Origin of the sequence: Pseudomonas sp. RSB 5.4 (assembly GCF_037126175.1) — a bacterium.
In the GTDB taxonomy this organism is placed as follows: Bacteria; Pseudomonadota; Gammaproteobacteria; order Pseudomonadales; family Pseudomonadaceae; genus Aquipseudomonas; species Aquipseudomonas fluorescens_H.
Genome location: NZ_CP146986.1, coordinates 2,960,344 through 3,191,029, shown reverse-complemented (window position 1 = coordinate 3,191,029; position 230,686 = coordinate 2,960,344). Strand labels below are relative to the sequence as shown.

The following is a 230,686-nucleotide window of genomic DNA, read 5'->3' as shown; positions in this document are numbered from 1 at the left end:
CGCTTTGGCGCAACTGCGCCTTGTTTCCCGGCAGACCCTGGCCTTAGTCTGCGGCTCAAGCGCCAGTGTCGACGCCTTTGCCAAACGTCTGTACCTGGCCGGACTGCCGCGTAATCAACTGCTGGCGGATGTGTTTCTGGCCCGCGGTTGAGCGCAGATCCTTCTCTGGTTGAGGGCGCTTCTGTGGCGAGGGAACTTGCTCCCGCTAGGCCGCGCAGCGGCCCCAAAAGCCTGTGAGCGCTGCGCACTCAAGCGGGACGGTGCGGCGATCCGACAAGCTCCCTCGCCACAGATGAACCTTGTAACCAGCCATGTTGAGACACGCCATGACCGAAGCCATCCTGCTGGAACGCGAACGCGGTTTGCTCACCCTGCGCCTCAACCGCCCGGACAAGAAAAACGCCCTGACCCGCGCGATGTACAGTCGCCTCGCCGAGGCCTTGAGGCAGGCCGACAGCGATCCTGAAATCAACGCCGTGCTGATCACCGGCAGCGCCGAGTGCTTCACCGCCGGCAACGACATCGCCGACTTCATCCAGCAACCGCCGAGCGACCTCGACAGCCCGGTGTTCCACTTCATGCTCAACCTTCTCGAATGCCGCAAACCGGTGATCGCCGCGGTGGCTGGGGCAGCGGTGGGCATTGGCACCACGTTGTTGCTGCATTGCGATCTGGTTTATGTCAGCCGCGATGCACGGCTGCGTATGCCGTTCGTCAATCTGGGGCTGTGCCCGGAATTCGGCTCCAGCCTGATCCTGCCGCGGTTGCTCGGGCATGCCAAAGCGGCAGAGCTGTTGCTGCTCGGCGAGGGTTTCAGCGGTGAACAGGCGGCGCAGTGGGGCATTGCCACCGAGGCATTGGGCAGCGGCGAAGCGGCATTGAGCAAGGCGCGGGAAATGGCCTTGCGCTTCGATGAGCTGCCCGCAGAGGCGGTGCGCATCAGCAAGCAATTGCTCAAAGCGCCGGAGCGCGAGTTGATCCGTAAAGTGATCGAAGAGGAGGGCGTGTTGTTCACCCAACGCTTGCGCTCGCCGGAGGCATTGGCGGCGTTGACCGGGTTTATCAAACGCCATTGAGATTTTCGCTGACCGGCCTGGCCCCTTCGCGAGCAAGCCCGCTCCCACAATTGGAATGCATTTCCCTGTCAGAGCCAGTGAGCTCCCACAATTGGAATGCATTCCCACTGTGGGAGCGGGCTTGCTCGCGAAGAGGCCGGGTCGGCCAATAAAACCTCAGGATCAGAATGCAAAAAGCCCCGGCACTCACATGCCGGGGCTTTGTTTTTTCAGCTGATCACTCAGACCTGTGGGTCGCCCACGTGCAGGATTTTCATGCCGTTGGTGCCGCCGGTGGTGTGGTAGCTGTCGCCCTTGGTCAGGATGACCCAGTCGCCTTTTTCCACAACGCCGCGCTTGACCAGCTCGTCGATTGCCTTCTGGCTGACTTCGTTCGGTGCCAGCGAGGCCGGGTCGAATGGCACGGTGTACACGCCACGGAACATCGCTGCGCGAGCCTGGGCTTCGCGGTGCGGGGTGAACGCGTAGATCGGCACCGAAGAACGGATGCGCGACATGATCAACGGGGTGTAGCCGCTTTCAGTCAGGGCGATGATCGCTTTCACGCCCGGGAAGTGGTTGGCGGTGTACATGGTCGCCAGGGCGATGCTTTCGTCGCAACGCTCGAACTCTTTGCCGATACGGTGGCTGGAGGTCTTGCCGGTCGGGTGCTTTTCAGCGCCGACGCAGATGCGTGCCATCGCCTGCACAGCTTCCAGCGGGTACTGGCCAGCGGCGGATTCAGCCGAGAGCATCACGGCGTCGGTGTAGTCGAGCACGGCGTTGGCCACGTCGGACACTTCGGCGCGGGTCGGCATCGGGTTCTGGATCATCGACTCCATCATCTGGGTCGCCACGATCACCGCTTTGTTGTGGCGGCGTGCGTGCAGAATGATCTTCTTCTGAATGCCCACCAACTCGGCGTCGCCGATTTCCACACCGAGGTCGCCACGGGCAACCATCACTGCGTCGGACGCCTTGATCAGGCCGTCGAGGGTTTCGTCATCGGCCACGGCTTCGGCGCGTTCGATCTTCGCCACCAGCCAGGCAGTGCCGCCGGCTTCGTCGCGCAGTTGACGGGCGTAGTTCATGTCGGCGGCGTCACGCGGGAAGGACACGGCGAGGTAGTCGACTTCCATTTCGGCGGCGAGCTTGATGTCGGCCTTGTCTTTTTCAGTCAGGGCCGGCGCGGTCAGGCCGCCACCGCGACGGTTGATGCCTTTGTGGTCGGACAGCGGGCCGCCGATGGTCACGACACAGTGCAGCTCGGTAGCGGTGGCGGTTTCGACGCGCATCACTACGCGGCCGTCGTCGAGCAGCAGCTCGTCGCCCACGCCGCAGTCTTTCACCAGATCCGGGTAGTCGATGCCGACCACTTGCTGGTTGCCTTCGGTCAGCGGATGGCTGGTGGAGAAGGTGAACTTGTCACCGATCTTCAGCTCGATGCGCTTGTTGGCGAATTTGGCGATACGGATTTTCGGGCCTTGCAGGTCACCCAGCAGGGCGACGAAGCGGCCGTGCTTGGCGGCGAGGTCACGCACCAGCTTCGCGCGAGCCTTGTGCTCGTCGGGGGTGCCGTGGGAGAAGTTCAGACGGGCGACGTCCAGACCAGCCAGAATCAGCTGTTCGAGAACTTCCGGCGAGTTACTGGCCGGGCCAAGGGTAGCGACGATTTTGGTACGACGGACGGACATGCAAAGACTCCTGAGTTCAAGCGCCAGCGAAGGCTACTATGCTCCGAGGGTGTAGTCATTGTTCGAATGCACTACTTATCGTTTTCTTTATTGAACGTGGCAACTTTGGGACAAACGCGCCTGAAGATTTCCGACCAGGGGTCGATACAGAACTCAAGACAGGAGAACCCCCCATGCGATTGTTGCCCATTGCCGCCCTTGCCCTCAGCGCCCTTGCCGCCACGGGATGTACCCGTTGGGCGATGAACCACCATCTGAACAACGCCTACAGCGCCTATGACCGGGGCAATTGCGAGCAGGTGATGCTCGAACTGTCCAAGGTCGAGCGCGACAGCCGGGCGCGTCCTTATGTGTGGCCGGAAGTGTCGATGATGCGCGGCCAATGCCTGGAACGGCAAAAAATGTACATCGACGCGGCGCAGACCTACCAGTTCATCATCGCCTCGTACCCTACCAGCGAATACGCCTTCCGCGCCCGTGCGCGCCTGGAAACCCTGCAGAGCCTGGGCCATTATCCGACCCGCAGTTCGGCAGCGGTGGTACCGGCACAGCGTTTCTGATGGTGGTTGTCATACAAAATCTGGCCGACTGTACAGGCTGAGCTATAGTCCAGTGATCCGGTTCAGAGCCTGACTTTGGGCCGGGGCAACACCTGCGACTGGTCGTTGTTGAGGCGATGGCGTATTGGCGACCATCCCACCGGAAGCGGGGAGAGCGCGGCTGCCATACAGGCGCGTTCCGAAGCAAAGGTGCGGCTCTGTGATGGAGCCTTGCATGGCGAACTGCGCATGTTTACCGACCGCCGAATCGAACGGCATCAGTTGCCGTACTTCCTCAGAGTGTTCAACAGCGTCACCGACAAACCCATCGGCTTTCTGGGCAACGTGTCTGAAGACGGGCTGATGCTCATCAGCCAGTTGCCGATGATGATCGGTGCCGAATTCCATCTGCGTCTGAAAATCCCCGCCAGCGATGGTTGCCAACAGGTGATCGACCTCAATGCGAGCTGCCTGTGGTGTCAGGAAGACGCGACGCCCCTGCATTACGACGCCGGGTTCAGCCTGCAGCGTCCACCCCCGGAATATGCGCAACTGGTCGAGGCGCTGCGTCAGTATTTCAGCTTTCAGCCATTGCCGGCCTCGGCCTGACTTCGGTGGCGCTCGCACGATTGCCATCGCGGGCAAGCCCACTCCCACAGTGTCCGGTTGATCAAGGAATTTGTGCACACCACAAATCCCTGTGGGAGCGGGCTTGCCCGCGAAGGCGTCAGCCCAGACAACGTCTGACTACAGGCTAACCCACAGCAATCGCCCGCTCACTGTCCAGCGTCTTCTCCGCCAGCAACAACCCCATCTCGCTCAACTGATAAATCGCCATCGCCAGATGCCGTGGTTTGTCTTCCAGGCTGTCCGCCAGATCCAGCAGCAGAATGCTCACCGACGAAAAGGTTTCGTAGGTCTGGATGGCGATGGCTTCGGGATTGATGTCGGGCGCGACGCGGAACATCTGCATGCCGCGATCCACGGAGTTGCGCGAGGACGGTTCGGGTTTGAGGTAGTGATCGAGAGCGCGCTCGGCGGCTTCGTGGAGTTTTCGGGAATCGGGGGATTCGTAGGGCGAGGTTTCGGCTGGATTTGTTTCGGGTGGATTCGGAGTTGGTTTGAACACGGTGATTTTCCCTTAAGTGATGCCAGCACGATCTCGCGACTAAACGAGAGGGTGGCGGCTGAACGCAGGTTAGTCGACCGGGGGAAAGCATCACCAAGAACCGGCGCGCCCGAAGGCGCCCTGCGAACAGCCACCATCGAGTGCGGGGATAGGGAATACCCGACTTGATGACGCTTATGCACATTGGTGAAACCCCCGGACGACTAAACCCGACCACTGATTGGCAGCGGCACGGACCACGTTACGGGGCATCGGCAAGGCGCACAAGCCGGCGGATTCTGGCGGATCTGTAGGCAAAGGCGCAAGGCGTTGTAGCCTCTCGGCACACTGAAGAAATACCGCGAAATACTCATTACCGTTCGTCGGCACTGTCAGATTTTACAGGTAGGCGACCAGGCGCTTCAGGCGTATCAATTCGTTACGCCCTACCAATGTTGGCATCACCCGAGAGCGCTCTCATGGCAGACGATAATGAACAACCCGGTCTTGGCACTAACTCCGAAATCACTCCTGCGGCTAATGTCGATGAACCCTTGATGGCGCGACCTTCGCCTGTTTTTCATAAGCCTATGGATGGTTACGCGCTGGTAACCCCCGTGTATTTTCATATTGAGGCGGGCGAATGGGGTACTCATGAATACCAGTTGGACGATCAGTATGGTGGTCAGCGGTATACGGGGTATACGAATGAATTGGGTGTATTGTTCAGAAGCGTGCCGGCCGCCAGCCGTGCCGGCAGGGGCTTTTTCGGTTTCCGAGCGAGAATCAGGAACGAATGGCAACCGTGGGGGTTCGTGTCGTTTGACATCGCAACCAAACCACAGGTTACGTCTTTCCAGAGTGGCGCCGAGTTGGGGGCGAGGCCACTTGTCAGCGGTACCAAAGACCCCAGGGCTTCGGCGGTTGTTCTGGTTTCTTTTGATAACGGTTCGAGTTCCCGGGCAATTGTGCCAACCCCAGGTTACTGGACCTATCAACATACGACGGACCTCAATCCGGGGCCGCACACAGTCTCTGTCGAGTACTACATCCCTTGGGGGGGGCAAGACACTGGGCGTACGAGCTACCCCTTTACAGTCGTCTATGATCCTGCGCTGATCACGCTGCCTAAAGAAAATGATGTGATACGTGAACCCAGACCGGAAGTCTCTGGGACAGGGCCCAACGAAGGCGTAACGGTCACGGTTTACAGAGAGGGCGCGCTGGGTGGTTCCTACGGTCAGGCAACCGTCAGAAACGGCTCATGGATAGTCAGGCTCACTAAGGATTTGCCCGAAGGTCGTTTTGTTTTTCATGCTGAATCGAGCTTCCAGGGTACGCGCATCGGATATTCGAACAAGGTTCCGGTAACGGTCGACTTGCGGCCGGCCATACCTGCAATAACCTCTCCCGCGAATGCTTCAATGCAAGCAACGACTTTTACTGTGTCAGGTAACAAGGGCGAAGCAGGAGCTAGAGTTGTTTTGTTTGAAGACCTGGGTTCCACCCAAGTGGGCCAGAGCAATGTGTTGACTGGAGAGCTATGGAGCGCGTCCGTCACGTTACTTCCCGGGCCTGTTTCTCTGGTTGCCAAGCAATTCAAAGGCGATCATGAGTCGGAGCGCAGTGTGGCGCGGCTGTTCAAAGTCCGCCCTCCAGCATTGACGTCCGTCAGCGCCACCTACCCGACCCTCACCACCATCGAGTTTTTCGGCGCAGGTTTTACCGGCGCCACGGTCGAGATCACGATTGTCCGAGGTCCGGCAGGTGCGACACCGCCACCTGCCGTAGTCGTGACCGCAGGCAGTTGGAGAACGACTTCACAGAACTGGCCCATCGGCGACTACGATCTGAAAGTCGTGCAAAGGGTTTCCGATAACGCCGGCGGCTGGATTCCCTCGCAGGAATACCTGTTCAAGGCTTCATCGAAACTTCCACCGCCCTCTGCAGTGAGATACACCAATGAGCTCTACACCCCGACCTTCATCGGCGAAGGTGTTGCAGGGGCAACTGTCGAGGTCACCGACAAGGCGACCGGCGCTGCGCTTGCTCCCCCGGCGCAGGTCACGAATCAGGGCTGGTCGACCCGTGCTTTCGAGGCGTGGACACCGGGTTCGACCCGCACCGTTCGTGTGGTGCAGAAGCTCGGTGCAGCAGTCTCGGAAGCTGTTGAGCTGGTCATCAATATCGACCGTTTCCCACCGCCGACTGAGCTGACTTATACCGTGGTCGCCTACAAGCCGCGGATCACCGGCAGAGGGATAGTCGGCGCCACAGTGCAAGTGACGGACAAGCAGACCGGCGCTGCCATTGCTCCACCCGCGCCCGTGACGGGCCAGGGCTGGACGGCAGAGGCAGCGACACCCTGGCAGCCGAATACCACCAGAATCGTATTGGTGGTGCAGTCCAAGGACGCCTTCGCGTCCGATCCGGTGGAAATGAGCATCACCGTGCCGCTGCTGGCCCCCGTCATCACTGCCGTCGAAGACGATGGACTCTCACCGAAAATCTCCGGCACCTGCTGGCCCGGCGCGACACTGAGCCTGAAGTACAGCGACAGTGCGGTCGAGCACAAACCTGATGGAGCCAGCGGCACATGGACCTTTAAACGCGACGCCGGGTTCGCTCCGGACAAGGAGCACAGGGTGACGGTCATTCAGACCGTTGCCGGGCAACCGTCACCGCCGGCTTCGCAAACGTTCTCGGTCAGCCCGGAGAAACCGGTCATCACCGAGCCGGATGAAAACGCAGATACCCACTACAAAATGACCGTGCGCGGCGACAACGGCTATAGCGGTGCCACGTTGCAGTTGCGTGATGCGCAATTCGACCGGCCGCTGGGGGCGCCAAAACGGCTGACCGCTCATGGCGCCTGGTTCATCGAGCTGGAAAAACTCGAGTTCCGCAAATATCAGATAGATGCTGCGCAAACCATCGCTGACAGACCATCTTCTCGCAGTGATGTGCGCAGCTATTTTGTCGTGTTAGTGCCGCCGGTCATCACGGTGCCGGAGGAGAATCAATCGCTGGCGCGCACCTCGACGCTTTCGGGCACCGGCGAACCCCTTGGGCAGGTGACGATCTGGCGTGAAAGTCCGAGCGAAATCCTGCTCGACAAAGTCCCGGTCGACGCCGAGGGCAAATGGCATGCCGAAGTAACGCTGCCGGTCGGCAACTACACCCTGAAGGCCCGGCAATTCTTCGACACTCATGAGTCGAAGGAAAGCCCCCCGCGCACTTACAAAGTGGTGCCCGCTGCGCCGGTTATCGAGAGCCCCGGGCGGGGCGTGCACGTCGGTCGTCGGGTTGTTGTGTCCGGCTTCGGTCATCCACGCGACATGGTTGCGGTGAAACTGACCAGCAGCAAGGGCACGGTGCGCGCAAGCACTCCGGTACTTGAGGATCGTACTTGGTCGCTGACCCTTGAAGCGGGGCAGTCCGGCGGCACCGCGGAGCTGGTGGCGGTGTCCTCGTGTGATGGCTTCGAGTCTGCCCCCTCGGCTCCACATCCAGTAGAGCTGGGCACTTACCTGCCTGCTATCGATGAGCCGACGCCGGGAAGCTGGAAAGAAAATCCGCTTAGCTTCCTCGGTAAAGGCCGCACGGGCGTCGGGCGCGTCGTGCCTTGGTACAACCCTGAAACCGCGTTGAGTGCAGGCGTTGTCGTCACCGCTCAAGGCTGGCGCGGCGAGGCGACGCACCCCCTGCTTCCTGGCGGCTACTGGTGCCGATTCCAACAGACGATCACCGACGCTGCGGATGGCTCGACCGTTTCCGACTGGGTTGAAAGCGAGCGTTTCGAGGTGACTTCGATTCCACCGGGAGCACGACCATGACCGAGCCTGTGATCCGCCCAGTGCAGCAGTTGCTGAGGCAAGTGTTCAACGATGAACAGCGCGAAACCTATGCCGATTTTTGTGATTACCTTGAAAACGGCGGTTCGATTTTTCCGCTGGTCGAGCAAGGCGTGCAGGGGCTGGTCAGCCATTACCGGATGACCCCCGGCGACGCGCAGGCGTTTTTACGCAGGGCCAACAGCCTGGCTGTGTTTGTCCGGCGCCAGTTCATCGAACACTCGTTGCGCGGTTCGCAAGCCCGGGTCACGCGTCCCGACAGTGGTTTGTTGTCGATGGTCGCAGGGCCGAGCTACGAGGGTTTGTTCTCGACCAATTTCGATGAGTTGTGCCCACCGCAGGCGCTGGAGTCAATTGCATCCCCAGTGGCTTACCTGATCGAGTTATTGCGCTGGATCGAGGAGAAAATCCATGCCGTTGGCGGCGAGGGAAAACTCGATTTGCATGACCGCCGTCAGGACCTGAAAAAGCTGTTGGTCGACTTCAATGCCGTGCATCAGGCGGTGTCGGCGCTGGACATTATCGTCCCGGTGCTCGAAACGTTTATCGAGGAAAACGATGACGATACAGACCTCGAGGATGCGCTGATCCAGACCCGTTACCCCAACGGCCTGCCGTACTACCAGCATTGGGTCACGCTTGATTTTGTCGCCCGCGAACATGGTCTGTCGGTGGGCAATATCGCCCACATGGTGGATCTGGCCTATCCCTATTTCCTGCAGCCCGAGGCGTGGGACAACGATGCCGGGCGTGCCTTTACCCATGCGTCGCGGCTGGGGCCTTATCAGCGTGAATTGCTGACGGAGGCTCCGATAGAAACTGGCGATACCGACGCAAGGGACGACTATTACCAACGCAACTATGGAGCGCCTGGGACCGAGTGGCTAAACCTCAATCAGGTGAAATTCTTTGGCGAGCGTACGGGGCTGGACACCCGGGAGATCGAGGCGTTGCTGTCGATTCGCGAATTCGCCCCGACGCGTTCGGCCAACGTCAGCGTGTATGACAGCGAGCAACCGGGCGCTGACGAGAGCCAGCGATCCGGCTCGGTCTATATCAACGCCGCGACCAGCCCGGCGCTCGACATTGATTACAGGGAAGACAGCGAAGCCTTTCTGCATCGTTTGACACAAGACCCGGCCATCATTGACCGCTATGAACGAATGAATCGCAAGTTGCGTCTGGATCGATGGCTGGAGTTGCCCTGCGAGCAGGTGGATGCGCTGTTGACGGCGGCGATCAGGGCAGAGGCCCGTCCTGCGAAGCTGGCAAATCCGTGGTTGATTTCCACCCATCAGGTGCATGCGTTGGGCTTGTTTCAGTCGCTGCGTGAACGCTATGGCTGTTCCGCAGAAGACTTCGCGGCATTCATCGATGAAATCTCGATTTACGGTCGTGCCAATGTGCTGTCACTGTTTGATCGCACTTTCAATGGCCAAGGCAACTATCGCCAGCCCCTGGTGCTGGACGGCGCAACGTTTGCGACACTGCCGGAGCAGGGGGTAGCGGAGCTGACGATCAGCCAGTTGTGCAGCGGATTGGGCATCGATCTGCAGACTTATGCCTACCTGGCAGTAGCGATCGAACGGGCGCACAGGGGCAGCGGCAGGCTGGAGCGTACTCCGGCAGTCATTTCAAGTTTCTACCGGTTGGTGAAGTTGCCACGGCTGCTGGGCATTACCCCGGTCGAAGGCGTGCTGATGCTGACGCTGTTGGGCGGCGAGAGTTGGGTTGACGGCCTGGCAGGCTTGCCGCGGGTGTACACAGGGCTCAAAAGCGAAACCACACCGGACGTGCTCAATCTGATTTATGCCCTGCACTCGTGCGTGTCCTGGTGCAGGGATCGCGAGCTCCCCGTGCTGTGGATGCTGCAGCAAGTGGCACCGCTGCAGGCTCTGGCAGTTGCCACGCAGGCTGAGCAGCAGTTGTTCGAGCAGATCCGCAACCTGCTGCCTGCCGCGCTGTTCAACAACGCCGGACTGTCGATGGCTGGTGTTCCCTCGCTGGAGGGGCTGGACTGGCTGCGACTGTTGACCGTACTGGTCGACCCTGCGGGTCTGGTCATCGACCCGCAATCATCCGAGGCCGATTACCTGAAACTCGCCCGGGAAACGTTCGACCAGGCAATCAGGGAAGGGCTGGGCGAGGGCGACGCCAGTGAGCGGGGCATTCTCGTAGAGCGAATGCTCGGCGTGTTGTTGAAGGCGCGGGAAGCGCAGGTCTCGGTCGTTCGGGAGTGCCTGGCGGTGTACACCGGTCTTGACAGCGAACGCGGATTGCTCGTGCTGACCTGGGCGCAGGCCACGGTTTATCAGTTGTTGTCGCTGGTCAGCGAGCGTGCCGATCTTGATGCAGTTGATGCGCTCAGGCGCACTGCCGAGCAACCTGACCCGCTGCTGAGCTTGCTGGCTGATGTGCGACGTCGCAGTGCGGTGGCGAGCAAGCTGGAACTGTCTGCGGTGTCGCTCGAAGACTTTCTGCAATACGGCCACAAGGCCTGGATGGCTCAGGACGACCGGCACCTGCTGTCGATCCGCACCTTGTATTACCTGAGTGCGCTGGGTCGGGCCTTCGAGTTGAGCGAGCAGCCGGCGGGCAAACTGCTCGACTATCTGCGTCAGGTCAACGCATTGCCCACCCCTTTGACAGGCGATGCGTTGCGGCTCGCGCAGGACGCGGCAGCGTTGCGGCTGGCGGCGTTTTTCGACTGGAGTGTGCAGGAGGTGCGCGAGTGCGTCAGCCGCATCGACCCTGAATTGAAGATTCTCAAGACTTTGCCCCAGCTCGATTTGCTGATGCGCATCCGTGTATTGGCCCGGCATAGCGGCATGGACGCCCTGACGATTTTTCTCGTGGGAAATCTGCCGGAGGACGTAGACAAGGCCGCTTATCGTACCGCCGCCGAGCGCGCGCTGCTTAGCCTCTCAGACACCCGCGAGGCGGTGGTTACCTTCGCCGATGAGGTTGTGCAACCGCTGGTCACCATGACCTGTGTCGTGGACAAGACCGAGGTGGTGGCCGGTAAACCTGGCGAGAAAGTCCTGTTGACCGTGACCCTCAAGGACGCCGACAACCAGCCACTGAGTGGCGTCAATGTGTACTGGCAAGTGAGCCTCGGTACGATTGCGACCAGGGCCACTGAGACCGACGGAAAGGTGACTGTCGAGTATCTGCCGGGCAAGGTCATGGGGCAGGAAACGCCACTGTTCTGGCTTGACCTGATCGATGCGCAACAGGCCCCGACCATCAATATTTCCGATGACGCCGAGACGCTGTTCTTCCCGGCACCCTTGAAGGCCCAGGTGCCGCAGGAGCCGGTTACGGCAGGGCAGGAAGTCGAGCTGTACGCCACGCTGCGCGACGAATATCGAAACCCCGGGCGCAACCGTCTGGTGCGCTGGTACGCCGAACCTGCCAACGGCAGCAGCGGCTCGGTGGTGATTCGCCCCGAGCAGAATCATGCCGACTTCGAGGGGGTTACACGGGTCTACGTGTCCAGCACGTCCGGCGGCAAGTTCATTTTCAGCGTGCGTTGCGAGGCCAATGACAGGTCAACAGATTTTGACCCTATCACCTTCAACGAATTGCTGATTCACCAATGACCGTGTTGGTTGACGCAGCGTTCACCTCAGGATGCAGGACAAGACCATGACTCAACGCAATCTGGCTCCATTGTTGGAAAAACGCCGCACAGCCTTGGTCGAGTACTGCATCGGCAAGGCTGCCATACAAAAGTACTCCTTCGTGAAAACGCCGCAGGATCTGTTCGAGCTGTTGCGCATGGACCCGCTGGACAACTACCCGGTGCAAAGTTCGTGGGTCGCCGAGGCGACCAGTTGCGCGCAGCAATTCATTCATGCGGCCTATCGCAAGCTCGAGCCGGGTTACGAAAAAACTGTTTTCCCGACAGAGCACCTGAAACTCTGGGAGCTGTACAGCAATTACCCCGACTGGGCGGCGCTGGCGCTGATCGCGGTCTATCCGGAAAACTTCATCAACCCCTTTGTGCGGCAGCGCAAGACCCGTCTGTTCAAGGCACTGGAAAATGACTTGAATCAAACGCGGCTGAACGGCGATTCGGTGCAGCGTGCCTTGCAGGAATACCTCAAGGTATTCGAGCAGACCTGCAACCTGGACGTCATCAGCGCTTGTCTGGACGGCGATTCGGCTAGCCGTGCAACTTATTATTTCGTCGGCCGGCAGCGGGTGCAGCCGTTTCAGTATTTCTGGCGCAAGGCCGACATCGAGCTCACCGCTTCCGGCAATCCGGTCAACCCGGCGGCATGGAGTGAATGGCAACCTGTCGACATTCCGGTGGGGAATAGGGTTCTGGATATGCGGCCGTTATTTTGGGGCGGACGCTTGTGTCTGGTTTGGGCCGAATGGCGTGAAGAGGTGCGTGCCAAGGATGACGAGAGCTACCTGCCACACAAGCTGGACATCAACCTGGCGTTCATGAGCCAGAACGCAGAATGGTCGGCACCCCTGAGCTTGTATAGCGCTGACCAGGACAGCGACAACAGCGCGGGTGCCCGGTTGCTCGCGACGACGTTGGCCGATGACCTCATTCACCCCAATGGACGACTGGGTGTATTGCTTACCAACGACAAGACCGGCACGGCGGCGCTGAGGGTGCGCGCAACCCGTGATGTGCTCTTTCGTCCGTTGGCCGAAGACGACGGCAGCTGGCTCGATCACCTGGCCACTCATCGCTTCACCGATATCCTGACCTTGCAGCATCCGCTGACGCCGAAAAATCAGCCGGTGGTCGCAATCAAGACTCAGACCTCGGGGGATTTGACGGCTTATTACGGGCTGCAGGCGGTGTTTTCGGAGGTCGGTACAGAAGATTTTCTCTGGGTCAGGGCGCTGTGCCGGGCGAGGAGTGGAGTTGTCAGCGGATCCGCCGAGTTCGAGCTGAAACTCATCAATGGCGCTGACGGCGATCCTGCACCTCTAAAGGCATCAAAACCGCTTGCAGGCGGATGGGCCACGGAATGGATGCAACTCAAGCGCGTGAAAGGAGGGTTTACCGGGGGGGGCGAGTTCTCCTTGAGCAACGCCACTCAAGGCAGCAAGACCTTTATTGTCTCGCTGCTCAATATCCCCCGCTTTGTACCGCCGACGCTGGAAAAAAACGCGCTGGATGCGGCGCAATTCATCGGTTTCAGGCAGCCCGGAATGTTGCCACGCACACGCTTGAACTCACTGTTCGGCCCGTATCTGGTGCATTTGAGCAATATTTCCGTAGATGCTGTACTGCACTGGGACACCCAGTTCCTGACGGAACCGCCTCCGGCCGCAGGGGCGATCGCCGAGCCGAACGGTGCGTTCGACGGGGCCAACGGTCTGTATTTCTGGGAGCTGTTTTTTCATCTGCCGCATCTGGTGGCGGCCCGTCTGCGGGCCGAGGATCGCTATCTGGAAGCGCAGAGCTGGTCGCATTACGTGTTTGATCCGCAAGACTCGCAAGATTTGCAGGATCCGCAGAACCCGGAAAACCCGGTAGACGTGCCGCCGAGGCCTGAATACTGGCGCTGCCGCCCTCTGGCGAGCGCCGGGAATGTGGGGCACGAAACACTGATGCCCACCGACCCGGATGCGATCGCCTATGGAGCACCCCAGCACTACCAGATTCTGGTGTTCACCGAGTACGTGAAGAACCTGGTGGCGTGGGGCGACTGGTACTACCGACAGCTCACCCGCGATGCGCTGGTGGCGGCGAAACTGTGTTACGTGCAGGCGCAGTTTCTGATGGGCAAGCCGCCTTCTGCCCGGGCAGTCACCCGCTGGCAAGCACAGACCGTAGGCGCCTTGTTGAATCAGAGCGTGAGCCGTCCGGCGCTTGCGCAGTTCGAGCAGGAACTGCTGTTTTCCCTGGCTGACATTCCTCCCGCTGCCGAAGCGTCACCGATGATGGGACTGCTGGCGAACGAGCCGTTCAAACTGCCGATCAATGAGCAATTGCTTGAGCTGTTCGACTTGCCGGGGCAGCGCCTGAGCAACTTGCGCAACAACCTGACCCTGGACGGCAAACCACTGGACGTTCCGCTGTTCAGTCCTCCCACCGATCCCAACCAGTTGTTGCGCGATCTGGCCGCCGGTGGGGTGGGTCTGCCGCGGCCGATGGGCGGACGTCTGGTGGTGGGCGCCTTTCGCTGGCGCGTCAGCTACGAGGCGGCGTTGCGCGCCGTGCAGACACTGCAGGAGTACGGCAGCCAGGTATTGCGTCTGCTGGAACAGCGCGACCGGGCGGAACAGGAAGAACTGCAGCAAGAGCACCTCAAGGAGCTGGGCGACTACGCCCGCACGGTTCAAGAGCAATCCATTGCCCAGCTTGAAGCCAGCCTCACGGCCCTCGGCCAGAGTCAGGCCATGGCCCAGCAACGAGCCGATCGATACAAAGCCTGGTACGACGAACACATCAGCGACGCCGAATACCAGGTCATGGAAAAACTGCAGGCCGTCAAATGGATGAATGCCGGGACGCACGCGATCAAGAGCGGCGGCGCGGTCGTGGGGGCCCTGCCGAGTATTTTCGGCATGGCCAACGGTGGCCATCGTCCGGAAAAAATCGCCGATGCCGTGGTTTTCGGTCTGGAAATCGGCGCGATGCTGTTGCAGGTCGACGCAGATAAACAAGCCATCACCGAAAGCTACCGCCTGCGCCGCAGAGAGTGGGAGTTGCAACGAGATCAGGCACTGGCCGAGGTCGGGGCAATCGCCGAGCAGATCACTGCGCAGACATTCGCCCTGGAGGCGGCCAGAACGAGTCTGGAGCAAACCCTGCGGGCCAACGGTCAGGCATTGGTGCTCTACAACTACCTGAAGAAACGCGCGACCAATGCAGAGTTGTTCGGCTGGCTGCTGGGCCAGCTCAAGGCCCTGCACTATCAGGCTTACGATGCGGTGGTCAGTCTGTGCCTGAGTGCCCGATCGTCGTTGAGTGCTGAAACCGGCGATTACGAAACCGCTGAGGCGTTGCCGCAGGTCTGGCTGGACAACCGTCACGGACTGACCGCCGGTGAACACTTGCGCGAATACCTGCTGCGCATGGATCGCCTGTACCTGCAAAGTCATGAGCGTCGTCTGGAGCGGGTCAAGACCGTTTCGTTGCGACGGCTGTTCGATGACCAGGTTGATCCGCAGACAGGATTCTCCGACTGGACCCAGGCACGGGACGAATTGATCGACAAGGGCATGCTGGAGTTCCAGCTGACGCAGTTGTCATTCGATCGCGATCACCCGGGCGAGTATTGCCGGCTGCTCAATCTGGTCGAGGTTGATCTGCCCGTACTGGTCGGACCTTATCAGGATGTGCAGGCGACGCTGCTGCAGGTCGGCAGCATGACCGCTACCCAGGCCTCGGCGCGCTCAGTCGAGTACCTGCATCAGCCGGCGGGCAAAGTGGCACCGGTCGAGGTGCTGTTCAATCTGCGCAGTGGCCAGCAGATCGGTTTATCGGTGGGGATCGCCGACACCGGCATGAACGCCGGCAAACCGGATGATGGCTTGCTCAACCCGTTCGAGAACACCGGAGCGATCTCGCGCTGGCAATTGCACTTTCCCTGGCCCCAGAGCGAGCGGCAAGCGTCGATGCTCGAATCACTCACCGACATCATTGTGCGCGTCCGCTACACGGCCAAGGCCGGCGAGCCGACGTTTACCCTCGCCGTCAAAGACCTGGTCACCCGGGCGATGACTTCCCGCCAGTCAGGCAAGACCAACGGAGCAGCCCATCATGGTTGAACCCGTCATTCAGGCTAATGAAAGTGTGCTGCGCAATGGTGATTTCCGTGAGGCTCTGGAGTTCTGGGAAAGGGGCGCCAATCCACGTGAAATTTCAGTTGAAGGCGAGGTCTATGAAGATCAACAGATCAGGGTGCTTGCGGCGGGTAACCTTGCCTCTGTCTCTCAGCAGGTCACCGTACCTGTAGACCCGGCTGCGAACGCCAGGTATGTGCTGAGTTTCCTGTATGAAACACGGCATACCGAACCGGGCAGAATGCTCATCTGCGCTGGAGACGGCGCCCTGTTGAAAGAAATCCCGTTGCCACCTGGCAGTCCGCGCAACCTTGCAGAGGATCAGGCCCGAATCGACAGCGGGCAGCCGCTGGTTTTCAAACCGACGGCCTACAACGCTCCGCTCGATTTGCCGTTGCAGCGCCAGGAGCAGATTCGCTTCACAGTGGTCGCTCCGCGTAATGCTGATCCCGAGGACTATCACCTGAAGGTTGTCATCACCCGCATTCGCCTGGACGTGGAACTTGAGCCCGCGCGGACGCAGATGGTGCAGGTAGACGCGGAGCAATTGTCACCCGGCAAGCTGGTTTGCCTCTGTCTGGGCGCGAACGGCAGCTTCCAGCACCAGCTTGCGTTCGGACTCGACCCCGACAGCCCCTGGCTGCACACCAAGGCTGCGTTGGTGAGCGATGACAATCCACAAGGCGCCGTTATTGCGACGCCTGACTGGGGTGTGGATCAACCACTGGATTCACCGTGGACCCTGCAGTGTCCGTTGATCGGTGCCCAGGATCCTTACCTGTTCACAGTGCAATTGGTGAATCAGTACACCGCCCAGCCTTACTCGATGCAGGTCTCGCTGGGGCATCATCGGCTGGTGTTTCGCGAGGTGCTGGAAGCTGCGTATTTCCCGGTGTTGGAGTTGACGCAATCGGTGCGTCTGGGGGTGCAAGTGGCCTCCTGGTACACCGGTCAGTTTCTGGCGGGGCGCACGGTGACCTGGGCGAGTGAGGGGCTGGGGGTGCTGAGCACGACACCGACCGACGCCGAGGGCTGGGCGTATTTCGATTACCTGCCAACGGTCGCTGGCAAGCTTGTTATCCAGGCCTCGGTGGCAAGCCCCTACTATGCCAGCGGAGTCGAGACCACGACGCTGGACGTTCAGGTGCTGGCGACTGATCCATGGAAGGACGTAATGGCGGTGGCAGAAGGCAACGCCTTGCCTTGGGCGCAAAAGACCGGTTATCCCAACCGTGGCTCGACCTATCAACTGAGTGTTCGGGTGCCTGAAGTGTTGCGCGGCACCGAATTGGCAGTGCACTGGGAAGGAGATTCCCCTGCACAGTTAGGCGTACAGGTCCGTCCCGAGCTGGGGGCATTCGTCCCCGTCGGTACCGCGGATCTCAACTGGGAACTGATCTGCCGGGACGAGCTCGACGGGCGTTTCCAGTTGCAGCTGTCGTGCTCGAAGTTACTGCTGCGTTCAGACAGGAAACCGATGTCACTGGCACGCAATCTGGTGCGCATTGGCGACGTTCAGGAGGCCAACAAGTTTCCCGTGGTGGACGAAGGCGAGAGCGTGCTGTTGCGTGTGCAAGTGGTGCATATGGTCGCCAGCGGCGACGGCGATCCGGTCAACAATGCACGGGTGGACTGGCAGACACCCGAAGGCACGATTGCCACCCGGTCGGGGATCGGTGGCTGGGCCAGCGTGCTGTATCAACCGAGCCGCTCCGGGGAGCTGGAGGTGACCGCCCGCGTGCGGGCGCATGACGAAGCAGTGCCGGTGGAGCGACCGTTTGCAGTAAGGGCGCTGCAGAGCAGTCACTGGAAAGGCAAGATCAAGATCCTGTTCGACGGCAATGAGGTCGACCTGAACGAATTGGGCTTGCTGTGCTGGCGCGGAGAGCCGCACACCCTGCGGATACAGCCCACGCCCGGCAGTTCGCTGATTGGACAGATGATCACGCTGCAATGGCGTGGCGAGCTGCCGGGGATCGGCTTGACCGTCTCGGATATCGGCAAGCCGCTGATGCTTGTGCCATCGGGGCTGGAATGGCGCTTCAGTTCGCAGATCGCATCGAGTACCAGCAGCCTGTTCAGTCTGGCCTTGAGCACCCCGGGGCTTGCATCGCCCCGGGAATTGTTTGGTCGGTTGATTTCCACGCAACTGACGGATGAATTGACGCTGATGCTGGATCAAGTGACCGCCACTGCCGCGAGTCAGACTCTGTTCCCGTGCATTGGCGCCAGGCACAACTTGCGCTATCTGCCCAAGGCCTTGAGCCCGCTGGTGGGTTTGCAGGCAACGCTGGTGTGGCAAGGCACGCCGGCTGATGATCTGGAAGCGAGCATTGAACCGCCCCTCGATCAAGCTCAAATAATCAGTGACGGTGGTGTTGGCTGGTGGCTGGATTTCACCTCGAGCAAGGTCTCCGGCGCCTTTAGTGTCGGGCTTTTCTTGTCTGCCCTGGATCGCTCCATGAGCACCAATCCGATGCAGCTCGCTCACAACAAGCTGCGAATCGAAGACTGGCGTGAGTCAGCGGTTGACCCCGTCATCGGCAAGGATAAAGCCTGGAGCTGGGCCAGGGTGGTTTCGGCGTTCACCGGGCAAGCGGTGGCGCAGGTCGCGGTGCAGTGGAAGTCCGCTGACAGTTCAGACAGCGTCGTCAGCGATGCACTGGGTTGGTCCGGGTTTGGCCTGGTGCCGAGCAGTCCCGGTCAGCAGAACGTCGTGGCCAATGTGCACAGCCCGTTCGATGGCTACGAAGAGCAACGTGCCCTGTCCTTCAAGGCGCTTGCCCGTAACCCCTGGGAGGATGTGCGGGTGCGTTTCGATGGGCATGATGAACATCCATGGGGCAGTCACACCTACTTTCCGCGACGCAATGGCTCACATGCCATCGAAGTACTGCTCCCGGATGACAGCCCGTTGCTCGATCGGGAACTGACCTTGGGCTTGACCGGCACCGGCCCTGCGGAACTGGGCCTGAGTTTCGAACCTGCGCTCGGCGCATCGCGCCGGCCCTCGGCAATCGGTTTGCGCTATTCCCTGCGTTGCGCCGACCTGACAGACGGTGGCTTCGCGCTGCGCCTGGGAGCCGAGCGCCTGGCCAATCTGTCACCGGCCAACGCGATGTCGCTGGGAGAGGGCGCGCAGGTGTGGAAACTCCTCACTAGTAGTAGCGTTCAGCAAGTACTGGAATGGGAGCAGGAACTGGTTGAGCAGGTGACAGTGGTGTCGTCCATTTCCGGTCAAGGTATCGCCGGAGTATGGGTGACCTGGCGCAACGAAGATCTGGGGACGGTCACCAGTCTGACCGACTTTTATGGTGTCGCCACTGTGCGCTTCAAACCGCAGACGCTGGGTGCGGCGGTGCTGACGGCGACGGTGGGGGATGCGGTTTATTCGGAGTCCATCTCGATCTCCTATTCACTGAGTGTCCCCCGCGAAATTGTCGACGTCGTGGTGGAGCCTGCGCAGGGATACCCCACTGAGGAAGTCGAGGCGATGGCTACAGTGATTTCGGCATTGACCGGCCTGCCTCTCGCAGGCATTGAAGTCATGTGGAATCTGCCGAGAGCAACGATTGCCAGTGCTCGGAGCGACGCCCAAGGCAGAGCACGGACAACGTTTAAATTGCCGTTGCGTAGCGGTGTTCTGGAGGCCATGGTGCGTGGTGGATTGGGCGGTTGGGATTCTGCTCAATCGTGGGTCGAAGTCATGGAAGATGAGCCGGTATTGGTGGAGTTACACTCGGACGCATCGAGCGTCTATCAGGGAGAAACATTACCAATATGGGCCCTTGTCGAAGGCCGGCATTCCGGAGGGCCGTTTGAGCAAGCGTCCGTTTCCTGGAGCCTTGGTTCACAGATCATTGCGCCTTCCGTGACGCAGGTGGATGGCAAAGCGTATCTGTTGGCCGAACCCATGGTTATCGGTGACATAACGCTAACGGCCAGCATCCTGGCGGAAGTCGAAAGCAGCCGAAGTCTGAACATCAAAGTGTTGGATCCTGCTTCGCATCCTGACCATGCCACAATCAGGGATTTGCGCGAATTGAAAAGTCCGATTAACGCGGGCTCGGTCGCGCAGTTCAGAGGCACTGTGGTTTCAAGTGTTTCCGGCCAGCCATTGCCCAGACGAGAATGCTATACCAGCATGAACGGCGAAGCCTTCAAGCTAAGCTACACAGGGGCCACCGGAGAGATCATCGCGGAGTACTGGGCTCATGAGCCGGGTGTGGTCAGCTTTAAAGTGGAAGTTCGAAACCCCGTTGGTCAACCTGAAAAGGCCTCTGCATCTGTACTGGTAATCCGGCAACCCTAAATAACCCCTGCGCGCTTCCAGTCCAGGTAACGATTGACCAGTCTTATGCTCAATTCGTCGGGGCGCACATCCAGCCCCTGAACTGCATGAGCATTCAACTGCTCATGCAGCTCGGCCCGGGCATTGAGGTAATCCACCGTGCCGCAATAGGCCAGTGCTTCGGGCAGTGTTTGGACCGGGGCATTGCGCACGCGGTCGAGGGCTTCCTCGCGCAGGCTGACCACCAACACTTGATGTTGCTGGCTCAGACGTTTGACGCTGGCGAGAAGGTCTTCGGTGTCCTCGTCACGCAAGTTGGTCAGCAGCACGATCAGCGCCCGGCGCTTCTGCCGGGCCAACAGCTGATTGGTCGCGGTCGAATAGTCGGCAGGACGCTGACTGCTGTCCAGATCATAAACGGCGTTGAGCAGGACCTTGAGCTGACTGGCACCCTTTATCGGTGCAAGAAAACGCGGTTGCGCGACGGCGAATGTGCTCAGCCCTACGGCATCGCCCTGACGCAGCGCGACATGGCTCAGCAGCAGACACGCATTCAGCGCATGGTCGAAATGCGACAGCTCGCCATCCTGGCTGCGCATTTGCCGCCCGCAATCGAGCATGAACATGATCTGTTGATCCCGCTCGTCTTCATACTCGCGGGCAATCGGCGTGCGCTGGCGGGCGGTGGCTTTCCAGTCGATCTGGCGCAGGCTGTCGCCTTCGCGAAATTCGCGCAACTGATGAAATTCCTGACCCTGCCCGCGACGTTGGCGCTGGCGCACACCGAGCTGGCTGAGCCAGTTGTCCACCGCCAGCAATTGTCCGCCGTAGAGCTTTGCAAAGTCCGGGTAGACGCGGATCTCACTGCTGACTTCCAGCAGGCGTTTGCCTGTCCACAGACCGAACGGGCTGGGCAGGTTGATTTCGCAATGTTCGAAGCTGAAGTGTCCGCGCTTGAGCGGGCGCAGGCGATAGCCGACCTCGCTGAATTGCCCAGGCTGCAGTTCGACCGTCAGCGGCAGGTTTTCGAAGCTCAGGCCCTGTGGCACGTGGTCGAAAATCTCCACCACGACCGGCTCGTTGAAGTCATGGTTGAGCTGCAGCCGCACCTCGCTCCAACGGCCGAGTGCCAGACTGCCGGGCGCCTGCCGCTGAATGCGCGGCGAGGGCAGGTTGTTCAGGCGCAGCGCATCGATGATCGCCAGCACCAGCAGGGCCAGGAGCAAACCCCAGTTGATCGACAACAGCGTGGCGGGCACGTCGATGTCGAGGGCTTGCAGCGTGCCCAGCAGCGTGCCGACGGCCAGCAGAACAGCGAGCCAGATCAGCAGCAGGCGTGACGGTTTCACAGGCGCGGCGCCGGCACTTGGTCGAGCAATTGCTGCAGCACCTGATCGACCTGCAGACCTTCGATGTCCAGCTCCGGCGCCACTCGCACCCGATGGCGCAGCACCGAGAGCGCGCAGCCCTTGATGTCGTCGGGGATCACGAACTCGCCACCGCGCAGCAACGCCCGGGCGCGGGCGCATCGCACCAGCGCAATCGAGGCTCGCGGCCCGGCGCCGAGGGTCAGGCCGGGCCAGGAGCGGGTGCTGCGTGCCAGCCGTACCGCGTAATCCAGCACTTGATCGTCGATCGGCAAGTCGCTGGCGATGCGTTGCAAGGCCTGCACATCCTTGGCCTGCAACACGGTGCGCAGCGGCTGCACATCGAGCATGTCGGCGCGGGTCGAGCGGCTGACCTGACGCACCATATTCAACTCCTGCTCGGCCTCCGGGTAATCCATGCGCACCTTGAGCATGAAGCGGTCGAGCTCGGCTTCCGGCAATGGATAAGTGCCTTCCTGCTCGATCGGGTTTTGCGTGGCGAGCACCATGAACGGCTGGGCGATCGGCAGCGCCCGACCTTCGAGGGTGACCTGGCGCTCCTGCATCGCTTCGAGCAACGCCGCCTGGGTTTTCGCCGGTGCGCGGTTGATCTCGTCGGCCAGCAACAGGTTGGTGAACAGCGGCCCCTTGCGCAGCTTGAACTGCTCGGTGTGCAGGTCGTACACCGCGTGGCCGGTGACGTCGCTGGGCATCAGGTCCGGGGTGAACTGGATGCGCGCGAACTCGCCGCCGAAGCAACGCGCCAGCGCCCGCACCAGCAAAGTCTTGCCCAGCCCCGGAACGCCTTCGAGCAGCACGTGGCCGCCGGCGATCAACGCGGTCAGCACATCGTCGATCACGCTGTTCTGGCCGATCAGGGCCTTCTGCAATTCGCCGCGCACCGCTTGTGCCAACTGGCTGGCACGCTGGCGTTGCTGGGCGGCGTGGCTGGCGCTGCCGGGCTCGATCTGTTCACTCACGATGTGTTCCTCAAGGTTTGCAGGTGGGCCACCAGGCGACTGAAATCAGCGCTGCTCATGCGCTGTTTCGACACCGGGCTCAGGGCCTGGCTGATGGCGCGGGTCGGCTGACGGGTCAGGCGCGACAGCACCAGCCATTGCTCGGCCACGTTCAATTGGTCGAAACCGGGATACCGGCGGCGGGCGCGGCGCAGCACGTCCTGTTGCAGGGCTTGCAACAGCGTGTGCTGACCGTTGTGGCGCAGGATGAAATCGGCACTGGCGCGCAGGTGTTCCTGCAACTGGCGACGGCCACGCTGAGCGGGTGCCTGCAAAGGTCCGTGGCGCACACCGAGGTGCCACAGGGCCAGACCGATCAGCGCCAGCAGGGCGACGATGGCTTGCGGGAAATAACGCCAGAGCAAGCTCGGCAGCCCCTCGTGTAGCGTGTTGAAAATCAGCGTGACGTCGGTGTCGGCGCTCAGGTACCAGAGCAGCCAGGCGTTGTCGTGTTTGCTGATGGCCGGGGTCTTCCACAACTCGGCATCGGTGACCACGGTGACCGAGCCGAGGCCGTACGCCAGCTGCATCATGTGCGTGGCCTTGGCGCTGTTGGCCCAGGCCTGGGCGAGATTCTTCGGGTCTTCCAGATGGAACGCGGTGTCGAAACCGGCGTAGGCCGGCGCGTCCTCGTCTTCCAGATAGAGTTTGGTCAGGTTCGGGTACGGATCATCGGCCAGTTCCGCCGGCGGCTCCTTGAGATCCTTGCTCAGGGACTGGTGCAACTGCACCCGGTCCAGCAACAGGTCAGCGCTTTGTCTGGCCTGCTCATCCCACAGGGCTTCGGCGACGAACACCAGCCGCCCACCGGCGCGGGCCCAGTTCAACACCTGATCGACCTGCCGCGGGGTCATGCGCGAACGTTCGCCGAACAACAGCAAGGTGTGCCGACGCGGATCGATGTCGGGCAGCACCGCCAGCGTTTCGGCGTGGCCGACGTTGAGGCCGCGCTCGCGCAAAAACATTTCTGCCGCCAGAAAAGGATTGGCCTGCGCCTGGGGCGAGGGGCCGTGATCGATCACTTCCTGATAGGGCCGCGCCTTGAGGTACAGATAAACGCTCAACGCCGCGAGCAGGGCGACCATCAGCCCGCCGAGCAGCCACGCGTTGCGCCGGTTCAAGGGCGCGCTCCCTGCTCGAACAAGGCGCGCCAGCCGTCACACAGTTCCTGTTGCAGATGTGCCGCCGGCACGCGGTGCCCGTAGGCCATGTTCTGCCAGTGCAGCGTCAGCGTGCGACTGAACGCCAGCAGTTCAGGGCGCTGCAATTGCTCGACCCGCAGCAGCACCTGATGCTCGGTGTCGGCAGGTTTCAAGGTCAGGGCAAAATCGTGCAGCAGACGGCTGAGCAAGCCGCGATAGAGCAGGCCCAGCGCCGCGCGCGGCTGGGTCTGCCAGAGTTTTTCGGCGCTGGCGGCGATGTCGTCGGGCAAGGATTGCGGGGTCAGGTCCAGGCCAAATGCTTGTTGCGGCGCAGGTGGCCTGACGCGGGCGCGCAACTTCGTCCGGCGACTGACGAAGGTGCGCAGGAACTCGCGGTAGCGCCAGATCAGCCAGCCGACGGCCGTGAGCAACGCGCCCCACAGCAGCACTTCGATCAACACCGCCAAGGCATTGAAGTGTTGACCGTCGAGCCAGCCGAGCAGGGTTTTCAGCCATTGCGGTGGCTCGCCGGGTTTGCCCTCGGCCGGGGTGGCCGGGTCGTCGCCAAAGCGGTAGCGGGTCACGCTTTCCTTGTTCTTGAACGGTGGTTGCTCGAGCAGCGCCTTGATGCTGTCGTGCGCAGCCTGACTGGTCAGCGGTTGGTGCTGCAGGCGGGGTGCCTCCGGTGCGCTGGCGGGATCGGCTGCAGCCCATACGGGTGGCACCGCCGGCAGCAAAAGACAGACCACCAACAGCAAACCCAGAGCGCTGCTGTTCAAGCGCTGGCGCAAACGACGGAATACCAGCTCGATGTCCCACGCTTCCAGTGCGGTACGACGGTTCAGATACAGGCTGAAGCCGCAGGCGACATAAATCGGTTCCCAGACCACCAACACCAGCGCGTAGAAGGCGTTGGTCAGGTGTTCCAGCCAACGCCAATGGTGATCGGCGTCGAGGATCAGCGATTGCCAGTCCCAGTCGGTTTCAATCTGCTCTGGCAGCAGCATGTAGAACAGCACCATCAGGCCGATCCACAGCGCGGTCTCCAGATGCATGCCGATGATCGTCAGCCATTGCGCAGCGCCGGCATTGCGTTGCAGCAACACCTGCAAGCGTTGCTGGCGGGCGTTGCCGTCGAGGCCTTCGAGTTGCACCACCGGCAGCAGAAAGCTTCGACTCAGGCTCAGACGGCGCCAGGTCAGGCTGGCCAGCAGTTGTGGTTTGAGCAGTCGCGGAAATTCGCGCAGGGCCTGTTTCAGAGTGGGCGTTTCGCCGAACAGGGCCTTGGACAGGATGTACAGCGGCAGGCGTTCGTAGGCCGGTTTCAGCCACCAGAAAATCAACACCGCCAGCGACGGCGAATCCCATAGCAGCAGACTGAGCACGACGAACAGCGGCAGGGTGACGATGGCCCAACTGGTCATCAGCAGCCGACGATGCTGCTGGCTCATGAGCACACCCAGGTCCATGGCTTCCCAGGTGCTGCGTGGGCGGATCGCTACAGTGGCATCACTCAGGCGCATGGCGGGTCCTTCCGGCGAACAGCAGATAGGCCGCCACGGCGATCCACAACGCGGCACCGACCGCATATTTGATCGGCGGTGTGACCCCGGTCCGCGACGACCAGTACGCTTCGATGAACGCCGCGATCAGCAGGAACAGCATGACCCCGCACACCAGCAGCACGCTTGTGCGCGCGGCGGTTTTCAGTGCTTCACCGCGCGTCAGGCGTCCGGGCGCGATCAACGCCCAGCCGAGTTTCAGGCCGGCGGCACCCGCCAGGGCAATGGCGCTCAGCTCGAAAGCCCCGTGGCCGATCACGAACGACCAGAACGTCTGCCCGAAACCGATTTCAGTCAGATGCCCGGCCACCGCGCCGATGATCAAGCCGTTATAGAGCAGGAAAAACGCGCTGCCCACGCCCAGCAGCAAACCGCTGGCGAAGGTCTGGAAGGCGATGCCGATGTTGTGCATCACGTAATAGCCGAACATCACCCAGTCTTCACTGGCCGCCCGTTCGGCCGAACGCCCGAGGTGCCCGGCCACCGGGTCGTACATGCTCTGCATCTCGCGCACCTGTTCGGCGGGGATCAGGTTGTAGACCCGTTCGGGAAAGGCATACACCAGCAAGGCAAAACCGATCAGGCTGCCGAAAAACACTAGGCCGGCGGCCAGCACGAACGGCCATTCGGCACGCACCAGTCGAGGGAAGTCAGCGAGGATGAAACCCAGCAGGTTGGCGCCGAAACGAGTGCGGTGCCGGTAAAGCTGCTGATGGCCGCGCAACACCAGTTGTTGCAGCGAGTCGGTCAGAAAACTGCTGTAGCCGCGCTCCTGTGCCAGCGCCAGATGCTGGCACAGGCGTCGATAAGCCTTGGGGAAAGTGGCCACTTGCGAGGTGTCCCTGCCATGTTCGAGGCGTTCAAGCGCCAGCGTGAAGCGCTCCCATTCGGCCTTGTGGCGAGTTTCGAAAAGACTCTGCTTCATGTCGGCCCCAACAAGCCGCGGGCGATACCGTTGAGTTCGCTGACCGCTTTGGGCGCCGAGATGTGCAGCGGCTGGGCGAGCAGCGCGGCCAGCTCGTTGACCCGCGCTGGGGACAGTTCGCCTTGGCGTTCGGCGAAGGCGAGCAGGGCGCGTTGTTCGCTGAGGGTGAGCGGGACGGGCGAGCGACGCGGCTGGGCGTCGGGCAGTTGCGGGCGTGCGAGTGGGCGTTCGCTGTAGACCACCAGGGTGCCGGCGGCGATGTCGCCCAGGCGTTTGAAGGTCGGGTGCTGCAGGCAACTGATCGCCCCGAGGAAATAACCGAACGGCAGCATGTCGACGAAACGCAGCAGGTTACGCAGCAGCGAGGCCGACCAGCCGATCGGTGTGCCGTCATCGTGGATCACCCGCAGGCCCATCCACTGCTTGCCCGGCGAACGGCCCTGACGCAGCACTTCGAACAGCACCATGTACCACCAACTGACGGCAAACAGCAGCAGCGAACCCAGGCCCATGCCGAGCTGACCGAGAAATGCCAGCAGCAGGAACAGCACGCCGAGGATGGCTCCGCGAATGCCCAGGTCGATGCTGAAGGCGAGGCTGCGCACCATCAGCCCGGCCGGGCGCAACGGCAGGTCGATGCCCTCCGGGGTTTCCACTTGATAGCGGGTATCGAGTGGCGGGTTCAGCGGTGCTTTCCGTGGCGCTGCTGTGTTCTCGAGCATGGGCTACCTGATGGGGCCGGATCGGGAGGCGAGGTCTGTCCGATGCTAGCAGCCTCTTGGGGGAAAACGACATCACTATGTATTGCACATCGTGTGGTGCGCGCGGCTTGAATGACACAGCGCTGGCCGCGATGCGGGTTCAACGCCTAGACTTTGCCGATCTTCAGTTCAGGAACCGCCCGTGACTTCAATCTTCTGGTACGACTACGAAACCACCGGCATCAATCCGCGCAACGACCGCCCGCTGCAGGTCGCCGGGATTCGCACCGACCACGACCTCAATGAAATCGACGAACCGGTCAACCTCTACTGCCAGCCCAGCGAAGACATCCTGCCGCACCCGGCGGCCTGCGCGATCACCGGCATTACCCCGGGGCAACTCGCCGAGCACGGCCTGAGCGAAGCCGATTTCATGACCCGTGTGCATGCGCAACTGGCGGCGCCCGGCACTTGCGGCGCGGGTTACAACACCTTGCGTTTCGACGACGAGATGACCCGCTACAGCCTGTACCGCAATTTCTTCGACCCGTATGCCCGTGAATGGCAGGGCGGCAACAGTCGCTGGGACCTGATCGATGTGGTGCGTGCCGCGTATGCGTTGCGCCCCGATGGCCTGGTCTGGCCGACCGATGACGAAGGCAAGGTCACCCTCAAGCTCGAACGTCTTACGGCCGCCAACCATATCGACCACGGGCATGCGCACGAAGCGCTGTCGGACGTGCGCGCCACCATCGCGCTGGCGCGGTTGATCCGCGAGAAACAGCCGAAGTTGTATGACTGGCTGTTTCAACTGCGCAGCAAGCAGAAGGTCATGGATCAGATTCGTCTATTGCAGCCGCTGGTGCATATCTCCGGACGCTTTTCGGCGGCGCGGCACTATGTCGGTGTGGTGCTGCCATTGGCCTGGCATCCGCGCAATCGCAATGCGCTGATCGTCTGTGACCTGCACCTTGATCCGCAAGGCTTGCTGGATCTGGACGCCGAAACCCTGCGCCAGCGCCTGTACACTCGCCGCGACGACCTCGCCGAAGGTGAACTGCCGGTGCCGCTGAAACTGATTCACATCAATCGCTGCCCGGTGGTGGCGCCGTTGTCGGTATTGCGCGCCGACGATCAGCAGCGCCTGGGCCTGGACATGGCGCTGTATCAGGCACGTGCGCTGCGGCTAAGTGACGCACAACAAGTTTGGAAAGATAAAGTCGCGGCGATTTACGCCAGCGAAGACTTCACGCCGAGCGAAGATCCGGAACAGCAGTTGTACGATGGATTTATCGGTGATCGTGACCGGCGTCTATGTGAGCAAGTGAGGACGGCGGATCCGGCACAATTAGCGCAAGAACACTGGCCGTTCGATGATGAACGTCTGCCGGAATTACTCTTTCGATATCGCGCACGCAACTTTCCCGATACGTTGAATTCCGAGGAGCAAGAACGCTGGAGAATATTCTGTCAGCAGCGTTTGTCCGAGCCGCAAATGGGCGCGCCTAATACCCTGCAATCTTTTGCCGAGGCCGCGCAGCAATGGGCGCTTAGTGCTACGCCGATACAGAATCAAGTGCTCAATGAGTGGCAGAATTATGTCGAGGCATTGCGCAAACGTTTGAATCTTTGAAATCGAACATAGTGTGCCCATGAAATGCCGGGCATAAAAAAACGCCAGCGTATGCTGGCGTTTTTCATGGGTCGCAGAATCAGTCTGCGGCAGGCGTTGCGGCTTAGCCCAGCAGGGTAGCCCAGCCTTCAACCACGTCACCGCCCCACTTGGCTTTCCACTCTTTCAGAGTCTTGTGGTTGCCACCTTTGGTTTCGATGACTTCGCCGTTGTGCGGGTTTTTGTATTGTTTAACTTTGCGCGCGCGCTTGGTGCCGGTAGTTTTTACTGCGGCGCCACGGGTGCCTTTGGTTTTCGATTCCGGATCCAGCAGGGCGATGATGTCGCGCAGGGACTTGGAGTATTCGCCCATCAGGGTGCGCAGTTTGCCTTCGAATTCCAGCTCGGCTTGCAATTTGTCGTCTTGCGACAGGTTCTTCAAACGGGCTTGCAGCTCTTTGATTGCTTCTTCGGTGGCGCGATATTCGTTGATCAAGGACATGGTAACTACCTTATGCGGATGTGTTGAATGGCAGGGGACAGTGCCGCAATAATAGTCAGGCTGTTTCATCAAGTAAACATTTAACCGGATTTTTTATTTGAATTAGTTGCAAGGAATAACCGGTAAATTGAATGGTCATTTAAATAATGTGATGCAGTCATCACGAATATTCACAATTATCTGGCCGAACAGCTTCACTGCAGGACTATCGTTTCGCCGCGCGTGGCGTCAGGCGTCGCTAATCGGGCCTGCCTGCGGACATGTGGTCATCAATACTGCAGTTTCCGCGCACAGTCGCTAGAATGGCCGCCTTTGCGAAGTTCTGGAGTTTTTCCCCCATGCGCACCTTTCGGTTGGTGATTTCCTGCCCTGACCGCGTTGGCATCGTTGCCAAAGTCAGTAACTTTCTGGCATCCCACAACGGTTGGATCACCGAAGCGAGCCACCACTCGGATAATCAGAACGGCTGGTTCTTCATGCGTCACGAGATCCGTGCCGATTCGCTGCCGTTCGGTATTGAAGTACTGCGCGAGAAGTTTGCGCCGATCGCCGAAGAGTTCTCGATGGACTGGCGCATTACCGATACCGAACAGAAGAAACGCGTAGTGCTGATGGCCAGCCGCGAATCCCACTGTCTGGCAGACTTGCTGCACCGCTGGCACAGCGACGAGCTCGATTGCGAAATCTCCTGCGTGATTTCCAACCACAATGACCTGCGCAGCATGGTCGAGTGGCATGGCATTCCTTATTACCATGTCCCGGTCAATCCGCAGGACAAGGAGCCGGCCTTCGCCGAAGTCTCGCGTCTGGTCAAGCAGCACGACGCCGAAGTGGTGGTGCTGGCGCGCTACATGCAGATCCTGCCGCCGGCCCTGTGCCGCGAATACGCACACAAGGTGATCAACATTCACCACAGCTTCCTGCCGTCGTTCGTCGGTGCCAAGCCGTACCATCAGGCGTCGCTGCGCGGCGTGAAGCTGATCGGCGCGACCTGCCACTACGTGACCGAAGAGCTGGATGCCGGCCCGATCATCGAGCAGGACGTGGTACGCGTCAGCCACAGCGACAGCATCGAAGACATGGTGCGTTTCGGCCGTGACGTCGAGAAGATGGTGTTGGCCCGTGGTCTGCGCTATCACCTCGAAGACCGCGTGCTGGTGCACGGCAACAAGACCGTGGTGTTCTGATCGGTCTGAAAGTCTGCGGTTGAAAAATCAAGGGTCTGGGCGTTCAATCGTCCAGGCCCTTTTTCATTTCATCCCTGAGGAACTGCCCATGAGCGATCCACTGGACAAAGCCACTTCCAAAGCGCCGGCCACCGTGGGTGAGGGGTGTTTGAGCAGGTATGATCCCGAAGACATGACGCCGGAGGACGGGACAGAGTTTCCCGGGGCTGCCGAATTATGGGAGCAAATGAAAGAACAGCTGGACGAACCTAAGAAGCCTGTCTGACCTTCATCAATTTCTTGAGCAACGGTCGTCCCAGCATCAGCACAAACACCGGGCCACCCACCAGCAGATAGAAATAGAACGTCACTGCCCGCCAGATCAGGATTGCCGCCGCCGCTGTGGATTTGCCGACCATGGGCGCCAGCAGCGCCGCCGAGGTCAATTCCGCCGCGCCTGCGCCCCCCGGCAACAGCGTGAACTGGCCCGCACCCAGCGACAGCATCTGCACCAGAAAGCTCCAGGCCCACTGCAAGTCCGCACCCAGCCCGCGCAGCGCCAGATACAGCACGCTGTAACGCAGCAGCCAATGCACGCACGTCAACGCAAACACTTTGCTCAAGGTCTGCCACGGCAATTTCAGGGTATCGGTGAACGCTGCAAGAAAGTGCAAGAGCTTGCGCGCCCAGCGTCGGCGGGTGCTGTGCTCGACGTTCATGCGGGCCAACAGGCGCCCGCTCAGGCGAATCAGTGCGCGATGATAGCGCGCCAACAGTGCACAACCGATCAGGCCGCCGAATAACGACACGGCACTGACCATCAGCAGCCATTCCATACGGTCGCTCAGGTGCTGGAACAGCGCGTAGATCAGAATTGCGCTCAAGGCGCAGAGAAAGAACAGCAGATCGCTCAACTGATCCATCGCAAACACCGCGCTGCCCCGCGCCGGGCGCACGCCGCAACGGGCCAGCAGGGCCATGATGGTCAGCGGACCGCCGCTGCCACCGGGGGTGGCGCAATAGGCAAACTCGGCGGCCATCACCACCCCGAGACTCTTCAGCGGTGAGACGCGATCTCGTTGATCGCCCAGTAACAGCCGCAAGCGCAGGGTGTTGATACCCCAGCAGAGCAGGATCATGCCGAACAGCACCAGCAGCCATGGCAGCGGAAAGCTTTGCAGGCGTGACCAGATTTCATTGCCACCGAGCAGCAGCGGAATCAGCAGCGCCGCGAGCAGGCCGATCAACAACAGAATGCCGCGGCTCATGCGGCGTGCCCGAGTTGCCCGCGCTGTTGCGCCAGCCAGTCAATCTTGGTCATCGGCATGCGTCCTTCGGCGAGCAGGCGTTTGAGGGTTTGCAGCCAGTAGTTTCGCGAGTAACGGTAGCGTATATCCACCGGGTGCAGGCCGAGGCGAATCACCGGGGCCTGACGCCAGCGCTGCTCGCGTTGGTCGCTGAGGACTTTCGACAGGCCACGGCGCCAGGCACTGCGGGCGCTCCACACCAGACCGGGAGCATCGATCGAGGTGAAATCCGGCAGGCAATAAAGATGCTGCGGATCGCTGGTGTAGTGCAACGGCAACTCGCGCAAGGCCTGGCGCGTACCCTCGCTCATCAGCCAGGCCGGGGCGACGAAACCGTGTAACGGCCAGTCGTAGCGCTGGAACAACTCGATACCGGCACGCAGTCGCGCAAGCGCGGCTTCGCGGGACAGGTGATAGAACTCGCCTTCGTGGGTGTAGATCCGGCGCATGAACCAGTCGCGGGGCGTGGTCGGCGCCGGCTCGCGGTCGTCATGGTAAAAACCGTGCAAGGCCAGTTCATCGCCACGGGCCACCCGCTCGCCGAGCCTGCGACAGAACGCCGGATGCGCTTCAAGAGCATCGCGCCCATGGAAATTCGGTACCACCAACCAGGTCATCGGCACGCCGCCCAGCGCATCGACGGCTTCGACGAATGGCTGATAATCCGCCCACGTCGACGGTGCTACGTCGTGCAGCACCAGCAACACGGCGCGGCGGTTCAGGGGATCAGCCATTGGCCACCCGAGGCCAGGAATGGCCGAGGACCGCGTGATAATGACCGAGCAGGCTGTCGACCACACTGTCCCAGGAATAATGCCTTTCGACGTGTTGCCGCGCCTGCTGGCCGAGTTTCACGCAGCCGCGACTGAACAATTCGCGCACGGCATTGGCCATGGCTTGTGGGTTGTTCGGTGCGCACAGCAAGCCGCAGTTCTGGTTGATGATTTCCTCGAACGCCCCGGCCGCCACTGCGACCACCGGAATCCCGCAGGCCATGGCTTCGAGGATCACCAGACCGAAGGTTTCCTGATCGCCGGCATGCAGCAGGGCGTCGGCGCTGGCCATTAATCGCGCCACGGTGGCGGCCGGGCAGAACCCGTCGATCACGCTGACATTGTCCGGGACCACGGCGGGCATCGATGAGCCGACCAGCAACAGGTGATAGCGCGGGCCGAGGCGTCGCATGCATTTGAGCAGCACCGGCAGGTTCTTCTCTTTGGAGCCGCGCCCGGCAAAGATCAGCAGACGGGTGTCTTCGGCAATCCCCAGTTCGGCGCGCAGACCGTTGTCGCGGGCGTCGGGGTGAAAGGTTTGCAGATCCACCCCCAGTGGCTGCACAAAGACATTGCGCACCCCCAGCCCGGTGAGTTTGTCGGCCATGACCTGGCTCGGCGCCAGCACCCGGTCGAAATTGCCGTAGAGTTTGGTGACATACGCCTCGACATTCGGCGTGACCCAATGGCCCATGCGGTTGCTGACCAATAGCGGCAGATCCGAGTGATAAAAGCCGATCACCGGCACATCCAGTTGGCGTCGTGCATCCAGCGCTGCCCAGGCAGTCAGGTACGGGTCGCCGACTTCGATCAGGTCGGGCTGCAAATCCTGCAGGACATTGCGCCACGGCGCCAGACGCAGCGGGAAGCGATAGCCTTTGCCAAACGGCAGTGCAGGCGCGGGCACCGTGTAGACGCCATCGTGTTCACTAAAGTGTGCGCCGGGGATCAGCAGGCTGTGGCGAATGCCCGGTTTGACGCCCAGCCGACGATGCTTGGCGTCCAGATAGGTGCGTACGCCGCCGCTGGCCGGGGCGTAGAACATGGTGATGTCGGCGATGTGCACAATGACGAACCCTCCGCTGTGTTGCTCTCCCTTGGTTGACCTTTATCCAGAATAGATGTTCGGTCGGGATTGCGCGGGGGGAGTGTCAGGGAGGGGGGTGGTGTTTGACAGGACGCCTTCGCGAGCAAGCCCGCTCCCACAGGGATCTGCAAACGACACAGATCCAATGTGGGAGAACAGGGTGTTGTAGGCGATATGCGCGGGGGGAGTATCAGGGAGGGGTTGTGGTGTTTGACAAGATGCTTTCGCGAGCAGGCTCGCTCCCACAGGGATCTGCAAACGACACAGATCCAATGTGGGAGAACAGGGTGTTGTAGGTGATATGCGCGGGGGGAGTGTCAGGGAGGGGGTGTGGTGTTTGACAGGACGCCTTCGCGAGCAAGCTCGCTCCCACGGGGATCTGCAAACGACACAGATCCAATGTGGGAGAACAGGGTGTTGTAGGTGATATGCGCGGGGGGGGGGGGAGTGTCTGCGAGGGGTTGTGGTGTTTGACAGGATGCCTTCGCGAGCAGGCTCGCTCCCACAGTGGTTTTTGGTGGAACTCACAATGTGTGAACACCGAAGATCCAATGTGGGAGCGGGCTTGCTCGCGAAGAGGCCAGTGGCAGCGCCTTAAATTCTGAAGCTACCGACCAACTGCTTCAGCCGCGAAGCCTGCTGTTCCAGATCCGAGCACGCGCGCAACGTCGCCTGCAGGTTCTCGACGCCTTCCTGGTTCAGCGTGTTGATCTCGGTGATGTCGACGTTGATCGACTCGACCACCGCGGTCTGCTCCTCGGTCGCGGTCGCTACCGACTGGTTCATCCCGTCGATTTCGCCGATGCGCTGGGTCACGCTGTTGAGGCGTTCGCCGGCGAGGTTGGCGATTTCCACGCTGTCCTGGCTGTGGCGCTGACTGTCGCTCATGGTGCTCACCGATTCACGGGCGCCGACCTGCAGCTCCTCGATCATGGTCTGCACCTGCTGCGCCGATTCCTGGGTGCGGTGCGCCAGGTTGCGCACTTCGTCGGCGACCACGGCAAAGCCGCGTCCGGCCTCACCGGCCCGCGCCGCTTCGATCGCCGCGTTAAGCGCCAGCAGGTTGGTCTGCTGGGAGATGCTGGTGATCACTTCCAGAATCTGCCCGATGTTCACGGTTTTGCTGTTCAGCGACTCGATGTTGCTGCTGGAGGCGCTGAGCATGCTCGACAGTTGATTCATCGCCTTGATGCTGCGATCCACCACTTGCTGGCCGTCTTCGGCGAGGCCGCGGGCGTCACTGGCCTGGTTCGAAGCTTGCGCGGCGTTGCGGGCGATTTCCTGGGCGGCGGCGCCCAACTGATTGATCGCGGCGGCGACGCTGCTGGTGCGCGAGGCTTGCTGATCGGAGTTGTACATCGACGAGTTGGACGCCGCGACCACGCGCAACGCGACCTCGTTGACTTGCCCGGTGGCCGAAGACACTTCGCGGATCGAGCCGTGAATACGCTCGACGAAACGGTTGAATGCGGTACCCAACACACCGAATTCATCGTTATTGACGATGGTCAGGCGCTTGGTCAGGTCGCCTTCACCGTCAGCGATGTCTTCCATGGCGCGGGTCATGACGTGCAGTGGCTGGATCAGCAGGCGAATCAGCATGCCCAGCAGCGCGATGATGATGACCACCGCAATCACCGTGGCAATCACCGCCGAGGTGCGGAACTCACTGAGCATCGCGAAGGCTTTGTCCTTGTCCACCGACAAACCGATGTACCAGTTGACCGAAGGCAGGCCTTTGATCGGGGTGAAGCTGACGATGCGGGTCTTGCCATCGACGGTGATTTCACTGAAGTCGCTGCTGATGCGCGGGGTGTCCTGCGGATAGGCTTCTTTCAGCGACTTCATCACCAGCGCCTTGTCCGGGTGCACCAGGATCTTGCCGTCGGCGCTGACCAGGAACGCGTAGCCCATGCCGGAGAAGTCCCGGGCGGTGAGGGTGTCGACCAGGGTTTGCAGGCTCAGGTCACCGCCCACCACGCCAACGCTCTGGCCGGCCTTTTTCGAGGCGGTGGCGATGGAGATGATCAACTGCCCGGTGGCGGCGTCGATGTACGGCTCGGTCAGGGTCGACGCGCTGCTGCTCTCGGCCCCTTTGTACCAAGGGCGCACCCGTGGATCGAAGCCGTCCGGCATCTTCACGTCCGGGCGGATGGTGAAGTGACCGGTGGCATCGCCGAGGTAAGTGGCCATGAACGTCGAGGTCAGGGATTTCTGTTCCAGCAGGCTGGCGACGTTGGCGGGTTCCGGATTGATGGCGATGTTCTGGGCGGCGTTCTCGACCAGCAGAATGCGCCCGTTGAGCCAGGTCTGGATGTTATCGGCAGTGACTTCGCCCATCTCGTTGAGATAGTTGTTCAGGTCAGCGCGGATCGCGTTGCGTTGCAGCCAGTCGTTGTACAGCGTGAACGAGGCGAAAGCGGCGATGACGATGAGGCCGGCGGCAAGCAAAATTTTATGGCTGAAGCGCAGATTTTTGTTCATGGCTTGGGGTTCCGCTAAGGTCTTAATGTCCTGGGCGTGCTTTTATAAAGGCGCGCAATATGGGCAAGGGTGAAACAAACTGATATTTCCGACTCTCCTTAGGGAAATGTCCGACCGACTTTTCAGTCAGGTTCTCGCCTTTATCTATCGGCCATACCGGATTAAAGATTAACCATAGGTGACAAAATGCCTGACACATCGCAACTCGTTATCGGCGCCGATCTGGCGGGGCAACCGATTGCTCAGGCCATGCGCCTGGCGAACCGCCACGGGCTGATCGCCGGTGCGACCGGGACTGGCAAGACCGTGACTTTGCAGCGTCTTGCCGAAGCATTCAGTGATGCCGGCGTCGCGGTGTTCGCCGCTGACATCAAGGGCGACCTGTGCGGGCTGGGTGCTGCCGGCAATCCGCAGGGCAAGGTCGCCGAGCGCATCGCCGGCATGCCTTGGCTCGATTACAAGCCGCAGGCCTATCCGGTGACGTTGTGGGACATTCACGGCGAATCCGGTCATCCGTTGCGCACTACGTTGAGTGAAATGGGCCCGTTGCTGATCGGCAGCCTGCTGGAGCTGACCGACAGCCAGCAGGCCGCGCTGTACGCGGCCTTTAAAGTAGCGGACCGCGAAGGCCTGTTGCTGCTGGACCTGAAAGACCTCAAGGCGCTGCTCAATCACCTCAAGGACAATCCGCAGCTGCTCGGCGAAGACGCCGCGCTGATGACCACCGGTTCCAGTCAGGCGCTGTTGCGTCGGCTGGCGACCCTGGAGCAGCAGGGCGCTGAAGCCTTGTTCGGCGAACCGGCGCTGCAACTGGAAGACATTCTGCAACCGGCCGCCGATGGCCGTGGGCGCATTCATTTGCTCGATGCCAGCCGCCTGGTCCACGAAGCGCCGAAGGTCTACGCGACCTTTCTGCTGTGGCTGCTGGCCGAGTTGTTCGAGCAGTTGCCGGAGCGCGGCGATGCCGACAAACCGCTGCTGGCGTTGTTCTTCGATGAGGCGCACCTGTTGTTCGGCGATACGCCCAAGGCGTTGCAGGACCGGCTTGAGCAAGTGGTGCGATTGATCCGCTCCAAGGGCGTCGGGGTGTATTTCGTTACTCAGTCGCCGAGTGATTTGCCGGACAGCGTGCTGGCGCAACTCGGTCTGCGGATCCAGCACGGCTTGCGCGCGTTCACCGCCAAGGAACAGAAATCCCTGCGTGCGGTGGCGGATGGTTTTCGGCCAAATCCGGCGTTTGACACCTTGTCGGTGCTGACGGAGCTCGGCATCGGCGAAGCGTTGGTCGGTTCGCTTGCCGAGAAGGGAACACCGGAAATGGTCCAGCGGGTGTTGGTGGCACCGCCGCAATCGCGGATCGGGCCGTTGAGCGAAACCGAGCGCACGATGCTGATTGCCGGCTCGCCGTTCAAGGGCCGTTATGACAAGCCGATTGATCGTGAGTCGGCGTACGAAATCCTGATGGGCCGCAAGGATCTGGCGCCGCCGGCAGAAACACCGGCCGGCAAGCCGGCAGCCGAGGAACCGAGCCTGGCCGATCGTGCCGGGGAGTTTCTGGGGACGGCGGCGGGGCAAGCGCTGAAGTCGGCGATGCGCCAGGCGGCCAATAATCTGGGTAAACAACTGGTGCGCGGCTTGATGGGCTCGTTGCTCGGTGGCAGCAAACGGCGTTGAGCCAAACTGTGGGAGCGGGCTTGCTCGCGAAAGCGGGCTGCCAGTTAACAATAATGTTGACTGAAAGGACGCCTTCGCGAGCAAGCCCGCTCCCACATTGGATAAGTGGCAGTTTTCTGGATTGAGATCAGGATTTGTCTTTGGCGTGTGCCGCCAGGCGCTCAAGTGCCGCACGCAGAGCGGGATCGCTGATCCCGTCCGCCGTTGACTGAATCGTCTGCGCGGCATCCGTCGACAGATCCATCGAGTGTCCGCTTGCCCGGCGCTGGACCAGCGGCGGTTGCACGCGGAACTGGATGCGCGTCAGGTTGGCGAATTCTTCGAACAGTTGCAGTTGGCGTTGCAGGCGTTTTTGCTGGTAGCGCAGGCGCGTCGCCCAGTGTCCGTCAGTCACCACCAGCGTCAATTGGCCTTCGCGCCACTTGGCCACGTGGCAATGTTCGCGGGCGGCAGGTTGCAGCTGGCTTTCGAGCAGGCGCTGCAGATGCCCCAGGCGTTGGGCATGGCCGAGCAGAGCCTTGAGGGGTTTGGCTTCGCGAAGCAGAGCGGCGGGTGCCCTGGCTGTAAGGGGGCGAAATGCCATGTTCGAACACCTGAGGTAACAGAAGCGCCATGGTAGCAGAAAGCAACGGAACCACTCGCCCATTGCTTTTGTCCCTGCTTTACCCATTAAATCAACGACTAACTTCGTCCCTTGATGGGTTGAAGTTGAGCAAAACGCCCTTATTTTAAGTGAGCCCCGTCAAAGCGCAGTGCCAGCATCGTGGAATATCGCCACTTTCCTCACCACCGTTTCCGGGTAGAATGCTCGTTCGCATGCGGCCATGAGGGCTGCACGGGCGACTCACGGGGCCGCCCTCCATCCCTTTAGTGTGGAAGATCCTGCCGATATGTTTGCGCCTTTGTTAAAGAAACTTTTTGGAAGCAAGAACGAGCGTGAAGTCAAACGCATGCTCAAGACGGTGCAGCTCGTCAATGCCTTCGAAGAGCAAATGGTGGCCCTTTCGGACGATCAGTTGCGCGCCAAGACCAATGAGTTCAAGGCCCGTATCGCCAAAGGGGAATCCCTCGACAAGCTGTTGCCTGAAGCCTTCGCGGTCGCCCGTGAAGCGGGCAAGCGCGTCATGGGCATGCGCCACTTCGACGTCCAGTTGATCGGCGGCATGACCTTGCATGAAGGCATGATTGCCGAAATGCGTACCGGTGAGGGTAAAACCCTCGTGGCAACCCTGGGCGTTTACCTCAACGCGCTGTCCGGCAAGGGCGTGCACGTTGTGACCGTGAACGACTACCTGGCCCGCCGTGACGCCAACTGGATGCGTCCGCTCTACGAATTCCTCGGCCTGACCGTCGGCGTCGTGACGCCGTTCCAGCCGCCGGAAGAGAAGCGCGCCGCCTACGCTGCCGACATCACCTACGGTACCAACAACGAATTCGGGTTCGACTACCTGCGCGACAACATGGCGTTCAGCATGGAAGAGAAATTCCAGCGCGAACTCAATTTTGCCGTGATCGACGAAGTCGACTCCATCCTCATCGACGAAGCCCGTACCCCGCTGATCATTTCCGGTCAGGCCGAGGACAGTTCCAAGCTGTACATGGAGATCAACAAACTGATCCCGCAGCTGGAACTGCATGTGGAAGAAGTCGAAGGCCAGGTCACCAAGGCCGGTCACTACACCATCGACGAGAAGACCCGTCAGGTCGAACTCAACGAAGCCGGTCACCAGTTCATCGAAGAAATGCTCACCGGCGTCGGCCTGCTGGCCGAAGGCGAGAGCCTGTACTCGGCGCATAACCTGGGCCTGCTGACCCACGTCTACTCGGGTCTGCGTGCGCACAAGCTGTTCCATCGCAACGTCGAATACATCGTGCAGGACGGCCAGGTCGTGCTGGTCGACGAACACACCGGTCGTACCATGCCGGGCCGTCGTCTGTCCGAAGGCCTGCACCAGGCCATCGAAGCCAAGGAAGGTCTGAACATTCAGGCCGAGAGCCAGACTCTGGCTTCGACCACGTTCCAGAACTACTTCCGTCTGTACACCAAGCTGTCCGGCATGACCGGTACCGCCGACACCGAAGCGTTCGAATTCCACCAGATCTATGGCCTGCAGGTCATGGTCATTCCGCCGAACAAGCCGTTGGCGCGTAAAGACTACAACGACCTGGTGTTCCTGACCGCCGAAGAGAAATACGCGGCGATCATCAACGACATCAAGGAAGGCATGGCCCAGGGCCGTCCGATCCTGGTGGGTACCGCGACCATCGAAACTTCCGAGCACGTGTCCAACCTGCTCAGCAAGGAAGGCATCGAGCACAAGGTACTGAACGCCAAGTTCCACGAAAAAGAAGCCGAGATCATCGCGCAAGCCGGTCGTCCGGGCGCCCTGACCATCGCTACCAACATGGCCGGTCGTGGTACCGACATCCTGCTGGGCGGTAACTGGGAAGTGGAAGTCGCGGCGCTGGAAAACCCGAGCCCCGAGCAGATCGCCCAGATCAAGGCCGACTGGCAGAAGCGTCACCAGCAAGTGCTGGAGTCCGGCGGTCTGCAGGTCATCGCCTCCGAGCGTCACGAATCCCGTCGTATCGACAACCAGCTGCGTGGCCGTGCCGGTCGTCAGGGCGACGCCGGTTCCAGCCGCTTCTACCTGTCGCTGGAAGACAGCCTGATGCGCATCTTCGCCTCTGACCGGGTGAAGAACTTCATGAAAGCCCTGGGCATGCAGCCTGGCGAAGCGATCGAGCACCGCATGGTGACCAACGCGATCGAGAAGGCGCAGCGCAAGGTCGAAGGTCGCAACTTCGACATCCGCAAGCAACTGCTCGAGTTCGACGACGTCAACAACGAACAGCGTAAAGTGATTTATCACATGCGTAACACGTTGCTGGCCGCCGACAACATCGGTGAAACCATCGCCGATTTCCGTCAGGACGTGCTCAACGCCACCGTCAGCGCACACATTCCGCCGCAATCGCTGCCAGAGCAATGGGACGTGGCCGGTCTGGAAGCTTCGCTGGAAAGCGACTTCGGGGTGAAACTGCCGATCCAGCAATGGCTCGACGAAGACGATCACCTGTACGAAGAGACGCTGCGCGAGAAGCTGATGGTCGAGCTGATGGCCGCGTACAACGAGAAAGAAGATCAGGCCGGTGCCGAAGCACTGCGCTCGTTCGAGAAGCAGATCGTCCTGCGCGTTCTCGACGACCTGTGGAAAGACCACCTGTCGACCATGGATCACCTGCGTCACGGCATCCACCTGCGTGGCTACGCCCAGAAGAACCCGAAGCAGGAATACAAGCGCGAGTCGTTCACGCTGTTCTCCGAGCTGCTGGATTCGATCAAGCGCGACTCGATCCGTGTGCTGTCGCACGTTCAGGTGCGCCGCGAAGATCCGGAAGCCGAAGAGCAACGCCTGCGTCAGGAAGCCGAAGCACTGGCCGCCCGCATGCAGTTCGAACACGCCGAGGCCCCTGGTCTTGATCAACCGGAAGTGTTGGGTGAAGAGGTCGATGTGGCCCTCGCCACCGCTCCGGTTCGCAACGAGCAGAAGCTGGGCCGCAACGAACTGTGCTACTGCGGTTCGGGCAAGAAATTCAAGCATTGCCACGGGCAGATCCAGTAAACCCCGTTTCAATCGCTGAAATACCCGCGCCGCGACCGGCTCCTGCCGTCGCGGCGTTTTGCCATTTAATCCGCCGCCTTCTTGTCGAAAACAGCAGGAAGCGGTGCTGACATCATTGAGTAAGGAGCGCATTCATGGCTGTTGGTCTTGGTCCTTTGCCAACGTTGCACCCGGTTGCCGGTTTTGAACTCGGTATTGCCTCGGCCGGCATCAAGCGCCCCGGGCGCAAGGATGTGGTAGTGATGCGCTGCGCCGAGGGTTCGACCGTGGCCGGCGTGTTCACGCTGAACGCCTTTTGCGCCGCGCCGGTGATCCTGGCGAAAAAACGTGTGCAGAACGACGTGCGTTACTTGCTGACCAACACCGGTAACGCCAACGCCGGTACCGGTGAGCCAGGCCTGGCGGCTGCCGAGCGCACCACCGCCAGACTCGCCGAGCTGACCGGTGTCGATGCCAGCCAGATCCTGCCGTACTCCACCGGCGTGATCGGCGAGCCACTGCCGGTCGAGAAGATCGAAGGCGCGCTGCAGGCCGCACTGGATGACCTGTCGGAAAACAACTGGGCAGCGGCCGCCACCGGCATCATGACCACCGACACCCTGCCCAAGGGTGCCAGCCGCCAGTTCCAGCATGACGGCGTGACCATCACCGTCACCGGTATCAGCAAAGGCGCAGGCATGATCCGCCCGAACATGGCGACCATGCTCGGCTACATCGCCACCGACGCCAAAGTCTCCCGCGATGTGCTGCACAACCTGATGCTCGACGGTGCGAACAAGTCATTCAACCGCATCACCATCGATGGCGATACTTCGACCAACGACTGCTGCATGCTGATCGCCACCGGCAAGGCTGCGTTGCCGGAAATCACCCGCGCCGAAGGCGAGCTGTTCAACAAGCTGAAACAGGCAGTGTTCGAAGTGTGCATGGACGTGGCCCAGGCCATCGTGCGTGACGGCGAAGGCGCGACCAAGTTCGTCACCGTTGAAGTCAACGGCGGCGGCAATCATCAGGAATGCCTCGACGTCGGTTACACCGTGGCCCACTCGCCGCTGATCAAGACCGCGCTGTTCGCCTCCGACCCGAACTGGGGCCGTATTCTCGCCGCTGTCGGCCGTGCCGGTGTGCCGAATCTGGATGTGAGCAAGATCGACGTGTTCCTCGGCGATGTGTGTATTGCCAGCCGTGGCGCGCGCGCAAGCACCTACACTGAGGCGCAAGGCTCGGCGGTGATGCAGCAGGAAGAGATCACCATCCGTATCGAGCTGGGTCGCGGCGATTGCAGCGAAACCATCTGGACCACCGACCTGTCGCATGAATACGTGAAGATCAACGCCGAGTACCGTACCTGATTTAATCTGAGACCGAGTCGCCGCCATCGCGAGCAGGCAACATCAATGTTGAATGTGCCGGCCTCTTCGCGGGCAAGCCCGCTCCCACAGGGTTCTGCGGTGTACGACAGAAACCATTGTGGGAGCGGGCTTGCCCGCGAACGCGTCGGTCCAGTCACTACAAGTCTTGAAGCTTTCCACTGACGAAAAGGCGCCACACCATGTCCCTGCACCTGATCATCGGCGACAAACTGCTGTCCTCCTGGTCCCTGCGCGCCGCCCTGGCGCTGGAACTGACCGGCGCTCCCTACACCGAAGAACTGATCAAGCTCGGCAAGCCCGATACCCGCGAGCGGCTGCTCAAGCATTCGCCGACGGCCAAGGTGCCGCTGCTGCAAACCTCTCGCGGCACCATTGCCGATTCTCTGGCGATCGCCGAATACCTGGCCGAGCAGTTTCCGTCCGAGCAGCTCTGGCCGAGCGATGTTTATGCCCGTGCCCAGGCGCGGTCCGCCTGCGCGCAGATGCACAGCGGCTTTTTCGCCATGCGCAATCATATGCCGTTCAACCTGAACCACGACGCCCCGCTTGATCCGGTGCCGCCGGAAGTGAAGGTCGATATCGAGCGCATGCTCGCGCTGTGGGCCGAATGCCGCTCGGCGGCCACTGAGCCTGGGCCGTATCTGTTTGGCCGAGTGAGTCTGGCTGACGCGTTCTTCGCACCGATTGCCGTGCGTCTGCGTACCTACCAGGTGCAGTTGCCGGCGGTTGATCAAGCCTATGTTGAAACCGTCTACCAATGGCCCGCCTTCAAGGCGTGGCAGAAGGCTGGACTGGAGGAGTTGAATCCGTGAAACGCGTACACGTCGCGGCTGCCGTCATTCGTGACGACAGCGGCAAAATCCTCATCGCCCGCCGTGCCGACACCCAGCATCAGGGTGGCCTGTGGGAATTTCCCGGCGGCAAGGTCGAGGCTGACGAATCCGTCGAAAGCGCCCTGGCCCGCGAGCTGCAGGAAGAGCTGGGCATTGTTGTCGGCGCGGCTCGTCCACTGATCAAGGTTCGCCACGATTACCCGGACAAACAGGTGTTGCTGGATGTCTGGGAAGTCTCCCGGTTTACCGGTGAGCCGCACGGTGCCGAGGGCCAGCCACTGGCCTGGGTAACCGCCAAGGATCTGCTGAACTATGAGTTTCCGGCGGCCAATCAGCCGATCGTTGCCGCAGCGCGCCTTCCCGCTGAATACCTGATCACCCCGGAAGATCTGGAAGCCCCGGCCTTGCTGCGCGGCATCCAGAAGGCGATTGCCGGCGGGATCAAGCTGATCCAGTTGCGCGCGCCGAACGGTTATGACCCCAAATACCGCGATCTGGCGGTGGATGCCGTCGGCCTCTGCGCCGGCAAGGCGCAGTTGATGATCAAGGGGCCGTTCGAATGGCTCGGCGATTTCCCGTCTGCCGGTTGGCACATCACCGCCGCGCAATTGCGCAAATACGCCGCAGCGGGCCGGCCGTTACCGGCAGAGCGCTGGTTGGCGGCGTCCTGCCATAACGCTGAAGAGCTGGCGCTGGCCGAGCAGATGGGCGTGGATTTCGTCACGCTGTCGCCGGTTCAGCCGACCTTGACCCACCCGGATGCGCAGCCGTTGGGCTGGGAGCAGGCTTCGACGTTGATTGAGGGCTTTGGCAAGCCGGTGTTCTTGCTTGGTGGCGTTGGCCCGGCGGAGCGTGAGAAGGCTTGGAGTGTTGGGGCTCAGGGTGTGGCGGGGATTCGGGCGTTCTGGCCTGATTCTGTTTAAAGGCTACCGGCCTCATCGCGAGCAGGCTCACTCCTACAGTTGACCGCGTTCCAACTGAAGTAACGCGGTCAACTGTGGGAGCGGGCTTGCTCGCGAAGGCGTCCGTTCAGGCGCTAGATTTCTAAAGGTTTTGCAGCAGGTTGCCACAAAATCTCCGCCACCCTCTGCCGCCGCGCAATCAACCGCGCTGCCACAAACAACAAGTCCGACAACCGATTGATGTACGCCAGACCAACCCCGGCCAACGGCTCGAGCGCGTTCAAATGCTGACAACGCCGCTCGGCACTGCGCGCCAGACTGCGGCACACATGGGCCTGGGCAATCAGCAGCGAACCGCCGGGCAGAATGAAATTCTCCAGCGGCCCCAATTCCTCATTCCACACATCAATCGCCGCTTCCAGGCGCTCGATTTCCGCCGCGTTCAGCGCCTGATACTCAGGCATTGCCAGCTCACCCCCCAGGTCGAACAAGCGGTGCTGGCAAGGCGCGAGCACGTCGATCAGCTCATTCAATCCCGGAAACGCCTCGCGCTCGGCGATCAGCCCGGCCAGCAGCACGCCGACCTGACTGTTCAGCGTATCGACCTCGCCAATCGCTTCGATGCGCGGGTGATCCTTGGGCACGCGGCGGCCATCGCCCAGGCCGGTTTCGCCGGTATCGCCAGTGCGGGTGTAGATCTTCGACAAGCGAAAGCCCATGGGTTACCTCTGTAGTTGATTGGTTTCGGCGGCAATGGCCGCCGGTTGTGCCAGCGGCAGGCGCAGGGTGAAGCAGGTGCCCTGACCGGGCGCCGATTGCACTTCCATCTGGCCTTTGTGGTTGTTGGTGATGATGAAGTACGACACCGACAGCCCAAGGCCGGTGCCCTGGCCGATTTCCTTGGTGGTGAAGAACGGCTCGAAGGTGCGCTTGCGCACGCTCTCGCTCATGCCGATGCCGTTGTCCTCGACCTGAATCTCGGCCCATGGCGGGTTCAGTTTGGTGCGCAAAATGATCCGCCCCGGCTCACTGTCGTCTTCGCGCTGGTGAATGGCTTGCGCGGCGTTTTTCAGCAGATTGAGCAACACTTGTTCCAGTTCGTTGGCGGTGCCCGGCACCGGGCCGAGCGCCGGGTCGAACTGGCGGATGATCGCCTGGCCCTTGAAGTCGAAACCGATCGCCAGATCGAAGTCGTTGCCGGCAATTTCTACAGCCTGATCGATCAGCGCGGGCAGATCGCACGGGGCCATTTGCCGGGTGCTGCGGCGGCTGAAGCTGAGCATGTGCGTGACGATTTTTGCCGCGCGGGCACCGGCCTGCTGGATGCCATCGAGCAATTTCGGTACTTCGCGGCTTTGCAGGTATCGGTTGACCGTGTCCAGTTCGATGCCGAGCTGTTCGGCGGTTTCGAGGTTCTTCGGCAGATCCGCCGACAGCCGCCGGCGAATGTTCTGCACGTTGTGCAGGATCGCGCCCAGCGGGTTGTTGATCTCATGGGCCATGCCGGCGGCGAGGCCGCCGACCGAGAGCATTTTTTCCGACTGCACCATCATTTCTTCCAGCGACAGGCGCTGGGTGATGTCGTCGATACGGATCACCACACCACGCCCGGCACCGCCCATCAGCGGGTAAAAGGTCAGGGCGTAGTGTTTGGGTTCGTCATCCTTGAACCAGGTCACCCGTTCGATCTTCGCCACGGTGTGTTCTTCGACCGTTTGCTTCAGTTGTGGCAGAAACGGCTTGAGCGGTTCGAAGGCGAGGAAGATCGGCTGGTTCAGCGCCTCATCCAGGCGCGTCCCGGAGAGGGCGCTGGCCTCCTGGTTCCATTGGGTCACGTAGAGCTGCTCATCGAGAGCGATCAGCGCCGAGGGCATGGAGTCGATGATGCTGTTGAGGTAGTTCTGGAAACCGGTGAGCTTCTTCTCGATCTTGCTGCGCACCTGGACTTCCAGTTCCAGCTTGCGGTTGGTGTGGCGGGTTTCCTCAGCCAGACCTTGAGCCTGATCGTAAGCTGCCTGCGAGTCGTCGCGGGCACGCTTGAGCTGCTGCTCGCGGGCTTCGATGCGCGAGAGCATGGTGTTGAACGCTTCGGCGAGGCTGCCGATCTCGTCGTGGTTACCGCGTGAAGCGCGCAGGGCGTAGTTTTCTTCGCGAGTGACCTGCCGCGACAGCTCTTCCAGCTCATGGATCGGGCGGGTGATCAGGCGTTTGATCTGCCGCGCAATCACCAGCCACAGCAGCACACTGAAAATCAGGATGCCGAGACTGGCGGTCAGGGTACCGGTGTAGAACGCCATCGGCAGTTCACTGCTGGCGACCAGCAGCAGATGCCCAGGCGCGGTGCCGGGGCGGGGCAGGGTGATCAATTGGTTGCTGCGAAACTCGGTGAGTTGCCAGGCTTCGACGTGCCGAAAGCGCTCCGGCAGATTGAGTTTTTCGCCACGCTGCACCTGGGCGATCCGGTCACCCTTGCCGTCGTACAAAGCCGCTGCGCGCAGCGGCGAATAACTGTCGAGTTCCTTGAGCAGGCGTTCGGCGCTTTGCGGCGACTCGAGGGCTTGCGACACCAGGCTCGGGTTGGACACCAGTCGGCCTATGGTCTGCAGGGCCTGTGGCGCCATGCTTTCCTGGGAGATGTAATAGGCGGCGCTGATAAAGGTCAGGTTGGCGACCAGCAGGACGGTGGTCAACAACACCAGCAGGGCGGCCAGCAGTTTCTGGCCGACCGGCAGGTTTTCAAGGCGCTGGCGCAATGGCATCAGGTTTATCACGGCAAAGGAACAAGTGGGCAGCGTAGCCGCTGCTCAGTCGCTGGGCAATCCAAGGCTGTGCAGATGGCTGACCAGACGCTGCTGCAATTGATTGAGGTGCGGCAGGTTCAACTGGTGACGGGTGGCGACTTTGCAGGCGTGGCCCAGCAGGTAACTGATTTCGGTGCGGCGCTGGTTGGCCACGTCCTGATACATCGACGAGTAATTGGCTGCGGTGGCGTGGATCACCCGCTCGACTTCCTGTTGCAGATTGACCGCCGCGGCCGGTTGACCGCAGTGCTCCAGCAACTCGGCCAGCTCGTTGCACAGCGTGGCGACTTCGCATTGATGCTGCTCCAGCCCGCCGTTACGGCAATCGTGGAGCACGGTCAGCGGATTGATCGCGCAATTGAGCGCCAGTTTGCGCCACAGCCGGGTGAGGATGTCGGTGCTCCACTCATGGGGGATTTTCGCCGCATCAAGATCGTCCAGCCAGATTGGCGCTACCGGATGGCTGGCATCGCCCAGCCAGGTGAAACCGTGGCCGGCAAACACCACGCGCCAGTCGCCGTCGCGGAACGCGCCTTCGGTGCTGGAAGCGCTGATGCAGCGTGCCTGCGGTACCTGCGCTGCGACGGCGTCCTGACTGCCGAGGCCGTTCTGCAACAGGATCAGCTCGGCATCTGCGCTCAGGCGCGGGGCGAGGCGGGCGACCGCGCTCTCGGCGTCATAGGCCTTGCAGGCGACCAGCAGGCGGCGGATCGGCTCCGGGGCGTCCGCCGTTTGCGCGGGGACGGCATAGGTCGTGGCTGCGCCGTGTTCGACCAGCGTCAGACCGCCGGCCGCCTGATAGCTGCGCAAGCGCTCGGCATCCCGCACGATCAGCCGCACCGGCAGCCCGGCCCGGGCCAGACGCGTGGCCCACAGGGTGCCGAGGCTGCCGGCGCCGAGAACGTGCCAGGGGGTGGACATCAGTTTTTCACTCGGTAAGGTACTGGCATGCAAGGCTCGCCGTATCGGTGGGAAAAGACCCGTTATAATGAGCCGGATTTTAACCGCAAGCCAAGCGCGCTCCATCCTGATCGAGCGCGCCTTTTTATTGGAGAGACTACATGCCGTCGTTCGACGTGGTATCCGAACTGGACAAACACGAGCTGACCAACGCGGTCGAGAACGCCGTGAAGGAACTCGATCGTCGCTATGACCTGAAAGGCAAAGGCAGCTTCGAGTTCAAGGAAAAGGACCTGACCGTCAACCTGACCGCTGAAGCCGGGTTCCAGCTGGAAGCGATGATCGAGATCCTGAAGCTGGCCCTGACCAAGCGCAAGATCGATGTGCAGTGCCTTGAAGTAAAAGACGCTTACGCCTCGGGCAAGCTGATGAAGCAGGACGCGATCCTCAAGGAAGGCATCGACAAGGAGCTGGCGAAGAAGATCGTCGCTCACATCAAGGACGCCAAGCTCAAGGTACAGGCCGCCATTCAGGGCGAGCAGGTGCGTGTGACCGGCAAGAAGCGCGATGACCTGCAGGAAGCCATCGCGGCCCTGCGCGCCAAGGAATTCGGCATGCCATTGCAGTTCAACAACTTCCGCGACTAAGTCCGGTCAGATGGCTGTGGGAGCGGGCTTGCTCGCGAAAGCGGTGTGTCAGGCAACTCATTGTTGAATGACACACCGCTTTCGCGAGCAAGCCCGCTCCCACTTTTAATTTGTGTACAGCCCCGGGTAGCCGGACATCAGGAGATGGAAGATGGATTTGAATGCAGAGGTAGACAACCTGGTCAAGGCGTCCCAGGCGTGGATTCCGATGATCATGGAATACGGCAGTCGCGTGCTGCTGGCAGTGATTACCCTGGCCATCGGCTGGTGGCTGATCAACAAGGTCACGCAAAAGCTCGGCGGTCTGCTGGCCCTGCGCAATGCCGACCTGGCACTGCAAGGCTTCATCAGCAGCCTGGCGAACATCATTCTCAAGGTGCTGCTGATCGTCAGCGTGGCCTCGATGATCGGTGTCGAAACCACCTCGTTCGTCGCCGCGATTGGTGCTGCGGGTCTGGCGATCGGCCTGGCATTGCAGGGCAGTCTGGCGAACTTCGCCGGCGGCGTGTTGATTCTGCTGTTCCGTCCGTTCCGTATCGGTGACTGGATCGAAGCGCAAGGCGTGGCGGGTACGGTCGACAGCATCCAGATTTTCCACACCGTGCTGCGTACCGGTGACAACAAGACCATCATTGTCCCGAACGGCAATCTGTCGAACGGCATCATCACCAACACCAACCGTCAACCAACCCGCAAAGTGGTGTTTGACGTGGGTGTGGATTACGAAGCGGATCTGCAAAAGGCGCGTCAGGTGCTGCTGGATCTGGCCAAGGACGATCGCATTCTGCAGGACCCTGCGCCACAAGCGGTCATTTCGACTCTGGGTGACAGTTCGATCACTGTGTCCCTGCGTGTGTGGGTTAAAACTGCAGACTATTGGGATGTGATGTTCATGTTTAATGAACAGTCGCGTGATCGTTTGAAGACAGCCGGTATTGATATTCCGTTTCCACAGCGGGTGATTCGTGTGGTTCAGGAATCCGCGGTGTAATGATAGGTTGCTAATTAAATGCCTGACTTGTTGGTCAGGCATTTATTACAAGTGACAGGCAATAAAAAAGGCCCATCCGAAGATGGGCCTTTTTTTATGCTTCCAAACTAACCACTGACAATTACAGGATGTTCAGTGGGTATTCGGTGATCAGGCGGAACTCGTTGATATTGCCTTCAGCCTGGTCGGTGTTGCCACGGTGCCATGCCTGACGGATACGGAAGGACAGATCTTTGGCCGGGCCGGTCTGAACTACGTACTTGGCTTCAAGGTTGGTTTCGTGATGTTTGCCATCTTCACCGTAACCGTACGAACGGTATGGGCTGTCAATCGCCATTTTGTCGCCGTCGATATCCCAGCCTTTAACATAGCGAGCCATGAAGCTCAGACCCGGTACGCCGTACTCGGCCATTTTCAGGTCGTAACGAACTTGTGCAGACTTCTCGTTCGGACCGTTGAAGTCGGAGTACTGGACGGAGTTGGCCAGGAAGATCGAATCGCCACCGCGGTTGTTGTCACCCACACCGACGTAGTCGAATGGCGTGTCACCGTGAACCTTCTGGAAGGCCAGGGTAACGGTATGAGCTTTCAGGAACGAGAGCGCAGTCGCCAAGGAGAACGTGGTGTTGTTGATGTCGCCGGCATTGGACTTACCAGTGTCGGTGGTGCGGTAGATGTTGAAGTCGGTGTTCAGCGAAGTATCACCACTGATCGGGGTGGTGAGGTTCACGTTGGAGTAGTACTGGTTCCAGATGTCCTTGAACTTCGAACCGTAGAGCGACACGCTCAGGTTGTCGGTTATGCCGTACTTGCCGCCGGCGAAGTCCATGGTCTTGCCGGTAACAGGGTTACGGGTGGTGCTGGAGTATTGCGAGTGCAGTTCGCCGTCGCTGTTCATCTCGTCCTGGCTGGAGGCCGAGTAGAAGTGACCTGCTTCCAGATCCAGGTTCTGGACTTCGCTGCTCTGCAGTTGGAAGCCGGTAGCGGTCTGAGGAATCAGACGCGAGCCGCCGACAGCGAATACTGGAGAGGTGCTTGGCTGGAACTCACCGAATTTCAACTCGGTTTTGGAGATGCGGGCCTTGATTGCTGCACCGGCTTTGCCCAAGTTGTTCTGGACGCGGCCCTGGGAGTCGACGCTGGTGTTGCCCGAACCGACAGTGCCGTCGCCGCCATCCAGCTTGATGCCCAGGTAACCAAATGCATCAACACCAACACCGACAGTACCTTGGGTGTAGCCAGAGCTGAAGTTGCCCAGGAAACCCTGTGTCCAGTCGATCTGATCATTGGCTTCGTCTTTCTTGTCGCGGTTGAAGTAGTAGTTCTTCAACGTTTCGGTGAGTTTTGCATCTTCAACGAAACCTTTGGCTTCTGCCTGGTCACTAACAAACGGGGCGGCCGTAGCCAATTGAGTGCTGGCTGCTGCTGCAACAGCCAGTGCGATTGTGCTCCACTTCATCACGCGCATCGTGATTTGCTCCTTTGGTTTTAGAAGAGTACTGCCGTCCCACCTGTTTTATTATCTGGGCGGCTCTTTCTTTTTGTGTCGGCGCAAACTTATATCACGCCGACAATGTTGGCGATACTTGCTCATACAACCTTTCATGATCTTTACGACGACGTCGCAAACAGCTGGGTTGATGTCGCAAATTCACGTTACCCATGCAGCCGGGCTGACAACTTTATCGCTGTTTCTGGGCCTTTTTGCATCGGTAAAAAAGAGTCCCTGGCAAAACACTTGAATCTCCATTGGGGCAACCCTGCCACCGTATTGGTTGGTCTCCAGCTGCCACTTCCGGTGGCGCGCTTATAGACCATGTGTGTACTGATGCAACAAGCGTGCACAAAGTGCAGGGTTGCCACGTTTATTTTTCTGAACACCTGCCTGTAGCCGTAAAAACCGCATAAAAACGGGGGTTCAAGCCCTTTTGTATCAGGGGCTTGACGCATACCTTTGCATCGTGTTGTCACGTTCGCATGGCGGCGTGACAACCAAAAACGTTACCGGTTCACCCCGTCAGTGAGTATTTGGCGGATGCCCGACGCACTCAGCGTAGACGCACTGTGCGGTTTTGGTGCAAAAAATTTACAGGCTGTACCGGATTCATACAGCTTGCGGTGAGTCTGTCACCGGATGGCCAAGGCTGTTTCAGCTAGTTGCTCGCGTTCGAGGCCGGTTCAGGCTCCGGGATGGTGCACATTCTTTGTAGTTGTCTCTTGTCAGGGCTGTGGTGGCCTGGTCGAGTGCACTCATCGTGAAGCCCGGCGCATTCGCAGGTATGCTGCCTGCCTGTCGCTTGGTGCGTTGCCTGTCTGGGTGGCCGCTAAGCTGAATATGTAGATCAGCCGGGAGTGCACGCAGTGTTTGCTTTAGATTCACGACTTCAACAGGACACCCTGACCATCGGCGACTTCCCGCTCTGCCGACTGCTGCTGTCCAACGACGCCAATTACCCGTGGTTCATCCTGGTGCCTCGTCGCGACGATATCAGTGAGTTGTTTCAGTTGGATGTCGCCGACCAGCAGCAGTTGTGGCAGGAAACCACGGCGCTGGCCGAGCTGCTCAAGGACCTGTTCGATGCCGACAAGCTGAACGTCGCTACCCTGGGCAACGTTGTCAGCCAGCTGCATATGCATGTGATCGTGCGCAAGCGTGACGATGCGGCATGGCCAGCGCCGGTCTGGGGCAAACACCCGGCCAAAACCTATGGCGCCGAGGAGGTTGCGGCCATCCGTGAACGGCTGCGCCTGGTGCTGACTGAGCACTTCACGTTTCTGGAGGATTGAGCGATGAGCCTTGAAGAGCGCGTTACCGATCTGGAAAGCCGCCTGGCCTTTCAGGATGACACCATTCAGGCGTTGAACGACGAACTGGTGGCGCAGCAGCGCGTGATCGAGCGCCTGCAACTGCAAATGGCTGCGGTACTCAAGCGTCAGGAAGAAATGGTTGGGCAGTTCGATGCTTTCGAGGAAGAGGCCCCACCGCCACACTACTGATGTCGACGCTTTTGTAACGGCGTAAAAAAACCGCGATCAGCCAGGCTGCTCGCGGTTTTTTCTTGCCTTGGATCAGCGACGCGGCAGGGCGGCGATCACATCCTCGGCTTGCAGGCCTTTATCCCGGTTCATCACCGAGAACTCAACGCGCTGGCCTTCGACCAGTACCCGGTGGCCTTCGCCACGGATTGCACGAAAGTGCACGAAAATATCATCGCCGGAATCCCGGGAGATAAAGCCGAAGCCTTTGGACGTGTTGAACCACTTGACGGTACCGGTATCGCGGTTGCTCATGTCATAGCTGACAGGTGCGGCAGCCGGTGAAGATTTGTAGAAGCTCACGGCCAGGTGCACAACCACGGCAACCAGGGCGATCACCAGGCTGAACAACACTGCCGGTTGACCGGCGATGACAGGCATCGGTGCGATCAGGGTCAGGGTTTGCAGGACGACAGTCAGCACGAGAAGAGCGCTGACCAGATTTTGCAGATGCTGGCGCGGGCCTTTGTTCCAGTAAGGGATCACTGGAGCGATGACCAGGTTCAGCAGGCCGAAAAAGGCCAGGTAAAGTGCATCGGGTTGTTGCAGGTAAGGAACGGCTTCGGATTTCAAGCTAGGTATGAACGACAGCAGCAAGGCCGCTGCGCCCATTAGCAGGTGGACGATTTTCAACATTTTGATTGGCTCACGTTATGACGGCTCACAAGGAAGAGCTGAAGGCGCACGGTTCGCTTCGGAACAATAAAGAGGCGTTGGACACGTGCCCGGCATCAGCCTATGCACGACACCCCTGAAAAATGGGGCGTAGCGACACACTGCCTATTTAACAGCAAAGCCTGCAGCTACTCAAATTACCCCGGCCAGCGGCACCGGCCCGGTCGATTTGTCGCACGGCGAGCGAAGATTGCCGGCTGCGAGGTGGCGCCTGCCTTGCTAGAGTGGGTCTGCACCTGTTGGATGAATTCAATCGCCTTAGGGGGTAAACATGGCAATCGATATCGGTATCAGTGAAGAAGACCGCAAGTCCATCGTCGAGGGGCTGTCGCGGCTGCTGTCGGACACCTACGTGCTGTATCTGAAAACCCATAACTTCCACTGGAACGTCACCGGTCCCATGTTCAGGACCCTGCATCTGATGTTCGAAGAGCAATACAACGAGCTGGCGCTGGCCGTGGACCTGATCGCCGAGCGCATTCGGGCCCTGGGATTTCCGGCACCGGGCGCCTACGCGACTTACGCGCGTCTTTCCTCTATCAAGGAAGAAGTCGGCGTGCCAAGCGCCGAGGACATGATCAAGCAATTGGTCGAGGGTCAGGAAGCGGTGACGCGCACCGCTCGCGGCATCTTCCCGCTTCTGGACAAAGTCAGTGACGAGCCGACGGCCGACCTGCTGACCCAGCGTATGCAGGTGCATGAGAAGACCGCGTGGATGCTGCGTGCGTTGCTCGAGACCTGATAGTCCGGTGCGCGGATGTCCCGGGGTGGTAGATGTCCGCGCGCTGTTTCAAATCTTACCGAACATGTCGGCTTATCCTACGCAGCTGGGCAACTAGTCGTCTGGCGCTGACTTTGCGTCTGCGTTTTTATGAAGACACAGGATGTTGTCTTTATAAAAAGCAGCGATGGCAAAGGAGTGTCAGCGATATGGTAGGTGGAGACAGGCGAAGCGAACATGTCGGTTCGCAGCAGGAAATGAAGGTCGACCCGTTTGTCAGCGATTTCGACTTCGAGTTGATCCGGCCGCTGGCAAGGTCAGTGCGCTTGAACGGGTTTGCCACGTGCTTGAGGCTCGAGCAGGTTTACTGGAACATTCTCGGTGAGATGGCCGGGCACAATGGCTGTTCGGTCAGTACGTTGCTGTCCCACGTTGACCGTCAGGTGCACCTGCGCCACGGCGGGGTGAAAAACTTCAGCGGTCTGGTGCGGGTGGTGTGTGTGATGAATGGTCTGCGGGATACCCCGACGGCCGTCATGCCCTGAACGGCCAATACTTGAAATGACGTGGCGGGCTGTGCAGTCTTACGGCTGCACAGCCCGCATTTAATGGATATAATCCCGCTCTTTCGCCGCAAAGCCCTGCGCGCGGTGGCAATCTGATCGCCGAGACACCTCCATGCCGATGTACGATTATCAATGTGCTTCCTGTGGTCATCAGTTGGAAGCCATTCAAAAGATCAGCGAGGCACCGCTGGTCGACTGCCCTGCCTGTCAGGCGCCAGAGCTCAAGAAACAGCTGTCCATGCCGGGTTTTCGCCTCAGCGGCAGCGGTTGGTACGAAACCGATTTCAAGACCGGAGCCAAGAAGAATCTGGCCGGTGGCGACAAATCTGACTAGGGTTCAGGCCCAGGTCGAACGACACGCGTGAGATTTCGCAGTGCTTGAGTGCGACGGGATCTCCACCGAATTTCGAATTACGAGAAGCGAAACCACTACCATGATGCGCAGCCATTATTGCGGCCAACTGAACGAAAGCCTGGAAGGCCAGGAAATTACCCTTTGCGGATGGGTTCACCGTCGTCGCGACCACGGCGGGGTGATTTTCCTCGATATCCGTGATCGTGATGGTCTGGCTCAGGTGGTGTTCGATCCGGATCGCGCCGAGAGCTTCGCCGCCGCTGATCGCGTGCGCAGCGAATACGTCGTGAAGATCACCGGCAAGGTGCGTCTGCGTCCGGCCGGTGCGACCAACGCCAACATGGCGTCGGGCATGATCGAAGTGCTGGGCTACGAGCTGGAAGTGCTGAACGAGTCGGAAACCCCGCCGTTCCCGCTCAACGAATACTCCGACGTCGGCGAAGAAACCCGCCTGCGCTACCGCTTCCTGGACCTGCGTCGTCCGGAAATGGCCGAGAAGCTGCGTCTGCGTTCGCGCATGACCACCAGCATCCGTCGCTTCCTCGACGAGAACGGTTTCCTCGACGTCGAAACACCGATCCTGACCCGTGCTACCCCGGAAGGCGCCCGCGACTACCTGGTGCCGAGCCGTACTCACGCCGGTTCGTTCTTCGCGCTGCCGCAATCGCCTCAGCTGTTCAAGCAACTGCTGATGGTTGCCGGTTTCGACCGTTACTACCAGATCGCCAAGTGCTTCCGCGACGAAGACCTGCGTGCCGACCGTCAGCCTGAGTTCACTCAGATCGACATCGAGACCAGCTTCCTCGACGAAAAAGACATCATGGGCCTGACCGAAGGCATGATCCGCAACCTGTTCAAGGAAGTGCTGGATCTGGAATTCGGCGAATTCCCGCACATGACCTTCGAAGAAGCCATGCGCCGTTACGGTTCCGACAAGCCGGACCTGCGTAACCCGCTGGAACTGGTCGACGTCGCCGATCAACTCAAAGAAGTCGAATTCAAGGTCTTCAGCGGCCCGGCCAACGATCCGAAATGCCGTATCGCTGCACTGCGCGTTCCAGGCGGGGCGAGCATGCCGCGCAAGCAGATCGACGACTACACCAAGTTCGTCGGCATCTACGGTGCCAAGGGCCTGGCGTACATCAAGGTCAACGAGCGCGCTGCCGGTGTTGAAGGCCTGCAATCGCCGATCGTGAAAAACATCCCTGAAGCCAACCTGAACGTGATCCTCGATCGCGTCGGCGCAGTTGACGGTGACATCGTGTTCTTCGGCGCCGACAAGGCCAAGATCGTCAGCGAAGCCCTGGGCGCGCTGCGTATCAAACTCGGCCACGACCTCGACCTGCTGACCTGCAAGTGGGCGCCAATGTGGGTCGTCGATTTCCCGATGTTCGAAGAGAACGACGACGGCAGCTTCTCTGCGCTGCACCACCCGTTCACCGCACCGAAGTGCTCCCCTGAAGAGCTGGAAGCCAACCCGGCCGGCGCTCTGTCCCGCGCCTACGACATGGTGCTCAACGGTACCGAGCTGGGTGGTGGTTCGATCCGTATCCACCGCAAGGAAATGCAGCAAGCGGTCTTCCGCCTGTTGGGTATCAATGAGGCGGAACAGGAAGAGAAGTTCGGCTTCCTGCTCGACGCACTGAAATACGGTGCACCGCCGCACGGTGGTCTGGCCTTCGGTCTGGATCGTCTGGTGATGCTGATGACCGGCGCCCAGTCGATCCGTGAAGTGATCGCCTTCCCGAAAACCCAGAGTGCTGCGGACGTCATGACGCAAGCGCCGGGTGTGGTGGATGCCAAGGCACTGCGCGAGCTGCACATTCGTTTGCGTGAAACGCCAAAGGCTGAGTAAGACGGGCCTGAAGGCGCATCTTCGGATGCGCCTTTTTTCTATCTATAGAGAGCAGGTCGAGATTTTTTGTTTGCTGGCCGCTGCATGAGCAGGGCGGGCAACGTTTCAAGAGAATTCGGAGCGAGTTATGGCAGGTCATTCCAAGTGGGCGAACATCAAGCACCGCAAAGAACGTCAGGATGCCAAGAGAGGCAAGATCTTCACCAAGTGGATCCGTGAGCTGACCGTTGCGGCCCGTCAGGGCGGCGGCGATCCGGGTTCCAACCCGCGTCTGCGCCTGGCCCTGGACAAGGCGCTGGGTGCGAACATGAGCCGTGACATCATCGACCGCGCCGTTGCGCGTGGCGCCGGTGCGACCGAAGCGGACAACGTTGAAGAACTGACCTATGAAGGTTACGGCCCGGGCGGCGTGGCGGTGATGGTCGAGTGCATGACCGACAATCGCAACCGTACCGCAGCTGCCGTGCGCCATGCGTTCAGCAAATGTGGCGGCAACCTCGGTACCGACGGTTCGGTTGCGTATCTGTTCGAACGCAAGGGCCAGATCAGCTTTGCCCCGGGCGTCGATGAAGACGCGCTGACCGAAGCGGCGCTGGAAGCCGATGCCGACGACGTGGTCAGCCATGAAGACGGCTCGATCGACGTGTTCACCTCGTTCACCAGCTTCTATGCCGTGCGTAACGCGCTGGAAGCGGCCGGGTTCAAGGGGGACGACGCAGAAATCGTCATGCAGCCGACCACCAGTGCCGAACTGGATCTGGAAGGCGCGGAGAAGGTGCTCAAGCTGATCGACATGCTCGAGGATCTGGATGACGTGCAGAACGTCTACTCCAACGCGGACATTCCGGAAGATGTGGCCGCTCAGCTCGGTTAAGAGCGACTAGGCTTCAATGTGGGAGCGGGCTTGCTCGCGAATGCGGCGAATCAGCAAGCATCAATGCTGAATGACACGCCGCATTCGCGAGCAAGCCCGCTGCCACATTGGTTATTCGCTGTTTTGATTTTCGTGTTTCTACCGAATCCGCAGGCGTTATGACTTTAATTCTGGGTATCGACCCCGGCTCGCGCATCACCGGTTACGGGGTTGTTCGCGATACCGGCCGCGGCGGCTGCATCTACGTGGCCTCCGGCTGCATCCGTACCGGCGCCGGCGAGCTGCATGAGCGGCTGCAAATCGTTTATCGCGGCGTGCGTGAAATCATTCAGACCTATGGCCCGGTGACCATGGGCATCGAAAAAGTGTTCATGGCGAAAAACGCCGATTCGGCCCTCAAGCTCGGCCAGGCTCGCGGTGCGGCAATCGTTGCCGGTGCCGAGGAAAGCCTGGAGATTGCCGAGTACACCGCAACCCAGGTCAAGCAAGCCGTGGTCGGCACCGGTGCCGCCAATAAGGAACAGGTGCAGATGATGGTCATGCACATGCTCAAGCTGACCAGCAAACCGCAGATCGATGCCTCGGATGCCCTGGCCATCGCGATTTGTCACGCGCACACCCGTTCCAGCCTGCTGCCGCATGGCCTGGGAACCGCACGCAGTCGTGGCGGGCGCCTGCGTCTCTGATAGCATCAGCAATCATTTTTGCGGAATGCGGATTTCGCGCCTGGGTCGTCGGCCCGATTCCCGCCTTCCATCTGTCGCCAGCCCACGGCTGGCCAACGCTCAAGGATCTGAAACGTGATTGGACGCTTGCGCGGCACCTTGGCTGAGAAACAGCCGCCGCACCTGATTCTGGATGTAAACGGCCTCGGGTATGAGCTGGAAGTGCCCATGACCACCCTTTATCGTCTGCCGTCGGTCGGTGAACCGCTGACGCTGCACACCCATTTGGTCGTACGCGAAGACGCGCAGTTACTCTATGGTTTCGCCGGCAAGCGTGAGCGAGACTTTTTTCGTGAGTTGATCCGTCTCAATGGTGTCGGACCGAAACTGGCCCTGGCCTTGATGTCGAGCCTGGAAGTCGATGAACTGATCCGCTGCGTGCAATCCCAGGACACTTCGGCGCTGACCAAGGTACCGGGGGTTGGCAAGAAAACTGCCGAGCGTCTGCTGGTCGAATTGAAGGATCGCTTCAAGGCCTGGGAAACCTCACCCGCCATGTTCGCCCTGGTGCCGAATCAGCCGGACGGCCCGGCGCCGGTCAATACCGCTGAAAACGATGCGGTCAGCGCGCTGATTTCTCTGGGCTACAAACCGCAGGAAGCGAGCAAGGCGATTACCGCCATCAAGGACAAGAATTTGAGCAGTGAAGACCTGATCCGCCGCGCCCTGAAGGGAATGATTTAAGTGATTGAAGCTGATCGTCTGATCGCCGCCGCGCACAGCCCGCGTGAGCGCGAAGAAGTCCAGGACCGGGCCATTCGCCCGGTCAGCCTGGCTGACTACATTGGCCAGCCGACTGTCCGCGAGCAGATGGAGCTGTTCATTCAGGCGGCGCGTGGTCGCAGTGAATCGCTGGATCACACGTTGATCTTCGGCCCGCCGGGTCTGGGTAAAACCACCCTGGCCAATATCATTGCTCAGGAAATGGGCGTGTCGATCAAGAGCACGTCCGGCCCGGTACTTGAGCGTCCGGGCGACCTGGCGGCACTGCTGACCAATCTTGAGCCGCACGACGTGCTGTTCATCGACGAAATCCATCGTCTGTCGCCCATCGTTGAAGAAGTGCTGTACCCGGCGATGGAAGACTTCCAGCTCGACATCATGATCGGCGAAGGGCCGGCGGCGCGCTCGATCAAGCTGGATCTGCCGCCGTTCACTCTGGTGGGCGCTACTACTCGTGCCGGCATGCTGACCAACCCGTTGCGTGACCGCTTCGGTATCGTCCAGCGTCTGGAGTTCTACAGCACGGCGGATCTGGCGACGATTGTCAGTCGGTCTGCGGCTATTCTCGGTCTGCCACTGGATCCGGAGGGTTCTTTCGAAATCGCTCGTCGTGCCCGTGGTACGCCGCGAATCGCAAACCGTCTACTGCGTCGGGTGCGCGATTTTGCCGAAGTGCGCGCCAAGGGCCATATCACCAAGTCGGTGGCCGATCTGGCGTTGAACCTGCTGGACGTCGATGAACACGGTTTCGACCATCAGGACCGGCGCTTGCTGCTGACCATGATCGAGAAGTTCGATGGCGGTCCGGTAGGCATCGACAGCCTCGCGGCGGCGATCAGCGAAGAGCGTCATACCATTGAAGACGTGCTGGAGCCGTACCTGATCCAGCAGGGCTACATCATGCGCACGCCACGGGGCAGGGTGGTGACACGGCATGCGTATCTGCACTTCGGTTTAAACATTCCGTCACGAATGGGCGAAATGCCCGTGGCAGACGAGTTTCTCGATGCCTTGGACGATTAATACACATTTATTGGCGATTTATTCAGCGTTTGTACTGTCACAGGACGGTACTTTTGCGGTAAAGCCTTAAACACTGAAAAAACAGTTGCCTGTCCGGATTGGCAACCCGAGGAGTAAGCACTAGAGTATGCGCGCGCAAAACGGGCTTGAGCCGTTCGCACATCGTTGTCGCGTTTATTACGAGGACACCGATGCCGGCGGCATCGTGTATTACGTTAATTACCTCAAGTTTATGGAACGGGCTCGAACCGAGCGGCTCCGGACGCTGGGCTTTGCCCAGTCGGAACTGGCAGGGGAGGACCTGTTGTTTGTCGTGCATTCCAGCGAAGCGCGCTACCACGCGCCGGCGCGACTGGACGACGAACTGTTGGTAAGCGCTGATGTAATCGAATTGAACCGTGCCAGCCTGCGCTTTAAACAGCAGGTCAGGCGGGCCACGGATAATGCGCTGCTCTGTGAAGGGCAGTTTCTGGTGGCCTGTGTGCGCACCGACAGTTTGAAACCCCGGGCCATGCCCGAATCCTTGCGTGCGGCCTTTGCCGACGCGGGCGGCACGGGTACACACTCAAAGCAGGAGATAAAGCGTGGAAGCTAACGTCGTCGACCATTCCTCCATGTGGAGCCTGGTCAGCAATGCCAGCATCGTGGTGCAGTTGGTAATGTTGACCCTGGTGGCCGCATCGGTGACCTCATGGATCATGATCTTTCAGCGCAGCAATCTGTTGCGCGCCGGTCGACGCGCCCTGGAGAGCTTCGAAGAGCGCTTCTGGTCGGGTATCGATCTGTCCAAGCTGTACCGTCAGGCCGGCAGCAACCCGGATCCGGATTCGGGCGTGGAGCAGATCTTCCGTGCCGGTTTCAAGGAATTCTCCCGTCTGCGTCAGCAGCCAGGTGTTGACCCTGAAGCAGTAATGGAAGGTGTGGCGCGTGCCATGCGCGTCGCCATCTCCCGTGAAGAAGAGAAACTGGAGCAGAGCCTGCCGTTCCTCGCCACTGTCGGTTCGGTCAGCCCGTACATCGGTCTGTTCGGTACCGTGTGGGGCATCATGAACTCCTTCCGTGGTCTGGCTCAGGCCCAGCAAGCGACCCTGGCCACCGTGGCCCCGGGTATCGCCGAAGCCCTGATTGCCACCGCGATCGGTCTGTTCGCCGCGATCCCGGCCGTTATCGCTTACAACCGTTTCTCTGCCCGCAGCGAAACTTTGCTGAGCCGCTACTACACCTTCGCCGATGAGTTCCAGGCGATCCTGCACCGCAAAGTGCACACCAGCGAAGAATAAGCAGGTATTTCCCGATGGCTTTAATCGCTCGAGCCCGAAACAAGCGCAAGCCGGTCGCCGAGATGAACGTGGTGCCATACATCGACGTGATGCTGGTGCTGCTGGTTATCTTCATGGTGACCGCGCCGATGCTCAATCAGGGCGTGAAAGTGGATCTGCCCAAGGTTTCCAGCGAAGCCTTGCCGCAGGACAACAACACTCAGGTGCTGACCATTTCGATCAAGGCTGACAAGACCTACTACTGGAACCTTGGCAGCGAAGTCGACACTGAAAAGCAGCAGGACAGGGCAATGACGCTGCCGCAGATGACTGACGCGGTGACCAAGATCATTCGTGCCGGCACCGAAGGTGGCAAGCGTACCCAGGTCTTTATTCGTGGCGACAAGTCGGTCGACTACGGCTCCGTCATGGGGGCCATGGGCGGGTTGCAGAAAGCCGGGGTCGGTAATGTTGGTTTGATTACCGAGGCCCCCTGATGCAGCAACAGCGAGAGCCGTCCGCCTCGGAAAGCTACTTCTGGCCTAGTGTTCTGGCAATTGTCCTGCACGTGCTGGTGTTCGGCATGCTGTTCGTCAGTTTCGCCTTCACACCGGAGTTGCCGCCGGCCAAGCCGATTGTCCAGGCGACCCTGTACCAGCTGAAATCGAAAAGTCAGGCAACCACCCAGACCAATCAGAAGATTGCGGGTGAGGCGAAGAAATCCGCCGCGCGCCAGACCGAAGTCGAGCAGATGGAACAGAAAAAGGTCGAGCAGGAAGCGGTGAAGGCTGCGGAACAAAAGAAAGAAGAAGCGGCTCAAAAGGCCGAGGAAGCCAAGAAGGCCGATCAGGCGAAGAAAGCGGACGAGGCGAAAAAGGCTGATGAAGCCAAGAAAGCCGACGATGCGAAGAAAGCCGAGGCCAAGAAGGCAGAAGAGAAACAATTGGCTGATATAGCCAAGAAGAAAGCCGAAGAAGAGGCTAAAGAAGAGGCCAAGAAAGAGGCCGCGGAAGAAGCCAAGAAGAAGATCGTCGAAGACGCGAAGAAGAAAGCCGCCGAAGACGCCAAGAAAAAAGCTGAAGCTGAAGAGGCGAAGAAGAAAGTCGCCGACGAAGCGAAGAAGAAAGCTGCTGCCGATGCTGCGAAGAAGAAATCGCAGGAAGCGGCACGTAAATCCGCCGAAGAGAAAAAGGCTCAGGCCCTGGCAGATTTGCTTTCCGACACGCCGCAGCGTCAGCAGGCCTTGGCCGATGAGCAGGGTGACGAAGTCGCGGGCAGTTTCGATGACCTGATTCGTGCGCGAGCAGCGGAAGGTTGGGCGCGTCCTCCTTCGGCACGCAAAGGCATGACGGTCGTGCTGCAAATCGGCATGTTGCCGGACGGTACGGTGACTTCGGTCAGCGTGGCCAAGTCCAGTGGCGACGGTCCGTTCGATGCTTCAGCAGTCGCGGCAGTGAAGAATATTGGACGTTTGACGGAAATGCAGGGAATGAAGCCGAGCGATTTCGCTCCGTATCGTTCATTCAAGATGACATTCACACCTGAGGATCTAGCCTTGTGAGAAACCTTCTTCGAGGAATGCTGGTCGTGATCTGCTGCATGGCAGGGATCGCGATGGCGGATGAAAAGAACATTCTGGTCACCAGCGGCAGCGATCGGGCGACTCCGATCGCCGTCGTTCCGTTCGGTATGCAGGGCGGTGCCGTGTTGCCGGATGACATGGCAGAAATCATTGGTAACGATTTGCGGAACTCGGGCTACTACTCGCCGATTCCAAAGCAAAACATGATCAGCCAGCCAAGCCAGCCGAGCGAAATCATTTTCCGTGACTGGAAGGCGGTGGGTGCTCAATACATGATGGTCGGCAGCATTGCTCCGGCGGGCGGTCGCCTGCAGGTGCAGTGGGCACTGTTCAACGTGGCCACCGAGCAGAAAGTGGCTGACGGCAGTGTGTCCGGTACCACCGAGCAACTGCGTGACATGGCGCACTTCATCTCGGACCAGTCGTTCGAAAAACTCACCGGTATCAAAGGTGCGTTTTCGACTCGTCTGCTGTACGTGACAGCCGAGCGTTTCTCCGAGAAGAACACTCGCTACACCCTGCAGCGTTCGGACTACGACGGTGCACGTGCCGTGACCCTGCTGCAGTCGCGCGAGCCGATCCTGTCGCCGCGTTTCGCGCCGGATGGCAAGCGCATCGCCTATGTGTCGTTCGAGCAGAAGCGTCCACGGATCTTCATGCAGAACATCGACACCGGTCGCCGTGAGCAGATCACCAACTTCGAAGGCCTGAATGGCGCGCCAGCCTGGTCGCCGGATGGCAATCGCCTGGCTTTCGTCCTGTCGAAAGACGGCAACCCGGACATCTATGTGATGAACCTGGGTTCGCGTCAGATCACTCGTGTGACGGCAGGTCCTGGCATTAACACCGAACCGTACTGGGGCAAGGATGGTTCGACCATCTACTTCACCTCGGACCGTGGTGGCAAGCCGCAGATTTACAAAACCAGCGCCAGCGGCGGTGGTGCCGAGCGTGTGACGTTCATTGGCAACTACAACGCCAACCCGAAGCTGTCGGCTGATGAAAAGACTCTGGTGATGATCCATCGCCAGGATGGTTTCACCAACTTCAAGGTGGCGGCCCAGGATTTGCAGCGAGGTAGTGTAAAGATCCTCACTGATAGCACTCTGGACGAGTCACCTACTGTTGCGCCCAACGGCACCATGGTAATCTACGCCACCCGCCAGCAGGGCCGGGGAGTCTTGATGCTCGTGTCCATTAATGGACGCGTGAGGCTCCCGCTTCCTACCGCACAAGGCGAAGTCAGAGAACCGTCCTGGTCCCCTTACCTGAACTGACGCGGCGCTTTACGTTTTACTTAACACACTGGGGTTCATTAGGAGTTTCACGATGGAAATGCTGAAGTTTGGTAAATTTGCTGCGCTGGCTCTGGCCATGGCTGTAGCTGTAGGTTGCTCGTCCAAAGGCGGCGACAACGCCGGTGAAGGCGCTGTTGATCCAAACGCTGGTTACGGCGCAAACACTGGTGCCGTTGACGGTTCCCTGAGCGAAGAAGCTGCTCTGCGCGCAATCACCACCTTCTACTTCGAATACGACAGCTCGGACCTGAAGCCAGAAGCCATGCGCGCTCTGGACGTTCACGCCAAAGACCTGAAAGCAAACGGCGCTCGCGTTGTTCTGGAAGGCAACACCGACGAACGTGGTACTCGTGAGTACAACATGGCACTGGGCGAGCGTCGTGCGAAAGCCGTTCAGCGCTACCTGGTACTGCAAGGTGTTTCCCCAGCTCAGCTGGAACTGGTTTCCTACGGCGAAGAGCGTCCAGTTGCTACCGGCAACGACGAGCAGTCCTGGGCTCAAAACCGTCGCGTCGAACTGCGTAAGTAATTCGATATGCGAACGTGCCGTCGTGCTGTAACTGTCCTGGCTCTCAGTCTCGCGCCGCTTGCGGTGTGGGCTGCGGTTCCTGTGGTCGATGACAACTCCGGTTATAACAATAGCGGGAGCAGTTATCCGCCTGCGGGTTACGGTACGAACGGCGCCTATGCCGGGGGAGCGGCTTCGGCCCCTGCCTCGGCACAGGGCATGCTGTTCAACCAACTGCAACAGATGCAGGATCAGATATCGCGCCAGCAAGGCGTGATCGAAGAACTGCAGAATCAGGTTGCGCGCATGAAGCAGGAATCCCTGGAGCGATACCAGGATCTTGATCGGCGCATAGGATCCGGTGCTGCACCTGCCGCGACTCCTGAGAATTCTTCTGCCGGTGGCGATGCAAGTGCTGCTGCCGGTGCTGCCGCTGGCGCCGGGGCTGCTGCCGCCCAGGCACCTGCTGCGAGTAGCGAACCGGGTGATCCGGCCAAGGAAAAGCTGTATTACGATGCCGCTTTCGACCTGATCAAAGCCAAGGATTTCGACAAGGCCAGCCAGGCTTTCTCGGCATTCCTGCGCAAATACCCGAACAGCCAGTACGCGGGCAACGCCCAATACTGGTTGGGTGAAGTGAACCTGGCCAAGGGCGATCTGCAAGGTGCAGGTCAGGCTTTTGCCAAGGTTTCGCAGCTCTATCCCAAGCACGCCAAAGTGCCGGATTCGCTGTACAAGCTGGCTGACGTAGAGCGCCGCCTCGGTCACACCGACAAGGTCAAAGGCATTCTGCAGCAGGTGGTTTCCCAATACCCGGGTACCTCTGCGGCTCAGTTGGCCCAACGCGATCTGCAACGCATGTAAGTGTGTTTGACCCGTTTGGAAGAAACCCGCGCTTGTCGCGGGTTTTTTCGTTAGAATTCACGCCCTTTTTCTGAAACACGCTTCTGGTGATCTACGCGTTGGCGGGGTTGCTTGAAGTGCCTGACGGAGGCGGACAGCCTGTTTAGCTGTTACGCCCGTGGCGACTATGCAAGACACATTGAGAATTACCGAAGTTTTCTACTCGTTGCAGGGGGAAACACGGACTGCCGGGCTGCCCACGGTTTTTGTGCGCCTGACCGGTTGCCCGTTGCGTTGCCAATACTGCGACAGTGCCTATGCGTTCAGCGGCGGTACGATCCGCACCCTCGACGACATCCTCGAGCAAGTGGCCGGATATCGTCCGCGCTATGTCTGTGTGACCGGCGGTGAGCCGCTCGCACAGCCGAACGCCATCCCTTTGCTTAAACAGTTGTGCGATGCCGGTTACGAAGTGTCACTGGAAACCAGTGGTGCGCTCGACATCTCGGCGGTAGATTCGCGCGTCAGTCGCGTAGTCGACTTGAAGACGCCGGACTCTAAGGAGGCGCATCGCAACCGCTACGAAAATATCGAACTGCTGACGCCCAACGATCAGGTGAAGTTTGTCATCTGCTCGCGGGACGACTATGACTGGGCGGTCTCGAAGCTGATCCAGTACGGTCTCGATCGACGTGCGGGAGAAGTGCTGTTTTCCCCAAGTCATCATGACCTCAATGCCAGGGATCTGGCGGACTGGGTGGTGGCAGACAACCTGCCGGTGCGGCTGCAATTGCAGCTGCATAAATATCTATGGAATGACGAGCCGGGGCGCTGATATGACTGAACAACTGAACACTAATGAAAAACGTGCGGTAATCCTGCTGTCGGGTGGTCTGGATTCGGCTACGGTCGTGGCGATGGCCCGGGCTGAAGGTTACGCCTGCTACACCATGAGCTTCGATTACGGTCAGCGCTCTCACGCTGAATTGCACGCCGCCGCACGTGTTGCCCGCGATCTGGGTGTGGTCGAGCACAAAGTGATCGGTCTGAATCTGAACGGCATGGGCGGCTCGGCGCTGACCGACACCAGCATCGACATTCCGGAAGAACTGGGCGAGGGCATTCCGGTGACCTACGTGCCGGCGCGCAACACCGTGTTCCTGTCGCTGGCGCTGGGCTGGGCTGAAGTGCTCGGTGCGCGTGACATCTTTATCGGCGTCAACGCGGTGGACTATTCCGGTTACCCGGATTGCCGTCCCGAGTTCATCGAGTCGTTCGAGCGCATGGCCAACCTGGCGACCAAGGCCGGCGTGGAAGGCAACGGCTTCCGCATTCAGGCGCCGCTGCAGAACCTGAGCAAGGCGCAGATCGTTCAGGCTGGCGTGAAGCTCGGTGTGGATTATGGCCTGACCGTATCCTGCTATCAGGCGGACGATGAAGGCCGTGCGTGCGGCAAATGCGACAGCTGCCGCCTGCGTGCAGAAGGCTTCGCAGCGGCCGGTGTAAGCGATCCAACACCTTATTTTTGATTTTTTTCAAAAAGGTGTTGAATAGTCCTTAAAAATCAGTATTATACGCGCCACCACACAGCGGGTCGTTAGCTCAGTTGGTAGAGCAGTTGGCTTTTAACCAATTGGTCGTAGGTTCGAATCCCACACGACCCACCATATTTGGCGGTTTAGAAAATCCGGAAGGCCCACGAAAGTGAGGATTTCCGGGTTTTTTTTTTGCCTGCGATTCGGGCACCGCTCCTTTCATCATCGCCTGCGCTGACACAGGTCAGAATCATCTTTTGTATCAACGGGATATTCTGTAGCCTTGCGCAGCTTCAACGCTGTCCGTGCCTGATAAAAACTCACTCTCCCGGCGGTACCCTCAAGCGGTCCGGAGCCGGGTGTATACTCGACTTTCGCGCGAAAGCGCCTGCAGGTCTTGCGAACATGACGCAGATTTCCGAACGCCTTCTGGTTCAAGCCCACCTCGATGCCAAACAGCCTAAACCGCTGAGTGCCGAGGAAGAGGCCTACTACCGTTCCGCCATCGCCGCTGAGCTCAAGGCTCAGGACGCGGTGCTGGTTGCCCACTTCTATTGCGATCCGGTGATTCAGGCCCTGGCCGAAGAAACCGGTGGCTGTGTGTCCGACTCCCTGGAGATGGCCCGCTTCGGCAATGCCCATCCGGCCAAGACCGTAGTGGTCGCCGGCGTGAAGTTCATGGGCGAGACCGCGAAGATCCTCAACCCGGAAAAACGCGTGCTGATGCCGACCCTGGACGCGACCTGCTCGCTGGACCTGGGGTGCCCGGTGGACGAGTTCTCGGCGTTCTGCGATCAGCATCCGGAGCGCACGGTGGTGGTGTACGCCAACACCTCGGCCGCCGTCAAAGCCCGGGCTGACTGGGTAGTGACGTCGAGCTGTGCGCTGGAGATCGTCGAAAGCCTGATGGACAACGGCGAGACCATTATCTGGGGCCCGGACAAGCACCTGGGCACCTACATTCAACGCAAGACCGGCGCCGACATGCTGTTGTGGGACGGTGCCTGCATCGTCCACGAGGAATTCAAGTCCAAGCAGCTCGAAGACATGAAAGCGCTGTACCCGGACGCCGCGATTTTGGTGCACCCCGAGTCGCCGACCTCGGTGATCGAACTGGCCGACGCCGTAGGTTCCACCAGTCAGTTGATCGCTGCCGCGCAAAGCCTGCCGAACAAGACCCTGATCGTCGCCACCGACCGCGGCATCTTCTACAAGATGCAGCAGTTGTGCCCGGACAAGGTCTTCATCGAGGCGCCAACCGCCGGTAACGGCGCAGCGTGCCGCAGTTGCGCACATTGCCCGTGGATGGCCATGAACACCCTTGAGCGCACTCTCAAGAGCCTGAAGGAAGGGACGAACGAGATCTTTGTCGATCCGGCGTTGATTCCGCAGGCGATCCGCCCGTTGAAACGCATGCTGGATTTCACTCAGGCGGCGCGGATGAAGCTGGCGGGTAACGCTTAAGCTCGTTGAGGCAACACGCAAAACCTGTGGGAGCGGGCTTGCTCGCGAAGGCGGTGTATCAGTCGATGCAAAAGGTGACTGATACACCGCCTTCGCGAGCAAGCCCGCTCCCACATTGGTATCTGGCGTCTGGAATTTATTTGCTCTTCTTCGGAATCCGCACCACGCGGGTATCGGAATAGATGTCGTGCCAGGTGCGCTTCTGCTTGTCGTACAGCGACCAGAAGAATCCAAGTCCTGCGCACAGCCACGAAGCGATCGACACCATAAACCGCAGCAGCGCTTGCCACAGGCTGATCGCGCTGCCATCGGCGTTCTGCACACGTATGCCCCACACCTGCATGCCCAGTGTCTGTCCGCCGTGAGTCCAGAACTTGGCGAAGAACGCAAACAGCACCAACAGCAGCACCGTGGAATACAGCGGATCGCCATCCATTTTTCCGGCGTCGGTCAGTACGCGCAGGCGTTCTTCACCGATGATCGCTGCCTGGATCAACTTGTAAACGAAGCCGGTAACGATCAGCAGGGCGGTGCACAGCAGGAAGTCATAGAACATGGCTGCCAAGCGGCGGCCGAGGCCAACAGCAGGAAAGTCGCCCTGGGGAGTGAGCAGGTTTTTCGACATGGCAGCCTCTGGACGCAAAATGAAGCGCCATTTTACGGATTCGCGCGCACAAAAAAGCCCCTGATATCAATATCAGGGGCTTTTTCGTTACAGAAGATTAGCCTTCTGCTTGTACTTCATCAGCCTGCATGCCTTTCTGGCCCTGCACAGCAACGAAGGTCACTTTCTGGCCTTCTTTCAGGCTCTTGAAGCCGTTGCCCTGAATGGCGCGGAAATGCACGAACAGATCCGGACCGCTTTCTGGAGTGATAAAACCAAAACCTTTCTCGTCGTTAAACCACTTGACGGTACCGCTCTGACGTGTCGACATTTCTTATATCCTTTGACGCATAAATTGATGACAGTCTCTTTCTCATGAAAGAGTACTGGGGCTGGTTGCAGGAGAGTAAGAAGACGTCGAGCGGGATGTAGCTAACTTTGTAGGCTACTGCCCAGGTCACGATTCCAAGCTGACCCATGCAAACACAGTGAACAAACTCTACGCCAACTACGGGAGAAAAAACAAGCCCCGCGAAGGCCCCGGTTTTACTGTTCCTGCTGGCAGTTAGTCAGTCTGCTAGTGCGGCTTAGACGATTAGCTTGTTCAAAAGTTTTCGAACGTTATAAGTAAAGTTCATAATCGAATCAGATGTTAGAAAATGCACTTTTTTGTGGCGATTGCGTTACACATTAGTGCACGCATAACGCAATCGCGTTACTTATAGAAACAGTCAATCAACCACGATAGTAGCGTTGTGGAACAAATGGCATTTTGCTTACAAGCATTTGCACCTTTTTCCCACGAACGATGGCCCAGACTGGTGTGTCGAGAGTGACATAAGCGCTATCGAGGTAACCCATCGCCAATGGACCGCCCAGCGTCGGGCCGAAGCCACCGCTGCACACGCTGCCGATGATCTCGCCTGCTTCGTTGACGATTTCTGCGCCTTCACGCACTGGCGTACGTTCCTGCGGCAGCAGGCCGACGCGTTTGCGCGCAACACCGTTCTGCTGTTGGGCAAATACCTGCTCCGCACCCGGGAAACCACCGGCGCGCGCGCCATCGGCACGGCGTGGCTTGGAGATCGCCCACAACAGGCTGGCTTCGATCGGGGTAGTGTCGGTATTCATGTCGTGGCCGTACAGGCACAGGCCGGCTTCCAGGCGCAGCGAGTCGCGGGCGCCGAGGCCGATGGCCTGGACTTCCGGTTCAGCGAGCAAAGCGCGGGCGAGTTTTTCCGCATCGGCGGCGGGCACCGAGATTTCGAAACCGTCTTCACCGGTGTAACCCGAGCGGCTGACGAAGCAATCCACGCCCAGCAGTTGCACGCGATTGAACTGCATGAAGGTCATCTTCGCCACCTCTGGCGCAAGACGCGCCAGCACGCTGACCGCCGCCGGGCCTTGTAACGCCAGCAGGGCGCGGGCTTCGAACAGCTCCGTAATGGTGCACTGGTCGCCGATGTGTTGTTGCAAATGCGCGAGATCCTGATCCTTGCACGCGGCGTTGACCACCAGAAACAGCTCGTCGTTGCCCAGATTGGCGACCATCAAATCGTCGAGAATGCCGCCGCTGTCGTTGGTGAACATCGCATAGCGCTGCATGCCCACTGGCAGGTCGATGATGTCCACCGGTACCAGGGTTTCCAGAGCCTTGGCGGCATTGGCGCCGGTCAGGCGGATCTGGCCCATGTGCGAGACATCGAACAGCCCGGCCTGCTCGCGGGTGTGCTGGTGTTCCTTCATCACGCCCAGCGGGTATTGCACCGGCATGTCGTAGCCGGCGAACGGCACCATACGGGCGCCGAGTTCGATGTGCAGAGCGTGCAACGGGGTTTTCGACAGTTGTTCGGTGGACATCTTCAACTCCTGAAAAATATGCAGCCGCCGATGCGTGAGCATCAGCATTCGATAATGTTGACCGCCAGACCGCCGCGGGCGGTCTCTTTGTATTTGCTTTTCATGTCGGCGCCGGTCTGGCGCATGGTGCGGATGACCTTGTCGAGGGAAACGAAGTGTTGCCCGTCACCGCGCATGGCCATGCGCACCGCGTTGATCGCTTTCACCGAGCCCATAGCGTTGCGCTCGATGCACGGCACCTGCACCAGCCCGCCAATCGGGTCGCAGGTCAGGCCGAGGTTGTGTTCCATGCCGATTTCCGCAGCGTTTTCCACTTGCTGCACGCTGCCTCCGAGGACTTCGCACAACGCGCCGGCCGCCATTGAGCAGGCCACGCCGACTTCGCCCTGACAGCCGACTTCGGCGCCGGAGATCGAGGCGTTTTCCTTGTACAGAATGCCGATGGCGGCGGCGGTCAGCAGAAAGCGCACCACCCCGTCATCGTTCGCCCCCGGGATAAACCGCATGTAGTAATGCAGCACCGCCGGGATGATCCCCGCCGCACCGTTGGTCGGCGCGGTGACCACGCGGCCGCCGTTGGCGTTTTCTTCGTTGACGGCGAGGGCGTAGAGGTTGACCCAGTCGAGCACGGACAGCGGGTCGCGCAGCGCCGATTCCGGGTTCTTGCACAGTTGCCGGTGCAATGCCGCCGCCCGGCGTTTGACCTTCAGCCCGCCCGGCAGAATGCCTTCGTTGCGACAGCCAGCGGCAACGCAGTCCTGCATCACTTGCCAGATTTTCAGCAGACCGGCGCGCGTCTCCGCCTCCGGGCGCCAGGCGCTTTCGTTGGTCAGCATCACCTGGCTGATCGACAGCCCGTAGGTGGCGCAATGGCCGAGCAAGTCTTTGGCACTTTTGAACGGGAAGGTCAGCGGGGTGGCGTCTTCAACGATGCGGTCGGCCCCGGCCGCGTCTTCATCGACCACAAAACCACCGCCAACCGAGTAGTACTCGCGGCTGCGGATCTGAATGCCCGCCGCATCGAAGGCGCGAAAGATCATGCCGTTGGGGTGATAGGCCAACGGCTTGCGAATCATCGCCAGGTGTTCTTTCTCGTTGAACGTGATGCTGTGTTCGCCGAGCAGATTCAGCCTGCCATTGCCGCGAATTTCCTGCAGACGCGCGGCGACGGTTTCGGTATCGACGGTGTCCGGGTGTTCACCTTCAAGGCCAAGCAGCACGGCTTTATCGCTGCCGTGCCCCTTGCCGGTGGCGCCAAGCGAGCCGTACAGCTCGACTTTGACGGAGTTCGTTGCAGGCAGCAGGTCGTCGCGGCGCAGGCCTTCGGCGAAGCGCGCAGCGGCTCGCATCGGGCCGACGGTGTGGGAGCTGGAAGGGCCGATGCCAATCTTGAACAGGTCGAACACGCTTAACGACATGAGTGGTTCTCCGGTTTCTTGTTATAGGAATTGGCGCAAGCTCGAGGCTGGACACAAATCCCCTGTGGGAGCGGGCTTGCTCGCGAATGCGGTGTGTCAGGCAACATTGATGGCGATTGATACGCCGCATTCGCGAGCAAGCCCGCTCCCACATTGGGATCTATGGTTTTGCTGAAATCGGGGCAGGTAAATCTGCCCCTCCTTCGGTTAAGCGTAGCTTTCGATCGACGGGCAGGCGCAGACCAGGTTGCGGTCGCCGAACACGTTGTCGACGCGGCCGACCGGCGGCCAGTATTTGCCTTCGACCAACGACGCCACCGGATACACCGCCTGCTCGCGGCTGTACGGATGGGTCCACTCGCCGACCAGCTCCGCTGCGGTGTGCGGAGCGTTTTTCAGCGGGTTGTCGTCCTTGTCCAGCGTGCCGTTTTCCACCGCGCGGATTTCTTCGCGGATGCGGATCATGGCGTCGCAGAAGCGGTCCAGTTCTTCCTTGGATTCGCTTTCGGTCGGCTCGATCATCAGCGTACCGGCCACCGGGAACGACATGGTCGGCGCATGGAAACCGAAGTCGATCAGGCGCTTGGCAACGTCATCGACGCTGATGCCGCTGCTGTCTTTGAGTGGACGCAGGTCGAGGATGCATTCGTGCGCCACCAGACCGTTGCTGCCGGTGTACAGCACTGGATAGTGCTCTTCGAGGCGACGGGAAATGTAGTTGGCATTGAGGATCGCCAGTTGCGAAGCACGCTTCAGACCGGCGCCGCCCATCATGCGAATGTACATCCAGGTGATCGGCAGAATGCTTGCGCTGCCGAACGGCGCTGCACAGACCGCGCCCTCCTTGCGTGCCATCTGGCCGTGACCCGGCAGGAACGGGGTCAGGTGCGACTTGACGCCAATCGGGCCTACGCCCGGGCCGCCACCGCCGTGCGGAATGCAGAAGGTTTTGTGCAGATTCAGGTGGCTGACATCGCCGCCGAACTTGCCCGGTGCGCAGAGGCCGACCATCGCGTTCATGTTGGCGCCGTCGATGTACACCTGGCCGCCGTTGTCGTGAATGATTCCGCAGATTTCGCGGATGCCTTCTTCGAACACGCCGTGGGTCGACGGGTAGGTGATCATCAGCGCCGCGAGGTGTTCGCGGTGCTCGATGGCCTTGGCGCGCAGGTCTTCGATGTCGACGTTGCCACGCGCATCGCACGCGGTCACCACCACGCGCATGCCGGCCATGTTGGCGGTGGCCGGGTTGGTGCCGTGGGCCGACGACGGGATCAGGCAGATGTCGCGGCGCTCGTCGCCACGGCTCTGGTGGTAAGCGCGAATCGCCAAGAGGCCTGCGTATTCACCCTGCGAACCGGCGTTCGGTTGCAGCGAGATCGCGTCGTAACCGGTGGCGGCGCAGAGCATCGCTTCCAGTTCGTCGGTCAGTTGCTGATAACCGGCGCTCTGTGCGGCTGGGGCGAACGGGTGCAGGGCCCCGAATTCGGCCCAGGTCACCGGGATCATTTCGCTGGCGGCGTTGAGTTTCATGGTGCACGAGCCCAGCGGGATCATGGTGCGATCCAGTGCCAGGTCCTTGTCCGCCAGTTTGCGCAGGTAGCGCATCAGCTCGGTTTCCGAGTGATAACGATTGAACACCGGGTGGCTGAGGATCGGCGACTGACGCACCAGCGCCGCCGGGATGGTGCTTTGCACCGAAGCGGCCAGCGCAGCGAAGTCCGGCAGGGTCTTGCCGTCGGCGAACAGCCTCCATAGGGTTTCGATGTCAGCCTGGGTGGTGGTTTCGTCCACCGACAGGCCCAGACGCTCGGCATCGATGACTCGCAGGTTGATCTGCGCGGCGTGTGCCTTGTCGTGCAGGGCGGCGGTGTGTGCACCGGTGGCGAGGGTCAGGGTGTCGAAGAAGCTTGTCTGCTCGACTTTCGCGCCCAGTGCGCTCAGGCCCTTGGCCAGAATCGCGGTCAGGTGATGCACGCGGTTGGCGATCTGCGTCAGGCCTTTCGGGCCGTGGTACACGGCGTACATGCTGGCGATGTTGGCCAGCAGCACCTGCGCGGTGCAGATGTTAGAAGTGGCCTTCTCGCGGCGGATATGTTGCTCGCGGGTCTGCATCGCCAGACGCAGGGCCGGCTTGCCGAAACGGTCAACCGACACGCCGACCAGACGGCCCGGCATGTCGCGCTTGAACGCATCCTTGGTGGAGAAATAAGCCGCGTGCGGGCCACCGAAGCCCAGCGGCACGCCGAAGCGTTGCGCGGAACCGATGGCGACGTCGGCGCCGAACTCGCCCGGAGCGGTCAGCAGCGTCAGAGCCAGCAGATCAGCGGCCACGGCCACCAGCGCGTTGGCGGCGTGGAAACGCTCGGTCAGTTCGCGGTAGTCGAATACATCACCGTTACTCGCCGGGTATTGCAGCAGTGCGCCGAAGAACGGCGTGACGTCGCTCAGTTCACGCTCATCGCCGACCACCACGTCGATGCCCAGCGGCTCTGCACGGGTGCGCAGCACGTCGAGGGTTTGCGGGTGGCTGTGGATCGAGGCGAAGAACTGGTGGCTGCCCTTGTTCTTGCTCAGGCGTTTGCAGAAGGTCATGGCTTCGGCAGCGGCGGTGGCTTCGTCGAGCAACGAGGCGTTGGCGATCGGCAGGCCGGTGAGGTCGCTGATCAGGGTCTGGAAGTTCAGCAGCGCTTCGAGACGGCCCTGGGAAATTTCCGGCTGGTACGGGGTGTAAGCGGTGTACCAGGCCGGGTTTTCCAACAGGTTGCGCAGGATCGGCGACGGCGTGTGGCAGTTGTAGTAGCCCTGGCCGATGTAGGTCTTGAACAGTTGGTTTTTGCCGGCAATCGATTTGATCATCGCCAGTGCATCGGCTTCGCTCAGACCGTCGTCCAGGCCGAGCACGCTGGTGCCCTTGATGCTTTCCGGGATGACGCTGGCGCTCAGGGCTTCGAGCGAGTCGAAGCCGAGGCTGTTGAGCATGGCTTGCTCGTCACCGGCGCGCGGGCCGATGTGACGGGCGATGAATTCGTTGGCAGTGCCGAGGTTTACTTGGGTCATTTCGCTACTCCTCAGGCTTCGGCTTGGGCTTTGATCAAACGGTCGTAGGCGTCTTGATCCAGCAATTTCGCTACAGCGGCGGCGTCGCTTGGCTGGAAGCGGAAAAACCAGCCTTCGCCCAACGGATCTTCATTGACCAGTTCCGGGCTGCCGTCCAGTGCCGGGTTCACTTCCACGACTTCACCGTCGAGGGGCATGTACACGCCGCTGGCGGCCTTGACCGATTCCACGGTGGCGGCTTCGGCGCCTTTTTCGTAAGCCTGCAGCTCAGGCAGTTGCACGAACACCACGTCGCCCAGGGCGTTCTGCGCGAAAGCGGTGATGCCGACAGTGACGCTGCCGTCAGCTTCGGTGCGCAGCCATTCGTGATCTTCAGTAAAACGCAACTCGCTCATGGAAACTCCTAAGGGGGCCAGACTCGTCTGGTGGACGCGGTGGAAGGCTTGGGCGGGAAAGCCCTGATTTTATGAGCGGTTACTTAGCAAGAACGCGGCCATCTTGGATTTATTTATATAAATCAGATAGTTGGCTGTTTTTAGGAGTGGTCGGAATCGAGTGTCTGTAGCGAAATCGCTACAGCTTGGGGCGGGGAGAAAAGCTGAAGCGGATCAAAGCCTTGCACAGCGGTGATCGGAGGACGGTGTAGCGATATCGTTCCGCTGTAGCGCTTTCAGTACAGATGGAAGTCGCTTTTGAACGGATTTCGAATCCGTCACTTATCCCCCTGTGGGAGCGGGCTTGCTCGCGAAGGCGTCAGATCAGTCGACATCACTGTTGAATGACCTACCGCATTCGCGAGCAAGCCCGCTCCCACATTTTTGACCGCGTGCGGCTTACGGTTTGTTGGGAATGCCGTATTTGCGCAGTCGATGGGCGATCGCCGTGTGCGAGGTCTGCAGGCGGCTGGCCAGTTGGCGGGTCGAGGGGTAGCTGACGTAGAGTTTTTCCAGCAGCGATTTTTCGAAGGATTCCACGGCCTGTTCGAGGCTGTCGACGTCGCTGTCGGCCTGCCGCGCCACCGAGGTGCCGGCGATATCGAGATCGCCGATGTCGACCAGACTGCTTTCGCAGATCGCCGCCGCGCGGAAGATCACGTTCTGCAACTGCCGCACGTTGCCCGGCCAGCGGTTGCCGAGCAGCGCCGGATAGGTGCCGGGGGCCAGACGGCACACGGGGCGCTGGATCTGCGCACAGGCCTGCTGCATGAAATAGCGCGCCAGCAGCAGGATGTCCTGACCGCGTTCACGCAGCGGCGGCACTTCGACGTTGAGCACGTTGAGACGATAGAACAGGTCTTCGCGGAACAGCCCTTCGCTGACCATTTTCTCCAGGTCGCGGTGCGTGGCGCTGAGGATCCGCACGTTGACCTTCACCTCGCGATCACCGCCCACTCGACGGAAGCTGCCGTCGTTCAAAAAACGCAGCAGCTTGGCCTGCAAGTACGGCGACATCTCGCCAATCTCGTCGAGAAACACCGTGCCCTGGTTTGCCAGTTCCATCAGCCCCGGTTTGCCGCCACGTTGCGCGCCAGTGAAGGCGCCGGGGGCGTAGCCGAACAACTCGCTCTCGGCGAGGTTTTCCGGCAGGGCCGCGCAGTTCAGCGCGAGGAACGGCGCACTGTGCCGCGCACTGATCGCGTGACAGGCGCGGGCTACCAGTTCTTTGCCGGTGCCGGTTTCACCTTGAATCAACAGCGGTGCGTCGAGGGCGGCGACTCGTTGCGCGCGGGCCTTGAGGGTGCGGATCGCCGGGGACTCGCCGAGCAGCGCATCGAAACCTTCGGCATGGTCATGGTGCAACGCCGAGAGCTGTTCGCCGATGCGGTTCGGCTGATACAGGGTCAGCAGGGCGCCGGCGTCGGTGATCGGTGTAGCGTCGAGCAGCAGAGTCTGGCCATTGACGGTAATCTCGCGCAGCGGCAGACGGAAGCCTTGTTCGAGCAGGGTTTCCAGCAGACCGGGATCGTTGAACAGCTCAGAGACACTTTCGCCCGCCGGTTCACGCCCGTACAACGCGATCAGTGCCGGGTTGGCCAGCAACACCTTGCCGGCGCTGTCGAGGGCGAGCACGGGATCGGTCATCGCCGCGAGCAACGCGTCGAGCTGCAAGTGCCGACGCTGGCCGGGGAGAATGTCGACCACCGTCACCGCTTCAACACCGAGTACGCGAAACAACGCATCTTTGAGTTCTTCGAGCACTTGCGGGCTCAAGGTCGGGGCGTCGATGTAGACGTTGGGCGGGATCATCTCCACCGCATCCAGATTGAGATTGCGTCCACCGAGGATAGCCAGGACTTCCTGGGTGATGCCGACGCGGTCGATGAAGCTGACGTGGATACGCATGGGGCGGTTCAGTGTTCTGCAGTGCGGAGGGTGGCAAGTATGCCTTGGGGCGGGGCAATGGTGAAATCTGCAACGATTGGCAGCGCTACACAGATACCTTGTGGGAGCGGGCTTGCTCGCGAAGGCGCCAGGTCAGACTGCATAAATGGTGACTGACCCGGCGCCTTCGCGAGCAAGCCCGCTCCCACAGGGGAAATGTGCTGTGTTCGGGTTATTCGAGGTGTTCCGGTTTGACCGGATCCCCGGACTTCATATTCAGCTGCACCCGTACATCTTCAAACATCAGGTCGTAATGTTTGTGCTGCGATCCGATGCTGCTGTGGGTCTTGGGAATGCCGTATTTCTCGGCGATTCTCGTTATGTCCCTGGCGAAGTTGTAGGCCTGGTCCTTGGGCAGGAAGAAGGTTTCTTTCATGTCCTTGCCCTGGATTTTGCCGTGCAGGGTGAACTGCATCCCTTTGCCTTCTTTGGGATCGGTGAACACTTCATAGTCGATGCACAGGTCGTAACTGACATCATCGTCGTTCAACGCGTGCCGCTCGATGTGCAAATGACCCGGTTCGAATATGGCCATGGGTTTCTCCTTTCAAGGCATGGGAGAAGGGCAGACCCTAAGCCTGCCCTCGGAGTTTCTAGTTATCGATAGCTGATGCCCGGCTTCGCCGTGCTGACGCGCGTACCGGCGGTGCCCTGGACGATCGCTTCGATGTCCGCGAGCGAACCGATCACCGCGACCTTGCCAGTATGGCGCGCGAATTCGCAGGCTGCCTGCACCTTCGGCCCCATGGAGCCGGCGGCGAAACCCAGGCGTTCCAGTTCGTCCGGGTGCGCTTCGGCGATGGCTTTCTGTGTCGGCTTGCCGTAATCGATGAACGCCGCGTTGACGTCGGTGGCGATGACCAGCAAGTCGGCTTCCAGTTGCTCGGCGAGCAGCGACGAGCACAGGTCCTTGTCGATCACCGCCTCGATGCCCTTGAGGTTGCGGTGCTCGTCGTACATGGTCGGAATCCCGCCGCCGCCAGCGCAGATGACGATGCTGCCCTTGTCCAGCAGCCACTTGATCGGACGAATCTCGAAGATGCGTTTCGGCCGTGGACTGGCCACCACTCGACGGAATTTGTCGCCGTCGGCGGCAATCGCCCAGCCTTTTTCGGCGGCGAGTTTTTCCGCTTCGGCTTTCTCGTAGACCGGGCCGATCGGCTTGCTCGGGTTCTGGAAGGCCGGGTCCTTGGCGTCGACTTCAACCTGGGTCAGCAGGGTGGCGAACGGCACTTCAAAGTCCAGCAGGTTGCCCAGTTCCTGTTCGATGATGTAGCCGATCATGCCTTCGGTTTCGGCACCGAGCACGTCCAGCGGGTAAGGGGTGACGGAGGTGTAGGCCGCCGCCTGCAGCGACAGCAGGCCGACTTGCGGGCCATTACCGTGGGCGATGACCAGTTGGTTGCCGGGATGGATCTTGGCGATTTGCTCGGTGGCGATGCGGATGTTGGCGCGCTGGTTGTCAGCGGTCATCGGCTCGCCACGACGGAGCAGGGCGTTACCGCCCAGAGCTACGACGATACGCATGGTGCATGTCCTTCTAATCAGAGGAGAGGCAAACGACTCGGTCGTAATGCCAGAACCGCGGGCCTTTGTGGGAGGGGGCTTGCTCCCGAAGGCGGCGGGTCAATCGACATCACTGTTGAATGACACACCGCTTTCGCGAGCAAGCCCGCTCCCACATTTGGATTTGGTTCCTTCAGTGGGAGCTGTTTCAGTTACAGATCAGCCAGGGTCGAGACCAGAATCGCTTTGATTGTGTGCATGCGGTTTTCCGCTTGCTCGAAGGCGATGCAGGCTGGCGACTCGAACACGTCGTCGGTCACTTCGATGCCGTTGGCCAGGTGCGGGTACTGCTCGGCGATCTGTTTGCCGACTTTGGTATCGCTGTTGTGGAACGCCGGCAGGCAGTGCATGAACTTGGTGCGTGGGTTGCCGGTGGCTTTCATCAGCTCTTTGTTGACCTGGTACGGCAGCAGTTGCTGGATACGTTCGGCCCATGCCTCGACCGGTTCGCCCATCGACACCCAGACGTCGGTGTGGATGAAGTCGACGCCTTTGACTGCGGCTTTCGGGTCTTCAGTCAGGGTGATGCGGGCGCCGGATTCTTCCGCGTATTTCTTGCAGCGATCGACCAGATCGTCATGCGGCCACAGGGCTTTCGGCGCGCAGATGCGCACGTCCATGCCGAGCTTGGCGCCGACCAGCAGCAGCGAGTTGCCCATGTTGTTGCGCGCGTCGCCGAGGTAGGCGTAGCTGATTTCGTGGATCGGCTTGTCGGCGTGCTCACGCATGGTCAGCACGTCGGCGATCATTTGTGTTGGGTGATATTCATCGGTCAGGCCGTTGAACACCGGCACCCCGGCGAACTTCGCCAGCTCTTCGACGATTTCCTGTTTGAAGCCACGGTATTCGATGGCGTCGTACATGCGACCCAGCACGCGGGCCGTGTCTTTCATGCTTTCCTTGTGGCCGATCTGCGAGGAATTCGGGTCGATGTAGGTGACGTTGGCGCCCTGGTCGTAGGCCGCCACTTCGAATGCGCAACGGGTGCGGGTCGAGGTTTTTTCGAAGATCAGGGCGATGTTGTTGCCCTTCAGGTGTTGCTGCTCGGTGCCAGTGTATTTCGCGCGTTTCAGATCGCGGGACAGGTCGAGCAGGTAACGCAGCTCACGTGGGGTGTGGTGTTCCAGGCTGAGCAGGTTACGGTTGTGGATGTTGAACGCCATGATGATTCTCCTTGGATTCGGTAATCGGCCCGGCCGCTACAGGGTGAGTGCGGCCGGGGAGATGGTCGTTTAGTAATCGATTGGGTCGCGGATGATCGGGCAGGTCATGCAGTGGCCGCCGCCGCGACCACGACCGAGTTCGCCAGCACTGATTGTGATGACCTCGACGCCTGCCTTGCGCAGCAGGGTGTTGGTGTAGGTGTTGCGGTCGTAGCCGATGACCACGCCCGGTTCCACGGCCACCACGTTGTTGCCGTCGTCCCATTGCTCGCGTTCGGCAGCGAAGCTGTTGCCGCCGGTTTCCACCACGCGCAGTTTCGGCAGGTTGAGGGCTTTGGCCACGGTGTCGAGGAAGTTGGTTTCTTCGCGGCGAATGTCGATGCCGCCCTGTTTGCTTTCGTCAGGCCGCAGGGTGAACGCGACGATCTGGTTCACCACTTCCGGGAAGATCGTCACCAGGTCGCGGTCGCAGAAGCTGAACACGGTGTCCAGGTGCATCGCTGCACGGGACTTCGGCAGGCCGGCGACGATGACTTTTTCCACCGCTTTGTTCTTGAACAGGTTCAGCGCCAGTTGACCGATGGCCTGACGCGACGAGCGTTCGCCCATACCGATCAACACCACGCCGTTGCCGATCGGCATCACGTCGCCGCCTTCGAGGGTCGAGCTGCCGTGATCCTTGTCCGGGTCGCCGTACCAGATCTCGAAGTCGGCGTTGGTGAATTGCGGGTGGAATTTGTAGATGGCGGTGGCCAGCAGGGTTTCCTGACGTCGCGCCGGCCAGTACATCGGGTTCAGCGTCACGCCACCGTAGATCCAGCAAGTGGTGTCGCGGGTGAACTGGGTGTTGGGCAGCGGCGGCAGGATGAAGCTGGAGTGGCCGAGGAAGTCGCGGAACATCTGGATGGTCTTGCCACCGAAGCTGTCCGGCAGATCATCGGCGGACACGCCGCCAATCAGGAATTCGGCGATGTGCCGTGGCTCCAGGCTCTTCAGCCAGGATTTGACTTCGCTGATCAGGCCCAGGCCCACCGAGTCGGCGGTGACCTTGCGCTCGAGAATCCAATCCAGCGCTTCGGGGTTGGCGACGATATCAGTCAGCAGGTTGTGCATTTCCAGCACGTCGATCCCGCGTTCACGCATTTTGGTCACGAAGTCGAAGTGGTCGCGCTTGGCCTGGGCGACCCACAGCACGTCATCGAACAGCAGTTCATCGCAGTTGTTCGGGGTCAGGCGCTGGTGGGCCAGACCTGGGGAGCAAACCATGACTTTGCGCAGTTTGCCGGCTTCGGAATGGACGCCGTACTTAACTTTTTCCGTGGTCATTGCAGTGATCCTCCAGATTACAAATCAGTCAGGTGTTACAGGGTCAGGAAGCCGTCGTAGAGGCCGTAGGCAGCCACCAGGGCACCCACGACCACTGCGGCGAAAATCAGCTTCTCGACGTTAGTGAAAATCGGTTGTTTGAGTTCCAGCTTGGCCTTGGCGAACAGGATCGCGCCGGGTGCGTAGAGCAGGGCCGAGAGCAGCAGATACTTGACCCCGCCGGCATACAGCAGCCACACCGCGTAGATCAGCGCGATGCCGCCGATAATCAGATCCTTGCGTCGTTCGGCCGCGAAGCCTTCGTAGCTTTCGCCGCGCACCGCCAGTAGCAGGGCATAGGCCGCCGACCACAGGTACGGCACCAGAATCATCGAGGTGGCGAGGTAGATCAGCGACAGGTAAGTGCTGGCCGAAAACAGGGTGATGATCAGGAACAGCTGGACCATCGCGTTGGTCAGCCACAGGGCGTTGACCGGTACGTGGTTGGCGTTCTCGCGGCGCAAAAACTCCGGCATGGTGTGGTCTTTGGCGGCGGCGAACATGATCTCTGCACACAGCAGCACCCACGACAGCAGCGCCCCCAGCAGCGAGATGATCAAGCCGACGCTGATCAGCACCGCACCCCAGTGACCAACCACGTGTTCCAGCACGGCGGCCATCGACGGGTTCTGCAATTTGGCCAGTTCCGGCTGGGTCATGATGCCCAGCGACAGCACGTTGACCAGCACCAGGAACAGCAGCACGGTGATGAAACCGATGACGGTTGCCTTGCCGACGTCGGAGCGTTTTTCCGCCCGCGCCGAGAAGATGCTCGCGCCCTCGATGCCGATGAACACCCACACGGTGACCAGCATCATGTTGCGCACCTGGTTCATCACGCTGCCCAGATCCGGGTTTTTCACACCCCAGATGTCGGCGGTGAAGATGTCCAGTTTGAAGGCGAAGATCGCGATCAGCACGAACAGCAGCAGCGGCACGACCTTGGCGACGGTGGTCACGAGGTTGATGAACGCCGCTTCCTTGATCCCGCGCAGCACCAGAAAGTGCACGGCCCACAGCAGCACCGAGGCGCCAATGACGGCGGCAACCGTGTTGCCTTCACCGAATATCGGGAAAAAGTAGCCGAGGGTGCTGAACAGCAGAACGAAGTAACCGACGTTGCCCAACCAGGCACTGATCCAGTAACCCCAGGCGGACGAGAAACCCATGTAGTCGCCGAAACCGGCCTTGGCGTAGGCGTAGACACCGCCGTCAAGGTCAGGCTTGCGATTGGCGAGGGTTTGAAAGACGAAAGCGAGGGTGAGCATGCCGACAGCGGTGATGGCCCAACCAATCAGTACCGCGCCGACGTCGGCGCTGGCGGCCATGTTTTGTGGCAAGGAGAATATCCCGCCACCGATCATTGAACCGACTACCAAGGCAACCAGTGCACCTAGTCGTAGTTTTCCGGGAGCTTCAGACATTGCATGACTCCATTGCAGGAGAGAAGAGTTCACAGCGTAGATCTGTTGTCTGTTCAATCAGCTGACATAGATCAGTGCATGGCCACATTCCATTGTTAATGAATGACTTATGAAACAACTGGAGGCATGACGCTATCGCCTGGAAAGCCCGTCCTAGAGGCTTTTGCCTGATGTGGTTGGGAATTGCTCTTATTACTTTCGAATTAACACGCTAGTTCTTTTTCAGCTTTTGGCAAATTTTCGCCATCTGTTTTCAGTACAGAATTGATTTATTAGGATTCGCGCACAAAACTGTCTTAGCGTGCTAGGCGTTAGCTTCAGTCGCTATATATAACTGGGTATTTCTCGGTATTACCTGATAAACGTCGTGTGGTATTAGGCGTTTAGTTAATAGTTGTTACAAATGAATGAAGGGAGACAAGAATGTCGCAACCGACGCAAAAGCTGCGACTGGGTGCGTTGATCGCCCTAGTGGTGGGTTCGATGATTGGTGGCGGGATTTTTTCCTTGCCACAGAACATGGCCGCCCGCGCCGATGCCGGAGCAATCCTGATCGGCTGGGGCATCACCGCCATCGGCATGCTGACCCTGGCGTTCGTGTTCCAGACCCTGGCCAACCGCAAGCCCGAGCTGGATTCCGGGGTCTATGCCTACGCCAAGGCCGGGTTTGGCGATTACATGGGGTTTTCGTCGGCGTGGGGTTACTGGATCAGCGCCTGGCTGGGCAACGTCGGCTATTTCGTGTTGCTGTTCAGCACGCTCGGTTACTTCTTTCCGGTATTCGGCCAAGGCAATACGCCGGTTGCCATCGGCTGTGCGTCGGTGCTGTTGTGGGCCGTGCATTTTCTGGTGATGCGCGGGATCAAGGAGGCGGCGTTCATCAATCAGGTGACCACGGTCGCCAAGATCGTGCCGCTGATCATGTTCATCGTCATCGCGGCGGTGGCGTTCAAGGCCGATATCTTTACCCGCGACATCTGGGGCCGCAGCAACCCGAGCTTTGGCGGGGTGATGGATCAGGTGCGCAACATGATGCTGGTGACGGTGTTCGTGTTTATCGGCATCGAGGGCGCCAGCGTCTATTCGGCGCGGGCGGAGAAACGCACCGATGTCGGGCGCGCCACGGTGATCGGTTTCCTCGGGGTGCTGGCGCTGCTGGTGCTGGTCAACGTGCTGTCGCTGGGGATCATGAGCCAGCCCGAATTGGCCAGGTTGCAAAACCCGTCGCTGGCGGCGGTGCTGGAACACATCGTCGGGCCGTGGGGCGCGCTGCTGATCAGCCTCGGTCTGGCGGTGTCGCTGCTTGGCGCATTGCTGTCATGGGCGCTGCTGTGCGCCGAAATCCTCTTCGCCACGGCCCGGGACAAGACCATGCCGGCGTTCCTGAAAAAGGAAAACGCCAACCATGTGCCGGTCAATGCGTTGTGGCTGACCAACGTGATGATTCAGCTATTCCTGCTCATCACACTGTTTTCTGCCGGCACCTACACCAGCCTGATCTACCTCGCTTCGTCGATGATTCTGGTGCCGTATCTGTGGTCGGCGGCGTATGCGGTGTTGCTCAGCGGGCGCGGCGAAACCTACGAACATGCCTCGGCCGAACGCACCAAGGACTTGCTGATTGGCGGCATCGCCCTGTGCTACGCGGTGTGGCTGTTGTATGCCGGCGGGGTGAAATACCTGCTGCTGTCGGCGCTGCTGTATGCACCGGGGGTGGTGCTGTTTGCCAAGGCCAAGCATGAGCAGGGCGAGCCGCTGTTCACTCATGTCGAGAAGGGCATTTTTACTTGTGTGGTGATTGGCGCGGGGCTGGCGGCCTATGGCTTGTACAGCGGATTGTTAGCGTTGTGAGGTTGAGGCTTGCGTACCAGCCGCCGTATGACTGGGAGGCTATGCTCGGTTTTCTTGCAGCGCGGGCGGTGGTCGGGATGGAGACCGTGGCTGATGGTGTGTATTCGCGCAGCATCGGTTTGAACGGTGTGCATGGCACGGTTTCGATTTGGCCTGGCACGGGCGATGCGCTGGAGGTCGAACTGGATTTTCCTGATCCGGCGCTGCTGCCGCAGATTGTTGCAAGGTTGCGCCGGCTGTTTGATCTGGACGCCGATCTGGCAGTGATGCAAGGGCATCTGGCGAAAGATCCATTGCTGGCACGATTGATCGCCGAGCGCCCGGGGCTGCGGGTACCGGGGGCGTGGGACGGTCTGGAGCTGGCGTTTCGCGCGGTGCTCGGCCAGCAGATTACCGTGGTGGCTGCGATTCGCTTGGCGGGCAAACTTGTGGCGCAATATGGTGCGCCATTACGCTCGGCGCTGCCGGGTGTGAGTCATGTTTTCCCTCAGGCGAGTGTGTTGGCGACAGCAGATCTGGCGGCGCTGGGCATGCCGAAAAGTCGCGGGCGAACGTTGTCGGGCGTGGCGCAGGCGCTGCTCGATGATCCGCTGTTGTTCGCGCCGGGACGCGAGGGCGGGGTGGCACGGCTGTTGGCGTTGCACGGGATTGGCGAGTGGACGGCGCAGTACATCGCACTGCGGCAGTTGCGCGATATGGATGGCTTTCCTCATGGCGATGTCGGGTTGCTGCGGGCGCTGGAAGTGCTGGAAGGTGTGCGGCCGACAGCGCGGGAATTGGCTGATCGAGCTGAAGTCTGGCGACCCTGTCGGGGGTATGCGGCGCAGGTGTTGTGGACGTCTTTGAGTCGGGCGGATTGAGCCTGAATCAGTGTTGTCGGTGCAGCCGTCTTCGCGAGCAAGCCCGCTCCCACAGGGGAACGCATTTCACCTGTGGGAGCGGGCTTGCTCGCGAAAGGGCGCGAATGGTCATCACCATTGCGGGCGATGTGAACCCAATTCGCTGGCCGGCAACGCCCATTGCAGCGGGGTCTCGCTGATCTTCAGCGGTGCCAGCAAGCGGTGCGCTGGCCCCCACGGTGTCTGTTCCAGCGACAGGCTTTGGTCCTGCTCATCTTCGGCGCGTAACGGATCGCTCGACCCCGGCCCCTGTTCGATCAACAGCTTGGCCGTACGCGCCAGTGACAGGCGCGCAGAGCCACCCTGACCGGTCCTTAAACGTTCGGTCAAAAGTCGGATCGCACTCGCCGCCATCAAATACCCGGTGCCGTGATCCAGCGCCTGCACCGGCAACGGCGTCGGTTTGTCAGCCTGTTTCCAGCGCTGCCCGGCTTCGGCGATGCCGCTGCTCATCTGCACCAGGCTGTCGAAGCCGCGGCGGTTGTGCCACGGGCCGCTCCAGCCATAGGCGTTGAGGCTGACGTCGATCAGCCCCGGCGCCAGTTGTCGGCGGCGTTCGGCGCCGAAGCCGAGATGTTCCAGGGCATCGGCGCGGTAGCCGTGCAGGAGGATGTCGGCGTCTTTCAACAGGTTTTCGAACAATGCACGATCGGCCGGTTGCTGCAGATCCAGTCGCGCACAACGTTTGCCCAGGGTGACTTCCGGCACCACGCCCGGCTCGTTCCAGCTCGGCGGGTCGATGCGCAGCACATTGGCGCCGAGGCCGGCGAGAAAACGGCTTGCGGTGGGGCCAGCGAGCACGCGGGTCAGGTCCAGCACTTTGAGCCCGGCCAATGGTTGCGCGACTGAGCCTGCCCAGGGTTGCGCGATCTGTTGGTGATCGGCACTGAAGTGCACCAGCGGCTCGGCGTTTACTGCCAGCCCCTGCGGGTGTTGCTGCCACTGCGCCCAACTGCGCATTTCGGCGGCGCAGCCCTTGGCGTCGACTATCGCTTGCTCCAGATCGGCGCCGCTCCATTGCGCGACTTTCGCCGCCATCGCTGCACGATCGGCGCAGGCACCGAGCACGCTTTCGGCTGCGGCGCGGTGATGCGGGGCGTTGGTGTGCAGGCGGATCCAGCCGTCGCGGGTCGCGTAGTCGCCGGCGATCGGGTCCCACAGCGGCGGTAAATCCCAGCCCATGGGGCGGATGGAAGAAGCGAACCAGAACGAGGCCAGACGCCGATCAACTTCCACGGCGGGCAAGTGCCCGGTCTGTTGCCGGAGCAGTTCGCTGACGGCCTGAGCGGCAGCGGCGATGCTCGCGCAGGCCAGATCGGTGACGGCGAACGCCGAGGGCAGGGCGCCGCTGTTGGTGAACGGAATCGGCGTTTTGGGCAAGCCGAGTGCGGCTTGAATGGACGTGAGTAAATCAGTCATCGAAGGCCCTCCGGGAGAGAGGGCGATGATAGTGCAAAAAAATGTCGGGGCAGATGAAAACGCCAGCGGGTGAATACTTACCCTGTGGGAGCGAGCTTGCTCGCGAAGAGGTCATCACATTCAGCATCATCATTGAATGGTAGACCGCATTCGCGAGCAAGCTCGCTCCCACAGGGCTCAACGGTGTGGCGTTAAACGCGGAACTGATCCATCAATTTCATCTGTTGACTGGCCAGGGCGTTGAGCTGGCTGCTGATCGCCGCCGATTCAGTGGCCTGTTCGGTCAGCGTCTCAGTCACGGTGCGAATCGCCGAAACGTTGCGATTGACCTCTTCGGCCACGGCGCTCTGCTGTTCGGCGGCGCTGGCGATCTGCAGGTTCATGTCGCTGATCACCGTCACCGCATCGCTGATCTTGCCCAGCGCGTCCACCGCCTGACGGATCTGCCCGGCGTTGTTGTGCGCCTGAGTCTGGCTCGAATGCATGGTCGCGACCACGCCACGGGTGCCGGTCTGGATGCGTTCGATGACGATGCGGATTTCTTCCACCGAATCCTGAGTGCGCTTGGCGAGGTTGCGCACTTCATCGGCTACCACCGCGAAACCACGACCGCTTTCCCCGGCGCGGGCGGCTTCGATGGCGGCGTTGAGCGCCAGCAGGTTGGTCTGTTCGGCGATGCTGCGGATGACTTCCAGCACCGAACCGATCTGCTCGCTGTTGACCGCCAGTGCTTCGACTTCGGTCACCGCTTTGCTGACTTCATCGGCCAGTTGATTGATGTCGCGGGTGCTGCGCTCGATGATCGACATGCCGTCCTTGGCCGACTGATCGGCACCCTTGGCGGCGTTGGCCGCGTTCGACGCGCTGTTGGCGACGTCATGCGCGGTGGCGCTCATTTCGTTGGACGCGGTGGCGACCTGATCGATTTCGCGGAACTGCACCTGCATGCCTTCGCTGGTCTGGCGGGCGATTTCCGAGGACTGATCAGCAGTGCCACGCGCTTCGGTGATGCTCTGTTTGATCTGGGCGATGGTCGGTTGCAGCTTGTCGAGGAAGCGGTTGAACCAGTTCACCAGTTCGCCCAGTTCATCTTTCTTGCTGTAGTTCAGGCGCTGGGTCAGGTCGCCTTCACCGCTGGCGATGTTCTTCAGCATTTCAGCAACGCTGTTGATCGGCCGGGTCACGCCCGACGCGGTGAGCCAGATCAGCAGCAGGCCAATCAGACCAGCGACTACCGCCACCAGCAACGCGGTGATCACCCCGGTTTTCTGCGCATCGTCGAGCACCGCTTGCAGCTTGACCGAATCGGCCAGCAGCACCTGTTTCGGCAGGTCGATGACCACGCCCCAGGCCCGCGAGTTACCAATCGGATCGACCGGGTACACGGCGCGAATCAGGTCGCCCTGTTCGAGAATTTTCGGCGTGCCGCTGCTGACCAGTTGCAGGACATCCTTGCCTTCGGCACCGAGCGTTTCGCTGATTTGTTTGCCGACTTTCTTCGCATCGGAACTGTCCGCACCGAGCACGCCGCTGCCGGAGACGATCAGCATGTGCCCGGCGCCGTTGAACAGGTCGCGCTGCGAGTCGAGCGCCGCCGCTTGCAGGGCATCGAGGGCGATGTCGACGCCGACCACGCCGATGGCCTTGCCGTCGACGATCAACGGCACGGAAATGGTGGTCATCAACATTTCCTTGGTCCCGACGGTGTCGGCGTACGGGTCGAGCAGGCAGGTACGCTTGTTGTCGCGAGGGCAGGTGTACCAGCTGTTGTACGGCGTGCCGCTGACGCTGAGGGTGGTCTTGGTCATGTCTTCTTCGACCATGATCGTGTTCAGCGCCGAGCCGGCGGCGCGGCTCCAGTAGGTCGCAAAACGCCCGGCTTCGTTGGACTGGCGCGCCGCATCGTTGACGAATTCGCTGTCCTTGCCATCGAGGCCGTTGGGTTCGAAAGCGAGCCAGATGCCGAGCACCTTGTCGTTGCGCTCGAACGCGGTTTTCAGGCTCTGATTCAACTCTTCACGCAGGGCACCAGCCTCCAGCGAACGCTTGGCGGCCATCACGCGCATGTCCTTGATCTGGTCGGCCAGGGCGGTGATCACCGTCAGGCTTTCGCCAAAGGTCTTCTGTACTCGCACCGCCTGCTCGGCCGCCTTGGCCTGCAACAGGTTCTGCACACTCGCGGTGAGCATCTTGCTGCTGGAGTCGCTGACCACTTCGTCGTTCTGGTTGGTCTGGTAAATGTTTATGCCGACGATCAGCGCAACCACGCCGAGCAGGCACAGACCGGAGAGCAGGACGATTTTCAGGCGAATGGAGAGAGAGTCGAACATGGGGCGATCTCGTGAATGAATGAGCAGGTGGCCACGGGATGAACTACCCGGTTCGCCAAATCCATTCAGCGCCATGCATTGCTCATCGGCGTGCAGCGAGGGCGCATGAGGCGCTTGCCGACGAACGGTCAGCGCTAAACGTTTGCGCAGGGGATTGTGCTGAAAAGGCGATTAATTACAGGGAAGTTTCAGCCTGATGAACGCCGGAGTGCTGCGGGTGATGAGGCTTTGTGGTGAGGGGATTCATCCCCGATGGACTGCGCAGCAGGCCCAAAACCTGAAACCCGGTTTTCACTGACGCTCCGCAGATGCTTGATAAGTGGCTGCTTCGCAGCCATCGGGGATGAATCCCCTCACCACAAAAGCTCATTTGCCAAAAATAGCGGGCGGTCAGGCGGGGGGCGGGAGCGCTTCCGGGCGTGACCAGATCCACAGATTGCCCAGACTCATCCCGGCAATCGCCAGATACACCGGCCAGCCGTGATCGAGCATCACCAGCATCAGCGTCGCGCACAGCAGCATGCTGACGGTGGCGCTGACCTTGGCCTTGCGCGCGATGATCTTGCCGTTGCGCCAGTTGCTCAGGATCGGCCCGAACAGCCGATGATTTTCCAGCCAGGCACTCAGGCGCGGCGAGCTGCGGGTCGCGGCCCAGGCGGCGAGCAGGATGAACTCGGTGGTCGGCAGGCCGGGCACGACGATGGCGATCAGGCCAATGCCGAGGCTGACATAGGCCAGCAGGCCGAACAGCAGGCGGGCGAGTTTTGACGAGGCGGGTTGCGGCATGGGCTCGGGATTGCTGTGAGGCGAAACGGGGGATTCTACAGGCTAGCGCTGTTCCCATGTGGGAGCGGGCTTGCTCGCGAATGCGCTGTGTCAGTGACATATCAGGTGACTGACACAGCGCATTCGCGAGCAAGCCCGCTCCCACAAGGGGATTTGTGTTGTGTCAGGCCGGTTCGGCTGCGGTCGCGTAAGCCTGTTCCAGCAGCACGGTGAAGCGGTTGAACGCGTCGATCGCGCCTTGCTCGACTTCGGCTTCTTCCTCGGCAGTGAACTGCAGCGAGTCGAGGGTGCGCACGAAGCTTTTCCAGCCTTCGGCACGACCGCCTTCCGGCTCGCCCAGGTGACGGGCGCCGAAGGTTTCGCTGAGGTCCAGCGCCACCGCGCGTTTGATCAGGAACGCGGCGCCGAGCTTCGAACCTTCGGAGACGAAGATCCAGCCGAGGGCGCGAGCCTTGGTCGGGTTTTTCAGCGCACCGGCCACCGGTGCCGGGATGTCGGTGTCCAGATCCGCCAGGTCGGCCTTGGCCGCTTCGGCGCGGCAACGGGCCGGCAGATCCGGGACGATGGCAGCCAGTTCGGCGTCGTTGTACAGGTCTACCAACTCCGACTGGAACAGGTATTGCGCGACCACGAAACGCGCGAAGTTGGCGCGGGTTTCGAACGGCGCGTGGGCCTTGACCAGGGCGTCGAGCTTGCTGTGCGGCTCGTGGGTGATCTGGTTCAGGCGTTGTGAACGCAGGGCTTTTTCCGATGTGGTCATGGGGTGTCCTTGATAAAAGAGGCGCTTGATAACGAGACGAACGGGCAGGTGCCAAACCGTAAAAAAAGCCCTGCGATGCGCTGAACAATGCGCGTCGCAGGGCCGTCCGGATCAGATGTCCCAGACCAGATTGATCGCGAAGTTGCGGCCCGGTTGGGTCAGACGATCGAGGTTGGCCGGTTGCGTCACCGAGGCTTCGCCGACGCTGTCGTAACCGCGCACGTCATCCCACAGCCAGTATTTCTTGTCGGTCAGGTTGTAGATGCCGCCGCTGACGGTGACGTCGTCGGTGACTTTGTAGTAGCCGGCCAGATCGAGAATGCCGAAGCCCGGGGTCTTGAACTGGCTGCTGACGCCATCCGGCGACTTGAAGTTGCTGTCGTCGACGCGATCCTTTTTCTTCACCACGGTCCAGCTCAGCAGGCCGCCGTAGTTGTCCTGGTCGTAACCCAGGCCGAACACGCCGGTCAGCGGATTGACGCTGTTGAGCGGTTCGCCGTTGTCGTTGTTGCGACCGTAGGCGTAAGCGATCGAGCCCTGGGTGTAGAGGCCTTGCGGCGCACCGAACGCATCGAGGTTCAGACGACCTTTGACTTCGGCGCCCTTGATGGTCGCGTGCTTGATGTTGCTCGACTGGAAGGTCAGCTCGTCGTAGCCGGGGGTGACCGCGTCTTCGTTGATGAAATCGCGGTACTTGTTATAGAACACTGCCACGTCGAACGAGCCTTGCTCGAAGTTGCCGCGCAGACCGGTTTCATAGCTTTTGCTTTTTTCCGGTTCCAGGTTCGGGTTCGGCGCCACGTTGTAGCCGGTGGTGCTGTTTTCGAAGCGCCCGTACAGCGCTTTCGCCGTCGGTGTACGGAAACCTTCGGCGTACTGGCCGTACCAGGTGTAATTGTCGGTCAGGGCGTAGGTCAGGCCGAACTTGGGCGAGACTTTGTGCCAGGTCTTGTTCTCGTCGCTGACCGTGCCGTTGCCATCGGCGGCCACGGTGTTGAGGAATTCCTGAGTGATGTGCGGCTTGAGCTGGGTGTAGTCGTAGCGCAGACCCGGCAGGAAGGTCCACTTGTTCCAGCTGATCTGATCCTGGGCGAACAGGCTGTAGGTGTTGATGGTCGGGTCCGGGAAGTCGCTGGATTTTTTCAGCACATCCGCCGCGCTGGTGGCGCCGATGGCGGTGCAGCCACGACCGACTGCCAGGCACTTGCCGTCGCCGCTGCGCGAACCGGTGACTTTCTGCTGTTTGATCGTGGTGCCGTAGGTCAGCACGTGATCGGTGTCACCGATGGCAAACGCCTTGTCCAGTTGCGCATCGAACACCCACTGTTTTTCCTCGTAGATCGTGTCGCGGGTGCGCAGCACTTTACGGGTCATCGGGTAGTAGAACTCTTCGGTGCTCTGGTCGGTCTTGGCGATCTGGTGATTGAGGCTCCACTTCACGTTATCGGCCAGCAGGCTGTCGAGGGCGAAGCTGTGCTCCAGGCCGAAACGCTCGCGGGTGATGGTGTCGTTGCCGGTACGCCACTGGTACATGCCGCCGGGCAGCATGCTGTTGGGAATGGTCGGCGCGCCATTGAAGTACGGGCCGCCGTAGGCGCTTTTCTGATCGGTGTCGCGATCGTCCTTGTACTTCTCGTAGGTCAGGCCCAGGCGCGAACCTTCGTTGTAGTTCCAGCCGATCTTCGCCAGTACGTTGGTCGCTTTGACGTCTTCCGGGTTGGCGGCGGTGCGCTCGAGGCCAGTGCCGTTGTTGCTGCCGTAGGAATCGGTTTCGTGACCGTCGCGCTGGCTGAAGTGCAGCAAGCCGTCGAACTGCTCGGCACGACCAGCGACGGTGGCGGATTTCAGCCAGCTCTCATCGGCGGAGCTGTAACCGGTTTTGAGGCGAGCGCCGACGTCTTTGCCGGGCTTGATGATGTCGTCCGGGTCGAGGGTGTAGTAGCTGACGGCGCCACCAATGGCGTTGCTGCCGTACAGCACCGAGGCCGGGCCACGGAGGATTTCCACGCGTTTGACGATTTCCGGGTCGACGTAATTGCGCTGGGTCTTGGCGTACGGGCCATTGAAGAAACCGTCCGGCACTTCGACGCCGTCAACCTGCGTCAGGATGCGGTCGCCGTCGATGCCACGGATGTTATAGCCGCTGATACCGCCACGCTGGCCGGCGCCGCCGACCGACACGCCCGGCTCGTAGCGCACCAGATCCTTGATGGTGTTGACGTTGTTGCGATCCAGATCCTGGCGGGTCTGCACGGTGACGGTGGCCGGCACGCTGCTGACCGATTGTTCCTGGCGGGTGGCGCTGATGGTCACCTGATCCAGATTGAGTGCGCCGCTGTTGTTGCGCTTTTCCAGCACCACGTTGTTGTTGCTCAGCTTGCGGAAGCTCAGGTTGGTCCCCACCAACAGGCGCTCCAGGGCTTTTTCCGGCGGCAGCGAACCGCGCACACCCGGCGACGATACGCCCTGACCCAATTCTGCCGGCAAGCCGACCTGCCAACCGGTGACAGTGGTGAAGGCATTGAGCGCCGACACCAGCGGTTGCTGGCCGATCGAGAACGAATAATCACCCATGTTGCGCGCCGGTTGTTCGGTGGCAGCCATCAGCGGTGCAGTGCCGGCCATGAGGATGGCGGCTGTCAGCAACGACAATACGCGGGAAGGGGAAGCAGTCTGGCGGGTAAGGCGAGAGGACATCGATAGCGCTCCGTGTCGCACGAATCTTTATAGGTGCTGATCCGCCTCCGAAGATGCGAATCAATTGCATTGGCTATAACGAGACGAACGGGCTTTCGCTATCGAGTAAAAATAATTCTCATTTAGTTCAGGATCACCAGCGCGGGGAATTCCTGCAGGCGCGCCGAGGTGATGTGGGCGAGGGAGCGCACCACGTCCAGCGGCTGGTCGAGGCGGTAGTTGCCGGTGACGTTGACGTCGGCCAACTGTTCGTTGGTGTTGATGATCCAGCCCGGGTAGTAGCGGCGCAGTTCGGCCAGCACCTGATTCAACGGGCAGTTCTCGAACACCAGTCGGCCCTGGACCCAGGCCAGGTCGGTCGCGGCATCGAGCTTGCCCGGGCGATCGAAACCGTTGGGCCCGATGCGGATGCTTTCGCCTGCGCTCAAACGCACTCGCGCATCGTTGTGCGTGGCGCGCAGATCGACATCGCCGCGTTGCACATTGACCTGCGCCACGCCGTCCAGATAGCGCACGGCGAACGCAGTGTCGCGCACGCTGGCCTGCACCGGGCCGGCATCGATTTCCAGCGGCTGAGCCCGGTTGGCCGCTACCTCGAAAAACGCTTCGCCCTGATACAGTCGCGCCACGCGCTGGCGCTCGTTGATGGTGCTGGAGAATGCCGAGTTGGTGTTGAGCAGCACCTTGGAACCGTCCTCCAGCTGCAGGCGCTGACGCTCGCCGACCACGGTCAGATGATCGGCCTGAAGGCGCATCGGCAGGTTGCTGAAACTGAACAGACCGAGCACCAGCACCGCAGCAGTCGCCAACGGTTTCCAGTGCGGACGCAGACGTTTGAGCAACGTGACTTTCGCCGGCTTCGCCGCGAGACTCTGCGCACACCGCACTACTTGCGGTCCGTCCCAGATCGCCTGAGCCTTGGCGAACGCCTCGGCATTCAACGGATCGGCCGCCAGCCATGCGTGAAATTGCCGGGTCTGCTCTTCGTCCGCACTGCCCAGCACGATGAGCCAGTCCAGAGCCTGGTCCATTGCACGGGCGGCGTCCTGCGCCGTTGCGGGCGAAGGCGGGCGGTGGGTGTCCGTCACGGTGTGTCCTCGGCAGTGTCTGTGCACGGCTGTTTTTTTAGTGAAGCGTAAAAGTCGGGCAAGGGTAGCAAAGCCCGATGATCAGTGCAGTCGACGCTGCTGACTGAAATCGCCTGCAACCTCAGGCGCCATTCAAGCGCTCGGCGACACCGATGCAGATCGACATGATCAGCTTGAGTTCCTTCTGCACGGTGCTGAGGGACACATTCAGCTCGTCGGCGATTTCCTGGTAGCTGTGCCCGTGCAGGCGGCTGAGGATGAAAATCTGCTGCTGACGCGGGCTGAGTTGACTGAGGCTCACGTTCAGGCGCTCCAGCAATTGTTCGGCGTGGGCGGCGTCTTCGGCGCTGCTGGCGGGGGCGGCGACGCTGTGCACCACGTCCTGCGGCACGTCATCGACCATGGTCCGCGAATGGATCTTGCGCGCGCGCAGGTGATCCAGCGCCAGATTGCGCGCGGTCTGAAACACGAAGGGTTCAAGGTGATCGATGGCGCGCTCGCTCAACGCCCGCGTCACGCGCAGGTAGGTTTCCTGCAACAGGTCTTCGGCGGTGCTGTGGTTGTTGACCATGCGCTCGATCGTGCGCAGCAGGGACGTGCGCTGAGAGAGAAAGACATGATTGAAGCGCGATTGACTCACGGGGGAACCTGATCCATTTCGAGCGAATGATAATGCTTATCATCCAGTTGAGTGGTCAAGCCTTGATTTTGAATACAGCGAAAAACCTTGTGGGAGCGAGCTCGCTCGCGAAGGCGTAGTGTCAGGCAATTCAACTAGCGACTGACCCACCGCTTTCGCGAGCAAGCTCGCTCCCACAAGGATAGGGGATTATTCCGCGTTGCAGAGCGCCAGGCAGTTATCCAGCATGCGGTTGGAGAAGCCCCACTCATTGTCGTACCACGCCAGCACCTTCAGCAGTTTGCCGCTGACTTTGGTGTGGTTGGCGTCGAAGATCGACGACAACGGGTTGTGGTTGAAGTCGCTGGAAACCAGCGGCAACGTGTTGTAACCGAGAATTTTCGAGTGCTGGCTGGCAGCCTTCATCAGTGCGTTGACTTCCTCGGCCGTGGCTTCCTTCTTCAACTGCACCGTCAGGTCCACCAGCGACACATTGATCACCGGCACCCGCACGGCCATGCCGGTCAGTTTGCCCGCCAGTTCCGGCAGCACCAGGCCTACCGCTTCGGCGGCGCCGGTCTTGCTCGGGATCATGTTCTGCGTGGCCGAACGCGCGCGGTACGGGTCGGTGTGGTAGACGTCGGTCAGATTCTGGTCGTTGGTGTAGGCATGAATGGTGGTCATCAAGCCGTTTTCAATACCCAACTCGCGGTGCAGCACCTGCGCCACCGGCGCCAGGCAGTTGGTGGTGCACGAAGCGTTAGAGATGATCTGGTGCGACTGGCGCAGAATGTCGTGGTTGACGCCGTAAACGACGGTGGCGTCGGCGCCCTTGGCCGGGGCCGAGATGATGACTTTGCGGGCGCCGGCAGTAAGATGCGCAGCCGCTTTGGCGCGGTCGGTGAACAGACCGGTGCATTCGAACACTACGTCGATTTTTTCCGCCGCCCATGGCAGGTCGGCCGGGTTGCGAATCGCGCTGACCGAAATGCGGTCGCCGTTGACCGTCAGGCTCTCATTGTCATGGGCCACTTCGGCGTCGAATGTGCCGTGAACGGTGTCGTATTTGAGCAGATGGGCATTGATCGAGCTGTCGCCCAGATCATTGATGGCGACGATCTGCAAATCCTGTCGATAGCCTTGGGTATACAGTGCGCGCAGGACATTACGGCCGATGCGGCCAAAACCATTGATTGCGATTCGAAGAGTCATTGAACAGCGCCGCCGTCGTTTTGTTGTTGGAATTACAAGATTATTCGCATAAAAATAGAAAACAAGCCTTTTTAGTGGCAATATTTTGTTTTATCTACAACGAGTGACCTGAATCAACTGGTCCGAATGGTCAAAAAAACCGTCTGTCATTCCAACAACAACGGCGTTTGATCAGCATAGACAATCAGGTCGCCACATCCGTTAGCCTGGAGTTCTACACATGCATCCCCGCGTTCTTGAGGTCACCGAACGGCTTATCGCCCGCAGCCGCGCCACGCGTCAGGCTTACCTTGCACTGATTCGCGGCGCCGCGACTGACGGGCCGATGCGCGGCAAGCTGCAATGCGCCAACTTCGCCCACGGCGTGGCCGGGTGTGGCAGCGAAGACAAGCACAGCTTGCGGATGATGAACTCGGCGAACATCGCCATCGTTTCTTCGTATAACGACATGCTCTCGGCGCACCAGCCGTACGAAGTCTTTCCCCAGCAGATCAAAAACGCCCTGCGCGAAATCGGTTCGGTAGGCCAGTTCGCCGGCGGTACGCCAGCGATGTGCGATGGCGTGACCCAGGGCGAGCCGGGCATGGAGCTGAGCCTGCCGAGCCGCGAAGTGATCGCCATGTCCACGGCGGTGGCGCTGTCGCACAACATGTTCGACGGCGCGCTGATGCTCGGCATCTGCGACAAGATTGTGCCGGGCCTGATGATGGGCTCCCTGCGTTTCGGCCATCTGCCGACGATTTTCGTTCCGGGCGGGCCGATGGTCTCGGGGATTTCCAACAAGGAAAAAGCCGACGTGCGGCAGAAGTACGCCGAAGGTAAGGCTACCCGCGAAGAGCTGCTGGAATCGGAGATGAAGTCCTACCACAGCCCGGGCACTTGCACCTTTTACGGCACCGCCAACACCAACCAGTTGCTGATGGAAGTCATGGGCCTGCACTTGCCGGGCGCGTCGTTCGTCAACCCGAACACCCCGCTGCGTGATGCCCTGACCCGCGAAGCCGCGCATCAGGTCACGCGTCTGACCAAACAGAACGGCAACTTCATGCCGATCGGCGAAATCGTCGACGAGAAGGCGCTGGTCAACTCGATCGTCGCGCTGCACGCCACCGGCGGCTCGACCAACCACACCCTGCACATGCCGGCCATCGCCATGGCTGCGGGTATCCAATTGACTTGGCAGGATATGGCCGACCTCTCCGAAGTTGTGCCGACCCTGAGCCACGTCTACCCGAACGGCAAAGCCGACATCAACCACTTCCAGGCCGCTGGCGGTATGTCGTTCCTGATCCGTGAGCTGCTTGAGGCGGGCCTGTTGCACGAAGACGTCAACACCGTGCTTGGCCACGGTCTGAGCCGCTACACCAAAGAGCCGTTCCTCGATAACGGTGAGCTGGTGTGGCGCGAAGGCCCGATCGAAAGCCTCGACGAAAACATCCTGCGCCCGGTTGCCCGTGCATTCTCGCCGGAGGGCGGTCTGCGGGTGATGGAAGGCAACCTTGGTCGCGGGGTGATGAAAGTCTCCGCCGTGGCGCTGGAAAACCAGATCGTCGAAGCACCGGCCATGGTGTTCCAGGATCAGCAGGACTTGGCCGATGCGTTCAAGGCCGGTCTGCTGGAGAAGGATTTTGTCGCGGTCATGCGCTTCCAGGGCCCGCGCTCCAACGGCATGCCGGAACTGCACAAGATGACGCCGTTCCTCGGCGTGCTGCAGGATCGCGGTTTCAAAGTCGCGCTGGTGACCGACGGGCGCATGTCCGGCGCGTCGGGGAAAATCCCGGCGGCGATTCACGTCAGCCCCGAAGCTTATGTCGGTGGTGCTTTGGCGCGGGTGCAAGAGGGCGATATCATCCGCGTCGATGGCGTCAAAGGCACTTTGGAACTCAAGGTCGACGCCGCCGAATTTGCAGCGCGCGAACCTGCCAAAGGCCTGTTAGGCAACAACATCGGTAGCGGTCGCGAACTGTTTGGCTTCATGCGTTTGGCCTTCAGCTCGGCGGAGCAGGGCGCCAGCGCCTTCACTTCTGCCCTGGAGACGCTTAATTGAAACTGGCTTTGGTCGGTGATATCGGAGGCACCAACGCGCGGTTCGCGTTGTGGAAAAACCAGCAACTGGAATCGGTTCAGGTGCTGGCGACAGCCGACCACGCCAGCCCGGAAGAGGCGATCAGCCTCTACCTGAGCGGCCTCGGTCTGGCGCCGGGTTCGATCGGTTCGGTGTGCCTGTCGGTGGCTGGGCCGGTGAGTGGTGATGAATTCAAGTTCACCAACAACCACTGGCGCCTGAGCCGCACGGCATTCTGCAAGACCTTGCAGGTCGAGCAACTGCTGCTGATCAACGACTTCTCGGCGATGGCGCTGGGCATGACCCGTTTGCAGCCCGGCGAATTCCGCGTGGTCTGCGAAGGCACGCCGGAGCCGTTGCGCCCGGCGGTGGTGATCGGTCCAGGCACTGGCCTGGGCGTTGGCACCTTGCTCGATCTGGGCGAAGGGCGGTTTGCCGCGTTGCCGGGGGAGGGCGGTCACGTCGACCTGCCGCTGAGCAGCCCGCGTGAAACCCAGCTGTGGCAGCACATCCACAACGAGATCGGTCATGTCAGCGCTGAGACCGCACTGAGCGGTGGCGGTTTGCCGCGAGTCTACCGTGCGATCTGCGCAGTGGACGGACATGAACCAAAGCTTGATACGCCGGAAGCAATCACCGCAGCCGGTCTCGCCGGTGACCCGATTGCCCTGGAAGTGCTGGAGCAGTTCTGCTGCTGGCTCGGTCGTGTGGCGGGCAACAACGTGCTGACCACCGGTGGTCGTGGCGGCGTGTACATCGTAGGCGGGGTGATTCCGCGCTTTGCCGATTTCTTCGTCAACAGCGGTTTTGCCCGCAGCTTCGCCGACAAGGGCTGCATGAGCGATTACTTCAAGGGCATCCCGGTGTGGCTGGTGACGGCGCCGTATTCCGGGCTGGTGGGTGCCGGTGTGGCACTGGAGCAAGCAATCCCGACCTGAAATGCAATCAAACTGTAGGAGTGAGCCTTTGTGGCGAGGGGATTCATCCCCGATGGCCTGCGAAGCAGGCCCTGCTTTTCCAGGGTCGCTGCGCAACCCATCGGGGATAAATCCCCTCGCCACAGGTTTTGTTCCTACAGGTGTTTTGTGGTGTTTGTAAAATCAGTGCTTAAGGCATAATCCGCCCCAATTCCAACAACAAGGATGCCTTCGAAGTGAGCTCAGTCAACAAGTCGATATTGTTGGTCGATGACGACCAGGAAATACGCGAGTTGCTGGAAACCTACCTGACCCGCGCCGGGTTCCAGGTGCGGGCCACAGCCGATGGCGCCAGTTTTCGCCAGGCACTCAACGAGGCGCCCAGCGATCTGGTGATCCTCGATGTGATGCTGCCCGACGAAGACGGTTTCAGCCTGTGCCGCTGGGTGCGCCAGCATCCGCGTCAGGCGCAGGTGCCGATCATCATGCTGACCGCCAGTTCCGACGAAGCCGACCGCGTGATCGGGCTGGAGCTCGGCGCTGATGATTACCTCGGCAAACCCTTCAGTCCCCGCGAGCTGCAAGCCCGAATCAAGGCGCTGTTGCGACGTGCGCAGTTCGGTCAGGAACGCAGCGGCAGCGACGTGCTGGCGTTCGACGAGTGGCGGCTGGACATGGTCAGCCATCGACTGTTCCACACCGACGGCGAAGAAGTGATTCTCTCCGGTGCCGACTTCGCGCTGCTGAAGTTGTTTCTCGACCATCCGCAGGAAATCCTTGACCGTGACACCATCGGCAACGCCACCCGTGGCCGCGACCTGATGCCGCTCGACCGGATTGTCGACATGGCCGTCAGCCGCTTGCGCCAACGTCTGCGCGACACGGAAAAACCGCCACGACTGATCCGCACCGTGCGCGGCAGCGGCTACCAACTGGCAGCCAATGTGGTTGCCGGCAATGGTCACTGAGTCGCTGCGCCGGCTCGCCAGCAAAGTCCCGGTGCCGCGTTCGCTGCTCGGGCGGATGCTGCTGTTGACCCTGTTGGCGGTGCTGTTCGCGCAGACGTTGTCGAGCGTGATCTGGGTCTCGCAACTGCGCGCGACCCAGCTCGAAGGCCTGGTCACCAGCGCCCGCAGCCTGGCCCATTCGATGACCGCCAGCGTCAGTTATTTTCGCTCGTTGCCGGTGGCGTACCGGCCGCTGGTACTCGACCAGTTGCGCAGCATGGGCGGCACCCGGTTTGTGGTGACGCTCAACGACAAGCCGCTGGGTATGGACGTGCTGGCGATCACCCCGCGCAAGGCGGCGGTGATTGAAGCAGTGGACGAAGTGCTGCGTCAGTCGCTGGGCCATGACACTGATATCTCGGTGACCTTCGTCAGCCCCGAGGATTTGCGGATCTTCAATGCCGGGCTGAAACTCGATGAGCTGCCGCGCTCGTGGGCGCATTACGCGTTGACCCTGGAACCGGTGAATCCGCCGGTGCTGGTGACGCAGATTCAGATGGCGCCGGGCGAGTGGCTGTACATCGCGTCGTTGCTGCCCGAACCTTACACCAGCCTCGAAGAACAAGGCCTGCCGGCGCAGCAGGTGTGGTTCATCGTCCTTACCAGCGGCTTTTTGCTGCTGTTCATCGGCCTGCTGGTGCACTGGCAGAGCCGGCCGCTCAAGCGTCTGGCGCGGGCGGCGCGGGATCTGTCGCTGGGCGCCGATGTCGAGCCGGTGGCCGAGGGCGGCGGCAGCGAAGTGGTGGAAGTGGGCCGTGCGTTCAACACCATGCGCGAGCGCATCAGCCGTTACCTGACCGAACGCAGCCAGTTGTTCAGCGCGATTTCCCATGACCTGCGCACACCGATCACCCGTCTGCGCTTGCGCGTCGAACTGCTCGAAGACGAGAAGCTGCAAGCCAAGTTCGGCCGCGATCTGGATGAACTTGAGTTGCTGGTCAAAGGCGCGCTGCAATGCGTGAAAGACACCGACATCCACGAGAACATCGAGCCGGTGGATCTCAATCATGTGCTCGATTGTCTGGTGGAGCCGTATCTGGCGCCCAACGGCAATGGCCGCGTGACCCAGCAAGGCAAGGCGCTGGCGGCGTATCCGGGCAAGCCTTTGGCGTTGAAGCGCTGCATCGGCAACCTGATCGACAATGCGCTGAAGTACGGGCAGAACGCGCATCTGCACATCGATGACGATGAGCGCGCGTTTGTCCTGCACGTCGACGACGAAGGCCCGGGCGTACCGGAGCAGCGGTTGGAGCAGGTGTTCGAGCCGCACTTTCGCTTGGCCGGGCAGCAGCAGGGTTATGGGCTGGGCCTGGGCATTGCGCGCAACATCGCTCACAGCCATGGCGGTGAAGTGACGTTGCAGAATCTGCGTGAGGGTGGGTTGCGGGTGACGTTGCAGTTGCCGCGCAGTGTTGACTGATACCACCCCTGTGGCGAGGGAGCTTGCTCCCGCTGGACTGCGCAGCAGGCCGTCTTTTGGGTGCCGCTTCGCGCCACAGCGGGAGCAAGCTCCCTCGCCACAGGTTTCACTTCTGATCTATGTCACAGGCTGGTGACAAAACCCGCCCCCTTCGTTACAAGCCCACCGCGGCCCGTTGTTTAGACTCCCCGCAGTCATAACAACAAAAAAGGCCACCCATGGATCTTTTCCACCCAGGCTTCAGCAGTTGGCTGAACGCCCCTGCTCACCAGCAATGGCTCGGCGACGAAGGCCTGCGTCTGCTGGCATTCGCCAAGGCTTCCAGACTGCCCGAAGGTTTCGGCAACCTCGACGAGCGCGGCCGTTTGCCGGCGAGCGCGCAAGCCGAAACCATGAACACCGCGCGCATGACCCACAGTTTCGCCATGGCCCATATTCAGGGGCTGCCGGGGTTTGCCGAACTGGTCGATCACGGCATCGCGGCCCTGCGCGGGCCGCTGCGGGATGCGCTGCACGGCGGCTGGTTTGCGGTCGCCGAACATCGCGACGGCAACACCGGCAAGAACGCCTATCTGCATGCTTTCGTTGCGCTCGCGGCCAGTTCTGCGGTGGTTGCGCAACGTCCCGGCGCCCAGGCGCTGCTGGATGATGCGATCGACATCATCGACACCTATTTCTGGAGCGAAGAAGAGGGCGCGATGCGCGAATTCTTCAATCGCGACTGGCGCGAAGAAGAAGCCTATCGCGGCGCCAACAGCAACATGCACGCCACCGAAGCATTCCTCGCGCTGGCCGATGTCACCGAAGACCCGCGCTGGCTGGTGCGTGCGCAACGCATCGTCGAGCGAGTGATTCACGGTCACGCCGCCGCCAACGGCTACATGGTCATCGAGCACTTCGATCGCGACTGGCAACCGCTGCGCGAATACAACCGCGACAATCCGGCCGACGGCTTCCGCCCTTACGGCACCACCCCGGGCCACGGTTTCGAGTGGGCGCGGCTGCTGCTGCACCTCGAAGCGGCGCGGGTCCAGGCCGGGATGCTCACGCCGGGCTGGCTGGCGACCGATGCGCAAAAACTTTTCGAACAGAACTGCCGAAACGGCTGGGACGTCGATGGCGCCCCGGGGATCGTCTACACCCTCGACTGGGACAACCAAGCCGTGGTGCGTCACCGTTTGCACTGGACCCATGCCGAGGCCAGCGCCGCCGCCAGTGCCTTGCTCAAACGCACTGGCGATCAGCAATACGAAATCTGGTACCGCCAGTTCTGGGAATTCTGCGAGATGTATTTCATCGATCGCTGCGACGGCAGTTGGCATCACGAACTCGATCCGCAAAACCGTCCGAGCGCCGATATCTGGCCGGGCAAACCCGATCTGTACCACGCCTGGCAGGCGGTGCTGATCCCTCGTCTACCCTTGTCACCGAGTATGGCAACGGCTCTGGCGCAATTATCTCGGTCCGTTCCTGTGTAACCATGTGGTGACATTTGCGCGTCCCTTCGTTACCTGCGGGGGGAAACGCCCTGTTTAAACTCCTGTGCAGCGCAAGCACCAGACTTGCATGCATAACAACAAGAAAGGTACATCTCAGATGAATGCGATTTCTCGCCTCGCTACTGTCATTTCTGTCGCCTCCCTGTTCCCGCTCGCAATTCTGCCCCTCAGTGTGTCCGCTGCCGAATCCAAAGGTTCGGTCGAAGTCGTGCACTGGTGGACGTCCGGTGGCGAAAAAGCCGCTGTCGATGTGCTCAAGGCCCAAGTCGAAAAAGACGGCTTTACCTGGAAAGACGGCGCTGTCGCCGGCGGTGGCGGTGCCACGGCCATGACCGTGCTGAAAAGCCGTGCGGTTGCCGGCAACCCGCCGGGCGTCGCCCAGATCAAAGGCCCGGACATTCAGGAATGGGCCTCCACCGGTCTGCTCGACACCGACGTCCTGAAAGACGTGGCCAAAGAAGAGAAGTGGGACAGCCTGCTCGACAAGAAAGTCTCCGATACCGTGAAGTACGACGGTGATTACGTGGCCGTACCGGTGAACATTCACCGAGTGAACTGGCTGTGGATCAACCCGGAAGTCTTCAAGAAAGCCGGCATCACCAAGAACCCGACCACCCTCGAAGAATTCTACGCCGCCGGCGACAAGCTCAAGGCTGCGGGCTTCATCCCGCTGGCCCACGGCGGTCAGCCTTGGCAGGACAGCACCGTGTTCGAAGCCGTGGTGCTCTCGGTCATGGGCGTTGATGGTTACAAGAAAGCCCTGGTCGATCTGGACAACAAAGCGCTGACCGGCCCCGAGATGGTCAAGGCGCTGACCGAGCTGAAGAAAGTCGCGACCTACATGGACGTCGACGGCAAAGGCCAGGACTGGAACCTGGAAGCGGCCAAAGTCATCAACGGCAAGGCCGGCATGCAGATCATGGGTGACTGGGCCAAGTCCGAGTGGACTGCTGCCAAGAAAGTCGCCGGCAAGGATTACGAGTGCGTAGCCTTCCCGGGCACCGACAAGGCGTTCACCTACAACATCGACTCCCTGGCGGTGTTCAAGCAGAAAGACAAAGGCACGGCGGCCGGTCAGCAGGACATCGCCAAAGTGGTGCTGGGTGAAAACTTCCAGAAAGTCTTCAGCATCAACAAAGGCTCGATCCCGGTGCGTAACGACATGTTGAACAACATGGACAAACTCGGTTTCGACTCCTGCGCGCAGACCGCTGCCAAGGACTTCCTGGCAGACGCCAAGACGGGCGGCCTGCAGCCGAGCATGGCGCACAACATGGCGACCACGCTGGCGGTGCAGGGCGCGTTCTTTGATGTGGTGACCAACTACATCAACGACCCGAAAGCCGATCCGGCCGATGCGGCCAAGAAGCTGGGCGCGGCGGTTCAGTCGGCCAAATAAGCATCAGCACCGCAGCCCCTGTGGGAGCGAGCTTGCTCGCGAAAGCGGAGTGTCAGGCAATCGAAATATCAACTGACAGGACGCCTTCGCGAGCAAGCTCGCTCCCACAAGGGGAAAGTGTGTGAATTTTCTACCCTCGTACTGGATTTCCCCATGAGTTCTGTTGCTGTGTTCAGCAAAGCCTCGCCGTTCGATGCACTGCAGCGCTGGCTACCGAAACTGGTGCTGGCGCCGAGCATGTTCATCGTGCTGGTGGGCTTCTATGGCTACATCCTGTGGACGTTCGTGCTGTCGTTCACCACCTCGACGTTTCTGCCCAACTACAAGTGGGCCGGCCTGGCGCAATACGCACGGCTGTTCGACAACGACCGTTGGTGGGTCGCGAGCAAGAACCTCGCGGTGTTCGGTGGCATGTTCATTGGCATCACCCTGGTGATCGGCGTGCTGTTGGCGGTGTTCCTCGACCAGCGCATCCGTCGCGAAGGCTTTATCCGCACCATTTACCTGTACCCGATGGCGCTCTCGATGATCGTCACCGGTACCGCGTGGAAATGGCTGCTCAACCCGGGCATGGGCCTGGACAAATTGTTGCGTGACTGGGGCTGGGAAGGCTTCCGTCTGGACTGGCTGATCGACCCGGATCGCGTGGTCTACTGCCTGGTGATCGCCGCCGTGTGGCAAGCCTCGGGCTTCATCATGGCGATGTTCCTCGCCGGCCTGCGTGGCGTTGATCAGTCGATCATCCGTGCCGCACAGATCGATGGCGCGAGCATGCCGACCATCTACTGGAAAGTCGTGCTGCCAAGCCTGCGTCCGGTGTTCTTCAGTGCGGTAATGATTCTGGCGCACATCGCGATCAAGAGCTTCGACCTGGTCGCGGCGATGACGGCCGGTGGCCCGGGTTATTCCTCCGACCTGCCGGCGATGTTCATGTATTCCTTCACCTTCAGTCGCGGCCAGATGGGCATGGGCTCGGCCAGTGCGATTCTGATGCTCGGTGCGATTCTCGCGATCATCGTGCCTTACCTGTACTCCGAGCTGAGGACCAAGCGTCATGACTAGTCTCGCTGCCAAACCTGCCTTCAGCCTGAGTCGCGTCGCGATCTACGCGGTGCTGATCCTCGCGGTCCTGCTGTACCTGATTCCGCTGGTGGTGATGCTGCTGACCAGCTTCAAGACCCCGGAAGACATCAGCACCGGCAACCTGCTGAGCTGGCCGACCGTGGTCAGCGGCATCGGCTGGGTCAAGGCCTGGGCCACGGTTGACGGTTACTTCTGGAACTCGATCAAGATCACCGTGCCGGCCGTGGTCATCTCCACCGCCATCGGCGCGCTGAACGGTTACGTGTTGTCGATGTGGCGCTTCCGTGGTTCGCAGCTGTTCTTCGGTCTGCTGCTGTTCGGCTGCTTCCTGCCGTTCCAGACCGTGCTGCTGCCAGCGTCGTTCACCCTCGGCAAGATGGGCCTGGCCAGCACCACGACGGGGTTGGTGTTCGTCCACATAGTCTATGGTCTGGCGTTTACTACGCTGTTCTTCCGTAACTACTACGTGAGTATTCCCGATGCGCTGGTCAAGGCTGCGCGTCTGGATGGCGCGGGTTTCTTCACGATTTTCCGGCGGATCATTCTGCCGATGTCGACCCCGATCATCATGGTCTGCCTGATCTGGCAGTTCACCCAGATCTGGAACGACTTCCTGTTCGGTGTGGTGTTCTCCAGCGGTGATTCGCAACCGATCACGGTGGCGCTGAATAACCTGGTCAACACCAGCACCGGGGCCAAGGAATACAACGTGGATATGGCAGCGGCGATGATCGCCGGCCTGCCGACCCTGCTGGTCTATGTGGTCGCAGGCAAGTATTTCGTGCGCGGGCTGACGGCCGGCGCAGTCAAGGGGTAATCATGGCAACGCTCGAACTTCGCAACGTCAACAAGACCTACGGTGCCGGCCTGCCGGACACCCTGAAGAACATCGAACTGTCGATCAAGGACGGTGAGTTCCTGATCCTCGTCGGCCCGTCGGGCTGCGGCAAGTCGACCCTGATGAACTGCATCGCCGGCCTCGAGACCATCACCGGCGGCGCGATCATGATCGGCGACCAGGACGTCAGCGGCATGAGCCCGAAGGATCGCGACATCGCTATGGTGTTCCAGTCCTACGCGCTGTACCCGACCATGAGCGTGCGCGAGAACATCGAGTTCGGTCTGAAGATCCGCAAGATGCCGCAGTCGGCGATCGACGAAGAAGTCGCGCGTGTGGCCAAGCTGCTGCAGATCGAACACCTGCTCAACCGCAAGCCGGGCCAGCTCTCCGGTGGTCAGCAACAGCGTGTGGCGATGGGCCGGGCACTGGCGCGGCGGCCGAAGATCTATCTGTTCGACGAACCGCTGTCCAACCTCGACGCCAAGCTGCGCGTCGAGATGCGCACCGAAATGAAACTGATGCACCAGCGCCTGAAAACCACCACGGTCTACGTGACCCACGACCAGATCGAAGCGATGACCCTGGGCGACAAAGTGGCGGTGATGAAGGACGGGATCATCCAGCAGTTCGGCACGCCGAAAGAGATCTACAACGATCCGGCCAACCTGTTCGTGGCGAGCTTCATCGGTTCGCCGCCGATGAACTTCATCCCGCTGCGCCTGCAACGCAAGGACGGTCGTCTGCTGGCACTGCTCGACAGCGGCCAGGCCCGTTGCGAGTTGCCGATGAGCATGCAGGACGCCGGTCTGGAAGATCGCGAAGTGATCCTCGGCCTGCGCCCGGAACAGATCGTTCTGGCGAGCGGCGAGGGCAATGGCCTGCCGAGCATCAAGGCCGAAGTGCAGGTCACCGAACCGACCGGTCCGGACACCCTGGTGTTCGTCAACCTGAATGAAACCAAGGTCTGCTGCCGTCTGGCACCGGACGTGGCACCGCAGGTGGGCGAGACCCTGACACTGCAATTCGATCCGTCGAAAGTGTTGTTGTTCGATGCCAAGACTGGCGAGCGTCTGGGCGTTTCGGGCCAGGCGCAGACCGAAGCGCGGTCGGCGAACGTCGCCCAATTCAAGGGTCGCTGAAGATCAAAAATGTGGGAGCGGGCTTGCTCGCGAAAACGGAGTGTCAGGCAGCACACATGGCGACTGACATGACGCCTTCGCGAGCAAGCCCGCTCCCACAGGGGAAAAGTGGTGTTCGGCCTGTCGTTCGCCGCACTTTTTATGTAAACCACGTTGGAAAAAAACAGTTAATAACAATAAAGACGAGGATGTAGGGATGAAAAAGAAACACGTCAATGCCCGGTTGATCTGCCAAGTGTCAGCTGCGGCGGCATTGGTGCTGGCCGGCAATGCAATGGCTGACGATGCATTCAGCTCCGATTCGAAATGGATGACCGGCGACTGGGGTGGCGAGCGTACCAAGCTGATCGAGCAAGGTATCGACATCAAGGCTGACTACGTTGGGGAAATGGGCGCCAACCTGCATGGCGGCTACAACGACGACAAGACCGGTCGCTACAGCGATCAGTTCGGTCTGGGCGTGGCGCTGGACCTGCAAAAACTCTGGGGCTGGGACAACACTCAGGCCAAGATCCAGCTGACCAATCGTAATGGCGAAAACATTTCCAACGACCGTGTTGGCGATCCGCGTGCGGGCACCCTGTCGTCCTCGCAGGAAGTCTACGGTCGTGGCCACATGGTGCGTCTGACCCAGTTGTGGATTCAGCACCAGTTCTTCGACAACAAACTCGACGTCAAGGCCGGTTACTTCGGTGAAGGCGAAGACTTCAACACCTTCCCGTGCGACTTCCAGAACCTGGCGTTCTGCGGCTCGCAGGTCGGTAACTGGGCGACGAACATCTGGTACAACTGGCCCGTCAGCCAGGCCGCGATCCGCGTGAAGTACAACATCAATGACGAGCTCTACGCTCAGATCGGTGCGTACAACCAGAACCCGTCGCAACTGGAACACGGCAACGGCTTCAAGCTCAGCGGCAGCGGTACTGCCGGTACCGTATTGCCCGTCGAGCTGGTCTGGTCGCCGAAGGTCAACAGCCTGCCGGGCGAATACCGTATCGGTTACTACAAGAGCACGGCGGATGCCAATGACGTCCGCGAAGACGTCAACGGTTTCGACGCGGCGACCACCGGTGACGCGTACAAGACCCACAGCAGCAAACACGGCTACTGGTTCGTCGCGCAACAGCAACTCACCAGCCACAATGGTGATGCATCGCGCGGTCTGAACATCGCGGCCAACGCCACGTTCCACGACAAGGACACCAACTTCATCGACAACTACCAGTCGGTGATGTTTGTCTACAAAGGCCCGTTCGACGCGCGTCCGAAGGATGACGTCGGCATCGGCGCGGCGCGTATCCACGTCAACGATGACGTGAAGAAAAACGCTGAACTGCTGAACGCTTCCAACGGTGTTTCGGACTACGACAATCCGGTGTTCTCGCCGATTCGTGATACCGAATACAACTACGAGATCAACTACGGCTTCCACGTCACCAACTGGCTGACGGTGCGTCCTAACCTGCAATACATCACTCACCCGGGTGGTGTTGATGCCGTGGACAACGCATTGGTCGCTGGCCTGAAAATTCAGTCGGTGTTCTAACGCGTCTGCGATAAGCTCCTCTCTATGTGCGCATATTTGCGGACAGCCAAGGCTGTCCGCTTTTTTTTGCGACACACTCGTATACAAGGTTTGTGTCGTACCCATTTGTGGCGAGGGAGCTTGCTCCCGCTCGGCTGCGCAGCAGTCGTAAATCCTGATGATGAGGTTTAAATGACACACCGCAGTGAAAGGTTTCGGGGCCGCTTCGCAGCCCAGCGGGAGCAAGCTCCCTCGCCACAAGAGCAATGTGGATTGTTGAGTACCCCCATGATTTTCAGGACCGTGGCCAATGCATGAGCATCCGCTGCAACGCTTCTTCAAATCCCTGCGCGAACGACCAGTGTTTGCCTGGGAGCGCTATCAGATGCGCGATGTGCTGGTGATCGACCATCCGCTGTGTCAGGCGGTGTTCAGTCGGCAGGGCGCGCAGTTGCTGCACTTTCAGCCACGCGGGCAGAAACCGTGGTTGTGGTGTGCGGCGAAGTGGCCGCACGTTGGCGCCATTCGTGGCGGCGTGCCGGTGTGCTGGCCGTGGTATGGCCGCCATCCGAGCGAAAATGCCTGGCCATCCCATGGCTGGGCACGACTGCTCGACTGGAAGCTGCTCGACAGCAGCAGCACCGAAGATGGCGTGCGCCTGCACTGGCAATTGCAGTTGTGCGAGTGGCAGGTCGACCTGCACGCGCACCTCGGTGAACGCATGGAATTACGCCTGAGCACCGAGCATCAGGACGACATGCCGTGCCAGTTGAGCCAGGCTTTGCACGCTTACTGGCGTATTGGCGATGTCGGTGAGATAGCGCTGTCTGGCCTCGAAGGCGCGCAAGGTTACGACCAGTTGAGCCGCCAGTCCTGCCAGCAGGAAGGCGAGTTGCGGGTCGATGGTGGTTGTCAGCGGGTGTTCCAGCACGACGGCGAATTACAGCTCAAGGATCACGCCTGGCAGCGCGAGTTGTGCATCGATACCGGTGACAGCGGCGACACCGTGGTCTGGCATCCGGGCTCGCGACCGCTGTTGGGCGTGAGTTGGGATGAAGTGACGGAGTTTGTCTGTGTCGAAGCGGCGGCGGGGGGCACCGACAGCCTGCATCTGGCGCCGGGAGAGAAGGCGCATTTGAGTTTGCAGGCGTGGGCTGCGGCCTAGATTTGAGGTGAGTCGGCTGACGCCTTCGCGAGCAAGCCCGCTCCCACAGTAGATGGCATTCCAATTGAAGGAACCCGATCACCTGTGGGAGCGGGCTTGCTCGCGAAGAGGCCGGATCATTCAGCCGAGAATTTGGATCAGTTGAACTCGTCACCCACCGGATACCGGCTGGCATTCAAGCTCTCCTTGATCTTGCGCAGATGCGGCTGGAAATCCACCCCGCGACGCAAGGTCATACCGGTCGCCAACACATCCAGCACCGTCAACTGAATGATCCGCGAAGTCATCGGCATATAGATGTCGGTGTCTTCCGGCAGCGGAATGTTCAGGCTCAGGGTACTGGCCTTGGCGAGCGGCGAATTCTCGGCGGTCAGGCCCAGCACCGAAGCGCCGTTTTCCCGGGCGATGCGCGCCACTTCCACCAGTTCGCGGGTGCGGCCAGTGTAGGAAATGATCACGAACAGCTCGCCAGTGTGCGCCACCGAAGCAATCATTCGCTGCATCAGCACATCCGCATGCGCGGTGACGGCGAGGTTGAAACGGAAGAATTTGTGCTGCGCATCCAGCGCCACCGGGGCCGAAGCACCGAGGCCGAAGAAGTGGATCTGCCGCGCCTGAATCAACAGGTCGACGGCGCGGCTGATCAGGTTCGGATCGAGCGCCTGACAAGCGCTGTCCAGCGAGGCGATGGCGCTGCCGAAAATCTTCTGCGTGTACGCCTCGGGATTGTCATCGGCCTCCACCGCACGGCTGACATACGCCGCGCCACTGGCCAGGCTCTGCGCCAGTTGCAACTTGAGTTCAGGGTAACCGCTGACGCCGAACGAACGGCAGAAACGGTTGACCGTCGGCTCGCTCACCGATGCGGCCTGGGCGAGGGCGGCGATGCTGAAGCGGGTGGCCTGCTGCGGGTTGAGCAGGATCACCTCGGCGACTTTGCGTTCGGCCTTGTTCAGCTCTTCAAGGCGACTCTGGATCTGTTCCAGTAAATTTCGCACGCGGTCCATATGGAATTCCTAATTCACCTGCGCAAAGGTGCGCCGGGCTATGCAAATTGGGCCTTTGATATGGCCCGTAACGGTGGCCTATCCTACTGATGGCTCCGACCGACCACCACTCGGAATCTGTATTTTGCGAAAATGTTGTGGTTATTACTACATTTTCCCTTGAGTGATGCCTTGAAAAAAGGTATTTGTAGCTTAACTTGATAAAAGAACAAACATCATGCCTTCGATTACGGTTGAACCGTGCACCTTTGCCTTGTTCGGCGCTCTGGGCGATCTGGCCCTGCGCAAGCTGTTTCCTGCCCTTTATCACCTCGATGGCGCCGACCTGTTGCACGAAGACACGCGCATCATCGCGCTGGCCCGTGAACCCGGTTCCGAGCAGCAGCACATGGCGTTCATCGCCGCCGAATTGCGCCGTTACGTCGGCAAAGAGCTGGACGAGGCCGTGGCCGAGCGCTTTCTGGCGCGCCTGAGCTACCTGCACGTCGACTTCCTCAAGGCTGAAGACTATGTGGCGCTGGCCGAAGCCGCCGGCACCACGCAACGCATGATTGCCTACTTCGCCACACCGGCAGCGGTGTACGGCGCGATCTGCGAGAACCTGGCTAAAGTCGGTCTGGCAGAAAACACCCGTGTGGTGCTGGAAAAGCCAATCGGCTCCGATCTGGAATCCTCGCGCAAAGTGAACGACGCCGTGGCGCAGTTCTTCCCGGAGAACCGCACCTACCGCATCGACCACTACCTGGGCAAGGAGACCGTCCAGAACCTGATCGCCCTGCGTTTCGCCAACAGCCTGTTCGAAACCCAGTGGAACCAGAATTACATCTCCCACGTGGAAATCACCGTGGCCGAAAAGGTCGGCATCGAAGGCCGTTGGGGCTACTTCGACAAGGCCGGCCAACTGCGCGACATGATCCAGAATCACCTGTTGCAGCTGCTGTGCCTGATCGCCATGGACCCGCCCGCCGACCTGTCCGCCGACAGCATCCGTGACGAAAAAGTCAAAGTGCTCAAGGCCCTGGCGCCGATCAGCCCGGAAGGCCTGACCACTCAGGTGGTGCGCGGCCAGTACATCGCCGGCCACAGCGAAGGCAAATCCGTTCCGGGTTACCTCGAAGAACCGAATTCCAACACCCAGAGCGACACCGAAACCTTCGTCGCCCTGCGTGCCGACATCCGCAACTGGCGCTGGGCCGGCGTGCCGTTCTACCTGCGTACCGGCAAGCGCATGCCACAGAAGCTGTCGCAGATCGTCATCCACTTCAAGGAACCGTCGCACTACATCTTTGCGCCGGAACAGCGCCTGCAGATCAGCAACAAACTGATCATCCGTCTGCAACCGGACGAAGGCATTTCCTTGCGTGTGATGACCAAGGAGCAGGGCCTGGACAAGGGCATGCAACTGCGCAGCGGGCCGCTGCAACTGAATTTCTCCGACACCTGGCGCAGCGCACGGATCCCCGATGCCTACGAGCGGTTGTTGCTGGAAGTGATGAACGGCAATCAGAACCTGTTTGTCCGTAAAGATGAAATCGAAGCCGCGTGGAAGTGGTGTGACCAGTTGATCGCCGGCTGGAAAAAATCCGGTGACGCGCCCAAGCCGTATGCGGCCGGGTCGTGGGGGCCGATGAGCTCGATTGCACTGATCACGCGGGACGGGAGGTCGTGGTATGGCGATATCTGATGTGAAACTGCCTGCGGGCGTGCACGCTCACCCATTCAAGAGCCCGGTGCTGTTGGCTGAAGGTCTGGCGCTGAACGTCGCCAAGCAACTGAGCGATGCCATCGCTGCACGCGGCAACGCGGTGCTGGTGGTCTCTGGCGGTCGCAGTCCGGTGGCGTTTTTCCAGCACCTGGCCAAGCAGGAGCTGGACTGGTCGAAGGTCGTCGTGACCCTTGCCGACGAGCGCTGGGTGCCGGTGGAGCATGCCGACAGCAATGCCGGCCTGCTCAAGCAGTATCTGCTCAAAGGGCCGGCGGCCAAGGCAACGTTCTTAAGCCTTTATAGCGCGGCGGCCAACGTCGAGCAGGCTGCGGAGCACGCCGATCGTCTGCTGGGCGAGTTGCCGCCGATCGACGTGCTGGTGCTGGGCATGGGTGATGACGGTCACACCGCGTCGCTGTTCCCCGACAGCCCGAACCTGACCGAAGCCTTGCAGATCGACGGCACTCGTCGCTGCTGGCCGATGCTGGCGCCGAGCGTGCCGCGTCAACGCCTGACCATGAGCCGCGCGCTGCTGGCTTCGGCAAAGCACAAGATCCTGTCGATTTCCGGTCAGTCGAAACTGACCACCCTGAATGCCGCGCTGGCATCCGACGACGTCGCGGCCATGCCGGTACGCGCGTTTCTGCAACCTACGTTAGAGATTTACTGGTGCCCATGAGCCAAGGATCAGCCGCTATGAAAAATCCATCCCCGACCGTTTCCATGGCGGACAAAGTTGCCCTGATCGACAGCCTCTGCGCCAAGGCGCGGATCCTGCCAGTGATCACCATCGCCCGTGAACAGGACGTGCTGCCATTGGCCGACGCGCTGGCCGCCGGTGGCCTGACCGCGCTGGAAGTGACCCTGCGCTCGCAGTTCGGGCTCAAGGCGATCCAGATCCTGCGTGAGCAGCGTCCGGAGCTGGTGACCGGTGCCGGCACCGTACTGGATCGCAACATGCTCGCGGCGGCGGAAGCGGCAGGTTCGCAGTTCATCGTCACCCCGGGCATCACCCGTGACCTGCTCGAAGCCAGCGTCGACAGCCCGATTCCGCTGTTGCCCGGCATCAGCAACGCCTCCGGCATCATGGAAGGCTATGGCCTGGGTTACCGCCGCTTCAAGCTGTTCCCGGCGGAAGTCAGCGGCGGCGTGGCAGCCATCAAGGCCCTCGGCGGTCCGTTCGGCGAAGTGAAATTCTGCCCGACCGGTGGCGTCGGCCCGGCCAACATCAAGAGTTACATGGCGCTGAAAAACGTCATGTGCGTGGGCGGCAGCTGGATGCTCGATCCCGAGTGGATCAAGAACGGCGATTGGGCGCGCATTCAGGAATGCACCGCCGAGGCCCTGGCGCTGCTGGACTAAACGTTTTACCTGACACTTCGTTGTGTGTTCTACGGCTTTACGGTGCGCTTGGTCGGTGCACCGTTTTTTTTGCCCCGAGAAATGGCGCGATACATAGTTACCGCACTGCGGCGCTCGTGCGCCGTTAATCTGCGTTCTCTTATGGAAGAGAGAACGCGTCATGGAACGAGATACTTCAACCGCACCGTCATCATCGATCTATCAGTTGGCCCCCGAACAGATCGCCGGGCCGTATTTCCGCAATCCAAAACTGCTGCGGCGCAACATCAGCGAAGGCGCCGAAGGGCTGCCCTTGCTGTTGCGCCTGAGCATCGTCGACGCGATGACCGGCGAGCCGGTGAGCGGGGCGCTGGTGGACATCTGGCACTGCAATGCTCGGGGCGCCTATTCGGGTTGGAGCCGGATCAATCCGGATCAGGAGGTCGATTCCGATGCCATCGGCTCAGTGCCGCGTACCGACGATGACACCTACCTGCGCGGCAGCCAGTTCTGCGATCAACAGGGACGAGCACGATTCACCACGATCTATCCGGGGTTCTATGCCGGGCGAGCGCTGCACATTCATGTGGCAGTGCGCATTGTCGCCGGCACTGAATATCTGGCGGAGCGCAACGTGGCCTGGGTCGGCCAGCTGTATTTCCCCGAAGTGGTGTCACGCGCGGTGCTCAATGCCCGGGACTATCGCGGGCGTGCCTCGGCACCCTTGAACAACGCCGATGACAGCTACTACAGCAACATGGGTGGCGAAGATTCGACCCTGACCGTGTGGCCGATCGGTCGTGACTCTCACGAGGACGGTTTCTTCGGCCACCTGACCATCGGTATCGACACCTTTGCCGCCTCGTCGCAGATCAAACCCGAGGACTTCGACAAGTACACCGTGTGAGCGATCAGCGCAGTTCGTTGAGCGCGCGGGTCAGCAACTGCATGTCATCCGCAGTGGTGGTCAGCCCCGGCGTGATACGGATGCTCGGCCCGCTCGCTGCGCCGTTGCGCACCACGGTGAACAGCTTGTACTCGTTGAGCAGGCGCTCGACCATTGCCTGTTGATCGGTGTAGCGAGTGAAACGCATCGAGGTGATCCCGCAATACAGGCGCGGATCGTCCGGGGTCATGACCTCGATCCCTGGCAAGTGCCGCACCGCGCTGACCCACAGGTTGCGCAGGTAATTGAGGCGTGCGCCTTTGGCTGCGGCGCCCCCGAGCGAACGGTGTTCCTCGAATACCAGCGGCAAAGTCATCAGTGCCGGAATGTTCGGCGTGCTGTACGGCGTGCGCGCGCGGATATCGCTGGCGGGGAAGTGCATTTCGCCCATGTCCGGATCGATGTCGGCCAGACGCTGCGGGGCGATGTACAGAAAGCCCAGGGTCAGCGGTGCGCCAATCCACTTGTGCAGGTTGAAGCCGGCGAAGGCGATGCCCATTGCTTCGAGATTGAAGTCGATCTGGCCGAGGGCGTGAGCGCCGTCGAGGATGATGTCCACGCCATGTTGTTTCGCCAGCGCGGCGATGGCCTGCACTGGCATCACCAGCCCGGTGCGGTGGGTGACATGGGTCAGGGCCATCAGCTTGAGTTTCGGATAGCGGATGAAAGTTTCGCGGTAGCTGTCCAGCAGACTGTCGAAACTGGCCGGATGCGCATGGTTGATCTCGATCACATCGACGCCGCGATGCCGCGCCAGCCAGCGCATGGCGCCCTTGACCGTGTCGTACTCCAGGTCGCTGATCAGCACCTGATCGCCGGGTAGCAGGCGATTGTAATTGCGGATCAGCGATTGCAGCGCATCGCTGGCGTTGCGGGTGAAGGCCACGCTCTGCGCGCGCACGCCGATCAACTCGGCCAGTTGCGCACGGATGTCGAGGCTGTCGTACTGTTCAAAACGTTGGCGCACATACACCGAGTTGCTGGTGTTGATCATTTCGATGTTGCGCTGGTAGTCCTCGATCACCGTGCGCGACATGCGTCCGAAGTAACCGTTCTCCAGGTTCAGCGGGCCGGTCTGCGCTTCGTAGCGATCAGCGAAGGTCTGCCAGAAAGCTTCGTCACGGGCGCGGCGGGTGTTGTCAGGCATGGTCGAGGCTCTAGGAGGAGGGCGCATCAGTGGCGCGGGGCAGGTTTGCCGTGTTTGGCGCGTAGCGGTTCGAGCAGGTCCGACAGGCCGTTATGGTCGATTTCCTGCATCAGCGCCAGCAGTCCGCCGAGTTCGCCGTGAGGAAAGCCTTCGCGGGCAAACCAGTTCAGATAAGGCCCTGGCAGGTCGGCAATGATCCGGCCCTTGTACTTGCCGAAGGGCATTTCACGGGTGATCAGTAGTTCAAGCTTTTCAGGATTCATCAGTGGCAATCATCTGGGTTCGAAACAGTCTGGAAAATACAGGCATTCTGCATGCAGGCCAAATGACAGTTCATGCAAATAACCGTGATACAGATAGTTCAACTATCTTTAACTTATTGATTTTTAAGTGATATTTATTTTTGAAAAAGCTGGCACGCACACTGCAATAACCCTTGCATCTTCAACCAACCGCAAGGAATTGAAAAATGACTGATATGAATAAAGAAGCCATCTCTGTACTCAACGACCTGATCGAAACCTGCAAGGACGGCCAGGAAGGGTTCAAGACTTGCGCTGAAGACATCAAGCACCCAGAACTCAAGACTCTGTTCGTGACCCGTTCTGCCGATTGCGCGACTGCCGCCGCTGAACTGCAGGCTGAAGTGCGTAAACTGGGCGGTGATCCGGAAACTTCTACCAGCGTCAGCGGTGACCTGCACCGTCGCTGGGTCGACGTCAAAGCCATGTTCACGGGCAAAGATGAAGAAGCGGTGCTCAACGAAGCCGAGCGCGGTGAAGACCATGCGCTGAAGGCTTATCGTGAAGCCATCGAGAAAATCAACAAGCACAGCCTCGTGGGTATTCGTGACCTGGTCGAGCGTCAGTACCACGGCGTACAACGCAATCACGACCAAGTGAAAGCCCTGCGTAACCAGGCTCGCGCTCGTTCGTAAGCCACGCTGGGAAAACTGTGGGAGCGGGCTTGCTCGCGAAAGCGCTGTGTCATGCAACGATGATGTTGCTGACATAACTGCTTCGCGAGCAAGCCCGCTCCCACTTTTGTTTTTTGTGTACCTGATGATCAGCCGATGCTGATCGCCGGCAGAGTCGGCAGGGTCACGGTCTGTTGTTTACGCGGCGCCAGAATTTCGGCCTCGCCATCCACTACCAGTTCATCACGCTGGTTGAACACGCGAGTGGCGATGCGTACGCGAAACTTCGGCAGCTTCTCGAGGATTTCCAGGCGCACGGTCAGGGTGTCGCCAATTTTCACTGGCTTCTGAAAGCTCATCTGCTGACCGATGTAGATGGTGCCGGGCCCAGGCAGTTCGCACGCCACGGCAGCGCTGATCAGCGCACCGCTGAACATGCCGTGGGCGATACGCTCCTTGAACATGCTGGCCGCGGCGAACTCGGCATCCAGGTGCACCGGGTTGTGGTCGCCCGACATCGCGGCGAACAGCTGAATGTCGCGCTCTTCGACGGTCTTGCTATAGCTGGCGGTCTGGCCGACTTCGAGGGCTTCGTAAGGGATGTTGGTAACCTGGGTCATCGGTATTGATTCCTGTGACGGATTAAAGTGAATCCACAAAAAATTATTCGCTGCGTTGAGGGCGACGATGGCTCAGCGCCTGGTCGATCCAGGCCAGCACATCGGCAATCACTTCGTCGCGATTGGTTTCATTGAACAATTCGTGCCGCGCCTGCGGGTAGATCTGCAGTTGCAGGTTCTGGCTGCCGGCCGAGCGCAACGCCTCGGCCAGATCTGTCAGACGCTTGCCTTCGCTCACCGGATCACATTCACCGCCGATTACCAGCAGCGGCAGGCCCGGGTCGATCTGGGCGAGATTGGACGCTTTGCTGATCTGCTGCAAGCCACCGAGCAAGTCGATCCATAGCTGATTGGTGCAGCGAAAGCCGCACAGCGGATCGGCGACGTACTTGTCGACTTCAACCGGGTCGCGGCTCAGCCAGTCGAACGGCGTGCGCGCCGGTTTGAATTTTTTGTTGAACGAGCCGAACGACAACCACTCGATCAGCGCACTGCGGCCCTTGCCACCCTGACGCAGTTTTTCGAATCGGGCGATCTGCCGCGCCGCACCGTAAAGCGCCACTGGCTGGAAATTCGAGCCGCTGAGAATCGCACCGTGCAGGCTGGCGCTGTGATGCAGCAGGTAACCCTGAGCGAGGTAGCTGCCCATGCTGTGTCCGAGCAGGATGATCGGTACCTCGGGATGCTGCTGGCCGATGTGCTGATTGAGATTGGCCAGATCGCCGATCACCTTGCACCAGCCGTCGTCATCGGCGAAATGCCCGAGTGTCCCGTGTTCGGCGGTTTTGCCATGGCCGCGCAGATCCGGGGCGTACACACCGTAGCCTTGTTCACAGAACGCATTCGCCAGCCGCTCGTAGCGCGCGCTGTGTTCGGCCATGCCGTGGGCCAGCAGGATCAGCGCTTTCAAGGGCGCGGCCGGCAACCACTGGTTGACGAACAGGCGGCTGCGGTCACTCGCGTCCAGCCAGAAGGCGTGGTGGATCATGGCAATTCCTTTTATCGAGCGGTAACGGCCCGCAGTCGTAGCATTGTATAGCGCGTCCGATCAGCTCACGCCACGGCAGGAAGATTCATACGATCAATGACGACTACGCCCATATTTGCCTCACTGGCCATAGCTGCTAGTGTCCGTGAAGCTCCGCTTTTTGCTTTCTGCCCTTTAGGGGGCTGCGCGAAACCACAGGAAAGCGGCTCCCGGATCGATTCAGGTAAAGAGGACAAGAACAATGCAACCTGATTTCTGGAATGACAAACGCCCCGCCGGCGTACCACTGGACATCGACATGGGCGAGTTCAAGTCGGTGATCGAGGTGTTTGAGCGTTCCTGCAAGAAATTCGCCGATCGGCCGGCCTTCAGCAATATGGGCGTGACCCTGACCTACGCTGAACTCGAGCGCTACAGCGCAGCGTTCGCCGGTTACCTGCAAGCCCACACCGATCTGGTACCAGGGGACCGCATCGCGGTGCAGATGCCCAACGTACTGCAATATCCGATTGCCGTGTTCGGCGCCTTGCGCGCCGGGCTGATCGTGGTCAACACCAACCCGCTGTACACCGCGCGCGAGATGCGCCACCAGTTCAAGGACTCCGGTGCCCGGGCGCTGGTGTACCTGAACATGTTCGGGCAGAAGGTCCAGGAAGTGCTGCCGGACACTGACATTCAATACCTGATCGAAGCGAAGATGGGCGACCTGATGCCCACCGCCAAGGGCTGGCTGGTCAACACCGTGGTCAGCAAAGTTAAGAAAATGGTCCCGGCCTATTCGCTGCCCCAGGCCATCTCGTTCAAGAGTGCGCTGCGCCTGGGCCGTGGTCTGGGGATCAAGCCGCTGAAAGTCGGTCTCGACGACATTGCCGTGTTGCAATACACCGGCGGCACCACCGGCCTGGCCAAGGGCGCGATGCTGACCCACGGCAACCTCGTGGCGAACATGCAGCAAGTGCGCGCGTGTCTTGCGCAACTGGGGCCTGACGGGCAGCCATTGCTGCGCGAAGGGCAGGAGGTGATGGTGGCGCCGCTGCCGCTGTACCACATCTATGCCTTCACCGCGAATTGCATGTGCATGATGGTGTCGGGCAACCACAACGTGCTGATCACCAATCCGCGAGACATCGCAGGCTTCATCAAGGAGTTGAAGAACTGGCGTTTCTCGGCGTTGCTTGGCCTGAATACGTTGTTCGTCGCGCTGATGGATCACCCGGACTTCAAGACCCTGGACTTCTCCAGCCTCAAGCTGACCAACTCCGGCGGTACTGCGCTGGTCAAGGCCACCGCCGAGCGCTGGGAGCAGATCACCGGTTGCCGCATCACCGAAGGTTACGGCCTCACCGAAACGTCGCCGGTGGCCTGCACCAACCCGTATGGCGACCAGTCGCGGCTGGGCACCGTCGGTCTGCCGGTGCCGGGTACGCTGCTGAAGGTCATCGATGACGAGGGTGTCGAGCAACCGATGGGCGAGCGTGGCGAGTTGTGCATCAAAGGCCCGCAGATCATGAAAGGCTACTGGCACAAACCCGAAGCCACTGCCGAAGTGCTGGATGCCGAGGGCTGGTTCAAGTCCGGTGATATCGCGGTGATCGACCCGGACGGGTTCGTGCGCATCGTCGACCGTAAGAAGGACATGATCATCGTCTCCGGTTTCAACGTGTACCCCAACGAGATCGAAGACGTGGTCATGGCCCACCCGAAAGTCGCCAACTGCGCGGTGATCGGCGTGCCGGACGAGCGTTCGGGCGAGGCGGTGAAACTGTTTGTGGTGGCGCGGGAAACCGGGATCAGCCTCGAGGAGTTGAAGGCGTACTGCAAAGAGAATTTCACCGCTTACAAAGTGCCGAAACACATCGTATTGCGTGAGTCGTTGCCGATGACACCGGTCGGCAAGATTCTGCGGCGGGAGTTGCGCGATATCGCCTGATCGGTGAATGGCCGCGCGTTGCGCGGATCGCGGGCAAGCCACGCTCCCACAGGGATCTCCATCAACCTTGTGAGAGCGGGCTTGCCCGCGATGCTTTTTGGCCGGTGAAGTCCCGGAAAACCGGGGCTTTCAGGCTGATATAGGATTTTTGCTCTAAAATGACTGTTAGAAAGTCTTGAGTCATTAAAGTGACCATGAAGGCCGCTTTTGGCTCTAGTCGGCCCTCGGCAAAGCTGCTACTCTCGGCGCGCTTTGTGACTTCTCGGCCTGTATGAAAGCCAGATTCACCAATACAAAACACACACCAATAATAATCGCATCAAATGCGGTGAAGAATTCGCGTTGCTGAGGAGTGGGCTTCCATGATCGAAGACTTTTGGAAGGATAAATACCCGGCTGGAATTGCTGCCGACATCAATCCAGACGAGTACCCGAATATTCAGGCAGTGTTGAAGCAATCCTGCCAACGCTTCGCCAACAAACCGGCTTTCAGCAACCTGGGCAAGACAATCACCTACGGTGAACTGTACGAATTGTCCGGTGCGTTTGCCGCGTATCTGCAACAGCATACCGACTTGCAGCCCGGTGATCGAATCGCCGTGCAACTGCCCAACGTTCTGCAGTACCCGGTGGCCGTCTTCGGTGCGATCCGCGCCGGGCTGATCGTGGTCAACACCAACCCGCTGTACACCGCGCGGGAAATGGAACACCAATTCAATGACTCCGGCGCCAAAGCGCTGGTCTGCCTGGCCAACATGGCGCACCTGGCGGAAGCCGTGGTGCCAAAAACCGGCGTCAAACACGTCATCGTCACCGAAGTCGCCGACCTGCTGCCGCCGGTCAAGCGCCTGCTGATCAACAGCGTGATCAAGTACGTGAAGAAAATGGTGCCGGCCTATCACCTGCCCAAAGCCGTCAAGTTCAACGACGTGCTGAGCAAGGGCCAGGGCCAGCCGGTGGCCGAAGCCAACCCGCACAGCAGTGATGTCGCGGTGCTGCAATACACCGGCGGCACCACCGGCGTGGCCAAGGGCGCGATGCTGACCCATCGCAACCTCGTCGCCAACATGCTGCAGTGCAAGGCGCTGATGGGCTCCAACCTCAATGAAGGTTGCGAGATCCTGATCACCCCGCTGCCGCTGTACCACATCTATGCGTTCACCTTTCATTGCATGGCGATGATGCTGATCGGCAACCACAACATCCTGATCAGCAACCCGCGCGACCTGCCGGCGATGGTCAAGGAACTGTCGAAGTGGAAGTTCAGCGGTTTCGTCGGCCTCAACACGCTGTTCGTCGCGCTGTGCAACAACGAAGGTTTCCGCAAGCTGGATTTCTCCAATCTGAAAGTCACCCTGTCCGGCGGCATGGCCCTGCAACTGGCCGCGGCCGAGCGCTGGAAAGCGGTGACCGGTTGCTCGATCTGCGAAGGTTACGGCATGACCGAAACCAGCCCGGTGGCCACGGTCAACCCGATCCAGAACATCCAGATCGGCACCATCGGCATTCCGGTGCCGTCAACCCTGTGCAAAGTCATCGACGATGCCGGTGTCGAGCAGCCAATGGGCGAAATCGGCGAGCTGTGCGTCAAGGGCCCGCAAGTGATGAAGGGCTACTGGCAGCGTCAGGAAGCCACCGACGAGATCCTCGACAGCGAAGGCTGGCTGAAGACCGGTGACATCGCGCTGATCCAGCCCGATGGCTACATGCGCATTGTCGATCGCAAGAAAGACATGATCCTGGTCTCCGGTTTCAACGTTTACCCCAACGAGCTGGAAGACGTGCTGGCAACCCTGCCGGGCGTGTTGCAGTGCGCGGCCATCGGCGTGCCGGACGAGAAGTCGGGTGAAGCGATCAAGATTTTCATCGTGGCCAAGCCGGGCGTGACCCTGACCAAGGAAACCGTCATGGAGCACATGCGCGCCAACGTCACCGGTTACAAAGTGCCGCGCTCGGTGGAATTCCGCGATGCGCTGCCGACCACCAACGTCGGCAAGATTCTGCGCCGCGAGTTGCGTGACGAAGAGCTGAAGAAGATCAAGGCCAAGTCCGCCGCCTAAAGCAAAAAGCCCCGCAAATGCGGGGCTTTTTGTTGGAATAGGTGGTGAATTTGTAGTGACTGTGATGCCGCCTTCGCGAGCAAGCCCGCTCCCACATTCAACCGCGTTCCTCCAGTTGGAATACAGTCAAATGTGGGAGCGGGCTTGCTCGCGAAGCTTTTCGGTTACTGGCGGAACGGCGCGAAGTTTACGTTGGTTCCCGTCGGACGCATGTCCTGCAGATACGAATCCTTGTCCGCACTCAATTCCAGGCTCAACGCGGCCTTGCGCTTGCCTTCGTTGCGAATCACCAGACCTTCGAGCTTTTCCCGCAGGAACACCGTCGGCACTTTCAGGTGCAGCAGTTCGTCGGTGGCCGGGGTGTGCATCAGCAGGTGAATCCACTCGTATTGACCGACGGCCAGGCGCGAGACCGGCAGGTCGAACCACCAGATGTTGCGGTTGCGGTTCAGTTCGGCGAAGTGACAGTTGTTGGTGCCGAGCACAGCGCCGCCCAGTTCCTGGTTGCGACGGGCAATGGCCTGCTTTTTATCGAGTTTCATAACATTCCTGCGGGATCTGATCGTTGGCGCGCGGCGCCCATAGGTGCGCATTCTCGGGGCTTGAAGGGCAAACATAAAGCCCAACCTGCATTGCACGACGAAATGAACAGCAAAAATAAATGAAACTCGTGGCAAACCTGCCCGGTCAATCATTACGTACTGACTTTTCCCCCTAATTGCACCAAGGAGAAACACCATGAGTAGCACAGGCGATAAAGTAAAAGGCATGGCCAACGAAGCAGTCGGCAACGTCAAGCAAGGCGTCGGTAAAGCCACCGACAACACCAAGCTGCAAGCCGAAGGCAAGGTTCAAGAGAAAAAAGGCGAAGCCCAGCAAGCAGTCGGCAAAGCCAAAGACGCCATCAAAAAAGGTGTCGACAAGGCGTAATCCAGCCTTGAGCGCAACACACGAGCGGCCATCCAGGGATGGCCGTTCTTGTGTCAAAAGCTTGCGCGAGCCACCAAGGGTCGCCAAGTGAGCTACCTTGATGTAAAAAACCGCCCCTGAGTCGCCACGACTTCAACCTGTAATGCGGCGAAAGGAGACGCGAATGATTTTTCCGGACATGAAAGGTCTGCCACTGCACCGGGTGATGGTGCGCACGGTGACTGAATTCGTCGACGACGAGATGTCGACCTACGCCTCGGCACTGGCCTACCAGATGCTGTTCTCGCTGTTCCCGTTCATTCTGTTCCTGATTGCCCTGATCGGTTTCCTGCACCTGCCGGATTTCTTCACCTGGCTGCGTCTGCAATCGGAACTGGTGCTGCCACCGCAGGCGCTGGAACAGGTCAACCCGGTCATCGATCAGCTGCAGCAGTCCAAAGGCGGCTTGCTCTCGATCGGTATCGTCATCGCCCTGTACACGGCATCTGCCGGCGTGCGGCTGATGATGAGCGCGATGAACGCCGCTTACGACGTGGTCGAGGGCCGGCCGATCTGGAAGCGCTTCCCGCTGTCGATTTTCTACACCGTCGGCATTGCCGGCATGTTGCTGGTGGCGGCTGCACTGATGGTGCTCGGGCCGCAAGTGATGGGCTGGATTGCCGCGCAGGTGGGCCTTGAAGATTTCATTGTCACCGTGTGGACGATTGCCCGCTGGCCAGTGATCGTGATTCTGATGATGGTCGCCGTGGCCCTGATCTACTACGTGATGCCCGACGTCAAACAGGAATTCCGCTTCATCACTCCAGGCTCGGTGCTGGCGGTGGTGGTGTGGATCGTGGCTTCGTTGGGGTTCGCGTTCTACGTCAAAACCTTCGCCAACTACAACGCGATGTATGGCAGCATCGGCGCGATCATCGTGCTGTTGCTGTATTTCTATATTTCCGCCGCCGTGCTGCTGCTTGGGGCGGAGATGAACGCGGTGATCGAACACATGTCCAGCGAGGGCAAGAACGAGGGCGAGAAAGTCCCCGGCGAACTCGATGAACATCCCAAACAACACGTTTCAGGGCTTGGGCGCGACCAGTCGCTGAAACCGAATACCGACGAAGTCTGATCATGATCCGTGAAATCCTGAAAATGGGCGATGAACGCCTGCTGCGCATCGCTCCGCCGGTGCCCCCGGAAATGTTCGACAGCCCCGAGCTGTGGCAACTGATCGATGACATGTTCCAGACCATGGAAAGTGTCGGTGGCGTCGGCCTGGCCGCGCCGCAGATCGGCGTCGACCTGCAACTGGTGATCTTCGGTTTCGAGCACAGCGAACGCTACCCGGACGCCGAAGCAGTGCCGCAGACGATTCTGATCAATCCGCTGATCACACCATTGAGTCCGCTGACGGAGGAGGGCTTCGAAGGCTGCCTGTCGGTACCCGGCCTGCGTGGCGCGGTGGATCGTTATCAGCAGATTCGCTACGAAGGGTTCGATCCCAAGGGCGAACCGATCGTGCGCGTGGCGTCGGGCTTTCATGCGCGGGTGGTGCAGCACGAGTGTGATCACCTGATCGGTCGCTTGTATCCGTCGCGGATTACCGATTTCAGCAAGTTCGGCTTTACCGAAGTGATGTTCCCGGATCTCGATCCCGCAGCCGACGACTGATCCTGAGAACACCTCTATCCCAATGTGGGAGCGGGCTTGCTCGCGAAGGCGTCGTATCAGTCAATTGATGCAGCGACTGACACGACGCCTTCGCGAGCAAGCCCGCTCCCACAAGGGTATCTGTGATCTCAGATTGAATGCGGTGTCAGCCCCATCGCAATCATCGGCTTGCTCCGCGCATACCGGCTCAACCGTTCGACCAGTGCGTAGGGCAGGGCGGGATCGAAGCTGAAACCGCGCCGCTCGTAAAACCCGCGCAAGTCCGGATGACAGAACAGCCACACCGGCTCCTGCAAATCCTTCACCGCCGCCGCGATCAACTGCCCGGCGATCCCTTGCTCACGGCAACCCGGATCAACAAACAACCCGGTCAACCAGTACCCGCCCGCCACCGGCCGCAAGCACAATGCGGCAACGATGTCCTCGCGACGGGCCACCCACAACTGCGCATCGCGCACCGCCTTCATCGACGATTGGTGGCTGCGGTAAAACTTGTTCATCAACGGCCACAAAGGCTCATCGAGCAGGACGTAGCGGGTATCGGGCATGGGATCGGACTGGCGGCGGGCAAAGCGCCGATTATAAAAGAACGCGCGCCGCGCGATAGGTGTATACCTGAGCCTACATCCCTGTGAGTGGAGTACGCATCATGTCCAAAGGTATGGATTCAAAGAAAGCCGCGAAGAAGAAACCGGTGAAGACGGCGATTGAAAAGCGTGCAGAGAAGAAAGCCAAGAAAGTCGATATTTTCGGTCATTGATCCCGTCCTTCGGGAGCCCGTCCCCCGGGCTCCCGTTTCAACGCAAAAATAATCTGCAAGATTGCTCGGCTCCGTTGCACAGAAGGGGAAGATTCCCGTTCCGAGCCACGCCATGCCGAATTACTTCGATGCCGACCATCGCCAGCAGATCGAAACCCTGCGCCAGCGCTTCACCGCCCGCACCGAGTGGCCGACGTGGCTGCTGTTGATCGGCGTGTATGGCGGCTGGTTCACCATCATCCTCAATAGCGCCTGGCTGGGTCGCGGCTTGAGCACCTTGTTGCTGATTCCGCTGCTGGTGCTGTGGCTGTCGGTGCAGCATGAATTGCTGCATGGGCATCCAACCCGATCGGTGCTTTTCAATAAAATCCTCGGCTACGCACCCTTTGCGGTGTGGTATCCGTACACGCTCTACCGCGACAGCCATCTGCTGCATCACCGCGATGAAGACCTGACCGTGCCCGGCATTGATCCGGAAAGTCGCTACCTCACGGCAGCACGCTGGCAGGGCAGTTCGCTGTTTGAACGCAGCCTGCACTGGCTGAATAAAACCGTAATCGGCCGGTTCATCATTGGTGCCCCGCTGGGATTGATCGCGCTGGCCGCCGAAGAACTGCAACGGCTGAAAAACCGCGAGCGTCAGGCCTGGCTCATGTGGCTGACCCACGGAGCCATGACTGTACTGATGCTGTGGTTCATCGCTCGCTACAGCGTGCTGCCGGTCTGGCATTACCTGCTGCTGATCAGTGTGCCGGCGCTGTCGATCGCGATGATCCGCTCCTACTATGAACACCGTCCGCATGCACAACCGGAACAGCGCACGGTGCTCAACGAAGCCGGCTGGCCGTGGCGCTGGCTGTTTCTGAATCTGAATTTTCATCTGGTGCATCACGATCTGCCGGGGCTGGCGTGGTATGACTTGCCTCGGGCCTACCGTATGCGCCGCGAGCAATGGGTGGCGCGCAGTGGCGGGTTTCTGGTGCAGGGTTATGGGCAGTTGTGGCGGCAGCACGGGTTCAGACCGATCGACAGTCCGCAGCATCCTTTCCACTAATCTCAAGAACACCACCAAACCCCTGTGGGAGCGGGCTTGCTCGCGAATGCGGTAGAACAGTGACATGTCTGGTGTCTGACACACCGCTTTCGCGAGCAAGTCGAATCGTCGCACCGCCGCTCCCACAGGGGTAAGTATTTGCAGGGAAATAACGTGTATGACCCAACACCATCTCGAACTGCTGATGTACACCGCCCCCGAACCCATCCGCGCGGCCAATGAGCGCTGGATTGCGCGCATTCTCAAGCAACTTGGGCATGCTCGCCTGAGCGCTGAAGGCTTGTCGTTGAGCGAACTCTGGTTGTCGCCTGATCTGCTGCTGACCCAGACCTGCGGCTATCCCTTGATGACCTTGCTGCGCGGTCAAGTACGCATCGTCGGTCGCCCGCGCTACGAATTGCCCGACGCCACTGCCGGCAATCATTGCAGCCTGATCCTCAGCCGTGTTGACGATTCGCGCGAAACCCTGGCGGATTTTCGTGGCAGTCGCGGGGTGATCAACAGTGACGACTCCAACAGCGGCATGAACCTGTTGCGCCATTGTCTGGCGCCGCTGCACCGCGACGGGCAGTTCTTCGGCGCGGTCGGCATCAGTGGCGCGCACCGCGAGAGTCTGCGCTGGTTGCGGGACGGTCAAGCCGATCTGGCGGCTATCGACAGCGTGACCTACGCCTATCTCGCTCAGCATGCGCCGGAAGAAGTCAGCGGTTTGCGGGTTGTGGCGCGCAGTGCGTTGAGCCCGACGTTGCCGTTTATCACGGTCGCTACCGCTACTGATGAGCAGATCGAACAGTTGCGCCGGGTTATGAATCAGGCGTTGCGTGAGTTGCCGGATGTGGCGCAGACGTTGGGATTGCCTGAGGTGCTGCCGGCCAGTGAAAGCGATTATCGGGTTGTGCTCGACTATCTGCGTGAGGCTGAAGAATTGGGCTATGGCCGCTTGCGCTAAAGATCGCAGCCTTCGGCAGCTCCTACAGGTTGAACGCTTTCCAATTGTAGGAGCTGCCGAAGGCTGCGATCTGTTGCTCTTATATCTCCAAAAAGAATATAAAAATGAAATATAAATATTATTAATGCATAAGGCGCCTTGCTAGGATCGCGCCACCGGATCACCGGACATTCAGCGACCCTTACCCAGGAGCCCTTATGTCCGGCGCCGACACCGCTCACCGCTATCATCTCGACGCTCTGTTCCGCGCCCATTACCGCTGGCTGTGCACGTACCTGCGCCGACAGCTGCACGACGCCGCAGGCGCGGAAGACATCGCTGCCGAAACCTTCGCGCAATTGCTTCAGGCGCCCAGTATCACGGCGATTCGCGAACCCCGCGCGATGCTCACCACGATTGCTCAGCGCTTGCTTTATCAGCGCTGGCGCCGGGTGGATCTGGAGCGCCGGCATGCGCAGCAGATCGACGTCGAGTTCGCGACCTCGCCTGAAGAAATCGCCCAACTGAGCCAGACCCTCAAGCGCCTCGATCACAGCCTGCAACGCCTGCCGGGCAAAGTCCGCTCGACCTTTCTGCTGGCGCGGATCGATGGCCTGACTTACCCGCAAATCGCCGCCGAACTGGGCATCTCGCAACGTTCGGTCAGCGTTTACATGACCCGCTCCCAGGCCCTGTGCGACCGCCACAGCGCCAACCAAATCCTGACAGACAAGAGGTCCGCATGAGATCGATCAAAACCCTGCTCGGCCGTTCGTTACTGGCGCTGAGCCTGAGCGTCGGCGCTGTTTCGGCGGCGGAAAAAACCGCACCGATCCACTTCGGTGACATCACTTGGGAGAGCGGCAGTTTCATCACCGAAGTGCTGCGCCTGATCGTCGAAAAAGGCTACGGCTACCCGACCGATACGCTGCCGGGCAGCACCGTCAGCCTGGAAGCGGCGTTGGCGAAAAACGATATTCAGGTGATCGGCGAGGAATGGGCCGGGCGCAGTCCGGCGTGGGTCAAGGCGGCCAATGAAGGCAAGGTCTTCGGTCTGGGCGATACCGTCAAAGGCGCGACCGAGGGCTGGTGGGTGCCGGAATACGTGATCAAGGGCGATCCCGAACGCGGGATCAAACCGTTGGCCCCGGAGCTGAAATCGGTGGCCGATCTACCGCGCTACAAGGACGTGTTCCGCGACCCGGAAGACCCGAGCCGCGGACGTTTCCTCAACAGCCCGACCGGCTGGACTTCGGAGATCGTCAACAGCCAGAAACTCAAGGCCTATGCGCTGACCGACAGCTACGTCAACTTCCGCACCGGCTCCGGCGCGGCGCTGGATGCCGAGGTGGCGTCGTCGATCAAACGCGGCAAACCGGTGCTGTTCTACTACTGGTCGCCGACACCGCTGCTCGGGCGATTCAAACTGGTGAAGCTCGAAGAGCCGCCGTTCGATGCCGAAGCCTGGAAGACCCTGGCCGATGCCAACAACCCGAATCCCAAGGGCACCCGCTCGATGCCCGCAAGCCTGGCGATTGGCGTGTCGGCACCGTTCAAGGCGCAGTATCCGGAACTGGTGTCGTTCTTCGAGAAAGTCGATTTGCCGATCGATCTGCTGAACCAGACCCTGGCCGGAATGAGCGAAAAGCGCCAGCCACCGCGGCAGGTCGCCGAAGCGTTTTTGCGCGATCAGCCGCAGGTGTGGAAGGCGTGGGTGCCGGGGGAGGTGGCGAGCAAGGTGACGGCGGGGCTTTGAGTTTCTGCCGGTTGATCTGCGTTGTTTGAACGGACGCCTTCGCGAGCAAGCTCGCTCCCACACTGGGTCTGTGGCTTGCCCGAATCCAGTGTGGGAGCGAGCTTGCTCGCGAATGATCTAAAGACCTACACCGCTTCCGCCGCCAACGCCGCGATCACGGTCGGTCGCCGCTCAATCCGCGCCTGAAACCGCGCCAGCGCCGGCCACTGCGCCAGCTCAATCCCGAACAACCCGGCCCAGCGAAGCACCACAAACAACAACGCATCCGCGACGCTAAAACCGCTCGGCAGCAGATACTCCTGCTGCTCCAGCACCGCGACCAACACGGCAAAACGCTTGAACAACTTCTCCTTGATCGGTTCGGCCGGCAGACGCTCATCGAACAGTGCGCCGAAGCCGCCGTGGATCTCGCTCGAAATGAAATTCAACCACTCCTGCAAACGCAGCCGTTCGAAACTGCCGGGCGCCGGGGCCAGCCCTGATTGCGGTTGCAGATCCGCCAGATACTGCAGGATCACCGCCCCCTCGGTCAGTACCGCGCCGTTGTCCAGTTGCAATGCCGCGACGTAACCCTTGGGGTTGATCGCAAGAAAGTCTTCGCCGCTGGCCGTGCGCTTGCTGCGGTTGTCGACGCGGATCAGCACGAAAGGCAGCATCAGTTCGCGCAGCACAATGTGCGGCGCCAGCGAACAGGCTTGCGGGGCGTAATACAGCTTCATCGGCAGTTCTCTGGTAGGGATTTGGCGCCAGTGTCATAGTGCGCCGCACCCTCGGTAAAATTAATCTTTCAGAAACCTGCCATAAGGACAGCTACTGGCATGATGAACCTGATGCATTGGCGGCTGGTGGTCGCCGTAGCGGATCACGGCAACATCACCCGTGCTGCCGAGCGGGTCGGCATGACCCAGTCCGGCGCCAGCCAGGCTTTGGCGCTGATGGAGGAAACCCTCGGCGTGCAGCTGTTCAGCCGCGAAAGTCGCCAGACCTTGCCGACCGCCATTGGCTTGCCGGTGATCGAGCAGGCGCGGCTGATGCTCGGTGCGTTGGAGACCATTCGCCAGACTGTCGATAGCGTTCGCCCGATGCTGCGCGGGACGATCCGCCTGGCGAGTTTCCCCATGGTGCTGGCGAGTTTTCTGCCGCCGCTGCTGCGCCAGTTCAATCGGCTGTACCCGGGGATCGAAGTGGTGGCGCTGGAGGTCAGTGACGATGAGGTCGAAACCCTGCTCGCGGCCGGTCTGGTGGATGTTGGCGTGGTGCTCAACCCGGCACCCGAGCGCAATGCCGGGCCATTGGGTCGGGATGAATGGGTAGCGGTGGTGCCGGCAGGGCATCCGCTGGTGCTGCGAGGAACCGAGCAGGGCGTCAGCCTGCAAGAACTGACGGCGCAGCCCTTTGTGCTGGCCACCGGCGGTTGCTCGACCAACGCCCGCAGCCTCGCCGCCGAAGCCGGGTTGCAGCTGCAGGACGTGCGGGTCGAGGTGCGCGAATGGAGCAGCGCCTTCACGTTGGTGCGGGAAAACCTCGGTGTGACCCTGGTGCCGGAAATGACCTTGCCGGCCGATCGTCAGGGCTTGCGCGTGATTGCCCTGCAACCACGTATCGAACGGGTATTTTCACTGGTATTACCCCCGGGACAGGCCGCATCGGCGGCGGTGCAGGCATTGCTGGATCTGGTTGCCAATCCGCTGATGACGTCCGGGCGCTGAACCGATTCTTGTGCAAAAAGTGCCAGATACTGGCCGACTAATGGCCTTGCGCGCGGTATTGCGCTGTCTATGCTCTCCTGTAACTAACTGTGTCGGCCAACCCCGGCCGCCGCTGATTAGCCTGTCAGAGTGCGCAATCAAGGCACCGATCTGTAACAACAAGGAGCAATCATTAAATGGAAGTTCTTCGACACGTTAGGGCTGGCCCGCTCGCGGGCTATCAAGAGAAGGATGTCTTGATTAGAGCGTCGCGGCATGGACACTCCGATTGAACGTCATTTATCACCTGACAACTTCCTCCCGTGGAGGAATGCGTGTGCCTGTTCTGTGGAACGTAGTGGTGGATTCTGAAAGACCTGACTTTCATCAAATCAAAAGACCGCGCGGAAGGTGATACAACCATGTTCAACCTACATCACAAGGCTGACCTGCAGGAAATCGAGCGTTTCAGCTGCGCCTTGACCGAAGCCAACGCCAAGCTCGAAGCGATCAGCCGTTCGATGGCGATGATCGAATTTACCCCCGAAGGCATTGTTCTGGATGCCAACGAAAACTTCTGCAAGACCATGGGTTACGGCGCCGAGGAAGTGCGCGGCAAACATCATCGGATCTTTTGCGAAGAAGCGTTTTACCGCAGCGAGGAATACGCAAAGTTGTGGCGCGATCTGGCCCGGGGTGAACCGATCAGCGGCACGTTCCTGCGCTTGAACAAGAGCGGCAGGGAAATCTGGCTCGAAGCCAGTTACATGCCGGTTTATGGTCCCGACAAACAGGTTCGAAGTGTGATCAAGGTGGCCTCGGACATCACCGCCCGGGTCAACAAAGAGCACGAAGAAGAAAGCATGCTGGCGGCGATCAGCCGTTCGATGGCGGTGATCGAGTTCACCCCGGAAGGCAATGTGATTACCGCCAATGACAACTTTCTGAAAACCATGCAGTACTCGCTCAACGAAATCGTTGGTCATCACCACAGTATGTTCTGCCACCGTGCCGAATCCGAGTCGGCGCAATACAAGGCATTCTGGGCATCGCTCAATCGCGGCGAATATCACTCGCACCGTTTCGAGCGCAAGAACAAGTCCGGGCAGATGGTTTATCTCGAAGCCTCGTACAACCCGCTGTTCGACACCAAGGGCCGTTTGTACAAAGTGGTGAAGTTCGCCAGCGACATCACCCAGCAGATGACTACCTTGCAGAACGCCGCGGAATCGGCCCACAGCACTTCGGTACAAAACGACGCCTGCGCGCAAAAAGGCTCACAGGTGGTGCAGCAAACCGTGCAGATCATTCAGGACATTTCCCGCGACCTCAACGAAGCGGCGCTGAGCATCGATGCGGTGAGCAAACAGTCGGACATCATCGGCAGCATCGTCCAGACCATTCGCGGGATCGCCGATCAGACCAACCTGCTGGCGCTCAACGCCGCGATCGAAGCGGCCCGGGCCGGTGAGCACGGGCGCGGGTTCGCGGTGGTGGCGGATGAGGTGCGCAGCCTCGCGGCGCGTACCAGTCAGGCGACCCTGGAGATTGTCGAAGTGGTGCGCAAAAACCACGACCTGTCGCTGAGTGCGGTGTCGAGCATGCAGTCGAGCCTGAGCCGCACCGGGCTGGGTGTGGAACTGGCGAATGAGGCGGGGGAGGTGATTCTGGAGATTCAGCAGGGATCACGGCATGTGGTGGATGCGATCAGCCAGTTCAACGATACGTTGCAACTGAACTGACACCCCTCAACAACTGTAGGAGTGAGCCTGCTCGCGATTGCGGTACATCAGTTACTGATCCAGTGACTGACACACCGCATTCGCGAGCAGGCTCACTCCTACATTGGTTTCTAAGCGACCTTCAGATCACAGCGAAGCGAGAAACTTGTTCGCCAGTTTGTCGCTGTCCTTGACGTCATTGCTGTTTTCTTTGTCCGACTGCGCCAGTTTCATCTTGTCCTGCAGGCGCTCGGCGATCTCCTTGCCGATGGCCTGCTGCTTCTCCGGCGGCATGGCTTTGATGTCGTCTTCGGTGAGGCCCATGCTCTGAAGGACACTGTCACGCAGACGCTGTTCCGGCGACTTGCTCATGTAGTCCTTGAACGCGTCGGTGGCCGAGGTGCCGGTAGTGCTGCCGGCAGCCGTGGCGTCGGTGGTTTGCAGGCCGACGCGGGTCTTGGCGAAGGCTTCGTCGACGTTATCGCTGATGCGCGTGGCGGCGGCCACTTGCTGAGAGGCGATCTGCGTGGCCGAATCCTGGACCGTTGAAGTCGCATCGGTGGCTTGCGACTGGGTCTGATTCTGCAGCGATTGCAGCATGGCGCCGTGCAGGCCGCTTTGCAGACCGGCAGCGGCGGTCGTGGTCGCGTCTTCCGCCAGCCGCTTGGGCAGGTGGATGAGCTGCTGCTGTTTGGCACTGACCAACATCATGATGGAGACCTTTGGATAATTGCTGACGGGCGTATCCGAGCAATTACCGTGCCTTTGCAGCAAATTCCACTATTTCAAGGAGTTGCTGCTCTGGCATGCGCAACAAAGCGGTCATCCCTTGCCGTCAGGCGGCAGAGGATGACCGTGCGGCCGTCAGCGATGGGCAATGTTTTCCAGCGCCAGATTGCGCGTGCGCGGGCCGAACCAGCCGATGGTCAGCATCACGATCAGCATGCTGCTGACGATGAACGCGAGCACCCCGGGCGTGCCGAAGTGGTCGAGGAACAGCCCGATCAACAGGCTGCTGAACACCGTCGACAAGCGACTGAACGAATAACAGAAGCCCACCGCCCGGGCGCGGATGTTGGTCGGGAACAGTTCGCTCTGGTACGAGTGATAACTGAAGCTCAGCCACGCATTGCAAAAGGTGATCATCACCCCGCAGAAGATCAGGCCGAAGGCGCTGGTCTGCAACGCGAACAGAGTGCCGAAGGTCATCGCGCCGAGGGCCGAGCCGACGATCTGCCATTTGTTCTCGAAACGGTTGGCAAACTTAACGAACAGCAACGGCCCGAGCGGGTAGGCGAGGGTGATGATGAACGCGTACATCAGGCTGTGGGTGACGCTGACGCCCTGGCCGGAAAGCAGCGCCGGCAACCAGTTGCCGAAACCGAAGAAACCGATCGCCTGGAACACGTGAAAGACGATCAGCATCAGTGCCCGACGGCGATACGGTGGTTGCCAGATATCGGCGAAACGACCCTTGCCTTCGACATCCACCGGGACGGCTTCGGGGGCATCCAGCGGTTGGCGGTGATCCTTCTCGCAGCGTGTTTCGATGTTGTCGAGAATTCTGTTCGCTTCATCGAACCGCCCATGCTGCGCCAGCCAGCGCGGCGACTCCGGCAGACGCTTGCGCAGCCACCAGATGAACAGCGCAAACACCGCACTCGCCAATACCACCCAACGCCAACCGGACACACCGAACGGCGCCTGCGGCACCAGCCACCAGGACATGAGTGCTACCGCCGGCACCGAGAGAAACTGCACGAAAAACGCGAAGGCAAACGCCGAACTGCGCATGCGTTTGGGCACCAGTTCCGAGAGGTAGGCGTCGATGGTCACCAGCTCGATCCCGAGGCCGATGCCCACCAGAAAACGCATGCAGATAATGCCCAGCGCCGAGCTTTGAACGCCCATCAGCACCGTGGCCACCGTGTACCAGACCAGCGCAAAAGTGAAGATTGCGCGGCGGCCGAAACGGTCAGCCAACGGACTGAGCAGACTGGCGCCGAGGAACAGGCCGAGGAAGGTCGCGGAAGCGAAGGCCGCCTGATCGGAGAAACCGAACACGCCCTGATTGCCGGTGGCAAAGATCCCGTCGCGGATCAGCCCTGGGCTGATGTAGGCGGTCTGGAACAGGTCGTAGAGTTCGAAGAAGCCGCCGATCGACAACAGCGCCACCAGACGCCAGATCGTGGCGACGGCAGGGAGGCGGTCGATGCGGGCGGAAATCTCGGCGGCGCGTATCGGGTCGATGCCGTCGCGTTGCGCGGGGGCGGGGGCATGAGCAGTCATCGGCTGATCCATTTTTTATTGATGGAAAAGCTTAGCCTGCTACCGGAGTGGAGGGGTTGTGAATATCGGCGGTTTTCCCGGGAATACCGCCGATTTTTTGCAATAACTGCTTACGAATTAACGATTTATGCCGCAGCGGCCGAATCGGGCAGCGCTGAGGCCGGCAAGCCGAAGAGGCGATCGAACAGCCAGTTGAAGGCAAACGTGTAGCACGGGATGAAGATGATCAGTGCCAGATCCAGCAGGAACGCCTGCACCAGACTGATGTTCATCCACCAGGCGATCAGCGGAATCAGGAACACGATCAGCGTCAGTTGAAAACCCACGGCGTGGGCGATGCGCCGTTTGACCGTGCGGGTGCGCGACTTCTGGCGGCTTTCCCAGTGCTCGAACAGCGAGGTGTAGATGAAATTCCAGGTCACCGCGATGGTGGTGATGATCACCGCCAGCGGGCCTGTGCTGCCGGGCGAAGTGCCGGACAACAGCGCCAGACCGAGGGCCGAGAAGGTCATGCCGATCACTTCGTAGAGCGACACGTAGACCAGTTTGCGTTTGACGCCTTGCATGGGGATTTGCCTCTTTGTTGCAACGTGTTGGCCAGCGGAACTGGCGAAGACGGCGAAAGATAGCTTCAATAGACATGACAGAAAAAGTCAGCAGCTTTCAGTTTTGGTGATAGGTAGGTGAAGTGAATTTCAATAGCGACAGCATCGAACTGTTTCTGGCGGTGATCGAGCGTGGCTCGTTCTCCGCTGCTGCCCGCGCTTTGGGCCGGGTGCCTTCGGCAGTCAGCATGGGCATCGGCAATCTGGAGGCGGAGCTTGGCTATCCCTTGTTCGACCGCAGCCATCGCGAACCCCAACCGACCGCGATGGCGCTGTCACTGGTGCCGCATGCGCGGCTGATCGCCGAGCAGCTCAAGCAACTGCAGGTGCACGCAGTGGAGCTGTCGCTGGGACTGGAGAGCAAGCTGTCGATTGGAGTGGTGGCGGATATCGACCGGCGCCGCTTGCTCGCCGCGATCAAGGTGATTGCCGAGCGCCATCCGCTGCTCGACATTGAAGTGCTGACCGCACCGCAGGACGACGTGCTGGCGATGCTGCACAGTGGTCGCGTCAGCGTCTGTCTGGCGTTTGCCGGGTTGAGCATGAACGTACTGGAGCGTTTTCAGTTTGTCGGCAGCGAACGGATGATCGCCACGCTGGCGGCGGACAGTCCGTTGTTGCAGGGGCAAGATCTGTTTCTCGAAGACCTGGTGCATGTGCGGCAGATCGTCGTCGCCAGCCGCGACTTGCCGATCAGCGAGACCCGACCGCTGGTGGCCGAATCGCACTGGCGCACCGACACCCTGGAGGCGGCGCTGGAGATGGTCGAGGCGGGACTGGGCTGGGGCAATTTTCCGTTGTCGGTGGTGCAGCCGTGGCTGGACAGCGGGCGCTTGAAGCGACTGAATTTCCGCAATATCGAGAATGGCCTGGTGCTGCCGGTGCACGCGGTGTGGCTCAAGAGCCAGCCGCTGCAGAAGGGCGCGTTGGCCCTCGTCGAATTGCTCGGTCACTGAGCCCAACACAAACCCTCTGTAGGAGCGGGCTTGCTCGCGAAGGCGTCGTGTCAGCTGGCATTTGCTTATCTGGCACACCGCCTTCGCGAGCAAGCCCGCTCCCACAGGGAGATTGGGTTTCACCTTGGCATTTGTGACCATCCGAGGGATTTCAGAGGTCAAGTACTCTCGCGAATCTTCAGTTCAAAGCCCATATCCTCAACCGGTCGCGCCACGCTGTTGCCGGCCATCAACGTCAACATCTGCTCCGCCGCGCGCCGGCCGATTGCCTCGCGCGGGGTGTTGATGCTGCTCAGGCGCGGCACCATGTGTTCGGACATCGGCAAGTCATTGAAGCCGAGGATCGCCACCTGCTCGGGGATCCTGATCCCGTTGCGCAACGCTTCCAGCAGCGCACCCTGCGCGAGGTCGTCGTTACCAAAGAAGATCGCATCGACATCCGGATGCGCCGCCAGCAGTTGCAGGAACAGCTCGCCGCCCAGGCCAACAGACGAGGAGCGCGGGGTCAGCACTTCCAGATCCGGGTCGTAGCGACCGGCCTTTTGCAGGGCTTTGCGGAAACCTTCGCCGCGCAACAAAGTGCGCTGATCGAGTTGTGCGCCGATATAGGCCAGACGCTTGCGCCCACGAGAGAGCAAATGTTCGGCAGCGGTTTCGCCGGCATTGAGCTGGGAGAAGCCCACGCAATTCACCCCGGCGGCGCTGTCCAGTTCCATCATGTACACGCAGGGAATGTTGCTGGCCTCGATCATCCGCCGTGAACTTTCAGTGCGGTCGAAGCCGGTCAGCAGCAAACCGCGCGGCTGATAGGCCATGTAGTTGCGCAACAGGTTTTCTTCTTCATCGCGTGAGTAGTGGAAGTTGCCGATCAGCACTTCGAAGCCCTTGGGCGTGAGTACCCGATGAATGGCTTCCAGCGTATCGATGAACAACAGGTTGGACAGCGACGGCACCAGGACCACCACCGAATGGCTCTGCGCCGAGGCCAGTGCGCGGGCGGCAGGGTTGACCACGTAGTTGAGTTCGAGCGCGGCTTTCTGCACTTTTTCCACCAACTCGGTGGCCACGGTGCTGACCCCGCGCAGGGCACGGGAGGCGGTAATCGGGCTCACGCCGGCGAGGCGGGCAACTTCATTAAGGGTGGGACGGCCGGTGGTGCGAGTGTTTTTATCGTTTTTAGGGGTGGTCATCGGGCGGCTTGCCAAACAAAAATCAAGGCACTAAGGTAGCGCTGTCCTGATGCAGCTGCAAATGCGTAAGCGAGGTCCTGCCTGATCTCGCTTTTTGGCGTTGGGGCGCAAACCTGCTGCAACCCAAAAAAACGACAAGAAGGCGTCGGCAACTTCTGCCTGTGCACTAGAGTCATAGCTAGCAAAGGTAGCGCTGTCTGCGCGCTGAGGTGTTATATGAGTCATCCCATCACCGCCCTGGTCATCATGGGCGTTGCCGGTTGCGGCAAGACGTGCGTCAGCGAGGCCCTGTGCCAATTGAGCGGCGCCACTGCCATTGAAGGCGATACTTTTCATCCGGCCGCCAACATCGAAAAGATGAGCGCGGGGATCCCCCTGAACGACGACGACCGTGCCGGCTGGCTCGACAGCCTGTGCGATGAACTGCGCCGTGTCGACGCCCTTGGCGAGCGTCCGGTGCTGACCTGCTCGGCCCTCAAACACAGTTATCGCGAAGTGCTGCGCAGTGCCTTGCCGGGCCTGGGCTTCGTGTTCCTGGAGCTGACCCCGGAAGTGGCCGCCGACCGCGTATCGCATCGCCCGGGCCACTTCATGCCGGCGACGCTGATCGAAAGCCAGTTCGCCACCCTCGAATCGCCGGTCGGCGAGCCGCTGACCCTGGCGCTGAATGCTTCGATCCACAGTGTTGAAGAGCTTGCCGCGCAAGCCCACGTCTGGTGGCAGGCCCATGGTCTGAAACAGGCGGTATGAGTGTGTTCATGCAGATAGCGCAGTCCTCACGATTTCTGTTCAACCCGCTTTAATAACAACAACAAGCCAGGAGACACCCCCAATGTTTGGCATGTCCCACGACACGTTTCTGCTGCTCGATGCAGTGGTCACGGTAATCGGGCTGATTGTCCTGATTACCAAGTTCAAGATTCACCCCTTCATCTCCCTGACCATTGCCGCTGCCTTTCTCGGGCTGACGTCCGGCATGCCGATCGGCACCATCATCAAGGCGTTCCAGGACGGCTTCGGTGGCGTGCTCGGTTTCGTCGGGATCATCCTCGCGCTGGGCACCATGCTCGGCAAAATGATGGCCGAATCCGGTGGTGCCGATCAGATCGCCCAGACCCTGATCCGCGCCTTTGGCAAGGAACGGGTCCAGTGGGCGATGATGTTCGCCGCGTTCCTGGTGGGTATTCCGCTGTTCTTCGAAATCGGCTTCGTGTTGCTGATTCCGTTGGTGTTCATCGTCGCCCGGCGTACCGGTGTGTCGATCATCAAGATCGGTATCCCGCTGCTCGCCGGTCTGTCTGCGGTACACGGTCTGGTGCCACCGCACCCGGGCCCGCTGCTGGCGATCGGGGTATTTGGCGCCGACATCGGCAAGACCATTCTCTACGGTCTGATCGTCGCGCTGCCGACTGCAATCATTGCCGGTCCGATCTTCGGTACGTTCATTGCCAAGCACATTCCCGGCACGCCGAATCAGGACCTGGTCGATCAACTGGCCCGTGAGAACGACGAATCGGCCAAGCTGCCAAGCTTCAGCATCACCCTGATCACCGTGCTGCTGCCGGTGTTCCTGATGCTGCTGAAAACCTTCGCTGACGTGGCGCTGCCGGACGGTCACTTCTTCCGCACCTGGATGGACATGATCGGTCACCCGATCTCCGCACTGCTGCTGGCGTTGCTGCTGTCGCTGTACACCTTTGGCCACAAGCAGGGCATCGGTTCGCAGCAGATCCTCAAGTGGCTGGACGCGAGCCTGGCGCCGACCGCCGCGATCATCCTGATCATCGGTGCCGGTGGCGGCTTCAAGCAGATGCTGGTGACCAGCGGCGTGGGCGACGTGATCGGCCACATGGCGGTCAGCGCGCAGATCTCGCCGATCCTGCTGGCGTGGCTGGTGGCGGCGGTGATTCGTATCGCCACCGGTTCGGCCACCGTGGCGACCATCACTGGCGCGGGCATCGTGGTGCCGGTGGTGGGAATGATCCCGGGCGTCAACCGTGAACTGCTGGTGCTGGCCACCGGCGCCGGTTCGCTGATCCTGTCCCACGTGAACGACGCCGGTTTCTGGCTGGTGAAGCAGTACTTCAACATGACCGTGGCCGAAACCTTCAAGACCTGGACCGCGATGGAAACCATCCTGTCGGTGGTTGCGTTGGGCTTTATCCTGCTGTTGTCGCTGTTCGTCTAAGCAGCTTCTTGCAGACACAAAAAAACCGCAGCGATGCGGTTTTTTTGTGGGTGACGGTATCAGGCTCAATACATTACCCCTGTGGGAGCGGGCTTGCCCGCGAAGGCGTCGTGTCAGTCGACATCAATGTTGTCTGAACCACCGCATTCGCGGGCAAGCCCGCTCCCACAGTGTGACGTGTTGTCAGACGGCTTTCGGTGCTAATCCATCCGCCCGGAACATCCCGCGAATCCCGCGCACTGCCTGACGAATCCGGTCCTGGTTTTCGATCAGCGCGAAGCGCACGTGATCATCACCATACTCACCAAAACCCACCCCCGGCGAGACACAGACCTTGGCCTCGGCCAGCAGCTTCTTGGCAAATTCCAGCGAACCGAGGTGCGCATAAGCCTCGGGAATCTTCGCCCAGACGTACATCGAAGCCTTCGGATTCTCGACCATCCAGCCCAGCTCATGCAGGCCTTTGACCAGCACGTTGCGACGCTGGCGATACTGCTCGGCGATATCGCGCACGCATTGCTGATCGCCTTCCAGCGCGGCAATCGCCGCCACTTGCAGCGGGGTGAAGGTGCCGTAGTCGTGGTAGCTCTTGATCCGCGCCAGCGCGTTGACCAGCTCCGGGTTGCCGACCATGAAGCCGATGCGCCAGCCGGCCATGTTGTAGCTCTTGGACAGGGTGAAAAACTCCACCGCGATGTCCTTGGCGCCGGGCACCTGCATGATCGACGGGGCTTTCCAGCCGTCGTAGACGATGTCGGCGTAGGCCAGGTCGTGCACCACCAGTACGTCGTACTGTTTGGCGAGGGCGATCACCCGTTCGAAGAAATCCAGCTCCACGCATTGCGCGGTGGGGTTGGACGGGAAGCCGAGGATCATCATCTTCGGTTTCGGGATCGAGCCACGGATGGCCCGTTCCAGCTCAGCGAAAAAGTCTACGCCGGGCACCAGCGGCACCGAACGCACCTGGGCGCCGGCAATCACTGCGCCGTAGATGTGAATCGGGTAGCTCGGGTTCGGCACCAGTACCGTGTCGCCCTGATCCAGGGTCGCCAGCATCAAGTGCGCCAGGCCTTCCTTGGAACCGATGGTGACAATGGCTTCGCTTTCCGGATCGATATCGACCGCGTAGCGTTCCTTGTACCAGTTGGAAATCGCCCGACGCAGACGCGGAATGCCTTTGGACGTGGAGTACCCGTGGGTGTCTTCGCGCTGTGCAACCTGCACCAGTTTTTCGACGATGTGCGGCGGTGTGGCCCCGTCGGGGTTGCCCATGCTCAAGTCGATGATGTCTTCACCACGACGCCGCGCGGCCATCTTCAGCTCGGCGGTGATGTTGAAAACGTAAGGGGGGAGTCGATCAATGCGCGCAAAGCGGCGCGGCGAACCTTGTTCAGCCATTGTTGCCTCGGATAACGTAAGCGCCCGGAACCGTCCGAGCGACGCTGGTCACTGCGGTGACCTGTGGCGGAAGATAAGGGCAGCGATGGCGGACTGTCCAGCGTGCACGACAATAATTTTTCCAAGGAAATGCTTAATGGAATTCACCAGCGGCTTCTTGCTGAGCCTCTCGCTGTGCCTGGATATCGGCGTGGCCAACATCGCAATGATCACGTTGGCGATGCAGCGCGGTTACTTTCAGGGCTTCGCGCTGGGCCTCGGCACCTGCGTCGGCGACCTGATCTACGCGGTGCTGGCGCTGGCCGGGATGACCGTGCTGTTGCAGTACGAAACCGTGCGCTGGGTGCTGTGGATCGGCGGGTCGGCGCTGCTGATCTACTTTGCGGCGAAGATGATCTATTCGGCGATTCACCACGAGGCGCAGTTGGCGGCGACGGCGGAAGTGGGGCAGAACTCGCATCGCAAGGAGTTCTTTCGCGGGATCTTCCTCGCCATGTCCTCGCCCAGCGCGATTCTGTGGTTCGCCGCGGTTGGCGGCACCCTGATCGCCCGCTCCGGTGGCGGCGGCCCGCTGAGCTCGGCGTTGTTTCTCGGCGGTTTCCTGTGCGCCGGGCTGCTGTGGTCGGCCGGTCTGTGCTTCGCCGCGAGCCACGGCGGCAAGCTGCTGGGTGACAAGCTGTTGCGCTATTCCTACATGGCATCGGCGGCGATCTTCTGCTATTTCGCGGTTTACGTGATCGTATCCGGTTATAACGAGTTCGTTGGCTCCGGGGCCGCCGACCAGCTGCACGCCTTGTAACATTGCGAATCGGGTTTGGCTTCTATACTCAGCAGCCGAACCCCTTCTTTTGTTCCAGGAGTCGAGTCATGGATGAGCAAAAACGCGTCGAAGTGGCTGAACCTCGCTTCGAACATGGACACTTCCTGCTGATCGCAGGATTTCGTGGTCGATTTACCCAGGACACCGCCAAGGACATCCCTGCGCTGTGGGAAAAGTTCTTGCCGCACCTGGGAAAGATACAGGGACAAAAAAACGAAGTGACCTACGGCGTCTGCAGCAATTTCGACGGCAAGGGCGGTTTTGATTACATCGCCGGGGTGGAAATCAGCAAGCTCGATGACCTCGACCAGAAGATCTACCAGTGGGTTGAAGTGCTGCCCCGGCAGTACGCGGTGTTTGAGCACAAGGGCCCGCTCGATCAGTTGCCGCAGACCTTGCAATACATCTACAAGACCTGGCTGCCGACCTCTCACTACGTGGAACTGAATGCCCCGGAGCTGGAACGCTACAGCGCCGATTTCAATCCGCGACTGCACACCGGCAAACTGGAAATCTGCGTGCCGGTCGATACCAAGGTCTGAGCCATAAAACATGAGGCGGATCACTGATCCGCCTCATGTTTTCAACCGCGTTTACCCTTGCCCACCCGTCGCGCCCGCAACAGGTCAATGCCCAGGGTGATAAAGCCGAACGTACTGATGCCCAACACCATCAACAGGCCGATTTCAACGCTGCTCATAAGCGGTTCCCCTCAAGGGTGATCAGAGACACACCGCAGAAATAGCCCGCCGCCCGCACGAAGAAAAGCGCTTATACGCAGGCTTTACGCCCCCCGTGCAGATCGATATGAACACCTTATTCCTTTATGCTTTGCGCACTTTTCTCCGCTGATTTTCGAGCTGCCATGAACACCGTCATCCGCAACGTCACCGCCGCCGACCTGGATCGCTGCTACGCCATCGAAACCGTTGCCTACGAAGGCGATGAAGCCGCCACCCGCGAAAAGATCGCCACGCGCATTGCCACGTGGCCAGAGGGTTTCATCGTCGCCGAAGTGGACGGCGTGGTCGCCGGTTTCATCAACTCGGGCGCGGCGTTCGACGTGCAGATGTCGGACGAGGCGTTCAAGGAATTGATCGGCCATGATCCGAAGGGCCCGAACGTGGTCATCATGTCGGTGGTGGTGCACCCGGACTATCAGGGGCAGGGCCTGGCCAAGCGGCTGATGGCCGAGTTCATCGAGCGCATGCGCGGGATGGACAAAGCGACGATTCACCTGATGTGCAAAGAGAAGCACATTCCGCTGTATGCCGGGTTTGGCTTTGCCTATATCAAGCCGTCGGAGTCAGACCATGGCGGGATGGCGTGGCACGAGATGATCCTGACCCTATAAGCCAACACCATTCAAAACTGTAGGAGCTGCCGAAGGCTGCGATCTTTTGATCTTGCTGTTAAGAAGATCAAGATCAAAAGATCGCAGCCTGCGGCAGCTCCTACAAGGGGATCACGTACTTTTTTCGGTCGTGGGCAGGCCGTAACATCGTCGTGCATCCCTTGATGATTTTAGAAAAACAGCCCCATGCGCCGCTCGTACCCGATCCGGCCCTTGTACGCTTCGCCGCTGTCGACGAAACCGTATCTGGCGTACAGCGCAATCGCCGCATCGTTATCAGCGTCCACCGACAGTTCCAGCCCCTTGATCTCCGGCCATGCTTCACGCGCCACGTCGGGCAACGCTTGCAGGCAGGCCTTGCCGTAACCCTTGCCTTGCGCGCGGTGATCGACCTGCAAGGCATGCAGGGTGGCGCTGTGTTCGTCGGCCCAGTCCGGCAACACGGGCGGGCGCTTGAGCAGCAGAAACGCCACCGGCACCTGATCGGCCAGCAGCGCGAAACCTTTTACGCCAGGACCGGGTTTGGACAGCAGCGTGTGCAACGCGCCGTGAATGTCGCCGGAGAATTTGATCTGCTCGGGATGAATTTCAATCGCCTCGACTTGCTGACGCTGCAAGGCGTTCAGGCTGTCGTACGGCACGAGTTGGGCTGACACGGGAATTTCCTTTTTCCTACAAAAGATGAGCCTCGGATTCTAGCGATTTTGTCTTCGGCGGAAATGTTTTGTTTCGTCTGTCGATCTGCTCGATGGCCGAACGACTAAAGGTGTCTTCACCACAAAAACCACGGAGAACACCATGAGCGCACAGACTGAAATCCAGGCACTGATCAACACTTACCGCGAAGCGGTGATGACCAAGAACGTCGAGAAGGTCATGGCGTTGTATGCCGATGACATTCTCTCCTTCGACGCGATCAAGGCCCTGCAATTCAAGGGCAAAGCGGCCTACCGCGCGCACTGGGAAGCCTGCATGGAGATGTGTTCCGGCCCGCACGTTTTCGAGTTCCACGAGATCGCCATCGAGACTGCCGACAACCTCGCGTTTGCCCATTGGGTAACGCATTGCGGCGGCACCAACGACAAGGGCGAAACCCAGAGCTGCTGGATGCGCGCCACCGCGTGCTATCGGCAGGTCGGCGGGACGTGGAAAATCGCTCACGAGCACTGGTCGGCACCGTTCGATCCGATGAGCGGCGCCACGCTGTTCGATGTGCAGCCCTGATCTTCAGCCATAGTTGATCCGTTCGATTCAGGAGAAAGCCATGAAGTATCTATGCCTGGTCTACAGCGATGAGCGCCTGTTGCACACGCTGCCCGACAGTCCGGAGGACGCCGAATGCTGGGCCTACGCCGAGTCGATTCAGGGCAGCGGGCGGATGGTCGCGGCCGAAGCGCTGGAGTCGGTGCAGACCGCGACCACGGTGCGTATGCGCAACGGCAAGCTGTCGATCACCGATGGCCCGTTCGCTGAAACCAAGGAGCAACTGGCCGGGTTTTACCTGATCGACGCCAAGGATCTGAACGAAGCGATTCAGGTCGCCGGGCATATTCCGGCGGCCCGGGTCGGCAGCGTCGAAGTGCGCCCGGTCCGGCAGTTGAATGTCTGACGTCCGGGCGCGGGTCGAGCAGGTCTATCGCGAAGAATCGCGGCGCATTCTGGCGACGCTGATTCGCCTGCTGGGGGATTTCGATCTCGCCGAAGAAGCCCTGCACGAGGCGTTCTTCGTCGCAGTCGAGCGCTGGCAGCGCGATGGCGTGCCGGACAGTCCGCGCGCCTGGCTGGTGTCCACCGGGCGCTTCAAGGCCATCGATGTGTTGCGCCGCCGCGCCCGCTTCAAGGCCTCGCAGCCGCTGTTGCTGGCGCAGCTCGAAGAACTGGAGCAGGCCGACTGGAGTGGCGAAGACGTGGAAGACGACCGCCTGCGGCTGATCTTCACCTGCTGTCACCCGGCGCTGGCGGCAGATGCGCAAGTGCCGCTGACCCTGCGTGAAGTCTGCGACCTGACCACCGAGGAAATCGCCCGCGCGTTTCTCTCGGCGCCGGCGGCGATTGCCCAGCGCATCGTCCGCGCCAAGGCCAAGATTCGCGATGCGAAAATCCCTTATCAAGTCCCCAGCCTGAGCGAATTGCCTGAGCGCCTAGACAGCGTGTTGCGGGTGATTTATCTGGTGTTCAACGAAGGCTATTCGGCGTCGATGGGGGCGGAGGTGACGCGTGAAGAGCTGACCCGCGAGGCGATCCGGCTCGGGCGGTTGCTGATGGAGCTGCTGCCGGAACCGGAGGTCATGGGCTTGCTCGCGCTGATGCTGTTGCACGAGTCACGTCGGCCGGCGCGCACTTCGCCCAGTGGTGAACTGGTGCTGCTGGATGACCAGGATCGTTCGCACTGGGATGCCGGGTTGATCGCCGAAGGCTGCGCGCTGGTGGAGCGGGCGCTGACCACCCGACGCTTCGGGCCGTATTGTCTGCAAGCGGCAATAGCGGCGGTGCACGCCGAAGCGCCGTCAGCGGCGGAAACGGATTGGCTGCAGATCGTGGGGCTGTATGACGTGTTGTTGCGGGCGTCGCCGTCGCCGGTGATCGAGTTGAACCGTGCGGTGGCGGTGGCCAAGCGCGATGGGGCGTTGGCAGGGCTGGCGCTGATCGAGGGGATACTGGATCGCGGCGAGTTGCAGGATTACCACCTGGCGCATTCGGCGCGGGCGGAGTTTTGTCGGCAGTTGGGTCGGGTCGAGCAGGCGCGGGCGGCTTATTTGCGAGTCCTGGAACTGACCCGGCAGGAGCCGGAGCGGCGGTTTATCGAGGGGCGGCTTAGCGAACTGGATTGATCCGAGATGTTCATTCGCAATGCCGGCCCTTTCGCGAGCAAGCCCGCTCCCACAGTTGGAACGCGGTCAACTGTGGGAGCGGGCTTGCTCGCGAAGGGTCCAGTGCAGCCGACCTCAAACCATCAGGCCTGCTGCCGGGTCGCAGCCAGCACGATCTCGCGAATGCACACGCCCTGCGGCTGCTCATACGCATAGGCAATCGCCGTCGCCACATCCTCGGCGCTCAATACCGTGCCGCCCATCTCCTGCTTCCACGCCTGATAGCCGGTCTTGATCGCCTCATCGGTGGTGTGGCTGAGCAATTCGGTCTCCACCGCACCCGGTGCAATGGTGGTCACGCGCACGTTGTGCGGCGCCAGTTCTTCGCGCAGGTTTTCCGACAAACCATGCACCGCGAACTTGGTGCCGACATACGCGACGTGATTCGGGAAAGTCTTGCGCCCGGCCACCGAGCTGACATTGATGATCGTGCCGTGCTTGCGTTCGACCATCCCGGCGACGACGGCATGCACGCCGTTGAGCAGACCCTTCACATTGACGTCGAGCATCTGCTCCCACTGCGCCGGATCCTGCTCGCTCATCGCCCCCAGCAGCATCACGCCGGCGTTGTTGATCAGCGCGTCGGCCGGGCCGAATTCTGCTTCTGCTTCGGCGACTGCCGCGAGCAGTGCGGCGCGATCAGTGATGTCGACCTGACGGCTGAGGCTGTGCGGAAGCTCCAGTGCCTGCAGGCGCTCAATCCGGCGCGCCAGCAGCAACAGCGGATGACCGGCAGCGCTCAAGCGTCTGGCCGCCGCTTCGCCAATGCCCGAACTGGCCCCGGTGATGATGATCAATGGCTTGCCCATGGTTGAACTCCTGAAATAAGAAAATCAAATGACTGAATGCTGGGCGCAGTATATTTAGCGCGTTCTCGGCTGAAAAATGCCTTATTCCTCTGTCTGTCATCGGAATCACCTATGGATATCCGTCACCTCAAAGCCTTCCTCGCGGTGTTCGAAGAACGCAACATCACCGCAGCGGCACAACGCTTGTTCATCAGTCAGCCGACCCTGTCGGTGACCATCAGGCAGCTTGAAGAAGAACTCGGCGCGACGCTGTTCGTGCGTCAACCGCGTGGGGTCGAGGTCAGCGCCGAGGCGCGGTTGCTGTACCCGCAGGCGCGACGCATGGTTGCCGAGTCGGAAGCCTTGAGCCGGATGTTTCGCGGCGGCGAGAACCGCGCGCCGCTGACCCTCGGCATCGAAGGCGACATCGCCGCCAGCCACATCGAAGCCTTCGTGCGCATGGCCCATCAGGCCTTGCCCAATCTGCTGCTGACGCTGGAGGAGGGTTGTCACGGTGACGGGCGGCTGGCGGTGGAGGAGATGTGCTGCGAGGACGAACTGTTCCTGCCGCTGTGGGAAGAACCCTATGTGATGGCGCTGCCGCTGGAGCATCCGATGGCGGTGGCGCAGGCCGGATGGGCGCCGATTGAAGACTGGATCACCTGCCCGCAGCATCCGTCGCATCAGCGCTTGATGGCGTTGTACGGGCGCTCGCCGGAGGCGGTGGCGGGGCATGCCGGCTCGTTGCAACAGGCGCTGCACATGGTCGCGGCGGGTGTCGGCGTGGCGATGTTGCCGCAGTCGCTCGTCAGCGGGCATGCACGGGTGGTGGTACGTGCGCTGCACTTGCCGGCGCCGACTCGCCGGGTCGGCTTGTGCTACGCGGCGCAGGCGCTGGAGTTGCCGGCGATGCGTGGGTTGCAGGGATATTTTCAGGAGAACCGGCCGGTGGAAATTGCAGCGGCCTGACCGATCGCTTTCGCGAGCAGGCTCGCTTCCACATTGGATCTGTGGTGTTCACAAAATCCTTGTGGGAGCGAGCCTGCTCGCGAAGGGGCGCACCACCTATTCCAGCATTTTGCTCAGCAACCAACTCCCCGCCGGCCCCGGCGGATACAGCCGCGACCACAATGCATCGACATACACCGGCCGCGGCCAGCCACGCACCGTCAACTCCACCAGCGTGTCGTTGCCGAAGCGCGCCACCAGCCAGCGCGGCAACGCCGCCCAGCCGAAGCCCATTTCCGCCATTTCCATCAGCATCAGGTAACTCGGCGCCGACCATACCCGGCCCTTCGCCCGGCTGTCATAGGGATTGACGATGGTCGCCAGGCGTAACTCGCGATGCTGCTCCAGCACCTGCTGATCGACACATTCGATGCCGGTCAACACATGATCACGTTTGACGAACAGCGCCAGGTCCGTGCGCTCGGCGACGGTCGAGGTCACCAGATCTGGTGGATAGGTGTCCTGCATTTCGGCAAACGCCAGGTGCGCGCGGCCACGCTGAACCAACTCGATCAGGTCGTCGCACTCGGCGATCAGGCATTCCAGTTCCAGGTCCGGATAACGCTGTTCGAAGCCGACCAGCGCCGCCTCGAAACGCGCCGATTGATAGGTGTCGGAAATCGCCACCGTCAGCTTCGGTTCGACGCCTTCGGCCAGTTGCCGGGCGGTCATTTGCAGACGACTGGTGGCCGCCAGAATCGCCTCGGCCCGTTGCAGCATCACATGGCCAGCCGGGGTCAGGGTCGGTTTGCGGCTGCTGCGGTCGAACAGCACCAGATCCAGATCGATCTCCAGGCTCGCCACTGCCGCACTGATGGTCGACTGACTGCGCCCCAGTTTGCGCGCTGCCGCCGAAAACGAACCCTGAGTGGCGGCCTGGACAAACGCCACCAGCACTTCCTGCGAAGCCATGAACTATCGCCTTGATCGATGGTTATTGGTTATGAAGTATCGGTGTGAGGGCCGATCATGGCAACTCTCTTCACTCAAGGAATCAGGCCATGACGGCTAACAAATCCATTGCTGAACGTATCTTTCAGGCCATCGGTTTCGAGTTTCTGGCGATCCTGATCTGCACGCCGTTGCTGGCGTGGATTATGGACAAGCCCCTGTTGGACATGGGCGCCGTAACCGTGCTGATCGCTCTGCTGGCGCTGGCGTGGAACGTGCTGTTCAACGGTTTTTTCGACCGCATGCTCAAGCGCCTGAACGTCGCGCACAACGCCTGGACGCGGGTGGTCCACGCGCTGTTGTTTGAAGGCGGGTTGATTGTGATGGGCGTGCCGCTGATTGCCTGGTGGCTGTCGGTCAGCCTGTGGCAGGCGTTCTTGCTGGACATCGGCGTGCTGCTGTTTTTCCTGCCGTACACCTATGTGTATCACTGGGGGTATGACGTGGTGCGCGAGCGCCTCGTGACCCGCCGGGTATGCGCGGGATAAGCACAACCTGTGGCGAATGCAAAACCTGTGGCGAGGGGATTTATCCCCGATGGGGCGCGTAGCGGCCCTTCTTTTTATCCAGAAAAGAAGGGCCTGCTGCGCAGTCCATCGGGGATAAATCCCCTCGCCACAGAGGCTCTCACCAAGAAAGTTTTTAGTGAATGGGGGATTTAGAGGAACATCCCGCCCGATGCCTCGACCCGCTGCCCGTTGATCCACTGCGCGCCCGGCGCCAGCAACATCGACAACGCACCACCAATATCATCCGGTTGCCCGGCGCGACCCAGTGCGGTATTGCTCGCGACCATCGCGTTCAACGCCGCGTTGTCGCGCACCGCACCGCCACCAAAGTCAGTCTCGATCGCGCCCGGCGCGAGAATGTTCACGCCGATCTGCCGCGCGCCCAGCTCTTTGGCCTGATAGCGGGTCAGCACTTCCATCGCGCCTTTCATCGCCGCGTAGGCGGCGTAGCCCGGCAGGCTGAAGCGGGTCAGGCCGCTGGAGATGTTGATGATGCGCCCGCCGTCATTGATCAGCGGCAGCAGTTGCTGGGTCAGGAAGAACGGCCCTTTGAGCTGGATGTTCATCAGCAGGTCGAACTGTTCCGGAGTGGTTTCGGCGAACAGCGCGTGAACACCGATCCCGGCGTTGTTGATCAGGAAGTCGAAGCGCGGACGCTCCAGTTGCTGCAGCGCTTGCGCAACCCGCGAGGCGAAATCGGCAAAGGTTTCGCTGCGGCCAACGTCCAGTTGCAGCATCACGGCTTTGGCGCCGCGTTGTTCCAGTTCTGCGACCAGTGCCTGGGCTTCATCGGCGCGGCTGTTGTAGGTGCCGATGATGTCCACGCCCTGCGCGGCGAGGTGCAGTGCGGCGTTCTTGCCAAGGCCTCGGCTGGCGCCGGTGATCAATGCGATTTTGCGGCTCATGTGAAATCCTCGATTGCGGTGAGTGGTGATGAGCAAAGTTTATTTATCCGCCATTGGGTGATAAACAGACTGAAACCGGAATCACTGATCGACTCCGTCGAACAATCAACGGGTGTCCTGATGAACAAACTGGAACTGCTGCGCACCTTCGTCCGGGTCAGCGAACTGTTGAGTTTCACCTTGGCCGGCGAGAGTCTCGGGCTGCCACGCTCGACCGTGTCCGAGCACGTGCAGGCCCTGGAAACCCTACTCGGCACACGCTTGCTGCAACGCACCACGCGCAAGGTGCAGGCGACTCAGGACGGCCTGGTGCTGTACGAACGCAGCAAGGATCTGCTGTCGCATATGGACGAGATCGAGGGGCTGTTTCGGCAGGATCCAGCGTCGCTCACCGGGCGGATTCGTGTCGATATGCCGAACATTCTCGCGCGCCGCTTGATCATGCCGCTGCTGCCTGAGTTCATGGCGCGCCACCCGAATCTGGAATTGGAAATCAGCAGTACCGACCGTCGCGTCGATCTGCTCAGCGAGGGTTTCGATTGCGTGGTGCGCATCGGCGCGCAGCCGGATCAGTCGGTGGTGGCGCGGCATCTGGGCGACTTTCCGATGATCAACTGCGCCAGCCCCGCTTACCTCGAACGCTATGGCGTACCGCAGACGCTGGAGGATCTGGCGCAGCATCGGCTGGTGCACTACGTCGGCGTGCTCGGTTCGCGCTCGGAAGGTTTTGTGTATGAACAGGACGGACAGGTGCGGCGCCTGCCGATGGCGGGCAGTGTCACGGTCAACAGCACTGATGCCTATGAGTCGGCGTGCCTCGGCGGTTTCGGCCTGATCCAGGTGCCGCGCACCGGCATGCAGCCGCATCTGGACAATGGTGAACTGCTGACCGTACTGCCGCAATTCACGGCGCCGGCGATGGGCATTTCAATCCTGTATGCGCGGCAACGGCACTTGCCGCTGCGGGTGCGGGTGTTCATGGATTGGTTGGGGGAGGTGATTCGTTCGACGCTCTAGCCAACAACACAAATCCAAATGTAGGAGCTGCCGAAGGCTGCGATCTTTTGATTTTGCTTTTTAAAAACAAGATCAAAAGATCGCAGCGTGCCGCAGCTCCTACAGGGGATTTGTGGGGTCAGAAAATCTGGGTGAACAGCCAGTACAGGCTGCCCGACAGCAGAATCGCCGCCGGCAAGGTCAGCACCCACGCCATCAGCAGGTTGCGGATGGTCTTCATCTGCAGCCCGCCGCCATTGGCAACCATGGTCCCGGCCACACCCGATGACAACACGTGGGTGGTCGACACCGGCAAACCGAACATGTCCGCCGCGCCGATGGTCAGCATCGCCACGGTTTCCGCCGAGGCGCCCTGGGCGTAGGTCAGGTGAGTCTTGCCGATCTTCTCGCCGACCGTCACCACAATGCGTTTCCAGCCGACCATGGTGCCGAGGCCCAGGGCGATGGCCACGGCGATCTTTACCCACAGCGGAATGAAGCGCGTGGCGTTGTCGATCTGCTGCTTGAACAGCTGCAGTTTGTCAGTGGTGTCGGCGTCGAAGTTGCCGACCTTGTTCTTGTCCATCAGGCGAATGCTTTCGCTGGCCAGGTACATGTCGTTACGCACGTTGCCCATGGCTTCGGCCGGGACTTTCGACAGCGAGCCATAGCCTTTGACCTCTTCGCCAATGTGCCCGGTGAGGGCGGCGAGGGCGGGGATCAGTTGCGGGGTGGCTTGCTTGCTGCGCACGTAATCGGACAGCACCGGGCGCGGATCGACCGGGGCTGGCAGCGGGGTATTTTTCACCAGCGCTTGCTGGGTGACTTCGGCGACGGCAGCGAACTGCAACGCCTGATCGGCGGGCATGGTGCGGTTCAAGGCGTAGGCCATGGGCAAGGTGCCGACCAGAATCAGCATGATCAGGCCCATGCCTTTCTGCCCGTCGTTGGAGCCGTGGGCGAAGGACACGCCGGTGCAGGTGGCGATCAGCAGACCGCGAATCCACCACGGTGGCGGGTTGTTGCCTTCCGGCGCTTTGTACAGCGCGCGATTCTTGATGAAGGCGCGCATGGCCAGCAGCAACAGCGCCGCGCAGCCGAAGCCCACCAACGGCGACAGCAGCAGGGCGTAACCGATCTTAGTCGCCTGCGCCCAGTCCACGCCGCTGGTGCCGTCGCGCCCGTGCATCAAGGCATTGGCGACGCCGACGCCGATGATCGAGCCGATCAGTGTGTGGGAAGAGGAGGCCGGCAAGCCCAGCCACCAGGTGCCGAGGTTCCACAGGATCGCCGCGATCAACAGGGCGAAGATCATCGCGAAACCGGCGGACGAACCGACCTGCAGAATCAGTTCCACCGGCAGCAGGGCGATGATGCCGAACGCTACGGCGCCGCTGGACAGCAGCACCCCGAGGAAATTGAAGAATCCCGACCAGACCACCGCCACGTTCGGCGGCAGCGAGTGGGTGTAAATCACTGTCGCGACCGCGTTGGCGGTGTCGTGGAAACCGTTGACGAACTCAAAGCCCAGCGCAATCAGCAGCGCCACGCCGAGCAGCAGAAACGGGGTCCAGGTGGTGACGGTGGTGCCCAGCTCATGCATGTCGTGCATCAGGCTGTAAGCGGTGAACAGCATCCCCATCGCGAGCACCGCGAAAAAGATCACGTAGGTGAACGGGCCGGTTTTCTTGTCGAGGGCTGGCCTGCCACTGGGGGCAGAGGCCTGGCGGGCGGTCAGGGAGGGAGTAGCCATGAGCGGACAATCCTGAGCGAGGGAAGGAATGTCGGTCATGATCGTTGCTAAATATTACAGAGAGACTGCGGCAGGTCAGTGTTTGCTTTATTAGCCCTACCACTGATCTAAAGCCGAGAGATACCCCCTGTGGCGAGGGAGCTTGCTCCCGCTGGGGTGCGAAGCGCCCCCGAAACCCATTCACATGAATGTATCAGTGAGCCCGCGTTGACTGATTTACGACTGCTGCGCAGCCGAGCGGGAGCAAGCTCCCTCGCCACAGGGGACGGTGTCACCCCGCCGAAGGTTGCGATCTTTTGCTCTTAATAATCCCCACGCTTGCGAAACGCCCAACGCCCGGCAATCGCGGTAAACGTCACCACCAGCGCCACCAGAATCCAGAACCCCTCCGGATCACCTGCCAGCGGCACGCCCCCCACGTTCATGCCGAAGAAACCGGCGATGATGTTGATCGGCAGCGCCAGCACCGTGACCACGGTCAGGGTGAACAGGGTGCGGTTGCTCTGTTCGTTGAGGTTGGCGGCGATTTCTTCCTGGAGCAGTTTGATCCGCTCGCCGAGGGCGGTGAGGTCGTTGATGATCAGCGCGAACTCCTCGGTGGATTTGCGCAGCTCCTTGACGTCTTCCTTCTGCAGCCACGGCGGCGGACGGTTGAGCAGGCGCAGCAGCGAACCCGGCTCCAGCGCCAACAGGCGTTGCAGGCGCACCAGCACCCGGCGGTTGGCGCCGAGTTCGGCGCGGTTGGTCGACAGGCGTGAGGAGAGCAATTCGTCCTCGACCTGATCGACGCTCATGCTGGTCTTGCGCACGATCTGCGTCAGCACTTCGCCCTGATCGCGCAGCAAGTGCACCAGCAGTTCCGACGGCGAGCGAAAGCATTCGCCGGCCTTCACCGACGAACGCAATTTGTCCACCGAGTGCAGCGGTTGCAGGCGTGCGCTGACGATCAGTTTGCTGCGCACGCAGACCCACAGCGTCGACACGTCCGAGGAAACCATGCTGCTGAGGTTGAACACCACGTCGTTGACCACTGCCAATAACGCCGAGTCGACGTGCTCGATACGCGTCGAGCGCGAACCTTCGTGCAACGCTTCGAAAAACTCTTCGGGCAATTGCAGATGACTTTTCATCCAGCGCTCGCACGCGGCGTGCGCCAGGTTCAGGTGCAGCCAGAGGAATTCATCACTGTCGCTGTCGTCTTGCAGACAACGCAGGGCGGTCGCCGAATCGACTTCGCGGCCACGTTCACCGGGACGAAAACGGAAGCCGTAAAGCAAACCGAACAAATCAGGATCGCGATGACTGATATCGAGGCTGTGATTCATGGAGGCTCGCTGCGATGAGGGGTGTCGGTCGCGGAATGGCAGGTTCACTGAGCCGCATCATCGCAATCACGCATGACGCTTGTGTGACTGCAAAATGACAGTGATCGTGATCATTACCGGCAATCCTGTGGGAGGGGGCTTGCTCCCGAATGCGGATGATCATTGAGTGATGATGTGGATGACACGCCGCTTTCGCGAGCAAGCCCGCTCCCACCCTGTGCCAGGGTCGATCACAGTCTCTTAATTCACCTACCAATGGTCGGATTTTCTTCAAGAAGCGCTCTGGTACGCCGATCACGCTTAGGTTACGTTGCGCGCGCTTGGCCATGAGCCAAGGCTCGCCGACACGGATGTCCGGCAAAATTCCACGCCTTACCGGGCGTGCCTCATCCCTGTCCTGAGTATCTCGCGATGCTGCAAAAATCCTTGAGAGCACAAATTCTCGCCCTGCTGGGCGGCAGCCTGCTGGCGATGCTGTTGATCGCACTGGCCTGCTTTCATTTCCTGTCCAACGGCGTGCAGAACTACAGCCAGTTGATCGCCGGCCCGTTGCACACCTCGCAACTGATCGACGAGGCCAACCTGCAATTCAAAGTGCAGGTGCAGGAGTGGAAAAACGTCTTGCTGCGCGGCAAGCAACCGACGGACCTGGCCAAGTACTGGGGCCAGTTCGAAGATCGTCAGCGCGATGTGCAAAACATTCTCGGTGAACTGGCCGGCCAGAAAGGCCTTGAGCCGGCGCTGAAAACCCGCATCGAGCGTCTGCGTGAAGAGCACCGCCAACTCGGCAGCGCCTACCAGAAAGGCCGCGATGCCTACGTCGCTGCCGGTGGCGATCCAACGGCCGGCGACAGCGCCGTCAAAGGTGTGGACCGCGCCACCAGCGATCAGATGAGCGAACTGGTGGCCGAGCTGCGCAAACAGGGTGATGTGTTGTCGGCCAGCATCAGCGAAAGCGCCGACCGTACTGTGCTGCTGGGGATTCTGGTGATGCTCGGTTCTGGTCTGCTGATCGGTTTGCTGAGCCTGTGGCTGGTCAACCGCAACCTGATCGACCCGATCCGCAAGCTGATCGATTACGTCACCCAATTGAGCCGTGGGCGCCTCGCCGAACGCGTCGCCAACGACCGTCAGGACGAGTTGGGCAACCTTGCTGCCGCGGCGAATACCCTGCGTGATTTTCTCGCCGAAACCTTCACCCAACTGCAACGCAGCGCCAGTGATCTGGACAGCGCCAGCGGCGAGCTGAACGCCATCGCTACAACCATGGCCGGCGGTACCAACGAGCAGTTCAACCGCACCGATCAGGTGGCCACGGCAATGAACGAAATGTCCGCCACCGCCCAGGAAGTCGCCCGGCATGCCGCCGATGCGGCGCGGGCTGCCGACGATGCCGACCAGTCCGCCCAGCAGGGTGAAAAGGTCATGCAGAGCACCATCCACAGCATCACCCGGATGCGTGGCGAAATCGCCAACACCGCAGAGGTGATCCGTCGTCTGGAAGCCGACAGCGGGCGCATCGGCAAGGTGCTGGAAGTGATCCGCGGCATCGCCGAGCAGACCAACCTGCTGGCGCTCAACGCCGCGATTGAAGCGGCACGGGCCGGCGAGGCCGGGCGTGGTTTTGCGGTGGTCGCCGACGAGGTGCGCAACCTGGCGCAGCGTACGGCGGAGTCGATCATCGAGATCAACCAGATCATTCAGAACGTGCAGACCGGTGCCGTGGACGCGGCGCAAGCGATCGAAAGCGGTCAGACGCGCAGCGACGAAAGTGTCGAGCAAGTGACCCAGGCCGGCGCCATGCTGGAGCGCATCACCCACGCCGTGGAAGCGATCCGCGACATGAACCGCCAGATCGCCACTGCTGCCGAAGAGCAAACCTCGGTGGCCGAAGACATCTCGCGCAACCTGACCGAGATCACCTCGATCGCCAGCACCAACCTCAACAGCGTGCAGCGCACCGAAAGCGCCAGCCAGAATCTGCATGGCCTGTCCGGGCAACTCAATGAAGTCACCGCGCGCCTGAGCGCCTGACGTCAGCCGACGTGTACCGGTTCGGTTACCGAGTCGGTACACAGTCGATCTCAAATCCGTGCGACTGCCGCCGATGGCCGGTTATCTATAACCGGCATTGGAGCCATCCCATGGTCAGCATCACCTCTGTTTCAATCAATCAGACCGTCACCACCGCCACCAGCAAAACCAAGATCAGCGACGCCAGTGACGACACCTCAACCAGTGCAACCAGCAGCGCGGGCGTCAGCGCCGATACCAGCAAAGTGGCGGCCGGCGGTGGCGCGGCTCCGGCGGGCGACAGCAGTTCCGACAGCAGCGGTGAGTCGGATTCGGTGAAAGAACTGCGCAAGCAGATCGCCGAGCTGCAAAAGCAATTGCAGGAACAGCAGCAGGCGCTGCAAGCGGCTCAGGCCAAGCAGGAAGACGCTGATGCCAAGGCTGCCGACGTGGCCTCCGCCGAGTCGCAAATCTCCAGTACCTCGGCTTCGCTGCAGACCGCGACGGCGGCGTTGTTGCAGGCGTTGCAGGATTCCGGGTCGAGCAGCTCGGGTTCGCTGGTCAGCACTTCGGCCTGATTCCAAAAGGCACTGAAAATCCAATGTGGGAGCGGGCTTGCTCGCGAATGCGGTGTATCAGTCACTGAAAATATTGACTGACACGACGCCTTCGCGAGCAAGCCCGCTCCCACAGGGATCTGTGGTGTGTTTCAGATTGTCGGCAGGCTGAAGGTGAACAGCGTGCCGCTTTGGGCGGTGGACGCGACATGCAAATGCCCGCCGTGGGACTGGGCGATCTGGCTGGCGATGTACAGCCCCAGACCGAGCCCGGCCTGGGGCGCGCTGCCGGTCGGGCGCGAGTAAGGCTGGAACAGGTGCGGCAGGACCGCATCGGGAATATGCCCCTGATTTTTCACCGCCAGCATCAACGCACCTTGCTCGACCTGAGCGATGACTTCGATATCCCCGGTCGGGTCGCCATGGGCCACGGCATTGGCCAGCAGATTCGACAGCAGCTGGGCAATCCGTCCACGGTCGCAGTGCACACCCTGCAAGTCGCCAATGGACGCACTGATCGTACGTCCGGGATGCACGTTGCGGATCTCCGTCACCACCTGCTGCACCGCTTCGGTCAGGTCCGTGCAGGGCTGGATATCCACCGGAATGCCTTTGCCCAAGCGCCCGCGAGCAAAGTCGAGTACGTCATCCACCAGCCGCGTCGCCCGTTGCGCGCTGCCAAGGATATTACGCACCCGCCCCTCGATGGCCGGTTCCGGATGTTTGCGCAGGAGCATTTCGGCGCCGGCGCTGATGGCGAACAACGGGTTGCGCAAGTCATGGCCGAGCACGGCGATGAACTGTTCTCGCAGCTCGGCGGTTTCGCGCTCCTGCAACAGCGCTGTTTCGGTGCGTTGCGCGTTTTCTTCTGCTTCGATCTGCAACGCGAGCATCCGCGCGAAAGACTCCATGGTGCTCTGGATGGTGCTGGACCTGAGCTGCGCCGGGATCGGGTCGAGGGCGCAAATGGTGCCGAAGAACCGTCCGTCAGTGCGGAACACCGGCACCGAAATATAGCTCTCGAATTTGTACAGGCGCGGGGTGTGGTGATCACGGTAGAGCGGGTCTTCGCTGGCCTTGTCGATCACCACCGAGACATGTGACTGGCGGATCTCGTGGCACAGGGTGGTGACCACATCCAGTTCGCCGCCGACTTGCAGGCCGAATTCCAGTTGATCGAGCACCGCACACGTGGTCCACGAGTCCTCGGTGACCCGCGCCACGGCGGCAAAACGCATCCCGGTCAGTTCGCGGATCACCTGAAGGATGGCCGGCACCGCGCTAATGCGTCCGATGGTGGCGATGTCTGCTGCTTTGCTCTGCCCCATGCCATCGTTCCCGGCTGCATTGGTTGATTGATTGGGGGCCATACTAGCGGTCTGATGGCGGTTTTGGCATCCCTTCAGGCTGCATCCGCGTGATTTGCCGGCAAACGGACGCAAAAAAGCCGCACGATCGGTGATCGTGCGGCTTTCGGGTGGAGTTGTATCAGGTGTCTAGTTTGTTGCTCAGCACCTTGCCGGTGGTGGCATCGAAGTCGACGTCAAACTCTTTGCCATCGGCGGTTTTCAGCTCGACTTCGTATTCGTAACCGTTGAAGTGGTTATCCAGGTCGGTGTCGGTGATGGTCGCACCCGGGTGCAGTTTCAGCGCTTCGGCGTTCATCGACTCCAGCGACTTGATCTTGCCTTCCTTCACCAGTTGCGGGATCTGGTCGACGCGCACATCAGCCTGGGCCAGGCCGGCGGTCAGGGTCAGAGCGGCGGCGGTGAACAGGGCAGTCAAAGTTTTCATCGTTTCGTTCCTTGGGTATCGAATGGGGTTGATCTGTTTCAGTGGGGCCAGACTAACCAGCGCAACTTAATTCACCCTTAATTGGCCTTGTTCGATTGCGTCGTTTGTTCAATTGCCGTTCGCCGCGCGCTCGCATGCTGTGCCTTCGATCAACGGAGGTGCACATGAAACGCAAGGTTGCCGGGTTGTACGCGCCAGTGTTCTGGGGCGGATTCATCGGGTTCGGAGTTTGGGTGTCGGAAGTGTCGACGTTGTGCTTGTTGCCGCTGTTTGTCAGCGCGCTGCTCGTTTCGTTTGTTGCCGAATGGTCGCTGCCCTATGAGCCGGGCTGGAACCATCCGGCCGGTGACCGGCGCCGCGACATCCTGCACGCATTAGTCAACGAAGCACTGAATGCACTGGGCCTGCTGGCATTGCCGGGCCTGGTAACGCTTTTTGCGATTGACGGCGCATGGCCGCGAGAGTGGCCGTTATGGCTGCAGCTGGCGCTGGCGATATTCATTGCCGACGCCGGGATCAGCCTGATGCATTACGCCAGCCACCGCGTGACGTGGCTATGGCGGCTGCACGCGGTGCATCACAGTGTCGAGCGACTGTATGGTTTCAACGGTTTGATGAAACATCCGCTGCATCAACTGCTGGAAGCGACGTCGGGGCTGCTACCGTTGCTGGTGCTGGGCATTCCCTCGCAGGTCGCGGCGTTACTGGCGTTTGCCATTGCCATTCAACTGCTCTTGCAGCACTCGAATGTCGATATCCGCATGGGGCCACTGCGCCGGATTTTCGCCTGGGCGCCGCTGCACCGCTTTCATCACATGAAGTACGGGCGGGCCGGGGACGTCAATTTCGGGCTGTTTTTTACGCTGTGGGACTGGCTGTTGGGCACCGGTTTCTACACCCCGGACTATCAGATCCGCCAGGGTGATCTGGGAATTGGCAGCCGCCCGGATTTTCCCCGTGACTACGCCGCGCAATTGCTTGATCCGTTTGCGACGGTCACGTTGAGTCGCGAGCCAGTGGTGCCGCCAGCGCTGCGCCGTTGAGTCAGTCCAGCAGTTGCAAATCGATACGCCGCAACGCCTGACACGCGGTGACGCCGAAGAGTTTTTTCACGCTGCGCGAGAAGTGCGCCGAATCGGCAAACCCCGCCGAATGTGCCGCATCGGTCACTGGGCTGCCCAGCAGAATCGCCGCCATCGCCAGGCGCAAGCGGCGCCACAGCACCAGTCGGCGCACCGGCAGACCGACCTGACTGACGAACAGCCGCTGCAACTGACTCAGCGACACATGTGCGGCGTCAGCCACGGCGCGCGCCGCGACTTTGTCGATCAGCGAAGCATCGATGGCAGCCAGTGCGCGTTCGATGCGTGGATCGCTCAGCGAGCGGCGCGGACATTGGCGTATCGCGCGATCAAGTGCGGGCAGCGACAGTTCGGCGGCAGACAGTCGATCGACAAGCGTCTGCGCATCAAACAGCAGCGGTTCGGCGTAAACGGTAAACAGCGGATCCGGCGCGTCGACAATCGCGTGGCGCACATTGGAAGCAATCAGCAGCGGGGAGGCGGTGACAGGCGTGCCGTCCAGCAGCACGGTGGCCGGACGCTCGGGAGCGAGGATGATCTGGTGGGCGTAGTGGGAATGGGGCGCGGTGCGCCCCGACACTCCGTGGATCAGGCCATAGTCGTGCCCCAGCCAGAGGCGGCCTGTCCACTCGGTGTGCGTGTTCACTCAGAACCCGTTGTTCTTCAACACCTGATCAACACTGGCCGCCGCCGAGCGCTTGTAGAACTTCAACAGTTCGCTGGCGCGGTTGGTGAAGATGCCGTCGACACCCGCCGCCATGACTTTCTCGAAGTCCACCGGCTCATCGACGGTGTAGACGTGCACCAGCATGCCTTGGTCGTGGGTGTATTTATTCATCCACGGTTGCACCAGATCCGAATAGCTCTGGTCGCCGCCCTTGGTCAGCTTGGCCGACGGGCCGGTGCCGATGGCGCCCTGCGACTTGGCGAAATCCACCCATTGTTTGAATTCGGCTTCGGACTTCGGCTCTTGCTTGCCGTAGAACACGTTCTTGTCCTTCTCGCCGGACTCGGCAAAGGTCACTTTCGACTTCGGCTCGATGCTGCCTTCGCCAACCCACAGCAGGAGGATTTTCGGCACTTGCGGCATTTCCTTTTGCAGCAATTCGAGGCTGTTTTTCTCGAAGGTCTGCAGGATCACCTTGCCTTTGCCCTGGCCGACGCCGAGTTCGCTCTTGGCCAGTTTCGAACCGGCCGGGCTCAGCCAGCCGCGATCCTGCAGCTTCTCTTTGAGGTCATGCTCGATGCCGGGAAACAGCTGCGGCTCCTTGGTTTCGATGTACAGGCCCGGCTTGTGCTGCGGGTTGGCCTGGGCGATGTCGATGATTTCGTCGAGGGTCAGGATCTTCAGGCCGGCGTAGGTCGGACGCGCGCGATCCGGGTAGGCCTTGTTGTACCAGCTGCCGGCGTCGAGGGTTTTCAGTTCGGCCATGGTGAAGGCATTGGCCGGGCTGTCTTTGCGCTCAGGGAACTTGCTGGCGACATCAGTAGTGCGTTGCAGGTTGTTGTCGTGCAGCGCAAACAACACGCCGTCCTTGCTGCGTTGCAGGTCCATTTCCAGGTAATCGGCGCCGAGGTCGCGGGCCAGTTTGTAGGACGCGGCGGTGGACTCCGGTGCATCGAAGGATGCGCCACGGTGGGCGATCACGGCTGGATGCGGGATGCCATGGGCGGCGGCCAGCGCGTCGATGTTGGTCTGGGCGGCGGCGTGGGCCTGGCCGAAACCGAGCATCAGGCTCAGCATGAGAGCGCTTTTGGTGAAAGTGGCGGGCATGTTCGAGTTCCTTTCGCAGGGCATTTTCAAAGACGTACCTTTTAACAACTGAATCGATTGCGTGCTATCGCCAGACCGACATAAACGTATTAAAAGCGATTTTTCCTGCACTTTTGTGGCGCGGTTTGCAGTACGCTTGCCCGTGGCAGACGCCCCGGCAGAGGGCGGGCCGAGTCTTTTGCCCTGCGTGTAAACCATCGATGATTTTTCGTGAGGTTTACCATGCGCATCACTTCCCAACTCATCTGTCAGGCCGCCGATGACCTCAAGGGCTTTGTCGGCCTCAACCGCAAGACCGGCCAGTACATCGTGCGTTTCAGCGAAGACTCGTTCGGCATGGACGTCGCCGATGACGGCATCATTCCCACCAGCGAATTTGTCTGGGCGCGGGTTTCGGATACGACCATGACCCTGAAGCGTGAGCTGATCCAGTTGTTGCTGGATCAGAACATTGATGACCGGATCAACATCACCGAGCCGTTGCGGGTGTACATGAGCAAGGTTGAGGTGCCGGAGATTGTGGCGGTGCGCAGTCTGGTGAAAGGCTGAAGTTTTTGTAGTGGCTGTTGCGGCCTCTTCGCGAGCAGGCTCGCTCCCACATTGGATCTGTGGCGTTCACAAATTTCTGTGGGAGCTGGCTTGCCAGCGATGAGGCCAGTGCGAACACAACCAAATTCAAAGCCCAAACGCTGTACCTGTGGGAGCGGGCTTGCTCGCGAAGAGGCCAGTCAGCACGCCGCCATCGTCACTGCCCAAACCGGTATTCCCGCTCCACCCGACACACCCGCGTCTGAAATTTCGAATACCACTCCGCCCGCCCACGCGCCTGAATCACCCGGTGCTCGGGATGCTCGCGCCAGGCCAGAATCGCCGCCTCGCTCTGCCAGTACGAAATGGTGATCCCGACCCCGTCCTCCCCGCGAATCGAATCAATGCCAAGAAACCCCGGTTGCTCGCTGACCAGTTCCATCATGCGCTCGGACGCCGCGGCGTAACCATTGTCACCCTCGGTGCGGGTCGAGGTGAAAATCACTGCGAAACAGGTTTCGTCCGGTTTCATGGGCGCTGCTCCACGCACGCTTCGACGAACGCCCGTACCAGTGGCGGGATCTGGCCCTTGAGCGCGGCGCGTTCCGGCTGGAACAGCGTGGCGACATAAAACACATGGTCTTTCAATTCGATCGCCCGCAAGTCGCCCGCCGAATCGTGCCCCACGGCGTGTAGCTGATGAGTCAGCAATTCTCGTTCGAACTGCGGATTCACACCGTAGCGACAGCGATAACCTTCATGAATCTCCGACGTTTCGTACGCCTTGGCAATCAACGAGCCGGCGACCAGATGAATGCTGTCCACCGCTTCCACCAATGAGCAGGTCAGCGGCGTGAGCACCGCTCGCTGCGAGTCCGGCGACGTTTCACCATGCTCGGCATCGGCCCAGCCCAGCACATTGCGGGAAAATTCCAGCACCGCATGCTGAAAACCGCCGCAGGTGCCGAGGAAAGGGCGCTGTTGTTCGCGGGCATAACGGATGGCCCTGAGTGCGCCAGCTTCACTCTTGTAGGGACTGGCCGGGACGCACCAGAAACCGTCGAAGTTTTGCAGCGGAGCATCGGCGTGGATCTGCTCGGTGGGCAGCCATTCGAATTGCACATCGCGGCCGCTCTGCTCGGCGATCAGGCCGAGGGCAACGGGGATTGCCTGGTGGGCGGTGACTTGGGGGTCGTGATCGCCGATCAGGGCGATGGAAATGGCGTCCATGGGATTTCCTTGATTTGAGTGAGTGATGAATCTCTGTGTGCAGTTGTCGATCACTGGGGCTCACTATAGATTGGCGTTCACGCACTCAATATTGGCGTTTCCCCAAGTGATCAATGCAGCGACGCACTATCGGCTCGACTACCCGGATCTGGCGCTGATCCTCGCTTTGGTGCGTGGCGGCTCTCTGGCCCGGGCGTCGCAGTTGCTCAGGGTCGATGTGTCGACGGTGTTTCGCGCGGTGCGTCGTCTGGAGTCAGCGCTGGGTCAGCAATTGTTCGAAAAGAGCCGCGCCGGTTACCTGCCAACCACCCTCGCGCAGACTTTGGCCGAGCAGGCCGAACGCGCCGAGCAGGCACTGGAAGCGGCGCGGATCGGCGTGGAGCAGGGCGGCGAAGTGGTCAGCGGCACGGTGCGCCTGACCTGTACCGATTCGGTGCTGCAAGGTCTGCTGCTACCGGCGTTGGCGCAGTTCATGCCGAACTATCCGGCGCTGACCATCGAGCTGAGCACCACCAACGATTTCGCCAACCTCAGCCGCCGCGATGCCGACATCGCCCTGCGCCTGACGCGTACGCCGCCGGAGCACCTGGTGGGACGGCAATTAGCGAAGATTTCCTACCGGGTCTGCGCCAGTGCGCGTTACCTGCAAAACGTTGATGCGACGGATCTGGCGGCGCTGACCTGGATTGCTCCGGACGAGTTTTTGCCCGATCACCCGACCGTCGCCTGGCGGCGCCAACAGTTGCCCGGCGTGATCCCGAGTTATCGCTGCAACAGCATGCTTTCGGTCACTGAACTGGTGCGTGCCGGGCTGGGCGTGGCGGCGTTGCCGGACTTTCTGATGACCGAGGGTTTACAGGCCTTGAGCGAACCGCTGCACGGTTATGACACCGCGCTGTGGTTGCTCACCCGCCCGGACTGCCGGGCGTTGCGCTCGGTGGTCACGCTGTTCGATGAACTCGGGCGGGCGCTGCGACTGGCGTGATCAGGGCTGGCGAGTCTGGCAAATGTGTTCGTGCAACTCGCGGGTCAAACCCTCAATGCGTTCGGTCAGGCTTTTGGTCATTTTGGTGAGCTGGGTGTTCTGCTCCAACAACTCGAGCAGTTGCGCAGTGGTCTTCGCTGCCTGCGCCTGACGTTCGGTGTTGGCCTCCGCCAGCGCTTCGCGGTGCTGTGCATCGGCATCCGCTTGCGCCTTGTCGCGCGCGGCCTGACGGGTTTGTGCCAGCAGAATCAACGGTGCGGCATAGGCCGATTGCAGGCTGAACGCGAGGTTCAGAAGAATGAACGGGTAAACGTCGAAGGTGGTGACGCCCGTCACGTTGAGTGCAACCCATAACAGCACGATCAGGGTTTGCGCGCCCAGAAACGTCGGCGTGCCGAAGAATCGCGCGAACGCCTCGGCGCGCAGGGCGAACTTGTCGTTGCCGAAAGTGGTGTTCAAGTGGGCGTGAGTGCGGTGGAAACGCAGGTGATCGACTGGGGCAGTGGCGGGCGTGTCGGGTTTTTCTGTGGTCATGATCGGCTCGGCAGGACTTGGGACTGAAGGTCACTATAGTCCTGCATCGAGGCTGACGGCCCCTTCGCGAGCAAGCCCGCTCCCACCCTGAAACGCATTTCCCTGTGGGAGCGGGCTTGCTCGCGAAGGCCGCGACTCGGTCCAAAGCCTCAACACCGCGATCACCCCGGCGCCCGCTCATTGGCAAACATGCTCCCACCCTGGAATGCATTTCCCTGTGGGAGCGGGCTTGCTCGCGAAGGCCGCGACTCGGTCCAAAGCCTCAGCACCGCGATCACCCCGGCGCCCGCTCATTGGCAAACATGCTCACTGCCTGCACCGCTTCACTGGCGCCATCGCGAATCTGCAGAATCACGCTGCCGGCCTGATCCGCCAGTTCAACGCCTTGTGCTGCCCGCCCTCGGGTGCCTTCCATGCTTTTGATCGCCTGGCGGGTTTCACTCTGAATCAGCCCGATCATGCTGGAAATCTCCGCCGTCGAGCCGCTGGTGCGCGCCGCCAGTTGCCGCACCTCATCCGCCACCACCGCAAAGCCGCGGCCCTGATCCCCGGCGCGCGCCGCTTCAATGGCGGCATTGAGCGCCAGCAGGTTGGTCTGGTCGGCAATCGCGCGGATCGTGTTGACGATCGCCGTGATCTGCTCCGAGCGTTCGCCGAGTTGCGCGATCAAGGTCGACGACTGCGCGATGTCGTCAGCGATTTCCCGCATTTCACTGGCCGCTTGCTGGATCACCTGGGTGCCTTGCTCGGCGACTTTCCGGGTTTCCACGGAGATGTGATAAGCCGCGCTGGCGCTGCGGGCATCCTGCTCATGTTGTTCGACGCGGGCGGTGACGTCCGTGGCGAATTTCACCACTTTGCACAGGCGCCCGGAGGCGTCGTACACCGGGTTGTAGTTGGCCTCGAGCCACACAGTCTGCCCGCGCTTGTCGACGCGCTCGAACTGACCCTGAAACAACTCACCCTGGTTCAGCCGCCGCCAGAAATCCTCATAGGCGCTGCTGTTGACCAGCTCCGGTCGGCAGAACAAGCGGTGATGTTTACCCTTGAGTTCGGCGAGGGTGTAACCCATGCGCGTCAGAAAATTCTGGTTCGCTGTGAGAATACTGCCGTCGAGGTTGAATTCGATCACCGCCATCGCCCGGTCGATTGCCTGAAGCTTGGCGTTGGCCTCGCTTTCCTGCTGCACCTTGGTCGTTACGTTCATGGCGAACTTGACCACTTTGACCACGCGTCCCGACGCATCCTTGATCGGGTTGTAGTTGGCTTCGAGCCAGATCGGCTGCCCCTTGCTGTCCACGCGCTCGAAGGTGCCGGCCTGGAACTGGCCGTTTTTCAGGCGCGACCACAATTCGGTGTATTGCGCGCTACGGCCAAACTCCGGGGTGCAGAACAAGCGATGAGGCTGGCCGATCACCTGTTCGGCGCGATAACCCATGGTTTTGAGGAAGTTGTCATTGGCCTTCAACACCACGCCATCGAGGTCGAACTCGATCACCGCCATGGAGCGGTTGATGGCTTCGAGCAGGCCATTCTGTTCGGTGATGGTGTGTTGAAGGTCGTTGAGAGCGGACTGATGGCGATTGAAAAACATGTGAGCAGTACCTGGAAGTAGGGAAAGACGAGGTTTGTGTCCCTGTTTCCGCGCTGGCAGAGCAAATGCCGGATGAACATTTGCCATTAACTGCAAAGTGCCAGCATCCAGGCTGACGCGCCAATCTTATACAAACTAATTAATCTTGTACAAGAAAGTGCGCCAACATGTGTAGAGCTTTTTCAAAGGCTGAATTGGCTGGCGTCGTTTGAGCTCGGACGACCCAGCGCCACGCTGATCGTGTTGCGCCCCGTGTGTTTGGCGGTGTACAGCGCCTTGTCGGCGTCATCCAGCCAGGCAATCGCATCGGTGTAGGAAGGCTGAAAGCGCGCCAGGCCGATACTCAGGCTGACCCGCAATTCCGGCACATCGGGATGACGGTACTGGTGCAAGGCCTGGCGCAATTGTTCCATCCGCGCCTCGGCCTTGAGCAGTGGTTGGTCGGGCAGGATCACGCAGAACTCGTCGCCGCCATACCGGCCCGCCGGTTCACCTTCGGCCAGCAGTTTGAGTTCACGGGCCAGATGGCGTAGCACAGCGTCACCAATGATGTGCCCGTAGTTATCGTTGATGGTCTTGAAGTGATCGATGTCGATCAGCGCCAGAATGTCCGGGACGTGCTGCTGCTGGCAGCGCTCGAATTTGCTGTGCAGCAGATCTTTCCAGGCGCCGTGATTGAGCAGCCCGGTGAGGCTGTCGGTGCGGCTCAGGGCGCTCAACGCTCGTTTGTGCTGGGCGAGTTTGATCGCCAGTTGATAAGACACCATGCCCAGTGCCAGTGGATAAAGGGTGAGCATCGGCAGGCAGGCCCAGACCTGGATCTGCGTCATGGTCAGGCTGAACTTGAAACCGAAAATTGCCCAGCCCAGCAGCACCCCGGCGAACTGGGCGAGTGCACCGAATACGAACAGGCGTCGGCCCCCGGCGGCGACATTGTTCATGGTCATCATCGACAGGATGGTCACGGTGGTCAGCGGGTTGAACTGAAAACACGCGGTCCAGAAGCCGCCGCACAACGAGTCGTACAACAGATTGCGACGTTCGGCGTGGTAGGGAAAGTTCGAGCGGGTCGAAACCTGAAAGGCCAGATGCGGCCAGATAAAACCGTTTAACACCAGCAGCGCCCATAGCCAGGCCGGCATGTGCAGCGGATACAGCGCTGCCGCGACGCTGAAAAAGCCGACGCCCAGACCGATGGCCCTGGGCAGATAGATGCGTCTGGCAAATGACAAGCCTTTGCCGCGTTGGTTTTCCATGATGTCCTGCGCCAGATTCATCCTGAAATACTTTGCAGTGTCTTTTTCAGGCTGACCGTTCGTCGGTCAAATGTCGGACATTGTCATTTATTCCAGCGGGAATAATCAGTGTCCTTCCGAGCCATTTAATCGCGATGGGTGCAGGAGAGGGGCGGTCTAGAGATGGTATCGCGCCAGAAACATCTCCATTGCCGACTCGGCCACGGCTTGTTGTGTTGCCGCATCCAGCGGCGCCTGGCCCATGGAAATCTGCGGCCAGAAACCAAACGACTTCAACAGCCCCTGCACCTGCTGCGCGGCGAACTCCGGATCAACGGCTTTGAGCCGACCATCCGCCTGAGCGGCGCGAATCCACACCGTCAAGCCTTCTTCCCGCTCGCCCATGCGCGCCACCATATCCTGCGCGCGCTCCGGAGAATGGATGGTGGCGGCAATCGCCACCCGCGCCAGACCGAGAAAATTGTCATCGGCCATCATCTGCAGTTTAGCCAACAACATCTGCTGCAGTTGCTCGCGCAGCGGCTGATCCGGGCGATAGGTCACGGCCTGTTCGGCAGTGATGCGTGCCCAGAGCTGGTTGAGAATTTCGGCGAACAGTTCTTCTTTGCTCGGGAAATGGTTGTACACCGTGCGCTTCGACACCCCGGCGGTGGCCGCGATCTTGTCCATGCTGGTGATCTCGAACCCGTTGGCACGGAATTCGGCAATCGCCGCCTGAATGATGGCTTCGCGTTTGCGGTCGGTGAGGCGCTTTGGAGCTGTCATAAGTACGCTTCGGCAGAGAAGGGGGGGATTACACTTGGCAGTTTACTTGTCATCCGGTTTGATGCAACCTAGAAACTACACCGCCCAGTGTAATGTTGCGTTAATCCGCGCAACCTAAAAACCAGACAGTTCGGCTGATGCGTGCGTGCCTTGGCCATTTATCGTCCCACCGTGAAAAACCGTGAATTGCGCGGTTTTTCTGGAGTCTCTCAGTCATGGCCAACCCAGAATTCCCTGCGGATCAAACTTCCACGCCTGAAGCCTCTCGCCAGGATCAAGGACTGTTCCGTAACCATGCGCCGGTGCAACGCGAAGGCCTGCGCAAAATGCTGCGGATCATGTGGAACATGATCTTTCACAAGCCACGCAATACTCGTCCCGCCGCTGCGATCCCGGTGCACGCGCTGACGCGTGAAGACTTGCTGGCAGCCCCCAACCACAGCGTCTACCGCCTCGGACACTCGACCTTGCTGCTGAAACTGCGCGACAAATTCTGGATCACCGATCCGGTCTTCGCCGAGCGCGCCTCGCCAGTGCAATGGGCCGGCCCGAAACGCTTTCACCAGCCGCCGATCAGCATCGACCAGTTGCCGCCGATCGAAGCGGTGATCCTGTCGCACAACCACTACGACCACCTCGATTACCAGGCGGTACTGAACCTGGCGGCTAAAACCAATTACTTCCTGACCCCGCTGGGCGTCGGCGATACCCTGATCAAGTGGGGCATCGACGCCAGCAAAGTCCGTCAATACGACTGGTGGCAGGGCACTGAAATTGCCGGCATCCGCTTCGTCGCCACCCCATCGCAGCATTTCTCCGGCCGTGGCCTGTTCGACGGCAACAGCACCCTCTGGGCCTCGTGGGTGATGATCGACGGCGACACGCGGATCTTCTTCAGCGGCGACAGCGGCTACTTCGACGGCTTCAAACGCATCGGCGAACAGTATGGCCCATTCGACCTGACCCTGATGGAAACCGGCGCCTACAACGTCGAATGGCCGCACGTGCACATGCAACCCGAAGAAACCCTGCAAGCGCACATCGACCTCAAGGGCCGTTGGCTGTTTCCGATCCACAACGGCACCTTCGACCTGGCGATGCACGCCTGGCACGAACCGTTTGATCGCATCCTGTCACTGGCCTGGGAACGCAGTGTTGCGATCACCACGCCGCAAATGGGCGAGGCGTTCAACCTTATGCAGCCGCAGCGCGGGAGTGCGTGGTGGTTGGCGGTTGAAGGGGAGAGTGAAGGGGTGGTGCAGAACGCCTGAGGAGTTAAAACCGGTTCGCCTCCATAGAGGCGAACCTTATTTTTCGAGATTGTTTTCCGACATCAAGTCCCCATAGCTCACCAACGTGGAAACGTTTATGTCGCGGAATTTCCCCCGGAGAATCTCTTCCAGACTTTCCGGATTCAAACCAAGTCTTTGAGCTACGTCGGCTTTGCTCACGGGAGCTGTTTCTATGAGTGCAGCTAATCGTGTGACATGCCGGGCCTTATTTTGCATGTCACTCGCATCCACGCCTTCCAGATCCTTATAAACACAACCTTTGCTTTCTTCGATTTCACTCAATTTCCACGTCCTTATTCAGCCATCGCATAATCCCCACGCCCCACTGCTTCCGATGGCGCGCCCATACTCGCACTGCGACCCGGCGCAAACCCCGGAAAAAACACCAGCCCCTGCGCCTCAAACCGATAAGCCAACGCCAACCGCGCCGCATCCGCCACGTCCTGCTGCGCTTCAAACCGCTGGATATCGTCCACCGCAACCTCCGCTTCGCGCGACAGCTGTTCCACGCTCCAGCCCAGCATCGCTCGGGCCTGGACGCAGTGCGTCGGGGTGAACTGGAAAAGGGCAATGCGTTCGAGGATGTGGTTCATCGCAAGAGAGGCCATGGTGTGCTCCGGGCTCGAGAGTGCTGATTGAAAATGTACTGTGTTTTTGTACAGTTGTTTTCGGCCGGGATCAAACGCATTTTTTGATTTGCCCTAATTCGCCGCCTCCAACCAGACGGACGGTGCCTGTCCAAGGATGCGCCGGAACATCGTCGAGAATGCCGCCGGGCTTTCATAACCGAAATCCAGGGCGATTCGCGTCACCGCCTCACCGGCGGCCAACCGCGCCAGCGCCAGCACCACGCAGGCCTGTTGCCGCCATTGGCTGAAGCTCAACCCGGTCTGCTGCCGAAACAATCTGTTGAAGGTGCGCAAGCTTATGTGCAACTGCTCGGCCCAGTGTTGCGGCGACTGATGGGTGTTCGGCTGAAGCAGAAAGGTCTGACACAAAGCCAGGAGCTTTCCGTCAGTCGGCAGCGGAATGTGCAAGGGCAGGGGCGCACTGCGCGCCAGTTCATGCAGCAGCAGGTCGATCAATACGCCGTCGCGTCCTTCGAGGTCATAAGTCAGCGGCACTTCCACGGCTTCCATCAACAAGTGCCGCATCAACGGTGAAACGCTGATCACCTGACAACGCTGGCCCAAATCTACCGCCCCCGGCTCGATGTACAAACTGCGCGTACTCACGCCGAGCATCAGCACTTCATGCGCCACTCCCGGCGGAATCCACACCGCCCGTTGCGGCGGCACTACCCAGTTGCCGTCATGAGTACGAACCTGCATCACCCCGGTCGCGCCGTACAGCAATTGCGCCCGCCGGTGTGTATGAAATGGCAACAGATGGCCGTGGGAATAATCCGTACCGATCGCCACCACCGGGCGCGGCGTGTCATCCAACTGACTGATCGAAATATTGCGCATGGAGGGCGTCCCGTTGATTGGCGTAAACGCAAACATTATTGGCTGAGTTGCTGAAGCAGGCCAAGCCGCGTCGCTCTATCGTCGACAGCTCGCCATCACCGGAAGACGCGCCATGTTCTACCTACTGCTGACTCTCTTCGGCTGCCTGACCGGCATCACCGCCGTCCTGTTCGGCTTCGGCGGCGGCTTCGTCGTCGTGCCGCTGCTCTACCGCATGCTCAGCGCCAGCCACGGCGCCGACGACCCCATCGGCCAATCGGCAATGCACATCGCCGTCGCCACTTCGACCTGCGTGATGATCGTCAACGCCCTGATCGCCACCGACAAACACCGCCGCGCCGGCAACCTGATCCGCCAATACCTGTGGCCGCTCGGCGGCTTCATCGCCCTCGGCGCGATCATCGGCGCGATAGCCGCGGTGTGGGCCAGCGGCGAAATCATTCGCTACGCCTTCATCGCCTACCTCGGCGTGACCATCATCGACTGCCTGCTCAGACGCGGCTTCCTCACCCGCAGCGAAGGCGTCATCCCACGCCGACTCCGCAGTACAGAAACATCCGGCGGCGGTGTAGGCATCGGCGCCATCGCCACGTTCCTCGGTGTAGGAGGAAGCGTCATGACCGTGCCGCTGTTGCGCCGCTGCGGACTGAGCATGTCCCAGGCCACGTCCATGGCGAACCCGCTGAGCGTGCCGGTGGCATTGGCCGGAACGCTGACCTACATGGCACTGGCCGGTTTCAGCAAGATGGATCTGGGCGCGTGGTTTGTCGGGTATGTGGACTTGCTGGCGTTTGCGGTGTTGACGGCGGGGTCGTTGGTCGGGATTCGCTTGGCCACGCCGTGGATCGGGCGGATACCGGATCGGGTGCATGCTTGGGTGTATATCGGTCTGTTAATCGTCGTGATGCTGGGCATGCTGCTCAAGTAGAGCCTCGATTCCTGCGCGCATCCTCTGCATACTTCGCAGCCTCATTCATTCAGGGATCGATCCATGCTCAAGGGACTGCTGCGCCTGGCGCCATACGCTGCGGCGCTGTTCACACTGATTTCCACCACCACCCATGCCGAAGATGGCCGGCGCGTGTTCACCGGTACGCTGGGCAAGATGCCGATTGTGGTGGAGCTCAACACCACGCAGCAGGACGAAGTCACCGGCCGCTACTTCTACGAGAAGTATCACCGCGACCTGGAACTCAGCGGCTCGCTGCAAGACAGCACGTTGAACCTTGTTGAAGGCAACAACCGCTATGGCGACGACAAACCGCAGCCAACCCTGAAGTTGAAATCCACCGCCAATGGTTGGCAGGGCGAATGGCAAAACCCCAAGGGCAAAAAGCTGCCGGTGCAACTGACCGAAGCCAAACTTCCTGCGCCGAGCGCAACTACGCTGCCCTTTATTGGCACTTTGCCGAAGAGCGATCCCTACGAGTATTTGCGCTTACAGGGGCTCAAGCTCAAACCGGAGAAGAAAGAAAACTTCATGGGCTACGACCTGCAATGGTGGACGGAGCCTGAGTCAAAGATATCGTTGTTCAGTGTCGAGTCCGGCTATACGAAAGAAGAGCAGCAGCGGATTAATAACCACCTGCTCGGACGGCTCTGGACTGAAGTCATCGACTATCACCGCTGCATGATGGATGGCGGGGAATATGCCGAGTTCGATCAAGGGGCTGCCCCCGAGTTTCTCTCGCCCGACGTGGTCAGCCTGGACATCTCCACCGGTTACAGCTGCGGCGGCGCCCACCCGGATTTCGGCAGTTCGCCAATCAACCTCGACGTCCACACCGGCGAATTGTTGAAACTAAAAGATGTGCTGTGGATCGGTGAACCGAAAAACGCGGCCACCGAATACGATCAGATGAAAGTCATGGCGCCGTGGCTGGTCAAACAGTTCACCACGCTGTACCCCGAAGAAATGAAGAAGCCCGCCGAAGACGATGGCAACTGCGATTACACCGATGAAAGTGTCTGGGGCTATTCCAACTGGCACTTCACGCCGAAGGGGATTTACCTGGGCGCTTACTTCGCCCGTTACCAACGTAACTGCGACAACCCCGATTGGTCAGTGCTGCCGTACTCGCTGGTCAACCAGCACCGTGGTGCAGCCAAACTGCAATTGCCCAAAAGCTAACCGTCACGCCAACCCCGGCGCCTCCCGCACAATAAAGTGATCCAGGTTCTCAATGTTGGCACTGAACACCCCGAACGTCTGTTCGGGGTTCTTCTTGCTCGGCACCTGCTTCAACTCCGGCGTCACGCCATAGAAGAAACAGAACAACTCCTTGTCGCTGTCGATCGCATGCTTGATCTCTTCCAGAAACGCCTTGCGCTTGCGGTAGTTGTCGATCAACTTCTTGCTCAAATACACGTTCACCGAATACGGCTTCTTCTTCGCCTCATCCGCCTGCTTGAACCAGACCTTCTGCTCGAAATCGATGCGAAAACTCTGGGTGTAATCCTTGATCTCCTTGATCTTGCCCCAGTAAATCAGCCCCTTGTTATCCGTCAGATACTCGATCTTCTTGAAGAACGAGCCATAAGGCGCCGTGTGCTCGCCGATCTTCAACGGCATGCGCTTGAGCAACTCCTTGTCGGCGAAGTTCGACACAAAACACTCCACCGGATGCGCGAACACACTGGTCTTGTCCGGCGCCGTCTCACGCCCCGGCGACTCCCTGGAACTCACCTGCGCCACCCGCACCGGATCATCCCGCAACACATCCGCCGCATCCGCTGGCGCAATAGGCTTGCGCACATATTCACGCCGCGTCAGCAACAACTCCGACGGAAAATGCTCCTCCCGCCCGTCATCCACCTCACCATCCGCCGCCTCAACGCCAGATGCCGACGCCTTCAAACTCATATACGGACAAGCCGCCACATGCTGCGTCGTGGGCAGATTCTTGAAGTGCGGCGTGCGCACGTAATTCACGTTCTTGGCGTTGAACGTGCCCAACTCGTTGGCTGCATCGAATGCGGCGCGACAGGCATCGTTGGGGCACTGGAAATGCTCTTTGGCCGAATCGAACGCCACCGTCTCATCGAAATTGAGATCGCGCACGTCATAGATCGACAACTTGTCGTCGAGGCTGAGGCAGTAGGCGAGATTGAATTTCATGGCGGGGCTCGGATCCTTGAGTGGGGGAGGGGTATTAATAGCGGGAGGCGCGGCGGGTTGCACTGATTGTTTTCAGGATGATGCAAAACCTGCGGGAGTTAGCCTGCTGGCGATTCCAGGATCAACCGGATTTCAATTCTCACCCCGCCACTGCGGGCAGCACATCCCCTCTGTGGCGAGGGAGCTTGCTCCCGCTGGGCTGCGAAGCAGCCCCAAAACTGGCAAATGCGATGGGTTAGACAGATAGAATCATGAGCCTGGCGACTGCTCCGCAGTCGAGCGGGAGCAAGCTCCCTCGCCACAGAATTTTGGCTCAGTTACTCACGCTTCAACCGTTTGACCCTCGCATATAGCGACTCGGTGAACTCTTTGCTGTCATTCGAGTGATGGCAGCGTCGATGACAGTTCGGGCAAAGTGCCACAGCGTTGCTGATTCGATCAGAGCCCTTATTCGCCAAATGCTTCACGTGATGAACTTCAAGGTAAGGAGAGTCATTTTTAGTGAACGGCGCCGGTTCACCGCACCCTTCACACATTCCTTTGGCTTTCTGACGAACCCAGGCTCTAACCTTTGGATCACGTATAAATGCAGTACTTTGGGCGGGAGCGCGCTTCGGCTTAACAATCCCCGCAGGTTCGTCTTCAAGAGTTAGTTTCTCTAGCGCCAGAGCTCTCTGTTCTAGTGCTTCTTCATCCGCAGTCGGAACAGTTGGATCCCCAAGCGTGACTCCCTTCGCGATCAATACTGCTCGGATGACTGGCTCGACGTTCGTCCCAACGTTTCTGGCTGGCTTGTACCCTTTGATGTATTCCCTATGCATCCTCAAGAGAACAGCAGAAATGTTCTGCATACGGAATTCAACTGAGCCTTCGGTGCGGTTTTGCAAGGCAGATGCACGCAGTAGGCGATTCTCATGCGCTTTGTTGAGTTTTTTGCCGGTTCGCTCAAGCGCAAACATTTTCAGATAGGCATCAACCGCCGCCTCAATCTCAACAGCAGTCCAATCAGTATCTTTTTTCTTGTCGCTCATAAAATCGCCGAGGGTTGAAAACCCTCGGACGATACTGAGTGGCCATCACGGCTGTCTAGGAAAATTCCTACAGAAAATAGCGACGGGTCTTGCGAAACTCTACAGGCACAACGCTAACCCAGCGAATGTTTTGTAGACCGAAATTTTTGCGTAACCCTCCGCCACCAAGGCTTTACCACCGTGGTTCGCAGTTGGGACTTATCGTTCAGCAGGTAAGGCATATCGCGTAGCCGAATCCAGCTCTCATCCTGCCAATGCAGCAGGTTCAAGGACATTTCCGCCAATTCCGCAAGCTCAACATCGGCCGATCTGAACTTATTGAGTGTTCCGAGTCACGTAACGTAGGCACCACTAGATGAGTAAGCCACTCACGCGACAACCGCTTTTCCGGGACGTAGTGATATACAAGCAGCGCAATTACGCCGGGCTCGCTGAGCATCAACAACTTTTTAGGCTAGTAATAATCAATCCACAAAAAACGGTGTTGATCCTTGTCCAGCTTGCGACCAAGCGATCACTGATATGTACGTCCATCTAACGACCAATGTCGCGTGCGCTGAACCAAGGTTCGTTTTCGAGAAGGAGGCTGTGTAGATGAAGGTTATGACGTATAAATACTGTGGGAAACGTGTGTCAGACGTTATCAGTCTTTCGAATAGGAAGCATAACTTCGTAAATAAAACCGTAGCGAATTCCTTCATCAAGATGAGGCGTAGGCATATCCAATACTTCTACTTGATAACTTTCTTAGGGGCGAGGTGCCAGGTTTTAAGAAGCCACAAGTATAAGGCTGGGCATATTCCCACTACTGATCTTGTCTTAGCCCACTCCCGATTTAGTAGAGGTCTTTTACGAAAGCGAGCGGTCAGGTCGCTACTTTAGGGGGACTAGGCGGCGGAAATTTAATATTAGATCGACTGGCGCAGAGAATCATGCCAAAAACCACTCGATGTGGCATATTTAGGCGAGGATTATTTACTCAGATGACCTCCCTCTATGATGGTTTTTGGATAGTGTGACGTAGTGGTGTAAGCTCCATGGGGGGATCCTGTAACGTATTGAGCTAGGTAGGCTTATGAGAAGGATGTTATTAGCATTTTTTACGTTTGTTGTTATGGCGGTTTTTGGGCTAGTGGCGCTCCGTGGCTGGCCTTGGTCAGTGGAGTCAAAAATTGACTTTGCGGCTATTGCAACATTCTTAGCCGTCGTTGTTGCTCTAGGAGTAGCGATAAGGGACAGTGTTATACGTTGGCTAGATCGTCGCCATCAAACGGCGCGTTTTGTCGCTTATAATCGTCCTGCAATTGAACTAATTCTTAAGCGCGTAGCCACCGCCAGTGGCGTTATTGAACAGAAAAAAGGGCTGCGACTAGGGGCGAGTCGGCCTCACGATAGCTTCAAATTTGCATCTTTAGTGGTTCACAAAGGGATCTGGGTAGATCCAGGTTTTCTTTTGGAAACACTTGCTTGGCTTCCCGTCGGCCAAGCGAAGAAAGTTTCCTACTCTCTTGGGTTGTTACCTTTATTGAAGTCAGATTTCGAGGCGCTTGCTGCTACAAAAGAAAATGTATTTATAAATGAGAGGGATCAAGATTTAATTAGGTCTATCATTTCTCGGAGTAAAATAATTATAGGTTCGTTGCAGGAATATCTTGGGCTTTCGGAGGCTGACCTGGATAAATTAATTATTGAATATGCTGAAGTTGTTTATCATGATGGAGAAGTGTACTTGGTTAATGGTACAGCTTAAATTGGTGGTTTGGGTGTGAGCCTGTATATGAATCGTCCATAAAAAAGCCCCGATCAGATCGGGGCTTTTTGCTTTATCGACTTGGCGACTCAACCAGTAATCGTCAAATCGTGCCGAGCGAGACCATTAATCCCAGCTCAACGCACCACCAGTCTGATACTCAATAACCCGAGTCTCAAAGAAATTCTTCTCTTTCTTCAAGTCCATAATCTCGCTCATCCAAGGGAACGGGTTAGTCGTCCCTGGGTATTCCTCTTTCAAACCAATCTGCGACAAACGACGGTTAGCGATGAACTTCAGGTAGTCCTCCATCATCGCCGCGTTCATGCCCAGTACGCCGCGAGGCATGGTGTCGCGCGCGTATTCGATCTCCAGCTGCGTACCCTGCAGGATCATCTGGGTCGCTTCTTCCTTCATTTCGGCATCCCACAGGTGTGGGTTTTCGATTTTGATCTGGTTGATCACGTCGATGCCGAAGTTCAGGTGCATGGATTCGTCGCGCAGGATGTATTGGAACTGCTCGGCGACGCCGGTCATTTTGTTGCGGCGGCCCATGGACAGGATCTGGGTGAAGCCGCAGTAGAAGAAGATGCCTTCCAGAACGCAGTAGTAGGCGATCAGGTTGCGCAGCAGTTCTTTGTCGGTGTCCGGGGTGCCGGTTTCGAACTTCGGATCGGAGATCGAACGGGTGTATTTCAGGCCCCAGGCTGCCTTTTTGGCGACCGATGGGATCTCGTGGTACATGTTGAAGATCTCGCCTTCATCCATGGCCAGCGATTCGATGCAGTACTGGTAGGCGTGGGTGTGGATCGCCTCTTCGAACGCCTGGCGCAGGATGTACTGGCGGCATTCCGGGTTGGTGATCAGGCGGTACACGGCCAGGACCAGGTTGTTGGCAACCAGGGAGTCGGCGGTGGAGAAGAAGCCGAGGTTGCGCATCACGATGCGGCGCTCGTCGTCGGTCAGGCCTTCCGGGTTTTTCCAGAGGGCGATGTCGGCGGTCATGTTGACTTCTTGCGGCATCCAGTGGTTTGCGCAGCCGTCCAGGTACTTCTGCCAGGCCCAGTCGTACTTGAAAGGCACGAGTTGGTTGAGGTCGGCGCGGCAGTTGATCATGCGCTTTTCGTCAACGGCGACACGGGCGGAGGCGCCTTCGAGTTCGGCGAGGCCTTCGGCGACGTCGAGGGAATCCAGTGCTGCCTTGGCGCGGGCCACGGCGGCCGAGTCGTCGGCGGTCACGGCGCGGGCTTCCAGCGCTGCGGCACCGCCGGCGCTGTCGAGGCGGTCCATGTTGGCTTCAGTAGCGTGGCCGGCGTTGGCGCCTTTCACGGTTGCTACTTCACTGTCTTCTTTGTCGAATTCGTCCCAGCTCAGCATGACGTGTCGTCTCCTGCGTGAGGGCCTGTCGCCCCGTGTGAAACCTGATTGGTTGGTTGTTCACACGGTCGTACAGACCGCGTTGGATCTTAAGGAATCGTTTTTTGCAGCAGCTAAGGCAGGCAATAAAACAGAATTTTGTACGGGTTTCCGAGAGCCTCTGACGGGCGCAGATCAGCGTTGACGCTGCTGCGGGGCTTCAGAATGGCTTTTGCTCCCTGTAAGGGAATATTGCTGACCCGATTAGGGCGGCATTATAGGGAAAAAAACACGGCTGTGCTGAGGCGAATCCGCGCATGGAGCGGTCGAGGAGGCTGGTTTTTCGATGAGAGTGCGGGTTTACAGGGCTTTGCCGGGGATAGATTTTTTTTTCGCAAAAATCTCGCGATTGTGGATTTGCTCAAAAAACGAACAAAAAATCGTGTTTTTCACTACATCTAGTGTTTTGCAAGCATTTTTGACGACTCCAGACACAACTGAGCCCGACCGAAGTCGGGCTGGAATCGACCCTCAAATGAGGCGCTGAGCGGTCCGATTCGGTGCAGTCTCAATCATCAATTGGTGCAGCCGTTACCCATGACGCTGTAGCGCAGGATGTGACGCTGACCCTTGGAATCGTCGTATTCCATTTTCATCGGAACAACTTCGCAGACGTTTGGAACTTCGCTCATGGACACTACGTTGGCGATGTCCAGGTGAGTCGAGTAAGTGTATTCCTCGATAGCCGGTTGTTGCTGTGCGACATCAGTCGGGACCTCGTCTGCCATGGCGGTTGCGCACAGACTGCTGAGGGCCAGAACCAATAAAGCTTTCATTTCAGATTTACCTTTTTGAGGTCGAGTGGGGTCACGCAACCTTTTTAGGGTTGCGTGTGGAACTTCATCACTTGGATAAGTTGATTAACGGCCTTCGTGGGGGCTGTAACGTTGTTAATCGGTTTGCCTTGTCGGCGTTGCGGATTTTAGGGAGGTGGGGTGGGGGTAAACAGGTGGGGTTTTGATAAACACTTTTCGCGGTTTTGGTAACAATCGCCGCAAAACACCAAAAATCCCCTGTAGGAGCTGCCGAAGGCTGCGATCTTTTGATCCTGTTTTTAAAGGGCAAGATCAAAAGATCGCAGCCTTCGGCAGCTCCTACAGGGGTGGGGGGCTTGAGGGCGCAGGGCTTGTTACTACCATCGTCGAATGGTTCTATGGGCCCGGCCCGGCTACAACGGGGTCATACAAAAACAACTATTTCACCGAGGTAAGAAAGATGAGTGCGGCTTCTCTGTATCCCGTTCGTCCCGAGGTTCTGGCCAATACGCTGACTGACGAGGCGACCTACAAAGCCATGTACCAGCAGTCGGTAGTCAACCCTGACGGTTTCTGGCGCGAGCAAGCCAAGCGCCTCGACTGGATCAAGCCTTTCACCACGGTGAAGCAGACTTCCTTCGACGATCACCATGTCGACATCAAATGGTTCGCCGACGGCACCCTGAACGTTTCCTACAACTGCCTCGACCGTCATCTGGCCGAGCGCGGCGATCAGATCGCAATCATCTGGGAGGGCGATGACCCTTCCGAAAGCCGCAACATCACCTACCGCGAACTCCACGAACAAGTCTGCAAACTGGCCAACGCCCTGCGTGGTCAGGACGTGCACCGCGGCGACGTGGTGACTATCTATATGCCGATGATCCCCGAAGCCGTGGTCGCCATGCTGGCCTGCACCCGGATCGGCGCGATTCACTCGGTGGTGTTCGGCGGCTTCTCGCCGGAAGCGCTGGCGGGGCGGATCATCGACTGCAAATCGAAAGTGGTGATCACCGCTGACGAAGGCATTCGCGCCGGCAAGAAGATCTCGCTGAAAGCCAACGTCGACGACGCGCTGACCAATCCGGAAACCAGCAGCATCCAGAAAGTCATCGTGTGCAAGCGCACCGGTGGCGACATCAAGTGGAACCAGCATCGCGACATCTGGTACGAAGACCTGATGAAAGTGGCGGGCACCGTCTGCGCGCCGAAAGAGATGGGCGCTGAAGAGGCGCTGTTCATCCTTTACACCTCCGGCTCCACCGGCAAGCCGAAGGGCGTGCAGCACACCACCGGCGGTTATCTGTTGTACGCGGCGATGACCCACGAGCGCGTGTTCGACTACCGTCCGGGCGAAATCTACTGGTGCACCGCCGACGTCGGCTGGGTCACCGGTCACAGCTACATCGTCTACGGCCCGCTGGCCAATGGCGCGACCACCCTGCTGTTCGAAGGCGTGCCGAACTATCCGGACATCACCCGGGTGGCGAAGATCGTCGACAAGCACAAGGTCAACATCCTCTACACCGCGCCGACCGCGATCCGCGCGATGATGGCTTCGGGCACCGCCGCCGTTGAAGGCGCGGATGGCAGCAGTCTGCGTCTGCTCGGTTCGGTCGGCGAGCCGATCAACCCGGAAGCCTGGGACTGGTACTACAAGAATGTCGGCAAGTCGCGTTGCCCGATCGTTGATACCTGGTGGCAGACCGAAACCGGCGGCAACATGATGAGCCCGCTGCCGGGGGCGCATGCGCTGAAGCCGGGGTCGGCGGCACGTCCGTTCTTCGGCGTGGTACCGGCGCTGGTCGACAACCTCGGCAACATCATCGAGGGCGAGGCCGAGGGCAATCTGGTGATTCTCGATTCGTGGCCGGGTCAGGCGCGTACGCTGTATGGCGATCATGACCGTTTTGTCGACACCTACTTCAAGACCTTCCGGGGCATGTACTTCACCGGTGACGGTGCGCGTCGTGACGCCGATGGTTACTACTGGATCACCGGGCGTGTGGACGACGTGCTCAACGTCTCCGGCCACCGTATGGGTACGGCCGAGATCGAAAGCGCGATGGTTGCGCACCCGAAAGTCGCCGAAGCGGCGGTGGTCGGTGTGCCGCACGACATCAAGGGGCAGGGCATTTATGTCTACGTCACCTTGAAGAATGGTGAAGAGCCGAGTGAGCAACTGCGTCTGGAGCTGAAGAACTGGGTGCGCAAAGAGATCGGCCCGATTGCTTCGCCGGACGTGATCCAGTGGGCGCCGGGGCTGCCGAAGACCCGTTCGGGCAAGATCATGCGGCGGATTCTGCGCAAGATTGCTACGGCTGAGTACGATGGGTTGGGGGATATCTCGACCCTGGCGGATCCGGGTGTGGTGCAGCATTTGATTGATACGCATAAGACGATGAATGTGGCGTAAGCGTTAGCTCTGTAGAAGCCCTGTCCGGTGATGCCGGGCGGGGCTTTTTTGTGTCTGGAAGTTTTGGGGTGGCAGGGCCGGCCCCTTCGCGAGCAAGCCCGCTCCCACAGGTTGATCGCATTCTGTCTGAAAGAATGCAGGCCCACTGTGGGAGCGGGCTTGCTCGCGAAGGCAATCTGTCAGACGCCACAGTATCCTCTGTCAGAAACCCAGCCCACCCAACCAATAATTATCGATTTCCTGCGCAAGCCCTTTCCCGCTGTTACCCGCACTCATCCGAGTAACCAAATGTGTAACCGCCCGCCCCGCCGCGGGGCGAAGGGAAACGCAATGCCCCGTTTTAGAGCCTCAAAACCCCCGGTGAAAAATAAGACACAACGCTGCGCTTGCCGGATTAGAAGGGTTTGCGAATAATAGGCCCGCAATTTGCAGCATAGATCGGTTCACTGTCTTTCGCTCTTGCATGAATTTGCAAGGCTGTCAATGCGCTCAAGCGGGTTTCTCTGTGCATCTGTAATTAGTTGTCGCATTGAAGAAATATCGGCTTCGGGCCTGTCGTTAGAATGCCGATCACTCGCTCATCGTGGCTGACGTTGAAACCCTCGAGGGTTTCAATGGGAAATTTCCCACCGATGCTGCGCCGCTTTCCCGATTCACCCATTCGCATATTGGGCTGTCGCTCACTCTGCCGTTTTTGCCCTTTACCGATGGAGTCCCAAGATGAAGAAACTTGTGCTGCTTGGCGCCCTGGCACTGTCCGTGCTGTCGCTGAATTCCTTCGCTGATGAAAAACCTCTGAAGATCGGTATCGAAGCGGCTTACCCTCCGTTCGCTTCGAAAGCGCCGGATGGCAGCATCGTCGGTTTCGACTACGACATCGGCAACGCCCTGTGCGAGCAGATGCAGGTCAAGTGTGTGTGGGTCGAGCAAGAGTTCGACGGTCTGATCCCGGCACTGAAAGTGCGCAAGATCGACGCGATCCTGTCGTCCATGTCGATCACTGAAGACCGCAAGAAATCCGTGGACTTCACCAACAAGTACTACAACACCCCGGCCCGTCTGGTCATGAAGCAAGGCACCGTTGTCAGCGACAACCTGTCTGAGCTCAAGGGCAAGAACATCGGTGTGCAACGTGGTTCGATCCACGAGCGTTTCGCTCGCGAAGTCCTGGCCCCGCTGGGTGCCGAGATCAAGCCATACGGCTCGCAGAACGAAATCTACCTCGACGTGGCCGCTGGTCGTCTCGACGGTACCGTGGCTGACGCCACCCTGTTGCAGGACGGCTTCCTGAACACTGATTCCGGCAAAGGCTTCGCCTTCGTTGGCCCGCAGTTCACCGACGTCAAATACTTCGGCGACGGCGTGGGCATCGCTGTGCGCAAGGGCGACGCGCTGAAAGACAAGATCAACGCGGCCATCGCGGCCATCCGTGAAAACGGTAAATACAAAGCCATCCAGGACAAATACTTCGCCTTCGATATCTACGGCAAGTAACACGTCTCTGCGACAAGTCAGAAATGGCGCAAGCAACAGGATCTCTGCGGTTTGCGCCATTTTTTCATCCCAACTTTCGAGGACCTGAATCATGTTGAAAGGCTACGGGGCTGTCATCCTCGATGGCGCATGGCTGACGCTTCAGCTCGCCTTGTCGTCCATGGCCCTGGCCATCGTTCTCGGGCTGATCGGGGTCGCGCTGCGCCTGTCGCCGATTCGTTGGCTGGCGTGGCTGGGCGATCTGTATTCCACGGTGATCCGCGGGATTCCCGACCTGGTGCTGATCCTGCTGATCTTTTACGGCGGTCAGGACTTGCTCAACCGTGTTGCGCCGATGCTCGGTTATGACGACTACATCGATCTGAACCCGCTGGCCGCCGGTATCGGCACCCTCGGTTTCATCTTCGGTGCGTACCTGTCGGAGACGTTCCGTGGCGCGTTCATGGCGATCCCCAAAGGCCAGGCCGAAGCGGGCATGGCGTACGGCATGAGCAGTTTTCAGGTGTTCTTCCGGGTGATGGTGCCGCAGATGATTCGTCTGGCGATCCCTGGTTTCACCAACAACTGGCTGGTGCTGACCAAGGCCACCGCGCTGATTTCGGTGGTCGGTCTGCAAGACATGATGTTCAAGGCCAAGCAGGCGGCGGATGCCACCCGCGAGCCTTTCACCTTCTTCCTCGCAGTGGCGGCGATGTACCTGGTGATCACCAGTGTCTCGTTGCTGGCGCTGCGTCACCTTGAGAAGCGCTACTCGGTAGGCGTAAGGGCGGCTGATCTATGATCTTCGACTACAACGTCATTTGGGAGGCCATGCCGCTGTACCTCGGCGGCCTGCTGACCACCCTCAAACTGCTCGCGCTGTCGCTGTTGTTCGGTCTGTTGGCGGCACTGCCGCTGGGCCTGATGCGCGTCTCCAAGAACCCGATCGTCAATGGCGCCGCGTGGCTCTACACCTACGTGATCCGCGGCACGCCGATGCTGGTGCAGCTGTTCCTGATCTACTACGGTCTGGCGCAGTTCGAAGCAGTACGTGAAAGCTTCTTGTGGCCGTGGCTGTCCAGCGCGACGTTCTGTGCGTGCCTGGCGTTCGCGATCAACACCAGCGCCTACACCGCCGAGATCATTGCCGGCAGCCTCAAGGCCACGCCGAACGGCGAGATTGAAGCCGCCAAGGCCATGGGCATGTCGCGCTTCAAACTGTACAAGCGCATTCTGTTGCCATCGGCCCTGCGCCGGGCGCTGCCGCAGTACAGCAACGAAGTGATCATGATGCTGCAGACCACCAGTCTGGCGTCCATCGTGACCCTGATCGACATCACCGGCGCGGCCCGTACCGTCAACGCGCAGTACTACCTGCCGTTCGAGGCGTACATCACCGCCGGCGTGTTCTACCTGTGCCTGACCTTCATTCTGGTGAAGCTGTTCAAGCTGGCCGAGCGCCGCTGGTTGAGCTACCTGGCCCCGCGGAAGCACTGATATGGAACGCATCGACCACGTATTGCCGTGGAGCCACCTGGGCAGCGAGCGCAAGATCTCGGTCTTCCGCTTCGGCAGCGGCGAGCGCAAGGCTTACATCCAGGCCAGCCTGCACGCCGACGAACTGCCCGGCATGCGCACCGCCTGGGAGCTGAAAAAGCGCCTTGGCGAGCTCGAAGCCCAGGGCCTGCTCAACGGTGTGATCGAACTGGTGCCGGTCGCCAACCCGCTGGGCCTCGGCCAGTTGCTGCAAGGCAATCATCAGGGGCGTTTCGAGGCGGGCAGCGGCAAGAATTTCAACCGTGATTTCGTCGAGCTGAGCGCGCCGGTTGCGGCGGCGCTGGCCGAGCGTCTCGGTGACGATCCGCACGCCAACATTCGCCTGATCCGTCAGGCCATGGCTGATCATCTGGCGGCATTGCCCGAGGCGAGCAGCCAGTTGCAAGGCATGCAGCGCGTTTTGCTCAGCCACGCCTGCACCGCCGACGTGGTGCTCGATCTGCATTGCGACGCTGAAGCCGCGCTGCACATGTATGCGCTGCCGCAGCATTGGCCGCAGTGGCGTTCGCTGGCCGCGCACCTGAATGTGAAGGTCGGGTTGCTGGCGGAAGATTCCGGCGGCAGCTCCTTCGATGAAGCGTGCTCGTTGCCGTGGCTGCGCCTGTCGCGGCAGTTCCCGGATGCGCAGATTCCGCTGGCGTGCCTGGCGACTACCGTCGAGCTCGGCGGTCAGGCCAATACCGACCGCGCTGATGCGGTGGCCTGGGCCGAAGGCATTCTGGCGTTCCTTGCCGAGCAGGGCCTGATCACGGGCGAGTGGCCGAAACCGGCCAACGAAGCGTGCGAAGGCATGCCGTTCGAAGGCACTGAATTGCTGTTGGCACCGCACCCCGGTGTGGTGAGTTTTCTGCGTAAACCCGGCGAGTGGGTTGAAGCCGGGGATGAGATTTTCGAAGTGATCGACCCTGTGTCCGATCGGGTCAGCACGGTGTGTGCTGGTACGTCCGGGGTGCTGTTTGCCATTGAACGGCTGCGCTATGCCCAACCCGGTTTCTGGCTGGCCAAGGTGGCGGGGCGCGAAGCGCTGCGTCACGGGCGCTTGCTCAACGACTGACTGACTGTTTTTGTGAGAACCGACCGCATGTACAAACTTGAAGTCCAAGACCTGCATAAACGCTATGGCAGTCACGAAGTGCTCAAGGGCGTGTCCCTGAAAGCGGCAGCCGGCGATGTGATCAGCATCATCGGCTCCAGTGGCTCCGGCAAAAGTACTTTCCTGCGCTGCATCAACCTGCTTGAGCAGCCGCACGCGGGCAAGATCCTGCTCAACAACGAAGAGCTGAAGCTGGTGGCGAACAAGGACGGCGCGCTGAAAGCCGCTGATCCGAAACAGCTGCAGCGCATGCGTTCGCGCCTGTCGATGGTGTTCCAGCATTTCAACCTGTGGTCGCACATGACCGCGCTGGAAAACATCATGGAAGCGCCGGTCCACGTACTGGGCGTGTCCAAGGCTGAAGCGCGCGAGAAGGCCGAGCACTACCTGAACAAGGTTGGCGTGGCCCATCGCAAAGACGCGTTCCCGGGGCACATGTCCGGTGGCGAGCAGCAACGTGTGGCAATTGCCCGTGCGCTGGCGATGGAACCGGAAGTGATGCTGTTCGACGAGCCGACTTCGGCCCTCGACCCGGAGCTGGTTGGCGACGTACTCAAAGTGATGCAAGCGCTGGCTCAGGAAGGCCGCACCATGGTCGTGGTCACGCACGAAATGGGCTTCGCCCGTGAAGTGTCGAACCAGTTGGTGTTCCTGCACAAAGGTGTGGTGGAAGAGAGCGGCAACCCGCGCGAAGTGCTGGTCAATCCGCAATCCGAGCGCTTGCAACAATTCCTGTCGGGTAGCCTCAAGTAATCGCTCCCGTTATGCACCAAATTAGGTCATGCTTCGCGACCTGAAGACTTGCTCGGCCCTCTGTGGGAGCGGGCTTGCTCGCGAAAGCGGTGTTTCAGTCGACATCATTGGTGTCTGATCTACCGCATTCGCGAGCAAGCCCGCTCCCACAATGGATCTGCGACAGTTTCGATTACGGGCTAGCATTGGCCCTTGCCTCATCACCGTTCTTCGTTTCGGATTGCCCGCCCATGACTGCCCATCGAATTGGTTTCCTGATTTGGCCCAGCACTAAAGCTCTGACGCTGGCGCTGGCGGAGGAGGCCTTGCGTGTTGCTCAGCGGGTGCACCCGGAGGTGGTTTACGAACTGTCGTTCCTGCAGGCCGAAGCCAGCACCGAAGCCACGGCCGAAGGCGCCTGGCAACTGCCGGGCGAGGCCTGGACCGGCAAGCTGGAAAACTTCCAGAAACTGTTCCTGCTCGCCGACGAACCGCCGACCACCCTGGCCCCGGCACTCAGCAGCGCGCTCAAGCAACTGGTGCGGGCCGGTTGCGTGATCGGTGGTCTGTCGGCAGGCGTGTATCCGTTGGCGCAACTCGGTCTGCTCGACGGTTATCGCGCGGCCGTGCACTGGCGCTGGCAGGACGATTTCGCCGAGCGCTTCCCGAAAGTCATCGCCACCAGTCACCTGTTCGACTGGGATCGTGATCGCCTGACCGCGTGCGGCGGCATGTCGGTACTCGACCTGCTGCTGGCGGTGCTGGCCCGTGATCATGGGGCAGAACTGGCCGGTGCTGTGTCCGAAGAACTGGTGGTCGAGCGCATCCGCGAGGGCGGCGAGCGTCAGCGCATCCCATTGCAGAACCGCCTCGGTTCCAGCCATCCGAAGCTCACGCAAGCCGTGTTGCTGATGGAAGCCAACATCGAAGAGCCGCTGACCACCGACGAAATCGCCCAGCACGTGTGCGTGTCCCGTCGGCAGCTGGAGCGGATCTTCAAGCAATACCTCAACCGCGTGCCGAGCCAGTACTACCTGGAACTGCGCCTGAACAAGGCCCGGCAGATGTTGATGCAGACCAGCAAGTCGATCATCCAGATCGGCCTGTCCTGCGGTTTCTCCTCGGGGCCGCATTTCTCCAGCGCCTATCGCAACTTCTTCGGCGCCACGCCGCGGGAAGATCGCAACCAGCGGCGCAGCAGCAGTCCGTTCGAACTGTCGTCGGTGCCGCCGGAGCGCAATTGACGCACCCCGGCAGAAACCGCTGACCGTCACTCATCGACCCCGGAATCTTCGGACGTGGACACCTCCATTTCCGCTCGTTCGATGACGTCCTCCACGCCGAAATCGATGCGATGCTTTCTGAAGTAGGCGATCAGCCGTTGCAGGCTGAGCTCAGAGAGCGGATTGCCCCGCAGGCTGAATTTTTCTGCACGTTCTTCTGGCAACTCCAGAATATCGCTGGGAACCTGGGTGATTGCGTTGTCGCTCAGGTCGGCGATTTCCAGGTGTTCGAGTTGCAGCAAGCCCGGCGGCAGGCTGGTGATGCCGCTGTTGTCCAGCATCAGCGTCGACAGATGGGTCATCTGGCTGACATCCGGGGTCTCGCCCAACGGGTTGTCACTCAGGTCCAGGTGATCCAGGCGCTCCATTTGCGCAAGCTCAAGGGCGTTTTGCGGCGTGATCGTCAGCTCGCACTGTGAGAGCGACAAATAGGTCAGGTCAGTCATGCGAAACACGGCCGGCGGAATGTGTTCCAGTCGATATTGGTAGATCGTCAGTCCTCTGAGACTGGCGAACGTCTCGACAAACTTGTCCACTCCGAACGTCTGGCCCGGCAGGCTTCTGAGGTACAAATGGGTGACATGGCTGAAATCCGCATTGAGTACGGGTAAGTCGCCGGAGATGATCGTCGCCAGGTTCAAGTCATGCAGTGGCTGGAGGTTCTGATCCGGTTCATCCTGCTCGGTTTCCCGTCGCCAGCACTGCTCAATGAGGGATTTGAATTCCTGACGTGCTGCACGCTCGTTCAACACCTGCTCGATCGTGAAGGGCTCGCCACTGATCGGGTGCAGGGCAGGGTGGTCGGTCGTCCAGTCGGCGAGGTTGCTACTCAAGTCGCTGTATTCAAGCTCCAGCCGTGCAAGTTCGCTTCGACCTTCGGCCAGGGTGCCGGGTAGCAGGTAGAAAAACTCACTGGCCTGCTCAAGGTCCATCTGCGTGTACAGCGCTTGTACGCGCAACAGATCAGTCTGTTCGGCCATTACGCCGAAGTCCTGTCGGGTGTCGTTGAAGTGGCGTTTGATGCGCTCCCGGTCTGCGCTGGCAATCGGATTGCCGCTCAGATCGAAGCCTTCCGGAACGTTGTTGGGCAGTTCGAAGAGAGCGAGATGCAACGACCGGATCTGGTTGTCGTTGAGCAGCGCAGTGCGCAAGAGCGGGCGCGTGACCAGGCCGGGTGGCAGTTCAAAAATGCCGGTCTCCGATACATCGATGTAATTGAGTCGGGGCATTTTTTCGACATTGGGGGTGAGTCCGAGCGGGTTCCTGAACAGGTCCAGGGTTCTCAGCTGAGTCAACGCCGCCAGTGTGGTGTGGCTCTCGGCTGTCAGGGTGACGCCGCAGTCGCTGAGAATCAGCTCGCGCAGTTGTGGTGACCGGCTGATCGACTCCGGCAGGTTGCCCAACTGGAAGTTGCGCAGTGCCAGGCGACGCAAGCCGGAGAAACAGTTCAGAAAGCTGTGTACACCCTGAGTACTGCCGACCCCCTCGATGGTCAGGTAGTCCACGTGACTGAAGTTCACTTCCAGCGCTGGCAGCTCTCCCATGATCGGCTGTGACAGGCGCAGATCGATGGTCTGCTCGGTGTTCTCCGGCAAGGAAACCTGCTGCTTCCAGCAGTCCAGGATGTCGACGCGCATCTGCCGCCGGCGATGGCGCTGGATCGCATATTGCTCGGTGGTGAGGCGGGTGCCGGTCTCTGGATGAACGAGCGGAACACTCTCCGCCCACGGATTCAGCATCGCGTCGAGGCGGTTGCGTTCAGCGATCAAGCGGCTGAGTTCGATTCGTGGGCCGTCCGGATGGCGTTGCAGGCGCTCGACGAACGCGTTGAGTTCTTCAGGCAGCAAGTGCGGCAGCAGCCAGTGGGCATGGGCGTGCAGCGTCGGCGTGTTGACGGGCATGCGCCGATAGCCGCTGGTTCCGCCACGCAGACGCATCACGGTGGGGTCGTAAGCGGGTTTGCGAATCGGATTTTGCGACAACAGGTTCAGCAACGCTTGACGGTCGAGCGCGTGGTCACGAATCAGCTGCTTGAGCTTCAGGTCTTGCGTGATGTGGATGTTCAGCGCCGAACGTTCTGCGTCGGGCAGGGCATGCAGCAGGGTTGAATACAGTGATCCCGGCGCGCTGAGCGACTCACCGGTAGCGTCGAACGGCTGATAGTCGCCCTGTTCGGTCAGTACCAACACTTTACGGACGAGGGCATCCTGTGCGCCGAGGCTGTCGATCAGTTGCCCGCTATAGGTGTAATGCCTGAGCTCCAGTCGCATGGTCTGCGACCAGCCCGGCAAGCGTGGCAGCGAATGGAGGGCCAGCCGATCGGTATCCAGATTATTGACTGTCGCTTGCAGCTCCAGCCCTTCAAAGGCTCGGGTTACGCGCACGTGCAGACCCGTCTCCTGGGTCAGGGTGACCAGTCTTTCGGAGAGTGTTCCGCGCTGTAATTGCAGGTATTCGGCATCACTTGCCGTTTCCAGTATCGATTGCGCCAACGCCTTGGGCAGGCCGGGTTCGGCATCCATCAGCACCTGTACCAGCGGGCTGGCGCCGCGCTGCAACTGGCGATACCGATCTTCGAACAGGTTTTGTCGTTTGCGCTGTGCCAGCTCGGCGACGGTGCGCCGCAGGTGGGTTGCGCGGGCTTCGGCCGAGGGAGCGGGCGTATGTGATGCTTCGCTCAATAACCGCCTTCTTTGCGATTCTGTCAGGCGTTGCAGGCAGGTCTTGAGCAGGTTGCCGTCGTCCAGTCGGGAGCCCTCGATTTGTATGAAGGGCACATCGGCGACGGGGCTGCGCCACAGGGTTCTGCCCTGGCGATCGATCAATTGCAGGCCCCGGTCAGCGGGCCAGTCGCCGTTGTCGAAAAGCAGTTGCAGTTGAGTGGCCGGGTCAGCCTTGAGGTAATCCTCGGCATGCGGGCTGCCAATCTGCTCGATGAACAATTGAATGTCCTGATCGATCTGCCAGCGCAACAGGGTGTCACTCAGCAATGGCGGCAACTGTTCGCGCTCGACGTGCATCTGGCGCAGGCTATTTTCCTCGCTGCCACTGATGTTCAGCAGGCGCTCCCGGAGAGCGGCAGGAAGGCGCTGCATCTGCGTACTGCTGCGGCTCAGCACGGTGGCCCGATTCCAACCCAGTGGCTGGTCAATTTCGGTTTGCCAGGCGCCTGCGGTGTTGTGCCTGAGTGCGGGTTTGTAAGCCTCGGGACGCGTTGGATGGTCGATGCGGTGGGTGCCCGTTTCGGGATCAAGGCTGACGGCATACACCTTGTCCTCAAGGGCCAGCAGGCTTTTGCCCTGGTGGGTTTGCAGACCCAGCACGTCGCTTCGAACGTCTTTGGGCAGCGTGCCAGACCACTCGTAAGGGCGCAGGTCGGGTTTCCAGTAGCGGGTCTTGCCATTGACCGTTTTCACCGGAATGAAGCGGTCGATGAATTGCACGACATCGGCAGGCAATAGCGCGCGAAACTCGCTGACGGCGATAGCGCCGCCAGCGGCGAAAGTGCCGACCTGCACCATGGACTCCACGATGCCCATCAAATGCGCGAACGCTTCGCCGGACTGTCCTTCGGCCCAGTCGACGATGCTTTCGAACGTCTCGTCGAGCAGTTGGTAGGCCGTGTAGGCAAGCATCAGCTCGCCGAGAAATGGCACGAATGGCAAAGCGACGAACGCGACGAGGTTGAGCAACGACTGTGCGATGTCCGTGAAAGAATCCCAGAGAGCCCAGCGCGCCTTGCGATCGACCATGGCCGTCGAGACGGCGATGACGCGGGCATCGTTGAGCATCTTGTCGAGCTTGCGCTGGTAGAGATACACCCACAGATCACCCCGGATCGGGGTCGCGACGATCTGCAGAGCAGGCCGCACGGTTGGATGCTCGCGCCAGGTGGGACGGGGATCGCCGACCGGCACGGGTTGCCAGGTGACAGGGCTGAGCACGGCCCGCAACTGACCGAAGAAAGCGCCGCGCTCGGCATGGTCGATGAAACGACTGAAGAAAACCTGATAGTCCGGATCGCGCAAGCGTTGCGCCAGCTCCTCAGCGAAGGCAGCGGAACTGGCGTATTCCTTGACCGGGTGTTGCGGGTCATCGGGAATGTAAGCCACGACTCGCGCTGCTGCGTGTGCAGCTTCAAGATTCGGCGCGAACAGCACGATGCCGGTCAGGCTGACTTTCATCATCGTCAGCGCATGGCAATGCCACGCCTGACGATTGAGGCGCAAATGCTGCAAGCCATCGAGCAGCCCGAGAATCAGGCGATGGACATCGGCTCCCAGCAGCTTTTGCATATAGGCCATTTGCAGGGCGGCGACCAGTGCGGCTTTGTCACTCGTGCAAACCTGCGGTTGCAGTACGGCGGCGACCAACGGATTGCTGATGCCCAGATTGTCTTGCAGATAAATGCTGTAGCGGCGCCCGATATCCAGTTCGCGACACAGGCGGGTGAAGGCAGGGATCGGCATCGCCTTGAGGATGTTCGGCAGCATGCTGAACTGACCTTCAGACGAGGGCTGGCTGACATAGCCCGAGGCGGACTCAAAGGCGTCAGCGGAGGTCTCGCTGCTTTCAAAATTGTGCAGCGTGGCGTCCAGCAGCGAGACGGTCCAGGTACGCGCGGCGCCGGATTTGAGGCGTAGCCATGGAACATGGTCGGGCAGGTACAGGCGCAGGCAGGTCTGCCGAACATCCAGGTTCAAGCCAAAGCGCTTTTCCAGTTCGGCGCGCAGCAGCGGTTCGGCGAACGCTTTGGGGTCCTGCAACCGGGCAAGGCTTCGTTCGACGCGGTTGTGTGCGGTCCAGTGCGCGGCATTCAGCGCGCGCAGTTTTGCATGCTCGTTGCGTGATGCTTGTTTGCGGTTGGCGGGCAGTAGCGGACTGGCCCTTTTCAAAGCCGCGCGCTTGTGTGCTGCAGCCTGACTCAACCATGTCGGGATGGCTTGGAGCAGCGGTTGATAATGTGCGTCCTGCCGGGGTAGCAGCAGTGTGTCGGGCAGTGCCGCGAGGGCGGGTGTAGTTTCTTGAATCATGGGGTGAGGCCGTTTGCCTGAGAAAGGTCTCTAGCAAACACCGGCCATTGATTCGATGTGCGGTACATATATACCGCACGCCACAAAACTCTCTTGATTAAGATCCCCGGTACGTCTGCGCAAACGGCGGCGTGCAGTTTAAACTGCGCCTTTGCGACGCTATATGTCGCATTGCCGTAAACCCGGGAAATTCCGGGGTTTGCGCTATAAGAAGTTGTCGCTTGGCGGCAAGGCCGGGCTGAAAACTGTCCTTACAATCCCCCCATCGCTCGCCAGTTTCAGGCGGGTGGCCCTCATCAGGAGACTCCGATGTCCGTTGAGCACGCTGCGGTACAACGCGCCGATTTCGACCAGGTAATGGTTCCCAACTACGCGCCTGCCGCTTTCATTCCGGTGCGTGGCGCCGGTTCCCGCGTCTGGGACCAGGCCGGCCGCGAGCTGATCGACTTCGCCGGCGGCATCGCCGTCAACGTTTTGGGTCACGCGCACCCAGCGCTGGTCGGTGCCTTGACCGAGCAAGCGAACAAGCTGTGGCACGTGTCCAACGTGTTCACCAACGAACCGGCCCTGCGCCTGGCGCACAAGCTGATCGACGCCACGTTCGCCGAGCGCGTGTTCTTCTGCAACTCCGGCGCTGAAGCCAACGAGGCCGCATTCAAGCTGGCCCGTCGCGTGGCGTTCGACCGTTTCGGCAGCGAGAAGTACGAGATCATCGCCGCGCTCAACAGCTTCCACGGCCGTACCCTGTTCACCGTCAACGTCGGTGGCCAGTCGAAGTACTCCGACGGTTTCGGTCCGAAAATCACCGGCATCACCCACGTCCCTTACAACGATCTGGCCGCGTTGAAAGCGGCGGTTTCCGACAAGACCTGTGCGGTCGTGCTGGAACCGATCCAGGGCGAGGGCGGCGTGCTGCCAGCCGAACTGGCTTATCTGCAAGGTGCCCGCGAACTGTGCGACGCGAACAACGCGCTACTGGTGTTCGACGAAGTGCAGACCGGCATGGGCCGTACCGGCCACCTGTTCGCCTATCAGCATTACGGCGTGACCCCGGACATCCTGACCAGCGCCAAGAGCCTGGGCGGTGGTTTCCCGATCGCTGCGATGCTGACCACCGAAGCGCTGGCCAAGCATCTGGTCGTCGGCACACACGGCACCACTTACGGCGGCAACCCGCTGGCGTGCGCCGTTGCCGAGGCAGTGATCGACGTGATCAACACCCCTGAGGTGCTGAACGGCGTCAACGCCAAGCACGACAAATTCAAGACCCGCCTGCAGCAGATCGGCGAGAAGTACGGCCTGTTCACTCAGGTGCGTGGTCTCGGTCTGTTGATCGGTTGTGTGCTGAGCGAAGCCTGGAAAGGCAAGGCCAAGGACATCTTCAACGCCGCTGAAAAAGAAGGCCTGATGATTCTGCAAGCCGGCCCGGACGTGATTCGTTTCGCCCCGAGCCTGGTGGTGGAAGATGCCGATATCGACGCCGGTCTGGACCGCTTCGAACGCGCCGCCGCAACACTGACGCAAGCCTGATAGACCCTTCGACGCCCGAGGATTTGGGCGTCGAACCCAATTTTTGATACCGGGCAATATCAAATGTGGGAGCGGGCTTGCTCGCGAATGCGGTGTATCAGTCGACATCTACGCTGACTGATACACCGCATTCGCGAGCAAGCCCGCTCCCACAATGTTCGGTGTTTTTTCTGTGATTTTTATAAGAGAAAAGGAGTGACACCATGCTGGTGATGCGCCCTGCGCAAATGGCTGATCTGGGCGAGGTACAGCGTCTGGCTGCGGACAGTCCGATTGGTGTCACTTCCTTGCCGGATGACGTGGAACGCCTGAGCGACAAGATCGCCGCAAGCGAAGCCTCGTTCGCCGCCGAAGTGAGCTTCAACGGTGAAGAGAGCTACTTCTTCGTCCTCGAAGACACCGCCACCGGCAAACTGGTCGGCTGCTCGGCGATCGTCGCCTCGGCCGGTTACTCGGAGCCGTTCTACAGCTTCCGCAACGAGACCTTCGTCCACGCGTCCCGCGAGCTGAAGATCCACAACAAGATCCACGTGCTCTCGCAATGCCACGACCTGACTGGTAACAGCCTGCTGACCAGTTTCTACGTGCAACGCGAGCTGGTCGGTTCGCCGTGGTCTGAGCTCAACTCCCGTGGCCGTCTGCTGTTCGTCGCCAGCCACCCGGAGCGTTTCGCTGATTCGGTGGTGACCGAGATCGTCGGCTACAGCGACGAGAACGGCGACTCGCCGTTCTGGGATGCGATCGGTCGTAACTTCTTCGACCTCAACTACGCCGAGGCCGAGCGCCTGTGTGGCCTGAAGAGTCGCACGTTCCTCGCCGAGCTGATGCCGCATTACCCGATCTACGTGCCGCTGCTGCCGGATTCCGCTCAAGAAGCGATGGGCCAGGTGCATCCGCGTGCGCAGATCACCTTCGACATCCTGATGCGCGAAGGCTTCGAGACCGATCACTACATCGACATTTTCGACGGTGGCCCGACCCTGCATGCGCGTGTTTCGGGGATCCGTTCGATCGCTCAGAGCCGTGTGGTGCCAGTGAAGATCGGCGAGCCGGTCAAAGGCGCCGGGCGCCAGTATCTGGTGGCCAACGCGCAGTTGCAGGATTACCGCGCGGTGCTGCTGGAACTCGATTACGCGCCGGGCAAACCGGTGACCCTGGATCTGGAAGCAGCCGAAGCCCTGGGCGTCGGTGAAGGTGCCAGCGTGCGCCTGGTGGCGGTTTAACGCCTTAGCGAGTTTCACGGGTGGCGAAGGCGGCCCGTTTGAGGAGATAGCATGATTGTTCGTCCCGTACGCAGCAGCGATTTATCCGCGCTGATCGACCTGGCCCGCAGCACCGGCACCGGCCTGACCACATTGCCGGCCAACGAAGAACGCCTGACCCATCGGGTCGGCTGGGCCGAGAAGACCTTTCGCGGCGAAGCCGGTCGTGGTGACGCGGACTACCTGTTCGTGCTCGAAGACGACAACGGTCGCGTGGTGGGGATTTCCGCCATCGCTGGCGCGGTCGGTCTGCGTGAGCCGTGGTACAACTTCCGCGTTGGCCTGACCGTCAGCGCCTCGCAAGAGTTGAACATCTATCGCGAGATTCCGACGCTGTTCCTCGCCAACGACCTGACCGGCAATTCCGAGCTGTGCTCGCTGTTCCTGCACGCCGATTACCGCACCGGTCTGAACGGTCGCATGCTGTCCAAGGCGCGCATGCTGTTCATCGCCGAGTTCCCTGAGCTGTTCGGCAACAAGATCATCGCCGAGATGCGCGGTGTCTCCGACGAGGCCGGGCGTTCGCCGTTCTGGGAGAGCCTGGGCCGGCACTTCTTCAAGATGGAATTCAGCCAGGCCGATTACCTGACCGGGGTTGGCAACAAAGCGTTCATCGCCGAACTGATGCCGAAATTCCCGCTGTACACCTGCTTCCTATCACCGGATGCGCGCAACGTCATCGGCCAGGTGCACCCGGACACCGAGCCGGCGCTGGCGATGCTCAAAAGTGAAGGTTTCAGCTATCAAGGCTATGTCGATATCTTCGACGCCGGCCCGGCCATCGAGTGCGAAACCAGCAAAATCCGCGCAGTCCGCGACAGCGAAGCGCTGGTGCTGGCGATCGGTACGCCGGGCGATGACGCCACGCCGTTCATCATCCATAACCGCAAGCGCGAAGATTGCCGCATCACAGCTGCGCCGGCCCGTCTGGCCGCTGGCACGCTGGTGGTCGATCCGCAGACCGCCAAACGTCTTCAACTCAACGCCGGCGATCAAGTGCGCGCCGTGGCGTTGTCTGCTGCTCGGGAGTCGAAATAATGAATTCGCTATACATCGCAGGTGAATGGCTGGCCGGTCAAGGCGAAGCCTTTCAGTCGCTGAACCCAGTGACCCAGCAAGTGCTGTGGTCGGGGGAGGGCGCCACCGCCGCTCAGGTCGAGTCCGCCGTGCAGGCCGCGCGTCAGGCCTTTCCGGGCTGGGCGCGGCGTTCGTTGGACGAGCGTATCAGCGTGCTCGAAGCTTTCGCCGCTGCCCTGAAAAACCACAGCGACGAATTGGCCCGCACCATCGGTGAGGAAACCGGCAAGCCTCTGTGGGAAGCCGCGACTGAAGTCACCAGCATGGTCAACAAGATCGCGATCTCGGTGCAGAGCTACCGCGAGCGTACCGGCGAGAAGAGCGGCCCGCTGGGCGACGCCACTGCTGTGTTGCGCCACAAGCCGCACGGTGTGGTTGCAGTGTTCGGCCCTTACAACTTCCCGGGCCACTTGCCGAACGGACACATTGTGCCGGCACTGCTGGCCGGCAACAGCGTGCTGTTCAAGCCAAGCGAACTGACGCCGAAAGTCGCCGAGCTGACGGTCAAGTGCTGGATCGAAGCCGGTCTGCCGGCCGGTGTGTTGAACCTGCTGCAAGGTGCTCGCGAAACCGGCATCGCGCTGGCGGCGAACCCGAGCATCGACGGTCTGTTCTTCACCGGCTCCAGCCGCACCGGCAACCACCTGCATCAGCAGTTCGCCGGGCGTCCGGACAAGATTCTTGCTTTGGAAATGGGTGGCAACAATCCGCTGGTGGTTGATCAGGTGGCTGATCTGGACGCGGCGGTGTACACGATCATTCAGTCGGCCTTCATCTCCGCCGGTCAGCGCTGCACCTGTGCCCGTCGTCTGTTGGTGCCGCAAGGCGCGTGGGGCGATAGCCTGCTCAAGCGTCTGGTGGAAGTCAGCTCGACGATTGAAGTCGGTGCGTTCGATCAACAGCCGGCGCCATTCATGGGCTCGGTGATTTCCCTTGGCGCGGCGAAAGCACTGATGGATGCCCAGCAACACCTGCTGGCCAATGGCGCGGTGTCGCTGCTGGAGATGACTCAGCCGCAGGCGCAGTCGGCATTGCTGACCCCGGGCATTCTTGATGTGACCGCCGTGGCCGAGCGTCCGGACGAAGAGCTGTTCGGCCCGTTGCTGCAGGTGATTCGCTACGCCGATTTTGCTGCGGCGATCGCTGAGGCCAACGATACCGCTTATGGTCTGGCGGCGGGGTTGCTGTCAGATTCCGAGGCGCGTTATCAGCAGTTCTGGCTGGAAAGCCGCGCCGGCATCGTCAACTGGAACAAGCAACTGACCGGTGCGGCGAGCAGCGCGCCGTTTGGCGGTGTCGGGGCTTCGGGCAACCATCGCGCCAGCGCCTACTACGCCGCAGATTACTGCGCGTACCCGGTGGCGTCGCTGGAAACCCCGAGCCTGACGCTGCCGGCGGCCCTGACGCCTGGCGTGAAAATGGTGTGATGCCAATCGCTGGCAAGCCAGCTCCCACAGGATCGCAGGCGTTCACACATTTTGTGTCCGACGCGATCACTGTGGGAGCTGGCTTGCCAGCGATGGCCGCGCCGCGGTCTCAAAGAATAGTTACTGAAGCCTATAACAACAGATTCTCGTGGAGCCTCGCTGATGAAATCCTATGAAGTCAATTTTGACGGTCTAGTGGGGCCGACCCATAACTACGGCGGTCTGTCCTACGGCAACGTTGCGTCCCAGAGCAACAGCCAGCAATCTTCGAATCCGAAGGAAGCGGCGCTGCAAGGCCTGGCGAAGATGAAAGCGCTGATGGAAATGGGCTTTCAACAAGGCGTGCTGGCGCCGCAGGAGCGTCCGGACGTGGCCGCTTTGCGCCGTCTGGGTTTCAGCGGCAGCGACGCGCAAGTGATCGAGCGCGCCGCGAAAGAAGCCATGCCGTTGCTGGTCGCCAGTTGCTCGGCATCGAGCATGTGGGTGGCCAACGCCGCTACCGTCAGCCCGAGTGCCGACACCGCTGACGGCCGCGTGCACTTCACCGCCGCCAACCTGAACTGCAAATACCACCGCAGCATCGAACACCCGACCACCAGCCGCGTGCTCGGCGCGATGTTCGCCGATCAGCAGCACTTCGCCCATCACGCCGCACTGCCAGCCGTTGCGCAGTTCGGTGACGAAGGTGCGGCCAACCACACGCGTTTCTGCCGTGAATACGGCGAGGCTGGTGTCGAGTTCTTCGTGTTCGGTCGCAGCGCGTTCGACACCCGTTACCCGGCGCCACAGAAGTACCCGGCGCGCCAGACTCTGGAAGCCTCGCAAGCGGTGGCGCGTCTGCACGGTCTGCGTGACGAAGGCGTGGTTTACGCGCAGCAGAACCCGGCGGTGATCGACCAGGGCGTATTCCACAACGACGTGATCGCGGTGGGTAACGGCGAGGTGCTGTTCTATCACGAGGATGCGTTCCTCGACACCGAGCAGATGCTGGCCGAGTTGCAGGGCAAACTGGCCAAGGTCGGCGGCAAGTTCCAGTCGATCTGTGTGCCGCGTTCGGCGGTCACCGTCGACGACGCGGTGCGCTCCTACCTGTTCAACAGTCAGTTGCTGTCGCGTCCTGACGGTTCGATGCTGCTGATCGTGCCGGAAGAGTGCCGGGGCAACGAGCGCGTGTGGAACTACCTGCAAGGGCTGACCAGCTCCGGCGGCCTGATCCGCGAAGTGAAAGTCTTCGACCTCAAGCAAAGCATGCAGAACGGCGGTGGCCCGGCGTGCCTGCGACTGCGCGTCGCGCTCAACGAAACCGAGCTGGCGGCCGTCAATCCAGGGGTTATCATGACGGCCCCGTTGTACGGTTCGTTGACCGCATGGGTTGAAAAGCACTACCGCGACCGCCTGAGCGAAACCGATCTGGCGGACCCGCAGTTGCTGCTTGAATGCCGGACGGCACTGGATGAACTGACGCAAATCCTTAAACTGGGCGCGGTTTATCCATTCCAGATTAATTGATGGCCGGCGCGTCGCCTGAACGCGGCGCGCGGCTTGTCTACCCAAGAGAGTAAAAACATGAGCGATTCCCTGCAGCTGATCCTTGAAGACACCGACGGCACGCAACTGCAAACCTCGTGCACCCGCGTCGCGGTCATGTGGCAAGGCAAAGAGCTGTGGATCCAGCAGGACGGCCGTGGCCAACTGCTGATCGGCGTGGACGTCGAGGAAGGTGACGAAGAGTACGCCAACCTGCTGCTGCGCCCATTGGCAACTAATCTGGTAAGTCTGCAATTGGAAATGGAACCGGCTGACCTCGGCGATGACGAGGAACATGTGCACGGCCCGGATTGCAACCACGACCACTAAGGAAACCGCTCTATGCTCGCCCTCGGCAAACTGCTTGAACTGACCCTCGCCGGCCGCGAACCGGCGGAGAAGACTCAACTGACTGTCGAAGGCGTGCGCATGCGCTGGTTGAGCGAGGGGGCGCTGGAAGTCCGGCCACCCGAAGCGCGCGACAATGGCCTGGACCTGCTGCTGTCGGCAGGCATCCACGGCAATGAAACAGCGCCGATCGAGTTGCTCGATCGGCTGCTGCATGACATCGCTCGCGGCGATCTGAAGCCGCGTGCACGCATTCTGTTCCTGTTCGGCAACCCGGAAGCGATTCGCAAAGGCGAGCGCTTCGTCGAGCAGGACGTCAATCGGCTGTTCAACGGCCGGCATGAACAAACCAGCGGTTCCGAAGCCATCCGCGCCTGCGAGCTGGAACGGCTGGCGGCAAGTTTCTTCAGCCTGGCGGATCGTCAGCGTCTGCACTACGACCTGCATACCGCCATTCGTGGTTCGAAGATCGAGCAGTTCGCGCTGTATCCGTGGAAGGAAGGTCGCCAGCATTCGCGCCGCGAACTGGCGCGCCTGCGCGCTGCCGGGATGGAAGCGGTGTTGCTGCAGAACAAGCCGTCGATCGTGTTCAGCTCCTACACCTACGACAAGCTTGGGGCCGAGTCCTTCACCCTGGAGCTGGGCAAGGCGCGGCCGTTCGGGCAGAACGAAGGGGTGGATGTTTCACGTCTGGAAACCCGCCTGAAGCAGATCATCGAAGGCAATGAGCCGGATCTGGCTGAAGAAGGCCTGGACGGTTTGCAGCTGTTCAGCGTCGCCCGGGAAATCATCAAGCACAGCGATGCGTTCCGCCTGAACCTGCCGGCGGACATCGAAAACTTTTCCGAACTGGATGTGGGTTATGTGCTGGCCGAAGATCTGGCCAATACCCGCTGGATCATCGAGGAGGAGGGCGCGCGGATCATCTTCCCCAATCCCAAGGTCAAGAACGGCTTGCGTGCCGGCATCCTGATCGTGCCGGCCACCGACGAACATCTCGCCTGACCCAATTTCCGGTCTGATATATAACCCTGTGGGAGCGAGCTTGCTCGCGAATGCAATCTGGCATTCAACATTTGAGTTGGCTGTCAGTCCGCTTTCGCGAGCAAGCTCGCTCCCACAGGGGAATGAGTGAGACCAAAAGCCTCACTCATGGTCTATCAGACGGCGACCGCACGCGGCTCTGTGCGACGCAGCGCACGAACCTTCTGCAGCGTATCCGCGCAAGTCCGCGCCGCTTCCTGACCCTTGTGCACGAAGTGCTCGAAGAAGAATTTCTGATGTTCTTCACCGGCATGGAAGTGATGCGGGGTCAGGGACACCGAGAACACTGGCACTTCGGTTTCCAGTTGCACCTGCATCAGGCCGCTGACCACTGACTGGGCAACGAATTCGTGACGGTAGATGCCGCCGTCCACGACCAGCGCCGCCGCGACGATGCCGGCATAGCGACCGGTCTTGGCCAGCAACTTGGCGTGCAGAGGCATTTCAAAGGCGCCGCCGACTTCGAAAAAGTCGATGTCCGATTCCTGATAACCCTGGGCCAGCATTTCGGCGACGAAGCCTTTTCGGCTCTGGTCGACGATTTCCTTGTGCCAGCAGGCCTGGATGAACGCAACGCGCTCGCCGTGAGGGTGTTTGGTTTTGCTGTCGATAGCGGTGGGTTGCATGTTCTGACTCCTGTTTGTGTGAAAAACAGGGCGTTATGAATCGAAAGGGATTCAAGGGTACGCACGAGCACACAAGCGCGCGGGCGGCCCTTTGGCGTCAATCCCGTTCTCTCTTCATCCGGACTATGACCGTCGGCCCCGGAATCACACCGGGTCTGCTGACCTTGCCGCCGATCACCGCCAATGCCGTGTCGTCGCCAAGCGCTCGCGGGCTATGCGCATTGCGCGCAATTACCGCCGGTGGGGAATTACACCCCGCCCTGAGAACGTTTTTGCCGCCCTTTCTCGGGCGGCGCAGCGTTTTTATCACAGATTTTCCGGCCTTGCACAGAACCTGTGGGAGCGGGCTTGCTCCGGGCGGCGTTCCGACGAAGGCGGTGTGTCAGTCAGCAAATTGACTGGTTGACACACCGCTTTCGCGAGCAAGCCCGCTCCCACATAGGTTTGCGTCCTTTCAATAAGTAATGTGCTTTTTCTCACTCAAGGGTTGATTAATCGGCGCCATGACCGCAGTAATTCACCTTCGAAAAGGGATTTCCCCTGCTGACCAGAGGCCAGGTTCATGAGCGTTATCGATCTTCGCAGCGACACCGTCACCCAACCGACTCCTGCCATGCTCGACGCGATGACTGCGGCGGCTACAGGTGACGATGTGTACGGCGAAGATCCGACGGTCAATCGTCTGGAGGCGGAACTGGCAAAACGCCTGGGCTTCGCCGCCGCGCTGTTCGTGCCAACCGGCACCATGAGCAATCTGCTGGGCCTGATGGCGCACTGCGAACGTGGCGACGAATACATCGTCGGCCAGCAGGCGCACACCTACAAGTACGAGGGCGGTGGCGCGGCGGTGCTCGGTTCGATCCAGCCGCAGCCGCTGGAAGTGCAGGCCGACGGTTCGCTGGATCTGGCTCACGTGGCGGCAGCGATCAAGCCGGACGACTTTCACTTCGCCCGTACCCGTCTGCTGGCGCTGGAAAACACCATGCAAGGCAAGGTGCTGCCGCTGGAGTATCTGGCCCGGGCGCGCCAATTCACTCAGGACCATGGGTTGCAGTTGCACCTGGACGGCGCGCGGCTGTACAACGCGGCGGTCAAGCTCGGGGTGGATGCCCGGGAAATCACTCGGCATTTCGATTCGGTGTCGGTGTGCCTGTCCAAGGGCCTCGGCGCGCCGGTCGGTTCGGTGCTGTGTGGCACTGAGCAACTGATCGGCAAGGCCCGGCGTCTGCGCAAAATGGTTGGCGGCGGCATGCGTCAGGCCGGGTTGCTCGCGGCGGCGGGGCTGTATGCGCTGGATCACAATATCGAGCGCTTGGCGGATGACCATGCCAACGCACAGTTTTTGGCCGAAGGCTTGCGCGAGGCCGGGTTCAGCGTCGAGCCGGTGCAGACCAACATGGTTTACGTGCAAATGGGCGATCAGGCTGAAGCGCTCAAGGCGTTTGCCGCCGAACGCGGGATCAAGTTGAGCGCCGCGGCGCGCTTGCGCATGGTCACGCACATGGACGTCAGTCGCTCGCAAATCGAGCAAGTGATCGCGACATTCGTCGAGTTTTCGCGCAAGTGACAGCGTTAGCCGCCCAATTGACCGTTACTATCGTATAAACACGCTGTACCCCACGCGAAGGGCCGATATAATGCGGCCCTTTGCCGTCGTTTCGTCTGTTGACGTTTCGTACAGGCCTTTGGCCGCAGCCTCCGTGGAAGAACCTAATGAAAAGCGCAGAAATCCGTGAAGCCTTCCTTCGCTTCTTCGAAGAGCAAGGCCACACCCGTGTAGCCTCCAGCTCTTTGATTCCGGGCAACGACCCAACCCTGCTGTTCACCAACGCGGGGATGAACCAGTTCAAGGACTGCTTCCTGGGCCAGGAAAAGCGCGCGTACACCCGCGCAACCAGCAGCCAGAAGTGCGTGCGTGCCGGTGGCAAGAACAGCGACCTGGAAAACGTCGGTTATACCGCTCGTCACCACACATTCTTCGAAATGCTCGGTAACTTCAGCTTCGGTGACTATTTCAAGCACGACGCGATTACCTTCGCCTGGACCTTCCTGACCGGCGTCCTGAAACTGCCGAAGGAAAAACTCTGGGTCACCGTCTACGCCTCCGACGACGAAGCGTATGACATCTGGACCAAGCAGATCGGCGTGCCGGTCGAGCGCATGATCCGTATCGGCGACAACAAAGGCGCGCCTTACGCCTCCGACAACTTCTGGACCATGGGCGATACCGGCCCGTGCGGCCCATGCACCGAGATTTTCTACGATCACGGCGACCACATCTGGGGCGGCCCACCGGGTTCGCCGGAAGAAGACGGCGACCGTTACATCGAGATCTGGAACAACGTGTTCATGCAGTTCAACCGCACCGCCGATGGCGTGTTGCATCCGTTGCCAGCACCGTCGGTCGACACCGGCATGGGCCTGGAGCGGATCAGTGCGGTGATGCAGCACGTCAATTCCAACTACGACATCGACCTGTTCAAGAACCTGCTGAAGGCCTCGGCTGATGCCATCGGCTGCGAAAATGGCGATCAGTCGTCGCTGAAAGTGGTGTCCGACCACATCCGTTCGTGCGGTTTCCTGATCGCCGACGGCGTGCTGCCGTCCAACGAAGGCCGCGGCTACGTGCTGCGCCGGATCATTCGTCGCGCCTGCCGTCACGGCAACAAGCTGGGCGCCACCGGCAGCTTCTTCTACAAGATCGTGGCGGCGCTGGTCGCCGAGATGGGCGAAGCCTTCCCGGAACTGCAGAAGCAGCAGAGCAACATCGAGCGCGTACTCAAGGCCGAAGAAGAACAGTTCTCCAAGACCCTGGAGCACGGCCTGAAGATCCTCGAGCAGGATCTGCTGGAACTCAAAGGCACCGTGGTGCCGGGCGACGTGGTGTTCAAACTCTACGACACCTACGGTTTCCCGATGGACCTGACCGCCGACATCGCTCGCGAGCGCGGCCTGACGGTCGACGAAGTCGGCTTCGAGCGTGAGATGGAAGCCCAGCGTGTGCGTGCGCGTTCGGCCAGCTCGTTCGGTCTGGACTACAACACGCTGGTCAAGGTTGATGTGGCCACCGAGTTCACCGGTTACACCGACACCAGCGGTTCGGCAAAAATCGTCGCTATCTATAAAGATGGCCAGTCGGTCGACGTCTTGAGTGAAGGCGAAGAGGCGGTGATCGTGCTGAATCAGACGCCGTTCTACGCTGAATCCGGCGGCCAGATCGGCGACTGCGGTTTCCTGCAGGCGGGCAACGCGCGTTTCGACGTCCGTGACACCACCAAGACTGGCGGCGCATTCCTGCACCACGGCGTGCTGGATTCCGGCAGCCTGACCATTGGCGCTCCGGTGGAAACTCACGTGGATGCCGAAGTGCGTCACGCGACCTCGCTGAACCACTCGGCCACCCACTTGCTGCACGCTGCGCTGCGTCAGGTACTGGGCGAGCACGTTCAGCAGAAGGGTTCGTTGGTGGATAGCCAGCGTCTGCGCTTCGACTTCAGCCACTTTGAAGCGATCAAGCCGGAGCAGATCAAGGCGCTGGAAGACATCGTCAACGCCGAGATCCGCAAGAACTCCGCGGTTGAAACCGAAGAAACCGACATCGAAACCGCCAAGCAGAAAGGCGCAATGGCGCTGTTCGGCGAGAAATACGGCGACAACGTGCGCGTGCTGAGCATGGGCGGCGATTTCTCCGTCGAGCTGTGTGGCGGTATCCACGCCAACCGTACCGGCGACATCGGCCTGCTGAAAATCATCAGCGAAGGCGGTGTGGCGTCGGGCGTGCGTCGTATCGAGGCAGTCACCGGTGCTGCGGCACTGGCCTACTTGAACGCTGCTGAAGAACAACTCAAGGAAGCGGCCAACCTGGTCAAGGGCAGCCGCGACAATCTGATCGACAAGCTGTCGGCCGTGCTGGAGCGCAACCGCGCGCTGGAAAAGCAACTCGAGCAGTTGCAGGCCAAGGCTGCCAGCGCCGCGGGCGACGATCTGTCGAACTCGGCAGTCGACGTCAAGGGCGTGAAGGTTCTGGCCGCACGTCTGGATGGTCAGGATGGCAAGGCGCTGCTGGCGCTGGTCGATCAGCTGAAAAACAAACTCGGCCGCGCAGTGATCCTGCTCGGCAGTGTCCATGAGGAAAAGGTCGTACTGGTTGCCGGTGTAACCAAGGACCTGACTGGCCAACTCAAAGCCGGTGATTTGATGAAACAGGCTGCTGCGGCAGTGGGCGGGAAGGGCGGTGGTCGTCCGGACATGGCGCAGGGCGGCGGTGTCGACGCCGGCGCACTGGATGGCGCACTGGCGCTGACCGTTCCATTCGTCGAGCAGGGTTTATAAGACGGCCCGTCGGGCCCGCAGTCTAGTGGCGGGCCCGGCGGCTGTTCGAGTGATTATTGGGCGCCCTTCATGGGCAGAGGCGGCTTTGAAATGGCTTTGATCGTACAGAAATTTGGAGGCACCTCGGTCGGTACTGTCGAGAGAATCGAGCAGGTCGCCGACAAGGTTAAGAAATTCCGCGATGCCGGCGATGACCTGGTGGTTGTGCTGTCTGCAATGAGCGGCGAAACCAACCGTCTGATCGATCTGGCCAAGCAAATCAGTGGCGACGCGCAACCGGTTCCGCGTGAACTGGACGTGATCGTTTCCACCGGTGAGCAGGTGACGATTGCCCTGTTGGCCATGGCGCTGATCAAGCGTGGTGTGCCGGCGGTGTCGTACACCGGTAATCAGGTGCGGATCCTGACGGACAGTGCGCACAATAAAGCGCGTATCTTGCAGATTGATGACCAGAAGATTCGCGGTGATCTGAAAGCAGGTCGCGTGGTGGTTGTCGCCGGTTTCCAGGGCGTCGACGAGCACGGCAACATCACCACCCTCGGCCGTGGCGGTTCCGACACCACGGGCGTGGCACTGGCGGCTGCATTAAAGGCTGACGAGTGCCAGATCTACACCGACGTCGATGGTGTCTACACCACTGACCCGCGTGTGGTGCCGGTCGCTCAGCGTCTGGACAAGATCACCTTCGAAGAGATGCTGGAAATGGCCAGCCTCGGTTCCAAGGTGCTGCAGATCCGTGCGGTGGAATTCGCCGGCAAGTACAACGTTCCGCTGCGCGTACTGCACAGCTTCAAGGAGGGTCCGGGTACCCTCATTACTATTGATGAAGAGGAAACCATGGAACAGCCGATCATTTCCGGCATCGCTTTCAACCGCGATGAAGCCAAGCTGACCATCCGTGGCGTGCCAGACACCCCGGGCGTGGCGTTCAAGATTCTCGGCCCGATCAGTGCCGCGAACATCGAAGTCGACATGATCGTGCAGAACGTCGCGCACGATAACACCACCGACTTCACCTTCACCGTGCACCGCAACGACTACCAGGCCGCACAGACCGTGCTGGAAAACACCGCTCGCGAGATCGGTGCCCGGGAAGTGGTGGGCGACACCAAGATTGCCAAGGTCTCGATCGTCGGCGTCGGCATGCGTTCTCACGCAGGCGTGGCCAGCCGCATGTTCGAATCCCTGGCCAAGGAAAGCATCAACATCCAGATGATCTCGACGTCGGAAATCAAGGTTTCCGTGGTGATCGAAGAGAAGTACCTGGAACTGGCTGTGCGCGCTCTGCACACGGCTTTCGAACTGGACGCTCCGGCCCGTCAGGGCGAGTAATCCGGTCACCTGAAGGGCGCGGTCTGACCGCGCCCTTTATTTTTGAATGGCGCGAGCCCCTGAACTGTTCTTTTGCTCGCGCTGGTCAATACTCAGGCATGTAGGGCTACGATCGCTCCGGTTGTAGGTCGGGTGCCTTTTTTTTGCAGACTGTTGTCCCTGAAATGAAATGCGTGAGGAGAAAGGTATGCTGATTCTGACTCGTCGGTGCGCAGAAAGCCTGATTATCGGTGATGGCGAAATCACCGTGACCGTGCTCGGCGTCAAAGGAAATCAAGTGCGTATCGGCGTCAACGCCCCGAAAGAGGTTGCCGTGCACCGTGAGGAAATTTACCTGCGTATAAAGAAAGAGAAGGACGAAGAACCAAGCCATTAATTTTTATCGATTTTTATGTTTGCAAACGGGGAAGAAGGTGGTTAATATACGCCCCGTGTTGCGGAGAGCTGGCCGAGTGGCCGAAGGCGCTCCCCTGCTAAGGGAGTACACCTCAAAAGGGTGTCGGGGGTTCGAATCCCCCGTTCTCCGCCATTATTTGCTTAGTACGTTGTAATCTGGCTTTTTCTGTAAGTTGTTGAATTTATTAGAAAAAGTGGTTGGAATAGAGATTAGACGGGCTATAATGCGGCGCAACAAATGCACTCGTAGCTCAGCTGGATAGAGTACTCGGCTACGAACCGAGCGGTCACAGGTTCGAATCCTGTCGAGTGCACCATTTAAGAGTTGTTTATAGCGATATAAAGAACTCGGCTTCAGCCAGTTGTGGTCTGGTTTAAAAACACAAATGCACTCGTAGCTCAGCTGGATAGAGTACTCGGCTACGAACCGAGCGGTCACAGGTTCGAATCCTGTCGAGTGCACCATTTAAGAGTCGTTTGTAGCAATACAGGCAACTCGGCTTCAACCAGTTGTGGTCTGGTCTAAAAACACAAAATGCACTCGTAGCTCAGCTGGATAGAGTACTCGGCTACGAACCGAGCGGTCACAGGTTCGAATCCTGTCGAGTGCACCATATTCAAGAAACCCGCGTTTAACGCGGGCTTTTTTGTTGTCTGCGATTTGGCTTTTCCTTTCACGCATCCCTTCTCATCAAAATCGACTTGAGCACTGCGGCCTCGTTTCAGGTCGTATCGATAGCTCGTCGTCGACGTTCGAATATTCACCTTGTCCGGTTTGCCCAGAGCGCTTTCAACATCCTGTTGGCTCATGCCGGCAATCACTCGTTGATTGATGATCGCTGCGCGGCGCTGCCTGGCATTGATCAGGTTGCCGCATTTGTCCTCCAGGCGGCCAACGATGCCTGGTTCACGTCCCCTGATTGTCATACCGGATATTTCTTCGTGGTTGTGTTCCGGCATGATCGGCACGACAGATCCGGGCGAGTAGGGCTTAACTTGCTGCAGCGAGAGCTGCTCATCGTTCGCACAACTCAGGGTGGTGAAGGTGATGCCGCCGTCGGGTGCTTCGCATCGGTGAAGGGTGCTGGCAACCCCGGCGGGCGGCAGGCAGAGCAGGCTGGCGACTACAAAACGGAATGTTCTGGATAGCATTCGACGTCCTCCATGACGATCTACGCTCAAGGGTAGTCGCTACATTTTTCAGCGCCGGTGTGTTTTCTTTTCAAGATGAGTCGTCGCATCTGCACGGGTCAGGACAGTGCTCAGCTTTGTCGCGCAAGCGCTTGTTTCGACCGCGATTTTTTAACGTTTAAAACTGTCAGGCGGTGTATCATTGCGCCCGTCAGCCCCGCCGGGGCTTATGGAAAACCTCCATGGACTTACCCAGTAGTTACTCAGTAACCCGTTTCACCAATCATGAATTGACTGATTGATCCTTCCGGCGTGCCCCGCTGCTGGGAGTGGAGTTCGCCTATGTCCGAAATCGAAGTAAAGAAAACACAGGAAAGCCTGCAGGATCGCCTGGCTCAGGTCGTTGAGCTGCTGCAGCGCCAGAAGGTCGTCGAAGACCTGACTCATCGCCAGGAAGGCGCGCATCACGACCGGGTCGAGAACCTGGTTCACCGGCAGAATCTCGTCGAGCTGCAACGCAAACTCGATGATCTGCACTCCGCCGACGTTGCCTACATCCTTGAAGCCTTGCCGCTGGACGATCGTCTGACGCTCTGGCAACTGGTCAAGGCTGATCGCGACGGCGACATTCTTCTCGAAGTATCCGACTCCGTTCGTGAAACGCTGATCGCCGACATGGACGATCACGAACTCCTGGCTGCGGCCAAGGACATGGACGCCGACGAACTTGCTGACCTGGCCTCCGAGCTGCCGCGAGACGTCGTCCATGAGCTGATGGAGACGCTAGACCAGCAACAACGCGAGCGCGTGCGTTCGGCCCTGTCCTATGACGAGGAGCAGGTCGGTGCGCTGATGGACTTCGAGATGGTGACCATCCGTGAGGATGTCAGTCTCGAAGTGGTTCTGCGTTACCTGCGCCGTCTCAAGGAGCTGCCGGGGCACACCGATAAACTGTTCGTGGTTGATTACGACGGCGTGCTCAAGGGTGTGCTGCCGATCAAGCGTCTGCTGGTCAACGATCCGGACAAACAGGTTTCTGAAGTCATGGCCAGCGATCCGGTGAGTTTTCACCCGGACGAAGACGCCTATGACGCTGCTCAGGCGTTCGAACGTTACGACTTGATCTCGGCCCCGGTGGTCGACAAGAACGGCAAGCTGATTGGCCGTCTGACCATCGACGAAATGGTCGACCTGATTCGTGAGGAGAGCGAAAGCGAAGTCCTCAACATGGCGGGTCTGCGGGAAGAGGAGGACATCTTCGCCTCCGTCTGGAAATCCCTGCGCAACCGCTGGGCGTGGCTGGCAATCAACCTGATCACTGCCTTTGTCGCTTCGCGGGTGATCGGCCTGTTCGAGGGCTCGATCGAGAAGCTGGTGGCGCTGGCGGCGCTGATGCCGATCGTGGCGGGTATTGGCGGTAACTCCGGTAACCAGACGATCACCATGATCGTGCGCGCCATGGCGCTCGACCAGGTCAGCACCGGCAACACCTCGCGCTTGATGCGCAAGGAGCTGGCGGTGGCGTTGATCAACGGTCTGGTCTGGGGCGGGGTGATCGGTGTGGTCGCTTACTTGCTCTACGGCAGTTGGTCGCTGGGCGTGGTAATGACGGCGGCGATGACCCTCAATTTGCTGCTCGCAGCGTTGATGGGGGTGCTGATCCCGATGACGCTGGCGAAGATGGGCCGCGACCCGGCAATGGGCGCCAGTGTGATGATCACGGCCATGACCGACAGCGGTGGCTTCTTCATCTTTCTGGGGTTGGCGACTATCTTCCTGCTCTGATTCGCCGCAATGCAAAAGCCCGCCAATTGGCGGGCTTTTTTGTGCCTGTGTATTTATCTGTGGCGAGGGGATTTATCCCCGATGGGTTGCGCAGCGACCCCAGGAGAGGCCTTGGTACCATCGGGGATAAATCCCCTCATTACAGGTCTACCTCGGATTGTCGTGGTTAAAATCCGGGCAAAAAAAAGCCAGCACTTAAGCTGGCTTGAGATGTTCGGTGTGGCTCAGGACGCGTCTGCGGCCATTTCGGCGTCGTGAGCGATCAGCGACACCAGGGCGTTCTGTTGACGGTGCGACAGCTGACGGAAGCGTTGCAGCAGCTCACGCTCGTGCAGCGAAAGCTCCGGGCTGTCCAGGCGCATGCTCAACTCTTCGCCCAGTGCACCTTCCTGAATAAGACTCTGCTCAAGGCGCGCAATGATTTCGGAGTTCATGCTGCGATGATGATTGCGAGCCACCTCGGCAATGCGTTCACGCATCCCGTCTGGCAGACGTACGACGAACTTGTCAGCCGTACGGCTGGAATAAATTGCCTGTTTCAATGGGCGCATATATTTAACCGGTTAGTTCAGGGGAGCGGTTCTCGGGATTGGCCGCAGGATGTGTGGTAGGACAAGCATCCGCGCCAAATGGTTCAACCTGAATTGTTAAGAGGCCCGCATCATGCCTCAAAATTGCCAGATCATTGGCGTCAATTCTGTGACAAATATTGAGCTGGGTAAAGGCGTAATGCCAGCACCAATTATCAGAAATGCGGACTGGTTTGAAAACTTTGCCTTGGTCCGCATCAATGACCGCTTCCGGGTGCACATCTGTTGATGTCCAAAGACGTCAGAACGTGCATGCTATGCGGCTTTCGATCCTTGTTCCTTACCTGTACAGGATAGTGGCAATTTGCCGATTTACTAGGGGCAAACACCGGCCGGAGGGCGTTTTCAGGATGGATGGCAAGCTTATTTATCTGATGGGGCCCTCCGGTTCAGGCAAGGACAGCCTGATCGAGGCCGCGCGTGAGCCTTTGCGCGAGTTGAACTGCGAAGTCATGCGTCGAGTAATTACCCGATCAGCGGAATCCGTGGGGGAGGACGCTATCGGCGTGACGCCCGAAGAGTTCGAGCTACGCCAGCAAGCCGGGGGCTTCTCGCTGGCCTGGCACGCCAATGGGCTGGCTTATGGCATCCCGGCAGAAATGGACGAATGGTTGCGTGCTGGGCGATGCGTACTGGTGAACGGCTCACGCGCCAACCTGCGTCAGGCGCTTGAGCGCTACCCGACACTGTTGCCGGTGCTGCTGACGGTCAAGGACGAGGTCTTGCGTGAACGCCTGCTCAGGCGTGGCCGGGAGAAGCCTGAGCAGATCGATGCGAGGCTGGCGCGCAATGCGCTGTTCAAGGACAGAAGGGCAACTGATTTGCCCGTGCATCTGATCGACAACTCGGGCGACCTGGCGGACGCCGTTAAGCAACTGCTGAACTTGATCCGGCTTAACGAAGCACCGGATCAAATTTGATCTTGCGCCCGGCCACCAGGGCCAGCACAAACAACACTGCAAATACGCCGCAGCCAATCAGGGGAAGGGTGACTGCGGTTTCCTCGAACAGCGAAAAATGCACAACGCCACTCAATAAGGCGAGGATCAGAAACCCTGCGGCTGATTTGGACATGCTGTACTCCTGAAGATATTTCAAAAAACCAGACGTTCGGTGTCGCGCGTCGGCAGTGCTTGCTCAGGCTCATTGACCGCCTGCGCCGCGAAGTCGCTCTGATTGCTCAGCACCGCCCACTGCGGCGCTTTCTGCACCTGCAAATAATGCGGCATACGCTGAGCAACCGGTTCAGCACTCTCGGGGACAAAATGAAAGCCAACCAAAACCGCTAGTGCGATTGCGTTTGCGAGCAGGAGAGTGCTGTTCATGGGGCGGACTCCGTTTGTTCTGTTATGAGAACAGACATAGCAGCCGTCGTGCCAACAGTCTAACCGCTGTGAAGTCCTTTAAAAACAAGCATTTGGAAGGGTTTTTCACAAGGCGCGGGTTGCAATCTGCAATGATGGCTCTTTGGGGGAGTGCAAATTGCACGGTAAATCTTCCCGCAGCATTGCAAGGCGCCTGCCTACACTTAAAAAGCCCACGGACGACATGACAAATCAAGGGCCGGCCGTTAACATGCACGCCGTCCGTCGCGCCGTGTCCGGCCGCGATAACTCAGTGTCTCAGTAGCTCAATCGGATAGAGCATCCCCCTCCTAAGGGGAAGGTTGGCAGTTCGAACCTGCCCTGGGACACCATATAATTCAAGGCCTACAGCCATTTCGCGGTTCACCAGAATAATGGTGACAGCAGGGTGGCAGCAACAGGCAAAAGAAAGCCCCGATCGGTTGTACCTGATCGGGGCTTTTTTGCGACCGATAACTATGGGATGGTTACTGACAGTCCAGAGTTCGGACCGGGAGGCAGACCCAAAACGGTATCGATACCGGTCGTTGCACGCAGATCATCAAGTAGCTGTTGCGGATCAAATTTCTTGCCGATTATCGCCTCAGACTCTGCGCGGGGGGCTGCAGATGGGCGCGCTCGGTAAGCAATGAGGTAAGGGATATCTTCGGCCAGCGCCTTCAGGCACAGCCCTCTAATATAAAATCGGTTGAACTCACCTTCTGCAAGGGTATCTGGGGCTGTAACCGGTATTTGTGCTTGGGTAAATCCGCCGCTCGGTTTAGCTCGATTTTCATGGCTTTTGAGCAATCTTTGCTCTCGGATTTGACCCGCTAACCATACATCGGAGTGGTTTCCCGCTGCTTCTTTGAGGGTGTCAGGCCAAAGTCGGATACCTTCTTCGTTCAGCCGTGGGCTCGTGTAGATAGTCCCTTTGTCCAGATCGAATGTTACTTCTTTGACCATATTTGCGCGGACATCTACATCCATGTCCCTGTACTCAAGACCCATGATTACTTTCCTTCGTTATCCATCGCAGGCAAGACCTTGCCCTCTTGAGGTGTAGGCCGGAAGTCAATCAGCCGCCCTAGACATCGCCTACCGCGTCATCACTCCGACGCAGTCGGTCTGACGCTAGCACTTTGATGGCTTCGCCTTCAACAGACTCAGATCAGTGCATATCAAGGAATTGTTGCAAGGAATCTCAGCTTGATGCCGCGTCTCTGATGCGAAGCACGGTTGTGGTTGAACAATTAGCGTGCCGGGCTGTAGCACGGATGCCCAAGCCGGCGCTGAGCAGTTCGGTCACGCGCCTATGCAGATCAGCATCAACGGGGCGCCCCTGGTACTTACCCGCGGCCTTGGCCTTCTCGATGCCTTGAGCCTGTCGCTCGCGGCGCTGTTCGTAATCCTTGCGCGCAATAGCGGCCATCATTTCTACCAGCATCGAGTTGATCGCGCCCAGCATTCGGCCGGTGAACTCATCGCGCTTGGTGTCCTGCATTCCCTGGTGGCTGGTCGGCAGATCGAGCGCAACGATGCGCAAGCCTTTGGAGTCGATCGCAGCCTTGAGCTTCTGCCAATCCTCAACAGGAAGGCGCGAGAGGCGGTCTATCGACTCCACCAGCAAGACGTCACCCTTACGCGCATCTTTGAGCAGGCGCACCAGTTCAGGCCGATCTGCCGATGCGCCGCTGACATTCTCCAGGTACACACTCGCTAATTACCTTGTTGTGGTCAGTGGCGAATTGCTCGAGCGATGCCCGGGCGCGGCCGGCGTCCTGCTCTTCAGTGGATGCTCGGAGGTATGCGCGGATGAACATGATGTGCTGTCCGTATCAGTTAAGGTGTTCTACTAATACTGTTGTACTATGAGTGTTACTTATCAAGCTGAAAGCGCAAATAAACGTGAATTTGCGCGTATCAGTTCGGGCATACTCAAAAGGACGGACCAGCGGAAGGCGGTGGTAACCGATCACAGCTCAAACCTTAAGCTACAACCTGAATTTTTGTTTTTGAGTTTGTTTTGAATCTATTTCCAGAAATTGGAGATTGGTAGATATCTTCGTCTAAGAAACGGAGGAGTTCCTTTAGCCTCCGCTTGTCTTCAGGAAATGTAAGTTTGTACTGCTCCCCAAACTCTTCTATATCTACAGTTATTCCGAAGCCCGCTGCAGCAGTTCTAATATCACTAGGGGTGCAGCGCTCAAGAATTCCCTCTTGATTTATGAAGGTTACTTTTTTGCGAATCCAATTGTCTAGATTGGCATTAAGCCATTCCTCATTGAATCCGTGAAACTTTTCCGCGTTAAAGAAGTTGTTAACCTCTTCCTGGGTGCTTTCGTGGTAGTAAGCATCCATGTCAAAGAGCCTTCGTACGTTGTGGAGGCTAACAAAACGCAATTCGGCTGGGTCGGTAGCAGCGCTATTCTGACTTAAAACAGCAGTAGGTTTGTTGTCTAGTGTCATACCTACGCCGGTCAGGCGACGAAATGTATTTTGATCGTAAAATAAAGAAAATCTACCTGCGGTAATAGCTTGTCGTTTATCGAACGCCTGTAACATAACAGTAGTTTTTCCATCTATGGTAACGCCCGCAAAAAGCGCCTTTACCGTTGACAGCCCTTCCTCTGTTGGCTCCCAAATGCCTACGTCTTGAGGGCTGCGTACGGCTGATAAGACCCCGTCAATGTCATCGAAGTTTCGAATGATAAGTAACTCGTTATCGAGTGGTCTGTAACGTGCGTCAAAATCAATTTCTTCCTTGTCTGCCGTGAAGAAGTTGATTTGGCGGCGAACCTCAGTTTTTAGATCGTTTTGCAAAGGTGCGGTCGTTATAACGCGCAAAATTCGCGGCGTGGTTTGAAGTAGTACGAATAAATCCATTTCATTGCTCCTTGCTCGCATCAAGAACTGTATGAGAAGTTACATATCGCACGTGAGTTACTTCGGAGGGGACGTGTATTTTTGATCTCGTGATCAATAAGAGATTTGCACCGTTGCTCAATTGAATTTCAAAAAATTTGTAACCGCATAGCGCGAGTATGGGGTTTGCATAGGAGGCTTTTGAAACCCAGATGAAAACAAAAAATGTCGCTGCGAAGAAAGAAAATGTGACGGCGTCTACGAAGTAAGATCCACCGCCAAGAATAGGGAGCATGTATGCGACGAAGTATCCTGAGATTTCTTTGTCTGCTGGCTTGGTAGAGCTCACTGTTATTGTGGTTCGATTAAGCCGTTTTGAGCTAGCAACTATGATCTCTAAACAGATACCGCAAAGAACCAGCGAGACCGCGGCGACTAGGAGTGCTTTCAGGCAATCTTGTTGTACTTTATAAACTAAGAAAGCCAGCGTCAATCCAATCGGCGCAATAGTGGTCGCGACAAGTGCAAATTTCATCAAAAAACCTAGCATTCAGCGATCCTTGAGCTGTGGGATTTCCGTGCATTCGAAAATGCGCTAAGTCGTAATGATAGATCTTTGTCACTGGTTGTATGTACAGTATTTTTTGCCGTTCGTCCGTATTCCTTAGGTTGACGGTAGGTTTCATTTGAGAGAAGTCAAATGCTGAACACCTATGTTTTGTCTTCGGCATAGATCGAGGTCGAGATAATCATGCCTCCCCACCGGCGTTCGCCGATGCAGATCGGCACCGGGTTGCCGCTCGCCGTGGTGTTCTTGGCGCTGCCGAATGCATAGGACGGAGCGTTCTCAGGGGAGTTGCTTTGCTTCAAGCCAGTAGCTTGAGGGCTCAGCATCTGGATGACTCCGCTGGCTGCGAGTGCAATACCTGGTGCCAGGGTTGCGCCGTTCGTTACGGAGCTCATGGCGATAAAGACCACGCCAAGTACAGTTTGAAACAGACCTGCACGCTAGCTCCCTGCGATTACCTGGATGCTTCCTTCGCTGGCTGCGTCGCGCAGGCGCCCCCCACGCCGCGGCTACCTCTGAGCGAGTCGGTTTGTGTTGTCGACCTCGAGCGGTCTTTGCTGTGCTCATGGGATGGCCTCTAGTGGATTTGAATTGGCTTCAAACCCATCACGATCAGCAATAAGGGAAAGCCTTCGGTTTATCGGCTGACTATCCAGCGGCTGCGAAAGACCATAGTTTTACATATCGTTTCCTACTCAAATGCACTCAAAGCTGATTGCGCTGGCCACGCAAAAGCTATCTGCTCCCATCTGGACTCAATCCTGCACTAGATCAGCTGATATCACGATTTAATGTTGTCCATAAAGCTATCATGTCGTTTTTGAATAACTAGCGGCTTTGGTTTCAGCTCGTACGCTTGCAGTAAGCGTTTCGCTGATTTTTTATTCATGTATTTTAATTTTGCTTCAGCTAACACTTCGGCAGTTGGGGCGGTGGAACGATGAAGAAGTAAGCTAAATGCTTCGTTTTTTAAATCGTCGCTTGCAATTTCTATTTCTTCAATTGTTAGGTAAGCCTTTGTTATATGCTCCCACACGCAAAGCTCTCTTTCAGGGTTAGAGTCACGAGTGAAGCCCTCTAACCACTCCTCCACTTTAGAAGGAAATATTTTTGAAAGCAACATTGCGACTATTTTGATTCTGTCAGCTTGGTCGGATGATAAGGAACTTGTTCCGACGGGAGCTCTTTTGATTTTATCGTAGGCAATTCTGACTGGTTCTTGGCTATCTTCAGGAATTGAAATTCTACGTTCGATAGCTTCTACGTTGGATTTAGTGAGTTTAGGCTCTCGTAACTTGATCATGTACGGTTTCGGTGGCGTTATCCCGAGCGTTGTGTTGATTTGGGCGCAAGTCTCATAGACTAAGGAGGCTGCGACCGAGGGAGTTGTTCGGAAGAATTCACGTCGACCATGAATTCGAAACGCCTTCAGCCTTTTGTGAATGGCCGTTTCTGCTTGCTTGCAGTCACCTACAGAGTAAGCGGTGACAATGTCAAAAGGGATTGGCACACCCGTCGAGCCATTGTAAATTTGCTTAGCCCGCGTATCCGGCTCGAATCTAGTTAAACCGATTTTTACTACGTATGGACCGAAAATCTCATTCTGAAGAACATATATGTAGCCTGGCGTCATTCGCTTCATCCCTGGTGGTTGAGTATAATTCTGAAGATTTCGATTTGGCGGGCTGGTGTTTAGAAAATTCTTTGGCTTTGCAGTTGCTCTTTGTCACTCGCTTTGATGTGATCTAGGGAAGTGAAAAAACTCGGATTAACATCTAGCTTTCCATCGACGATTTTATGGCAGTGAATTTGCGCTTTCTTGCCATGAGCTTCGAGGTAATGGTGGGCTGCTTTGTGGCCTTCTAGTAGAAGCGAGTCCACATCTATGCCTTCTGTGGTTTTGAGCAATAGCCGAATCACTACGGAGGTATCAATGTCTTCAAAGTACACTATATCTCGGTATTCTAGGTACGCATGATCTGGTAGCTTAACTTTTTTTATTATTGTGTCCACCATTGCGCCGACAGGACGCTTTAGTAGGCGGTCATAGAATTCGTCAAAAACTTTTTTTGCAAAGCAGGTGCCAAGGAATAATATTACCGTACCTGCAATTTCAAGTCCGCCGAGCGCTTTTGGTCTGAAGTCCAATCTTAGAGAGGGTATGTCTTGAAAAGACTTACTCGAGTAATCCCAGTCTTCACTTTCAAGCATAGGATCTAAATAATTTTCTCGGATTGTTGTTACCTCCGAGATAAATCGGCTATGACCTTCAAGCGCGAAAGTATAGGTGGTTTTCATCAGCACTCCATTGGTCATTGTTCTACGCTAAATGCGCGACACCGATTTCTTGGCATATGGCCATCATCCTAGCGGCAGGCCGAATGGTTCGCAAATGCGGAAAGTCGTTTCTGGTGAACGATAGGATGCTAGAAATTTTGAGTCTTTCCTGTTGCGTTTCAGAGCCTCGCCAAGGCTCGCAAAAAAGCCCCGCACAGGATGATCTGGCGGGGCTTTTTCATGCTCGTGATAAGTGGCTCAGTTCAGTGCTCCACCGTCGGCCTTGCCAATTGAGGTGCTGACCTCGATCACATGCCGGCGCCCGTTGACCGCGTAACTGCGCCCCTCTGTATCAACGTCCGGTTTGCGCAGTGCCAGTTGTGCGAACAAGCCATGTTTTTCGTCGTAGCTGCCAAACCAGTCAATCAGTTTTCCGATGTAGCATTCGTTACCGATAATCACCGGCAGGTCCAAAACATCTTCCACCGAGTAATGCACCGGGCCGTAGCTGTAGTAATCGCTCTCGCCTGCGCCTGTTGCAGGAATCGGGCAAAGAGGCGTGCGCTGAGTGTCCGGTTTATGGGGGCGTGCTTCGTTCGCCTTGGTGATTGCCTGATTGAGCGTAAGCCGCAGATCAGGCTCCAACTCAAAGGTGCTGGTGCCGTCATCCTTGTGTTGGGTGGTGAGCACGTTCAAGTAGTAGCCATATCGCACCGTCACGGTGGGCACTTCACGGTTGATCTTCAACGGATTGAGCAAGTAGATGTGATCAACGCCGTAGGCACCGTTGCGGTAGGCGAGGTAAATATTGCCCCGCGCCTTGATCCAGTATGCCGATTGGTTGGCTCCGCGATCATTGGTATAGAACAGCGCGCTTTCAGGCTCAGGAGACCTTTTGACAAAATGGTCACCGTCTCGGCGCCAGGTTTCCACGTAGGTAAACATGCCGGTGCCACCGGCGTAAGTCTGGACGATCAGGTCTCGTTGCCCGTCGCCGTCCATGTCCAGCAACGAGTAGGAGGTTTGACCGGTTTCTGCTGCCGCATCGAGTTCGGTGGCGGTCAGTGCCTTCCATTCATCCGGTGTAACGTCTTTGGGAATCGAAGCTGGAAAGTGCGTTTGCTCGCTGGGGTTTTCTTTGTCGGAGTCGCCTGAAAACGATGTCTCTTCAGAGTTGAAAGCCAGTGAAGCCAGCACTCGTTCAACCGCCACCTCGCGATTGCCGCCCTCGCTGGCCGCTTGAATGCTGCGTTGCAGATCTTCCAGAACCTGTTTGTCGATGCCGGTCGGTCTGTGCGCAATGGCATCCATCTGGTGCGCCTGTAATAACTTCAGCCGGCCACGATAACTTTGTTCAAGGCAAGCAATATCCGCTTCGCACTGATTACGTGTCTTGAGCCACAACCGTTGTGTGCGCTTGAGTTCAGATTGCTCATCACCGGAGATCTTCATCAGCTCCCGATAAGCCGCACCCATCTGCGCATCCAGCGCATACAACCCTTTATCCGCACAGACAGCATTCTCCACGGCACTCGCCGCTTTTGCACAATCCATTCCGCCCGCCATCGCCTGCTGGAAAAACAGCAGCGCACAGGCGGACACGATGCAACGTCCTTTGATGTACACGAGATAAACCCTGTAGTGAAAAGATGACTCGGCGCGCAGGGTAATCGCTGCACAAGGAATCTTGAACCCCTCCACTTCAGAGAACCCCACTCCTTGCCGATAACTCATTCGGCGACCTCAGACTCGCGCGAAATCGCTTGATAGCATTTGGCCTCCAGCTATCATCTGCGCGCCTGTGAAAACGCCCCCGGTTCACCTACTTCAATTGCCTGGAAATCCTCGATGCTGTCGTATCACCAAAAGAGTTTTCTGATCGTCGATGATTTCTCGGATTTCCGCAGTTCCGTACGCTCGATGCTGCGTGAGCTGGGGGTCAAGGACGTGGATACCGCCGATACCGGCGAGCAGGCGCTGAAGATGTGTGCGCAGAAGTCTTATGACTTCATCCTGCAGGATTTCCACCTCGGTGACGGCAAGAAGAACGGCCAGCAGGTGCTGGAAGACCTGATGTCGGAAAAGCTCATCAGCCATGAAGCGGTGTTTGTCATGGTGACGGCCGAGACCAGTCAGGCGATGGTGCTCAGTGCCCTGGAGCATGAGCCGGATGCCTACCTGACCAAGCCGTTCAACCGCTCCGGCCTGGCGCAGCGTCTGGAGCGTCTGGAGCAGCGCAAGACGTTGCTCAAACCGATTCTGCAAGCCCTTGATCGCGGTAAACCGGTCGAGGTGCTCAATGCCTGCATTGCGCTGTGCAAGCAGGACATCCGTTATTCGCCGCTGTGCCTGCGTTATCGCGCCGATGCGCTGCGTGACATGAATCAGAACGAAGCGCTTGAACGCCTTTACGACAGCATCATCGCTGACCGGCCGTTGCCGTGGGCATTTGCCGGGCTGGGCAAGTTGTTGTTCAAGCGTGGGCAAGTGGCGCAGGCCAAGGGTGTCTACGAAAAAGCGCTGAAGGTGTTCCCGATGATGCCGGCGCTGTACGACGGCATGGCCGATGTGCTGGTCGCCGAGGGCGATACCAAAGGCGCGCAGCGGGTGCTGGAGGAGGCCATTCGCTTATCGCCGCTGGCGGTGCGCCGGCAGGCGTTGCTCGGCAAACTGGCGATGGCCAACGAAGACTTTGACACCGCGTCCCGGGCCTATCGCCAGGCCGTGGCGCAGGGCGCGCAGTCGCGGTTCAAGGACCCGGAAAGCAACCTCGGTCTGGCTCATGCCTTGATCAGCAAGGGCAGTGAGCGCGGTCTCGACACGCGCACGCGGCTGGAGATCAACACCACGCTCAGCGCCGTCGCCAAAGAGAACCCGTCTGACCCGGGCCTGCAGATTCGTGCGCGCTTGATGAAGGCCACCAGTCTGCTGCTCAACGATGCCGAGACCGCCGACAAGCTCACCGAGCAAGCGCTGATGCGCCTCGACGGCATGGAGCAGTTCATGAGTCCCGAGGCGGCGCTGCTGGTTGCCAAGCAGTTGCAGATGCTCGGGCAGGCCGAGGCGGGCACTTCGATGCTCAAGAGCTGCGCGGAGATCTACGGTGACGATCCGGCAGTGATGAAAGACATCGCCAAGCTCACCGACGACCCGACTATTCTCAGTTCGAGCAACGCCGCCGCCGACCTCAACCGTCAGGGCGTGCGCGTGTACAAGACCGGCAATCTGGTGGAGGCACGCGAGGTGTTCCGCAAGGCACTGAAGATGCAACCGAAGAACATCAGTATCGCGCTGAACATGGCCCAGTCGCTGCTGCACGGCACCGACACAAGTGTGCCGTCGGCGGAGCTGGAAGAATGTCGGGCCTGCCTGAAAATGGTCGGCCTGATGCCCGACACCGACGCGCGTTATGCGCGTTATCAGAAGCTGAAAAGCAAGGCGTTTGGCGAATGAACCAAGACGAGCAGGCGCTGGATTTCTCCACGGTGATCGCCTCCACCGTTCACGATATGAAAAACTCGCTGGCGATGCTGATGCAGGCCCACAGCCAGTGGCTGGCGCGGTTGCCCGAAGGGCAGCGCGGTGGGGCCGAGCAGGGTGTGATCGATTTCGAGTTCGCCCACCTCAACGGCATGCTGGTGCAGTTGCTCGGGCTGTACAAGCTCGGCGTCAACCAGATGCCGCTGCAACCGGCGTATCACGAACTTGATGATTTCATCGAGGCGCAACTGGCATCGCACCAAGAGGTGTTCGCCAGTCGCGGGATCATCGCCACCTATGAAGTCGATCCGCTGAGTCCGTTGGGTTTCTTCGATCGCGAGTTGGTTGCCTCAGTGTTGGGCAACTGCATCAACAACGCGATTCGTTATGCCCGCGAGTCGCTGCTGATTACCGTCAGCGACGAGGCCGGGCAACTGGTGTTGAGCATCAACGATGACGGCGACGGTTACCCGGCCGAGATGCTCGAGCGGCAGGCCGATTACGTGCAGGGCATCAATCACAGCAGTGGCAGCACCGGGTTGGGTCTGTATTTCGCCAACCGGATTGCCGCGTTGCATCAGCGCAATGGCGTGGTCGGGCACACCGAAATTCGCAATGGCGGACCACTGGGTGGCGGGGTGTTCAGCCTTTATCTGCCGTGACCCGGGTTTTTGTTTGACGCTGCTTGATATTCCGAACAGCCGGAGCCTATTTTGTACGGGTCGCCGTTCGCGGCTCGCACAATAACAAGGATTGCGTCATGACAACCGATGGCCAGCGTTCACTCGCGCAGCGACTGACCGGCATTGATGAGATTGAATGTGTCACGCCGGATTTGAACGGTGTGCCGCGCGGCAAAGTGATGACTGCCGAGGGTTTCCTCGAAGGGCGGCGTTTGCAGATGGCACGGGGGGTGCTGCTGCAATGCATCATGGGCGGTTATCCGCCGGCGCGGTTTTACGGCAGCGATGACGGCGACCTGGCACTGGTGGCCGAGCCGAGCATGATTCATCCTCTGCCATGGAGCGACGAGCCACGTGCCCTGGCCATCTGCGATGCCGACGAACTGAGCGGCGAAAGCTCCAATCTGTCGACCCGCGGTCAACTCAAAAAAGTCATCGCCCGTTACGCTGCGCGCGGTCTGGCGCCGGTGGTGGCGACCGAGCTGGAATTTTTTGTCTTCGCCCCGAACACCGATCCGACTCAGCCGTTCCGTCCGCCGGTAGGCCTGGATGGACGCCGCGAGGATGGTCAGTCGGCGTTCAGCGTCAGTTCCAACAATGGTCTGCGGCCGTTCTTCAGCGAAGTCTATAAATGCATGGCGGCCCTCGGTCTGCCACGCGATACCTTCATGCATGAAATGGGCGTCAGCCAGTTCGAGATCAACTTGCTGCACGGTGATCCGCTGTTGCTGGCCGACCAGACTTTCCTGTTCAAACACCTGCTCAAGGAAGTCGCGCTCAAGCATGGTCTGAGCGTGGTGTGCATGGCCAAGCCGCTGGCACACACGCCCGGTAGTTCGATGCACATTCACCAGAGCATCGTCGAGATCGCCACTGGCAACAACGTGTTCAGCGACGAGAACGGCCAGCCGACCGCAATGTTCCGCCATTTCATCGGCGGGCAGCAGGCGGGCATGGCTGATTTCACCGCACTGTTTGCACCGAACGTGAACTCCTATCAGCGTCTGTGTCACCCGTATGCTTCACCGAACAATGCCTGCTGGTCCCACGACAATCGCGCGGCAGGGCTGCGGATTCCGGCCAGTTCGCCGGTGGCCCGGCGGGTCGAAAATCGTTTGCCTGGCGCCGATGCCAATCCGTATCTGGCGATTGCCGCGAGCCTGGCCGCCGGCTTGCATGGTATCGAGCATGAGCTGGAGCCGAGCGCTGCGATTCAGGGCGAATTCGAAGTGCCGGACAATCTTTCGTTGCCGTGTACCTTGCATGCCGCGCTCGAGCGTCTGAAACGTAGCCAATTGGCCAGGGAACTGTTCGGACAGGAGTTCATCGAAGGCTACATCGCTTCGAAGACCATGGAGTTGACCAGCTTCTTTGATGAAATCACTCCCTGGGAACGGCGTGTTCTAGCAGCCCAGGCCTGACGAACTGTCGTCATCGGGCTATCGTTTGGATAGCCCGATACTTACTGCAAGGAGCCGCTCGGAACGCCGATGCGCCAAATCTGGAAATCCTTTCGAGCGCTGTATTTCGCCTCGCTGATGATGTTGATCGGCTCGGGCCTTCTATCTACATACCTGGCTTTGCGCCTGGCCGCTGACCATGTCGATGGGCTGTGGGTCGGTGCGCTGATGGCGGCCAACTATTTTGGACTGGTGCTGGGCGGCAAGATTGGTCACCGGCTGATCGCCCGGGTCGGACACATTCGGGCTTATTCGGCGTGTGCCGGGATCGTCGGCGCGGCGGTGCTCGGACATGGTCTGGTCGACTGGCTGCCGGCATGGCTGGTGCTGCGGACCATCGTCGGTCTGGGCATGATGTGCCAATACATGGTGATCGAGAGCTGGCTCAACGAGCAGGCCGACGCCAACCAGCGCGGGCTGGTGTTCAGCGGTTACATGATCGCTTCGTATCTGGGGCTGGTGCTGGGTCAGCTGATTCTGGTCATGCACCCGGGCCTCGGCCTGGAACTGCTGATGCTGGTCGCGCTGTGTTTTGCCTTGTGTCTGGTGCCGGTGGCGCTGACTCGACGGATCCACCCGGCGCCACTGCATCCGGCACCGATGGAGCCGCGCTTCTTTATCAAGCGGGTGCCGCAGTCGTTGAGCACGGTGCTGGGGGCCGGTCTGATCATCGGCTCGTTCTACGGTCTGGCGCCGCTGTATGCGTCGCAGCAGGGGCTGTCGACCGAGCAGGTTGGTCTGTTCATGGGTAGCTGCATTTTTGCCGGGCTGCTGGTGCAGTGGCCGTTGGGCTGGTTGTCCGACCGTTATGACCGGGCGCTGCTGATCCGTTGCTTTGCCGGGTTCCTGGCGGTGGCAGCGTTGCCGTTGGCGATCCTGCCGCAAGTGCCGCTGGAGGTGCTGTTTGTGGTTGGCTTCCTCTGTTCGCTGGTGCAGTTCTGCCTGTATCCGCTGGCGGTGGCGTTCTCCAACGACCACGTCGAGGGCGATCGCCGGGTGTCGCTGACGGCGATGCTGCTGGTGACCTACGGTGTCGGCGCGAGTATCGGCCCGCTGCTGGCGGGTGTGCTGATGAAGCTGTTCGGCAGTCAGAGTCTGTACGCGTTCTTCAGCTTCTTTGCACTGGTGCTGGTGTGGCGCATTCGCCCGAAAGCCGTGACCAATCTGCATCAGGTCGACGACGCACCGCTGCATCACGTGGCGATGCCGGACAGCATGTCGAGTTCGCCGCTGGTGGCAGCGCTCGATCCGCGAGTGGATGAGCAGGTGGTGCAGGAGCAGATGCAAACCACGGTTACGCCGGAGCCAGAGCCAGAACCCGAGGTTCAGCCTGAAGCTGTGGCAGAAACTGATTCGGCTGATGAGGGTGATAAACCGACACCGGACATCAGTGGGGCCAGACCCTGAGTCGGGTGAGGGTAAGGCTGTTCAGAGGCAGACACTGTAACTGTGGCGAGGGAGCTTGCTCCCGCTGGACTGCGCAGCAGGCCCCGCTTGCCAGATAAAGGGTGGGGGGGCGCTTCGCGCCCCAGCGGGAGCAAGCTCCCTCGCCACAGGTGTCCGTTGCTGGCAGAAAGATTTTTGGCATAAAAAAGGGCAGTCCCGCGAGGGGCTGCCCTTTCTATTTGCCTGTACGAATCACAGATCGTCTTTATCGAACCGGCGTGCTTCACGCTGCAGTTGATAAACGAAGCGCTCGACGTTGCGCGCCGCCTGACCACTGATGTTGTGGAAACGCAGGCCGGCGAAGGTGATGTTGAGCTTTTCTTCGAAGTGCAGATAACGCAGTTCGACCGAAGTCGGCTGATTGCCGAACAGCGGGGTGGCGATCATGCGGTCATAAACCTGGCCCAGTTGCAGGCGATCGGTGATGTCGCCGTCAAAGCGCAGCTTGCAACCGGTGGCGGAAATATCCAGCAGTTTACCGTTGAGCGGTGCCTTGAGCTTTTCGCCACCGAGTTCAACGCTGACCAGATCGGTCAGTTTCAGGGCCGCGCGAAAAGCGTTGCGGCGCTGGTGGTAAACCACTTCGGTCGGCAGTTCGCCGGTGTAGAAGCGGTCACCTTCGGATTCTTCAATGTTCAGCGTGCCGTTGCATTCCCAGGCGATGCGCACGCCTTCGTGAAAGCCTTCGACCTTGAACGGTTCGCCGGCCAGCAGAAAACGCTCGCCATCGCGCGGGATCATCTCGTCCAGGGCAATCGTCGCGGTTTCCCGGTCAACCTTGATCAGGTAGCTCTGGAAGCGCTGACTGCGCTCGTGAAAGGTGATGATCAGCGGATCGTGGCTTTCTTGCAGCTGGCGCAGGTTGCTGGAGATTTCCAGGGGCGTGGTCAGCACCTTTGGTGGCTGCGGAGTATCATCCGCGCTTAGGGCGTTTGGCACGTTTTCTCAATCTCCAGACAAAATTTGACTACGACTAGCCAGCATTTTGCCAGCATGTTTCGCGGGTTGATAGTGCAGGCACATCGAATGGCTCACGCCTGGCTGAGCGTACGCGGCTTGGTGGGCTTGGCGAAAGTGCCTGTGGCGTCATACAACGCTGGTGGCTCGCCCCCGGTGAGGATTTTCAGCTGATTGGCCGTGGTGGCCTGCTGAATCTGGATCGACTGACCGTTTTTGACATTGGCCGCCTGGCACTGGGCAATCAGGTCTGTCAGTACGTCGCTCTGGGACAGCAACTGATCGCCAATGCTCGACTGGCTGGCCAGTTGCTCCAGGCCCTGACGATCGAGCGGCAGGTTGAGGCTGGCGAGGATTTCGCTGCGCTTGCGGCCATGCTGTTCAAGCAGAATGATCAATGCCTGTTTGCGCGCCAGAATATCTTCGAGCAAGGGCATGTCGCGACCGTGCAAGGCGAGGGACTCGGTTTGCAATAACTCCAGCAATTGTTGAGCTGGAGCAAAGTCGTCGGTGATCAGTTGCAATAAATTAGTGTCGTGCATGGCTGGCCTTGGGTTCTAAGCGTCCAAAAGCCTGGCGCCGGCAAAAGCCTAGCGCTGGGCTTCGAAGTTGAGCAGTTTGCTGGCTACACGGTTGCTGTCGACTTTATAGCTGCCATCGGCAATCGCTGCTTTCAACTCGGCCACTCGGGCTTTGTCGACGGCAGGCTGATCGCGCAGCTTGTCAGTGACCTTCTGCAACTGTTGAGCCTCATTGCTGAGGTGTACCGATTCCCCGCTTTTTACGGTACTGGCCGTTTCGGCCGGGGTATTCAGCGGCGCGGAGGTGCCGGTATCGGCGGTTTCCTTGGCGTTGCTGGTACGTGTACTGCCCGTAAGTGACGAGGAGCTGTTCAAACGGCTGAAATCGATGACCATGTTAAAAACCTCTGGGAATTTGGACGCTTGCCATGTTCTCGGCCATCCCCTGGAAAACTTTAGGCTCATTTGCAATGAGCTGCATGCGTCGAAGCGTGTCCTGCTTCGGCACAGTTTAGGGAAGCGTCGAGGCCGGCGCCAGTTTTCTGCTTGAGCGTTTTACATGGCCACTTCCACTTGGCCCGGCGCGATGACCTGCGCCTTGATCACCCGGTTGGAGTTCAGGTTTTTCACCCGGATCTGCTCCTTCAGACCGCCGTTGGCCAGGGCTTCGCCGGGCATGCGTACGGCGAGCGTACCGCTGCGGGCGATGATGACCACCTGATCGCCCTTGCGCACCACTTCAGCCTGTTCCAGATGCACCAGAGTAATGACCTGATCGGCGACCGTTGGTCGGGTTAATTTTTGCCCGATGGCTTCATCCACCGACGTCAGGAAACCCTGATTGATCTGGCTGACGTCGCGTTCACGCAAGGTCACGTCCTGCGGCTCGATAATCCCGGCGCGTTTGAGCGGTCGGGTGGTGGTGACAATCTCGCGAAACAGGCGGACTTGAGCGGGCACGAACACCGTCCAGGGCGAGCTTCCCTCGCAACGGACCTTGACCGTGACCCGGCCCAGCGGACGTGCCGGACTCTCCAGTGACGCTGTCAATTCCTTGTCGCACATAGGCATGCGCATACGTGGGTCGAGCTGGTTGACCTCGATTTCGTAGCGGCCTTCGGTTTGACTGGTAGCCAGATAGTCTTCTACGGTGAACTCAAGAAAGCCCTGAGTGACGCCGATAAGCATGTCAGGCAAGGTAACCGTATCAGCACCGGCAGGGCTGCCAGCGAAAAACAAGCAGACGGCAGACGTCGCGCACAACGCTTTGCGGGTGCGGGAGGTCAGGCGTCGGAAAAATGTCGTTTGAGCGTTCATACGAGTTAAAAAGCAAGCGCCGTGCCGTTTAGCAATGAATGTGCGTCGCAACAACACTTGGCGTTGGTGTAGGAGTCTGGGCATGGCTGGTGTAATGGATTCGGTGAACCAGCGCACGCAACTGGTAGGGCAGAATCGCCTGGAGCTGTTGTTGTTCCGTCTCGACGGTCAACAGCTCTACGGAATCAACGTGTTCAAGGTGCGGGAAGTGCTGCAATGCCCGTCCCTGACGTTGATGCCCAAGTCCAGTCCTGTCGTGTGCGGGGTGGCGAATATCCGGGGGGCGACCATTCCGATCCTTGATCTGGCAATGGCGACCGGTTCCGGAGCGTTGAAAGACAAGAAAAATCCGTTCGTGATCATCACGGAGTACAACACCAAGACCCAGGGTTTCCTGGTCCGCTCGGTGGAGCGCATCGTCAACATGAACTGGGAAGAGATCCATCCGCCGCCCAAGGGCACGGGTCGCGA

The 230,686-nt window shown here is 59.8% G+C and carries 204 protein-coding genes, 6 tRNA genes, 6 pseudogenes and 1 riboswitch (2 of these 217 running past the window's edge); of the genes and pseudogenes, 123 read left to right on the top strand and 93 right to left on the bottom strand.

Annotated features, from left to right (window positions below):
• On the top strand, positions 1-151 hold the final stretch of the coding sequence (locus V9L13_RS14370; RefSeq protein WP_338799862.1) for an iron-sulfur-binding ferredoxin reductase. 785 nt of this gene lie to the left of the window's left edge; 151 of the gene's 936 nt are visible here — the last part of the coding sequence; its start codon lies off the left edge, out of view; its stop codon occupies positions 149-151.
• 175 nt (positions 152-326) lie between these two features.
• Positions 327-1,076, top strand: coding sequence for an enoyl-CoA hydratase-related protein (locus V9L13_RS14365; RefSeq protein WP_003227611.1), 750 nt, complete (start codon positions 327-329; stop codon positions 1,074-1,076).
• A gap of 221 nt (positions 1,077-1,297) precedes the next feature.
• On the opposite strand, the gene pyk is transcribed toward V9L13_RS14365, so the two are convergent.
• Positions 1,298-2,749: a pyruvate kinase gene (pyk, locus tag V9L13_RS14360; RefSeq protein WP_338799861.1), complete on the bottom strand. Its 1,452-nt coding sequence runs from the start codon at positions 2,747-2,749 to the stop codon at positions 1,298-1,300.
• A gap of 173 nt (positions 2,750-2,922) precedes the next feature.
• On the opposite strand from pyk, the gene V9L13_RS14355 reads away from it, so the two are divergent.
• On the top strand, positions 2,923-3,309 hold the full coding sequence (locus tag V9L13_RS14355) for a hypothetical protein (RefSeq protein ID WP_003227608.1): 387 nt from the start codon (positions 2,923-2,925) through the stop codon (positions 3,307-3,309).
• A 228-nt stretch (positions 3,310-3,537) separates the two neighbouring features.
• Positions 3,538-3,897 (top strand): PilZ domain-containing protein, encoded by a 360-nt coding sequence (locus tag V9L13_RS14350; protein WP_338799860.1) that lies wholly within the window; start codon positions 3,538-3,540, stop codon positions 3,895-3,897.
• Positions 3,898-4,042: 145 nt separating this feature from the next.
• Here V9L13_RS14350 and V9L13_RS14345 read toward each other — a convergent pair whose 3' ends face one another.
• Complete coding sequence (locus V9L13_RS14345) at positions 4,043-4,417, bottom strand: DUF6124 family protein (protein ID WP_338799859.1); 375 nt, start codon at positions 4,415-4,417, stop codon at positions 4,043-4,045.
• Positions 4,418-4,875: 458 nt separating this feature from the next.
• Here V9L13_RS14345 and V9L13_RS14340 point away from each other — a divergent pair, with 458 nt between their 5' ends.
• The 4 genes from V9L13_RS14340 to V9L13_RS14325 are packed head-to-tail and all read left to right on the top strand — an operon-like array spanning position 4,876 to position 20,326.
• A complete protein-coding gene (locus tag V9L13_RS14340; protein WP_338799858.1) occupies positions 4,876-8,232 on the top strand; it encodes a hypothetical protein in 3,357 nt (1,118 codons plus the stop codon).
• The gene (locus V9L13_RS14335) at positions 8,229-11,852 is read left to right on the top strand and encodes a Tc toxin subunit A (RefSeq protein WP_338799857.1); all 3,624 of its coding nucleotides are present in this window, start codon (positions 8,229-8,231) and stop codon (positions 11,850-11,852) included. The genes V9L13_RS14340 and V9L13_RS14335 overlap by 4 nt, the downstream gene beginning before the upstream one ends.
• A 46-nt stretch (positions 11,853-11,898) precedes the next feature.
• Complete coding sequence (locus tag V9L13_RS14330) at positions 11,899-15,999, top strand: neuraminidase-like domain-containing protein (RefSeq protein WP_338799856.1); 4,101 nt, start codon at positions 11,899-11,901, stop codon at positions 15,997-15,999.
• Positions 15,992-20,326: a hypothetical protein gene (locus tag V9L13_RS14325; RefSeq protein ID WP_338799855.1), complete on the top strand. Its 4,335-nt coding sequence runs from the start codon at positions 15,992-15,994 to the stop codon at positions 20,324-20,326. The genes V9L13_RS14330 and V9L13_RS14325 overlap by 8 nt, the downstream gene beginning before the upstream one ends.
• Here the strand turns inward: V9L13_RS14325 and V9L13_RS14320 are convergent.
• Genes V9L13_RS14320 through V9L13_RS14295 form a run of 6 tightly spaced genes read right to left on the bottom strand, consistent with a single transcriptional unit; the run spans position 20,323 to position 27,042 of the window.
• Entirely contained in the window at positions 20,323-21,654 is a 1,332-nt protein-coding gene (locus tag V9L13_RS14320; RefSeq protein ID WP_338799854.1) for a DUF58 domain-containing protein, read from the bottom strand. The genes V9L13_RS14325 and V9L13_RS14320 overlap by 4 nt on opposite strands.
• A complete protein-coding gene (locus V9L13_RS14315; protein ID WP_338799853.1) occupies positions 21,651-22,652 on the bottom strand; it encodes a MoxR family ATPase in 1,002 nt (333 codons plus the stop codon). Before V9L13_RS14315 ends, V9L13_RS14320 begins: the two co-directional genes overlap by 4 nt.
• Positions 22,649-23,812, bottom strand: coding sequence for a DUF4350 domain-containing protein (locus V9L13_RS14310; RefSeq protein ID WP_338799852.1), 1,164 nt, complete (start codon positions 23,810-23,812; stop codon positions 22,649-22,651). The genes V9L13_RS14315 and V9L13_RS14310 overlap by 4 nt, the downstream gene beginning before the upstream one ends.
• The gene (locus tag V9L13_RS14305) at positions 23,809-25,356 is read right to left on the bottom strand and encodes a DUF4129 domain-containing protein (RefSeq protein WP_338799851.1); all 1,548 of its coding nucleotides are present in this window, start codon (positions 25,354-25,356) and stop codon (positions 23,809-23,811) included. The genes V9L13_RS14310 and V9L13_RS14305 overlap by 4 nt, the downstream gene beginning before the upstream one ends.
• Positions 25,343-26,320 carry a stage II sporulation protein M gene (locus tag V9L13_RS14300; RefSeq protein ID WP_338799850.1) on the bottom strand — a complete coding sequence of 326 codons (978 nt, stop codon included), beginning with the start codon at positions 26,318-26,320 and terminating at the stop codon, positions 25,343-25,345. The genes V9L13_RS14305 and V9L13_RS14300 overlap by 14 nt, the downstream gene beginning before the upstream one ends.
• Complete coding sequence (locus V9L13_RS14295; RefSeq protein WP_338799849.1) at positions 26,317-27,042, bottom strand: RDD family protein; 726 nt, start codon at positions 27,040-27,042, stop codon at positions 26,317-26,319. The genes V9L13_RS14300 and V9L13_RS14295 overlap by 4 nt, the downstream gene beginning before the upstream one ends.
• Positions 27,043-27,223: 181 nt before the next feature.
• Between V9L13_RS14295 and sbcB the strand changes: the two genes are divergently transcribed.
• Entirely contained in the window at positions 27,224-28,654 is a 1,431-nt protein-coding gene (sbcB, locus tag V9L13_RS14290; protein ID WP_103521043.1) for an exodeoxyribonuclease I, read from the top strand.
• A gap of 103 nt (positions 28,655-28,757) precedes the next feature.
• Here the strand turns inward: sbcB and mvaT are convergent, their stop codons facing one another.
• Positions 28,758-29,135, bottom strand: coding sequence for a histone-like nucleoid-structuring protein MvaT (gene mvaT, locus V9L13_RS14285; protein WP_003227581.1), 378 nt, complete (start codon positions 29,133-29,135; stop codon positions 28,758-28,760).
• A gap of 338 nt (positions 29,136-29,473) precedes the next feature.
• Between mvaT and purU the strand changes: the two genes are divergently transcribed.
• Both purU and V9L13_RS14275 read left to right on the top strand, forming a co-directional pair.
• Positions 29,474-30,322 (top strand): formyltetrahydrofolate deformylase, encoded by an 849-nt coding sequence (gene purU / locus V9L13_RS14280; RefSeq protein WP_003227580.1) that lies wholly within the window; start codon positions 29,474-29,476, stop codon positions 30,320-30,322.
• Positions 30,323-30,410: 88 nt separating this feature from the next.
• Entirely contained in the window at positions 30,411-30,587 is a 177-nt protein-coding gene (locus tag V9L13_RS14275) for a hypothetical protein (RefSeq protein ID WP_177434683.1), read from the top strand.
• Here V9L13_RS14275 and V9L13_RS14270 read toward each other — a convergent pair.
• From V9L13_RS14270 to V9L13_RS14255, 4 genes are all read right to left on the bottom strand, one after another.
• Positions 30,571-31,569 carry a lysylphosphatidylglycerol synthase transmembrane domain-containing protein gene (locus tag V9L13_RS14270; RefSeq protein WP_103486328.1) on the bottom strand — a complete coding sequence of 333 codons (999 nt, stop codon included), beginning with the start codon at positions 31,567-31,569 and terminating at the stop codon, positions 30,571-30,573. The genes V9L13_RS14275 and V9L13_RS14270 overlap by 17 nt on opposite strands.
• A complete protein-coding gene (locus V9L13_RS14265) occupies positions 31,566-32,342 on the bottom strand; it encodes a DUF2334 domain-containing protein (protein ID WP_338799848.1) in 777 nt (258 codons plus the stop codon). Before V9L13_RS14265 ends, V9L13_RS14270 begins: the two co-directional genes overlap by 4 nt.
• Complete coding sequence (locus tag V9L13_RS14260) at positions 32,335-33,426, bottom strand: glycosyltransferase family 1 protein (protein WP_338802870.1); 1,092 nt, start codon at positions 33,424-33,426, stop codon at positions 32,335-32,337. Before V9L13_RS14260 ends, V9L13_RS14265 begins: the two co-directional genes overlap by 8 nt.
• A gap of 636 nt (positions 33,427-34,062) precedes the next feature.
• Entirely contained in the window at positions 34,063-35,952 is a 1,890-nt protein-coding gene (locus tag V9L13_RS14255; protein WP_338799847.1) for a methyl-accepting chemotaxis protein, read from the bottom strand.
• Positions 35,953-36,138: 186 nt separating this feature from the next.
• Between V9L13_RS14255 and V9L13_RS14250 the strand changes: the two genes are divergently transcribed.
• Complete coding sequence (locus tag V9L13_RS14250; RefSeq protein ID WP_338799846.1) at positions 36,139-37,626, top strand: helicase HerA-like domain-containing protein; 1,488 nt, start codon at positions 36,139-36,141, stop codon at positions 37,624-37,626.
• A 127-nt stretch (positions 37,627-37,753) separates the two neighbouring features.
• Here V9L13_RS14250 and V9L13_RS14245 read toward each other — a convergent pair whose 3' ends face one another.
• Positions 37,754-38,209 carry a DciA family protein gene (locus tag V9L13_RS14245; protein ID WP_201136739.1) on the bottom strand — a complete coding sequence of 152 codons (456 nt, stop codon included), beginning with the start codon at positions 38,207-38,209 and terminating at the stop codon, positions 37,754-37,756.
• Between the two features lie 307 nt (positions 38,210-38,516).
• On the opposite strand from V9L13_RS14245, the gene secA reads away from it, so the two are divergent.
• The 4 genes from secA (at position 38,517) to V9L13_RS14225 (ending at position 44,381) form a co-directional block, all read left to right on the top strand.
• Positions 38,517-41,252, top strand: coding sequence for a preprotein translocase subunit SecA (gene secA, locus V9L13_RS14240; RefSeq protein ID WP_338799845.1), 2,736 nt, complete (start codon positions 38,517-38,519; stop codon positions 41,250-41,252).
• A 134-nt stretch (positions 41,253-41,386) separates the two neighbouring features.
• The gene (gene argJ / locus V9L13_RS14235) at positions 41,387-42,604 is read left to right on the top strand and encodes a bifunctional glutamate N-acetyltransferase/amino-acid acetyltransferase ArgJ (RefSeq protein ID WP_338799844.1); all 1,218 of its coding nucleotides are present in this window, start codon (positions 41,387-41,389) and stop codon (positions 42,602-42,604) included.
• 200 nt (positions 42,605-42,804) lie between these two features.
• Positions 42,805-43,437, top strand: a complete 633-nt coding sequence (locus V9L13_RS14230; RefSeq protein ID WP_338799843.1) for a glutathione S-transferase family protein — start codon at positions 42,805-42,807, stop codon at positions 43,435-43,437.
• The gene (locus V9L13_RS14225; protein WP_201136742.1) at positions 43,434-44,381 is read left to right on the top strand and encodes a Nudix family hydrolase; all 948 of its coding nucleotides are present in this window, start codon (positions 43,434-43,436) and stop codon (positions 44,379-44,381) included. Before V9L13_RS14230 ends, V9L13_RS14225 begins: the two co-directional genes overlap by 4 nt.
• Positions 44,382-44,494: 113 nt before the next feature.
• On the opposite strand, the gene V9L13_RS14220 is transcribed toward V9L13_RS14225, so the two are convergent.
• The 3 genes from V9L13_RS14220 to V9L13_RS14210 are packed head-to-tail and all read right to left on the bottom strand — an operon-like array spanning position 44,495 to position 48,082.
• Complete coding sequence (locus V9L13_RS14220; RefSeq protein WP_338799842.1) at positions 44,495-45,079, bottom strand: cob(I)yrinic acid a,c-diamide adenosyltransferase; 585 nt, start codon at positions 45,077-45,079, stop codon at positions 44,495-44,497.
• 3 nt (positions 45,080-45,082) lie between these two features.
• Positions 45,083-47,119 (bottom strand): HAMP domain-containing sensor histidine kinase, encoded by a 2,037-nt coding sequence (locus V9L13_RS14215; protein WP_103520146.1) that lies wholly within the window; start codon positions 47,117-47,119, stop codon positions 45,083-45,085.
• Between the two features lie 45 nt (positions 47,120-47,164).
• Entirely contained in the window at positions 47,165-48,082 is a 918-nt protein-coding gene (locus V9L13_RS14210; protein ID WP_338799841.1) for a putative 2-dehydropantoate 2-reductase, read from the bottom strand.
• 140 nt (positions 48,083-48,222) lie between these two features.
• On the opposite strand from V9L13_RS14210, the gene V9L13_RS14205 reads away from it, so the two are divergent.
• Both V9L13_RS14205 and V9L13_RS14200 read left to right on the top strand, forming a co-directional pair.
• On the top strand, positions 48,223-48,708 hold the full coding sequence (locus V9L13_RS14205) for a YajQ family cyclic di-GMP-binding protein (RefSeq protein ID WP_003227548.1): 486 nt from the start codon (positions 48,223-48,225) through the stop codon (positions 48,706-48,708).
• A 151-nt stretch (positions 48,709-48,859) separates the two neighbouring features.
• Positions 48,860-49,699, top strand: coding sequence for a mechanosensitive ion channel domain-containing protein (locus V9L13_RS14200; RefSeq protein WP_003227546.1), 840 nt, complete (start codon positions 48,860-48,862; stop codon positions 49,697-49,699).
• 121 nt (positions 49,700-49,820) lie between these two features.
• On the opposite strand, the gene V9L13_RS14195 is transcribed toward V9L13_RS14200, so the two are convergent.
• Positions 49,821-51,167 (bottom strand): OprD family porin, encoded by a 1,347-nt coding sequence (locus tag V9L13_RS14195; protein ID WP_338799840.1) that lies wholly within the window; start codon positions 51,165-51,167, stop codon positions 49,821-49,823.
• Between the two features lie 893 nt (positions 51,168-52,060).
• Here V9L13_RS14195 and V9L13_RS14190 point away from each other — a divergent pair.
• Positions 52,061-52,486, top strand: coding sequence for an HIT domain-containing protein (locus V9L13_RS14190; RefSeq protein ID WP_338799839.1), 426 nt, complete (start codon positions 52,061-52,063; stop codon positions 52,484-52,486).
• 3 nt (positions 52,487-52,489) lie between these two features.
• A complete protein-coding gene (locus tag V9L13_RS14185; protein WP_003227541.1) occupies positions 52,490-52,696 on the top strand; it encodes a SlyX family protein in 207 nt (68 codons plus the stop codon).
• A gap of 72 nt (positions 52,697-52,768) precedes the next feature.
• Here V9L13_RS14185 and V9L13_RS14180 read toward each other — a convergent pair whose 3' ends face one another.
• On the bottom strand, positions 52,769-53,371 hold the full coding sequence (locus V9L13_RS14180; RefSeq protein ID WP_003227539.1) for a cold-shock protein: 603 nt from the start codon (positions 53,369-53,371) through the stop codon (positions 52,769-52,771).
• Between the two features lie 310 nt (positions 53,372-53,681).
• Here V9L13_RS14180 and V9L13_RS14175 point away from each other — a divergent pair, with 310 nt between their 5' ends.
• The 19 genes from V9L13_RS14175 (at position 53,682) to nadA (ending at position 68,741) form a co-directional block, all read left to right on the top strand.
• Complete coding sequence (locus V9L13_RS14175; protein ID WP_003227537.1) at positions 53,682-54,152, top strand: Dps family protein; 471 nt, start codon at positions 53,682-53,684, stop codon at positions 54,150-54,152.
• Between the two features lie 188 nt (positions 54,153-54,340).
• Positions 54,341-54,676: a ribbon-helix-helix domain-containing protein gene (locus V9L13_RS14170; RefSeq protein WP_103485161.1), complete on the top strand. Its 336-nt coding sequence runs from the start codon at positions 54,341-54,343 to the stop codon at positions 54,674-54,676.
• A 133-nt stretch (positions 54,677-54,809) separates the two neighbouring features.
• Complete coding sequence (locus V9L13_RS14165) at positions 54,810-55,031, top strand: zinc ribbon domain-containing protein (protein WP_003227532.1); 222 nt, start codon at positions 54,810-54,812, stop codon at positions 55,029-55,031.
• Between the two features lie 100 nt (positions 55,032-55,131).
• Complete coding sequence (aspS, locus tag V9L13_RS14160) at positions 55,132-56,907, top strand: aspartate--tRNA ligase (protein ID WP_003227530.1); 1,776 nt, start codon at positions 55,132-55,134, stop codon at positions 56,905-56,907.
• Positions 56,908-57,034: 127 nt separating this feature from the next.
• Positions 57,035-57,781: a YebC/PmpR family DNA-binding transcriptional regulator gene (locus V9L13_RS14155; RefSeq protein ID WP_003227527.1), complete on the top strand. Its 747-nt coding sequence runs from the start codon at positions 57,035-57,037 to the stop codon at positions 57,779-57,781.
• Positions 57,782-57,939: 158 nt separating this feature from the next.
• Entirely contained in the window at positions 57,940-58,467 is a 528-nt protein-coding gene (gene ruvC / locus V9L13_RS14150; protein ID WP_003227525.1) for a crossover junction endodeoxyribonuclease RuvC, read from the top strand.
• 114 nt (positions 58,468-58,581) lie between these two features.
• Positions 58,582-59,190: a Holliday junction branch migration protein RuvA gene (gene ruvA, locus V9L13_RS14145; RefSeq protein WP_003227522.1), complete on the top strand. Its 609-nt coding sequence runs from the start codon at positions 58,582-58,584 to the stop codon at positions 59,188-59,190.
• The gene (ruvB, locus tag V9L13_RS14140) at positions 59,191-60,252 is read left to right on the top strand and encodes a Holliday junction branch migration DNA helicase RuvB (RefSeq protein WP_003227521.1); all 1,062 of its coding nucleotides are present in this window, start codon (positions 59,191-59,193) and stop codon (positions 60,250-60,252) included.
• A gap of 127 nt (positions 60,253-60,379) precedes the next feature.
• On the top strand, positions 60,380-60,847 hold the full coding sequence (gene ybgC / locus V9L13_RS14135; RefSeq protein ID WP_003227519.1) for a tol-pal system-associated acyl-CoA thioesterase: 468 nt from the start codon (positions 60,380-60,382) through the stop codon (positions 60,845-60,847).
• Positions 60,837-61,532 carry a protein TolQ gene (tolQ, locus tag V9L13_RS14130; protein WP_003227517.1) on the top strand — a complete coding sequence of 232 codons (696 nt, stop codon included), beginning with the start codon at positions 60,837-60,839 and terminating at the stop codon, positions 61,530-61,532. The genes ybgC and tolQ overlap by 11 nt, the downstream gene beginning before the upstream one ends.
• Positions 61,533-61,555: 23 nt before the next feature.
• Positions 61,556-62,008: a protein TolR gene (gene tolR / locus V9L13_RS14125; RefSeq protein WP_177434691.1), complete on the top strand. Its 453-nt coding sequence runs from the start codon at positions 61,556-61,558 to the stop codon at positions 62,006-62,008.
• A complete protein-coding gene (gene tolA / locus V9L13_RS14120) occupies positions 62,008-63,072 on the top strand; it encodes a cell envelope integrity protein TolA (protein WP_098965272.1) in 1,065 nt (354 codons plus the stop codon). The genes tolR and tolA overlap by 1 nt, the downstream gene beginning before the upstream one ends.
• A gap of 17 nt (positions 63,073-63,089) precedes the next feature.
• A complete protein-coding gene (tolB, locus tag V9L13_RS14115; protein ID WP_164747834.1) occupies positions 63,090-64,370 on the top strand; it encodes a Tol-Pal system beta propeller repeat protein TolB in 1,281 nt (426 codons plus the stop codon).
• 52 nt (positions 64,371-64,422) lie between these two features.
• Entirely contained in the window at positions 64,423-64,920 is a 498-nt protein-coding gene (gene pal, locus V9L13_RS14110; protein ID WP_003178634.1) for a peptidoglycan-associated lipoprotein Pal, read from the top strand.
• A gap of 6 nt (positions 64,921-64,926) precedes the next feature.
• Entirely contained in the window at positions 64,927-65,763 is an 837-nt protein-coding gene (ybgF, locus tag V9L13_RS14105; RefSeq protein WP_226499531.1) for a tol-pal system protein YbgF, read from the top strand.
• A gap of 166 nt (positions 65,764-65,929) precedes the next feature.
• On the top strand, positions 65,930-66,577 hold the full coding sequence (queE, locus tag V9L13_RS14100; RefSeq protein ID WP_003227504.1) for a 7-carboxy-7-deazaguanine synthase QueE: 648 nt from the start codon (positions 65,930-65,932) through the stop codon (positions 66,575-66,577).
• Position 66,578: 1 nt separating this feature from the next.
• Entirely contained in the window at positions 66,579-67,271 is a 693-nt protein-coding gene (gene queC, locus V9L13_RS14095) for a 7-cyano-7-deazaguanine synthase QueC (RefSeq protein ID WP_103522278.1), read from the top strand.
• 62 nt (positions 67,272-67,333) lie between these two features.
• A tRNA-Lys gene (locus tag V9L13_RS14090) sits at positions 67,334-67,409 on the top strand.
• A 273-nt stretch (positions 67,410-67,682) separates the two neighbouring features.
• Positions 67,683-68,741 (top strand): quinolinate synthase NadA, encoded by a 1,059-nt coding sequence (nadA, locus tag V9L13_RS14085; protein ID WP_025112797.1) that lies wholly within the window; start codon positions 67,683-67,685, stop codon positions 68,739-68,741.
• A 136-nt stretch (positions 68,742-68,877) separates the two neighbouring features.
• Here nadA and V9L13_RS14080 read toward each other — a convergent pair whose 3' ends face one another.
• From V9L13_RS14080 to gcvH, 6 genes are all read right to left on the bottom strand, one after another.
• Complete coding sequence (locus V9L13_RS14080; protein ID WP_098965267.1) at positions 68,878-69,366, bottom strand: RDD family protein; 489 nt, start codon at positions 69,364-69,366, stop codon at positions 68,878-68,880.
• Between the two features lie 97 nt (positions 69,367-69,463).
• Positions 69,464-69,676, bottom strand: coding sequence for a cold-shock protein (locus V9L13_RS14075; protein WP_003237709.1), 213 nt, complete (start codon positions 69,674-69,676; stop codon positions 69,464-69,466).
• A 404-nt stretch (positions 69,677-70,080) separates the two neighbouring features.
• Entirely contained in the window at positions 70,081-71,205 is a 1,125-nt protein-coding gene (gcvT, locus tag V9L13_RS14070; RefSeq protein ID WP_338802813.1) for a glycine cleavage system aminomethyltransferase GcvT, read from the bottom strand.
• A 41-nt stretch (positions 71,206-71,246) separates the two neighbouring features.
• On the bottom strand, positions 71,247-72,623 hold the full coding sequence (locus tag V9L13_RS14065; protein WP_338802812.1) for an L-serine ammonia-lyase: 1,377 nt from the start codon (positions 72,621-72,623) through the stop codon (positions 71,247-71,249).
• 207 nt (positions 72,624-72,830) lie between these two features.
• Complete coding sequence (gene gcvP, locus V9L13_RS14060) at positions 72,831-75,683, bottom strand: aminomethyl-transferring glycine dehydrogenase (protein ID WP_338802810.1); 2,853 nt, start codon at positions 75,681-75,683, stop codon at positions 72,831-72,833.
• Between the two features lie 11 nt (positions 75,684-75,694).
• Positions 75,695-76,078 carry a glycine cleavage system protein GcvH gene (gene gcvH / locus V9L13_RS14055; RefSeq protein WP_338802809.1) on the bottom strand — a complete coding sequence of 128 codons (384 nt, stop codon included), beginning with the start codon at positions 76,076-76,078 and terminating at the stop codon, positions 75,695-75,697.
• Between the two features lie 331 nt (positions 76,079-76,409).
• Between gcvH and V9L13_RS14050 the strand changes: the two are divergent.
• Positions 76,410-76,496, top strand: a pseudogene (locus V9L13_RS14050) (metal ABC transporter ATP-binding protein); the annotation flags it as partial.
• Positions 76,497-76,516: 20 nt separating this feature from the next.
• Here V9L13_RS14050 and V9L13_RS14045 read toward each other — a convergent pair.
• The 6 genes from V9L13_RS14045 to arcD (V9L13_RS14020) all read right to left on the bottom strand — a co-directional run bounded on the left by V9L13_RS14045 (position 76,517) and on the right by arcD (V9L13_RS14020) (position 83,582).
• A complete protein-coding gene (locus V9L13_RS14045; protein ID WP_338802808.1) occupies positions 76,517-78,025 on the bottom strand; it encodes a sigma-54-dependent transcriptional regulator in 1,509 nt (502 codons plus the stop codon).
• Between the two features lie 211 nt (positions 78,026-78,236).
• Positions 78,237-78,599, bottom strand: a complete 363-nt coding sequence (locus tag V9L13_RS14040) for a DUF5064 family protein (protein WP_338802807.1) — start codon at positions 78,597-78,599, stop codon at positions 78,237-78,239.
• A 62-nt stretch (positions 78,600-78,661) separates the two neighbouring features.
• Positions 78,662-79,591, bottom strand: coding sequence for a carbamate kinase (gene arcC / locus V9L13_RS14035; RefSeq protein ID WP_041068605.1), 930 nt, complete (start codon positions 79,589-79,591; stop codon positions 78,662-78,664).
• Positions 79,592-79,782: 191 nt separating this feature from the next.
• On the bottom strand, positions 79,783-80,793 hold the full coding sequence (locus tag V9L13_RS14030; protein WP_003227481.1) for an ornithine carbamoyltransferase: 1,011 nt from the start codon (positions 80,791-80,793) through the stop codon (positions 79,783-79,785).
• Between the two features lie 69 nt (positions 80,794-80,862).
• Positions 80,863-82,119, bottom strand: coding sequence for an arginine deiminase (gene arcA / locus V9L13_RS14025; protein ID WP_338802806.1), 1,257 nt, complete (start codon positions 82,117-82,119; stop codon positions 80,863-80,865).
• A gap of 35 nt (positions 82,120-82,154) precedes the next feature.
• The gene (arcD, locus tag V9L13_RS14020; protein WP_338802805.1) at positions 82,155-83,582 is read right to left on the bottom strand and encodes an arginine-ornithine antiporter; all 1,428 of its coding nucleotides are present in this window, start codon (positions 83,580-83,582) and stop codon (positions 82,155-82,157) included.
• A gap of 423 nt (positions 83,583-84,005) precedes the next feature.
• On the opposite strand from arcD (V9L13_RS14020), the gene arcD (V9L13_RS14015) reads away from it, so the two are divergent.
• Both arcD (V9L13_RS14015) and V9L13_RS14010 read left to right on the top strand, forming a co-directional pair.
• Entirely contained in the window at positions 84,006-85,433 is a 1,428-nt protein-coding gene (gene arcD / locus V9L13_RS14015; RefSeq protein ID WP_103486275.1) for an arginine-ornithine antiporter, read from the top strand.
• Positions 85,430-86,293 carry a DNA-3-methyladenine glycosylase gene (locus V9L13_RS14010; RefSeq protein ID WP_338802804.1) on the top strand — a complete coding sequence of 288 codons (864 nt, stop codon included), beginning with the start codon at positions 85,430-85,432 and terminating at the stop codon, positions 86,291-86,293. Before arcD (V9L13_RS14015) ends, V9L13_RS14010 begins: the two co-directional genes overlap by 4 nt.
• A gap of 111 nt (positions 86,294-86,404) precedes the next feature.
• On the opposite strand, the gene V9L13_RS14005 is transcribed toward V9L13_RS14010, so the two are convergent.
• Positions 86,405-87,751, bottom strand: coding sequence for a CoA transferase (locus V9L13_RS14005; protein ID WP_338802803.1), 1,347 nt, complete (start codon positions 87,749-87,751; stop codon positions 86,405-86,407).
• A gap of 69 nt (positions 87,752-87,820) precedes the next feature.
• Between V9L13_RS14005 and V9L13_RS14000 the strand changes: the two are divergent.
• Positions 87,821-87,925, top strand: a pseudogene (locus V9L13_RS14000) (DUF4381 domain-containing protein); the annotation flags it as partial.
• Between the two features lie 17 nt (positions 87,926-87,942).
• Here the strand turns inward: V9L13_RS14000 and V9L13_RS13995 are convergent.
• From V9L13_RS13995 to gap, 7 genes are all read right to left on the bottom strand, one after another.
• Positions 87,943-90,081: a methyl-accepting chemotaxis protein gene (locus tag V9L13_RS13995; RefSeq protein WP_226499540.1), complete on the bottom strand. Its 2,139-nt coding sequence runs from the start codon at positions 90,079-90,081 to the stop codon at positions 87,943-87,945.
• A 390-nt stretch (positions 90,082-90,471) separates the two neighbouring features.
• A complete protein-coding gene (locus V9L13_RS13990) occupies positions 90,472-90,867 on the bottom strand; it encodes a YbaN family protein (RefSeq protein ID WP_338802802.1) in 396 nt (131 codons plus the stop codon).
• A 163-nt stretch (positions 90,868-91,030) separates the two neighbouring features.
• Positions 91,031-91,627: a biliverdin-producing heme oxygenase gene (locus tag V9L13_RS13985; protein WP_338802801.1), complete on the bottom strand. Its 597-nt coding sequence runs from the start codon at positions 91,625-91,627 to the stop codon at positions 91,031-91,033.
• A 111-nt stretch (positions 91,628-91,738) separates the two neighbouring features.
• Entirely contained in the window at positions 91,739-94,324 is a 2,586-nt protein-coding gene (locus V9L13_RS13980) for a TonB-dependent receptor (RefSeq protein ID WP_338802799.1), read from the bottom strand.
• A 122-nt stretch (positions 94,325-94,446) separates the two neighbouring features.
• Positions 94,447-95,412 (bottom strand): FecR domain-containing protein, encoded by a 966-nt coding sequence (locus V9L13_RS13975; RefSeq protein ID WP_338802798.1) that lies wholly within the window; start codon positions 95,410-95,412, stop codon positions 94,447-94,449.
• A gap of 121 nt (positions 95,413-95,533) precedes the next feature.
• Complete coding sequence (locus tag V9L13_RS13970) at positions 95,534-96,052, bottom strand: sigma-70 family RNA polymerase sigma factor (protein ID WP_041068631.1); 519 nt, start codon at positions 96,050-96,052, stop codon at positions 95,534-95,536.
• Positions 96,053-96,241: 189 nt separating this feature from the next.
• Complete coding sequence (gene gap / locus V9L13_RS13965) at positions 96,242-97,243, bottom strand: type I glyceraldehyde-3-phosphate dehydrogenase (RefSeq protein WP_338802797.1); 1,002 nt, start codon at positions 97,241-97,243, stop codon at positions 96,242-96,244.
• Positions 97,244-97,463: 220 nt separating this feature from the next.
• Between gap and edd the strand changes: the two genes are divergently transcribed.
• The 11 genes from edd (at position 97,464) to V9L13_RS13910 (ending at position 111,303) form a co-directional block, all read left to right on the top strand.
• The gene (gene edd / locus V9L13_RS13960) at positions 97,464-99,290 is read left to right on the top strand and encodes a phosphogluconate dehydratase (RefSeq protein ID WP_003227464.1); all 1,827 of its coding nucleotides are present in this window, start codon (positions 97,464-97,466) and stop codon (positions 99,288-99,290) included.
• Positions 99,287-100,246 carry a glucokinase gene (locus V9L13_RS13955; RefSeq protein ID WP_338802796.1) on the top strand — a complete coding sequence of 320 codons (960 nt, stop codon included), beginning with the start codon at positions 99,287-99,289 and terminating at the stop codon, positions 100,244-100,246. Before edd ends, V9L13_RS13955 begins: the two co-directional genes overlap by 4 nt.
• Positions 100,247-100,461: 215 nt before the next feature.
• The gene (locus V9L13_RS13950) at positions 100,462-101,193 is read left to right on the top strand and encodes a response regulator transcription factor (protein ID WP_003227460.1); all 732 of its coding nucleotides are present in this window, start codon (positions 100,462-100,464) and stop codon (positions 101,191-101,193) included.
• The gene (locus V9L13_RS13945; protein WP_338802794.1) at positions 101,183-102,652 is read left to right on the top strand and encodes an ATP-binding protein; all 1,470 of its coding nucleotides are present in this window, start codon (positions 101,183-101,185) and stop codon (positions 102,650-102,652) included. Before V9L13_RS13950 ends, V9L13_RS13945 begins: the two co-directional genes overlap by 11 nt.
• A gap of 218 nt (positions 102,653-102,870) precedes the next feature.
• Positions 102,871-104,130 carry an AGE family epimerase/isomerase gene (locus tag V9L13_RS13940; RefSeq protein ID WP_338802793.1) on the top strand — a complete coding sequence of 420 codons (1,260 nt, stop codon included), beginning with the start codon at positions 102,871-102,873 and terminating at the stop codon, positions 104,128-104,130.
• Between the two features lie 118 nt (positions 104,131-104,248).
• Entirely contained in the window at positions 104,249-105,550 is a 1,302-nt protein-coding gene (locus V9L13_RS13935) for an ABC transporter substrate-binding protein (protein WP_003227454.1), read from the top strand.
• A 153-nt stretch (positions 105,551-105,703) separates the two neighbouring features.
• Positions 105,704-106,612, top strand: a complete 909-nt coding sequence (locus tag V9L13_RS13930) for a sugar ABC transporter permease (protein ID WP_003227452.1) — start codon at positions 105,704-105,706, stop codon at positions 106,610-106,612.
• On the top strand, positions 106,605-107,450 hold the full coding sequence (locus V9L13_RS13925; protein ID WP_003227450.1) for a carbohydrate ABC transporter permease: 846 nt from the start codon (positions 106,605-106,607) through the stop codon (positions 107,448-107,450). The genes V9L13_RS13930 and V9L13_RS13925 overlap by 8 nt, the downstream gene beginning before the upstream one ends.
• Before the next feature lie 2 nt (positions 107,451-107,452).
• Positions 107,453-108,613, top strand: a complete 1,161-nt coding sequence (ugpC, locus tag V9L13_RS13920) for a sn-glycerol-3-phosphate ABC transporter ATP-binding protein UgpC (protein ID WP_338802792.1) — start codon at positions 107,453-107,455, stop codon at positions 108,611-108,613.
• Between the two features lie 196 nt (positions 108,614-108,809).
• Positions 108,810-110,159 (top strand): carbohydrate porin, encoded by a 1,350-nt coding sequence (locus tag V9L13_RS13915; protein WP_338802791.1) that lies wholly within the window; start codon positions 108,810-108,812, stop codon positions 110,157-110,159.
• 289 nt (positions 110,160-110,448) lie between these two features.
• Positions 110,449-111,303 (top strand): D-hexose-6-phosphate mutarotase, encoded by an 855-nt coding sequence (locus V9L13_RS13910; RefSeq protein WP_338802790.1) that lies wholly within the window; start codon positions 110,449-110,451, stop codon positions 111,301-111,303.
• Positions 111,304-111,440: 137 nt separating this feature from the next.
• Here V9L13_RS13910 and V9L13_RS13905 read toward each other — a convergent pair whose 3' ends face one another.
• Positions 111,441-112,301: a MurR/RpiR family transcriptional regulator gene (locus tag V9L13_RS13905; protein ID WP_169842436.1), complete on the bottom strand. Its 861-nt coding sequence runs from the start codon at positions 112,299-112,301 to the stop codon at positions 111,441-111,443.
• Between the two features lie 226 nt (positions 112,302-112,527).
• On the opposite strand from V9L13_RS13905, the gene zwf reads away from it, so the two are divergent.
• From zwf to V9L13_RS13885, 4 genes are all read left to right on the top strand, one after another.
• Positions 112,528-113,994: a glucose-6-phosphate dehydrogenase gene (gene zwf, locus V9L13_RS13900; protein WP_003227440.1), complete on the top strand. Its 1,467-nt coding sequence runs from the start codon at positions 112,528-112,530 to the stop codon at positions 113,992-113,994.
• On the top strand, positions 113,981-114,694 hold the full coding sequence (gene pgl, locus V9L13_RS13895; protein WP_226499550.1) for a 6-phosphogluconolactonase: 714 nt from the start codon (positions 113,981-113,983) through the stop codon (positions 114,692-114,694). The genes zwf and pgl overlap by 14 nt, the downstream gene beginning before the upstream one ends.
• 17 nt (positions 114,695-114,711) lie before the next feature.
• Positions 114,712-115,377 carry a bifunctional 4-hydroxy-2-oxoglutarate aldolase/2-dehydro-3-deoxy-phosphogluconate aldolase gene (locus V9L13_RS13890; RefSeq protein ID WP_003227433.1) on the top strand — a complete coding sequence of 222 codons (666 nt, stop codon included), beginning with the start codon at positions 114,712-114,714 and terminating at the stop codon, positions 115,375-115,377.
• Positions 115,378-115,537: 160 nt separating this feature from the next.
• Positions 115,538-116,263 carry an intradiol ring-cleavage dioxygenase gene (locus V9L13_RS13885; protein WP_338802789.1) on the top strand — a complete coding sequence of 242 codons (726 nt, stop codon included), beginning with the start codon at positions 115,538-115,540 and terminating at the stop codon, positions 116,261-116,263.
• Between the two features lie 4 nt (positions 116,264-116,267).
• Here V9L13_RS13885 and V9L13_RS13880 read toward each other — a convergent pair whose 3' ends face one another.
• Positions 116,268-117,449 carry an aminotransferase class V-fold PLP-dependent enzyme gene (locus V9L13_RS13880; protein ID WP_338802788.1) on the bottom strand — a complete coding sequence of 394 codons (1,182 nt, stop codon included), beginning with the start codon at positions 117,447-117,449 and terminating at the stop codon, positions 116,268-116,270.
• Positions 117,450-117,475: 26 nt separating this feature from the next.
• Positions 117,476-117,712, bottom strand: coding sequence for a DUF3820 family protein (locus V9L13_RS13875; RefSeq protein ID WP_003227425.1), 237 nt, complete (start codon positions 117,710-117,712; stop codon positions 117,476-117,478).
• Positions 117,713-117,918: 206 nt separating this feature from the next.
• Between V9L13_RS13875 and V9L13_RS13870 the strand changes: the two genes are divergently transcribed.
• Positions 117,919-118,386, top strand: coding sequence for a PA2169 family four-helix-bundle protein (locus V9L13_RS13870; protein WP_103522061.1), 468 nt, complete (start codon positions 117,919-117,921; stop codon positions 118,384-118,386).
• Positions 118,387-118,514: 128 nt separating this feature from the next.
• Here V9L13_RS13870 and V9L13_RS13865 read toward each other — a convergent pair whose 3' ends face one another.
• Complete coding sequence (locus V9L13_RS13865; protein WP_003227420.1) at positions 118,515-118,985, bottom strand: MaoC family dehydratase; 471 nt, start codon at positions 118,983-118,985, stop codon at positions 118,515-118,517.
• Positions 118,986-119,028: 43 nt separating this feature from the next.
• Positions 119,029-119,973 (bottom strand): alpha/beta hydrolase, encoded by a 945-nt coding sequence (locus V9L13_RS13860; protein ID WP_338802787.1) that lies wholly within the window; start codon positions 119,971-119,973, stop codon positions 119,029-119,031.
• Positions 119,974-120,214: 241 nt separating this feature from the next.
• Here V9L13_RS13860 and fadD2 point away from each other — a divergent pair, with 241 nt between their 5' ends.
• Both fadD2 and fadD1 read left to right on the top strand, forming a co-directional pair.
• Positions 120,215-121,903, top strand: a complete 1,689-nt coding sequence (gene fadD2, locus V9L13_RS13855) for a long-chain-fatty-acid--CoA ligase FadD2 (RefSeq protein WP_338802786.1) — start codon at positions 120,215-120,217, stop codon at positions 121,901-121,903.
• A 362-nt stretch (positions 121,904-122,265) separates the two neighbouring features.
• Positions 122,266-123,963: a long-chain-fatty-acid--CoA ligase FadD1 gene (fadD1, locus tag V9L13_RS13850; protein ID WP_003227414.1), complete on the top strand. Its 1,698-nt coding sequence runs from the start codon at positions 122,266-122,268 to the stop codon at positions 123,961-123,963.
• A gap of 164 nt (positions 123,964-124,127) precedes the next feature.
• Here the strand turns inward: fadD1 and V9L13_RS13845 are convergent, their stop codons facing one another.
• Positions 124,128-124,505: a hypothetical protein gene (locus V9L13_RS13845; protein WP_003227412.1), complete on the bottom strand. Its 378-nt coding sequence runs from the start codon at positions 124,503-124,505 to the stop codon at positions 124,128-124,130.
• Between the two features lie 196 nt (positions 124,506-124,701).
• On the opposite strand from V9L13_RS13845, the gene V9L13_RS13840 reads away from it, so the two are divergent.
• The 3 genes from V9L13_RS13840 (at position 124,702) to def (ending at position 126,549) form a co-directional block, all read left to right on the top strand.
• Complete coding sequence (locus V9L13_RS13840) at positions 124,702-124,893, top strand: CsbD family protein (protein WP_003227408.1); 192 nt, start codon at positions 124,702-124,704, stop codon at positions 124,891-124,893.
• 163 nt (positions 124,894-125,056) lie between these two features.
• Complete coding sequence (locus tag V9L13_RS13835; protein WP_338802785.1) at positions 125,057-126,007, top strand: YihY/virulence factor BrkB family protein; 951 nt, start codon at positions 125,057-125,059, stop codon at positions 126,005-126,007.
• 2 nt (positions 126,008-126,009) lie between these two features.
• Positions 126,010-126,549, top strand: a complete 540-nt coding sequence (def, locus tag V9L13_RS13830) for a peptide deformylase (protein ID WP_103522058.1) — start codon at positions 126,010-126,012, stop codon at positions 126,547-126,549.
• 128 nt (positions 126,550-126,677) lie between these two features.
• Here the strand turns inward: def and V9L13_RS13825 are convergent, their stop codons facing one another.
• Complete coding sequence (locus V9L13_RS13825) at positions 126,678-127,097, bottom strand: GNAT family N-acetyltransferase (RefSeq protein ID WP_338802784.1); 420 nt, start codon at positions 127,095-127,097, stop codon at positions 126,678-126,680.
• A gap of 324 nt (positions 127,098-127,421) precedes the next feature.
• Here V9L13_RS13825 and V9L13_RS13820 point away from each other — a divergent pair, with 324 nt between their 5' ends.
• From V9L13_RS13820 to V9L13_RS13805, 4 genes are all read left to right on the top strand, one after another.
• A complete protein-coding gene (locus V9L13_RS13820; RefSeq protein ID WP_338802783.1) occupies positions 127,422-128,363 on the top strand; it encodes a fatty acid desaturase in 942 nt (313 codons plus the stop codon).
• A gap of 157 nt (positions 128,364-128,520) precedes the next feature.
• Positions 128,521-129,312 (top strand): PhnD/SsuA/transferrin family substrate-binding protein, encoded by a 792-nt coding sequence (locus V9L13_RS13815; RefSeq protein ID WP_338802782.1) that lies wholly within the window; start codon positions 128,521-128,523, stop codon positions 129,310-129,312.
• 197 nt (positions 129,313-129,509) lie between these two features.
• A complete protein-coding gene (locus tag V9L13_RS13810; RefSeq protein WP_338802781.1) occupies positions 129,510-130,037 on the top strand; it encodes a sigma-70 family RNA polymerase sigma factor in 528 nt (175 codons plus the stop codon).
• The gene (locus V9L13_RS13805) at positions 130,034-131,047 is read left to right on the top strand and encodes an ABC transporter substrate-binding protein (protein ID WP_003227391.1); all 1,014 of its coding nucleotides are present in this window, start codon (positions 130,034-130,036) and stop codon (positions 131,045-131,047) included. Before V9L13_RS13810 ends, V9L13_RS13805 begins: the two co-directional genes overlap by 4 nt.
• A 125-nt stretch (positions 131,048-131,172) precedes the next feature.
• On the opposite strand, the gene gstA is transcribed toward V9L13_RS13805, so the two are convergent.
• The gene (gene gstA / locus V9L13_RS13800; RefSeq protein ID WP_103521922.1) at positions 131,173-131,766 is read right to left on the bottom strand and encodes a glutathione transferase GstA; all 594 of its coding nucleotides are present in this window, start codon (positions 131,764-131,766) and stop codon (positions 131,173-131,175) included.
• Positions 131,767-131,865: 99 nt separating this feature from the next.
• On the opposite strand from gstA, the gene V9L13_RS13795 reads away from it, so the two are divergent.
• Together V9L13_RS13795 and V9L13_RS13790 are read left to right on the top strand one after the other, a co-directional pair.
• Positions 131,866-132,756: a LysR family transcriptional regulator gene (locus tag V9L13_RS13795; protein ID WP_338802780.1), complete on the top strand. Its 891-nt coding sequence runs from the start codon at positions 131,866-131,868 to the stop codon at positions 132,754-132,756.
• 401 nt (positions 132,757-133,157) lie between these two features.
• The gene (locus tag V9L13_RS13790; RefSeq protein ID WP_338802779.1) at positions 133,158-134,477 is read left to right on the top strand and encodes a PAS domain-containing methyl-accepting chemotaxis protein; all 1,320 of its coding nucleotides are present in this window, start codon (positions 133,158-133,160) and stop codon (positions 134,475-134,477) included.
• Between the two features lie 126 nt (positions 134,478-134,603).
• On the opposite strand, the gene V9L13_RS13785 is transcribed toward V9L13_RS13790, so the two are convergent.
• The 3 genes from V9L13_RS13785 to V9L13_RS13775 form a co-directional block, all read right to left on the bottom strand.
• Positions 134,604-135,164 (bottom strand): hypothetical protein, encoded by a 561-nt coding sequence (locus V9L13_RS13785; RefSeq protein ID WP_201137088.1) that lies wholly within the window; start codon positions 135,162-135,164, stop codon positions 134,604-134,606.
• A 156-nt stretch (positions 135,165-135,320) separates the two neighbouring features.
• Positions 135,321-136,745 carry an MFS transporter gene (locus V9L13_RS13780; RefSeq protein WP_338802778.1) on the bottom strand — a complete coding sequence of 475 codons (1,425 nt, stop codon included), beginning with the start codon at positions 136,743-136,745 and terminating at the stop codon, positions 135,321-135,323.
• A gap of 125 nt (positions 136,746-136,870) precedes the next feature.
• Positions 136,871-137,311: a PACE efflux transporter gene (locus V9L13_RS13775; RefSeq protein WP_003227382.1), complete on the bottom strand. Its 441-nt coding sequence runs from the start codon at positions 137,309-137,311 to the stop codon at positions 136,871-136,873.
• A gap of 122 nt (positions 137,312-137,433) precedes the next feature.
• On the opposite strand from V9L13_RS13775, the gene V9L13_RS13770 reads away from it, so the two are divergent.
• The gene (locus tag V9L13_RS13770) at positions 137,434-138,306 is read left to right on the top strand and encodes a LysR family transcriptional regulator (protein ID WP_064588857.1); all 873 of its coding nucleotides are present in this window, start codon (positions 137,434-137,436) and stop codon (positions 138,304-138,306) included.
• A 158-nt stretch (positions 138,307-138,464) separates the two neighbouring features.
• Here the strand turns inward: V9L13_RS13770 and V9L13_RS13765 are convergent, their stop codons facing one another.
• On the bottom strand, positions 138,465-139,496 hold the full coding sequence (locus V9L13_RS13765) for a LacI family DNA-binding transcriptional regulator (protein WP_045122601.1): 1,032 nt from the start codon (positions 139,494-139,496) through the stop codon (positions 138,465-138,467).
• A gap of 216 nt (positions 139,497-139,712) precedes the next feature.
• On the opposite strand from V9L13_RS13765, the gene V9L13_RS13760 reads away from it, so the two are divergent.
• Entirely contained in the window at positions 139,713-140,246 is a 534-nt protein-coding gene (locus V9L13_RS13760) for a gluconokinase (protein WP_003227379.1), read from the top strand.
• An 82-nt stretch (positions 140,247-140,328) separates the two neighbouring features.
• Positions 140,329-141,684, top strand: a complete 1,356-nt coding sequence (locus V9L13_RS13755; protein ID WP_201136783.1) for a GntP family permease — start codon at positions 140,329-140,331, stop codon at positions 141,682-141,684.
• Between the two features lie 183 nt (positions 141,685-141,867).
• On the opposite strand, the gene alaC is transcribed toward V9L13_RS13755, so the two are convergent.
• The gene (gene alaC / locus V9L13_RS13750; protein WP_003227374.1) at positions 141,868-143,082 is read right to left on the bottom strand and encodes an alanine transaminase; all 1,215 of its coding nucleotides are present in this window, start codon (positions 143,080-143,082) and stop codon (positions 141,868-141,870) included.
• Positions 143,083-143,218: 136 nt separating this feature from the next.
• On the opposite strand from alaC, the gene V9L13_RS13745 reads away from it, so the two are divergent.
• From V9L13_RS13745 to V9L13_RS13735, 3 genes are all read left to right on the top strand, one after another.
• The gene (locus V9L13_RS13745) at positions 143,219-143,881 is read left to right on the top strand and encodes a LysE family transporter (protein ID WP_201136784.1); all 663 of its coding nucleotides are present in this window, start codon (positions 143,219-143,221) and stop codon (positions 143,879-143,881) included.
• A gap of 68 nt (positions 143,882-143,949) precedes the next feature.
• Positions 143,950-144,444, top strand: a complete 495-nt coding sequence (locus V9L13_RS13740; RefSeq protein ID WP_226499568.1) for a GyrI-like domain-containing protein — start codon at positions 143,950-143,952, stop codon at positions 144,442-144,444.
• Positions 144,445-144,767: 323 nt separating this feature from the next.
• Positions 144,768-145,256, top strand: coding sequence for a GNAT family N-acetyltransferase (locus V9L13_RS13735; RefSeq protein ID WP_103522125.1), 489 nt, complete (start codon positions 144,768-144,770; stop codon positions 145,254-145,256).
• A gap of 170 nt (positions 145,257-145,426) precedes the next feature.
• On the opposite strand, the gene V9L13_RS13730 is transcribed toward V9L13_RS13735, so the two are convergent.
• Positions 145,427-145,912 (bottom strand): GNAT family N-acetyltransferase, encoded by a 486-nt coding sequence (locus V9L13_RS13730; RefSeq protein WP_338802777.1) that lies wholly within the window; start codon positions 145,910-145,912, stop codon positions 145,427-145,429.
• Between the two features lie 142 nt (positions 145,913-146,054).
• Between V9L13_RS13730 and V9L13_RS13725 the strand changes: the two genes are divergently transcribed.
• The 3 genes from V9L13_RS13725 to V9L13_RS13715 are packed head-to-tail and all read left to right on the top strand — an operon-like array spanning position 146,055 to position 148,087.
• Positions 146,055-146,480, top strand: a complete 426-nt coding sequence (locus V9L13_RS13725) for a nuclear transport factor 2 family protein (protein WP_338802776.1) — start codon at positions 146,055-146,057, stop codon at positions 146,478-146,480.
• A 40-nt stretch (positions 146,481-146,520) separates the two neighbouring features.
• Positions 146,521-146,865 carry a YciI family protein gene (locus tag V9L13_RS13720; protein WP_127651315.1) on the top strand — a complete coding sequence of 115 codons (345 nt, stop codon included), beginning with the start codon at positions 146,521-146,523 and terminating at the stop codon, positions 146,863-146,865.
• The gene (locus V9L13_RS13715; RefSeq protein WP_338802775.1) at positions 146,858-148,087 is read left to right on the top strand and encodes an RNA polymerase sigma factor; all 1,230 of its coding nucleotides are present in this window, start codon (positions 146,858-146,860) and stop codon (positions 148,085-148,087) included. Before V9L13_RS13720 ends, V9L13_RS13715 begins: the two co-directional genes overlap by 8 nt.
• Positions 148,088-148,209: 122 nt before the next feature.
• Here V9L13_RS13715 and V9L13_RS13710 read toward each other — a convergent pair whose 3' ends face one another.
• Positions 148,210-148,935, bottom strand: coding sequence for an SDR family oxidoreductase (locus tag V9L13_RS13710; protein WP_338802774.1), 726 nt, complete (start codon positions 148,933-148,935; stop codon positions 148,210-148,212).
• A 111-nt stretch (positions 148,936-149,046) separates the two neighbouring features.
• Here V9L13_RS13710 and V9L13_RS13705 point away from each other — a divergent pair, with 111 nt between their 5' ends.
• Positions 149,047-149,883 carry a LysR family transcriptional regulator gene (locus tag V9L13_RS13705; protein WP_338802772.1) on the top strand — a complete coding sequence of 279 codons (837 nt, stop codon included), beginning with the start codon at positions 149,047-149,049 and terminating at the stop codon, positions 149,881-149,883.
• Positions 149,884-149,979: 96 nt separating this feature from the next.
• On the opposite strand, the gene V9L13_RS13700 is transcribed toward V9L13_RS13705, so the two are convergent.
• Positions 149,980-150,834 (bottom strand): LysR family transcriptional regulator, encoded by an 855-nt coding sequence (locus V9L13_RS13700; RefSeq protein WP_338802770.1) that lies wholly within the window; start codon positions 150,832-150,834, stop codon positions 149,980-149,982.
• 89 nt (positions 150,835-150,923) lie between these two features.
• On the opposite strand from V9L13_RS13700, the gene V9L13_RS13695 reads away from it, so the two are divergent.
• Positions 150,924-151,361: a multidrug/biocide efflux PACE transporter gene (locus tag V9L13_RS13695; RefSeq protein ID WP_338802769.1), complete on the top strand. Its 438-nt coding sequence runs from the start codon at positions 150,924-150,926 to the stop codon at positions 151,359-151,361.
• 170 nt (positions 151,362-151,531) lie between these two features.
• On the opposite strand, the gene V9L13_RS13690 is transcribed toward V9L13_RS13695, so the two are convergent.
• Positions 151,532-152,287, bottom strand: coding sequence for an SDR family oxidoreductase (locus V9L13_RS13690; RefSeq protein ID WP_201136793.1), 756 nt, complete (start codon positions 152,285-152,287; stop codon positions 151,532-151,534).
• Positions 152,288-152,407: 120 nt separating this feature from the next.
• Here V9L13_RS13690 and V9L13_RS13685 point away from each other — a divergent pair, with 120 nt between their 5' ends.
• Positions 152,408-153,304, top strand: coding sequence for a LysR family transcriptional regulator (locus V9L13_RS13685; RefSeq protein ID WP_338802768.1), 897 nt, complete (start codon positions 152,408-152,410; stop codon positions 153,302-153,304).
• Positions 153,305-153,422: 118 nt separating this feature from the next.
• Here V9L13_RS13685 and V9L13_RS13680 read toward each other — a convergent pair whose 3' ends face one another.
• On the bottom strand, positions 153,423-155,036 hold the full coding sequence (locus V9L13_RS13680) for an inorganic phosphate transporter (protein ID WP_003227350.1): 1,614 nt from the start codon (positions 155,034-155,036) through the stop codon (positions 153,423-153,425).
• A gap of 302 nt (positions 155,037-155,338) precedes the next feature.
• Positions 155,339-156,361, bottom strand: a complete 1,023-nt coding sequence (locus V9L13_RS13675; protein ID WP_103486050.1) for a transporter — start codon at positions 156,359-156,361, stop codon at positions 155,339-155,341.
• 411 nt (positions 156,362-156,772) lie between these two features.
• On the opposite strand from V9L13_RS13675, the gene V9L13_RS13670 reads away from it, so the two are divergent.
• Together V9L13_RS13670 and V9L13_RS13665 are read left to right on the top strand one after the other, a co-directional pair.
• A complete protein-coding gene (locus tag V9L13_RS13670) occupies positions 156,773-158,395 on the top strand; it encodes a methyl-accepting chemotaxis protein (RefSeq protein WP_338802766.1) in 1,623 nt (540 codons plus the stop codon).
• A 110-nt stretch (positions 158,396-158,505) separates the two neighbouring features.
• Positions 158,506-158,952 (top strand): hypothetical protein, encoded by a 447-nt coding sequence (locus tag V9L13_RS13665; RefSeq protein WP_003227342.1) that lies wholly within the window; start codon positions 158,506-158,508, stop codon positions 158,950-158,952.
• Between the two features lie 131 nt (positions 158,953-159,083).
• Here V9L13_RS13665 and V9L13_RS13660 read toward each other — a convergent pair whose 3' ends face one another.
• Together V9L13_RS13660 and V9L13_RS13655 are read right to left on the bottom strand one after the other, a co-directional pair.
• On the bottom strand, positions 159,084-160,259 hold the full coding sequence (locus V9L13_RS13660; protein ID WP_338802765.1) for a GAF domain-containing sensor histidine kinase: 1,176 nt from the start codon (positions 160,257-160,259) through the stop codon (positions 159,084-159,086).
• Between the two features lie 160 nt (positions 160,260-160,419).
• On the bottom strand, positions 160,420-160,725 hold the full coding sequence (locus V9L13_RS13655; RefSeq protein ID WP_262142111.1) for a PepSY domain-containing protein: 306 nt from the start codon (positions 160,723-160,725) through the stop codon (positions 160,420-160,422).
• Positions 160,726-160,889: 164 nt separating this feature from the next.
• On the opposite strand from V9L13_RS13655, the gene V9L13_RS13650 reads away from it, so the two are divergent.
• Complete coding sequence (locus tag V9L13_RS13650) at positions 160,890-161,768, top strand: sterol desaturase family protein (protein WP_338802764.1); 879 nt, start codon at positions 160,890-160,892, stop codon at positions 161,766-161,768.
• 1 nt (position 161,769) lies between these two features.
• Here V9L13_RS13650 and V9L13_RS13645 read toward each other — a convergent pair whose 3' ends face one another.
• Both V9L13_RS13645 and V9L13_RS13640 read right to left on the bottom strand, forming a co-directional pair.
• A complete protein-coding gene (locus tag V9L13_RS13645; protein WP_338802763.1) occupies positions 161,770-162,453 on the bottom strand; it encodes a helix-turn-helix domain-containing protein in 684 nt (227 codons plus the stop codon).
• Positions 162,454-163,581 carry a glycerophosphodiester phosphodiesterase gene (locus V9L13_RS13640; protein ID WP_338802762.1) on the bottom strand — a complete coding sequence of 376 codons (1,128 nt, stop codon included), beginning with the start codon at positions 163,579-163,581 and terminating at the stop codon, positions 162,454-162,456.
• Between the two features lie 222 nt (positions 163,582-163,803).
• On the opposite strand from V9L13_RS13640, the gene V9L13_RS13635 reads away from it, so the two are divergent.
• A complete protein-coding gene (locus tag V9L13_RS13635; protein WP_003227331.1) occupies positions 163,804-164,130 on the top strand; it encodes a DUF2025 family protein in 327 nt (108 codons plus the stop codon).
• Positions 164,131-164,326: 196 nt separating this feature from the next.
• On the opposite strand, the gene V9L13_RS13630 is transcribed toward V9L13_RS13635, so the two are convergent.
• Complete coding sequence (locus V9L13_RS13630) at positions 164,327-164,641, bottom strand: antibiotic biosynthesis monooxygenase (RefSeq protein WP_003227328.1); 315 nt, start codon at positions 164,639-164,641, stop codon at positions 164,327-164,329.
• Entirely contained in the window at positions 164,638-165,339 is a 702-nt protein-coding gene (locus tag V9L13_RS13625; protein WP_338802761.1) for a CTP synthase, read from the bottom strand. The genes V9L13_RS13630 and V9L13_RS13625 overlap by 4 nt, the downstream gene beginning before the upstream one ends.
• 43 nt (positions 165,340-165,382) lie before the next feature.
• Between V9L13_RS13625 and V9L13_RS13620 the strand changes: the two genes are divergently transcribed.
• Positions 165,383-166,324 carry a LysR family transcriptional regulator gene (locus tag V9L13_RS13620; RefSeq protein WP_338802869.1) on the top strand — a complete coding sequence of 314 codons (942 nt, stop codon included), beginning with the start codon at positions 165,383-165,385 and terminating at the stop codon, positions 166,322-166,324.
• Here V9L13_RS13620 and V9L13_RS13615 read toward each other — a convergent pair whose 3' ends face one another.
• From V9L13_RS13615 to V9L13_RS13600, 4 genes are all read right to left on the bottom strand, one after another.
• Complete coding sequence (locus tag V9L13_RS13615) at positions 166,325-166,858, bottom strand: DUF1003 domain-containing protein (protein ID WP_338802760.1); 534 nt, start codon at positions 166,856-166,858, stop codon at positions 166,325-166,327.
• A gap of 274 nt (positions 166,859-167,132) precedes the next feature.
• Positions 167,133-168,452 (bottom strand): PAS domain-containing methyl-accepting chemotaxis protein, encoded by a 1,320-nt coding sequence (locus V9L13_RS13610; RefSeq protein WP_338802759.1) that lies wholly within the window; start codon positions 168,450-168,452, stop codon positions 167,133-167,135.
• Positions 168,453-168,634: 182 nt separating this feature from the next.
• Positions 168,635-169,708, bottom strand: a complete 1,074-nt coding sequence (locus tag V9L13_RS13605) for a diguanylate cyclase (RefSeq protein WP_338802868.1) — start codon at positions 169,706-169,708, stop codon at positions 168,635-168,637.
• 156 nt (positions 169,709-169,864) lie between these two features.
• Positions 169,865-170,473 (bottom strand): TetR/AcrR family transcriptional regulator, encoded by a 609-nt coding sequence (locus V9L13_RS13600; RefSeq protein ID WP_103520091.1) that lies wholly within the window; start codon positions 170,471-170,473, stop codon positions 169,865-169,867.
• 215 nt (positions 170,474-170,688) lie between these two features.
• Here V9L13_RS13600 and V9L13_RS13595 point away from each other — a divergent pair, with 215 nt between their 5' ends.
• Entirely contained in the window at positions 170,689-171,744 is a 1,056-nt protein-coding gene (locus V9L13_RS13595; RefSeq protein ID WP_338802758.1) for an MBL fold metallo-hydrolase, read from the top strand.
• A gap of 36 nt (positions 171,745-171,780) precedes the next feature.
• Here V9L13_RS13595 and V9L13_RS13590 read toward each other — a convergent pair whose 3' ends face one another.
• The 3 genes from V9L13_RS13590 to V9L13_RS13580 all read right to left on the bottom strand — a co-directional run bounded on the left by V9L13_RS13590 (position 171,781) and on the right by V9L13_RS13580 (position 173,234).
• Positions 171,781-172,047 (bottom strand): XRE family transcriptional regulator, encoded by a 267-nt coding sequence (locus tag V9L13_RS13590; RefSeq protein ID WP_338802757.1) that lies wholly within the window; start codon positions 172,045-172,047, stop codon positions 171,781-171,783.
• A gap of 11 nt (positions 172,048-172,058) precedes the next feature.
• Complete coding sequence (locus V9L13_RS13585; protein ID WP_182402105.1) at positions 172,059-172,373, bottom strand: XRE family transcriptional regulator; 315 nt, start codon at positions 172,371-172,373, stop codon at positions 172,059-172,061.
• A gap of 93 nt (positions 172,374-172,466) precedes the next feature.
• Positions 172,467-173,234, bottom strand: a complete 768-nt coding sequence (locus V9L13_RS13580) for a helix-turn-helix transcriptional regulator (protein ID WP_338802756.1) — start codon at positions 173,232-173,234, stop codon at positions 172,467-172,469.
• 112 nt (positions 173,235-173,346) lie between these two features.
• On the opposite strand from V9L13_RS13580, the gene V9L13_RS13575 reads away from it, so the two are divergent.
• Positions 173,347-174,162, top strand: a complete 816-nt coding sequence (locus V9L13_RS13575) for a sulfite exporter TauE/SafE family protein (protein WP_338802755.1) — start codon at positions 173,347-173,349, stop codon at positions 174,160-174,162.
• 63 nt (positions 174,163-174,225) lie between these two features.
• Positions 174,226-175,365, top strand: a complete 1,140-nt coding sequence (locus V9L13_RS13570; RefSeq protein ID WP_338802754.1) for a hypothetical protein — start codon at positions 174,226-174,228, stop codon at positions 175,363-175,365.
• A gap of 3 nt (positions 175,366-175,368) precedes the next feature.
• Here the strand turns inward: V9L13_RS13570 and V9L13_RS13565 are convergent, their stop codons facing one another.
• From V9L13_RS13565 to V9L13_RS13555, 3 genes and pseudogenes are all read right to left on the bottom strand, one after another.
• Entirely contained in the window at positions 175,369-176,352 is a 984-nt protein-coding gene (locus V9L13_RS13565) for a hypothetical protein (protein WP_338802753.1), read from the bottom strand.
• Between the two features lie 317 nt (positions 176,353-176,669).
• Positions 176,670-177,383 carry an HNH endonuclease gene (locus tag V9L13_RS13560; protein ID WP_338802752.1) on the bottom strand — a complete coding sequence of 238 codons (714 nt, stop codon included), beginning with the start codon at positions 177,381-177,383 and terminating at the stop codon, positions 176,670-176,672.
• Between the two features lie 113 nt (positions 177,384-177,496).
• Positions 177,497-177,995 (bottom strand): annotated as a pseudogene (locus V9L13_RS13555) (BRO family protein).
• A gap of 472 nt (positions 177,996-178,467) precedes the next feature.
• Here V9L13_RS13555 and V9L13_RS13550 point away from each other — a divergent pair.
• Positions 178,468-179,133 carry a hypothetical protein gene (locus tag V9L13_RS13550; protein WP_338802751.1) on the top strand — a complete coding sequence of 222 codons (666 nt, stop codon included), beginning with the start codon at positions 178,468-178,470 and terminating at the stop codon, positions 179,131-179,133.
• A 126-nt stretch (positions 179,134-179,259) separates the two neighbouring features.
• Here the strand turns inward: V9L13_RS13550 and V9L13_RS13545 are convergent, their stop codons facing one another.
• Complete coding sequence (locus V9L13_RS13545; protein ID WP_003227292.1) at positions 179,260-180,510, bottom strand: ribonucleotide-diphosphate reductase subunit beta; 1,251 nt, start codon at positions 180,508-180,510, stop codon at positions 179,260-179,262.
• 554 nt (positions 180,511-181,064) lie between these two features.
• Complete coding sequence (locus tag V9L13_RS13540; RefSeq protein WP_003227290.1) at positions 181,065-181,325, bottom strand: DUF2790 domain-containing protein; 261 nt, start codon at positions 181,323-181,325, stop codon at positions 181,065-181,067.
• 439 nt (positions 181,326-181,764) lie between these two features.
• Between V9L13_RS13540 and acs the strand changes: the two genes are divergently transcribed.
• From acs to argR, 7 genes are all read left to right on the top strand, one after another.
• Positions 181,765-183,720: an acetate--CoA ligase gene (acs, locus tag V9L13_RS13535; RefSeq protein ID WP_047599664.1), complete on the top strand. Its 1,956-nt coding sequence runs from the start codon at positions 181,765-181,767 to the stop codon at positions 183,718-183,720.
• 720 nt (positions 183,721-184,440) lie between these two features.
• On the top strand, positions 184,441-185,214 hold the full coding sequence (locus V9L13_RS13530) for an ABC transporter substrate-binding protein (RefSeq protein WP_003227288.1): 774 nt from the start codon (positions 184,441-184,443) through the stop codon (positions 185,212-185,214).
• A gap of 91 nt (positions 185,215-185,305) precedes the next feature.
• Positions 185,306-185,995, top strand: coding sequence for an ABC transporter permease (locus tag V9L13_RS13525; protein ID WP_003227287.1), 690 nt, complete (start codon positions 185,306-185,308; stop codon positions 185,993-185,995).
• Positions 185,992-186,690 (top strand): ABC transporter permease, encoded by a 699-nt coding sequence (locus V9L13_RS13520; protein WP_003227285.1) that lies wholly within the window; start codon positions 185,992-185,994, stop codon positions 186,688-186,690. The genes V9L13_RS13525 and V9L13_RS13520 overlap by 4 nt, the downstream gene beginning before the upstream one ends.
• A gap of 1 nt (position 186,691) precedes the next feature.
• Positions 186,692-187,804: a M14 family metallopeptidase gene (locus V9L13_RS13515; protein WP_003227283.1), complete on the top strand. Its 1,113-nt coding sequence runs from the start codon at positions 186,692-186,694 to the stop codon at positions 187,802-187,804.
• Positions 187,805-187,831: 27 nt separating this feature from the next.
• Positions 187,832-188,596 (top strand): ATP-binding cassette domain-containing protein, encoded by a 765-nt coding sequence (locus V9L13_RS13510; RefSeq protein WP_003227281.1) that lies wholly within the window; start codon positions 187,832-187,834, stop codon positions 188,594-188,596.
• 230 nt (positions 188,597-188,826) lie between these two features.
• Complete coding sequence (gene argR / locus V9L13_RS13505) at positions 188,827-189,819, top strand: transcriptional regulator ArgR (protein WP_338802750.1); 993 nt, start codon at positions 188,827-188,829, stop codon at positions 189,817-189,819.
• A 26-nt stretch (positions 189,820-189,845) separates the two neighbouring features.
• Here argR and V9L13_RS13500 read toward each other — a convergent pair whose 3' ends face one another.
• The gene (locus tag V9L13_RS13500; RefSeq protein ID WP_338802749.1) at positions 189,846-194,891 is read right to left on the bottom strand and encodes a DUF6543 domain-containing protein; all 5,046 of its coding nucleotides are present in this window, start codon (positions 194,889-194,891) and stop codon (positions 189,846-189,848) included.
• A 309-nt stretch (positions 194,892-195,200) separates the two neighbouring features.
• On the opposite strand from V9L13_RS13500, the gene V9L13_RS13495 reads away from it, so the two are divergent.
• The 8 genes and pseudogenes from V9L13_RS13495 to astE all read left to right on the top strand — a co-directional run bounded on the left by V9L13_RS13495 (position 195,201) and on the right by astE (position 203,067).
• Positions 195,201-196,421 carry an aspartate aminotransferase family protein gene (locus V9L13_RS13495; RefSeq protein WP_103522294.1) on the top strand — a complete coding sequence of 407 codons (1,221 nt, stop codon included), beginning with the start codon at positions 195,201-195,203 and terminating at the stop codon, positions 196,419-196,421.
• Positions 196,422-196,477: 56 nt separating this feature from the next.
• A pseudogene (locus V9L13_RS13490) lies at positions 196,478-196,576 on the top strand (metal ABC transporter ATP-binding protein); the annotation flags it as partial.
• 48 nt (positions 196,577-196,624) lie between these two features.
• Positions 196,625-197,644 (top strand): arginine/ornithine succinyltransferase subunit alpha, encoded by a 1,020-nt coding sequence (gene aruF / locus V9L13_RS13485; protein ID WP_007951057.1) that lies wholly within the window; start codon positions 196,625-196,627, stop codon positions 197,642-197,644.
• Positions 197,645-197,695: 51 nt separating this feature from the next.
• Positions 197,696-198,721, top strand: coding sequence for an arginine N-succinyltransferase (astA, locus tag V9L13_RS13480; protein WP_003227276.1), 1,026 nt, complete (start codon positions 197,696-197,698; stop codon positions 198,719-198,721).
• Positions 198,718-200,187 carry a succinylglutamate-semialdehyde dehydrogenase gene (gene astD / locus V9L13_RS13475; protein WP_338802867.1) on the top strand — a complete coding sequence of 490 codons (1,470 nt, stop codon included), beginning with the start codon at positions 198,718-198,720 and terminating at the stop codon, positions 200,185-200,187. Before astA ends, astD begins: the two co-directional genes overlap by 4 nt.
• A 162-nt stretch (positions 200,188-200,349) precedes the next feature.
• On the top strand, positions 200,350-201,696 hold the full coding sequence (gene astB, locus V9L13_RS13470; protein WP_338802747.1) for an N-succinylarginine dihydrolase: 1,347 nt from the start codon (positions 200,350-200,352) through the stop codon (positions 201,694-201,696).
• Positions 201,697-201,753: 57 nt separating this feature from the next.
• Entirely contained in the window at positions 201,754-202,044 is a 291-nt protein-coding gene (locus V9L13_RS13465) for a hypothetical protein (RefSeq protein WP_003227270.1), read from the top strand.
• A gap of 12 nt (positions 202,045-202,056) precedes the next feature.
• Positions 202,057-203,067 carry a succinylglutamate desuccinylase gene (gene astE, locus V9L13_RS13460; protein WP_338802746.1) on the top strand — a complete coding sequence of 337 codons (1,011 nt, stop codon included), beginning with the start codon at positions 202,057-202,059 and terminating at the stop codon, positions 203,065-203,067.
• 155 nt (positions 203,068-203,222) lie between these two features.
• Here the strand turns inward: astE and V9L13_RS13455 are convergent, their stop codons facing one another.
• Positions 203,223-203,732 (bottom strand): 6,7-dimethyl-8-ribityllumazine synthase, encoded by a 510-nt coding sequence (locus tag V9L13_RS13455; protein ID WP_003227266.1) that lies wholly within the window; start codon positions 203,730-203,732, stop codon positions 203,223-203,225.
• A gap of 101 nt (positions 203,733-203,833) precedes the next feature.
• Positions 203,834-204,004: riboswitch (FMN riboswitch) on the bottom strand.
• Between the two features lie 290 nt (positions 204,005-204,294).
• Between V9L13_RS13455 and ltaE the strand changes: the two genes are divergently transcribed.
• From ltaE to mgtE, 10 genes are all read left to right on the top strand, one after another.
• Positions 204,295-205,299 carry a low-specificity L-threonine aldolase gene (gene ltaE / locus V9L13_RS13450; RefSeq protein WP_338802745.1) on the top strand — a complete coding sequence of 335 codons (1,005 nt, stop codon included), beginning with the start codon at positions 204,295-204,297 and terminating at the stop codon, positions 205,297-205,299.
• 146 nt (positions 205,300-205,445) lie between these two features.
• Complete coding sequence (gene alaS, locus V9L13_RS13445) at positions 205,446-208,064, top strand: alanine--tRNA ligase (protein WP_338802744.1); 2,619 nt, start codon at positions 205,446-205,448, stop codon at positions 208,062-208,064.
• 90 nt (positions 208,065-208,154) lie between these two features.
• Positions 208,155-209,396 (top strand): aspartate kinase, encoded by a 1,242-nt coding sequence (locus V9L13_RS13440; RefSeq protein ID WP_003227260.1) that lies wholly within the window; start codon positions 208,155-208,157, stop codon positions 209,394-209,396.
• A 187-nt stretch (positions 209,397-209,583) separates the two neighbouring features.
• Positions 209,584-209,772: a carbon storage regulator CsrA gene (gene csrA / locus V9L13_RS13435; protein WP_002554426.1), complete on the top strand. Its 189-nt coding sequence runs from the start codon at positions 209,584-209,586 to the stop codon at positions 209,770-209,772.
• A 62-nt stretch (positions 209,773-209,834) separates the two neighbouring features.
• Positions 209,835-209,925, top strand: a tRNA-Ser gene (locus tag V9L13_RS13430).
• A 107-nt stretch (positions 209,926-210,032) separates the two neighbouring features.
• Positions 210,033-210,109: transfer RNA gene (locus V9L13_RS13425), tRNA-Arg, on the top strand.
• Positions 210,110-210,180: 71 nt separating this feature from the next.
• A tRNA-Arg gene (locus V9L13_RS13420) sits at positions 210,181-210,257 on the top strand.
• Between the two features lie 72 nt (positions 210,258-210,329).
• Positions 210,330-210,406 (top strand) — tRNA-Arg (locus tag V9L13_RS13415).
• An 88-nt stretch (positions 210,407-210,494) separates the two neighbouring features.
• Positions 210,495-210,941 (top strand): hypothetical protein, encoded by a 447-nt coding sequence (locus tag V9L13_RS13410; protein WP_338802743.1) that lies wholly within the window; start codon positions 210,495-210,497, stop codon positions 210,939-210,941.
• 324 nt (positions 210,942-211,265) lie between these two features.
• Positions 211,266-212,708 (top strand): magnesium transporter, encoded by a 1,443-nt coding sequence (mgtE, locus tag V9L13_RS13405; protein WP_003227256.1) that lies wholly within the window; start codon positions 211,266-211,268, stop codon positions 212,706-212,708.
• 224 nt (positions 212,709-212,932) lie between these two features.
• Here mgtE and V9L13_RS13400 read toward each other — a convergent pair whose 3' ends face one another.
• The gene (locus V9L13_RS13400) at positions 212,933-213,259 is read right to left on the bottom strand and encodes an Arc family DNA-binding protein (protein WP_003178899.1); all 327 of its coding nucleotides are present in this window, start codon (positions 213,257-213,259) and stop codon (positions 212,933-212,935) included.
• 389 nt (positions 213,260-213,648) lie between these two features.
• Between V9L13_RS13400 and phnN the strand changes: the two genes are divergently transcribed.
• Positions 213,649-214,218 carry a phosphonate metabolism protein/1,5-bisphosphokinase (PRPP-forming) PhnN gene (gene phnN, locus V9L13_RS13395; RefSeq protein ID WP_338802742.1) on the top strand — a complete coding sequence of 190 codons (570 nt, stop codon included), beginning with the start codon at positions 213,649-213,651 and terminating at the stop codon, positions 214,216-214,218.
• On the opposite strand, the gene V9L13_RS13390 is transcribed toward phnN, so the two are convergent.
• Both V9L13_RS13390 and V9L13_RS13385 read right to left on the bottom strand, forming a co-directional pair.
• Complete coding sequence (locus tag V9L13_RS13390; protein ID WP_003227249.1) at positions 214,193-214,372, bottom strand: PA3371 family protein; 180 nt, start codon at positions 214,370-214,372, stop codon at positions 214,193-214,195. The genes phnN and V9L13_RS13390 overlap by 26 nt on opposite strands.
• A gap of 20 nt (positions 214,373-214,392) precedes the next feature.
• Entirely contained in the window at positions 214,393-214,623 is a 231-nt protein-coding gene (locus tag V9L13_RS13385) for a hypothetical protein (RefSeq protein WP_226499598.1), read from the bottom strand.
• A 294-nt stretch (positions 214,624-214,917) separates the two neighbouring features.
• On the opposite strand from V9L13_RS13385, the gene V9L13_RS13380 reads away from it, so the two are divergent.
• Positions 214,918-214,994, top strand: a tRNA-Arg gene (locus tag V9L13_RS13380).
• 124 nt (positions 214,995-215,118) lie between these two features.
• Here the strand turns inward: V9L13_RS13380 and V9L13_RS13375 are convergent.
• From V9L13_RS13375 to V9L13_RS13340, 8 genes and pseudogenes are all read right to left on the bottom strand, one after another.
• A complete protein-coding gene (locus V9L13_RS13375) occupies positions 215,119-215,652 on the bottom strand; it encodes a hypothetical protein (protein ID WP_338802741.1) in 534 nt (177 codons plus the stop codon).
• A gap of 193 nt (positions 215,653-215,845) precedes the next feature.
• Positions 215,846-216,464 (bottom strand): annotated as a pseudogene (locus V9L13_RS13370) (recombinase family protein).
• A 166-nt stretch (positions 216,465-216,630) separates the two neighbouring features.
• Entirely contained in the window at positions 216,631-217,527 is an 897-nt protein-coding gene (locus V9L13_RS13365; protein ID WP_338802740.1) for a hypothetical protein, read from the bottom strand.
• A 1-nt stretch (position 217,528) separates the two neighbouring features.
• Positions 217,529-218,056: a hypothetical protein gene (locus tag V9L13_RS13360; RefSeq protein ID WP_338802738.1), complete on the bottom strand. Its 528-nt coding sequence runs from the start codon at positions 218,054-218,056 to the stop codon at positions 217,529-217,531.
• A 161-nt stretch (positions 218,057-218,217) separates the two neighbouring features.
• A pseudogene (locus tag V9L13_RS13355) lies at positions 218,218-218,538 on the bottom strand (tail assembly protein); the annotation flags it as partial.
• A gap of 317 nt (positions 218,539-218,855) precedes the next feature.
• Complete coding sequence (locus V9L13_RS13350) at positions 218,856-219,707, bottom strand: GIY-YIG nuclease family protein (RefSeq protein ID WP_338802737.1); 852 nt, start codon at positions 219,705-219,707, stop codon at positions 218,856-218,858.
• A gap of 59 nt (positions 219,708-219,766) precedes the next feature.
• A complete protein-coding gene (locus V9L13_RS13345; protein WP_338802736.1) occupies positions 219,767-220,372 on the bottom strand; it encodes a hypothetical protein in 606 nt (201 codons plus the stop codon).
• 237 nt (positions 220,373-220,609) lie between these two features.
• On the bottom strand, positions 220,610-222,085 hold the full coding sequence (locus V9L13_RS13340) for a lysozyme inhibitor LprI family protein (RefSeq protein WP_338802735.1): 1,476 nt from the start codon (positions 222,083-222,085) through the stop codon (positions 220,610-220,612).
• Positions 222,086-222,199: 114 nt separating this feature from the next.
• Here V9L13_RS13340 and V9L13_RS13335 point away from each other — a divergent pair, with 114 nt between their 5' ends.
• From V9L13_RS13335 to V9L13_RS13320, 4 genes are all read left to right on the top strand, one after another.
• Entirely contained in the window at positions 222,200-223,804 is a 1,605-nt protein-coding gene (locus V9L13_RS13335; protein ID WP_003227240.1) for a tetratricopeptide repeat-containing response regulator, read from the top strand.
• The gene (locus V9L13_RS13330) at positions 223,801-224,493 is read left to right on the top strand and encodes a HAMP domain-containing sensor histidine kinase (RefSeq protein ID WP_262142844.1); all 693 of its coding nucleotides are present in this window, start codon (positions 223,801-223,803) and stop codon (positions 224,491-224,493) included. The genes V9L13_RS13335 and V9L13_RS13330 overlap by 4 nt, the downstream gene beginning before the upstream one ends.
• Positions 224,494-224,693: 200 nt before the next feature.
• Positions 224,694-225,935: a glutamine synthetase family protein gene (locus V9L13_RS13325; protein ID WP_193774894.1), complete on the top strand. Its 1,242-nt coding sequence runs from the start codon at positions 224,694-224,696 to the stop codon at positions 225,933-225,935.
• Between the two features lie 69 nt (positions 225,936-226,004).
• Positions 226,005-227,381 carry an MFS transporter gene (locus V9L13_RS13320; RefSeq protein WP_262142843.1) on the top strand — a complete coding sequence of 459 codons (1,377 nt, stop codon included), beginning with the start codon at positions 226,005-226,007 and terminating at the stop codon, positions 227,379-227,381.
• A gap of 231 nt (positions 227,382-227,612) precedes the next feature.
• Here V9L13_RS13320 and V9L13_RS13315 read toward each other — a convergent pair whose 3' ends face one another.
• From V9L13_RS13315 to flgA, 4 genes are all read right to left on the bottom strand, one after another.
• The gene (locus V9L13_RS13315; RefSeq protein WP_338802733.1) at positions 227,613-228,359 is read right to left on the bottom strand and encodes a flagellar regulator YcgR PilZN domain-containing protein; all 747 of its coding nucleotides are present in this window, start codon (positions 228,357-228,359) and stop codon (positions 227,613-227,615) included.
• Positions 228,360-228,451: 92 nt separating this feature from the next.
• Positions 228,452-228,919, bottom strand: coding sequence for a flagellar protein FlgN (locus V9L13_RS13310; RefSeq protein WP_025112926.1), 468 nt, complete (start codon positions 228,917-228,919; stop codon positions 228,452-228,454).
• Between the two features lie 48 nt (positions 228,920-228,967).
• Positions 228,968-229,294 carry a flagellar biosynthesis anti-sigma factor FlgM gene (gene flgM, locus V9L13_RS13305; RefSeq protein ID WP_003227226.1) on the bottom strand — a complete coding sequence of 109 codons (327 nt, stop codon included), beginning with the start codon at positions 229,292-229,294 and terminating at the stop codon, positions 228,968-228,970.
• Positions 229,295-229,453: 159 nt separating this feature from the next.
• The gene (flgA, locus tag V9L13_RS13300) at positions 229,454-230,215 is read right to left on the bottom strand and encodes a flagellar basal body P-ring formation chaperone FlgA (protein WP_080593261.1); all 762 of its coding nucleotides are present in this window, start codon (positions 230,213-230,215) and stop codon (positions 229,454-229,456) included.
• Positions 230,216-230,297: 82 nt separating this feature from the next.
• On the opposite strand from flgA, the gene V9L13_RS13295 reads away from it, so the two are divergent.
• Positions 230,298-230,686, top strand: partial view of a chemotaxis protein CheV gene (locus V9L13_RS13295; RefSeq protein ID WP_003227223.1) — the 5' end (the start) only. 544 nt of this gene lie beyond the right edge of the window; only the first 389 of its 933 coding nucleotides appear in the window; its start codon is at positions 230,298-230,300; its stop codon lies off the right edge, out of view.

Coding starts and splice junctions, on each gene's coding strand:
- ybgF (WP_226499531.1), top strand. CDS start 64,927: ATGCGAACGTGCCGTCGTGCTGTAACTGTCCTGGCTCTCAGTCTCGCG.
- ybgC (WP_003227519.1), top strand. CDS start 60,380: ATGCGCGCGCAAAACGGGCTTGAGCCGTTCGCACATCGTTGTCGCGTT.
- V9L13_RS13610 (WP_338802759.1), bottom strand. CDS start 168,452: ATGTTTTTCAATCGCCATCAGTCCGCTCTCAACGACCTTCAACACACC.
- V9L13_RS13560 (WP_338802752.1), bottom strand. CDS start 177,383: ATGAGCGACAAGAAAAAAGATACTGATTGGACTGCTGTTGAGATTGAG.
- V9L13_RS13725 (WP_338802776.1), top strand. CDS start 146,055: ATGAGCGCACAGACTGAAATCCAGGCACTGATCAACACTTACCGCGAA.
- tolA (WP_098965272.1), top strand. CDS start 62,008: ATGCAGCAACAGCGAGAGCCGTCCGCCTCGGAAAGCTACTTCTGGCCT.
- V9L13_RS13715 (WP_338802775.1), top strand. CDS start 146,858: ATGTCTGACGTCCGGGCGCGGGTCGAGCAGGTCTATCGCGAAGAATCG.
- ugpC (WP_338802792.1), top strand. CDS start 107,453: ATGGCAACGCTCGAACTTCGCAACGTCAACAAGACCTACGGTGCCGGC.
- V9L13_RS13795 (WP_338802780.1), top strand. CDS start 131,866: ATGATGAACCTGATGCATTGGCGGCTGGTGGTCGCCGTAGCGGATCAC.
- ruvC (WP_003227525.1), top strand. CDS start 57,940: ATGACTTTAATTCTGGGTATCGACCCCGGCTCGCGCATCACCGGTTAC.
- secA (WP_338799845.1), top strand. CDS start 38,517: ATGTTTGCGCCTTTGTTAAAGAAACTTTTTGGAAGCAAGAACGAGCGT.
- V9L13_RS13335 (WP_003227240.1), top strand. CDS start 222,200: ATGCTGTCGTATCACCAAAAGAGTTTTCTGATCGTCGATGATTTCTCG.
- V9L13_RS13930 (WP_003227452.1), top strand. CDS start 105,704: ATGAGTTCTGTTGCTGTGTTCAGCAAAGCCTCGCCGTTCGATGCACTG.
- V9L13_RS13705 (WP_338802772.1), top strand. CDS start 149,047: ATGGATATCCGTCACCTCAAAGCCTTCCTCGCGGTGTTCGAAGAACGC.
- V9L13_RS13580 (WP_338802756.1), bottom strand. CDS start 173,234: ATGCGCAATATTTCGATCAGTCAGTTGGATGACACGCCGCGCCCGGTG.
- V9L13_RS13870 (WP_103522061.1), top strand. CDS start 117,919: ATGACTGATATGAATAAAGAAGCCATCTCTGTACTCAACGACCTGATC.
- V9L13_RS13825 (WP_338802784.1), bottom strand. CDS start 127,097: ATGCCCGATACCCGCTACGTCCTGCTCGATGAGCCTTTGTGGCCGTTG.
- V9L13_RS13625 (WP_338802761.1), bottom strand. CDS start 165,339: ATGGACGCCATTTCCATCGCCCTGATCGGCGATCACGACCCCCAAGTC.
- V9L13_RS14210 (WP_338799841.1), bottom strand. CDS start 48,082: ATGTCCACCCCCTGGCACGTTCTCGGCGCCGGCAGCCTCGGCACCCTG.
- V9L13_RS13935 (WP_003227454.1), top strand. CDS start 104,249: ATGAATGCGATTTCTCGCCTCGCTACTGTCATTTCTGTCGCCTCCCTG.
- mgtE (WP_003227256.1), top strand. CDS start 211,266: ATGTCCGAAATCGAAGTAAAGAAAACACAGGAAAGCCTGCAGGATCGC.
- V9L13_RS13675 (WP_103486050.1), bottom strand. CDS start 156,361: ATGAATCACAGCCTCGATATCAGTCATCGCGATCCTGATTTGTTCGGT.
- V9L13_RS14005 (WP_338802803.1), bottom strand. CDS start 87,751: ATGACTGATTTACTCACGTCCATTCAAGCCGCACTCGGCTTGCCCAAA.
- V9L13_RS13780 (WP_338802778.1), bottom strand. CDS start 136,745: ATGACTGCTCATGCCCCCGCCCCCGCGCAACGCGACGGCATCGACCCG.
- pal (WP_003178634.1), top strand. CDS start 64,423: ATGGAAATGCTGAAGTTTGGTAAATTTGCTGCGCTGGCTCTGGCCATG.
- V9L13_RS13550 (WP_338802751.1), top strand. CDS start 178,468: ATGTTATTAGCATTTTTTACGTTTGTTGTTATGGCGGTTTTTGGGCTA.
- V9L13_RS13385 (WP_226499598.1), bottom strand. CDS start 214,623: ATGAACAGCACTCTCCTGCTCGCAAACGCAATCGCACTAGCGGTTTTG.
- V9L13_RS13860 (WP_338802787.1), bottom strand. CDS start 119,973: ATGATCCACCACGCCTTCTGGCTGGACGCGAGTGACCGCAGCCGCCTG.
- V9L13_RS13350 (WP_338802737.1), bottom strand. CDS start 219,707: ATGACGCCAGGCTACATATATGTTCTTCAGAATGAGATTTTCGGTCCA.
- V9L13_RS13815 (WP_338802782.1), top strand. CDS start 128,521: ATGACCCAACACCATCTCGAACTGCTGATGTACACCGCCCCCGAACCC.
- gcvH (WP_338802809.1), bottom strand. CDS start 76,078: ATGAGCGAGTTGCGTTTTACTGAAGATCACGAATGGCTGCGCACCGAA.
- V9L13_RS13360 (WP_338802738.1), bottom strand. CDS start 218,056: ATGCTAGGTTTTTTGATGAAATTTGCACTTGTCGCGACCACTATTGCG.
- fadD2 (WP_338802786.1), top strand. CDS start 120,215: ATGCAACCTGATTTCTGGAATGACAAACGCCCCGCCGGCGTACCACTG.
- aruF (WP_007951057.1), top strand. CDS start 196,625: ATGCTGGTGATGCGCCCTGCGCAAATGGCTGATCTGGGCGAGGTACAG.
- gstA (WP_103521922.1), bottom strand. CDS start 131,766: ATGAAGCTGTATTACGCCCCGCAAGCCTGTTCGCTGGCGCCGCACATT.
- V9L13_RS14230 (WP_338799843.1), top strand. CDS start 42,805: ATGTCCCTGCACCTGATCATCGGCGACAAACTGCTGTCCTCCTGGTCC.
- V9L13_RS14275 (WP_177434683.1), top strand. CDS start 30,411: ATGAGCGATCCACTGGACAAAGCCACTTCCAAAGCGCCGGCCACCGTG.
- V9L13_RS14250 (WP_338799846.1), top strand. CDS start 36,139: ATGCCTGACACATCGCAACTCGTTATCGGCGCCGATCTGGCGGGGCAA.
- V9L13_RS14155 (WP_003227527.1), top strand. CDS start 57,035: ATGGCAGGTCATTCCAAGTGGGCGAACATCAAGCACCGCAAAGAACGT.
- queC (WP_103522278.1), top strand. CDS start 66,579: ATGACTGAACAACTGAACACTAATGAAAAACGTGCGGTAATCCTGCTG.
- V9L13_RS13845 (WP_003227412.1), bottom strand. CDS start 124,505: ATGAAACTCGATAAAAAGCAGGCCATTGCCCGTCGCAACCAGGAACTG.
- V9L13_RS13340 (WP_338802735.1), bottom strand. CDS start 222,085: ATGAGTTATCGGCAAGGAGTGGGGTTCTCTGAAGTGGAGGGGTTCAAG.
- V9L13_RS14245 (WP_201136739.1), bottom strand. CDS start 38,209: ATGGCATTTCGCCCCCTTACAGCCAGGGCACCCGCCGCTCTGCTTCGC.
- gcvP (WP_338802810.1), bottom strand. CDS start 75,683: ATGACCCAAGTAAACCTCGGCACTGCCAACGAATTCATCGCCCGTCAC.
- V9L13_RS14325 (WP_338799855.1), top strand. CDS start 15,992: ATGGTTGAACCCGTCATTCAGGCTAATGAAAGTGTGCTGCGCAATGGT.
- V9L13_RS13685 (WP_338802768.1), top strand. CDS start 152,408: ATGAACAAACTGGAACTGCTGCGCACCTTCGTCCGGGTCAGCGAACTG.
- V9L13_RS14305 (WP_338799851.1), bottom strand. CDS start 25,356: ATGCGCCTGAGTGATGCCACTGTAGCGATCCGCCCACGCAGCACCTGG.
- ltaE (WP_338802745.1), top strand. CDS start 204,295: ATGAGCGTTATCGATCTTCGCAGCGACACCGTCACCCAACCGACTCCT.
- V9L13_RS14195 (WP_338799840.1), bottom strand. CDS start 51,167: ATGCGCGTGATGAAGTGGAGCACAATCGCACTGGCTGTTGCAGCAGCA.
- aspS (WP_003227530.1), top strand. CDS start 55,132: ATGATGCGCAGCCATTATTGCGGCCAACTGAACGAAAGCCTGGAAGGC.
- V9L13_RS13820 (WP_338802783.1), top strand. CDS start 127,422: ATGCCGAATTACTTCGATGCCGACCATCGCCAGCAGATCGAAACCCTG.
- V9L13_RS13515 (WP_003227283.1), top strand. CDS start 186,692: ATGGAACGCATCGACCACGTATTGCCGTGGAGCCACCTGGGCAGCGAG.
- V9L13_RS13310 (WP_025112926.1), bottom strand. CDS start 228,919: ATGCACGACACTAATTTATTGCAACTGATCACCGACGACTTTGCTCCA.
- V9L13_RS14220 (WP_338799842.1), bottom strand. CDS start 45,079: ATGGGCTTTCGCTTGTCGAAGATCTACACCCGCACTGGCGATACCGGC.
- V9L13_RS13910 (WP_338802790.1), top strand. CDS start 110,449: ATGCATGAGCATCCGCTGCAACGCTTCTTCAAATCCCTGCGCGAACGA.
- V9L13_RS14180 (WP_003227539.1), bottom strand. CDS start 53,371: ATGTTGAAAATCGTCCACCTGCTAATGGGCGCAGCGGCCTTGCTGCTG.
- argR (WP_338802750.1), top strand. CDS start 188,827: ATGACTGCCCATCGAATTGGTTTCCTGATTTGGCCCAGCACTAAAGCT.
- V9L13_RS13945 (WP_338802794.1), top strand. CDS start 101,183: ATGGTCACTGAGTCGCTGCGCCGGCTCGCCAGCAAAGTCCCGGTGCCG.
- V9L13_RS13390 (WP_003227249.1), bottom strand. CDS start 214,372: ATGTCCAAATCAGCCGCAGGGTTTCTGATCCTCGCCTTATTGAGTGGC.
- gcvT (WP_338802813.1), bottom strand. CDS start 71,205: ATGTCCACCGAACAACTGTCGAAAACCCCGTTGCACGCTCTGCACATC.
- V9L13_RS13745 (WP_201136784.1), top strand. CDS start 143,219: ATGGAATTCACCAGCGGCTTCTTGCTGAGCCTCTCGCTGTGCCTGGAT.
- V9L13_RS14365 (WP_003227611.1), top strand. CDS start 327: ATGACCGAAGCCATCCTGCTGGAACGCGAACGCGGTTTGCTCACCCTG.
- V9L13_RS14185 (WP_003227541.1), top strand. CDS start 52,490: ATGAGCCTTGAAGAGCGCGTTACCGATCTGGAAAGCCGCCTGGCCTTT.
- V9L13_RS13500 (WP_338802749.1), bottom strand. CDS start 194,891: ATGATTCAAGAAACTACACCCGCCCTCGCGGCACTGCCCGACACACTG.
- V9L13_RS13660 (WP_338802765.1), bottom strand. CDS start 160,259: ATGGGGCAGAGCAAAGCAGCAGACATCGCCACCATCGGACGCATTAGC.
- V9L13_RS13520 (WP_003227285.1), top strand. CDS start 185,992: ATGATCTTCGACTACAACGTCATTTGGGAGGCCATGCCGCTGTACCTC.
- V9L13_RS13785 (WP_201137088.1), bottom strand. CDS start 135,164: ATGTTGGTCAGTGCCAAACAGCAGCAGCTCATCCACCTGCCCAAGCGG.
- V9L13_RS14330 (WP_338799856.1), top strand. CDS start 11,899: ATGACTCAACGCAATCTGGCTCCATTGTTGGAAAAACGCCGCACAGCC.
- zwf (WP_003227440.1), top strand. CDS start 112,528: ATGCCTTCGATTACGGTTGAACCGTGCACCTTTGCCTTGTTCGGCGCT.
- V9L13_RS14335 (WP_338799857.1), top strand. CDS start 8,229: ATGACCGAGCCTGTGATCCGCCCAGTGCAGCAGTTGCTGAGGCAAGTG.
- V9L13_RS13455 (WP_003227266.1), bottom strand. CDS start 203,732: ATGCAACCCACCGCTATCGACAGCAAAACCAAACACCCTCACGGCGAG.
- csrA (WP_002554426.1), top strand. CDS start 209,584: ATGCTGATTCTGACTCGTCGGTGCGCAGAAAGCCTGATTATCGGTGAT.
- arcA (WP_338802806.1), bottom strand. CDS start 82,119: ATGACCACGGAAAAAGTTAAGTACGGCGTCCATTCCGAAGCCGGCAAA.
- V9L13_RS13525 (WP_003227287.1), top strand. CDS start 185,306: ATGTTGAAAGGCTACGGGGCTGTCATCCTCGATGGCGCATGGCTGACG.
- V9L13_RS13330 (WP_262142844.1), top strand. CDS start 223,801: ATGAACCAAGACGAGCAGGCGCTGGATTTCTCCACGGTGATCGCCTCC.
- V9L13_RS14260 (WP_338802870.1), bottom strand. CDS start 33,426: ATGTTCTACGCCCCGGCCAGCGGCGGCGTACGCACCTATCTGGACGCC.
- V9L13_RS13775 (WP_003227382.1), bottom strand. CDS start 137,311: ATGCAAGGCGTCAAACGCAAACTGGTCTACGTGTCGCTCTACGAAGTG.
- alaS (WP_338802744.1), top strand. CDS start 205,446: ATGAAAAGCGCAGAAATCCGTGAAGCCTTCCTTCGCTTCTTCGAAGAG.
- V9L13_RS14355 (WP_003227608.1), top strand. CDS start 2,923: ATGCGATTGTTGCCCATTGCCGCCCTTGCCCTCAGCGCCCTTGCCGCC.
- argJ (WP_338799844.1), top strand. CDS start 41,387: ATGGCTGTTGGTCTTGGTCCTTTGCCAACGTTGCACCCGGTTGCCGGT.
- V9L13_RS14200 (WP_003227546.1), top strand. CDS start 48,860: ATGGATTTGAATGCAGAGGTAGACAACCTGGTCAAGGCGTCCCAGGCG.
- V9L13_RS13925 (WP_003227450.1), top strand. CDS start 106,605: ATGACTAGTCTCGCTGCCAAACCTGCCTTCAGCCTGAGTCGCGTCGCG.
- V9L13_RS13940 (WP_338802793.1), top strand. CDS start 102,871: ATGGATCTTTTCCACCCAGGCTTCAGCAGTTGGCTGAACGCCCCTGCT.
- V9L13_RS13670 (WP_338802766.1), top strand. CDS start 156,773: ATGCTGCAAAAATCCTTGAGAGCACAAATTCTCGCCCTGCTGGGCGGC.
- V9L13_RS13700 (WP_338802770.1), bottom strand. CDS start 150,834: ATGGCTTCGCAGGAAGTGCTGGTGGCGTTTGTCCAGGCCGCCACTCAG.
- V9L13_RS13575 (WP_338802755.1), top strand. CDS start 173,347: ATGTTCTACCTACTGCTGACTCTCTTCGGCTGCCTGACCGGCATCACC.
- fadD1 (WP_003227414.1), top strand. CDS start 122,266: ATGATCGAAGACTTTTGGAAGGATAAATACCCGGCTGGAATTGCTGCC.
- V9L13_RS13345 (WP_338802736.1), bottom strand. CDS start 220,372: ATGAAAACCACCTATACTTTCGCGCTTGAAGGTCATAGCCGATTTATC.
- V9L13_RS13790 (WP_338802779.1), top strand. CDS start 133,158: ATGTTCAACCTACATCACAAGGCTGACCTGCAGGAAATCGAGCGTTTC.
- V9L13_RS13325 (WP_193774894.1), top strand. CDS start 224,694: ATGACTGCCGAGGGTTTCCTCGAAGGGCGGCGTTTGCAGATGGCACGG.
- V9L13_RS13545 (WP_003227292.1), bottom strand. CDS start 180,510: ATGCTGAGCTGGGACGAATTCGACAAAGAAGACAGTGAAGTAGCAACC.
- V9L13_RS14045 (WP_338802808.1), bottom strand. CDS start 78,025: ATGCGTATCCACGTCAGCTTCATCGACCGCGTCGGCATCACCCAGGAA.
- V9L13_RS13665 (WP_003227342.1), top strand. CDS start 158,506: ATGGTCAGCATCACCTCTGTTTCAATCAATCAGACCGTCACCACCGCC.
- V9L13_RS13840 (WP_003227408.1), top strand. CDS start 124,702: ATGAGTAGCACAGGCGATAAAGTAAAAGGCATGGCCAACGAAGCAGTC.
- V9L13_RS13865 (WP_003227420.1), bottom strand. CDS start 118,985: ATGACCCAGGTTACCAACATCCCTTACGAAGCCCTCGAAGTCGGCCAG.
- V9L13_RS13635 (WP_003227331.1), top strand. CDS start 163,804: ATGCGCATCACTTCCCAACTCATCTGTCAGGCCGCCGATGACCTCAAG.
- edd (WP_003227464.1), top strand. CDS start 97,464: ATGCATCCCCGCGTTCTTGAGGTCACCGAACGGCTTATCGCCCGCAGC.
- V9L13_RS13690 (WP_201136793.1), bottom strand. CDS start 152,287: ATGAGCCGCAAAATCGCATTGATCACCGGCGCCAGCCGAGGCCTTGGC.
- V9L13_RS14165 (WP_003227532.1), top strand. CDS start 54,810: ATGCCGATGTACGATTATCAATGTGCTTCCTGTGGTCATCAGTTGGAA.
- pgl (WP_226499550.1), top strand. CDS start 113,981: ATGGCGATATCTGATGTGAAACTGCCTGCGGGCGTGCACGCTCACCCA.
- V9L13_RS13630 (WP_003227328.1), bottom strand. CDS start 164,641: ATGAAACCGGACGAAACCTGTTTCGCAGTGATTTTCACCTCGACCCGC.
- V9L13_RS13980 (WP_338802799.1), bottom strand. CDS start 94,324: ATGTCCTCTCGCCTTACCCGCCAGACTGCTTCCCCTTCCCGCGTATTG.
- V9L13_RS13595 (WP_338802758.1), top strand. CDS start 170,689: ATGGCCAACCCAGAATTCCCTGCGGATCAAACTTCCACGCCTGAAGCC.
- def (WP_103522058.1), top strand. CDS start 126,010: ATGATCCGTGAAATCCTGAAAATGGGCGATGAACGCCTGCTGCGCATC.
- pyk (WP_338799861.1), bottom strand. CDS start 2,749: ATGTCCGTCCGTCGTACCAAAATCGTCGCTACCCTTGGCCCGGCCAGT.
- V9L13_RS13805 (WP_003227391.1), top strand. CDS start 130,034: ATGAGATCGATCAAAACCCTGCTCGGCCGTTCGTTACTGGCGCTGAGC.
- V9L13_RS13585 (WP_182402105.1), bottom strand. CDS start 172,373: ATGGCCTCTCTTGCGATGAACCACATCCTCGAACGCATTGCCCTTTTC.
- V9L13_RS13640 (WP_338802762.1), bottom strand. CDS start 163,581: ATGCCCGCCACTTTCACCAAAAGCGCTCTCATGCTGAGCCTGATGCTC.
- V9L13_RS14265 (WP_338799848.1), bottom strand. CDS start 32,342: ATGGCTGATCCCCTGAACCGCCGCGCCGTGTTGCTGGTGCTGCACGAC.
- tolB (WP_164747834.1), top strand. CDS start 63,090: ATGCTGGTCGTGATCTGCTGCATGGCAGGGATCGCGATGGCGGATGAA.
- V9L13_RS14340 (WP_338799858.1), top strand. CDS start 4,876: ATGGCAGACGATAATGAACAACCCGGTCTTGGCACTAACTCCGAAATC.
- V9L13_RS14175 (WP_003227537.1), top strand. CDS start 53,682: ATGGCAATCGATATCGGTATCAGTGAAGAAGACCGCAAGTCCATCGTC.
- mvaT (WP_003227581.1), bottom strand. CDS start 29,135: ATGTCCTTGATCAACGAATATCGCGCCACCGAAGAAGCAATCAAAGAG.
- V9L13_RS13615 (WP_338802760.1), bottom strand. CDS start 166,858: ATGACCACAGAAAAACCCGACACGCCCGCCACTGCCCCAGTCGATCAC.
- arcC (WP_041068605.1), bottom strand. CDS start 79,591: ATGCGTATCGTCGTAGCTCTGGGCGGTAACGCCCTGCTCCGTCGTGGC.
- flgA (WP_080593261.1), bottom strand. CDS start 230,215: ATGAACGCTCAAACGACATTTTTCCGACGCCTGACCTCCCGCACCCGC.
- astB (WP_338802747.1), top strand. CDS start 200,350: ATGAAATCCTATGAAGTCAATTTTGACGGTCTAGTGGGGCCGACCCAT.
- V9L13_RS13740 (WP_226499568.1), top strand. CDS start 143,950: ATGGATGAGCAAAAACGCGTCGAAGTGGCTGAACCTCGCTTCGAACAT.
- V9L13_RS14075 (WP_003237709.1), bottom strand. CDS start 69,676: ATGTCGACACGTCAGAGCGGTACCGTCAAGTGGTTTAACGACGAGAAA.
- V9L13_RS14255 (WP_338799847.1), bottom strand. CDS start 35,952: ATGAACAAAAATCTGCGCTTCAGCCATAAAATTTTGCTTGCCGCCGGC.
- V9L13_RS13915 (WP_338802791.1), top strand. CDS start 108,810: ATGAAAAAGAAACACGTCAATGCCCGGTTGATCTGCCAAGTGTCAGCT.
- purU (WP_003227580.1), top strand. CDS start 29,474: ATGCGCACCTTTCGGTTGGTGATTTCCTGCCCTGACCGCGTTGGCATC.
- acs (WP_047599664.1), top strand. CDS start 181,765: ATGAGTGCGGCTTCTCTGTATCCCGTTCGTCCCGAGGTTCTGGCCAAT.
- queE (WP_003227504.1), top strand. CDS start 65,930: ATGCAAGACACATTGAGAATTACCGAAGTTTTCTACTCGTTGCAGGGG.
- nadA (WP_025112797.1), top strand. CDS start 67,683: ATGACGCAGATTTCCGAACGCCTTCTGGTTCAAGCCCACCTCGATGCC.
- V9L13_RS14030 (WP_003227481.1), bottom strand. CDS start 80,793: ATGGCGTTCAACATCCACAACCGTAACCTGCTCAGCCTGGAACACCAC.
- V9L13_RS13810 (WP_338802781.1), top strand. CDS start 129,510: ATGTCCGGCGCCGACACCGCTCACCGCTATCATCTCGACGCTCTGTTC.
- phnN (WP_338802742.1), top strand. CDS start 213,649: ATGGATGGCAAGCTTATTTATCTGATGGGGCCCTCCGGTTCAGGCAAG.
- V9L13_RS13885 (WP_338802789.1), top strand. CDS start 115,538: ATGGAACGAGATACTTCAACCGCACCGTCATCATCGATCTATCAGTTG.
- V9L13_RS13655 (WP_262142111.1), bottom strand. CDS start 160,725: ATGAAAACTTTGACTGCCCTGTTCACCGCCGCCGCTCTGACCCTGACC.
- arcD (WP_103486275.1), top strand. CDS start 84,006: ATGTCGCAACCGACGCAAAAGCTGCGACTGGGTGCGTTGATCGCCCTA.
- V9L13_RS13530 (WP_003227288.1), top strand. CDS start 184,441: ATGAAGAAACTTGTGCTGCTTGGCGCCCTGGCACTGTCCGTGCTGTCG.
- V9L13_RS13540 (WP_003227290.1), bottom strand. CDS start 181,325: ATGAAAGCTTTATTGGTTCTGGCCCTCAGCAGTCTGTGCGCAACCGCC.
- V9L13_RS13880 (WP_338802788.1), bottom strand. CDS start 117,449: ATGCCTGACAACACCCGCCGCGCCCGTGACGAAGCTTTCTGGCAGACC.
- V9L13_RS13375 (WP_338802741.1), bottom strand. CDS start 215,652: ATGGGTCTTGAGTACAGGGACATGGATGTAGATGTCCGCGCAAATATG.
- V9L13_RS13600 (WP_103520091.1), bottom strand. CDS start 170,473: ATGACAGCTCCAAAGCGCCTCACCGACCGCAAACGCGAAGCCATCATT.
- V9L13_RS13875 (WP_003227425.1), bottom strand. CDS start 117,712: ATGAATCCTGAAAAGCTTGAACTACTGATCACCCGTGAAATGCCCTTC.
- V9L13_RS14270 (WP_103486328.1), bottom strand. CDS start 31,569: ATGAGCCGCGGCATTCTGTTGTTGATCGGCCTGCTCGCGGCGCTGCTG.
- V9L13_RS14170 (WP_103485161.1), top strand. CDS start 54,341: ATGGTAGGTGGAGACAGGCGAAGCGAACATGTCGGTTCGCAGCAGGAA.
- V9L13_RS13400 (WP_003178899.1), bottom strand. CDS start 213,259: ATGCGCCCATTGAAACAGGCAATTTATTCCAGCCGTACGGCTGACAAG.
- V9L13_RS13565 (WP_338802753.1), bottom strand. CDS start 176,352: ATGAAATTCAATCTCGCCTACTGCCTCAGCCTCGACGACAAGTTGTCG.
- V9L13_RS13995 (WP_226499540.1), bottom strand. CDS start 90,081: ATGTTCGACTCTCTCTCCATTCGCCTGAAAATCGTCCTGCTCTCCGGT.
- V9L13_RS13765 (WP_045122601.1), bottom strand. CDS start 139,496: ATGACCACCCCTAAAAACGATAAAAACACTCGCACCACCGGCCGTCCC.
- arcD (WP_338802805.1), bottom strand. CDS start 83,582: ATGTCTGAAGCTCCCGGAAAACTACGACTAGGTGCACTGGTTGCCTTG.
- V9L13_RS14215 (WP_103520146.1), bottom strand. CDS start 47,119: ATGCCATTGCGCCAGCGCCTTGAAAACCTGCCGGTCGGCCAGAAACTG.
- astE (WP_338802746.1), top strand. CDS start 202,057: ATGCTCGCCCTCGGCAAACTGCTTGAACTGACCCTCGCCGGCCGCGAA.
- V9L13_RS13985 (WP_338802801.1), bottom strand. CDS start 91,627: ATGACCACATCGGAAAAAGCCCTGCGTTCACAACGCCTGAACCAGATC.
- V9L13_RS13680 (WP_003227350.1), bottom strand. CDS start 155,036: ATGGCTACTCCCTCCCTGACCGCCCGCCAGGCCTCTGCCCCCAGTGGC.
- V9L13_RS13990 (WP_338802802.1), bottom strand. CDS start 90,867: ATGCCGCAACCCGCCTCGTCAAAACTCGCCCGCCTGCTGTTCGGCCTG.
- V9L13_RS13365 (WP_338802740.1), bottom strand. CDS start 217,527: ATGGATTTATTCGTACTACTTCAAACCACGCCGCGAATTTTGCGCGTT.
- V9L13_RS13890 (WP_003227433.1), top strand. CDS start 114,712: ATGAAAAATCCATCCCCGACCGTTTCCATGGCGGACAAAGTTGCCCTG.
- V9L13_RS13440 (WP_003227260.1), top strand. CDS start 208,155: ATGGCTTTGATCGTACAGAAATTTGGAGGCACCTCGGTCGGTACTGTC.
- V9L13_RS13650 (WP_338802764.1), top strand. CDS start 160,890: ATGAAACGCAAGGTTGCCGGGTTGTACGCGCCAGTGTTCTGGGGCGGA.
- V9L13_RS14205 (WP_003227548.1), top strand. CDS start 48,223: ATGCCGTCGTTCGACGTGGTATCCGAACTGGACAAACACGAGCTGACC.
- V9L13_RS14350 (WP_338799860.1), top strand. CDS start 3,538: ATGTTTACCGACCGCCGAATCGAACGGCATCAGTTGCCGTACTTCCTC.
- alaC (WP_003227374.1), bottom strand. CDS start 143,082: ATGGCTGAACAAGGTTCGCCGCGCCGCTTTGCGCGCATTGATCGACTC.
- V9L13_RS13605 (WP_338802868.1), bottom strand. CDS start 169,708: ATGGAAAACCAACGCGGCAAAGGCTTGTCATTTGCCAGACGCATCTAT.
- V9L13_RS13320 (WP_262142843.1), top strand. CDS start 226,005: ATGCGCCAAATCTGGAAATCCTTTCGAGCGCTGTATTTCGCCTCGCTG.
- V9L13_RS13755 (WP_201136783.1), top strand. CDS start 140,329: ATGTTTGGCATGTCCCACGACACGTTTCTGCTGCTCGATGCAGTGGTC.
- V9L13_RS14080 (WP_098965267.1), bottom strand. CDS start 69,366: ATGTCGAAAAACCTGCTCACTCCCCAGGGCGACTTTCCTGCTGTTGGC.
- V9L13_RS13720 (WP_127651315.1), top strand. CDS start 146,521: ATGAAGTATCTATGCCTGGTCTACAGCGATGAGCGCCTGTTGCACACG.
- V9L13_RS13710 (WP_338802774.1), bottom strand. CDS start 148,935: ATGGGCAAGCCATTGATCATCATCACCGGGGCCAGTTCGGGCATTGGC.
- V9L13_RS13465 (WP_003227270.1), top strand. CDS start 201,754: ATGAGCGATTCCCTGCAGCTGATCCTTGAAGACACCGACGGCACGCAA.
- V9L13_RS13570 (WP_338802754.1), top strand. CDS start 174,226: ATGCTCAAGGGACTGCTGCGCCTGGCGCCATACGCTGCGGCGCTGTTC.
- V9L13_RS13760 (WP_003227379.1), top strand. CDS start 139,713: ATGAGTCATCCCATCACCGCCCTGGTCATCATGGGCGTTGCCGGTTGC.
- V9L13_RS13695 (WP_338802769.1), top strand. CDS start 150,924: ATGACGGCTAACAAATCCATTGCTGAACGTATCTTTCAGGCCATCGGT.
- V9L13_RS13510 (WP_003227281.1), top strand. CDS start 187,832: ATGTACAAACTTGAAGTCCAAGACCTGCATAAACGCTATGGCAGTCAC.
- V9L13_RS14065 (WP_338802812.1), bottom strand. CDS start 72,623: ATGTCGTTAAGCGTGTTCGACCTGTTCAAGATTGGCATCGGCCCTTCC.
- V9L13_RS14300 (WP_338799850.1), bottom strand. CDS start 26,320: ATGAAGCAGAGTCTTTTCGAAACTCGCCACAAGGCCGAATGGGAGCGC.
- V9L13_RS14295 (WP_338799849.1), bottom strand. CDS start 27,042: ATGCTCGAGAACACAGCAGCGCCACGGAAAGCACCGCTGAACCCGCCA.
- V9L13_RS13495 (WP_103522294.1), top strand. CDS start 195,201: ATGTCCGTTGAGCACGCTGCGGTACAACGCGCCGATTTCGACCAGGTA.
- V9L13_RS13835 (WP_338802785.1), top strand. CDS start 125,057: ATGATTTTTCCGGACATGAAAGGTCTGCCACTGCACCGGGTGATGGTG.
- astA (WP_003227276.1), top strand. CDS start 197,696: ATGATTGTTCGTCCCGTACGCAGCAGCGATTTATCCGCGCTGATCGAC.
- V9L13_RS14040 (WP_338802807.1), bottom strand. CDS start 78,599: ATGGCCATATTCGAACCGGGTCATTTGCACATCGAGCGGCACGCGTTG.
- flgM (WP_003227226.1), bottom strand. CDS start 229,294: ATGGTCATCGATTTCAGCCGTTTGAACAGCTCCTCGTCACTTACGGGC.
- gap (WP_338802797.1), bottom strand. CDS start 97,243: ATGACTCTTCGAATCGCAATCAATGGTTTTGGCCGCATCGGCCGTAAT.
- V9L13_RS13735 (WP_103522125.1), top strand. CDS start 144,768: ATGAACACCGTCATCCGCAACGTCACCGCCGCCGACCTGGATCGCTGC.